We start from the raw sequence: 163,055 nt of genomic DNA, 5'->3' as shown, positions 1-163,055 counted from the left end.
AGCCGTAGGCGAGTATAACCCGAAGGTCGTAGTGTAACTTCGCTTCGCTCCGTGAATCCGCCTACGGCGCATTGACGAGTCCTACTCCCGCAACCACTAAAAAAGAACGCTTTGCGGCGTTCTTTTTCTATAACCCGAAATTCCGCACATTATTTCCACGCCAAAGATAATTGCTTATTGTTTTTTACGCAATCCGCCAAATATAAGTTAATAAGCATTTGATACGGTATGCCCGAATTTTCAGACATAGACTTAAAATACGCAACCGTTTCGGTATCGATATTGATTGTGATTTGCTGTTTTAATTTTCCCGTATACGGATTTTTTCTTGCATTCGTAAAATCGTATTCTTCTTTCATTGTTTTTACTCTCCTATTTTATATATTGTTTTGCTTCGTTCTTAGTTGCCTTTCTTGCCGATATTATTCGTATAACAGTCTCGTTTTCTCGATAACAATGGCACACAACAAGCATATTCGCCCTATTGCTAAATTATAAAACGTTCTTCGTCTTTGGAATGTTCGGGGTCGTCTATTAAAAGAGCTTCTTCGTCATAGAAAACAGTTTGAGCTTCTTCAAACGATATACCGTGCTTTTTCTTGTTGGTAACGTTTTTGTTTTCGTCCCACTGAAAAACTATTTCACTCATAATTATATTATAATTATATTATCGTTATTTGTCAAGAGTTCTATGCAATTTTGAGCAAACAAAAAGCCGTCGGTAATACCGACGGCTTTCGATTATGCTTTCATATCATTCATTATAATTGTTATGTCTTCGGGATAAGGGGACGAATAGCGGAAGTAGTAAGTTCGGTTATTATATTCGCACATGGCTAAGGCGGTATTATCTTCGGGGAAAATCAAATATTTAAACTCGAATAAATCGTTCGAAGCGCTATTCGGTAAGTAGCTATAAGAATCGGCTTCCGAATATTTATAATCGGGGTCTATTAAAGCAGTTAGTTGCAATTCGCCGTCAGATAATTGATACGTTATAGTTATGCTAACTATTTTATTTAATGAATTGTTTTTTGTAATATATGCATCTGATATATTGTGCCCCGTAGAATATAAAAGAATATCATATTCCTCCATGATTTGTTCATAAGAAACTTTCTCTTCTGTATATTTAAAGTCCGAACCATAAAGAGTATCCCCCTCAGGCTTATGGAAAAAAGAAAAGCAGAGCAGCGCCACGCATACCAAAACCGCAGCCGCAACCGAAGAAAAAACGGGAACAAGATAGCGACGCCGAGTTGTCTGTTTTTTGTTTTGCCGCTCGGCAAATATTTGCGCATACTGTTTGTTGAGCGCTTTAAGCGAGTCGGGCACAGGCTCTTCGATTAGCTCGTCGTCTCTCGCTACCAAGTCTAACTTTTCTTTAATAAACTTATCGTCCATACCTATTCCTTTAATAAATATCTACTGCAATCGCATGGTCTATTTTCATATTGTCGTTAAGTCTCATATATCCTATTTTAGGTGACAATGCGGAAGAAACGGATACATAATTGTCTATACGGAAAATAACGTTGTTCGCGTTATAGTATTCTACTTGTCTATACCCGTAACCCGTCATTACATGAGTTGAAGTGTAATAGTGCATAAGAACTCTATCCGTATTATTATAACCCAACGGTCCCGTCGTCAAATTAAAAGTATTTAAGAAAAACACAACGGGTTGAGCTTCCGCAATTTTGCTTTTAAAAGCCGAATAATCAAAACTTGAGCCCGACATTACGCTTGTGTAGCTAACCGAATATCCGTTTCTGTTTACATACTTTTGAAGTCCCTCTTTATAGCTTGAAAAAGTCACGCCGTTACTTGCGCTCATATCCGAATAAAGCGTGCTTTCTATAAGCGTATTGATTTCAGTATCTTGCGGATAATAACGCACTCTGTTATTTAAAATATAAGTTGTGCTGTAATCGGGAACAAGGTTAGGAAAAAAATAATCATAGTATCCTATAACGATTGCGCCCGAAGAAGGTCCGCACGAATTTACTTTAGCCGACCCATAACTCGGCAACCCGTTGGGGAAATCATAAGATGAGTTATTGCGCTTTGCATACGCGATTTCTTCATTTACATCGGTAGGGGTAGTGCCTCCGAAGTAATTAAATCTGTCTTTCCCCAACTCGGCGATTTGCTCGGGCGTTAAAACGTTGTTCGAAGTTAAATCGAAGAATTGCCCGTCGCGGTGCTCAAAGTAAGTGAACATAGCTATGTATATTTTCTTGCCCGTCGCGTTTGCAAAGGGAGAATCGCAATCGAAGAACAGTTCGGTTATGTCGTAATATACGTCGCCAAAAGCGTCCTCTTCGCGGAGCATAAGCGCGTAGCCGTTTTCGCCGTTAGCCGAAAAAACGTATTCGAGTCCATTGGGGGTCAGGTCGTGGGAATATGTGGCGTCGGCAACAAAGTTTTCGCCCTCTATATCCATAGCCGCAAGCGTCTGAATTAAATAGTCGGTCGGGTCTTGGTTTGCCGCGCTTTTGGCGTGCGCCACACCCATTGCGGGAACCAACGCCGCGAGCGCGAAGCATAAGCATAGCGCCAAAGAAATGAGCCCTTTTTTAATCGTTTGTGTTTTCATTTTTGCCTCCGTAATTTTGGTACATATATATAGACGTTTTTACGAAGACTTTTTTTACTACTCTTTGTAAAATTTTTCGAAATTTTCTTTTGCACTTCTTAAAATGTGTTGCGCTTTATAGCATTTCACTTTTAAAACCTTAGCTATTTCTTTGCACGGCTTTTCCTCAATAACGTTAAGCATTAACGCTTGATATTCTTCGTTCGAAAGCTTAGCCAAACAGCTGTTAATATGCACACGTTCCACAAAATCGGGTTCGTAACTCTTTCTGTTAATACAACTTTCCAAATCTTTATCCTCTATAATTAAAACCTTTTTATTGTTATACATTATGTCGAGAGCTTTTCTGCGCGCCGTTGTTTTAAGCCAACCTTTGAGCGAATTAGGTTTGTAAATTCTATCTATATTTTCCAACAGCGCTTTGTATGTTTCGGAAACGGCGTTTTGCGCATACATTTTGTCGTGCAAAACTTTAAAAGCTATATTGAAAAGTATCGGACCGACCGCATCTAACAACTCTTCGAACGCATTATCATCTCCCTTTTTTATTCTATTAAAAAGATTTATATAATCGGTTGACTCCATATTGATATTTATTTTAACATGTAAATTAAAAATTTTCAATTATTTACAGGAAAAATTTGGAAAAATGTCTAAATCCCCACAATTGAATGTAAAAAACCTCTCACTTTTATTGCAAGAGGAATTTTCGCATAATTTTTAAATAAAACTTACGTTTTTCGAAAACGGACAATACATTTGCGGCTTTACGTCGCAAAGCATAATCGGGCAAAAATATTAAGCGTAAGTTTTTTGAAGAAAACCGAACTTTTTTATCCCGCTTGCTGTTCCGCCTGCCTTTTGGCTTTTTCGAACTCGGCGAGAATCGTGGTTCTGAGCAATTCGCGCGTTTCGGTGTTTAAAGGATGCACAATATCTTTAAACTCGCCTGTGGGCGTCTTTTTGCTCGGCATTGCAATAAAATAGTCGTCGGAGCCCTCTATTATTTTCACGTCGTGCACAACAAAGCAATCGTCTATCGTTATAGACGCAACTCCTTTCAGTTTACCTTCGTCCGATTTTACCAACCTGATGCGTACTTCCGTTATGTTCATTCCTTTCAACCCCTAAGCTATAAAAAATTATTGTACTGTTAATAGTATACAACATATTTCGGCTTTTTGCAATAGCTTTTTTGCATTTTGTGAAACTTTTTTTACATAAAATGTAATATTTGAACCGTTTTTTCGCGTTTTTTACCGTTAAACCGAATTATTTTAAAGTTTAGCCGCAAGTTTGCAGCACCGCAATAAAACGTTTTAAAAAGGCAAAGAAGTAACTTTTTCGACGCTCGGGAATAAAGTAGGAGTATGAGGATTCATTTTATTGGTTGCGAAGGCGCAAGCATGAAAGTGCTGCGAAAACTTTCGGAAGCGAACGGCGCCCAAACTTCGGGTTCGGACAGCGCGCTTAACGGGCACGACGAAAAATTTGTTTACGGAGCCGACACGGTAGTGTATTCGTCGGCTATTCCGCAAAACAACCCCGAACTTACATATGCGCGCGAACACGGTTTGCAAGTTATGTCGCGCGCCGAATATTTGGGACAAATCAGCTCGCAATATTCTTTAACCGTAGCGGTTGCCGGCAGTCACGGAAAAACGACGACAACCGCAATGCTCGGCTGTATTTTCGCGCCGCACAACCCCACAGTTCATCTCGGCGGAGAATACGGCGGAGAATGCGGGCATGTGGGCGGCAAACGTTTTTTCATAACCGAAGCTTGCGAATACCGCCGAAACTTTTTGCATATTCTTCCCAAAATTTCGGTTGTGCTAAACGTGGAGCTCGACCATACCGACTATTACCGCGACATTGCCGACATAACGAGCGCGTTCGAGGTTTTTTCGCGTAGCGCGCCCGTGCGCATTGTGAACGGCGACGACGAGGCGAGCGCCCCGCTTCGAAAAGGCAAATATATAACGTTCGGGCTTAGCGAGCGTTGCGAGTTTCGCGCCGTAAATATTACGCCGTTTCGCGGCGGAATAGCTTTTTTCGCCACCCGCGCGGGAAAGCCGCTCGGCGAAATACGGCTGAAAGTTATGGGGCGTCACAACGTTTTAAACGCGGTTGCCGCCATTGCCGCATCCGCCGCCGCAGGGCTTCCCTTTTCCGAAATCAAACGCGGCTTGGAAAGCTTTACGGGAGTTGGGCGCAGGCTCGAATATTTGGGAACGTCGGGCAACGCCGACGTGTTTTCGGATTACGCGCACCACCCGCACGAAATACAAAGCATGCTCGAATGTTTGCGCGAGTCGGGATATTCGCGCATTGCGGTTGCGTTCGAACCGCACACATATTCGCGCACCGAGTCGCTTTTAAACGAGTTTGCCGACTCTCTCATGCTTGCCGACGACATTTTGCTTGCCGACGTATACGCCGCGCGCGAGGCGCCGAAAAAAGGAGTCAGCTCGCAGCTGCTGTGCCGCAAGATTTTGGATTGCGGACGCTACGCGCGCTGTTACCCCACCTTTTTCGAACTGAACGAAGCCGCCGCCGCCCTCGCCGAAAAAGCGTCGGTAATAGTTTTTTGCGGCGCCGGCACAATAGACATTGCGGCAAGAAAGTTTACGGAATAATTTGCGGAGAAGGATTATTGCTTGCGCGCAACGGGGCACTCCAGCCTTTTTGAGCGCCAAAAAGGCTTAGGCGAAAAAGCGTGCAGGGGGAACACTTTCGGCTGTGTTCCCCCTTGCAGAGCCCCCTCGCAACGATAAAGGGCTCCGCCCCTTAACCCCTCTTAACGGTTACGGGAATAAAAACCGAAACAAAATAAGAAAACGATTGCGTTCCGAATACTCCAACCTATAAAAGCCATAAAAGGCGCAGCCTTTTTCGTTGCGGGGTGGGGTGTTAAGAGGGGAGGGACACAATCGAAAAGTGTCCCTCCCTCTTATCGTTTTTGCAAGGCTTTTTGCGACCAAAAAGCCGGAAAAATTAAAGTTGCGGTTATGCGCAAAAGTTTCAATAAGAGAAAAAGAATAAAGTCGAACAGTTGCGGCGCGTCGCAACAAAAATCACAACTCTAAAAACAAATCCAAATCGTCGTCTTGGTCGCGGTTGCGCATGCGGCTGTCGAGCTCGGCAAGAGTATCAAAGCCCATGCTTTTAAGGCGGTAGTTACGCGCGGCGGCTTCCAAAATTACGGCAAGGTTTCTGCCCGGTTTTACCGGCACAGTGTGCATAGGAAGTTCCACTTCGAGAATGTTATACGTTTCTTTGGTGTTTCCGAGACGGTCGTATTCCTTTTCTTCGTCCCACGTTTCGAGCTTAATCACAAGGTCGATAGCTTTTGTGAGTTTTACGGCACCCGAACCGTACATTTGCCTAACGTCTATAATCCCTATGCCCCTAAGCTCCATAAAATAGCGAATAACTCCGGGAGCCGAACCTATAAGGTGGTCGGAAACGCGGCGAATACAAACGGCGTCGTCGGCAACAAGGCGGTGTCCGCGTTGAATGAGCTCCAAAGCGGTTTCCGACTTACCTATGCTCGACTTGCCTATTAAAAGAGTGCCTACGCCGTATAAGTCCATTAAAACGCCGTGAATGGTTTGAATGGGCGCAAGCAAACGGTTTAAAAATATGCTCAACTCGTTCATGAACATAGTTGTGCGTTGATTGCTTCTAAGAACGGTGCGGTCGAATTTTCGGGCGCACGCGAGCAATTCCTCGCAAGGGTCGAGCGCCGCGCACACCACCACGCACGGCACGTCGTAGCCGAAAAGACGCTCGCAAGCTCTAAGGCGCGCGGCGGGCGTCATACTGCGCAAATACGCCATTTCCTGCTCTCCGAAAACTTGAACGCGCTCATAGCCGAAATGCTCGTAATAGTCGGCAAGTTGCAATCCCGGTCGGTTTATGTTAAAAGTGGAAAAATGAATAACGTTGCTTTTCCCTTTGTGTAAAACTTCCAAATTGAGTTGATTGCAAAACGCGTCCACACTTAAATCGGTTGCGTGTTCTTCAACCTCGCGGTGCGACACTTTGGTCATTTTTTTGATTTTCGCCATGTTTTTATTCTCCTTTTAAACAGCGGACGCGGCTTAAATTACAATTCGCCCGACACAACTTTTTCTATAACTTTCGCAACTCCGTCGGCGTCGCAATCCGCCGTAACGCAGTCGGCAACGCGCTTCGCCTCGTTCACCGCGTTGCCCATTGCAACGCCCAACCCCGCCGCTTCAATCATTTCCACGTCGTTCAATTCGTCGCCGAGCGCAACGCTCCGCGCGAGGTTTATTCCGAGCGTCTTGCAAACACTTTTCAGCCCGTTGCCTTTGCCCGCCGACTGCGACACCGCTTCTATAAGCATGGGGTGCGACGCGAAACTTTTAACGCCGCGTATTCCCGCAAATTCCGAGAGCATTTTTTCGCGTTCGTTCGGCTCTATTATGGCAAGCGCTTTCAAAATCCGAAAATCGTTCTTTTCGGCAAACTCGCTCGCCTTTCCCACTTCTTCGGGAACAATGCGGTTGTGTTTAAAATAATATTCGTTTCTCTCGTTGAGCGACGGCGCGTAAACTTTATCGGCGGTGTAGAACTGGCACATAAGCCCCATGTTCTCCGCTTTGCGCAAAAACTCAACGGCGCTCTCTTTGGGCATGGGTATTTGATACAACAGTTCGCCGCTTTCGCTATCGCGCGACATAGCGCCCTGACAGCACAGCACCGGGAAAGAGCCGCTCAGCCCGAGCTCGCCGAGCCTAAGCCTTAGCGACGAAAACGCCCGCCCCGACGAAAGTCCGAAAATCCCGCCCAACGCCGTAAACTCTTTAATAGCCTTAACGGTGCGCGGCGAAATGGTGTCGTCCCGCCGCAAAAGAGTGCCGTCGAAATCGCTTATAATCAAATCGTAGTTCATGTGTTGAATTATACTCTATTCCGCTACGGTTTGTCAACGGTAGTAACAGTTCCCGACTTTACCGAAAACAGCGAATATTCGCCGAGCGCCGACTCGATTTCGGCGGGAAGATGAGTGCACGTTATAATCGTTTGATATTTTTTGCTCCGCTCGATTAACTTGCGTTGGCGGCACGGGTCGAGTTCGCTCAAAACGTCGTCGAGCAACAGCGCGGGATATTCGCCGCTTTGAGCGTAGTGCATTTCCATTTCGGAAAGTTTAAGGCTGAGCGCCGCCGTTCGCTGTTGCCCTTGCGAACCGTAGGCGCGCACGTCAACTTCGCCCACTTTAACGGCAATGTCGTCTTTTTGCACTCCGCACGAAGTAAAGCAAAACTGCCTGTCGCGTTCGCGGTTTTTTTTAAGTTCCGCCGCAAAATTTTTTTCGGCTTCCTGCGCGTCGTTACCCTCGAAACCTTCGTATTCGAGGCACAAACTTTCTTTGCCGTCCGACAAAAATTCGTGAGCCTCTTTCGCGTATTTGCTAAGCCGTTCAACGTAGCCGCGTCGGGTTTTGGCGATTTTCGCTCCCTCCGACGCAAGTTGCGCGTCCCACACGTCCAAAACGTCGTCGGTGGCTTTTCCGCTTTTTAAAAGCCTGTTTCTTTGCGCGAGAATTTTGTTGTATCTGCCCAAAAGGTAAAAATACGCTTTACTCATGCGGCAAAGCGCAATGTCCATAAAACGCCGCCTGTCGCCGGGCGCGTCTTTTATAATTCTCATTTCGTCGGGCGAAAAATACACCGCCGCAACAACGCCCATAAGCTCGCCCATGCGCGTTATAGGCATACCGTTAATGGCGACGCGCTTGTTCTCCACGCGGTCTAAAAGAATTTCTACGGTGTTGGAGCCGCCCCTGTCTTCTTGCGTAAGCTTTATTCTGCCCCGCTCGCAACCTTTTTTTATAAGTTCTTTATCGCGCGGTGTGCGCGGCGAACGCCCCACGCTGCAAAGATAAACCGCTTCCAAAAGGTTGGTTTTTCCTTGCGCGTTGTCGCCGCAAAGCACGTTTATGCCGCCGCCGAACTCTACGCGCGTTTGCCCGTAGTTGCGGTAGTCGTTAAGCTCGGCACTTAAAACAATCATATCTTATAAAGTATAGCACAACGCCCGCAATAAATCAAGCGCAATCTTTAATTATGCTTGCGGCAAAAACTCTATATAACCTTTGCCGCCTTCGGGATAAGCGCCGCTCGGAGCCGACGAAAGCGAATGCAGTTCGGCGCCCGAATATGCGGCGAGCGCGGTTTCGCACTTAGCAATTTGCGTCTCGACGTATTGACTAACGTCTATCCCCGCAAGTTCGAACAAAATGTTTTGGCGAGTCTCGTTTAATTCGTTTATGCGGAAATATTCGAAATCGTAGCCGCTCGCGCTCTTAGAAAACAGCACGGTTACGTTCACGTTTTCGGGAAGCGCGTTTTTAAAGTCGCCCGTTCCTATTTGCCTCAATTCGAGCGAGAACGTAAGTTCTACAAAAGTTCCGCTCTCGCCGACAGGCTTTCCGAACCCTTGCAAAAATTCTTTTCTTTCGCCGAGAGTCCCGCTCAAAATATTGAGCTGCGTAAGCGAATAGCCGTTTCCGTCGCCGAGCACGGCGGGGGCAGTATAGCTTATTCCGCCGCCCAAATCAACGTTAAATCCGCCCGCAAGTCCGCGACCGAACGAACGGTCGGTCATAGAAATTTTTGCGTTTTCGAATTTGAAATTAACCGCGTTGTTAAGCGGATTTTCTATTATTTTTTCGGCGTCGTAGTTGTGCTCGGAATTTTCCGAAAGGGCGTTGTTTTTGGCAACGAGCCCTTGAACGGCGGCTTTAACGTCAGCTGCCGACGCGGCGGAGTTTTCGGAAAGCAACGATGTGCGCATGTAGCCGTATACCGAAGCGAGGCGCACGCCGCCGTCTACGAATTCGGTATCGGAGCCGAGCGAGTTTTGCATTGCCGAAATTCTGCCGTATACAACCGCCCCTATGTCGCGCGCGACGACCTCGAAATCAACCGCTTTCGCGCTGTTTTCGTCTTTGTTTTTGTTAAGGCTGTTTAGCATGTTTACGGCGGTGATATAAGTTTCGGCGTCCATGTCGTTAAGCGTTATATCGGTGCGGAAAAACGGCGTATAGCTCGCGTCGGGTTCTTCTTCGCCGAAGTATTCCTCGCCGTTCGATTGATTGTAGTATCCAACCGACGAAAGCTTAACAGTGGCGCGCAAGTAAATTTTATCGGCGGGCAACAGCCTCAGTTCGTCGGCGTTGTTCGAGTCCACGAGCGACGACGAATCGAGTTCGAATACCGCCGTTAAAGTGGGTTCGCTTCCGCCTTTGCTTATTCTCACGCCTTTAACTTTAAGCAAATGAGTGTAAAGCTCGCTTCCCGAATCGGTTTCGCTCTTCATTTTTTCGAGCACGAGCGCGGCAATGTCGCCGTCGGTAAACAACGGGCGAAGCGATTCTTCGGAGGAAGGGTCGTGATACATTCTTTCAAGTTCGAATTTGTCGGAATCGAACTTGTCGGGGCTTAGTATGCCGGCGTCGCCGAAAAGAGAATCGAACGTTTCGTAGTTTCCTTTAATATAGTATTTTCGAGACAGTTCTTCGAGCGAGCTTTTATAATCGGCGGAAAGGCTGACGTTTTTAAGATATTCTTGTTCGAAGTTCGTGCCGTTCACCGCGTCTATGCTTTTTAAAACGTTTTCTATTCCCTGCGCGGTTATGTTCTCGTCGTCTTTAAACAACATGTTTTTAACCGTTTCGAACACGTCGGAAAGCTGAATTGCGGGCGGAAGTTCGGACGGCGTTGCGTCGAGGTCTATTTCCGACGAACAAAGCTTAATCGAAATCACGTCGTTCATTTTGCCGATTGTGTCGCGCATCGGCGTTTCGACCTGCTCCAACAGTTTCTCGGTGTTAAAATCGCTCACAAAAGCCGACACGGTTTTGAGCACAAGTTCGGTTTTTTCTTTATTCAATCCGTTATAAGAAAGAGAGCTATCTAAATATTTAAAATTCTCGTCGGTATTCGGCGTAACGTCCACGTTAAAAGTGACTACCGCGCTGTCTCCCACAAGCCCCGCCACCATAGACGACACGCCCGCGTCTTTCGGCAATAGCGAGCGGACGTCTACCGAAATCGCGGCTTCGAGCATGTTGTGCATAACATGGTTTTCGCTTGTGAGGTAAGTGTAAACGTATTCGAGCTTGGGATTGCACGAGCCAAGCGAACCGCCGCTCGATATTAAATTGTTTATTTGCGTTTGCAAAATGGCGCCGAGCATTCGGCTGTCCACGTTTACCTTTTTGTTTTCTTGTTCGAAAATGCCGTTTAATTTGCTCGAATCGAACAAATCGAGCAATTCGAGTTCTTTCGGCTCACTAAGCGGGTCGCCCAGTCCGAAAAGGTGCATAAGGTCGTCGAACGTAACGTCGTCGGAAAGGTCGGGCGTTCCCATAGTTAAATCGAGCATATATTTTTCAGACAGTTCGCGCATGAAAAGCTCTTTGTAGTCAAGCCATTGCATACCCGCCACCGCGTCGCCCGGATTTTCCGTTTTGATATACACGACTTTGTCGGCAGTCGAGTCGAAATATTGATGAGAATAGTCGTACTGTTCTTTAATCGCGTTGTCGGGGCTGCTCGCAACAAGACCCGAAAGCGTGCCTATAATATCGCTCGCGTTCAAACGCTTTTCTTCGGGTTTAAGTTCTCCGTTCTCCTCGTTGATTTTTCCGAGTTCTATAACCTTTTGGAAAACGTCGAATTCCACAACGCCGTTTTGCGCTTCGGAAAGAGGGAAAACTTCGTTCACGTTTTCGGTTACTTCGCCCATAGAGTCGAGAATAGCGCCCGAAATTTTTTCTTTGGCGTTCAGTTTGCTTCCCGCAGCCGCCGTAACGTTGTCTATGAGTTTATAGGCGCGGTTCATTTTCGCGTCGCTCATATTGTTCAAATACACGGCGTTTTCTATGCTTGCGCCTGTTTCAAGCGGCACTACCACCGTAACATAGAAACGCTTAGGCAAAAACAACTTACTTACAAAGCTGAGGTCTTTGCCCGTTTTTTCCTTTAAGAGCGAATTGGCCACAGCGCGCAAGTTCACCGAAAGCGTTGCGGTGAAAGCCTTAATGTCGGTTTCCGCGCCGTCTTTCACTCCTTTGTGTTCGCCGAATATTATTTGCTCCACGCTTGCAATATCGCTCAATTTTTCAACGTTGAATTCGTCGAGCATTTCGGATATGGCGTCTAACTTTCCAACCGAATTTATCGCTTTGTTCACAGCCGACGCAAGCATTTTGTCGGATATGTGCATAACGTAATCGGAATGTTCGGCGGCATTGTAGCCCGCAAGTCTTACGGCGTCCATATTTTCGCGGACGTAAAGTTCGGTAAGCTCGGTTAAAAATCCGCTCGTATCAAGCCCCGCGCCGAGCGCGCCCGCAGAGCGCGCAAGCAAACTTTCGGAGTCGGAATTTTCGGTTTCTCCTCCCTCTTCCCCGTCTTCTTGTATATTGTCTATAATCGAGGCGATAAGCTTATCCGAACCGAAATCAACGTCGCTTTTCAAAAACAGCTGTTGTTTAAGCTCGGTGTTAAACCGTTTGTAGTCGTTGTCGCCGTAACCGTTGGTTACAATCTTGCTCGGCTTTACCGAACGCAAATCGCGCAATACGCCAAAGCAACTCGATAAGCTCATGTCTATATATTTGCGCGTGAAAAAGTCGGCGGTAAAATATCCCGCGACTCCTATAACCAAAATGAAAACGAGAATCGTAATAAAACAATTCCTACAACCGTGTTTTTTCTTTTTAACGGGAGCTTTTCCGTTTTGCGTTTTTGTCGTTCCTTTTCCGCTCGCAACTATGTTGTCGGTTTGAACAACTTTTTTCGCCATATCACATTCTCCGTAATCGGTGTTTATGCTTTTATTTTACTCCCAACTCGCAATTTCAGTCAATATTTATAAGATTAGATTTTAATTAAATATTGCAAGCGGTATCGGCACAGTCCAAATACCGATTCCGCTTGCTTTACTTATGCGTTTTTTAACATATAATACTATTGTCAAACGATATGAACTAAAAATTTCACAATATTTTTATAAATCTTTAAACCCGCTCGAACAATGATTCTTCTCCCGTAAAATCAGGTAACATAACAAATTTATCAGAAAATTCGTCATACACAAGCTTTACGCTGCTGTAAGACTCGTCTTTTCCCGTTATGTAAACCGTAGTTCTATCGTATGTAATAAAATATCTGTCGCTTATATCCTCTTTTTCGTTGTCGTAAATTTTGAACAGCGAAAAAGAGCCGTCCTTGTTCAGCGCAAGTTCGTATGCAACCGAGTCGCCCGCTTCCTTGCTTTTCCACAAACCGACAAACGCGTCGGGAGGCACGGCAAGAACTTCGCGTTCGAGAACTGTTTGAACTCCCGCAGGCGAACTTACGAAAGTTAAAGTACGGTTATCGTAATCGAACATAAGCTCGTATAATTTATCAAAATCGTCAACGGTAATTACCCCGTTTACTATTCTCACCGAATAAAGTTCGTAAGAATCGTCTTGCGGAGAGCAAACGCCCTTCGAATCGAAAGTAAGAACATAGTTAAATTCTTGCCCGTCTTCGTCGAAGTCGTTTCCCACATACGTCCCTTCGAGCCGCGCCAACACTTCGCTTTTGGTGTTAGTCGCGTCTTTAATAAGGCTAAGAGTTTCGCCCGAAAAACCCGTAGCTTCTATTTTTCCGTCCGCATAACAAAAAGTAGCGTTTTTATTCCCGTCCTCGCGGTCGGTAATAGTAAGCACGCCGTCAGTCTCCGACGCTTCGCAATTTGCGTAAATGTCGGTTGTTTGAACGTCTAATGTTTCGGTTATATAAACTGAGCCTTCCGTTAAATTGCCGTCGGCGTCTATGTTCAACGTATATTCGCATTCGGTGTCGCCCGCAATCCAACCGTACCAACTTCCTTCGAAAACGCTTTTTTCCTGTTCGGGCGGTTGCGGCTCGTCGGGTTCTTCTTTATCCGGCTCTTTATCGCCGCCGGGCTCTTTATCTCCCGGATTTTCGGGGTCTTTATCGTCGGGTTCGGGCTCTTTGTCGCCGCCGTCGGGAAGAGTTTCGCCTCCCGGTTCTTTGTCGTCGGGATTTTCGGGGTCTTTATCAGGCTCTTTATCAGGCTCCGACGGTTTTTCTTCGCCGTCGGTCGGCGGATTTTCTCCGTCCGGCTCGTTAGGCTCGGTAATTGCGGGCGGAGTGTTGGAATCCGACCCGACGCCCGACGTGTTGCCGCGCGAAGCGTCGGAGCACGCGAACGCCATAAACGCGACAAGAGCCATAAGTGCCGCAACCGTTACGCGGCTCAACGCTTTTAATATGTTACTTCCCTTTTTAACTTTTTTCATGGCTTTATTCCCCTTCGGAAAGCTTCGTTTTTCTTCGAAAACCTTCAAAACTCTCCATTATTATACAATAATATTATACTTTTTTACATTTTTTGTCAATTTTCTTCAAGTTTCTACAAGCCCACGTTTGTAGGAAAAACGAAAATAACAAAAAAATCCCGCAGACGGCGAGCCTGCGGGATTGAGTTTTTGTATTAAAATTCTATAATAATTTACTCGGGTTTTGTCTCCAAAGTCAAATCGAAGTCGCCGAGTTTATTAACTTTAAAGCCGTTTTTCTTAAACTCTTTGTAATCGAACGCCTCGAGTTCGTCGATTGCAAGTTTGTGGAACTCATAAAAATTGTGCCACCACTCGTAACCGCTGCCGAGTTCGGCGTTAAGGTATGCGTCGGCAATGTCGCAACCCATAGCGGGAGCCACATAAAACGCGCCCATTGCAAGCACGTTCACCCCGTTGCCAGTAATAGCTCTGAGCGCGGCGGGAACGCTTTCCACAACGCCCGCATGAACGTGCGGGCATTTGCTTGCGGCAATATGTATACCCATGCCGGTGCCGCAGAACAAAAGAGCGCGCTCGTACTCTCCTTCGCTTATTTTTGCGCCCACCCTAAGCCCTACGCGATGAAACATATTGTCGGTATCGTTCGGGTCGCTGTCTGTTCTAACGCCCAAATCCTCTATCTTCCAACCCTTTGCTTTAAGGTGCGCAACCACCGCTTCTTTAAGAGGAAAGCCGGCAAAATCGGCGCCCACTACCAAATATTTATCTTTAACCGTTTTCATGATTTTCTCCTTTCGCGCTTTTAACGCTGATACAATTTAATTTTGTTTTATGCTATTTTACCATATAATGCGCCGCGCGTCAAGCAACGGAAAACACGCGCCGCACACATTGCGCCGAGTTTGTTTTACAAATCTTTTCCTATTTGCTTTTCGTCAACATACGGGTTTATATAACGGTCTTTTTTTCGTTTGTTTTTATAAACGATTGCCTTTTCGGGGCAACGGTGGTAACACCCCAAGCAAGCCACGCAACCGCCGGCGAACGTAATTTTACCGTCGGTAACCGAAATATTTTCCGAAGGGCACACCGAAACGCATTTCCCGCACAAAACGCAATTTTCCGTAACGGAAAAACGTTCGCCTATTATGTGCCAATTCGCTTTATTTTTTAAATAAGTTTTTTCTTTCGTCTTGCATTTTTTGGGGATTATGTATTCTCCGTTTTTGATTTTGGCTATTATGCGGTTTATCCGTTCGTCCGCTTTTTTCAACACTCCGTTCAAATAGAATTTGGGCACGGTGAACGTAAGCGTAAAATTCTCTGGCATTTTTAGTTTTAAAACCCCTTTTATATTCAATCCGCACTCCGTCGCATAGCGGTAAACCAAATAATCGGCATTGCCCGACATTCCGCCGTAATTTTGAATTACGACGAGTTCTTTCGTTTTATCCAACTTAAAAAGCAAATCGTAAACATGCGCGGGCATGCCGTAAGAATATATGGGAGTTACCAAAAACAGCCTGTCGAACTCGCCGCCGTTACCGCAATATTTTGGTATGTAGCATATTTTTCCGCCTATTTCCTCACTCAATCTTTGAGCTATATACAAACTGTTTCCCGTAGAACTGAAATATAAAATACCGTTCATAATTGCACCGAAAACCCTTTTGCACCGCTTTAAACCACCCGCCGCCGATAAAAACGCGGCTTTATAGGCGGCGTTAAAAATTTAAACGCATGCCGCGCCAAAACTTTTACCGCATTATAATGCTACCATATGCCTTTAAATTTGTCAATACGGTAAACGCGAAAACAAAAGATTTTATGTGCCCGCCTACTGTCGCTTAAAATTAAAAAAAATAACTCTCCGCGCTCTGCTCGCAAGCGAATAAAATATTTCAGTTCAAATTCAAACGCAAAAAATGCAAGGATTCGGCGGGAGCATACAGACGCAACCCCGATTTTCCGCACTCCGCGCGCACGTCTTGCGGAACAACGTTATACAGATTTGAAAAAGTGTTCGCGGCGTCGGAACTGCTCTTCATCAGTTTGTATTCCTCTATTCCCGAAAGAGAAGCCCCGCAAACCGAAAGCTCAACCGAAATATCTTCCGCACTTCTGTTCGCAAGCATAACGAACAGTTCGTTGCCGTTGCGAACGCCCGACACATGCAACGCCGTAACGTCGGAAAATTCCAAACAATCGTATTTCGGCGAGTCGATTTCGGCGGTTGGAGCTATACTAAAAAAGTAGACACAAAAGAGAGAAGAGTGATACAATAAATTACACACAAAAGGAGAAACAAAAATGGCAAACAGCAACTATCCCAAGCACACCGACGAGTTCAAAAAGAGCATCGTCACACTACATCAAAACGGCAAATCATTGTCCCAACTTTCCAAAGAGTACGGCATATCCATGAGCGCTCTTTCCAAGTGAGTTCGCAATCTTTCCGAAGTGAAGATCGATGAAGATACCGTCGTCACCGCTCAACAGATCAAAGAACTGCAAAAACGTAACGCTATGCTCGAAGAGGAGAACCTCATCTTAAAAAAAGCGATTGCAATCTTCACTCCACACTCAAACAGAGATTGACCGCCGTTCACCAACTTCGCTTTCAACACCGGCTCAATCTTCTTTGCAAGGTACTCCGCGTTAACCGTAGCACGTACTACAAACATTTCCATTCCAAAGCTATCCCGCCGCGTATTTCCGAGAACCAAACCATCAAATCTTACATCTTGCAAATTTGTTCTGAACACGACATGCGGCTCGGCGCCTACAAAATTCAGTACCTTCTTCGCTGTGACTATTGCGTTTTCATCAGTATAGGTCGAGTGTACCGCCTGATGAACAGCCTTCACTTACCGCGCTTATCTTCCCGCAAACCACCCAAATCCAAGTATATACAGCCACTTTTGGATACAAATAATATCTTAAAACAAGCCTTTACGCAAAGCGCGCCCAATCTTGTGTGGTGCAGCGACATTACGTACTTACGTGTACAAAATCGCTTTTATTATCTTTGCGTTATCATCGATTTGTTTTCTCGGAAAGTTATTTCTTACAAACTTTCTTCCAAAGCCGATGCGCAATTGGTTATAGATACTTTCTTCGAAGCCTTTTCCAAGCGCGGGCATCCGCAAGGCTTACTATTTCATTCCGACAGAGGCGTACAGTATACCGCTTTGGCGTTTCGCAAGGTTTTGGACAACTGCCACGTCGTGCAATCCTTTTCCAAAAAGGGGCATCCTTACGACAATGCCGTTGCGGAATGTTTCTTCAAGTATCTCAAACTCGAAGAAACCAATAGACGTTTCTTTAAGAATTTCGACGACCTTAAACTCTCTGTCTTTACCTACATTGACGGTTACTACAACCAAAAACGTCCCCATTCCTATCTCGGCTTACTTACGCCCAATCAATTCGAGCAAAAATTTTTTGCTTTGCATAACAACTGATGTACATCAGTTGTTATGCATTCAGCCACATTCCATCTACTTTTTTGTCTACTCTCTTTCTCTTTTTTGTGTCTATTTCCTTGACTATTGTCCACGTACGGAATTTGCACGAGTTGCGCTGCCTTTTGCTCGAGTGTCATATTCTTTATACTATCACAAATTGTTTGCACTACCTGTTCCTTCTCTACTTTTAGTTTCAATTTTAATTATATCTATAATCTTTCAAAAGCACGAGTTTGCCGCCGTTTAGACGCGAATCTTCCGCCGCAATCGCCATAATGTGACTCTCTATCGAATTTTCCAGCGACGTGTCCGCTTCACTCTTTTCCCCAGACAGTGCGGCATACAAAGCATTTACGATTCCGTCATCGCCGCCGCCGTGCCCCATTACGTCTTTTAAGTCGCTCATATTGTGTACAACATTTTCGCCGCGGAACGGTTTTTCTATGATTGCGCCCTTTTCTTCCTCGTACAAAAGTTCGCCCGCGCTGAAACGGAACACGGTAATCCTGCCGCCGCCCTTTGTAAACGCCGTAGCGTTGAACGTAGCCGTTATCCCGTTCGCAAATTGCATTTGCACTGACTGATGGTCGGCAACGTTGTTGTCGCAACGGTACACGCAACGCCCGTACGGTCCCTCTTTTATCGCTTTTTCAAGAACTTCTTCGGTAAGCGTTTCTATGCTCAAAACGTCGTACGGCCAACATTGCAGCTTGTTTTCCGCCTTCCACAAGTCTAAATACCTATACTTTGCGCTGTACGCACAGCTTTCGATATACTTGCAGTTCACGCAACGGTCGGCGCACCCCTCGGGCGCGTTCTCACGCTTAAACCATGTAAGGTCACCCACCGACGAAAGACTTTCGCACTTAGAGCCGGCATACTGTTGCAACAAATCCAAATCGTGACAACTCTTTGCCATAATCATAGGTGCGGAAAACGCGGTATTGCGCCAATTCCCGCGCGTATAACTGTGCGCAAAGTGCCAATACGCGATTTGCTCGGTATGATCTATGTGAATTAGCTTGCCGAGTCGCCCGCTTCGCAATACTTCCATAATGGTGCGATTTGCCCATGTATAACGCAGCACGTGACAAACCATAACGAACGAATTGTATTTTTTAGCAAGTTCCCTAAGTTCGATGAGTTCGTCGAGTTTGTCCGAAATGGGTTTTTCGAGTAGGATTTTATAGCCGAGCGGAATGGCGCGTTTTGCCATTGCCACGTGCGAATCATCGCCCGTTGCAATCACGAGCAAATCACTACGCTTTTTCTCGAAAAACGCATCGTCGTTATCATAGACGTTTTCGTCTGACACTCCAAATAACTTTTTATACTTATTCAGTTTTTAGCGGTCTAAATCGCATAAAGCTACGATTTGATACTTGTCGGGCATAGTCGCCATAATTTTTCCGTACGCATCCGCGCCGCGATGCCCCGTACCCAATATTGATACCGTGATTTTCTTTTCCATATTTCTTTATTTCCTATAAGCTATTATTTTAATCTTTACAAATTTGACAATGCGCAATATACGCCCGCAGTCCAGCCGAGCATTTCGGGCGTGCCGTATTCCGACACGGCGTCGATGTTGCCCGTAACCCCGTTATACTTTTCAAACAGTTTGCCGTGTGCGGCAAAATTCTTTTCAAGTAACGCGATATACTTTTTTGCAATGCGTTCCGCTTCTTCCGCATAACCATAACGACGTAACCCTTCTACCGCAATATACTGACACGGCGCCCAAATGTTCGGGTACGCCCATTGATACTTTTTCTCTACCTTTTCGGTGGTAAATATGCCCCAATCGCTTTCTAACGCCTGCAATAACTTTAACAAACCGCTCTTTTGTTGTTCGGTTGCAAGGTCTACAAAATACGGCTGAAAACTCGCCGCGCTTATAATGCCCGACAGTTCTCCCGTTTTGTAGTTATAGTCCTTGTACACGCCCGACGCACTATTCCACATTAGTTCGTTCATCTTTTCGGCACGTGATTTTGCTTTCGCTGTCCACTCTTTGCCGTCACCCTCGCCGAGCAATACCTCATATTCTGCGAACAGTTTTTCGTATAGATACAAATTACTGTTTAGGTCTACGGCATTATACTCGGCGCAATAGCCGCTAAATCGCGGATTAAAATCCCAACCGCTTTCCGCTTCGGCAAAGTAATGTCTGCCTGCTTCTTTCGGGTCGCGTTTTTCGTCTTTTCCCACGCGCTCCGCTACGCAACCGTTATAAAATTCGGCGCAACTTTCATCGTCTTCTTCGCAATCGTAATGATTGAGTCCGTTTTCCGAAACTCGTTTTGTCATCCAAAACTCATACTCTTTTTTCAGTGTTACAAATGCGGTTTTAAGAAAAGACAAATCTCCCGTTGCTTTATAAACGTCGTCTGCCATCAGCGCGGCATACGGCGGCTGACTGCGCTTTAAGAAATATGCGCGACTGCCGTTGGGCATATAGCCGAACCGCTCTATAAGATACAAAATATTTTTAACATTGTTTGCTGTCTGTTCTGTTTGCCCGAGCGCAAACAACGCCTTGTTTGTAAAGTATGTATCCCAGTAATACAGCTCGTTAAAACAATGTTCCGCGCACGGCACGGTGTACGGATACGGCAAACCGAAAAGTGTATCATTGTCCTTTACGTTAAGTCGCAGAGTAAGCGGCATTTTCTCACGTATATATTCTTGTACCGTCATACCGTTCCTCTTTTTACCGTTTCAATGCGGGGAAACACGGTAACGCGAAGTTTCGCCGCACCCATAGGAATGAGAGATATCGTTTCTTTTTCTCCGACATCGCTTTCGGAGATTTTTTCGGGCAACGGCGGCGTGAACGTGAAATCGCCCGTCTTTTGCCGGTATTCTTTTGCGTACAAACCAGTGCACTGCGTCACTTCGGTCTTGTGCAAAAGTTGCCAATCTGCCAAACGGTACGCCGGCACGGTAAGGTGCAAAGGCACACTTTCAAGCGTCCACGGATTTGGCGCATGCGTGTCTCGCCGCACAAGGCGCACTTCCGTTGCCGTACATTCGCTTTCGTCTATGCCGTAGTTCCACGCCTCGTCCGTCGTAAGATTGTAGTTGCATAGCGTTCCATCGCCGCCGGGCGCGGGAACTTTCTCCTCTTTATACGCAAGACCGAGTGCAAACACGAGCGCGCCACGCGTAAAATACACGCCGCCGTCCGACGATTTTTGCGCTTCGATTTTAGGCTGTAAGGTAAGTACGATTTCGTCGCCGTCCGCAAATTCGCGCTCTATGCGGTAAAATACACCCGACTGTTTTATCTTCTGTTCTTTGCCGTTTACCGTTACGGTCGCGCCGTCGCTCCACACGGGAATACGTAAGTTAAGCGCAAATTTTACCGCTTTGTCGGTATGAATCGCAAACGCTACGGTATCTTCGAACGGATAATTCGTTTTTTCATCGATTTGCACGTTTGCGCCATTCTGTTCAAACGAATATACGTTCGGCGAATACAGCGTTGCATATATCTCGCTTTCATTGCGCATCCATAGGCGGCGCGCAAAGTTTGGCATAAAACGGTTGGCATTGCCTACGCAACAGTCCGTGAAATGTTTGGAATTATATCCCATCCACTGTTCTCCGCAAAAGAACACGTTGTGGTTGCTACTTTGCGTGGCAAGCACCTGATTGGGACACGAAAAATACTGCACCGCCGAAAAATCTTCTTTCACCGCGCCGATGCCCGCATTGAAAATGCATTTTTCTATTTTATCCGCGTATTTCACGTCGCCCGTTGCCATTAAAAGATAATACAACGCCCAGGTATAATCGCTTATCGTGCAAGTTTCGTGGCTTTGGTAGCTGTCGTTTGCTATCATGAATTCATTACTGCAATGTCCGCCGTCGGGCAACATAAACATTTTATCGAGCTTTTCAAATGCATGTACCGACACGCGCAAATACTTTTCTTCGCCAGTATACATATACAAAATCGCGCCGATTTTCGCCGTTTCGTCGTGCGTCACTCCGTGCACATACGGCTTTTTATCCGACAGCATTACTTTTTCGCTGTTGTCGTCTCGGCAATTTTTGTTGTAATCTTCGTACGTCTTTTTCGCCAAATCGAGTAGTCTTTTGTCGCCCGTTTTACCGTACACCCACAGCATGATTTCTATATGCAAGAATTCACGCTTTATAGAATAATCGTAATCGCCTTTTATGTAAAAATCGTGCAATGCTTGCACGATTTTTTCGTCGTGCGTGTATTCGTATTTGGCTATAAGCGCGCGAAAGAAAACTACTTGCGGCCAACGGTGCCACCCGCTCGTTTCGCGCAAGTATTCCGAACCGATAAACCCGTCGGGCGCGATATGCGACAGCGCATAGTCAAAACTCTCGTCGGCATACGCACACAAATTCTCTCTGCCTATAAGCGCGCCGCACGCATACATGCCGTCGAGTCTATACGCCGTTTGCTCGAACACTTCCCACGGCGGCGTTTCGTCACCACGCGTTTCGCCTTTCCAAAACGCTATGGAATACGGATATCCCGTGTGTTGCAATTTGCCCGTCAAGCCGTTCGCCTGCGTTGCCAAAAATTCTTTTACCCAACCTTGCGGCTTGATTGCGCCCAAATCTACGGCTTGCATTTTTTCGTACATGTTGTTTCGCTCCTGTTAGCTATAATTTGTATCGCTTTCAATTCGGCAGGGCGCAAAATGCTCCACTTGCTGAAATCGTCGCGCATTTGTTCGGTAAGATTTTTGAAAAGCGTGACGGTGATTCGAGATTTCTCGACTTCGCTCGCCTTAGCAAGCGAATCTATTGCAATGCGGTCAACGCCGCCGATACTGTCAAACGCTTTGCCGCCTACTGTAATGCGCGCCCATTCGCCCGCATATTCGAATAGTAATTCGTCGCCGTCACACAAATTTGCGCAAGCCGAATAAGTTACGCTCTTTTCGTCTTCGGCTGTCTTTATAAACGGAAGATTTTGCTTTCGGGTTCGCTCGTTCTTCGCTTCGTTTTCTTGCGCGCTTTCCAATATCGCCGCTTGACCGGTGCGTAAACGCAGTCGTACTTTGCCGTTCTCTACGGGTAAAAATTCTTCCGCATCGTTCAGCAACTTGGATACTTTGCAGAACCCACCCGCAAATACAATTTGCAAATTCGCCGTTTTGTTCCCCTCGTTGTGCAAAAAGTATTTTTCTTTGCCCGCAAATTTCATAACCCGCACTCTTTTTGCACCCGCGCCGTTTATGCGTAGCGTTTTCGGCAGATTGTTTACGATTGCGTTTAATTCCGCCCTGCTCATGCTTTTTAATCGCAACACTTTTGCTTCGGTTACGGCTTGTAACTTGCGTTCGGCTTCTTCGGAAAGATATTCGGCGTACGGCACGATGATATATTCGTAATTCTTCGCCAACCCAAGTTTATCGTTTGGCAATATATCATAGTCGATTTGCTTTTCCGCCAATGCCGCAGCAACGGTATCTACCGGCATATACTTTTTGCCGCTCCATTCCGCTTCGGCGTGATAGAGAATTGCGACTTTTATGTCCGCTTTTTCATGCTCTAAAATCTCACACATGTTTTGCATGTACTGCATCACGAGTTTGTACCCGCCGAATAAGTACGTGGATTTACCGAAGTGCGGCGGGCAATCGGCGTTGGGGAACGACTGCGAATAGGCGTGCGGAATAAACGAATTAACTCCGCGCACAAGCATATGATTGACTAAGTATAGCATTTCGTTTATGTTCTCGCCCCAACCGTACGCACCGAAAATTTCGCACAAAGCCTTGCCTTTCTTTTCGGGATACAGCCTTGCGCAACTCGACGCGAGCTTGGCAAGCGTATTATCGAAAAATTCGGGATCGGCATAGCCGCCCGCAACAGGCGCAAAATGCGGTTTGGTGTAATACGGTTTTATTTGGTGCAACACCACGTCTATGGCGGCGTAGTCTGCGCCCGTCTGACTGCGGAAGTAATGCCCCGCACTGCACCCCAGTCGCGCATGCGCACCCATGTCCTCTATAATGTGTCCGCAATACGTGAGATTGCGCGCGTGGCACCATTCGGAGAGCCGCCCCGAAAAGTTTTTGCCGTACTCGAGAGTGATTGCGTTCATGTAGGCGATGCGAACGGCGGGCGTGTTCTCGCCCGTGTTGTACCACAGGGAAAGCAATTCGCGCGGGCAAAATACGGTTCTATCGTAGGAGACCGCCGCGTCGCCACGCTCCTCGCAAAGACAAACGGACGGTGTAAGCAGTTCGTCGTTCCACGGGTACGCCATGCCCTCTACGCCAAGCGTGCTATGATAGGCGTTGCGAGCGCATAAGCCGTCGAAATTGTAACCGTTGGCAAAGCGCGGTTCGTCGGAGAAAAATCCGCAGAAAGTGCCGGCGTATTTTCCGCTTGCCACATATCTGTTGTAATGCGGCTCGTATACTTCGCGGATAAGAACATCGACGGAATCGGGATTGAGCAAATCCAAATAGTACGGATTATTTGCGGATTCCGCGCCGCCACGCGTCTTTTTTACGGTGCAAATGCGCATGGGTTTTCCGTTATAAGTAAAACGCAAAAAGTCGTCCTCTACGCGCTCGGATAGGTCGGCTGTAATTTCCGCTTTGTCGCCGCGCTTTTTCACGGCAAAAACGCCGAGTATTTCGTCTTGGGTTAAAGTATCGCTTTCGGAATTGAGTAATAGCGATATCTCGCCCGTCTCGCCTTCCAAATCCGCAAACTCGCACTTAACCCGCCACGGTCGCAAATCGGGTTCTTTATATTTTATGGCATCGTTAGCGTAGCCTGTGGGATAATGCTTATCGTCCAGTAGCCACACTTGCATGCCGCGCGCTTTCGCCTCATATAGCACGGCGTCCATTATGCGCCACCATTTTTCGCCGCAAAAGTCCGCGCACGTGCGGCTCTCAACGCAAAATCCGCGCGCGCCGCTCTCGTAAATCGCGTCGATTTCTTCCGCCAAATTTTCGGTACTTTCACCCGTTATCCACAAAAACGGATACAAATAGTTTTGTTGCATCTTTTTCTTGCTTCCTGTATGAGATTGCTTTGCTTGCGTATAAGCTATAAAGTAGTATATCACGTAGGCAAAGCCGCCGCAAGTTGCGGCGGCTCCCTTGTCAAAAAATCATTGTGCTTCTCTTAAAATTTTACAATATAGCCACATAGTCGATTTCAAACCACAAGCCCTCTTGCGCGGCAAAGTTTGTATTATCTTTCAATTCCAAGATGTGCATACCGCCATAAAAAATCGCATCTTCGGCACCGAATACCAAACGCTTGCCCAAATCGGCTTTTGTCCACTTAAACTCGCCAAGCGAAAGCAATATATCGGAATCTTGCAGACTATCGCACGTACCCGCAACACCGACGGAATATCGAATGTCTCTTTGCGTATTTTCCGGCACATCCGGCTGCCCATTGTAATTGTAATCTTTGAGTATAAACTGATACGTGCTCGCATAACGCACTCTAAGCGTCTTTTTGCCGTATTCGTCTTTGTGTATCTCCCAGTCGCTCGCACTGTACAGCGAGAAATACACTTGCCCCGCTTCGTTGGATACCTCACCGCCCGCATAGGTAAACGCGCCGTCGTTGAAACTCGCAAAGTTCGCCGCAATACTCGATTCTATCAGCTGAATATATGCTTTGCTTTCGTTGCCGTCTTTGTCGGTAGCGGTCATAAACACTTCCCACACGTCTTTGCTTTGTACCGTGAATTCGGTAAGCGCACTCTCACCCGCCGCGGTTTGCGCTTCGCCGTTACAAAGCACCTTATCGTACGTAAGGGTAAATTGCCCCGAATCATCGGTAACGTTAACGTACTTGGATATGCCCGCATTGCCGAGCGTTATCTTGGTGCCCGCCGCCACCGCGTTGTCGGTCTTGCCCGATACCTTTGTTATCGTAGGCGGTATATTTTCCTCGTCATAAAGCAAAATTTCTTTTTCCTGCGAGTTACCGTAATAATCGGTAGCCGTAAGAGTTACATACAACATATCTTTTGCCGCAAACGTAATCTCGTCGCCGTCGACATAATCGGTCGCCGTTTTGTCTTTACCTTGCAATACTTTGGTTACCGCAAGCGTTTTCATTTCGCCGCCGAAGAAGTCCCTTGCCGAAACGCCAAGCGACTCGGCGGAAAGCGTGACCTTTTCGCCCGCCTGCATGGCAATTTCTTCGTTTTCGACAAATATCTCCGGCTTCTCTTTGGGAATAATGCGGAAATTATCGATACGGAACACAACCGTATTCGCTTTCACATCTTCCTTTGTGAATACGAATCTTTGAAACAAACTAGCCACGTTATCGCCCCGATCGGGCGCGGTTAATTTTTGCGCTTCCACGTGCTTGCGCGCCGCAAATTTGCCGCCCGCCTCGCCGCTTACGGTTACGCTCGGCATATTCTCGGTTTTTGCGTCCTCGCCCGTATAATAAACGGTAGTAAAGCTTTTCCCTTCGGCGAACTCGCCCTCTACCTCCACGTCGTAAGAAACATCGAACTTACTGCCCGAAAAGTTCGGGGTGCCGTCGATTGCATCGATTCGCCAACACAAACAGGGGTATTTGTCTTTTTCCTCTCCCGGTTTGGGCGTATGACTCTCCCAATCTTTTAGCGCCGCCTGATAGCTCGAAACACCCGTATCGTTACTGCACACGGAACGCTCGGTTTGATTGTACGGATTGAACCACAAATCCGCTTTGCCGCCAAACACGTCGGCAGTGCTCCAACCCGTGAACGTGAGCATGTGCGCGTGCTCTTCTATATACGTAAGGTGCGCGGTATACGTTTTGCTTGCGTCCGTTTTGGCAGTGGCGGTGATATTCGCTATCGCGTAGTCGTTTTCATTCAAAACAAACTGCGGCTCACTGCTCGACGTATCGGCGCCGTTTACGCGCACTTCGTACGCATAGTCGTAATCGTCGGGATTCGCGCCGTCGGGCAACACGAATTTTGCCCGTTCGGGCGTGAGCGTAACCGTTTCGCCCGCTTTTACCACCCGCTCCACGCGCGGCTCTATGGTAAAGTTTTGAGTAGCCGAACCTCGATTGCCCGCTTTATCCTGTGCTTGCACCGTAAGCGTATATTCGCCCGCCGTAGGCACGGTGAATTTTCCGTTTGTCACGGGAATCTGCGCGTCATCGTGCGTTACCGTAAGTTCGTAGTCGGCAATATTGCCGTCGGCGTTATCGATTACTACCACGCGCGGTTGCACCAACTCGCTGTCTTCCTGCACGCGCATATAGTTACCTATAATGTGTATAATCGGCGCGGTGGTATCCGCTGCGGTAACCTTCCAAACGCTGTTGCCGCGCTTTACGGTGTATTCGCCTGCGTCGGGGAAAAGCACCGTGCCGCTCGAAATCGGCAATGCCGTATCGCCTTTTTTTACCGTAAATTCACGCCAGTTCGCGCCCTCCGCCAATTCGGTCAATGCAAAAGGCTCATTTACTTCCGCCGTCAGTTCAATAGGCTTGGGCGACTTATCGCCGCAAGCGGCAAGCGCAAACACCATAACGAACGCAAGCGCGATTGTCGCCGCTTTTTTGCTTTTCTTTGCTTTCATATCTCTTCTCCCTATTTTCAATAATGTTTTACGCCGCGCGAATGATTATATTATCGATATAGATTTTGGCGTTCGGATCGCTTAAAAACAGATCTTGAACGATATCGCTATCTAATGTAAAATAGTATCCGGCAACGCCCGACGCTTCCGGCGGGAACCACGCGACCGATGTGTATTGAATGGCAATGTTTTTGCCTACATCTTCTGCCGTTACGGTTGTGTTCCCTATTTTCAGCAAATCGCCCGATTGAGTAAACGTTCCCTCTATGCGCAAAGTATATGAAATGCTGACAGATTGCTCTCCGGAATTCGGGAACAAAAGTTGCAATCCTTTCTTTACGTTGCTCAAACAAATTTCCGTATTGCCGTTCGCTGCGACTTCACCCGAAATATCGCCGTTATAAATACCGAAAGCGATACTGCCGTTAAAATGCAAAAATGTGTCTTGCTTTTCCACGTTTCCGTTCATCGTTTTCAGTACGCCACCAAGCGACGAATCGGCGAACAAAATGTAGCTTCTCGACGAAGCTGTGCCTTCGGTTGCGGTTATATACACTTCGTAGTATGCGCCCGCTTCTACCGTAAGGCTTCCGCCTACGCTCATTTCCTCCGCGCCGTTTTTCACCACGCGATAGCTAACCGAAGCGGTTCCGCCGCCGCGAGCGGTAACGGTAACATAATCCGTTATGCCGCTATTTCCAAGTGCAATTGCCGTGCCTGCCGAAACATAGTTGTCTATATTCGTCACCGTTATGTCGGGCGGCAATTCGCCTACTATCACGGCTATTGTTTTTGCCGTCGTCAATCCGTAACGGTCGGTAGCGGTAAAGGTTACTTTATATGTTCCGTCGGGCGCGTTTGTAAGCGCGTAACCGTCTACGTAGGCTGAATTCACTTCGTCATTGAACGTAACCGCTGTTACTTTGAACGAAGCAAGTTCGTTGCAGAACGCGTCCGCGCCGCTTACGCCGAGCGCGGCGGCTGTAAACGTAAGAGTTTCGCCGCTGTCTTTTTTTACCGTTTCGCTCTGCGCCGTAACGGTAGGCGCGGCGGGCGTTGCGAATATTTCGATATTGTCGAACACTACCCAAACGTCTTTATTTTGAATCGCGCTATGCGTCACGTTTAACGGGTAAGCAATGTTGCCCACAATAGGATCCCAAGCATCCAATTTTTTGCTTACGACAAAATTTTTGCCGATATCGTTCGCCGTAATCGTCACACCCTCGATTGTAAACAAATCGCCGCTCAAATTTTTAAGAGACGTTTCCAAACGAACGACAAATCGTACGTTTATATTCGGTTTGGTCGTATTGTCGTACGCAAATATAATTTGGAATCTGCTATTTTGGGAAGTCGCATTAGGTTCGATAAGCGATTTCATTTTTATCGCTTTGTTCCCGAATGCGTCTTGTTCGTATTTTATGCTATCATCGGTTGTATAGCAAAGCGACAGTACTTTTTGTCCGGCGATAATGTAGTCGCTCACATTATTCGCCGTATCGAGCGAACCATCCTTCAAGGTATCCAGCCTGTCGGCGATATCCGCCGCCGCGAACACCAAGTAGGCGCGCGAAGTGTTTTGCGCCGCGCTCGTATCGATTGCGGTTACGAATACTTCGTAATACTCGCCGCCTTGCACGGTGAAGCTCGTCGCGTTTGCGCCAAGTTCTTCCGCGCCGCGAGCGCCGTACTTAATCACACGATACGTGAGATTGTATCCAGTAAAATCGCTTGCAGTAAGATAGCCCTGTATGCTCTTTTCTCCGAGCGTAATCTCGACGCCATTATTAACCTTATTCAACTCGGAATACGTTCCGAATACAGGTGCAGAAATATCGGGTACGGCAACGCTTATTTGCGCAACTTCGCTGTCTAAATGCCATTCTTCGTCCGCAACCGCTTTTACGTATACGGTGTACGTTGCGGGGTCGGCGTCGAGCGTGTAGGTAAGCTCCGTTTGCGCGTCGCTCCATGCGCCGTTATCCACTTTTATCGTATAACCGTCGGCGTTCGTTACCTCGTTCCAACTTACCGTTGCGCCGTTTACCGAAAGCATAGGCGTGGCAAGACAGGCGGTAACGGTGATTTTTACTTGCGCTTCAAAAGAATCTTCCACATTGTCATCGAAACTGATTGCCGTAACTTTTACAATATATTCGCCCGCCGCGGTCTCGGTCAGTGTATAGCTTGTTTCGGTTTGTTGTGTAGCCGTGCCGTTGTTTACCTGCACCGAATAACCGCTTGCGCCGCTCACAGCTTCCCACGATACGGTTTTATCGTCAAGCGAAAGTTCGGGCGTAGCAAGTTGCGCTACCATAGTTACGGATATGCTTGCTTCGTCGCTTTGCGTATAGAGTTCGGAATCGCTTACGGCTATTACCGCAACGGTATGCGCGCCTGCCGAAACGCCTTCGAGTTTATAAGTAAGCTCGGTAATCTCGTCGCTCCACTCGCCGTCGTCCACTTTAATCTTATATCCCGAAGCGTTATCTACTTGGCTCCAACTTACGGTATTGCGTCCTGTTGTAAGCGTAGGCGCAGACAATTTTTCGGTTACGAGCACCGTAACAAGCTCTTCGGCACCGTCGCGGTAATTTATTCCGTCTCCCAGCGCTTTTACGCGCACCGTGTAATTGCCGGCAACCGTTTCCGTAAGCGTGTAACTCGTTTCGGTTTGCGGTGCGCTCCACTCTCCGTTACCCACTTGCACGCTGTATCCGCTCGCGTTTTCTATCGCATTCCAGCTTACCGTTTTTCCGTCTGCCGACAGCGCGGGAGCGGCAAGCATGGGCACGGGAACGGCGGGATTACCGAACTCGTCGGTAAGCGTAAGATTATCGAGATAAATCGCGCTGCCCGCCGTTTTCAAGCCTATTACCTCGAACGCAACGCTCATAAGGTTGCCGAGCCCGTTGCCCACAAACGCGTCGTCTACGGCGCCGAGCAATATCCTATTGCCGCTCGCCGCCCAAGAACGGGGCTGTATCGCAACGGTGGAAGCAAAATAATCGGTGGCTATGTGCGAAAACAAAGCTACGCGCACCGTTATTTCTTCGTCGGTGTCGTTATACATATCGAAATGCAGATACGTTTTGGTAAGGTCGTAGGTATCGGGTATTTTGAACATATCGTCACAAGTTCTGAACCCGGGGCAGTCCACGCCTTCGCCGCCCTTTTTGGCGTTGAAAGTAACCTTCATGGAGTTTTTGCCGGTGAGCACGTACCGCAAATCGGAGTTACGCTCGAATACGGGCGCGGTAGTCAAACTCGTAAAACCGCCGAACATTGCAAACTTGCTCGAGTCTTCGGGCACGGAAAAGTCGATTTTTTCGTTCGCCACGCCGCCTTTCGACTCGTGCGGCAACACCTCGGCGCGGAAATTGTCCAAATACAGCACCGTCGGCTCGTCGTCTATATCCCGCCCTTCAACGTAAAACGCGAAATCTTTGATTGCCGTCACGTCGGTAAAAGTTTTCACCACGTTGTTGTCTATCTCGAACGTAAGGTGATTTTCGCCGGGCTGCAACACGCGCCGCCCTATGGTGTAGGTGTCCGCGCTCATCAAAAGATGATTGTAGCCGAACACGAAATTCAGCGGTTTGTTGCTCGCGTTGAATATGTCAATTGAATATCCCACAACGTCGGAATAGTCCATTTTAGATAAAAACGCGTTGCCCGGCACGATGTAAAAGTCGTTATCCTTATAATACGTTTTATCGTTGCTCAATTTGCCGTAAATCGTCATTTTGGCGCTATGCTCGCCGTCGGTAACGTGTTCGTCCGATACTTCCACTTTGGCATGCAAATTGGAAAATATCATGGTAAGCAGTTCTTTTTCGCTTTCAAACCCGCTCAGCAAAACGCTCTGCGGCAAATTCGGTTTTTCTTGCGAGGTTTTATCGGTATCGTTGCAAGCCGCAAAACCGCACACCGCCAAAACGAGCGCAAGCATAAGCCCCGCGATACCCCATTTCTTTCTCATCTTTTCTCTCCTCCTATTTCGCCTTTACGCTTACCGAGCTAATATAAAGCGTGTTCTTCGTGCCCGGCGCGTTGGCGCAGTCTATGCCCACGGTTTCTATCTTTCTAAGTTCGGAAGAAAACCGCGAAATATACGTAAAGTTGGATACGGATATTTTGCGCCAACCGTTTGCGGGAAGCGTAACGGAGTCTACGGTGTACTGAACTCCCGAGTCGTTACGCGCAATCACGTTTATTTTGAGGTCGTCGTTCGAGTCGTTGTATACCCAAAACGACAAATCTTCCAGCCCGTCAAGTCCGTCTACGCCGAAACGAACGTAAGGACGGTAACCTTTGGTTTGGATTTCGTTATCGAACTGCTTGCCCGCAAGCACCGCTTTCACGGTTGCGCCGTGCGCCGCCTGCGTTCCGTCGCCGTATGCAACCGAACTGCCGTTCGCAGTGTTCACGGCAAACTTGCTCGCGTTTTCCTCGTTCGATAAATCTATCGCTTTACTATACGCCTTGCCAACTATAAGCTCCGCGCTCTTTCCGCTTGCCGCAATAGTTATTTTGCCGCCGTCGGGATAATCGGCGTTTGCTTTGGTTACGGTTTTGCCGTCGCCTGTAGCGGTTGCGCTCGTTTCCGCGGTTTCGCCGTTTATTTTCAATTCCGCCGAGTTTGCGGCGCAAACGGCAAAATTAACGCCGTTTTCGTCATACGAAAAGTCTGCCAAAAGCACGCCGCCCGGTGACTGCGCCATTTCTATAAGGCGGGCAACCGTTCTGCGAGCGGCTTGCAATCCCTCGAAATTCAATTTGCTTATGCCCGTAGCATAAATTTGTTTGTTCATTTCGGCGATTGCCGTGCGGATATTCTCGCCGCTCACGCCGTACTTGTCGGCAAGTTTTTCATACTCTTGTTCAAGCACGGACAAATACGTAAAGTCGTCTATGCCGTCGCGGCGTGCGGTAAGGCGCAAACTCGGGAACGGCTTTTCCGAGCCGTAAGCCCTACCCGGATACAGCCAGTATCCGTCGCCCGCCGTTATGCCGTCGCGCGAAGGCGAGGTATAGTGGTCGGGCACTCTGCCGTATCCCACGGGCAACGCCGTTCCGAAATTGCAGTATGCGTTCACGTTCCAATACAAATCGCCCTCTATGCCGTAATCGAACCGCGACCAAAACAAATCGCGCGAAGTAATCATGTAGTCGTCTATAAGATTTGCGGCATACGGCCAGAAATTCGCCGAGCCGTACGAGGTAAAGTCATACCCCTCCTTTTGCAAATCGGCGTACATATCCAAGTTTTCGGTAGACGAAAAGTTGTTGAATATGGGGCAAAGTTTAATATCGTTTTTATACGGCTCGAACTTATCTTGCCAACCCGTGATTACGGGTATAACGTGGCGGATATCTTTTACGGAGTTCGCAATTTCGCCCGTAAGGTTCAACTCGCTTATAACCGCCTGTTCCGCCTCGTTCGTTTCCTTAATCACCTTTTCCGTTTGAGGAAATTTGGCGTCGTTCACCTCGTCGTAAACTTGGTCGAAATAGTAATACGCTTTATCGAAATAGTTGATCTCGTCCTCCGTGCTTGCTTTCGCTATCGCTTTGAGATAGTTCTTGAACACGTCGAAATCAATCGTCTTTACGCCGTTTATTTTTTTATCCACATACGGGATACCGTATTGCGCCACTTTGCCGTAATACTTGCGCAGAGCGGTCACAAAGCCGTCGTAGTCGCCGATTTCCGCAGGGAAATAGTATGCGGTTGAGTTGTATTCGAGCAACAGGTCGTAATAATCTTCGTATTTTTCTATGGAATTGTCCAGTTCGCCGTCTATCAGCCAATCCCGCCAAATCAAATACGTGGTAGTCGCAGCGGGAACTTCGGGCATAACAAAATCATACACCTCGAGTTTAACGGGCACGGCTATAGTTTTGCCGCCCGCCGTAATTTGCACCTCGCCGCCGTACACGCCCGCCGCCGCGTTTTCGGGAACTTTAAGGTCGAACCAAAGCCCTTGATTTTTGCCTTTATATAGCACGTTTTCTTTGGCGTTTTTAATGTACTCGAGCGGTATCATGGCGTCGGGATACGCGCCTGCGGCAAAGCCGGTAAAGCCGCTCGAAATATTCATATATTTGAGGGCGTACGCCGTGATTGCCGTGGCGGGGATTGTATTGCCCGCCGCCGACGTGAGCGCACCCACGGTTACGTCGTAAGCCGTGTCCGCTTCCGCCCTAAGCACAAGTTGTGCGCCCTCGGTTTCGCCTTTCGCCGCCTCGAACGAAAGAGCGGCGTCGCGTAGCGAATTTATATCCTCGTCTTGCAATACTTTTACGGTATTGAGTGCGCCGCGCACCGTTACCGCGGTTTGCGCGTTGGGCAGTTCGTCTCCGCCGCCCATACCGCCGGCAGGCGTTTTATCCGAGCACGCCGCAGCCGTCAGCATGGTTGCCGCCATAAGCACGGCAAGAAAAACTTTTGCTACTCTTTTCATATTTTCCTCCTCTTTTATCGTATAATTCCGGCTTGGCGCAACAAACTCGTCCATGCAGTGGAATTACTGTAATATGCGTAGTCCGCGTCGGCAATCTCTTGCGCGGTCTTGCGGTTGTTGCTGCGCGTTAAAAGCACTTCGAGCGGAGCGTCGTTGCTCATGCGGTACGGCACGAGTCCCGCGCCGCCGAGCGGCAAGTCGTTGCGGCGGAAATAGTATTTCGCGCTCTTGGCAACGCCGTAGCAAGATTTTGCCCAAGCATTGTATCCGTTCCAAATCTCGGGGTCGGAAGAAACGTCGTATCCGTACGGGAGCGTAGAACCTTGCATAGATTTTGCGAACACTCTTTGCCCTTCTATGCTCGTCATGAATTTCAAAAATTCTTTCGCGTGATTAAGACCTTTGCCGTAAGAAGCCGCAAACGCCGTATTATAGTTGGAGTACGAGAACGTGATATTACGCGCTTCGCGTATCTTCTCAATCGCTTCGTCGGATATAGCGGGCTTTTGAGTGCTAGTGCCGTCTACATAGTCGATTGCGGCGCAAAGCTGCGCTTCGGTAATTTGCAATTTTTCGCCGAGCGACGAGAGCACGGGCATTCTGAGCATGCGCACGTTGCTGCTCGGGAACGCTTCCGCCATTTCGTAGTTGTGCCAATCTCCGTTAGGAAAGAACGCTGCATCGCCGAGCATGAAACGCGTTTGCGTTTCGTTCCAGCCTATGTTGTTGCTCGCCGAGTAAAAGTGACCCGTGAGAACCTCTTCGAGAGCTTCCACTGCTTTGAGTCTACCCTCTTGCAGGAAAATTTCCGGTCCTATGGCAGAGTCGCCGCTTGCGTTGGTATATTTGCCCGAATAGAAATCCGCAACCGCGTCAAGCCCTTCGTACTGCGCCCACCAAGGCTCGTACATGGCGTTGTAGTAATGAGTTTCCGCCGCATGGATAAACGCCGATATGCCCTTTGCTTTGAGAGCCTCGGCAACGGTTACGAGTTCGTCGGTGGTACGCACGGGATACGTTTTTTGCCAGTCCGCACCGAACGCCTTAATCATTACGTCGTCGTTCACGAGCAGACTGCTCGTGCTGTTTATCCAAGGTATGGTGTAGTACGCCTTGTCGCCATTTTCCTTTTCTTTCTCGAAGGCAACCAACAGCGACTCGTCCATCAATTCTTTCACCGCTCTGTCGCCGTCGGGCACGTTGTTGTACACGTCGGAAAGTTCAGCCAAAAGCGCGGTGGAGGGCGACGCCATGGAGCTTTTAATGAACGGCAGCACGTCCGTACCCGTAAAGAACAAATCGTATTTGCAATAAGAGAGTCCGTTCTCGAGCGTGGCGGTTATGGTCGCGTCCTCCGTTTCGGTGCGTATCGTAATCTCGAAATTCGGATTTGTTTCTCTTTGTTTCGCCGTGAAAGCGTCGGCAAGCGCGTAAAGCCAATTTACGCCGTAGCCTTTGTTGAGGGTAAGAATATCCAAAGTATTCTCGGTGTCGGCTTTGTTTGCTCCGTCGTACGGGTTGTCGGGGTCGGTTACGGAACAGCCCGCAAACGTCGCCGTGCTCAAGCACATGAGTGCTCCGAGCAACACGGAAATCAACTTTTTCATTTTCATAACTTTTTTCTCCTTTAGGATTTTATTTTGGAAAAATTGTTTTAACCTTTTAAGCCGCCCGTAGTGATACTGCTCATTATCTGCTTTTGAAAGACAATAAAGAGTATAAACGTAGGCACTGCCGCCATAAGCACGCCGGCGAAATACACGGGCATATTCACGTTAAATCCCGCAATGGTTTTGTACAAATACAATCCCGAGGCTATCGTGGGATAGTCGGGCAAGTAGTATATAGCCGTTGTATAGTCGTTCCAAGCGTTTATGAGCATAACGAGCATTATAGAACCTATTGCGGGCATTGCAATAGGAAGCATTATGCGCACGTAAATGGTAAAATCGTTCGCGCCGTCTATCTTTGCGGCTTCGGCATACTGCCAGCTCACGCCGTTGAAATACGAGCGCAGTATAAGGAACATAGAACCCACGCCCGAGGCGGAGGCAATCAAGATGAGCGGCGAATTGTACATGCCCGTTTTCATGTAGAGCCGCATTGTGGACGCCATAGAGCCGTAAAGCGGTATCATCATGGAGGCAATAATTACAAAGTTGATTACTTTTTTGCCCACGAAATCGTACTTGCTCATGATGTACGCCGTGGTGCAACACACCGCCATGGATATAAGCGACTGCCCGAGCATGAGCCAAATTGAGTTGAACAGCATGTTAAACACGTTATTGCCGCGCACGTTGAGCAGTTTGAACGCTTCCAAATAATTTCCGAAACGCCAGTTTTCGGGGAAAAAGTTGTTTTTGTTTATCGTATATTCTATATGGTCTTTGAGCGACGCCATAAACGCCCACGCGATTGCATACACCATGCTAAACGCAAACAGCGCGAATACTACAAACGCAACCACGTTGCCTACGGTGAGTTGCTGAATGAAATATCTTTTTATCGACCTTTTTGCTTTTATTGTCTTTTCCATGTTCGCGCCCTCCTCTCAGTAATCTATATCGTCGGGCAGTTTTTTCAACAGCCAACGCATCAAAAAGAAAATGGGCAACGAGCAAACCGTAAGAATAAGTCCGAAAGCGGCGGCGTATCCGAACTGTTGCCGCACTATTACTTTTTCGTACATCCAAAACGCTATCGTGCTCGTTTCGTGCATGCCGTTGGTAAAGAGCAGTATAGGTCCGCTCGCTCCGAACACGTTTATGCACGATAAAAGCATAATCGTGCCGAACGTGGGCGCAATGAGCGGCAACACGATTTGAAACATTTCGCGCATGGGTTTTATGCCGTCTATTTTGCCGTATTCTATAACCGACTCGGGAATGCGGTTCATCGCTCCCGAAAACAAAATGATGTTCATGCCCAGTCCCGTCCATATCACGAACAAAACGATGCTCCACGTGGCATACGGCGCGGAATAGATAAGCGACGGTGCGTCGTCCCCCATTAGCTTGCGCCAAATCACGTCGATAGGTCCGCCCGCCGTGAGCATATTGCTGTACACCGCCACGAGCACTACGCCGGAAACTATCATGGGAATTACGAACACGAAGCGGAAAAACTTCCAAAGCATTATCTTTTTGTATATGAAATACGAAAGCAAAAAACTGAATAGGTTGGTAGCAAGCAGCACAACGAAGTAAATCATTGTGTTTTTCAAACTTATCAGCACTTCCGACTGTGCGCCGAGCAAGATATCGTCGAAAAACAAACGGAAATTACCGAATCCCCAAGCCCCCGTGTGTTGGTCTTGAAAGGCAATCAAAAACGAGTCTATATTTACGTAAATATAGAACACGCAAAAATGCAAAATCGCCACCAAAAGCATCGAGTATACAAACACATGCTTTTTAATCAGTCTTTTCGTGCGCGGCGATATTCTTTTTCTCTCTTTACAAACGTTATCCATCCATTCTCCTCCTTTTAATTTTTGCGTATCGAACTTTGTTTATGATTTTATTACGCTACAATTATACCATATAAAAAAATAATTTCAAGTACCCCCCCCCGACATTTGTACATTATTTTGCGCACAAATTTGAAAAATAGTGTACAAACTATTGACAAATCGCAAAACTACGCTATAATTAAATTATGGAACCGCTTATAAACAAGATTTTACCGTATACGCAACTGCATTTGCAATATGAGAATTTTGAAATGAATGCGCATCGGCACCACACAATAGAACTACTGTACATAATTCGCGGTACAATGTCCGTGATTTTCGAAGACGAAAAACTGCAAACCGAATGCGTACTCAAATCCAATCAGTTCTTACTCATATTGCCGCAATACAAACATCGCTATTCCATAAAATCGCATACCGAAATAAACATATTGGAACTCGGACACGCCAACCCGCAAATTCCTTTCATAAAATGGCTGCTCTCGGGCGATTATGCCGATAGGTTCGCTTTTACGGAAAAACTTTTTCAAACCTCGCAACAATCGCTGTTATTCGACGATACGCAAAACGTACACGCGGCGCTTGAAAGACTTATTCTGCTCTCCTATCAGCATGAACACAACATTCCCAACGAATATTTCCACAGCGAATACGAAATAGCTTTGCTCGATTTATTTGTAAAAATATGCCGATGCAACCGCTTGTTGATAGAAAACGTAAAATCAAACCGCTATATATCGCATACGCTTTTGTATATAGCCGAAAATTACGGCAAAAAAACGACAATTTCGCAAATTGCCGATTTCGTGGGCGTAACGCCATCGTACTTACAACGTATTTTCAAACAATCGTACGGAGAAACGATCCTCTCCGCGCTCACAAAACAGCGTATCGGCGCCGCCGCCGAACTGCTTAAAAATTCCGATATGTCCGTTTCCGAAATTGGCAAAAAAGTAGGCTACACCGATAAGCGCATATTCCTCGCCGCTTTCAAAAAGATACAAAATACAACTCCTGCGGAATACCGCAAAAACAGCCGTGCGTTCAGCTTTGCACTGTATCGCGATTATTCCGACCCGAAATTCACGTTGGACGTGGATACCGAGCAATTCACATAAACGAAAAATAAGAATTTATCAACGATCATACTATTACATTTCAAAAAATTTTAAGAAAAAATTTTAGATTTTTTAATAGCAGCACTTCTTTACAAACTGCTTATAACAAAAAATGCCACCCCCTCTCGAGAGTGACATTCCCATAAATGCGCCTCTCGGATATTGCCACATATCACGATTCCGCAAAAAGGGAATTGAGAGCGCACACTACAGGCGTAGTATGTCCCTTTTTGCAGTTTATTTATGATATGTGGCTTATATATTATAACTCATAATTAGCCATATGTCAATGAGCAATTTTTATTTGCTGACAAAATTATAAAAGAACCAGTATATTCAATTTATTCGTCAGTTCAAGTCCTATTTTTTTCAAAAATACACAAATGGCAACAGCAAAAAGAAAAATACTTTTCTGTTCCCATCCCCTTACAAAACCACAATATATAGTATATAAGCCGCGAAAACATTACGTTTTCACGGCTTATATGGTTTGACAACATTTTTGTCAAACAAAGATGGAGCTGTTAGCGGGACTTGAAGCAAAATGGCACTATTACCCCATACTTTTAAGCCGTTCTTTGGTACCTAGAATCGATTTTATGCCTTTTTGCGACAGCTTGCGGCTGCCCCAAAATTGTAAAAACACACCCTTAAAAAGGTAACTTTTTTTCTGCCCCAAATCGTATTCGAGGTAACTTATAAAAACACTAAAAACAAAAGGCTTTACGCCATATTAAATAGCATAAAGCCTAAGCATTGTATCACCACAGTGATATAGTAAAACTTTAAAAAATCACTAATATAAAATAATATTAATGGTAACTCTAATCACTCGTTTTGCAGTTTGTCATGTGTTCTTTACTTGTATACCGACAATCCGTCAATAATTCTCGCTACTGTATTTTTGCCACCGCGATTTGTATCACTAGGAGTTTTGGAAAGTAGATAACAATATTTGTCACTTCCCATAAATTTCAATTTATAATGCTTCCCATCGCCCGATATTTCAAATCCCATTTTTTCAATCTCCGAACGTTCGGGAGCGGTCATCGTTTCTCCGTCCGAGAATATTTCCTTAATTCGTTCAAACATTTTTTGTTGGTTGCCAATATAAGGATTAAGTCCCACAATATTAGAAAGCAACTCATATTTTCGAGTTTTCGTGCTATCCCCGCAATTCTTCAATTCCTTTTTAAGAATAGTAACGATAAGATCGTTTTGTTCGCCATCAAAAAATTCAGGAATATCAGATTTAGTTATAAGCCTTTGCTCTGAATTACGCTCAGCAAGGGCAGCCTCAAGATACTCTATTCTCGCTTTCAAGCGCACATTTTCTTGACCGAGTTCTTCAATACGCAACGCATCACGCTTGGCTCTTTCATCAAGCCCTTCAGCTACTTCTAATAGTTCCGATTGTTCAGCTATTACGAGAGCATCCCAAGAAGGCGCAGTTTTATCCACTTGCGCGTTCACTATGCGTGTAACTTCTTGCACAACTTGCGTATCAAGTGTTCCACCGTGGTACACATCAAATTTCCGCAGCTGTTTTGCTTTTTGATTTTTACTATATATTGCCACCCCACCATTAAACGGCACATATGCTTTGCCTTTTGTTTTATCTCTCAATAAACGCGTAAATTCATTGTTGGAATAAACGATATGAGCTGTCCCAGATAAAATCTCCGCAAGCGGCTCCAAAGAAATCGGATAGGCAGACGAATCGAAATATTGTGAAGCAAATACAATCGGGATTTCATTATCAACTTTCCCTGCAATATATTCCGCAACCATATTGACGGTATCATCGTTTAATTCTATAGGGTACGCACCTATCTTCATTGCCGATTGTACAAGCTTACCGCTGTTTATGAAGTCGCGTATAACTTCCGTCCTCATTTTAGGAGTTTCATCAAACAATGAAACATCGCCGGAACAATCCATATGAAAATATACTATTTTGCTGTCGGTTTCAGCATAAATGATCTCCGTTGTCCAATTTTGATTATGGAAATCTTGTCCGAGTTTTAACATATAGTAAGTCGTTTTATCTCGTATTATTTTTTGAGTTTGCAAATCACAATACTCTGCATTAAGCTTCTGTCCATATTTTTTCTCAGTCAGCTCAAATTGCTCGCCAATAGATTTATACGGACCGGCCTTTTTTAACCACTTAATGACTATATCAATAAAGTCCTGTTCGTTAAAACATTCTTCCATTTTCAATTTTGTGGATAATACCCTCATTTTATTTTCTCCTGTTAATCATTTATAATTTCGACCATACAGTATTTTTTGTCCGAATAGTCATATCCGTTAGCCCAATATTCGGGAGAATTGTTTGATGATTTTTGCACCTGATAAGTTTTGCCGTTATCGGAAACAAATGTTATTTTATCTTGCTTTTCATCATTGGTATCGACGTGAACTATCTGCTTGTTTTCATCAGTATCTTTACCGCCTTTTGACAGTGGCATAATATGGTCTATATCCCAACCGTACCGCGAATTATTTTGGCCATAGGCGCATTTAAGAATAGTCCGCCCCGTAAAGTCTTCAGCCTCATCAACATTACCAAATTCCCTTTCCCAGAAGCTTATACGCTTATCACCTATTTTATAAATAGCGCGTCCACCGCGGCCGTCTTTTTGTACCTGAAAGCGATTCCCATCTATTGTATAGGTAATCTTTCCGCCACGCAGTGCACAGGCTTCGTAGCTAACAATGTGCATATTGCTTGTTTCTTTCAAGCCACCTTTATCTAACGGCAATATGTATTCCAAAACCCAGCCATACGCTGAACCGCTTTGATTATATGCTGCCTTCTTCATCGGACGTCCCGTGTAATCTGTAGCATCTTGCACTCCTTTACCAAAGACACGTTCCCACAATTCGCTTGCTGTTGCCATATTATCCTCCAAATAAAAATGCTCTCTCCTATTCAGGAAAGAGCATACACGAATACTACAGAATATTAGTGTTTTATCGGTTACATTGCTACACAATGTATTTCCGCTTGCCTCTCCGGTTATCCATAAGGATAAGTGAGATGAATAGTGTAATCGCTATAAAGGTATGCACCAAAATATTGATTACTCTTTATTTATATCATATAGAATTTAATTTGTCAAGAGTGTCCGCTATTTTCTTCCATAAATTCGGATAATTCGGTATACGCATCTTGACTCGGTGCACATCTGCGAAGATAATCATGCCCTCCGTCAACAGCACACGCGCCACATTGACAAGTCACATAATCATGTTCGCTTTTAGACTCAATAATTTCACCACATTTATTACAGCGAATAGCATTCTTCAATATCTTTTTCATACTAATACTCCATCATCATACTATGTAAAATAATCAAACAATTCTATATACCAACGGTTTCCCTAATAGTTTGAACAAAATACATCTCATCATCAGATCGACATTTTTCTAACCACATATCAAAAAATTCTTTTACGGTTTCTGCCCGCGATAAATCCTCAAACAAACATATCGCCGACATTCCCATCGCATCATAACCAACAGCATTAAACAATTTAGCGGCTATATAGCAGTTTCTCGGTCTTCCAACAGTGCCATTTTCCGTTGGATCACTTTCTAACGCTTCTATTGCGTTTGCAACCAACTTGGAACAAGTCAATGCCGAATATGATAACGACTTTTGCAAATGATCGTTTATATAGCCTTGTGCTGAATTAACATAACTTGGCTCAAAATACTTGAAAAATGTCATAGAGCGGTAAAGAAATACTATAGAACACATTTCACATAAACATTCTGATATCCATTTAAAATTATTCTTTTCAGGATAGCACTTCATAAAAAAATGTCCGAGCTCATGTGCAAGCTGATAAATCATTTGACACCAATAATTTGTTTGATGACACAAGTATATTGCACAATCTACTTGCAACCACACATTCAAACGCTTGGGGCAAGTTATTGGACAAACGCGCGCAGGTATATTGGCAATTGTTAATTGCATATTGCTTACATCCACTTTCATTAGCTTTATATAGTCATCCACCATATTATAAATAATATTTATTTCTCTATTGCTAAACCCATGTAAATCTAATTTTAATCCCATAGTTCTTCCTTTCTGTTATTAAGTAATAGTATAGAAGGATTATCCTATAATGTGTTTAATCCATTCTTTAAGCTGCTTCGTTAAATCAGTATACTATAATAAAAAAATAGCCGCAATAAAACGACTATTCCATGAACTTTCTATTTATTTTGACCTTACTATCGTGTCTAATCGGTTATGTTTTCTTTGCTAAACAATGACCCACTGAAAAATTCCTCTAAAGTCATATCAAAACCTTGCGCTATTTCGTAAATAATATTAATTGCACACATTTTATTTTTCTGCAATCGAATTTTAGATATTGCTTCGGACGATAATCCACTCTTTATCGCTAACCGATATTGTGTTATCCCCTTCTCCGCCAATAGTTCGTCAATTCTAATAGAAAGCGCCTCATTTAACGTCATTCGTCGTCTCCATATAATCACTCATTAGTGATTATATTATAGGCTTTTACAAAATATTTATATTCACTCATTGGTGAATAGTTGGACTTTTGATAATTTTCGTGTATAATACCTATGGAGGCATCGATATGGCAAAGAAAGTATGCGGCGTAACCGGTCATCGTCCTAATAGTTTCCCGTGGGACTACGCCAACAAAGAATGTGACAGCCATCAAGACTATCTTGAAGCAATGGCTTGTTACATTAAATGGTTTATACATAAGCACGGCTATAACTATTTTATTTGCGGTGGCGCACTCGGTGTCGATACTGACTTTGCCGAAATCGTTATTGAATTCCGTGATAATGTTTATCCCGAAATACAATTAGAAATAGCCGTTCCTTGCAAAGGACAAGAAAAGAATTGGTCCCCCGAAGATAAAGCTAAGTATACCGAGTTACTACAAAAAGCCGATAAAGTCACTTATGTATCTGATGCCTATACTCCCGATTGTATGCAAAAACGCAATAAATACATGGTCAATAATTCCGACGTAATTTTCGCTTTTTGGAATGAAAGCATAAAAACCGGCGGCACATTCAACACGATAGAATATGCAAAAAAGCAAAATAAGCAAATCGAACTGTTTATTCTAAATCAATATTTATAACGCAAAATTACATTGACTTTAACCGCTTTGAGAGCGTGGCGTGCGCTTGTCTTGATACAAGTGGGCTCGCTGCGCTCGCCCAACCAAGCGCACGCCACGCACCCACCAACCGAACTCACCAAACGCTCAATCGCAACCGCGCAACGGCTAAAATACGGCGGCACGCGCAGGCTTATCGTGCTCGCCGTATTTTTTTACGCCGTTGCGCTGTCAGTTGCTCTTTCGCATTTGCGCTATTACTTCGGGACTTACGCGCCCCATATATACGCCTTCGTCCCAGCAGTTGAAAGTATCGAACAGCAAGAGTTTTTTATCTTCTTGCCCTATCGCGCATACTACGTCCTCATCCATAATGTCCGAGATAAAGTATTGGTACAGTCCTTTGCTGTACACAATCTTTTCGCCCGTCTTTTCGATATACTTCATCAAATACTTAATCGACTCGCCAAGTAACCGCGGGTCTAATTCTTTGAAATCGTTACGCCCGAAACGCTTAGTAAAGTAATCGCATTGCGTGCTTACTTGCATTCGCTTCCCTTTGGTCGAATAGTCACGTATTTGCGTTAATTCATCCGGCAAAGTGTTTTCGGGTATGGCAAAAAGGCCGTGAAAATGCAAACGTTGCTTTTCCGGCGAGCGTTCCCATACCCCCATATACTTCCACGCCTTACGGTAGCAGAAGTTACGAAAGCACGTTTGTAAACTCTTTTTGAACGTATCTTCGCTATGCAATTTATCTTCATAAGTAAACGTACAAAAGTAATTAAAGCGCGCTAAGTTTGCTTTACGCACCATACGCACACGGCGGCAAATCAAATTCCGCAGTTTCCGATCAAAGCCTATATCCACATAAGTTTTGGTTTCTTCCACCGTATCGAAGTACGGCATCATTTCTTCTATTATCCGCTCTTTTCTCTCGCGCTTTTTCAGCATTATATATTTCTTATACAGTTCGTCAAACAGTTCTTTTCTCGTCATTGTTTGCACCTTTATAATAGGCGTTGACGGCATTTGCTCACGCGACTCGCCCACTTGCTCAATCGCGCTCGTTTCGTCGCTCATGCAAGGGATTAAAGGCTCTGCCACCTTTTCGGTGACAGGGCCTTCTGGTTCTTGCGTAACGATTATCTGCTCCTCGATCCGTTTCGGTCTACTCTTATTCTTACGTTCGGTATGCGGTATCGCTATGTAGTGACTACCGTCAAAATAGACTTTTGTTTCTCCGTAAGACATACTGAATTTTTACGAGGGATAACCGTATTATTTACGCCGTTTACTATACTCCGGCGTGCATCTGAATAACATAGCGTACTCGATATTACCGTGTACTTTCATTGCGCGTTTGAGTGCTTTTTTGTCGCCGTTCTCGGCTACCTCTCTCAACTCGTTTTCACTGTAATGATAACAGCTTTTGAGTTCACCGGCAGTGTACTTTCGCGCCAAACGCTTTTGCCTTCTACTGAAAAATCCCACGCTTACTTACCTCCTTTTTTAGTTTTAGCTTTTGCTTTTTGACGAAGCGCTTTTTGGAAACGCTTATCTTCTTTATCCACACGCTTAAACGCCTTCTTCATATTCTTGAAAATGTAAGCGTTAATCTTATCGTTGTATTCCGCCGGCACGAAGTCGGCGGTATCCAGCGTGCGCGCAAAAGTTTCGTAATACTTACTCAAGCACTCGTTTATAAGCTTATTTTTATTGTAGTTTATCATGCGACTTTCCCTCTTTTCTGATAGAATCCTTCGGGCAGTTCGTCGTCGTTTTCTTCCAAGTACCGTATGTACCCTTCCAGCGTTTGCTCGGTGGGAGTAGCTACGGAATAGTCAAAGTCTTGATCGAAATGCCCGTCATAGAATTTCGGTTTACAACACTGGCTGTCGTAACAGTCGAACACATTATAATTCGCCGTTACCACGTCCTCGGCATAGCAGGACTTATCTTGCTTGCCGCTTTGCATATACTTGTCAAACAGTGAGCTGTTTTCTATCCTACGAATATGCCAGCGCAAACCGTTCACTCTGCCATAGCCGTCATACGAAAACTCTAACCGTAGAATTTCTATAAACTGCGATAGCTCGCGTATGTTTACGTCAATAAGCATCGGTCTTTGCGTATCCAGCCAAATATCCAAGTCATTGTGTCCGTGTTGCTCATACCAGCGTGACTGCCAATCCGGAAAATACCTAGACATACGGCTATTGAGATATTTTTGGGCTTCGGTAATGCAAATCGTCTCAAACGGTAAATTAAAATGCGTTTCTACAAACGGATTTGCAAATCCCAATCTATACGGATTTATTCTACGGCTCATTCGCGGACTGTAACGGTATTTATGGAACGTCATATCATAGTTCGCCGAAACGCAGTGTATGGGGATAGTTTGTATGGCGTCAAAGCCATTCTGCTGTTTATTAAAAATCTCACGTTGCATACGCTTATTGCGTTCGCGATCAAACGCCGTTTCGTGCGCTACGTGCGTCATAAAACAAGTCTTGCCGGTTCGAGGCGGCGCAAAGATTATTGTTATCATTCTCCGCCGCCCCCTTTATTCTTTATTTTTTGCACAAGCGCAGCAATTCCCTTAAATGGCAAACTTATAAGCCACCATAGCCCCTTAAACAGCCAAATAAATGCGAACGCTATTCCCTTAAACGCGATTGCCAAGACTTGTCCCACAATAGGAAAAATCGCCGCCAATATAGGCAGAACAATAACAAGCGGCAATAAGCAAATTACGATTTTCCATACCCACGCCGGCACTCCCGTTACTTGCTCTAACCACTTACAAAGCAAGTCAAGCCAACCTAACGCCGGTGCTCCGCCGCTCGGTTTATCCCCTTCGGTAATTTTGTCAGATACAGTACCAAGATTATAATGTTTTCCGGCAGTTACAAATTGCAACCGCAATATCGTTACTTCCGATACCTTAGTGCCGTTTTGGCGCTTTTCGTGTCCTGCCATCGTAGCCACCTCGCTTTGAGTAAACGGCGTTTCCAAAAAGACCAAGACCCACTTTGTCTTATCTATTTCCGTTTGTGCTTCCGACGTAAGCTCTACTGTCTTTTTGAAGTCCTCGGTACTTTGAATACGTTTCCACGTATATTTTACACCCAAAAATCCGTCGCCCGCATTTTCGCCCGTTTGCTCCCCCTTAATAGTTGCCTTCGGCTGTTGTACCCTATCACCATACGACCACTCGACCCTACCGCCGATACTTTTACGAGTATAAGATTGCGTATAATACGATATATCCGCCTCTTGTAAGGTATCTATGGGAAAATCCGTATCGAACGCTATATAATGCACGTCGGTGTAATGCGCCACATTAAATAAAAAATCCCAATGCAAACCGTCATAGTATGATAAGAAACCCGCAAACGGGTTAAGTATTTCTATAACGTCTATTTTCTCACAAGAATATTTTGCGTCACCATCTTCCGTTTCTACTTTATAAACTTTACCCACCTCAAAAGACACCGCATTTTTTGTATTGTCGTTACCCGTTTCACCATCTATATCTTTGTCCCAATCGCGGTAAATGCTAGATATATTGTAATAGCGCGTATCGTCATTAGAAACAATAATACCCCCTACAAGATATTTACAAAACACGCCGTTGGCGTTCAAAAGCGTGAGCGGAAAAAGGCTTGTTCCATCAACGGTTTTAGACAGCGACATATTTACTTCGGTAGCGGTAAGTTGTTTTGCTTTGTTGCTCGGCTGATATGTATACAAATACAATTCACCGCTTGCGCTTTCCGCTATTTGAATTACTTGTACAACGCCGAATAGATCATTCGCAGGATCATCTATTTCCGGATAGTTTATGACATTAAACATTTCGTCTTTTTGCAAGTCCGCGAGCACGTTCGTATAAACTCTTTCTTCGGCATAAGCGGGTAGCGACTGCCACCCGCCATACACTACCGAAACGAACAAGCAAAAAGCCAAAAGCGCAATTAAAAAACTTTTTGCACTTAGCTTGTTTGTCATAGCCTACCCTCGTTTTACCATCAAGACAATGCCTATAATCGCAAAGATTGTAAGAACGCCGCCCAAGCCGACTATTACCCACGTATACCACGGATTGCGACCAACGAAATCTCCGTACTTTTCCCAACCCGTCAGTTTTTCCACAAGCACTTCAGTATCTTCCGTGATTACCGAGCTGGCTTTACTAAGACGCTTGCCGTCCATATTCATAGCTTGATACGATACAATATTCGCCGCATCCATCGCGTCGGAAAGCGTCGTACCGTACTCGACTGTCAGTTCTTTATACTTCTCATCACCTACGTAAAAAGAAACGGTAAATGTCTTGATTTCCCACCTTGCCGTAAGTTTGGTGTCCGCTTTAATCGGCTGATTCGTATACTGCGTTCCATCGGCAAGATACCAACCGAGAAAGTTATACCCCACTCGTTTAGGCGTAGTAATGGCAACGCCTTTATTCCACTCTACAGTTGCGCTTTGCACAACAGGGCCACCAGCGGTATCAAAAGTAACGGTATATGTATTTATAGTCCAATGAGCGTGTAAGTCGGTATCTTCGTAAATCGGCTCTCCCCTGTATTCCGTGCAGTTTTGATTGCAATTCTCATTTAATCCGTAGTACCAACCCGCAAAGGTATACCCTTCTTTCGTAGGTTCTTCAGGCAACGAAACTACGGGCGGCTCAAAATCGCAAATGATATCAACCTTATTGTTATCAATTTCATTTTGCAAATTGTATGTCGAATACATAGAACCATATTCCACAGATTCAAAATGCAGCACAGTTCCTATTATCTTAAAATAGCAAGAATAACTACCGTCGCTAAGCGAGTTACTAAGGCGGAAATTTGTATAGTGCCTATCTACATATTGCCCCACATCACAAGACAAATCAAAAAAGTGCAATACGACTGGCGAAAGCCCTTCGGAAAAAGCACAATTATCCATACCGGTGAAAGTTAAATGCGCCAGCTTTTCACTGCCGCACTTCAAATCAATTGTTACCGATTCTTCTTCCGACTTAAAATATTCGCGATCGGCACTACTTGATTGCGCAGCAATCCCCGAGACATCGCCTTGTTCAGATGAGGCAGTTTGCAAAGAACTTGCTGAGGCAGTTTGCGCATAGGCGACATTTTTATGCTCGCCAACCAATACGCTCGCCATTAGCGCAAGCAGCGCGAACATCATAAGCATTGCGAAAACTACAATTCGGCTTTTGCTCTTATGTAAGAATTTTGGTTTCTCATTTTATACTCCTTATGTTTTTAGTAAAACAGTGTCGTAACTTATTAAAACTAACAAGCTACGACACTGCCCTATCGTTTATCGCATAAGCATAGCGAGCATATTTTTGTCCGAGGTATTTACGGGCTTAATAGCGCACTCGTATACTTCGCCCGTTTCTTTATCCACAGTGCGAACAAGGAAACGCTCGCCCGAAACGGTCTTACCCTCGGCGTTCTTGAACTCGAAAGGCTCTACCACGAAATCCGCTTCCGACCCGCCGCCGAACACGATATCCAAAACCGTATAGCCACCCTTATCCTTTTTATCGGGCGGACCGACCTTAATCTTTACATCCGTACCGCGGATATTGCCGCAAATGAAATAATCGAAATACGACTTGCCGTTATATTCGAACGGCGCTCTTTCTACCTTAAGATTGTTTTTGTTTGCCATAATTCTTTTTCTCCTTTATATTCGTTTTGAAGTTATGCGGATTTTTTACCCTTAGGCAACTTCGTTCCCTTTTCTTTCGAGAACTTCTTTGCTTCCGCTTTGGAAAGACCTGCATCCATAGCCTGCTTATAACGGAATAAACCTGCGTGGTCGCTTTGGCACTGCAAGTAGCCCGAACGCAATCCTGCCTCGTAGTCCGTAAGGGGCTTACCCTCTTTTTGCCCATGCATATGCACTTTGTTTTTACGCTCTTCCACGTAGCTTGCGGCACGCTTAGAAGGAGTTGTCCAACGTCTTTCCGTATTGTAATTTGCCATTTTTCAAATCTCCTATTTTTGTTTTGCCCGTAGAGCCGATAGCACAGCAAATATCTGAAACGGCGTCTTATGTATTACTTCCCCGATTATTTAGCGTAGGCGGCCACCTTTACGAAATTTCACGCTAAACGCAATCGCTCTTATTCTTGCGCCGTAACATTCAAAGTAGTTTACACGTATCGCTCAACCGTATCAAACGAACATTTGAGCAACACTTGTTTTGCCGACACCGGGAAACGCGACGGCACGGTTACACGAAACGTACTTTCCCACAATTCCGTGTCATATCCGCGAGCTACCATAGTATCAAAATGCCGATTTGCTTTCGTAAGCGAACTGAAATACTTACTGCCGTGATTACATTCCACACGGTAAATTTGTCTGTAAATCTTTTTCATACACACTCCTTTGTTTTTAGGTGTCTTAATAACCCCTACACTTATAGCCACGAAAACGGGCAAAAGTTGGCGGTCTTTACAAAAAACTTTCAAGTTTTTTATGAATTCGCCCCAATCTTTTACTTACACTGCACACGGCAACACCTTCGCTTTTGGCTATTTCGGTCACTGTTAGTTGGTCTACATACACCTTATAAAGCAATTCTTGCTGCGTAGGCAATAGCTGTTTAATACCCTCTTGCAGTCGCTCGTTGTTCATATTGATTACGCGAGCTTCCGCAAAATAGTCATCAATGATACTCGGTTCAAGCCCCTGTTCCATTAGGCTCTCCAAAGAAATGTGTCTGCGCGTTTCACGGCGATTACCGTATTTTTCTTGTTTATCCATTTCAATCAAAATATCGTAAATCTCATCGGGCACTTCGACTGTACTTTTCGATCCGTCCGCAAATTTATAAGTATACGGTTTCATAATTTTACTCCTTGAATTTTGGTAAATCCGCAGAGCCGTATTTTCCGCAAACAAAAAGACGGCACGAAAAGCGTTTGAGATTTGCTTTCCTTGCCGTCTTGCGGTCTGCGGATTATTTTCCTTTTTAACTTATTTTCTATCTGAATTTTGTACTATTATTTTGCCATCGTCCGAAAAGCGTATCTTCGTTACGCATCCTTTGATAGCAATTTCGATTGTTTTTGTACGGCTATCCGCCATACAAATAAGTTTTCCTTGATTATTCCTAACTTCTTGCACAATTCACCTCTCGCATCTATTCGATTATCATTTTGACTCGTTATGCTTTTGCAATTTGAATGTTTTAAGTATAGATTGCATAACTTCGGCTTGCTTACCGGAAAGACTTTCGGAAATCATTTCCAAAAGTTCCGCTTGTTCATCGGATAGATACTTTCTATCCAGCTTATAATTTTTTTCTACATAAATTCCGCCTCCATGTCCTTGAACGGTATAAATCGGGTATTCAAGTGAAAGCGCAAGCACGTCATTCTCTATCGTGCGCTTTGTCACGCCAAATTCCGATGCAAGATTTTCTCTTGTATCGTATCTGCGCTGACACAGCACTTCGATAATAGCGCGTCTACGCTCATTTGCCGACACCGATTTATACCTCCTTTGCCGTACTTGTAGGCGTATTGTAAAATTCAAAGTCGAAAGATTTTTTCGAGTTTGAAAAAGTTTTTTAATTTTTTTCAAGAAAAACAAAAAAGCCACCGATAAGCGACTTTTCACTATTCCTATATAAATAGTGGTTAATCGCTTATCGGCGGCCTCTCGTGTTATTGCTTTCGCAAAAGTTCGGTTAAACCATCCGATTTTAATACAGTCCGCTCTCTCAGTTTTACCCTGTCCCTATTTCAGACCGACCGAGCGCGTTACCGTAAGTTTACATAAAAATGTATTATTGCTGAATTAAATATTGTCCTTTGGGTGCGTACACGTCAAGCTGAATATGCCGCCTGCCCATTACTTGCGAAACAGTTACCGTTCCGCACCTCGAACAAGAAACTCGCATTTTGCCGTTCTCATCTTGCAAACCTGTAATTTCGTTCTTGCAATTTACACAAAAGCACTTTACCGGTTTAGGATATGGGTTTTCATACATAGGACTCTCCTTCTTTTCTCTCACTTACAAAAATCTGAATTTGAAAAACTGCCATTGTACGGTTGAGAAGTCCGTAGCGGAAGTAATCCCTTTTTTGTAAGCATATATAACAACGGATTCCGTAGTTAATATCTTTTGATACAACTCACTAACACGCCTTGTATCTTACAACTGTCTACGATGATATCTTCGAGCGTTTTATTTTCAGGGTGCAATACAATCTTGCCGTTTCGCCTATACAAGCGTTTTAATGTATTGTTTCCATTTACAAGCGCAACGACAATATCTCCATCGTTTGCGCTCTCTTGCTTGCGTATTACAAGTAAATCATCTTTGTTTATTCCGGCGTCTATCATGCTGTCGCCGAACGCTCTAAGCATAAACAACTCACCGTTACCGAATACCGAACGCGGTAATTCAAAGCTTTCTTCTATGTTTTCAATCTCAAAGCACGGTTCGCCGCAAGCTATTTGCCCTATAAGCGGTACAAGTGTAGTTTCGCCGCTATGCAGTTGAGGGATAGGTGCTATATTCCCTATTGACGTGCGAGAAAGCTGACCTTCTTGCTCTAACTGTTTTACATACCGCTGCACGGTAGCAAGCGAACCGAGTTTTAATGCGTTCATAATGTTACGAAAGCTCGGTGATACGCCGTGTTTTTTTTGGTATTCGATATTATACTCTAATACAGCATTTTTAGTTTCTTCGTTAAGTATGCGCATTTCCTAACTCCGATTATAACGAAACATAGTGTTTTGTTATGCGAGAAAAGTATAACACGTCTTTTAATAAATGGCAAGCATTATCACTGTTATTTTCAAAAATCTTTTATCTCTACAAGAGAACGCAATAAATTATTCGTCTTTCGCCGTGGGGTTGTAGTGGAAAAAGACTTGCGCTGATTTTGCCATATCCGTATATTAGCTTAATTCGTCAAAGGAAAAAAGTATTGCTTAAAATTTTTATTGAGCGAGATTACAGCGCAATACTTTTTTCTTTTCTTTGACAGCGCGTCTTTTCCCACTCAACGGTATACCGTCGAAAGACGAATAAACAAAAAAGGAGTAGTTGCTATGAAAAAGCTGATGAAAAGTTTTTCAAAGTCGAAAAAAACTTGCGAGTTTAGCATTTATACTGCGCTCATCAAGTTTAGAAAGGAGCTACTGAAAGACATTGACACAGCAAGAAATTGATGCTATCATAAATACAATCCGGACAATTCCAGAAGGGCAAAACGAACTTGCGAGGACATTGTTAAAGGCTGCTGCCGATTCTCTGTCACTCGATAAAGTTGCTGCGCTCACCGGAACGCACATTGACAAACAATCGCAAAACGGGCTGATTTTGAAGTTTACCGAAAAGGAGATTTTAAAAATGCCCAAAACTTTCAGACAAGAGTTTAGAATTCAAGGTTGCACGACCCATATTAGAAGGCGTCCGTGCGGCAAAAACACGTTTAATTACGAAATTCGCTATCGGCGTAACGGGTATAACGTATCCGCGTCAGCAAAGTCAGTAGAGGAAGCTAAAGAAAAATTCATTGTCAAACTGCTTGAAGCGGAAAAAAGAGGCCCGAACAAAGCTAACGGTATACCTAGTGTGTTTGGCGCGTTCGCAGATTACTATTTCCAAAAATTCTACATACGTAGAGTTGCGGAAACTACGTACAAGAATACGCTCAACCGTTACAATAACCACGTTAAGCCTTTTTTCGGCGACTTAAGAATTAAATCGATTACGTCACTTATGTGTCAAGATCTGGTTGATGACTTGGACGCGGAAGGTAAACACAAAACCGCAGACGAAGTATATTGCCTGCTAAATACCATATTCCGTATGGCAATCAAGCACGGTCTTATCACGGTAAACCCTATAGACATCGTGTTCCACAAAAAGCACCAAACCGAACATGGCTCGGCGCTAAGCAAAACCGAAGAAGCACTCCTTCTGTCGGAAACGCAAGGCACACCATACCAGCTCATGTTCGCAGTTGGCTTATATACGGGGATGCGTCCTAATGAGTATCAAAGTGCGCGAATCGAAGGTGACTTCATTATTTCTATCAATAGTAAGCGCAAGAACGGAAAGGTACAGTACAAAAAAATACCAATCTCCCCTATGCTTGCGCCCTATGTGGCAAATGTTACCGAGCTTAAATTCTACGTGCCGAACCGCATACGCGAGAAATTCCATAGCGTGTTCCCCGATAGGAAGTTATACGATTTACGCACAACTTTTTATACGCGGTGTTGCGAATGTAGCGTAGCCGACGTAGCGCGTGATGAGTTCGTAGGACACTCTCACGGTGCTTTAGGCGACGCTTATATGGATTTATCAGACGAATTTCTAATAAAAGAAGGGCAAAAGTTAAACTACTAAAGTGCATATTGCCCCAAATCCTGCCCCAAAACGTGACCTAAAACAAGGTTTTTATTGAGGTTTTTACCCAAAAATGACCGATAAAAGGGCCATTACGGCAAGCCGATATACGAAAAATACACGCTCACGTGCGTTTTAAGCACAAAAGCGTGTATCCTGTGGTCGAGGTGACGGGACTTGAACCCACGACCTCTTGGTCCCGAAGATTATGCGCCAAAACGGGCGCTTTTTTTATACTGTTCCTGCATAGAAGACATGCCAGTCAAAACCTAATAGCAAACCGATTCTTTTTGCCATATCGGGCGACGGCGTTTTATTTCCGTTTATAATGTGTGTAAGATAGGAACGGTCAACGCCTAATATTTGGGCTACTTGATTTTTGTTAAAGTGCTTTTCTTGAAGTCCGTTTTCTACTTCTTCCGCAATGCGATACACAATAGCGTTTTCGCTTTCATAAGGTTCTGCTTTTACATACGAAACAAAATCTTCGTTTTGTCTTTGCAAAGACGCTATATCGCTCGCTTTGGGTAATCCTTGCGGGCTGTCTTTTGTGTAAACAAATAAAGCATCGCTTGCCATTAAAAAGGCTTCTTCCAAAGAATCGGCTTCGGTTAAACAACCGGGCAAGTCGGGAAACTCTACCCAGTAACCGTTATTTTCGTTTTTGTGGAATACAGCCGGATAAATTATTGCTTTCACGGTCTTACTCTCCTTTGCGCTTTTTGCGACTTATTTTCTTTTTTGCCGTTAAAGTCTTATTATGTTTTGTTTGCCGTTGTAATTATATACTAACGGTCTTTTTCTATGCCTGCTTGTTTAAGTATTGCTTGTTCTAATCCTTTTCCCAAATCTCTATTATGCATTGGAATTGTGGTTTGCTTGCCGGTTATAGGATTTTTCATTTGTAAATGTGACGTACCGTTTTGTCGGACTTCTTCAAAGCCATATTTTTTTAAGAGTCTTACCATTTCTCGTGGTGTCATTGGCATATATTTTTGCCCTCCTGCTTGTATTATATTACATTGTTGACCAAAAGTCAACACTTTTTTAGAAAAAAGTTGCTATCAAATTATGACAGCAACTCTTTAATGGCTTTTTGTATGTTTGCGGGGGCGGAGTGATATTTGCGGAGAAGTTCGGAGTCGGACGGTGAGAGAGCTGCGGTGCGGGAGCCGATCACGTTGTGGCTGTTCACGGTGTTGCCATTGCCGGAGACGTTCCCAGATGAAATGGTTACGTTGCCGAAGTCGTCTTCCCTACCCAAAAGGAAATCTGTGGTGACGTCGAAAAAATTTGCTATATCCTCTATATCTTGTAAGCTGGGTTCGCTTCTTCTTTTTTCCCAATCGCTTATTGTGCTTTGCGTTTTTTTTAGTCGTAGTGCTAATTCTTTTTGACTCAACTCTTGCGTTTCACGCAATTCTTTTATAATCAAATAAAACTTCATGACATAATAATACCGCAAAATCCCTTAAAATGTCTTGACATAAGGGAAAATCCGTTGTATAATCCTATGTAAGGGAAAATCCCTTAAATTGAATAATTTAGGAGGCAACAGAAACATGGAAAAAACGAGTGTAGAAGAATTATTGCAAAAGGACGTCGAAGGGAATTTTTGTCCGAATTGTAAACAAGAGAAAGAAACGAAAGTAATTAAACGCATGAGAAACAACGAATATGATTGCTTTTTCTGTCATGTAGACATGATGATTGAACGCGAGCATTTGTTTCATTACATATTCAGCGAAGCTATTTATCATACCGCAACATACAAGCAAATAGAAAAGCTTATCGGCTACTATTCGCAAATGTATCCGAATAACTCGGCGGAAGTAGAAATGCTACGCACTATAAACGAAATAGAACGCCTGTCTAACTGTGAAAAAGTTTAGTATTGCATTCACTGCAATATTGGTGATTGCTCGGGTGGTCGCCAATAGGTCGTCCGCAGTTTTTGCAAGTTCTGGGTGGCACATATTCGTGTTTCATCCAACAGTCATGGCAAGAATCATGACCGGGTTTCATGGGAGTAAATTCTTTTTTGCAGTATTTACAGATTTTCGTCATAGGTGGAACACTCCTTAAAAGGTTTATTTATCAGTATACCATAATTTAACAAAAAATACAAGTGGAGGCAACAAACATGAAAAAAAGAAAAAAGCGGTGTCACTATTATTGTGACGGTTATTGTTTTTGGCACGGTGATACAGGTGAAGTCTGTGACACTAACAATAACGAACATGACGGCTATTGTCCTATGCTGGAAAGTGATGCGAAGTTGGAACGAATTGCCGACGCTATGACGGCAGATGATGAAAGTTTAACGAATACTATGCCGCCCGACGACGAACCCGACGCGCACAGTTGCAGTGCGGAAGCGGACGCAAGCGGCGTATGTCAAGTGTGCGGCGCGTTGGTGTATATGAGTCCCGCATATTGCGACGCATACGGTTGCGACCCTCCCGAACGGCGAACACGGTATAACTCGTTTACGGATTGTATCGAAGACATAGACGATTAAGGCGGTTACATATGGTAAAATTCGAGGGCGAGAACGGAATAAAGATAGCGCAATTATTGAGTGCGATACGTGAACAAAATGGATTTACATATAAGCAATCGGTAGACTATTTTGTTCGCGCAGTAACCGACGAATCCGTTATCGACGATATAGGGTGCGTAATTTCCGAGTTAAAAGAATACGACAATCGACTTTGGCAATAAGGCGGAAAAGCTAAATCATATAACGGCTACACCTGCCGACTGCGGCAGATAGCAAATAAAATTTAAGTTGGCACCGACAAGGGCAAAGGAGTTTTTAACATGGTAAAAGTGGCAAAACAACAGGATGGACAGAACGCGCAACCGAGATTGCCTATAACGGCAACCGTAGTGGTGCACGAAAGCGGATTCGGTAAGGATAAGCGCGCATATATCGCGGCGGACCTTATCAACCCTTTTGAGGGCGAAGATTTCGAGGTTGAACTGTCGCCGAAGTGGAAGTCGGACAAAGGCATATTCGACTATAAAGCCCGCAAGCTGTTGAACGAAAGCGGGTCGTTTACGGTAAACGGTTATCTTACGCCCGTTACCTTTTACAGTAAGAAAAACAAAAAAGACATGACGGTGGTCAGTTGCTTTATAGACAATCCATTTTTTGCGGGCGATATAGAGTTCCGTGCGGATAAAAAAGAGCAGTATTCAGTGCTTGCCTTTTACTGTTCGGAAGCATGGAATATCAAACTTTCGCGGTATTACGACGAAGAAACGCCTGTTTCCGATGATTCCGAAGAGTAGCGTCTACCCCACTGCCACATGCGAAAGTTGCGCGTATTTTTGCGGAATAGACGACGCGCCCGCTATTGTCTTGGGAAACGTCGGTAAATGCGTCAAAAGCAATACGGTTACTTCTTCGGTCAACACGGCATGTGCTTACGCAAAAATAGTTAAAACGTCCCTTTGCGAAAAACGACGGTAAACTTGATTCGCGTCTCCGAAACGGCTTTCCCGTAGCTTGTGCCGAAACAAGTTACGGACCATTGCGGGCGTTCGGGTTGCCTCCGACGCTTTGCATACACAATCACTTTCAGACGTTTAGGTCGGCGTCGTCTATAAATAAACCGACTACCATTTAATAACCTCGCGCCCAACGGGGATAAGGGCAAAGGAAAGAATATGCCAAAGTATCAAGAGACGAAACGGCGAGCGGAGATAGTGAAAACTTCTCCCGTGTACAGCACGGTAAACAAGACCAAAGACGGCGAACGTGTGCATGTCGGGACGAAAATTGTGTATTCCGACGGCGTAACAAAAACGCTTTTAACGCCTGCGGGCAAGACGGCGAAAGCGGCGCAAGAGCTTCGTGTTGGCGCTCACATGACGAACGAGGGTAAATTCAAGTATGACGACAACGGCAATTTGAAAGAGCTCACAAAGGCGCAAAAGGCTTACCGTAGAGGGCGGGTCGACCAAGCGCGTGACAGTGCAAAGTGCTTTAACGCAAAAGGGGGCAAAAAATGAAAACTTTTACTATGGGAAAACAAATTAAAAGACGCGGCGTTATCGTTGCGTTTTGTGCTATGGTGGTTTTGGCACTTATTGCAACACTTTCGTTTATGCCGAAAACGGAAGCGCGGGCGGAAATGAGTACAAACGGACTCACATTTTTGAACGACAGCGAATTAAAAAGTCAGAATTTTCGTTATGACGTTCTTGCCGCTTCTCATACTTCATTTATCAAGCTTACAAATAATGTAGATAACACAAAAACAAGCGAAGGTATTATGAATTATTATCATAATACGACAGATTTATATGTTCTTGTCCCTCGTTCGGCGCCGTTTTCGTTTGAAGGGTTCGTTTTCAAAGATATTACGGTTAGTCGCTCGGGTACCCCTATAAATTTTACGCATTACAATGCGGATTATTTTGCTATTCATTCAAGCACATATCCCGATTATATTACATTCACATATAATTTTGAGCCGATTCCCGTTCAACTCCCTGACGCCCCCGTGAAAGAAGGGCACCACTTTGTGGGTTGGTATTACGACGAAGAACTTACACGTCCGTATAACGGCGAGCCTATCTATGCGGATACTACATTGTATCCGAAGTTTGAAATCAACACCTATACGGTTACATATGATTCAAACAACGGCACGGCGGTGAATCCTGCAACGGTGAACTGGAATTCGGCGGCTCCCACTCCTACCCCCACTCGCACAGGGTACAATTTTGTAGGGTGGTATACTTTGGCGGGCATGAAGTATAACGGTGAAGCTATTACCTCAAACGTCACGCTTGTGGCACGTTGGGAAATCAAAGTTTTTACCGTTACGTTTATGACGGAAAATAGCGAAGTTTATGCGACTTTGCAGGTTGAATACGGCACGCGACTTGTCAAGGCAATGGAAGCGGCAAATATGCTTTCTTATTCGGTTTCCACATTGCAAGGCGTTCCCGTTAGCAAACAGTCTATTATCACCGAAAACGCCGAAGTTCTTGTAACCGAACTCACAGATATGGAGAAAGTCGGGAATTATATCGGCACGCACGAATGGATTTTTTGGGCAGTAGTTGGTTTGCTATGTGCTTTGAGTGTTACTTCGATAGTGTCTATAACGGTAGCCGTAAAACGAGGGCAATAATATGATTCGCAGAATAATTACGGCGGTTATCGCCTTTATTCTGGGCGCGACTTGTGCGGTGGGCGGATTTTTCGTCTACCGCAAAGTCAAACCCACCGACAAAACGAACGGTGTTTCTTCGGTGCAATCTGCGGCTCTGTTAGCGTCCGACACAAGTAAGAATCCGTATGAAAACCCCGACGACCCGAATACGACGAAAAACGGCACGTGCTTTTCTACCGATACAATGACGGGCTACTTTATGGAAATTAAGCTGTCGAATCAGTCTACGGGAATAGTTTCGGAAGAATATGAAGACACTTGGGGTAAATGGTCGGGAACAGCCATGTGGTCGGACAAAACGCACGATGCGACGGCTCTGTTGACTTTTGTGGATATAAAATATAATAATCAACCCGTTTTCGTTAGCGTTTTCACCAAAGTGCGCTACGAAAGAAAGTCTATATTTCATCATGCTCGTTTATGGGCGCAGGAAGATTTTACGGAAGAAAACGGCAATGCTATCCGCATTCCCAAAAGTTATTACAACTTTATGCAGTATGCCATGCAAAATCAAGGGGCGTCTTTGCGGCGGTTTAATCTTACATTTGTGAAAAACGAAGGGAAAGACGTAATGCCGTTAAAATACACGCAGGAAATCGACGTGCGGCTGTATACCAAAGATATTCCCGCAGGCAGTGACGACCCAACGAGTCCCGATTTTAAGCTGGATAATTGGGCGGGCATTATGTCCGCTATGAAAAACGGCACAGGCTGTTCGGCAGATTCCATTCCTGTGTGGATATGGTGGGCGCTGGGTGGCTTGGCGGCGTTGTTTGTGCTTATGTTGGTGATTCGCTTGTTGCGGTTCGGCTTTGGCAAGTAACAAACATGGCAATAACAATAATCTGCGGAATACCCCGCGCAGGGAAAACGGCACTCATGACGCGGTTCGCGCTCGAACACATGAAAGGCGTGCAGGCGCATAGGGACCTTATAAAGTGCCGTAAATTACTTGCGCCGCTGAATAACGGCGGGTTTCATTACGAGCCGCCCGCCGACCACCTCGTGTTTGCGGACTACACCATTATGTCGGGCGCTAACGGCAGAATAAAAAGCTATGAGTGCAACGGCTTTTTTCTCGGGTTATATAATAAGGTGGACCACCCCACAATGTTCCTGCCGCCCGCGTCGTATATCTTTCTCGACGAAGCGCAAAAGTATTTCAACAGCCGCGACAGTAAGAATTTGGCGGATTTTGTGTCGCGGTTCTACGAGCTTCACGGGCATTACAGACTAAATGTGTGCTGCACGGTGCAGCGCCCCAAACTCATCGACCTAAATATCCGCGAACTTGCCGCCGAAGTCATTTTTGTGGAAGAGCTCGAACACGAGCAAACGGGCAGACGAGTGACGCGTTCGCAGTGGACTTGCTATCAATGGGATAACGTTGCCGCCGCTATCGCTTACATAGAGGGAGGCAAAAGCAAAATTTTGCGCGGCGACAAAGTGCATTTCGAGTACGCGGGCAACATTTTCAAACATTACGACAGTTATGCGTTCTTTCCCGCATTTTTGAAAGGTAACGAAGACGAAAGTTTCAATCTTCGGCACGCCGTTCCCACAGGCTACACCCGCGACGAAGTGGCAGACTTCAACGACCAACACGACTACACGGTGCCCGAAACGTATTATAAAAAAAGGAAGTCCTATGTTACGAGTTGACGAATTAGCGCGATTAACCGAAGAACATTACAATCAACTACGCACGCAAGGCGAATTGCGCGACAACGACACAATCACGGATAAGCAACTAAACGTGTCGCAAACGCCCGTCATAAACTCCGCAAACGCCGTTGTAAAGTTACGGCTCAAACGAGAAGAATATAGAGCCGCATGGGAGTACAAAGACACTCGCAAGGCGGATAAATGGGAGCATAAAGACAAAGTGCGGGAAATGAAAACGGCGCGCAAAAAGCTCACTGCCGCCCGTAAAGCGGAGAAAAAGGCAAACTCTGCCGCCGAGAAAGTCCGCCGCAAAGCCGAATCGAAAGCGAAGAAAGTAGCCAAAAAGGAAAAAAGCAAGGCGGCAAAAGTAGCCAAAGCAAACGCTAAAAAGGCGAAAAAAGCCGCTAAAAAACAGCGGAAATCCGCAAAAAGCAAGTGAAAAAACTATGCTCGAAGTCCGGGAATGTCACCCAAAAAGTCACTCGCGCGAGTGAGTGAATGAACGCCGATGCGCTGCGACGTCGCGCAAAAATTCACTTGCAATCAAAGGAAACCTCTCGCACAACGCAAAGAGCAACGGCAAAAATTATTCCTTTTGCCATTCGCTCGGTTGCGGGTATGCGCTCCACTCCACCCCGCCCATAACCCATAAAGCCGCGAGAGCGGAACGCAAGCCACTGCCTGCAAGGCAAAAAGCAATTCCCGCTCGGCGTGGGAACCTCACGTTCCCCCGCTCTGCAACTCGGCGAGTCGAACCCTTTCGGCTTCTCGCAAAGCTCCTTCGTCATGGGCGGGCAAACGGCGGTTGCGGTTATGCAATCGCAAAATTTTCGGCGGCGACCGCTTACGGCTTGCCTGCGGTCGCCGCCCCGTGCGGCGGCTTTCGTCGGCGGCTTGCGGCGCGCGCCAGCGCGCCGCAATGCCCCGACCTTGAACATTTAGAAACATCTCGTGACACGCGCTTATACATACTTTGTTTCGGAGAACAAAAAAAGCATGTTAGAAAATTTTGACTATTCGGAAATTTTATCTGCGTTGGAACTCTCGCAGGATTATGTTTCGGGTATAAAAGACCTTACTATATACAACGAAGAACTTGCCGCATATTACAGACGACTATTCGAAGAAACGGGCAAAGACAGCTACTTTCGACGCAACTACGCAATAGGCGGCTGCGGGCAAACGTTGTTGTTTGACTTCCACCACAAAAAGAGTATTGCCGACTTGATTCGCATGGAATTATGTCATGACCGTTTTTGTCCGAACTGCATGAAACTGAAACAGGCAACGCGGTTACAACGATTCATGCCGCCTATACTCGTGTTGACAGATGACAAAGCCGTTTTTCATATCGTTTTAACTGCGCCGAACATTCTCGGACCGTATTTGCGAACATACATAACTATTTTTTTCGAAGCGTGCGCTCGCTTGGTCCGTTTTCTCAACGGGACGGATAAAATTCGCGGCTTGGATTTATCCCCGTTGGGCTTTGCCGCCGCTTTACGCAATACCGAAATTACATACGGTTGGAATACTTCCGCTTTGCGTTCTTCCGCAAAACGTAAATTGTCCCCGCGTACGGATTATCATTTGCATTTGCACATGATTGTTGCTTTTAACAAAAATCTGTATTTGCCGAAAATTCATCGAAACAAATTCTCATACGATTACAGTTCGGGCAAACGCGTATATAAACGCTCGTTTTCGGATTTGGAAATCTTCTTGCAAAAACTGTGGCGGTTACTCGTAGACCAAATTACTGCGCGAATATATAAATTCGGATTGTCGTGTTCCGAACCTATTCCGAAATCGTCCCCGTTGTATCGTGTGTTCGGGAATGATTCCGTACTTCGTTCGGGAAAAGGGCGGAAAAATAACGCCGTAACACTTGACGCAATTCGCGCTATGGGTCCGAACGACGGCTATTCCGTTATAATGGACCCCGTAACGAACGACCACTTTGTGCAAGCGTTTAAGTATGCGTTTAAGGTGGAAAGCGAAAATCACGTCTTTATGGACTACAATCAATTTTCCGTGCTCGAACATGCTTTATACGGTCGTAAACTTATTCAAGGATACGGGGCTTGGTTTAATCTTCACGGTGAAGATGAAATCGAAGAGGGGTTCGACGAATTTTTCGACGTGTTCAAGGCGTATTTATGGCAAGTGGACCGTCCCGAATCGGTCAATCTTACTCCCGACGAAACTCTTGCCAAAATGCGAGAGGGCGAATATACGTTCATTACAAGGTCGAAGCTACGCCACCTTTTGGAAATTCCGTCCGCTCAAAAACTTTTGGAACACAAAAACGAAATTCCGCCTGCGCCGAAAGCAAGTTTTTCTTTCCCCGATTTGGCTTTGGCTTACGACAGATATATTCGAGAAAAAGAACGCTCTTCTTTATTCGCTAATATCCGTAAAGTAGAAGATACCGAAAGCGGAACTCACTTATTGCTTTTATCCGAACAACAGCTGAATTTTCTGCAAGATATTTTTTGAGGTTCTGTGTATGTCTGATTTGGAAAAAAACGTTGCCGAACTCAACGAAAAACTCAATCTTGTGCTTGCCGCGCTCTCATCGGCGGCATCGCCCTGCAAATATACCCTGCACGCATGGCTTGACGAATGGCTGCAAACGTACAAAGCCCCCAAAGTAAAGCCCATAACGCTCTATGCTCTCGACGTTGCCGTGCGGGTACATATAAAAAACGGACTGCCCGACGTTCCGCTCGATAGGCTCGACGGCTTGCAACTGCAAAAGTTTTTGCTTTCCATTCCCGCAACCCGCACACGCAAAACGGTGTTCGACGTTCTGAACGGCAGCTATAAAACCGCTTGCGCATTAAAGCTCTTGCGAGATAATCCCATGTCCGCCGTTTCCATTCCCCCGCACAAGCGGCACGTCGGCGCCGCTCTTACTTCCGACGAACTTGCCGACTTTGTGAACCGCATAAAAAAGCACAGGCTCGAAAAATTCTTTTTGTTTCTTCTGTTCACGGGGTGCAGGCGCGGCGAGGCTCTCGCTCTGAAAACGGACGACGTGGACTACGAAAACAACCGCCTACATATTCGCGGCACAAAAACCGATTTATCCGATAGGGTTATTCCCCTTTTCCGCTCGGTTGCCGACCTCTTGGCTGATTTGACGCCCTCTCCGTTCGGGTTCTTCTTCCCGTTCCGCCCCGATTACCCTACGCACGTTTTCAAAGATTTTTGTCCCGCGCACAAGTTGCACGACCTGCGTCACACGTTCGCCACTCGCTGTTTAGAAGCCGAAATTCCACTAAAAGTAGTGCAAACGTGGCTCGGTCACTCCGAAATAGACACCACAGCCGATATTTACACCCACGTTTCACAAAAACTCAACGATTCCGAAGCCCGCAAACTCGACGACTTTCTTTCCCGCTCCTAACAAAAAAACGCCGCTCTGCGACGTTTCTGTGGTCGAGGTGACGGGACTTGAACCCACGACCTCTTGGTCCCGAAAATTATGCGCCAAAATATGGCGCTTTTTTTTATTGTTTTTTAGAATCCGAAAGTAAGCGCGCAATATAATCGGAGCCACCGTATAAAATACGCATGATTGTTGCGGTTTCGGTTTTTTCGTTCACCGTATAAAAGATTATGTATTTTTCGACGAACGCCTGCAAATATTTGTATTCCAACGGTAAATCGTATTCTAACGGTTTACCGCTCATCGGAAAGTTTGCTATGCGATTGAATTGCTCGATAAATGCGTCAATCAGTTTAACTGCCGCCTCTGGATTATATAACGTGTGCGCAATATAATCGCCGATATTCTGCATATCTCTTTGCGCAATCGGCTGAATTATTACATTATAATTTTTCATATTGCGCTCTTAAATTTGCCAAAAATTCGGCGGCAGGAACTCCCGTTGCACCGTTTTTCAATTCGTCTTCCGCTTCTTTGAGTTTGTCGTACACAAACAAACGCGCCATTGTTTGATTGTATACGTCCATATTCATAATAACCATATCTCCGTAGCCGTTTTTCGTTACAAATATAGGCTCGTTAGACGCATTGCAAAGTTCGGATATTGCCGACGTGTTTTTCAAATCGCGTATCGGAATAATTTGTGACATAATTTCATTACCTCCATATCCGCCTGTGGTATAATTGTACCACAGTATATAGTATTTGTCAAGCGGACAATTTGATACCTTACGACAGCAACTTGTCTATGGCTTTGCGGAGCTCTGCGGGGGCGGAGTGATATTTGCGGAGAAGTTCGGAGTCAAACGGCGAGAGCGTTGCAGAACGGGCGTGTATTGTGTTGTTACTGTTTACGGTGTTATTGTTGCCCAAAACGTCACCCGACGTTAGCGTGACGTTTCCGAAGTCGTCTTCTTTACCTAAAAGAAAATCTGTGGTGACATCGAAGTAAGTGGCAATTTTTATAAGCATTTCTTGGTTGGGTTCATTTCGTCCGACTTCCCACCCGCTTACAGTCGATTTGCTGACATTCAGAATTTCGGCTAACTCCTTTTGTTGTATGCCTTTTTCTTCTCGAAGTTCCTTTAATTTGGATATGAATGTCTTCATGTAAATATTTTAACAGAAAATACGTATTGTGTCTTGACAAAATACGTATCGTGCGTTATAATATATAAAAACACGATTCGTGTTTTATGATTTTATGGAGGCAACGAAAATGGAAAACGAAAAGACAGTAATGGAAAAGGTGCAGAACTGCGTAGCATGTCACATGAGTATGTATAGCGAACGGCATATAAGACACTAAACGAAGTAACCGAAGCGTTCAAACGGATATTCGGTGAGTGAATCCGCACACGCGATGCGCCGGGAACGTTGCGAGAAAATTCACTTGTGCGAGTGAAAAGTTGCTTGTTCCGGAATCGATGCAGCACAACGAAAATCACATACGGCTACACCTGCCGAAAGCGGCAGATAGCAAATAAATACGGGGGTATTTAGGTAATGGCAAAAATCACCCGCCCCATAGATTGTACAATATGCAATCTTCGGGCAAAATGTGTAATCGGCATAAATGCCGAAGCGTTATTGCGTGTCGGACTTGGCAAAGTTCGGCGGCAAGACTGTTACAAACTGAACGGCGGAAAACTAATATCGCCACAAAAAAATCAAATTACAAGGAGTTAAAAAATTATGAAAGTAAGAGTAGACCTATTTGCAATCGGACGCGCCCCAAAAGCGAGCAAGAAAGGCAAAAAACATATGTTGTTTATGACCACGTTCGGCGACAGTGTACCCAAAGATGCAGACGGACTATACGAAGACGTAGACGTCGCCGACGTATGGATTCCGACTGTACTTGCGGATTTATTTAAGCCCGATATAAAAATACTCGGCGAAATGGATATAAGCGGCGAGTTCAAAAAACTGACGGCATTCGTTTGGCAAGGCAAGCGCTATGTTGTAGACGATAATCGCGAAGTGTCTATCGAGGACTACGAGGATAATTCGGATATATAGTCGTTCGGGTTGCCTCCGACGGTTATATAAATACCCCCAACGGGAGCGGCACGGTGTGTCACTCCCCTATGCCGAGTTGTTACGAACATATTCGAGGTCGTTCCTCGTGCTCGGCACTAATAAAAAACCTCGCGCCCAACGGGGAAAAGGGCAAAGGAAAGAAAATGCCGAAGTATCAAGAAACGAAACGGCGAGCGGAGATAGTGAAAACTTCTCCCGTGTATAGCACGGTAAACAAGACCAAAGGCGGCGAACGGGTGCGTCTCGGGACGAAAATTGAGTGTTCCGACGGCGTAACAAAAACGCTTTTGACGCCTGCGGGCAAGACTGCGAAAGCGGCGCAAGAGCTTCGTGTTGGCGCTCACATGACGAACGAGGGCAAATTCAAGTATGACGACAACGGCAATTTGAAAGAGCTCACAAAAGAGCAAAAGGCGTATCGTAGAGGACGGCTTGACCAAGCGCGCGACAGCGCAAAGTGCTTTAAAGCAAAAGGGGGCAAAAAATGAAACACTTTACTATGGGCAAACAGATGAAAAGACGCGGCGTTATCGTTGCGTTTTGTGCTATGGCGGTTTTGGCACTTGTCGCGGCACTTTCGTTTATGTCGAAAACGGAAGCGCGGGCGGCAAACGGTATTCACGGAACATTTTCACAAGTAGGCGAAAATTCGGTCAGTTTTGCGCTAACCGAAAACGTAATTGTTTCGTCAGATAATAAAATCGCCTTGTACGGGTGTAATTGGCGCGCGGCTCAATTGGGTGAAATTCGCGGCGCAGGGCGACTTTTGCAACAAATCAATGTGCAAGCGGATTCCACCACATTGAAAGCGGGCACTTTTTGGGTATTCAACATTCCCGAAAGTTTTTCGTATTCCACTGCGTCGTTTATTTTGGAGTTTACGGGCACCTATTGGGGAACGTCTTACAGCGAAATTTTGGTTATACAAAAGCCCGTTCCCCTGCCCGCCGACCCCGTGAAAGAAGGGCACCACTTTGTGGGGTGGTATTACGACGAAGAACTTACACGTCCGTATAACGGCGAGCCTATCTATGCGGATACTACATTGTATCCGAAGTTTGAAATCAACACCTATACGGTTACATACAATTCGACGGGCGGTAGTTCGGTAAACAGCGTAACGGTAAATTGGGATTCGGCGGCTCCCACTCCTACCCCCACTCGTACGGGCTATAAATTCGTCGGGTGGTTTATGTCGGACGGAACAAAATACGACGGTGCGGGCATTAAGGAAAACATTACTTTAATGGCGCATTGGGATATACAAATGTATACCGTTACGTTCATGAACGCGAACCACGAAGTGTATACCACTCTTTCCGTTCCTTACGGCACCACGCTCGTGAGCGCTATGGAAGAAGCGCAGATTGCGTCTTACGGCGTGAAAGACGTGTCGGGGTATCTCATAAGCAAAACGTCGTCTATAACCGAAGACACGCAAGTGCTCGTGTATGAACTCACAGGCATGGAAAAAGTCGGGGACTATATCGGCACGCACGAATGGGTGCTGTGGACGGTTGTGGGCTTTGTTGCGGCGCTCATGATTACGGCTGGCGTGGCAATCGCAGTGGCGGTAAAACGAGGGCAATAACTATGATACGCAGAATAATTACGGCGGTTATTGCCTTTATTCTGGGCGCGACTTGTGCGGTGGGCGGATTTTTCGTCTACCGCAAAGTCAAACCCACAGGAAAAGAATTTGCCACGCATACGGCACAATCGCTTCTTACGGACGCAAGTAAAAATCCGTATGAAAACCCCGATGACCCGAATACGACGTCAAGCGGCACATGCTTTTCCACCGACGTCATGACGGGTTACTTTATGGAAGTTAAACTTTCAAATCAGTCTACGGGAATTATAAACCCCGACTATGAAAAAAATTGGGGCGATTGGTCGGGCACGGCAGTTTGGTCGGACAAAACGCACGACGCGACGGCTTTGTTGACTTTTGTGGATATAAAATATAATAATCAACCCGTTTTCGTTAGCGTTTTCACCAAAGTGCGCTATGAAAGAAAGTCTATTTTTCACGCCGCTCGTTTGTGGTCGCAAGAAGATTTTACGGAAGAAAACGGCAAAGCGATTCGCATTCCCAAAAGTTATTATAACTTTATGCAATACGCTTTACTGAATCAAGGGGCGTCGTTGCGTCGTTTCAATTTAACGTTTATAAAAAATTCGGGGAAAGACGTTATGCCGCTAAAATATACGCAAGAAGTGGACGTGCGCTTATTCACAAAAGATATTCCCGCCGACAGCGACGACCCTACAAGTCCCGATTTCAAGTTGGATAATTGGGCGGGTATTATGTCCGCTATGAAAAACGGTAAAGGTTGCGCCTTCGATTCTATTCCCGATTGGCTTTGGGGTATTATTGTCTTTCTCGGCGTAATTCTTGCGATTCGTTTGCTTGTTTTATTCTTTGCAAAAAAATGATACGCATAATATCCGGCGAGCCGGGCGCGGGAAAAACGGCGCTTATGACTTGTTTTGCCGAACCGCATTTGAAAGGGACGCAGGCACACCGCGACGTGGTGCAGTGCCGCAAATTGCTTGCTCCCTTAAATGCGGGCGGCTTTTCGTATACGGCACCCGCCGACCATGTGACGTTCGCAGATTATACCATTATGACGGGACCGAATCGCAGCATAACAAATTATGAGTGTAACGGCTTTAATTTGGGCTTGTTTAACGACAGCCACCCCACAATGTTCCTGCCGCCCGCGTCGTACATCTTTCTCGATGAGGCGCAAAAGTATTTTAACAGCCGTGAAAAGGGGCTTGCGGATTGCGTTTCTCGGTTTTACGAGTTGCACCGTCATTATAGGCTGAATATCACAATATCCGTGCAACGCCCGAAACTCATCGACCTTAATATTCGCGAGCTTTCCGCCGAAGTCATTTTTGTGGAAGAGCTCGAACACGAGCAAACGGGCAGACGCGTGACGCGTTCGCAGTGGACTTGCTACCAATGGGACAACGTTGCCGCCGCTATCGCTTTCATAGAGGGCGGCAAAAGCAAAATTTTGCGCGGCGACAAAGTGCGTTTCGAGTACGCGGGCAACATTTTCAAACATTACGACAGTTACTCGTTCTTCCCCGCTTTCTTAAAAGGCAACGAGGACGAAAGTTTCAATCTTCGGCACGCCGTGCCTACGGGCTACACGCGCGCCGAAGTGGCAGACTTCAACGACCAACACGACTACACGGTACCCGACACCTACTACAAAAAAAGGAAGTAGCTATGTTACGAGTTGACGAATTAGCAAAAATAACCGAAGAACATTACAGACAGATTCGCACGCAGGGCGAACTACGCGACAACGACACAATCACGGATAAGCAACTAAACGTGTCGCAAACGCCCGTCATAAATGCCGCAAACGCCGTAGTAAAACTTCGACTGAAACAGGAAGAATATAGAGCCGCATGGGAGTACAAAGACACTCGCAAGGCGGATAAATGGGAGCATAAAGACAAAGTGCGGGAAATGAAAACGGCGCGCAAAAAGCTCACTGCCGCCCGTAAAGCGGAGAAAAAGGCAAACTCTGCCGCCGAGAAAGTCCGCCGCAAAGCCGAATCGAAAGCGAAGAAAATAGCAAAAAAGGAAAAAAGCAAGGCGGCAAAAGTAGCCAAAGCGGACGAAAAAAGGCGAAAAAAGTCGTTAAAAAACAGCGGAAATCCGCAAAAAGCAAGTGAAAAAACTATGCTCGAAGTCCGGAAACGTCACCCAAAAAGTCACTCGCGCGAGTGAGTGAACGCACGCCGATGCGCTGCGACGTCGCGCAAAAATTCACTTGCAACCAAAGGAAAACCCACGCACAACGCAAAGAGCAACGGCAAAAACTATTCCTTTTGCCATTCGCTCGGTTGCGGGTATGCGCTCCATTCCATCCCGCCCATAACCCATAAAGCCGCGAGAGCGGAACGCAAGCCACTGCCTGCATAAGGCAAAAAGCAATCCCCGCTCGGTGATGCGACCCCCGCGTTCCCCGCAAAGCTACTGCGGCGAGCCGAAAACTCTCGGCTTCCCGTAAAGCCCCTTCGTCATGGGCGGGTAAATTTACCTACGGCACGATTTTCCGTGTTTGCCGCACACGTCGCGGTCGAAAATTATCGCTTGCGTTTCGACCGCGACGTGCGCCGTAAACTCGGCGCGTGTTGCCTACTTGATAATGGCAACACTTAACTCACAAGAAAAGGCTAAAAACGGCTTTTTCTTTTCGCCATACCGTATAATCGTAAATCGGGGGTTTTATGTATAAATGCGAATATGACGGAAAGTGCCTTGCCTGTGATTTTTACAGTCGGTGTGCTTTTCGAGAAAAAATTACATTTAATAAGACCGAATTGCCAAAGTATGAAAATACGCTTTGGGGTCGTTGTATACATAAAAATTCTAAACATTGCCATAGTTGCGAACTGTATCGTGATTGTGTGGTAGAGCGCGGATTGCCTTACCGAGAGTTTGAACTTTCTAATGTAATATATAATAAATTCCCTAATTCCGACTATGACGAAATTGTATTTTATAAAGAGGGATTTCGGCATTTAGTTGACAGTGAAAATTTGACAAACGAGGACGTGAACCGAAAAAGGTTGTTGCAGCTCGGTGACGACGGCATATATGAACCTATTGACGACGATTTTTCCATTGCCGCCTTGCAACGTTCTATACGCAACGCAACAAAACGCAGTTTAGATACGTTTTACGGTTATGCGCAGTCTAACGACTGGGAATACTTCGGCACGCTCACGTTTTCGCCCGAAGCGGTTGACCGTTATGACATTGACGCAACAAAATCGTTGTATAGTGGGTTTCAACGTTGGTGTAAACGCAAAAGTCCCGATATGAAATTACTTGCCGTTCCCGAATGGCACAAAAAAGAAGTGAACGGAAAACGCGCTCTGCATCTGCATTTTCTTGCGTCGAATATCCGTTTTAATTTGGTATCGGCACAGAACCCCGAAACGGGAGCGTATTTATACGGTAGTTTCGGCGAACCTTTATTCAACATTAAAGATTGGACCTATGGGTTTAGTTCGCTTGCGATTATTCCGCCTGAAAATAATTACGCGCGTGTAACGAACTACATGAAAAAGTACATAACGAAAAGTATGAATATAGGGTATAACGCAAAGCGGTTTTATCATACCCGCAATTTGCTTTTCAAAAACAAGCATATTCTTCATTACGATTCGCAGGACGAATTAGAACAGGACGTTTCCGCTTTGGGATTGATTAAAGTAAAAGAGGACGAACGTCGCATTGTATATCGTAAAATTTTGAACGACAAGGAAACAGAAAATGAATGATTTGGAAAAGACCGTTGCCGAACTCAACGAAAAACTCAATCTTGTGCTTGCCGCGCTTTCATCGGCGGCACCGCCCTGCAAATATTCCCTGCACGCATGGCTCGACGAATGGCTGCAAACGTACAAAGCCCCCAAAGTAAAGCCCATAACGCTCTATGCTCTCGACGTTGCCGTGCGCGTTCACATTAAAAAAGGATTGCCCGACGTTCCGCTCGATAGGCTCGACGGCTTGCAACTGCAAAAGTTTTTGCTTTCCATTCCCGCAACCCGCACACGCAAAACGGTGTTCGACGTTCTGAACGGTAGCTATAAAACCGCTTGCGCATTAAAACTTTTGCGGGATAATCCCATGTCCGCCGTTTCCATTCCCCCGCACAAGCGGCACGTCGGCGCCGCTCTTACTTCCGACGAACTCGCCGACTTTGTGAACCGCATAAAAAAGCACAGGCTCGAAAAATTCTTTTTGTTTCTTCTTTTCACGGGGTGCAGGCGCGGCGAGGCTCTTGCTCTGAAAACGGACGACGTGGACTACGAAAACAACCGCCTACATATTCGCGGCACAAAAACCGATTTATCCGATAGGGTTATTCCCCTTTTCCGTTCGGTTGCCGACCTCTTGGCTGATTTAACGCCCTCTCCGTTCGGGTTCTTCTTCCCGTTCCGCCCCGATTACCCTACGCACGTTTTCAAAGATTTTTGTCCCGCGCACAAGTTGCACGACCTGCGTCACACGTTCGCCACCCGCTGTTTAGAAGCCGAAATCCCACTAAAAGTAGTGCAAACGTGGCTCGGTCACTCCGAAATAGACACCACAGCCGATATTTACACCCACGTTTCCCAAAAACTCAACGATTCCGAAGCCCGCAAACTCGACGACTTTCTTTCCCGCTCCTAACAAAAAAACGCCGCTCTGCGACGTTTCTGTGGTCGAGGTGACGGGACTTGAACCCACGACCTCTTGGTCCCGAACCAAGCGCGCTACCAAACTGCGCTACACCTCGTTGAATTCGGCGCGACTTTGGGCGCATATAGCCTGTCGCGTCAGCCTATATATTATATTCTTTCGAAAGAAGAATGTCAAGAGAAATTGCGCGGGTGCATAATAATACGCGAATTTGACGAATAAAATTAAACGACACAACTCGCGTTGAAAATTATTCGATATTTACACTCGAAAAAACTTGAACGAACGGCAAAAGTGTGGTATACTATTTTTATTATTTATTTTCGAGGAGAAACAAAAAACGTAAATGGACCCATCCCGAATAGGACTGACGGGAGCCGCAATGGGAGCTCCGCAGATAGGAATATTGGTTGCCATTGTACTAATGATTTTAATGTCGGGATTTTTCTCGGCATCCGAAATGGCGTATTCCACCGCCAACAAAATTCGATTACGCACGCTCGAAGCGGACGGCAACCGCTCCGCCAAAAGAGTGCTGAGGTTGCTCGATAGGTACGACCGCCTTTTAAGCACGATTTTAATAGGAAACAATATCGTAAATATAGTTGCGTCAACACTCGCAACTCTTTTATTCGCGCACCTGATTAAAAACGGCCAAATTGCCGCAGTGGTTTCTACCGCAGTGGTTACGGTTGCCGTTCTTATTTTCGGTGAAATCACTCCGAAAACGCTTGCAAAAAACTTTGCCGAAGGATTTGCCATGAAGATATGGCCGATTCTATGGTTTTTTATGATTATCCTTTTGCCGATAGACATTTTCCTACTCCCTTGGAAAAAACTTATCGGTAAAATCAAAAACAAAAACGCGGGCGCCATAACAGAAGACGAACTTATTACTTACGTTGAAACGGCGCAAAACGAAGGCGGCATAGACGAACACGAATCCCGCCTTATCCGTTCCGCAATAGAATTCGAGGACCTCGACGTAGACGACATAATGGTGCCGCGCGTAAACGTTGTCGCTATTGAAGAAAACGAAAGCTACGACGCTGTGGCGGACTTATTTTTAGACAACGGATTTTCGCGCATGCCCGTATTCAGCAAAACGATAGACAGCATTATAGGCATAGTTCACGAAAAAGATTTTTATAAGCTGTATCGCCTGCCCGAAGAACAACGTCCCGAATCGCTCAAAAGTCTTGTTCAACCCGTTGTGTGCGTGTCGCCGAGCATGAAAATCAGCACGGTGCTCCGCATGCTCCAAAAAGCCAAAATCCACATGGCTATAGTGGTTGACGAGTTCGGCGGCACCGAAGGCATTGTAACGCTCGAAGATATTCTCGAAGAACTTGTGGGCGAAATTTACGACGAACACGACGAAGTTGAAGTGCTAAGCCGTAAGGTGGGCGACGACACCTATCTTGTGTCGGGCGCGCACAACCTCGAAGACTTATTCGAAGCCTTCGACATGCACGTTAAAGAGGAATTCGATTCCACGACGGTGGGCGGTTGGCTCACCGAACAACTCGGCAAAATCCCGTCGGCTGGCGAAAAACTGTCGTTTGAAAACCTCGACGTTACCGTAACTAAGGCAAACAACAAACGCGTGCTCGAAGTTCGCATAAAAGTAAATCCCGTTGAAGAAGAACAGGAAAGCGGGCTTGAAAAACTGCTCGGCGGCGCGCGGGATAAAGAGCGCGACAAAGAGCGCAAAGAAGACGCCGAAAAAGAGAAACATGACGACGAAGAGCCTGAGCCCGTGCTTATAGGCGGAGTTCACGACGGCGACGAAACCAACAACGAAACGAAAGAACTCGAAGTAGAGCATACGAACGACGAAAAATCCAACGGTAAAGAAAGTGATTAAATGGTCGGAGAATTGCTTGACGCTCTGTTAGACACTTTAAAGCTTATGCCTTGGCTACTTGTCATGCATGTGCTTATAGAGGTGTTCGAATACCACGCCGTATCCAAAATAAAACTTAATAAGGTGTTGCGCGGCCCGTTCGCTCCGCTTATAGGCGGGGCTTGCGGGATTTTGCCGCAGTGCGGTTTCGGCGTTGTAGCCGCTGACCTATATAGCAGAAAAAGCATACGTTTAGGCACTATGGCGGCAGTTTTTATTGCCACAAGCGACGAGGCTATTCCCATATTGCTCAGCGCCCCTACGGCGGACTCGGTTGTTAAGCTTTGCGTGCTTCTCGGCTTTAAGTTTGCCGCCGCCCTTGTTGCGGGCTACTCTTTGAATTTTATTTTGCGCAAACGCGAACTCAGCGAATTCGACGCGGCAACAACAGTAATTCGCGGATGTCATCGCCACGAGCTCGGCGAACATACTCACGAAGCGCACTCCCACGAACACAAACACGAACATGGACATAAAGAACAATTAAATACGCAAGAAACCGCTTGCTTTAATAGCACCGAAACATTAACGCCGGACGAACGCGAGCAACCCGAATCCGACAAAACCGAAAGTAAAAAAAGTTTCGACTTTAAATGTTTTGTCGTGCATCCCCTGCTGCACACTCTAACGGTGGCGGGCTATATTTTAGCGGTGAACGTGCTTTTCGCCGTTATTCTGCACTTTGTGGGCGAGCAAAGACTTACGGATTTTTTGACTGCGGCAAAGTTTTACCAACCGTTTTTGGCGGGACTCGTAGGGCTTATACCAAACTGCGCTTCAAGCGTGATTCTTGCGCAAATGTTTGCGCGCGGAAGCATTACGCTCGGCGCCGCATTTGCGGGGCTCAGCGTTAACGCAGGGCTGGGGCTTGCCGTGTTGCTTCGCCGTAACCGTCCCGTTAAAAACACGTTTTTTATAGCGGCGGGACTGTATTTATACAGTTGCATTGTGGGAATAGCGCTGAGCTTTATTCCTATGTAGCCGCACGAAAACCGCATTCCCCCCCCTTGCGCCAACGCTCAAATCCGCATGAAAAACTGCGTTAAAGAGTTTGACAAACTCGGCGCGGAATGATATAATAATTCACAGACTCGGGCAATTAACTCAGCGGGAGAGTGCTACCTTCACATGGTAGAAGTCACAGGTTCGAACCCTGTATTGCCCACCAATAGATGACCGATAAGAACTGTTATCTTATCGGTCATTTTTATATTCTTTGTAAGTAATCATAGTGAGCCTTACTTGATTGCTTAATTAAATATTTTGTTTTGCTATAATAATTTTACGATAAACAGTAAATTAGAGGATAATTAAAATGATTTTACCCGCACCACTTATTGTGAGAAGACGTGTCATAAACAAATTGTTAAAAAATGCTGTTTCAGGTGAAAATGCCATTACGTTAGAGGACGCGAGAATCGAAACCCCGATAATTTTCGAGCAATCAACTCACGCTTAATCGAACAAGGCGTTTTACATCGACTTGACAGTAGATACTATCTTGATACGACAAAGTTATAAATTTCAATTCAGCATAGATTGGCGGGTATAAACCCGCCCTTTATATTTGAAAAATTATCAAATACTATTATAAAAGACAATCGGTAAATTTGTAGAGTTGTTATGAGTATAAACATCTTTTATTTTGCACTGATTTATCGTATAATTAAATTGCTGAAACTGTTAAAGGAGTTTGCTTATGGACTATAAGAAAATAGGATTATTTATCGCGCAAGAACGAAAAGCAAAAAATCTTACACAAGAGGCTCTTGCTAAAAAATTATATGTAAGTGCAAAAACAATTTCAAAATGGGAAAATGGCAACGGTTTACCTGATACAAGTATTTTGACAAATCTTTGTGCAATCCTAGAAATAACAATAAATGAACTTTTAAGCGGAGAGCATTTAGATGATGTCGTCTACAAGGAAACAGCCGAAAATAATATTGCCGTTGTTTTTGAAGAAAGTGAACGAAAAATTAAAAAATATAACAAAATAATGAATTGGATAATTGCATTTGTTGTTGCTGCTATTTATCTTACCGTAAGCTTGATAACACAAAAATGGGAATACACTTGGATAATTTGGCTTGTATATTGTGTTTATCGAATTTTTGTCGAATATGTTTTTAAGTATATAAAAAATAAATAGCGTGTGATTAATTATTGACTTACTACACCGTATGCCGACTGTGGGTATAAATTTCAATTTGACGTGCAGTGAAGTCAGTCAAGCGGTTCGGCAATAAATATACGCGACCGCGGCGACACGCCGCTAAATTGAAATTTAGCGGCGAATGTCTGATAAGACCAATCTTGTCAGTTATTCTTCTTTGTGCCAAGCGACTACTTTTTACAAGTTCTGGAGTAGCAGTGAATTTGTTTTTTAAACGGTTCTTACGCGCACATTGTCGCCCACCACCTAAAACGAACCGCAAACAAGTGTTCGGGTTAGGTTTTTTCTTTAACGTTTCAGGTTGCAACTGCCCCGCCATTCAAACCTATTGTATTGACAAATTATCTGTTGCAATGGTAATATTATATTATGTGCAAAACAAACATTGCGACGGCGAAGACTCAACACGCTTCTTAAACGGCAATTTTAATCTATTATGGGAAAGCGGTTGCGTCAATATATTTGTCAATTATAAGATAAACTGCGAAGTGCAAATTTTCGACGGTTATTTTACGATATTAGATTGGTACGGATACAATCATTTTTATGACGAAAACGGAGAGCTAACAAGCGTATATTGTCCGCAATATGACTGCAACAAAAACGACGGGGAAAACTCGGCTTGATTATTATCGCTAAATCATGTAATCGGTTTGCTTTTTATTCGGTTATGTTCGTTGGCGACGGATGTCGAAGTCATATTTTTACAACTTCAAATCACTTGAAAACCGTCGGCGTTTGTATTATAATATGCAAGAGAATTATTTATGAGCGACGGTAGAACAAATCCGAGCCCAATTTATAGAGTTACTTAAAGGCTCCCTTTCATTGATTATAGCTTTTAAGTTTGTTGATGCACCGATAAATTGCACAAATCAGAGCTTGCGCCTTATTGACCTTTATAACAATAAAACGAGTATGAGTATTATAGGATTAGAACGTGGCAAAACAGCCCTATACGAACATGACTTTGCTTGGAATAAAGAAGCCGAGCGAACAATCGGCGAGCTTAAAAGCATTTTCGGAAACACGGCAAAAGAAATCGAGCATGTCGGGAGCACTGCAATAAACACGATAAAGGCAAAGCCTATCATCGATATTGCCGTTGCGGCAACCGACTTTGCAAGCGTCTTGCGATATAATACCGAGCTCGAAGCACACGGATTTTATTACCGCTATGCTACGGACTATGCGGACAACAACATTAGCGGAGCAATAGATTTTAATGCAACGGATATTCGCCGACTTTTATATGCGTGCGGCGGATACTACGACGGGTCAAACAAACTGCAAACGCACTTTATTCATGTAGTGAAAACCGACAGCATAGAGTGGCGAAATTATATTAAATTCCGTGATTATCTTAATGCAAATCCGCAAGCTGCCAAAGAGTACGAAAACCTTAAAATAAAGCTATGTTGCGAGTATGCGGACAACCGCTACATATACACAGCGCGCAAACATGAATTTATTGCGCGTATAGTTTCGAAGAATTGACGAGCCCATATTACAAATGCGAAATGTTCTCTTTGTTGCCGTAAATAACTGTTGTGGTATAACAATTCCGTGATTGCCTATAATAATCGGCAGGAAGGTATTTTTATGGCGCGACTACCTAATCATATAGGCATTATTCCCGACGGGAACAGACGTTGGGCAAAACAGAAAGGGCTTAAAAAAGAGGACGGCTATGCTTACGGGCTGTCGGCGGGTTTAAATTTGCTGCGGGCTTCGAAAGAACACGGAATAAAAGAACTCACCTTTTACGGCTTTACGGTGGATAATTGCAAGCGCCCCAAAGAGCAAGTAACGGCATTCTCGCACGCGTGCGAAGAAGCGGCAAAAATCATTGCGACGGAAGACTTTTATTTGCGCGTTGTAGGCAATACGAAGTCGGCATGGTTTCCGCCCTCTTTGCTCCCCTATACGGTTGAATACGAAAATCCGCCCGAAGAAAAGTTGCGCGTAAATCTTTTAGTGAACTACGGTTGGGAATGGGATATAAACAACGGTTTTTTATCGCGCGATATTCCCCGCATCGATTTGGTGATTCGTTGGGGCGGAATGTGCAGATTATCCGGCTTTCTTCCCCTTCAAACGGTTTATTCGGACATTTGCGTTTTAGACGAGCTATGGCCCGATTTCGAAGAAACGCAATTTAATAAAGCGCTTGAATGGTATAATAAGCAAGACGTGACTTTGGGCGGATAAAATAGCGGAGAATCTTTTGAGATTCTCCCTCCCAAACGCTACATATTATTTTTAAAATACTCTTGACAAATTAAATCGCTGTATGCAATAATACGAATACAGAGAACGCAAGCAACCGTTGCAAAACAACACGCTTATAAGTCTCATCGTTCTATTTTTACAAAGGCGGATTATTATGGCGGACGATTTTCCGACAAGCGAAGGCTATTTGAAATATCCCGTGTTACTCGTTCACGGATTCGGATTCCGCGACAGAAAGGCTCTCAATTACTGGGGTAGAATTCCCAAAATGCTCGCCGAAAAAGGTTGCGCGGTTTTTTACGGAAAGCAAGACAGCAGTGCGACAATAGAAGACAACGCGCTTTTCTTAAAAAACCGAGTGCACGACATATTGCATGAAACGGGCGCGGAGAAAGTGAACATTATAGCGCACTCCAAAGGCGGACTCGAAGCGCGGTACATGATTTCCAAATTGCAAACCGACAGCCAAGTGGCTTCGCTTACCACTATAGCCACTCCGCATCACGGCTCGCTCACTCTTCAAAAAATCCCCAAATTTCTATTGAAAATCGCGGGCTTTTTCACAAGCATAGCAATGAAAATATTGGGAGACAAAAAGCCGAACGCATACAAAGCATTTTTGGATTTCCGAGCGGACAACGCCAAAATATTTAACGCCGAAACTCCCGACAGCGAAAACGTTTATTACCAAAGCTACGCTTTTTCCATGAAACATGACATTATATTATGGTTTACACACTTAATAATTAAAAAAGCGGAGGGTGAGAACGACGGGCTTGTTTCGGTAAAATCAGCCGAATGGGGCGACTTTAAAGGAATTATACGAAGCAACTCCAAAAGAGGAATCTCCCATTGCGACGAAGTGGATTTCAGACGAAGAAAATTTACCAAGAAAACGGGCGACGGCGTAAGCGACATTTTGGAAGTTTATTCGAAAATTGTCGACGACTTATGCTTAAAAGGTTTTTGAGCCTCGCAAAAAAACTAATACTTTACCATATAAAACACAACAAAAAGAGGAACGAGCACAAACGCTCGTTCCTCTTTTTTGTTTCGTGTTATTCTATAAGGCTTTTAAAAATTATACCTTTTTGCGTTTTGCAACAATCGCCGAAGCCGCGAGCGCGAGCAAGCCGAGTCCTGCGAAAGGAATAGCCGCCGAAGCGCTGCCGCCGCATTTTTTCTTTTTAGTTTCACTGCCGCCGTTGTTGTTTTCGCCGTTGTTGTCACCGCTATTGTCGCCGCCGGGCTGATTTCCGTTGCCCGTAACGTCAATAGCCGTATAGTCTATGTCTTTTATTTCCTCATACAACTGCAAGCCGAGAGTCATGGCGTCGTCGCCTTGCGTTGCGGGGGTGGTAACGGTTAAGATGCTCGCCGAAAGGTTGAACGTGCCCAAGCCGCTAACCGTGATTGCGCGCGCGTTGTCTACCGTGATTTCCAAGCCGCCGTTTTTGGCAACGAATTTCACCGAATGAACGCCGAGCGCGCTCGTGTTTTCGGAACGGCTGATATTCACCGCGCCCGAATTTGCCGCAATAACCGTATTGCCCGCTTCGTCCGTCATGGAATATTCGCGGTAAAGCGCGGTATCGGTAGCGGTTACTTCGTCGTCGGGATAGTTGGTGTAAAGAGTGTAAACAAAGGTATTGCCGCTGTACGGGTCGAAGAAGCTGAAACGCACATAACCCGTTTTGGTATAGTTGCGACCCGCGTTGTAATAGCCGGGAACGGACTTAAAGTCCACTTTTGCAGTGAGTCCGCTCGCCAAGTTATACGACTGCATAAACATGTAGCTAACGTCTCCGTTAACAAGATATGCGCCGTTGCCCGCAGTAATCGTGCCGTTGCCCGATATTTTGCAACCGCCGTCGGCAAAGTCTTGAACGTAAACATACAACGGATACAAATCGGAGCCTGCAAGCGCGATAAATTCGGTGGCGCCGTAGTTATCGGCAATTACTTCTTTGCGAACGGTAAGCGTGCCGTTTGCAAAAGCCCATTTGTCTTGCGCGAGAGGGTCGCCGTTGCCGTCGAGAACGCTCGAAACAGTCACTCCCTCAGGGAAAGCAAAGGTAGCGTCGCTCACATTGCCTTTGGTTGCAAAAGCAATACGCGAATCTTTCATCTTAGACGACGTATAAGTAAGACGGAACTGTGTGCCCGTTTTAGCAGTGTCGTTCCAAACGGAGAGCACGCCCTCTTTGCTGAACATAATTCTTTGGAAGTACGCCGCTTTCACCGTAAGCTCGCCCGTTTCGGCGTTAAACGTATAGTCGTCGCCTGCCTTCAAAGTTTCGTCACCCGATTTGAGCTGAATATTATCGGTCTTGGCATAGTTACAAAGCTTAACGGTGAAATCTTTCGCGTCGGCGAGGTCCATAGCGTATTTGCTGTCGTCGTTAGGTCCCTCAATGGCAATAGCGTTTATGTTGGAGTTCACTTTAAGCGGACGCGACGACGATTTGGTATAGCTGCTGAACCAACCGATATAAGCTTTTCCGCCTTCAAAGTCGGATTGTTTTACAGTAGGCTTTCCTATTTCTTCGCCGTTGATTTTCACATATCCGTCTTTCGCCTCAACTCCGAAGTAAAATTCGATTACGTTTCCTTTGTGCGAAGTGGCGTTCCAATTTGCGTTTGTGGAAGAACCCGCCTCAAAACCGATTAACTTCTGTAAGTCGCTGCGCCCTTCGAAGAATATGGCTTGCAACTTCGAATCGGTTTTTTGTCCGTCGGAGAAGTAGTCCATAGAACGCAATGTGTCGGTCACGTTAATCATGAGCCAGCTTCCCGCGTTGTCGTCGAGCACGCCGCCGAATTCCACAAAAATGGGTTTGGTTACGTCAGCCGCTTGGCTGTGATACAACCGCGCCGTAAGTCTCGCGTCGGAAAAGCGCGCAAGCTCGGCATTGGTGTAGTATTCGTCAACTTCCATTTCGCTCACAACGTCGTAAGTGCGGGCAATCCAACCGCTCTTGTTCGGCTTGCAATAAAGCGACGCCGAAAGGCTGTCTTCGTCTATATCGAGACGGAACGCATGCCCGTAGAAATTAGCGAACTTATCCGCCAAATAGCTTTGTTTTACGGTGAAAGTATAGGTATTGTTATCGCCCGCAGTAAGGGTGTAGTCGGTGCCCGCAACCAAAGCATTTTTGGTGTTAAGCAGGTGCGCCGCCGTTCCTCCGTACACTTTAATGCTCTCTGCGGTAAGACCGGGCTTTTGATAAGAGAACGTATACGCCACGTCTTGCGCCGCAGTGATTTCCGTATAATTGCCGCTTGCCGACCATACGGGAGGCGGAGCGTTTTGAACCGAAAGCATAACCACGCCTTTGCCGTTAGCGTCCTCTACCGTGAGGTACGATTCGCGCGAAAGCGACAATGTGTTCCACAATTCTTTTTTGATTGTAACGGTACGCGCCGAAGTGTCGTCCGTTACTTCCGCAAGCGTGTAATATTGAGCGTCGATAGCCGTGCCGTTTATTTTCAACGTAGCGTCGGCGGGATTTTTAAGGTGACGCACGGTGAACGAAACGTCTTTCGAGAGAGGTTGCGCTTTGGTGTAGTCGAGCGTTTGTTTCAATTCGGCGTCTACGGCAGTTACAATAGGAGTGCCGAATTCGCTTAAATGAATTTGCGAAGCGCTGCCGCCCAACAAATTGACATGGATGCCCAAAAAGCAACCGTCGGGGAAATCGCTTGCTTTAATAAACCGAATTGCCGAATCGGTTGTGGTATGCGTGTCGGTTACCTGTTGCGTAAGCATAGTGTTGTTCATTTTGATATACGATACGTCGTCGCCCTCGCCGATGCCGATATGAATTTCAACGCCCACAAGAGCGTCGGAAAGAACGGGAACACCGTCGGCTCCCGTTACGCCCGGCATGCCGTCGGCTGTCAACACGTCACCCTTTGCGCTGAAAATCTGCCCTGCTTTATCTTTAAAAATAATACGAGCGTGTTTGTCGATTTCGGTCTTTTTTGCGCCGTCGTCAAACATAACATTATTCCAACTCTGTCCGTTCTTTTCGAGCGCGTTCAAAAAGTACAGTCCCGACCAATCCGCCCCTTGATTCACTCTCATCTGAAAATATGCGGTTCTGTTGGGGAGAGTAAGAATATCGGTTTCGTTTGCCATTATGGTAGAAGCCGAAATTTTTACGAGTCCGGGCTGCTCTATTGCGGTAAGCGGAGCAGTAGACTTCCATGCCGTTGTTTGCGCAGGCGTTTCGTCGGCGCGGGCGCGAGCGGGCGCAAAAAGGAATCCCATTGCCCCTAACGCCATTGCCAACAATAACGCCAATAAAGCCGTCGGCAAAAGCCGACTTGTCTTGGTTCTAACTTGTTTCATACGTTTTTTCCTCCTAATATGTTAATAGATATTTTCTATCTATCACCGAAAATAATTTTTCGTCTTTGCGCGACGGCTACATTTTTTTGCCGTCCGCATTCCGACGAGCCGAAAACAATTTAATATGCCATGCGGTAAGCGTAGTTGAGTCGCCCCATAGGAGCGCAGTCGCCGCCGCCGTAAAACGCCATAACGTCGCCGAACTCGAACACGCACACGCCGTCGTTGCGAGAAGTTTTTTTGTTCGCAAAGATATTGTCGCACACTTTTATGCCGAGTTCGTCAGCCGCCGTAACGCCGAGCGCGGAAAGCGGAATTTTATAGGCAATCCAATCGTCGCCCGTTGCGATTTGCGCGGTTGCCTCTTGCACCGTTGCCGTAATCTTTCCGTTCGCCGTGCCGAGCGCTTCGATAGTGGTTCCATTTCCTTGCGGGGTGCGGTTTATTAAAAAGTTATAACCCTCCCAACCGCCTTTTTTACCTGTGGAAATATACACGTTCATCCAATCGGTGTCGCCGTCTTCATGCTTGGAAAGCGGCTCTTTCGTTTTTGCGTAAAGATACAGGTTTTCGCTGTCGTTGGCGATTTTAACGCAAGTAATATCGTTGCGGTTCGATTTATCGGTGTAGGTATATACATTGCCCGCGCTACTTTCGTTGCGCTCGGTTGCATCGCCCGCAAAATCGATGTAGGTCGCTTTCACGGCGTTCCACGCTTCTTCGCTTTCAAAATCCACAGTGGTGCGTTGCCACATGGCGGTGTTCGACTTTTTGTCGCTCTTGCCGTATTTGTATTCGCGCACATACTTGCAAAGCAGCATCCAATAGTTGTCGGCATAGCCGCCGCTGTCGCGCATCATTTCTATATCGCGCGAGAAAGGAACGTTGAATGTGTCTACGAACTGCGCGTAATTTCCGCGCGGGTCTTCAACCGTATACTTTTGAGCCACCCATTCGTTCCAACCCGTAACGGTTACCATCCACACGTCGTCGCGTTCCAAAGCGTCTTTCCACTGGTCCACAAAATTGCCGCCGTATAGCGCCATTTCCGCGTCGTCGGTTTGATAAGCGTATTTTTGCGAATACGTCGCGCCACGTCCGCGATACAAATAGTTGGTGTTTTTCTTGCTGTTAGCCAAAAACGCTTCGCTCGACCAACTGCCCGTTAAGTGTTGCGCCACCGATACGTTCATAACGCCGCCATAGCTCTCTTGCGGTTGATTAAAGTCCATCCACGGGAACCCGTTGTTTTTATCCGCAACACCGGTAGCCGTCGGCCAAACCACGTTTCTCACCCAAAAGTCGGAAGCTTCTTCCGAATTCATAACCTCGTTTTTTCCGTCGTTGTATACGGCAATCAACGGCTTGCCCGACGGGTTATGCACAGGGTCGGCGGTGAACCAACACGATTTGTATTTGTAGTTGTCGGCGCGATAGTAGTTGTCGCGCACATACCTTACAACGTTTTTAATCGTGCTTATGCTTTGAGTGTTGTTGCAGCATATAGGCACTATTTTGGGAACGTTGTATCCCTTTTGTTGCAGTTCCAAAATGCTGTCGAGCAATGCGATTGTGGCGTCGTAATAAAGATTCGCGCCGCTGTTTCCCGCGTTGGTAAAGTCCAAATACAAAAAGTCTATGCCCGCCATGCTCAAAAGTTCCAAGTGGCGACGGATTACCCATTTATCCCACGAATTATAGTAACCGTAAAACGGCTCTTCGAAATAGTGGAACGCATGTTGCCGCGACACGCTCGCGTCGTAATACGGCGAACCCGAACAAGCCCAAAGCGGATTTTTCTGAGTGTCGTATTCGAGTCCGGGATTCGCTTCCAAAATCTTGCTTATGTCGTAAATATTGTTCCAACCCGAGCCAAGCCACATAAAGTAGAATATTCCCACATAGCGCTGCGGCTTTGCCTGCGTCACCGTTTTCACGGCGCGCCCTTCGGCGTCCGTCCCCGCTAATTGCGACAGCGTGAATTCGTTCTCTCCCATGTCGAGAAGCGCTTGCGTGAAAGCCTCGTCGTAGCTGTCGGCTTGCGCGCCCGCGTTATAATCGTAACTCTCGGCGGGCGGGCTCGGCGGAACGTCGTCTTTGCCTCCGTCGGGCGAAGGGTTTTCCGTTTTTTTGCAACCGCCGAGCGCAAACAGCATGGCTATTGCGGTTGCGAAACAAACTATTTTTTTCAGCACGTTTGAACCTTCCTCCTTTATGCGTTCGCTTTGGTAGAGTAAGTGTAGGCGATTCTGCCTACGGGCGCGCAATCGCCGTTCGTGTATAAATCGGTTATGTCGAAATCCTTTTGCAAATTGTCGCACACTTTGAACGTAATTGTGAACGCGTCGCCCTCTATGCCGAGCACGCTTTTGGGAATTTTAACGAGCATGTGTTTGCCCGATACCAACGTGGTGCACACTCCCGCCGAAGTAAACTTTGCTCCGTCGATAGAGTCCACCGAAGCTTCGGTTCCGTTGAGCGCGCGGTTAACAACATAATGCAGTCCGTTCCAACCGCCCTCGCGTCCTTTTATTCCCACCATAAGATTCATCCAACGGGTGTCGGCTTCTTCCTTTTGAGTTATGTCGTTCGCAGTAGTTATTAAGAACCAAACGTCCGAATCTGTGGTTGCCACGCGCGTTTCGGCTATGTCGTTGCGCCCCGTGTCATTTTTATAATAATTTCCGCCCGCGCCCGCATGAGCACGCTCGAGCGTTTCGCCCGTAATATCGGAATAAACGGGCATATCTTTCCACGAAGCCAAATCATAAAGATTAACGCCGCCGCTTGTTTGCGAATGATAAGTTGTGGACGCAAAGCCCGACCCCTTATATTTGCGCACGTTCGCCACGAGTTGCAAATAACAGTTATCCAAATATCCGCCGTTCATCATCTCGATATCGCGCGAAAATTCTTTATTGTATGTATCCACAAAATATCCGTAACGCTCGCCCAAAGCGGGGTCTTTGCTTTGGCGTTGCGCCACCCATTCGTTCCAACCCGTAACGAACACCAAATTCACTTGCGAATTGCGGTAAACCGAATCCCACTGCTCTTCGAAGTTCACGTTTTTGTCGGCGGCGGCGGGATTGTTGGCTTTTGTGTTTTGAGAATAGCCGCGTCCCCAGTTGGCGTTATAGTAGTAATCCGCGCCGCGTTTTTCGGCAAAATCTTTGAGAGTGTCGGAAAGAGTGTCGCGGTTGTAAGGAGCCATTAGCCCGCTCAGCGAAAAATTAACCGCGCTTTGCAGTCCTAAATGTTGCGACACCGAAACATTCATAATCGTGTAGTCTTGCGCGCCGTCGGTAAACGTTTCTTGCGGATACTTCCAACTCATCCACGGGAATGCATTGCTGTCGTATCCCCTGTTCGGCCACTGAGCTTTTTTGAAATAGAACGTGTTTTTCACGGCTTCGTTACTGCCCGCATACTGCGCGATAATCCACGGCTTGTCGCCGTTTCCGCGAAACCAAACTTTGTCGTATTTTCCTCTGCGGTAAAACGCATTGTAAATGTTGTCGGTCATGGTGGTGGAATCGGTGTTCGTCATAAACATTGCCTTAGGCACGTCGTAACCCGCTTCGGCATATTCGAGCAACACGTCGAGCACAGCTTGAGCCGCTCCGCGATAATAGTCGTTGTTCGTGCAGTCGAACGCTATAAAATCCAAACCCGCGTTTATAAACAGCTCGACGTGCTTGCGCACCACCCATTCGTCTTCAACTTGATAGTAGCCGTACATAGGCTCGCCCCACCAGGTGAACGACGGCGCGCCGGGCACGGTGTCGCCCGTAACGGTCTGTTCCGCCTTGCCTTCGGCTTCGTACTCCGACACGTTGTGCGTGTCGGCGGCTTGGCTCAACCACAAAAAGTAGAAGATGCCCACCACGTTTTCGTTGTAGTCGGTAACGGCGTCGAAACTTCTGCCGTAATCGTCGGTTGCCGTAGTTTGTTTAAAGCCGTAATTTAAATCCGCCGACGCCGTCAGTTCGCCCGAAATCGAAGTAGGCGCTATTTTATCTCCGCATGCCGCGATGCCGAGCATTAAAAACAAACTCAGCGCAACGGCGCAAAATCGCTTCATAGTAACCATGACCTCCTTGTCACAAACGTATTAAAAAGCATAGCCGCGCGTCGAGGCGGCAAAAGTTGCCGCCCGAACGGCGAGACTGTAACTTTAAGTCGATTTTTATTATCAGGTCGAAGTGTTATACGGCGAGTTTACCAAATTGTTGGTGCTCTCCTTAACTTTGGCGGGGTCGTTATAAATAAATTTGCGCTCGGAAGCATAGTTTGAAAAGCCGCTCTTGATTACTCCGAACAATTCGCTGCCCGACGCGCTCCAATCGCTCGAAGAGCCGCGAAAATACTTCGAAAGTATTTCGCCCACTCTGTCTTTAACGGGAGTGGCGGTGCTGCCTACGGCAATAGTTCTCATATCGCCGCCTTTTCCGAACAGAAGATACGGCGACGAATCGCAGTTTCCGTTCGGCGTAATAACTTTTGTAAAGTCTATTTCGGCGGGAATCTCCACGCCTTTTATAAGCTGGTGCATTGTTATAGGCGCGTTGTTTTCGCCTTTATATTTGGAATAAATTGCCGCTTGCCCCGCAGGCGAATACAAATAACGCAAGAAGTCGAGAGCCAAATCGTTGTCGGACTGTTCTCTTGCGCTTATTATGCCGTATTGCTCTTTCGGTCCGCCGGGCGCGCGAACGTTGTCGGCAACGCCTTCGAGTTCCGAAGTCATGGCGGGCATTAAGAACCATCCGAGTTCCGAACCGATTTGCTCGGCGTCGGGATACACGGTTGCGCCGCTCGCGTTCGTAGTTTTGAAAGCGTCGCGGTAGGTGCGCACATAGCTCAGGTCTTCAACATAGAAGAGCTTCATGTCGGAATAGCTGCCCTTATTGCGGGTATACATAATCGTGGTTTCGTTGAAACGGCTGAAAATGTCGTTATACGAAGCCGTTTGGTCGGCATAGCTCATGAGCTCGTATAAGTTTTTCATCACTTCGACATAACGCGCGGAAGTGGGCGCATAGTTCGCGTCGTTAAAATACAAATCCACCACGCGGTTTATGTTATAAGTATATTTGCCGTAAAGGTCTACCGACGGGTTGGCTTGGTCATAGCTCCATGCGCTGTCTATGCCGTCTATGTAGCTGAAATCGCCCTCTTGCGAATGTGCCGCTTGTATGAAATCGCGGAAATACTGGTCGAGGTACATGCTTACAATGCGGTTAAGCATATTAAAGCTGTCTTCGCCGCAAGACTGCGCGCTTGTGGAAAGTCCGAGCGGGTTTTTGAAATTCTTGCCCGAATTGCGCGCGGTATCGAGCGCGCCGAGCATCCACTCCCAAGTGATTTTCGATGCGTCGAGCGTGCCGTCGGCGCCAACCGCTCCGCCCTCGCCCATAACGTCGAGCATGGCTTGCTTATTGTAAAACACCGTTAAGTAGTCGGACGAATAGCTAATGTTGGGAATAGTGGTTGTGGAACCCGACACACGCGCACGGTAGGCGTCTTCTTCGAGCGCGTCGAGCCACGCCTCGTTCCCTTCTATATAAGGATTGGGCTGTTCGAGAGCCGCCGCCAAATCAACGATTTTATCGGTGCCGTAATATTCGGGCGCAACCGACGTTTGCACAACGGTTGCCGAGTTTACGCCGTTTGCCAAAAGATTGCGCACGTTTTGCGTGTAGGCGTCGGGGTCGGTGTTGTTTCGGATAGTAACCGTCACGTCGTTGCCTTTGTCGTAGTGCATGTCGGCATACGCGTCCGCCACCGCCTGCAACGCCGATTGCTCGATAATGTTCACAGTGGTGTAAAAATCGATATTACCCGAAATTTCCTCTTTTCCGCCGGGCGTATTTCCGCCGGGATTGTTGCCGCCCGGCTTTATACCGCCGTTAGACGACGGCTTTTCGCCGCACGCCGCAAACGAGAACGCGAACAAAACCGCTAAAATACAAACAACCGTTATTCTGAATAGTTTTTTCATCACTTCTCTCCTTTTTAGTGATTTTTCATAATTTATAGCTTCATACCGCTTGCGAAATCACCGTTTACAAAGAACTTAATGCTTATAATGGTGGTGATAATGAGCGGTATGCCTGCTACCAAATACATAGCGTATTGCACGCCCTGAGTAAAAGACGCAACCACGCTCCGCAAATACGGCATGAGCACGCCTTTGGTTAAATCTGCCTGAAACAGAAGTTGCGGCCACAAATAATCGTTATAAATCGCCGCGAATATATTGATTCCCTGCACCATCATAATGGGCACCGAAAGCGGCAAACAAATGTGCATAAACACTCTGAAAGTGCTCGCGCCGTCGAGCTTTGCGGCTTCGTAAAGCGAATCGGGCTGTTGGCTCATAAACGTTCTGAGCAAAAACACGCTCGCAATTTGGTTGCCCGCTATATACGGCAAAATAAGACCCAACCAGTTGTCTTTAAGTTGCAACCACTGAGCCACAACAATATAGGTTGGCGACAGCACAACAACCGACGGAACAAGCATAGGCGCAATAAACACCAAAAACAAAAACTTTCTGCCGGGAAATTTTTTCTTTTCGAAAAGATACGCCACAAAACAGCTCAAAAATAACGTTACAACCGTGCTAATCAAATCGATTATAACCGTGTTGAGCATAGGTTTAATAAGAACGTTAAACGCGTTCGCGTAGTTCGAGAACATCCAACCCGATTTGGGAAACGTCCACATGGGATATTGCGTAATATCCTGCGGCGTTTTTACCGACATAACGAGAGTAACAAGCAGCGGCAACATTGTGAGTAGCAACACTATTGCCAAACACAGCACAAGCACGGCTTGCGCAATGATTCCGTCTATGCCCTTGCGTTTAAACAATGCGGAGCGGCGTTTTGCAAAAATTGCGGACTCTAACATATAATCCCCCTTCTTTAAGATTTATCCGACTGCATTCTGAAATTGAAGAATGTAGCCACGCTCAAAAACAGGAATATGAGCACGCCCATAACGCTCGCCACGCCGTAGTTCGCGTTAATAATTTCGCGGTACATAAGTAGCGCGGGCGTTTGAATTTGTCCGTTTATTCCGTGCAACACATAAATGTTGGTGTAGTTTTGCACAGACGCTATAAACGAAGTGACGAATATATATTTTAACTGCGGCAAAATAAGCGGTATGTCTATTTTTACGATACGCCTAAACCAGCCGCAACCGTCGAGCCTCGACGCTTCGAACACAGAAGCGTTTATGCCGGATATTGCGCCGTAAAATATAAGATACGAGCCTATCCACGGGAAGCCGAACGCAATAAGCGTGCCCATAGAAGTGGAAAGCGACGCGCTGTATACCCAGTTTTTAACGAATCCCGGCATAAACAGACCCAAAAACGCGTTCACCAAACTGTTCGGAGTCGCGCCGAAAATACCCGCGCTCCAAACGAGCGTAGTTGCAACGCCGGGCATGATTCCCGGCACGAACAGCAAAATACGCACCCACAGCGAGAAACGTTTCGAGCGCACCGCCATAATAGCTTCGGCAAGCAGCACAGGCGGAATGAGAGCTTTCAAAATGTCGGCGAGCAAAAACACAAGCATCATTCCCGCCGATTTCCAAAATTGCGCTGAGGTGAGCACCGCAACGAAATTGCGGAATCCCACGAACACCGAACGCGTGCCCGGTATGTAATCGAAGAATGAAAGTCCGAAACCGAATCCTATGGGTATGTAGTAGAACAGTAGCAACAGCAAAAACGGAATCGCCAAACTTAAATAAATAAATTTATACCGCCACAAGGCGCGGAAAAAGGCGCGGGCTTTTTTATGAATACGCTCGCGGAAATCGTCGAACGTTGCAAACCACAAGTATAGCGAGGTAAGCAAAAACACCAACATTAGGGCTACAAAAACCCACCGCAAAACGGCGAACAGCGCAATGCTTTTCGCCAAAGACATAGAATAATAAATAACTTGCGGGTTGGTTATATCCGACTCGTCGCGCAGAACAAAACTGTCGTCAGTCCACATAACGAGGTTGGCGCTGTCCGCCGCGTTCATCGAAAGCGTTACTTTGTGCTTTTGGGTGTCGATTACCGCCACGCCGCCGTTGTTTATTTTGGCGACGAAATTTTTGCCTGTGGAAAAAACGAATCCCGTTGCGAATTCGGTTTTAAGTTCCCACACCGAAGTGTCGGTAACGTCTTGCGTAGAAATGCGGTATAGCTTGTTGCTGCCGCTTACGGCATAAATATTTCCGTCGTATACGGATATTGCTTGCAGAGTTTCGTTGGCGTCCGCATAGGTTTCGCGCGCGTCGCCGCTACGGCGCCAAATCGCGCTTTGAGCCGACCACCAAAGGGTTCCGTCTTCGTCCACAGCCATTCCGCCGAGCGTAGCCGAAGTACCCGTTTCCAAATGCGACCCCCCCCCGCTTAATTCGAACCTGTAAATACGGTTCACACGGCTCGTGTCGTTAAACATGCCGCGCAAAAACAGGCTCTCGCCGTCGGGAGATACCGCGAGTTGAGTGTTTTTTACATTTCCGCCCGAATTGAAAGAATATCCGGCGTAATACTCGCGCACCTGAGCACGAAAAGCGGATTGCGCCTCTTCGGTTGCTCCCGCTTCGGTGAGCGCTTCGGCGGCAGACACGGGAAACCGCACCACGCGACCGTTGGCATAAGCCGCGTAAACTTCGCCGTTGTGTTGTATAATATCGTATACCGCGCGTTCGTAAATTTGCCCCGCGTTCCATTGTATTTCGCCGTGAGTGTCGAACGCGAAAATTTCGCCGTTCTGCGTTCCCGCGATGCGCGTAGTCTCGTTGTCGGTATACATTTTGCTTACGGTGTACTGCCGCAAATCGAATCCCAAATCGGTTTGGCGGTTGGTTTTTGCAACCGACACGCACAACATTGCAATCGACGCAAAAAACAAGCAAGCGGACGCTACGGCGGCTATTAAAAACTTTTTGTTAATCATTCGTCCTCCCGTCCGCGCAAACTTTCGCGCAAATGCAATTCGCAATCAAGCGTGCAAACGCCGCCTTCTATGTCGCCGCCTATGTAGTCTACATACGCTTTCGCTTCCGCCTTTATGTCGGCGGCAATGGTGGTTAGCGGCGGGTCGAAATATTCGGATATTTGCAGATTGTCGAAGCCGACAACCGCCATATCTTGCGGTATACTCAACCCTTTTCCTTTAAAACAGTTCACCGCGCCGAACGCCATCATATCGTTTAAGCAAAAAACGGCGTCTACGTCGGGATGCTCTCTAAGAAGCTCGTCGGCAAGCGTGCGCCCAACCACATAAATCTTTTCGGCGGGATAATTGCCGCGTAGAATGGGCGACGACTCCTCGCCGTAACCGAATTCTTTGCAATACTCTCGAAAGAAGCGTATGCGTGAATCGTGCTCAACTTGATGTTCGCCGAAACCCGCAATAAACGCCACCTTTTTGCGTCCGTCGCGCCTGAACAATTCAAAAGCGCGCTTCATGGCGGGAGCGTAATTCATACGAACCGAAAACTTATCATCGTCATATCCGCCGTGAACCAAACGCATTCCCATAGCCTGCATTTGTTTCACATATTTTATAGGCACTTCGAACAGCGCCATATTCACAACACCGCAAACGCGGTTTGAAATTATATCGTCGAGAACACTGTTTATTTCGCCCTCGTTGGCGCGAAATAACATAACTATTTGACCCCGCCTTTTCGCTTCGGAAATCATTTCTTCCACAAGCTGCATATAATACGGGTTTGTTAAGTCGGGCAAAATAACCGCTATTGCGTTCGATTTTCTGCTCACAAGATTAGCGGCGATTTTATTAGGTATGTAACTCATTTCGTCAACGCACTTTTGCACAAGTTGCCGCGTTTTTTCCGAAACATACCCCTTTCCGGTAACAACTCTCGTTACCGTCATTTCGGATACGCCCGCTCTTGCCGCTATGTCTCTTCTCGAAACCATCTTTTACCCCGCAATTTTTTATGTTCGCGCGAACATGTTCACGAGAACATTTTTAGTATAACACACCTTTTTTGCTTTGTCAATACCTTTTCCGAAAATTCTTTCGATTATTTTATTGTTATTATTTAATTAACGCCCGTTGCGAGTTTTAAATTTCGAGTTGCGACGATTCGCGTTCCCCGTGCCTTATCCGCACGGCGCGAACAACCGAAAGCACCGAAATAATAACAAGGAACGACCATATCGCAACCGACGTAACGGCTCCAAGCACAGGCATGTTGCCGTTTGTTCCGTCGTCGAACGTGACAATTAAAATATATTGCAACGACAACACCGAAACGAACGCGTCTATAAAGCTTATGTTTTTAAGAATTTTTACGCTAAGATTAGAATACTTTCCCGCTTTTATAAAATTTCTTATAGCTATAACCGTTTTGAAAACGGTGTACGCCGCCGTAGCGATTGCGGGAATTACCGAATAATTTATTTCTTTTTTTCGTAACGCCATAAGGATTATGGGCGCAATCAAGGCAAAATCAAGCAAAAACAACATTATGCTTTGCACAAAAAACAGATTCTTTCTTTCCTCTTCCTTCTGCCCTGCCGTAAGCCCCTTTTTTACGAATTGCCTTTCGGAAAGAACTATATACGCCCTCAGTCCTGCAAGCACCGCATAATAGGCGGCGACGCTCACATTCCACGCCGCTTTATACGCTAAACCCAAAAACAAATTGTATGCCGTAAATGCGGCGGTAACAAAAAAGGAAAAAGCGGAAATCGCAAAGGTGCGAAAAACATAATCGCTTCGCACTCGCTTTATGAATTTTCCTGCTCTTTGCTTTCGCTCCATATTTTTCCTTTCTTAAATAAGCGCCGATTTTTTCCGCTCCTCAAATTATTCCCGCAATTTTAAACGCAATACCTCGCAAAAAACACCGCCCGCTTCAATAAACGCAAAAGATTAAAAATCGGTTATTCCAAGTATATAGTCGGACGAAACGCCTATTAAAACGCAAAGCTTGGCAAGCTTATCGAGAGTGGGTAACACGTCGTTGTTCATATATTTAGACACAGTTTGGTAAGAAACCCCTATTCCTTTCGCTATCGCGTTTTGTTTAATTCCGCTCTGCGCAATAGCCTCGCGCAAACGCGCTTGTATATTTCTCAAATTTTCGTTGTTTACGTTAAATTCTCTCATAATGGAAATTATCGCACAATATGTGATTATTTGCTTGACAATCGCATGTTATGCGAGTATAATAATATTTATCGCATAATATGCGATAAATATACCAAAGAGGATGGTTTTATCATGTCACACAAAAACGAAAAATCGGGAAAAATTCAACTGTTTTTCTTTACTTGCGTACCGAGCATATTAGCGTATGTTGCCGCAATTTTATTCGCGCTGTCGCTAAAAATGAATTTGCTCAAATCTGCGGTAACGCCTTTTATAGTTATAGCGGCGCTATGGTCGGTGCTCGGCGGATTTATTATAGCCGCAAACCTGTCGCTTATCAAAAAAGTCGGCGACCCGAGCTCTCCCGTTCTCAAAATTAAAATAAGCGAGAAAAAGTTGGAAGCCTCTCTCGATATGTCGTTCAGTACCGCTCAAATGTTTCAATTCGCCGTAAACGTATTTTTTACCGTGATTTTCACAATTCCCGTCGCTCTGTTCGGGTGGCTTATGTTTATAATGTACGCTCGCGGAAAATTTTTAAAAAAGCTCAGCAAAATGGCGTATGATTGCGACAGAGCGGACGACATTATTGCGGCACAGTCGGGAACCGTAGAAGAAATTGCAAAATATTTTTATTTAATGCTCGATTATGTTGCGCCGTATAAAAAACTCGGCGAAAAGAAAGGTGCAAATCAAATGCTCGGACGCGCCGAAAAACTTTTGAATCTATGGGAAAGGCTTTACGGAGAAGAATAAGCGCTCGGGTAAACAAAATAACATTTCCAAATATAAAAACGGGTTCGACATTATCGCCGAAACCGTTTTTATATTTACGAATAATTGCTCTCTTCCATATTAAACAACTTGACATTATCGCAATAAAATAATAAAATTATATATGCGCCCGCATAGCGGCGCAATTATAGTAAGGGCAATTAACTCAGCCGGGAGAGTGTCTTCTTGACGTGGAGAAAGTCACAGGTTCGAGTCCTGTATTGCCCACCAGGCTGTCGGCAGTAATTGTGTATGAACGTTAGTATCTGTCGGTTGCAAAGATAGCGTAACTCTCATTCATACGAGGGCGATTTTAAAGCAAGTATAAATCTTGCCGCTATACCAAAAATTCGGCATACCGAAAAATAGGTATGCTTTTTATTTTTACGTCAATGTCTTTTAAATGTCTTATTTTGATAATTTATAGAAAAGAAAACTCCACGCGTCTGTTTTTGAGCCCGAATTCTTTACCCTTGAAACCGAAATAATCGTATTTTTCAAGTAGCTCTTTATCCGCCGTTATTTTAATAAGCTCGTCGCAATCTTCAAAATACGGATTGCAAACATACGTTACCGTTTTTGCAATCGTCACGCTTTTAAGATTTGCGCATTGTTTGAATGCGTTGTTGTAAATTTCAATAACGCCGTCGGGAATAACAATGCTTTCGAGTTTTTTGCATTTATCGAAAGAATAATTGTCAAGACGTTTAACACTGCCGTCCGATGGAATAACGCTGTTGTGGCAGCCGCGCAACAGTTTTTTTGTTTCGGTTTCAATAAGACAGTTGCCGGCGCTGTGAAACACGGGGTTATTTTCCGCCACTATTATGCTTTCCAAACTGCCGCAACCTTCGAATACGGATATCAACTTGGTTACGCCCGCAGGAATGTAAATCTCTTTAAGACTTTTGCATTTGTAAAACGCGTAAGCGCCTATTGCCGTAATATTTTCGGAAATGTTGATATGTTCTAACGCGGAACATCCGTGAAATGCGTCTCTTTTTATTTCAGTTATACTTTGGGGCAGGTTAACGCTTTTTAACATCTGGCACGACCAAAACGCGTTGGAGCCTATACATTCGCAAACGCTGTTTTCGGCAAAATCGACGCGCACAATATTCGGTATTCTTTCATTAACCTGCGGCATCGTAAAAGAGTCGGGAATACGTTTTACGTTCGCACCTATATTCAGAACTACGCCCGACGAATCTTTACCCGCGTTGTCAAACGCGCTGTTGCAAGAAAAGTCGTTGCACTCGGCGTTAAAATTTATTTCGGTTAACAACGTGCATTCGGCGAACGACTCCGTGCCGAGCGACGTAACCTTTTGAGGTATCGTTATGCTTTCGAGCGCTTTGCAGTATTTGAACGCGCTTGGTCCGATAGACTTTATACTGTCGGGCAGCGTAAGATTTTTCAAGTTAACACAGCCTTTAAAAGCGTTCGCGCCTATTGTTTTAATGCCGTCGGGAATTATCGCGGAGGTCAGTTCAACTCCCGCAAACGCGTTTGCCGCAATGGCGGTAACGCTGCCGTCGTCGGGTATTACGCTGTTTGCAAAACCGTACACAACCGCTTTTTTCTTAACGTCTATAAGGCAGTTACCTGCACAGCGATATGCCGTGTTTGCGCTGTCTACGTTTATACATTTAAGGTTGGCGCACCCCTCGATTGCCCTGTTCGCAATAGAGGTGACGGATGCGGGAATGGTAATGCTTTCAAGATTTTTCTTTCTTAAAAACGCTTTTGCGGCAATCTTCGTAACGCCGTCGGGTATTACGGCGGTATTGGTAGTTCCTTTAAATTTAATGAGTTCGTTATTCGCTATTTCAAAACCGACCGCGCCCACCTTTTTGGGTGCGGCAACTTTTATAGGGCAGTTTTTAAACACGTTGCTACCCATAAAATCCACGCTTGCGGGTATTTTAACCGAGCGGAGCTTTTCACAGTAAGCGAACGACTCCGCGCCTATGTATTTAACGCTGTCGGGAACTTCGACGCTTTGAAGCAAACGGCAACACTCGAAAGCGCTTTCGCCGAGCGTTTCGAGCCCGTTTTTTAAAGTTACGCTTTTAAGTTTGTCGCAACCGTAAAACGCGCATTTGCCTATTGTTTTAATGCCGTCCGAAAAGTTCACCGTCTCGAGTTCTTTGCAGTAGTGGAACGCGCTGTCGCAAATCTCGTCAGTGCCGCCCGAAAAAGTCAATTCGGTCAACTTTTTGCAGCCGTTAAAGGCGCTTTTGCCTATCGATTTAACGTTCTTCCCTATGGTAACGCTTTGAACGCCGCTGTCGAAAAAGGCGTATGCTCCTATTTTTTTTATGCCGTCGGGCAAATTCAGCGCGCCGCTTAACGAGTGAGCGGAATAGAACGCGCTATCGCCTATTGTTTCGACCCCTTTTCCGAATTGAATGTTTTTGAGCTTGTAGCAACACAAAAAAGCTTCTTTTTCGATAGTTTTTACGCTGTCCGCCATAACAACGGTTTCCAAACCGTAGTTAAAGTCGAAAGCGCGTTTCCCGATTTTTGTTACGCCTTCGGGAATAACGATTTCCGAATTGCCTTTGCTGTGAACGCTGTTTCGGGGGTGTGCGGTGTTGTTGGAAAAGGCTTTTTCGCCTATAACCGTAACGCTGCCGTCTGAGGGTATAACGCTGTTTTTGCAGCCGCGAATTAAAGTTTTTTTCTTTATGTCTATAAGGCAGTTGCCCGCGCTGCGGTATACGGGGTTATTCTCCGCTACGGTTATTTCTTCTATATCGCCGCAGTCGTCAAAAGCTCCCGCGCCTATAAAAGTTACCGTTTGGGAAATATACACTTTTTTAAGGCTGTGGCAATCGCTGAAAGCCCCTTTGTCTATAATTTCGACGCCTGCGGGAAGAGTGATTTCCTGCAACCGTTCGCAGCACGCGAACGCCCTTTCGCCTATTCTCTTTACCGACGGCGGAATAACAACATTTTTTATACCGCAAAACGCGACTTCGTAGGCGCGGTTGCCTATTTCGGTAACGTCGTCGGGAATTATTATATTGCCGTCAAAACCGTTAGGCGCTCTGAACGTGACCACTTTACCGTCTTGTATCAAGCCGCAATTATCATATCTGTGCATACTTTACTCCCGTAAATAAATTTACGTTCGTATTATATCACATATTAAATCTAATTTCAAGCGTTGCAAAAGTATTTACCCGCCGAGTTATTTCTACAAAAAATTTTCCAAGCAAACCGCTCTCATGCGTTTTTAGCGGGAGAACCGCAAAAGGCAGCATAACCGAAATGTAACGCGAAAGCAAATAACCTACGCAAACGCAACAAAATATTCTAAAAAACCCGCTTAACGTTGCGGGCTTTTATTTGCCCGATTCATTCGTTCGTGTTATAATATTAGCGGCTCAAAAAAAACTCGGCCTAATTTAATTTGATGAGGTGAACACAATGAAAACAATTTCCGTAACACAAACGGCAACCGAAAAATTCGCGCCCGACACAACCGTGTTCGAGGTTAAGCTCGTTTCCGAAAGCAAAAAACACGCCGAAGCCGTAAAACTTTTGCACGACAAAACCGAAGCGGTGGCGCAAGCCCTTGCGGGAATACGACTTGAAAAAGGCGAGCTTACGTCGTCGGGAGCCGCAGTTTCGTCGGTTCGGCGCGACGGAAAAATATCGTTTTGCGGTCGTGCCGAAATGAAAATAACCCTTCCCGTAGCCGACGAACGAATAGGCGAAGTAATAGAAGCGCTCGAAAAGAGCGGCGCCGAATGGACTCAAAGCTATATTCTTGCCGACAACTCGCATAAAACCGCGCTCGTTCAAAAAGCCGTTAAGGAGGCGCGCGAAGTAGCTTCGTCAATCGCAACGGCATCGGGCGTAAAGCTCGGAGCGCTTTCGAGCGCAAGTTACGCGTCGCAATACGGCGGCGGAGTGCGCATGCTTAGAGCCGCGTCGGTTGCCGACATAGCCGAGCCCGAGCAAATAGAAGCCGCCGAAACGGTTACATGCGAATGGGAAATCCTCTAACCGAATGGACTATTTGTTTTTCGACATGGAATGTGCCGACGGCAACCGCGCATGCTCGTTCGGCTATGTGCTTGCAAACGAAAAATTCGAAATTCTCGAAAAGCGCGACTTGCTTATAAACCCCGAATGCAAATTCCGACTCGGACGCAGCGGCGAAGAACCGTATATTCGCCTCTCATATAAAGAGGACGAATTTCGCAAAGCGCCGAACTTTGCCAAAGTATACGATAAAATCCGCGCATTGCTTACCGCCGAAAACAGAATACTTTTGGGGCACAGCATTTCTTCGGACATAGGCTTTTTGGAGAAAGCCTGCGCTCGTTACTCGAAAGAATATTTCTCGTTCGAAGTATACGACACTCAAAAAATATACTCGCTTTGCGCGCGCGAACGGCAAATGCGCTCGCTCGAATATATTGTTAGCGAGCTCGGAATAGACGCGTCGCACCTAACGGAACACAAAAGTTGCGATGACGCCGAAATGACAATGCTCGTTGCTAAGGCGCTAACGAAACGCTGCGAATGCGGCATAGAAGAGCTTTTGCAAACAAATTGCGCAAGCACGGTAAGTAGCGCAAGCCTTGCAATAAACCGCGCGGTTAAAGAGCTTAAAGCACGCTATCCCAAAAGCAAAAAAGCGCCCGCAATTTGTATTTCGGACGCAATAAAAGAACTTGACGCAACTAAGCGCATAAACCTGTTGAAAACGATTTTCGCGCGAGGTTTCGGTTATTCGAGCACGGTGCAAAAGTGCGCCTACTATGTTTCGAACGGGCAGTTTGGCGCAAAAGAGCAAGCATACGAAGAGTGTTTTGCAGAAGGGCAAACTATTCGCAAAATAACTCCCGCAGAGCTTGGCGAACTCCTCAAAATATCCGTAAGCGAACTATGCGAAACCGATTTCGAGCCGCTTTCGAACAACGCGGGAAAAACGGCGAAAGCCGCTTTCGGCGCGATTGCCTCAAAACGGAAAACAACCAAACAAGCGCGTTAGTACATTTAGCGTAAAAACCAAACCGCGTTAAAACGCCTCGAAGCGACAAACGTTTCGAGGCGTTCTTTTTATTCTTGGGTTTCTCCTTCGGTTTCGCCGCCGTCCTCTCCCGTGTCGGGCGCGGGTGGCGTAGGGCGTTCGCTTTCGGCGATTTTCACAGTGATTTGCATGTTTTTATAATAAACATTATCCCCAAACTTTGTTCCGAAAACGCCAACTTGTAATTTAGTATCTTTTATGGTGAGCGCTTTCCCCGTAATTTCGCACGCAACTTCCACTTTTTGATATTTTGAAGAGCCCGCAAAATCTTTTGTTTCAAGCAAATTCGATTTATCTTTGTTTTTGCCTATTCCCACAGAATATCGGGCGGAACAGCCTTGCAGTTCCATGCTTGCGATAATCGTGAATTTCATTTTCGGATTTGAGGTAGCAACCGAAAGCAAATATTGCAACTTGACACCGTCGGTATTACACCAACTGATTGTGGGGTCGCCGTAAACATTATACCAAGTGTACTTCGGGTCCTCTTCGTACCACACGGGCGTTTGATAAACGTAATCGTAGTCTATATCTTTGTAATACGGATACAGCACCGTCGAGCCGTCGCCCGAAAAACTACTGCTAATGCACGAGCCGTCCCAATCGAGAAGCTTTGCTCCCTCTCCGTTTTCGGCGGTGTAAAACCCGTCTAAAACGTAGCCCTCTTTATAGCGCGGGTCTATTTTAATCGAATCTTTGCCCGTAAAGGTATACTTATTGAGTTCCTCGTATTGCACCGAAAATTCGTATACCGTTTCTTTTGGTTTGTCGTTGCCGCTCGAAGAGTTTCCCGCGCACGAACCGACACAATCGAAAATAAAACATCCGCTGAGCGTAAACACGCACAAGCACATTGCCGTCAAACACAACAGTCTTAACCATTTTTTCATAATCTTTCCTCTTTAAAATAATTATATATAACAAATATATAACTATTATATATCAAGTCCCCCCCCCGTCAAGCGTATGAAGTAACTTTTACAATAATTGTTTTTTTGAGTTTTCACAGCAAAAAACGGCTTGCAACTTAAATGTTGCAAACCGTTTTTTTAATTATTGCGGCGTCGGTTCGACGCTTTTTTTATTCTTCCGTTGCTTCGCCTTCGTCCGTTAAAACTTCTTCCTCTTCGGGCTGAGCCACAGCCACGCAAACAACGCTTCCCTGCTGTTTCATTTTCATGATGCGAACGCCTTGCGTGTCGCGCCCTATTTTGCTTATTTCTTTGGCGCGCATACGGATAATCGTGCCGTTGTCGGCTATAATCATAACGTCGTCGTCGGGAGTAATCTGTTTTAAGTTCACAAGCCGACCCGTCTTTTTATTGAACACGCCCGCTTTAATTCCCTTGCCTGCGCGGCTCTGCAAGCGGTAGTCGTCGAGGTCGGTGCGTTTGCCGTAGCCGAGTTGCGACACTGTGAGAACTTCGCAACCCGATTTTACAACCGTCATATCCACAACGTAGTCGTCGGGGTTGAGCTTCATCGATTTAACGCCCTGCGTATCGCGCCCCATAAGACGCACGTCTTCCTCGCTGAACCTTATGCACTTGCCTTCGCTCGACGCCACAAGAATTTCGTCGCGTCCGCAAGTGAGCTGCACCGATATAAGCTCGTCGCCGTCCACAAGGTTGATTGCGATTTTGCCGACTTTACGGATAGACGCAAATTCGTCGAGCGCCGTCTTTTTGATTAAGCCGTTCTTTGTAGCCATTATAAGGTTACCGCGCATGTCCTCTTTTATGGGGATTATCGCGTTTACCTTTTCGCCTTCGCCGAGTTGCAACAAATTAACGATTGCCCTTCCTCTCGCCGTCTTTTCGGCTTCGGGCACTTCATACGCTTTAATGGAATAAACTTTGCCCAAATTCGTGAAGAACAGCACGTTGTCGTGCGTGCAAGTTACGAACATGTTCTCCACAAAATCCTCTTCTTTGGGACGGTGCGCCGTAACGCCTTTGCCGCCTCTGTGCTGGGCTTTATATTCCGTTGTGGGCAACCGTTTGATATATCCGAAGTGCGTCATCGATATTACAACGTCTTCGCGTTCGATTAAGTCGCCTATGTCGATTTCGTCGTAGTCTATGCACAGTTCGGTTTTTCTCGGGGTGTCGTATTTTTCTTTGATTTCTCCGAGTTCGTTTTTAACGATTTCTTCCACTCTGTGAGGGTTGGCTATAATGTTTTTAAGGTCGGCAATAGTCTCTTTGAGAGCGGCAAGCTCGGCTTTAAGATGCTCAACCTCGAGGCTTGTGAGGCGTTGCAAACGCATTTCCAAAATGGCGTTAGCTTGCTTATCCGAAAGAATAAACTCGCTCATAAGTTTTTCGCACGCTTCAACCTTATCGCGGCTCGCTTTGATTATAGCCACAACCTTATCGATATTGGCAAGCGCTTTAACCAAACCTTCGAGAATGTGAGCGCGCTCCTCCGCCTTTTCAAGGTCGTAACGCGTTCTTCTGAGCACGATTTCTTTTTGATGCTCCACATAATGATAGAGCATTTCTTTAAGATTGAGAATTTTGGGCTCGCCGTTCACAAGAGCAAGATACGTTATGCCGTTAGACGTTTGCAAATCGGTGTGCTTATACAAAGTGTTTAGCACCACTTGCGCCTGAGCGTCGCGCTTAACCTCTATTACTATGCGCATACCCTGACGGTCGCTTTCCTCTTTAATGTCGGAAATCCCCTCGATGCGCTTATCCTTAACGAGGTCGGCAATGGTTTTTATGAGTTCAGCTTTATTTACTTGATACGGCAGCTCGGTTACTATTATGCGTTGGCGCATTTGAGCGCTGCCGTCGCGCATAGGATATTCTTCGATTTCGGTTTTGGCGCGAATAACAACGCCGCCCTTGCCCGTGCGGTAAGCATGGCGCAAATTGGCGCGACCCATAATTATGCCGCCCGTAGGATAGTCGGGCGCGGGGATATACTGCATTAGCTCGTCCACCGTTATTTCGGGGTTGTCTATAAGGGCGCAAACGCCGTTTATAACCTCGCCCAAATTGTGCGGCGGAATGTTGGTTGCCATACCTACGGCTATACCGTCGGAACCGTTCACCAAAAGATTGGGGAAACGCGCGGGAAGCACTGTGGGCTGTTCGAGCGTGTCGTCGAAGTTGGGGTACCAGTCTACCGTCTCTTTGTCTATGTCGCGGAGCATTTCGCCCGCGATTTTACTAAGGCGCGCTTCGGTGTAACGTTGAGCCGCAGGGGGGTCGCCGTCTACCGAGCCGAAGTTGCCGTGCCCGTCTACGAGCGGGCAACGGATGGAGAAGTCTTGCGCCAAACGCACGAGCGCCATATACACCGCGCTGTCGCCGTGAGGGTGGTATTTGCCGAGCACGTCGCCCACTATACGGGCGCATTTGCGGTAAGGCTTATCCGAGAACAGGTTAAGCTCGCCCATAGAATAGAGTATGCGGCGGTGCACGGGTTTAAGTCCGTCGCGCACGTCGGGAATGGCACGCGACACGTTAACCGCCATAGCGTAGGCAATGAACGAGGTTTTCATTTCCTCTTCAAGCTGCACCTTAACTATTTTGGTGTTGTCAACGTGCTTTATTTCGTCGTCACTGAAATTACGTTTTTTCATAGTTCCTCACTTTTCTTTTTGTTGCATTGCGAGCAACACAAACTATATATCTAATTCTTTAACGAGTTTGGCGTTCTCTTCAATGAACTGTCTGCGAAGTTCGGGCATTTCGCCCATTAAAATGGTGAAAATTTCGTCGGCGGCAAAAGCGTCGTCCATAGTAACCTGCTTTAACGTGCGGAATTCGGGGCTCATGGTTGTGTGCCAAAGCTGTTCCGCGTTCATCTCTCCCAAACCTTTGTAGCGCTGAACTTCGCTGCCCTTTCTTCCCAACCTATCGAGCGTTTCGTTGAGCTCGCGGTCGGTGTAGCAATAATAATCGTTTTTGCCTTTGCTTACTTTATAAAGCGGCGGCATTGCGCTGTAAACGTGTCCTTTTTCTATGAGCGGGCGCATATAGCGGAAGAAGAACGTTAACAACAAAATCCGTATATGACTGCCGTCAACGTCGGCGTCGGTCATACAGATAATTTTATCGTAACGGAGCTTGCTTTCGTCGAACTCCTCGCCCACTCCGCAACCGAACGCGGTAATCATGGCTTTTATTTCGGCGTTTTCGAGCACTTTACCGAGACGCGCTTTTTCAACGTTTAGAATTTTACCTCTAAGCGGCAAAATAGCTTGGAATCTGCGGTCGCGCCCTTGCTTAGCCGTGCCGCCTGCGCTGTCGCCCTCCACGATATAAATCTCGCAATGCGCGGGGTCGCGGTCGGAACAGTCGGCGAGCTTGCCGGGAAGCGTGGTGGTTTCGAGCACTCCTTTGCGGCGGGTGAGCTCGCGAGCGTTTCGCGCCGCGTCGCGCGCGCGTTGCGCCGTGATGCACTTTAACACAAGTTCTTTCGCTTCTTTGGGATTTTCTTCGAGGTAGGTGCCGAGCCCGTCAACGAGCGCTTTTTCCACATAACCGCGCATTTCGCTGTTGCCGAGTTTCGTTTTAGTCTGACCCTCGAACTGCGGCTCGGTGAGTTTTACGCTTATTATGGCGGTTAGTCCCTCGCGCACGTCGTCGCCCGTGAGTTTTTCTTCCTCTTTAATAACCTTTTGCTCGTGAGCATAGTCGTTTATAACCTTTGTGAGCGCGTTTTTAAAGCCCACAAGGTGGGTGCCGCCCTCTTCGGTGTTTATGTTGTTCGCATACGAATACAGCACTTCGTTGTAGCTGTCGTTGTATTGCATTGCGATTTCAACCGTGTTATCTTTATACGTTTTTTCAATGTAAAGCGACTGCGGGAAAAGCGTTTCTTTACTGCGGTTGAGGTAATCCACAAAGTCGAGAATACCGCCCTCATATTTGAAGGTTTCCTGCTTTTCTCTTCCCGGACGGTTGTCTATAAGCTGAATGGAGAGCCCGCGATTAAGATACGCAACCTCGCGCATGCGGGTGCGAATCAAATCGTAGGTAAATTCGATAGTTTCGAAAATTTCGTCATCGGGGAAAAACGTTACTTTTGTGCCCGTGCGGTCGGTTCTGCCGATTTCCGCCAAAGCGCGTTGAGGCACGCCGCGATTGTAACGCTGGCGATACATCTTTCCGTTTTTGTAAACTTCCACTTCAAGCCATTCGCTGAGCGCGTTAACAACGCTGAGACCCACGCCGTGCAAGCCGCCCGACACTTTATATCCCCCGCCGCCGAACTTGCCGCCCGCATGGAGCTTTGTGAGCACCACTTGCACCGAGCTGACTTTTTCTTTGGGGTGGATGTCTACGGGTATGCCGCGGCCGTTGTCGGTTACAGCGACCGCACCTTCGGGAGTGAGCTCGACTATAATCGTGTCGCAATATCCCGCAAGCGCTTCGTCTACGCTGTTGTCCACTATCTCCACTATAAGATGATGAAGTCCGCGTTCGTCGGTACTGCCTATATACATACCGGGACGCTTGCGCACGGGTTCAAGACCTTCGAGCACCTGAATTTCGCTACTGTCGTAATGTGTGTCTACTTTCCTTGCCATTGTGTCCGTTTTCTCCTTTCCTTTCTCGAATGAGCTAAGGCAAACCTTTGCAACGGTTGTATTTTAATTATACCATATTTACGCCGAAAAATAAAGCGTTTTAGCCCTTTTGCCTGTGAAAATTTCGGTCGAATTTTAGACACACGCCGTCTCGCGCCCTTAAAAGGGGCTATAAGGCGCAAAAAAGAACAATTCGGCTCGATTATGCGAACCGAGCCGATATATTTCTTAAAATATTCGATTTATGCGCTTTTTTTAAGATTGCCGCGTCGGGCTTTCGCTCAATACTTCCGGCTTCGCGCTACGCCGTATTTGTTTTCAATATTTACACTTTTCGCAACAAAATTCACAACGTTCCATATTGTAATTTCAACTGAATACATATTTACAACCTTCAAGTATAAAGCTCCGAAATATAAACAACGCACCGAAAACGCAAATCCAAACAATAAAAGCCACGCCTATTGTAACCCAACCGTCGTCTTTACGCCAATCGTCTATCGGCGTGATAAATTCACTACTACCCGCAAACTCAAAAACGTCTATCCCGAAATTAAACAGAATATACGGAATAATTAAGCCCAAGCACAAAATATCGTAACTTATAATCATGCCGACTGTGCTGTCTATGTTTTTTAACAGCCACGCCACAAACGAAAACAGTACCGTAGCGGCAAAAGCTATAAGCTCATGGAACAAGAAAAAGATAATTCCGTTCCAATTCCAACCGTCGTAAAATTTCGAGGGGATAAGCGAAATAATGGGACGCGCCCCGAATAAAATTACAATAATTCCGTTAAAAGCAATAACAAAGCCCAATCTAACGCCCGTGCAGTGCGATATAGTTATCGATAAAAAAGCCGTTCCCGTACATATGCCGCTGCACAATAAGCACAAACAAAGTATATTCAACATGCGTATTACCGTAAGAACTATTTCTTTTTTGCGCGCTATACGGGCATTTTCTTCCTGTTCCGCTTTTTTTCGCTCTTCGTTTCGTAACCGTTCTTCTTCTATACGCACCCGTTCTTTTTCTTCTTCTTGTAATCTGAGAATTTCTTCACGCGCGGCTTCGGTTGCGATTTTTCTTTTATATGCTTTTTCCGCAACTTTCTTAAAACCTTTTATGTCGGTTGCCGATACAAATTTGCGTTTATTCTTACCCGCAAATCTTTTTCTTTTTTGCGCTCGTTTCGCTTTTTTTAAACATTCGGCTACTTCTTTTTCGGAATACGGCAAAATAAATTGTTTGTCGTAACCGTCGACATTATTGCTTTTATTTTCCAAAATAGCAAAGTAATTTTTATAATAAAAAGTACTCGCCTGCGACTTTTCGACATGCTTTCCGAGTTCTTCCGCCGACCATAACAATTCGTCATCTTTCACCACAGTCGTTGCGGTAAAATCGGCATATAATTTAACCTGTTTTTCTGTCATTTGTGTTCCTCGCGTTTTATTGTATCACAAAATCCTGTCTTTGTACATAAAAAAGACAAGCTTTACGGTGTATTTTATAGGGTTAAAAGCGAGGAAAGATAGCACATTCGTTCCTTACAAAAAGATGTCTCGACAAGCTCGACATGACATTGTAGAACGGTAAATTTCGATTTACCGATGCAAATGCGAAAAAAGTATAGCCTGTTATACTTCGCTTGCGAAGATAGCTGGCTATTTGTTTAACCGCAAAAAAGAACAATTCGGCTCGATTATGCGAATTGCTCTTTTTCGATTTTTTAAATTTTTCGCCCCATACGGAAGATTGCCGCGTCGGGCTTCGCCCTCCTCGCAATGACATCGTGATGTAACGCTCGGCTAAGGACAACGTGCTACTGTATTCGTTTTGATTGTCGTTGCGAGCGTTAGCGAAGCAATCTCCTGCATAAAGCAATTAACGCGGCGGCTTTCGCTCAATACTTCCAGCTTCGCGCATCACGAATATAGTGTTTATAGAGAAATACTGTTATTTGTTTTACAAAGATTTACCGAGTTCGTACGCTTTATTTAAATAATCGGTTTTTTGTAAATCTTCTACCGTAGCGCAATCCAAGCCTATAACCGTTCCCGCATTTTTCCATTCCAAAAAATTGCATATTCCTTTAAATGTCTGTAATGCGCCGAGCGCGGATTCGTCGGTATCGTCCGCCATAGTAAGCAATAACACGGCTTTTTTATTGTTATGCAACGCCGCGTCGTTGGCATAGAACCTGTCGATTACCGCTTTTATCTGCGCGCTTATTGTATAGTAGTAGATAGGCGAAACAAAGGCTATAACGTCCGCCGACAAAAGTTCGGGATTGAGTTCTTCCATTGCGTCTTTGAATACGCACCCTTTGTCGGTGTTATGACATCTTTCGCAAGCAATACAAGGATGCACCTGCTTTTCGGCGGCATCGAAACGTATTACTTCGTATCCTTTTTCTTTTGCGCCTTTAATAAACTGTTCGGCAAGATGAGCCGACGTTCCGTTTTTGTGCGGACTTCCCGTAATCACCAATACTTTCATGACAATCTCCTTTTAAATTAAGCATATCTTTCTATAATTCAGTATAAAAATATTCAGAACTGTTGTCAATTATTTCTTCGAAAATTGCGCCGATTTAAAAGCAAAAACTTTTCGACATATCGCCGAAAAGTTTTTTTAATCGCTCGAAAATGCAAAGCGTTTTTGCGAAAATAATTATTCGTATTCCACAACGTCTATCCACGAATGCAGAAGCTCTTTTTCTTCGGGCTTTTGCTTAACCGACTGGCTCGCCGCGACTATGGGCAACCACTTTAAAACGTATTGCTTTGCGGTGTCGCTCTTGTCGCAGAACAGCTTCAAATATTTTTCGGCAACGTCTTTTTTATCCGCAAGACAGAACAAAAGATAGGTGCGAGCAACGTCGGCGGACGCGTTGCCTTGCGTCGCGTGAGCCCAGTCTATAATGTAGGCGTCGCCCGACGACGTGATTATAACGTTCGAGGGGTTAAAGTCGCCGTGACACAACTTTGTGTGCTTGGGCATGCTTTCAAGCCTAACGTTGAGCTCGTAGCGCACGGTAGCCGAAAAGTCGGTTTCGCTTATCTTGCGCATCATTTTATCTTTGAGCTTGTTTAAAAGCGGCACTCTTTTTTCGTGAACGCTTATTTGCAAGTCTACGAATTTTTCAAGATATTCGTCCGCTTTTTTGGGGTTCTCTTCTATGAGCGACGCGAGAGTCTTGCCCTCGACGTAGTCCATAACAATCGCCCAACGCCCGTCTTCGAGGCAGGTAACGTCGCAGATTTTGGGAATTTTAAGCCCCGATTCTTCTACGCGAGCTTGATTGAGCGCTTCGTTGAGAACGTCCGATTTATGTTTATCTTTGGAAAAAACCTTTATAACCTTGTCGCCGTCGCGGTAAACGGTTTTGTCGGGGCGTTGCGCCATAACTTTGTCTAACTTCATAATTTTTCCTCCTTATTTTTTAGCGCCGTAGTAGGCGTTCAAATACATTTGTTTGATTTCGCTCATAAGCGGATAGCGGGGGTTCGCGCCCGTGCATTGGTCGTCGAACGCAAGTTCGGTCATTTCGTCGAGAGTGGCAAGGAACGCTTTTTCGTCTACGCCGTATTCGGCAATCGTCTTTTTAATGCCAACTTTGGCTTTGAGCGCTTCGATAGCCGCGATAAGGCTTTCGAACTTTTCGGAATCGGTTTTGCCTTCGAGCCCCAAGAACGACGCGATTTCGGCATATCTTTTGAGAGTATGCGGGTAGCCGTATTGCGAGAAAGTTCCCATCTTTTTGGGTTGCTCGCTTGCGTTAAACCGCATAACTTCGGTTATGAGCAAAGCGTTCGCTATGCCGTGCGCAATGTGGTGGTACGCGCCGAGTTTGTGCGCCATAGAGTGGCAAACGCCCAAGAACGCGTTTGCAAACGCAATGCCCGCCATAGTGCTCGCGTCAGCCATTTTCTCGCGCGCAACCGCGTCGGCGGCTCCTTTTTCGTAAGCGGTGGGAAGATTTTCGAATATGAGTTTGAGCGCAACAAGAGCCTGACCGTCGGTGTACGGCGTTGCGAGCATACTCGCGTAAGCTTCGAGCGCGTGAGTCATTGCGTCGATACCCGAAGCGGAAGTAAGCCCTTTGGGCATGTTCATCATAAGGTCGGAATCTATAATGGCAACGTTAGGCAAAAGCTCGTAGTCGGCAAGCGGATATTTTATGTTGGTGCTCTCGTCGGTTATAACCGCAAACGGAGTAACCTCGCTGCCCGTGCCCGCCGAAGTGGGAACGGCGATAAACGTGGCTTTTTCGCCCATTTTGGGGAAAGTGTAAACGCGCTTGCGAATATCCACGAAACGCATTGCCATATCCATAAAGTCGGCGTCGGGGTGCTCGTAGAGAACCCACATGATTTTGCCCGCGTCCATAGCGGAGCCGCCGCCGAGCGCTATAATGCAATCGGGCTCGAACGCGCGCATAGCTTCGGCGCCCTCTTTCGCGCAGCCGAGCGTGGGGTCGGGCAACACTTTAAAGAAAGTGGTGTGAACTATTCCCATTTCGTCGAGCTTATCGGTTATGCCTTTTGTGTAGCCGTTCTTATACAAAAATTCGTCGGTAACTATAAAGCAACGTTTTTTGCCCATAACGTGCTTTAATTCGTCGAGCGCCACAGGCAGGCACCCTTTTTTATGGTATACTTTAGCGGGCAACCTGAGCCACAGCATATTTTCTCTCCTTTCCGCAACGGTTTTAATGTTTATTAAATGTTTAACGCCTACGTTCTCCGAAACGGAGTTTCCGCCCCACGAACCGCAGCCCAATGTGAGCGACGGCGCGAGTTTAAAGTTATAAAGGTCGCCTATTCCGCCCTGACTCGACGGAGTGTTCACGAGTATGCGGCAAGTTTTCATTCTTGCGGCAAACGCGGCAATTTTGTCTTTTTCTTGCTGCTCGTTCACATAAAGCGACGAAGTATGTCCGTATCCGCCGTCGGCAACGAGCTGAGCGGCTTTGTCGAGCGCGTCGGCAAAGTCTTTGGCGCGGTACATGGCAAGCACGGGGCTGAGTTTTTCGTGCGCAAATTCCTCTTCGAGCGCAACGCTTTCAACCTCTCCTATTATTATCTTGGTGTCTTGCGGCACTTTAACGCCCGCAAGCGCCGCTATTGTATGAGCGGACTGCCCCACTATTTTGGCGTTTAACGCGCCGTTTATGAGTATCGTTTTGCGCACTTTCTCGCACTCTTCGGCGCTGAGAATGTGGCAACCGCGCGCCTTAAATTCTTTTTTGACGGCGTTGTAAACTTTATCGAGCACAATAACCGACTGCTCGGACGCGCAAATCATGCCGTTGTCGAAAGTCTTACTGTGAATAATCGAGTTCACCGCAATGTTTATGTTCGCCGTGTCGTCGATAATTGCGGGAGTGTTGCCCGCGCCCACGCCAACTGCGGGCTTTCCGGACGAATACGCCGCTTTAACCATGCCCGGTCCGCCCGTAGCAAGAATAATATCCGCACTCTTCATGAGCGTGTTCGTCATGTCGAGCGAGGGAACGTCTATCCACGAAATAATCCCTTCGGGAGCGCCCGCCGCAACAGCCGCGTCGAGCACAACTTTTGCCGCCGCAATAGTGCAGTTTTTGGCACGGGGATGCGGGCTTATGATTATGCCGTTGCGCGTTTTCAAGCAAATGAGCGCTTTGAAAATCGCGGTGCTCGTGGGGTTGGTTGTGGGAATAACCGCCGCCACAACGCCGATAGGCTCGGCAATTTTCTTTGTTCCGAAAGCGGGGTCTTCTTCTATAACGCCGCACGTTTTCGTGTTTTTATAGGCGTTATAAATGTATTCGGCGGCATAGTGGTTTTTAATAACCTTATCTTCCACAACGCCCATGCCCGTTTCTTCCACAGCCATTTTGGCGAGCGGAATGCGCATTTTGTTTGCCGCCGACGCCGCCGCAAGAAAGATTTTGTCAACTTGCTCTTGCGAGAACGTGGCAAACTCTTTTTGCGCAGCCTGCACTTGCTCTATGCGGGCAAGCAGGCTTTCAACGCTGTCTACGATAGCAGTTTTTTCCATTTGTTTATGTCTCCTTAAAATTTAATACTTTTTTGCTGTTCTATGTTTACGATTGCCGCGTCGCCTTTCGGCTATTCGCAATAACGTTATGAAAGCGGCAAATCATTCTTTGCGCAAAGTGTCTTCGAGTTTTTTGCCGAGCACCGCGAGCGACGCCGCAAGGTCTTCGTACTTTACGGCAACTTCTTCGGGCATGCTGAGATGCACGGGCGCAAAATTCCAAATAGCTCTTATTCCGCTTTGCGCCATAGTGTCGGCAACGTTTTGAGCAACGCTTTTGGGCACTGTTATTATTCCCATTTTAATATTCAGTCTTTTAACCGTTTTTGGCAACGCCTCGTATTCAAGCACAGCTATGCCGTTTATTTTTTTACCTATTACGGCGGCGTTAGTGTCGAAAGCCGCAACAATATTCAAACCGTAATTTTTAAAGCCCTCGTATTTTAAGAGCGTGCTCCCCAAGCTCCCTACCCCGCACAAAACGGCGTCGTGCGTGTTGCAAAGCCCCAAAAAGCTCTCTATCCCCTCGATAAGCTCTTTAACGCGGAACCCGAGTTTGGGTTTGCCCGACTCTGCGGAAACAAGCGCGAGGTCTTTGCGCACCTGCACAGGATTGAGTCGCAGTTCGTCGGCTATGGCGGTGCTCGACACGTTTTCGTCGCCCGCTTTTAATTTGTCTCGCAGAAATCGCAGATATACCGGTAACCGCGAAATCGTCGCCTTAGACGCAACCGCGTCCGCCTTAACTTCAATCATAGCTCTCCGCAATCGATAAATTATTATCGATTTATATTATATTCCCTATTCAAAAATTTGTCAACCGTTTTATTCGGCTTTTTGGTTGCAAATAGCCTTGCAATAACGATAAAGGAGCGAGGCACTTTTTTACTGTGCCCCGCCCCTTTTAAAACCCCATACTGCAACGACAAAGGCTGCGCCCTTGACCGCTTTTTTAGGTTAAGATTCATAAATTAGTAGCAAATTGTGAAATTGCAAGCAATCGCACCCATACGCCCATAATGTTCCTTTCGTTAAGCCGAAACATTACGGAAGCGGAGGCGGGGGCGGAGGAGGAGGCGGAAGAGGAATTGAATTTTCCCAAGTATACCGCTCGTCGCCCTCTTGCTCGTCTTTTTGCTCGCCTATCGATATGGTTATAGAACCGTCGGAATTTTCGGTTACGCGAACGTAAATATACACTTCGTTATAGTCGTCGTCGTAAGTATTGAACGCCATTGCGTAAGTTTCGCCCGAATAGTAACTGCAAGAATAATTATATGTGGCTGTGTTCTCGTTTTCAGTAATTTTAAGAGTGATTGTATCGCCCCAATCATAGCTTTTCACGTCGATTACAGCCGTTTTTGTATCCGATTCATACGTTTTGGCGTATTTGGAAATATTTACGGCAGCAACGGGCGTCGCCGTTTTGGGCGCTACCTCCGAAAGCGTGCTATATACAATCAAGTTATCGCCGTCTTTACGAATATACCTTGTTCCAGCAATTACATCGCTCATTGCAATTAAAGTTTCCCCGTTGTCGGCAATGCGGAAACCGCTATGCAACAGCGTGTATTTTTTTACGCCGTTTGCGGTAAATTCCGAAAAACTCAAACGCAATTTCGTTTCGCCGTTGTAATTAGTAAACTTGTCAACGGTGTAAATAGTTTCGCCATTTCGGAAAGTACCTACGGGTTCTTCCAATTCTTCAATTTCTACGGGCGTGAGCGCTAACGTGTCGCTCCCCGTCGTGAACGTTACCGTAATGTTTCCGTCCGCCTTTGCAAAAACGAGCGTCCCCTGAACGGGCGACAGCCAATCGGGATATTCGAGCGAAATAGTCGCGCCGCTTTCGGTGCTTTCTATGTTAGTTACCGAATATCTTACGCCGTTATAGTCAATCGCCGAAGCTCCCGCTATTTGCACCACGCCGCCGTCGGGCGTTTTGTAAGCGTTCGACAAAGCCATATATTCGAAAATATCTTCGTTGAAATATATTATTTCGCCAAACACGGAAAGACCCAAAGGTTGTTTATAATAGTAAACAAACATATTCGTCGCTTCGTCTTGTATCAAAAGCACTAATTGCGTTTTGGTTTTCACCGTGTCGGTAAAAACAATTTGCGGATTCCAATTCCTTTCTTCGTTTTCGTGCTTAACGCCGTTTTTGTCGGTATACGTTTCGGTTATTCTGCCGTCGGCATGAAGCGTTGTGCGAACCAAAAGCCCTTCGCCGAAACCGTTGTTGCTTACATACGTCCCCACAGCCGCCTGAACTGCCGAGTCGGAAACAAAACTGCAAATAACGTCTCCGCTTTCGCCGTCGTATAAAAACATATTGCCCGCGTCGTCGAGAGTGAAAAACCTGTCTATGTTTTCGCCGTCGTACACAACAAGCGAAAAACCGTATCTTTCAAGATAACTCGCGGTAAGCGCGGTAAAAGTTCCTTTGCTTTCGCCCCTGTCGTATATTGCGTATGTTCCCGAAGAAGTTATTTCGAGCATTTGCGTGCCGTTTGTGTGGGTGGAAACGACAAACTCGGATATTATTTCGGAAGTTGTGAAAACCCACTGTTCCGCCGAATACACGTCTACCGCCACAACGGTGGTTTCGTTATAAAAAGCGATTACATAAGTCGTGCCGTTTGCCTCGAAAGAAACGGTAACGAGACCAAGCCCCTCGTTAAAAATTAGGCGCGGCGTTATTTGCCAAACTTCTTCGCCCAACTTATACGAACCCGTGAAATCGGCGTTTATTGTAATTTCCGCTCTCCGCCCGTTCACGAACGACGCGAAAACGCCTTCGTAAAGTTCGAGAGTTTCCTCTTTAACCGCAAACGCGCGCACTCCGCTTTTATATAACAGCGCAACGGAATCGTTGTATTGCACCAAAAAGTATTCCGCGTTGTTCGAATCCACAAACCGCAAAGCAAGCGCGTCGTTATACACAGCGTTTCGCACGCCCGTTGCCGCTTCGCCGTTTACCGTAACGGAGCTTTCGCCAACAGTTATCGAGGTGTCGCCCGAAAGCCAGGTGCCCGCAAGAGCGCCGTCGGCGTAAGACACCGCCACAAACTGCTTAGCCGAATCGGTAGAATAAAGTTTGTAGTCGCCGAAAGCGTTGAGCCCAAGCATAAGATTATAATCGACGCCGCTCGCGCTGAACGAAATACTTCCGTCCTCTTCCGACAACGTGTATTGCACCGCCGCGCCGCCGTCGAGCGCAACGGTTTTATCTTGCGTATTTATAACGTAAGTCTTTTCGCCGTCGAACCAAGTACCCGCCGCCAAAAAGTCGGAATAAACGTAGCTTCCGAAATTCGAATAGGCGTAAGACACAAGTTCGCCGTCAACATAGCGCACAACGTCCAAAGAATTCTCGTTGTTTTCGGCATACACGAGTGCGGGAATATAAGCGTTCGTGTTGGCGGAGCTGCCGTAAAACATTGCCGTTATTCCTCTGCCGTTTACCGTTCTGCTAATTTCGCCGTCTACATACACCGTAAATTTGGTGTAGTAGCAACCCACTTCGGTATTCTCCACCGTGTCTACGGTATAAGCGCCGTCAACCACCAAATACAAGTTTGTAGTTTGCGACGTGGAAACGTAAGAACCCGCGAAAATGTCGGTTTTGGGCGTCCATTCTTTTGCGAGCGCCCATTTGCCGTCTTTTTTCTCGAACATGTAAAGATAGCCTATAAAATCGGGCTCGCCCTCTTTTATCAACTCCTTTTCAATCATAAAAGCGTATTCGGTTGTGCCGTCGGTGTAGGCATGAACATGCGCTGCATAGTCAACATATTCGCCCCACCAACTGTCGTAATATTTTTCGTAGTTCACGCGCGAGCCCGTGTAAGTAAGCGTTTTCGTGCCCGTCGCCCTGCTCTCGGTGTAAAGCGCGCCGTTTGCTGTAAATTCAAGTTCGGAATTTCCGCCCGCAAAAACACCTTGAAGCGCCTCGTTAGAAACTTCTATCGTGCTCAATTCGGCGTTAAAATCGAGTTCGAAAAGAACGGAAAAATGCAAGCCGTCGTCGTCGAACAATTCGCCTTGAACGTGCGAGCCGTAAGGCGCCGAGCTTTCTTCCCCGTTCACGCTTAGCGTTACTTGCGACGGAAGCTCGTCCCGCTCAGCTTTAAGCGCCGGAGTTTCTCCGCCAACGTCCCAAACTGCGGCGGGAAGCCCGAGCGCCGCGAACGCATCGAGGTTGAAAACCCCGTCGCATTCGGTTTCGGACTTGCTGCCCTCTACGGCTACGGAAGTGCCAACCATACATTTGAACACGTCGTCGTATTTCATAAGGTCGAAACCGAGCGCGCCCGCGATGCCGCCCGCAGTTTCGCCTTCTATTTTCGATTTGCCGAACACAAACGCGCGGAAGATTGCCGAGCCCGCTTCTTTATTGCCCGCAACGCCGCCCGCGCTTTCGCCCGCGCGAACATTGCCGCTAAATCCGCAATTTTGAACGAGCGCGTTCTCACCGAGAACGCCCGCAACGCCGCCTGCGCTACGTTCGGCGGAAACGTTCGAGGTAACAACGCTGTTTAAAATAGCGCCGTTACTTTCGCCCGCGATACCGCCCGCTATAAGCCCCGTAACCGAAACGGAAGAATTAACGTATTCCATTCTGCCGCCGAAAACTCCCGCAATGCCGCCCGCAATGCCGCGCGAAGCGGCAACGCTTCCGCTTGCGCTTACGTCGGATATAACGGCACCGTCGGCAATGCTCGCTATAAGCCCCGCGTTTTCCGCGTCGGAAGTAATTTCGCCGCTAACAGTAAGGTTTTTTACTGTTCCGCCAAGCGTTCCGAAAAGCGGAGCAATTAGCGACAGCGTTTTGTTTCCGCCGTCGTATATTCCCGTAAAATTTTTCACAGGTTCTCCAAGCGCTGAAACTATGTTCGCGGTTTGAATATAGTTTGCCGAAACAAATTCGCTCGCGCCCGCCTCTATATACTCGCTCATAAGTTCGAGCTCTTCCGCAGTGTCGATTGTAAACGGACTTGCCGCCGTTCCCTCGCCGCCGAGCACAGACGTGTAGCGCGCGGTTAGAGTTATATCCTGCGTTACTTTTTCGGTAAAGGTATATTCGGCGTCGCCCAAGTACCACCCGTTAAACGTCCAGCCTATTCTTTCGGGGTCGGCGGGCTTTACCGCAGTTTCTCCGTCCTTCACCGTTTGGGGTTCAATGCTTCCCCCCCCCGCGATTTGGAACGTTACCGTATGTTCGCTTGCAGGCTTTTTTTCGCCCGTGCATGCCGCAACTCCTACCGCCGCAAGCGCAATCACCATCGCAATCAACGCTATTCTTAGCTTCTTCATGTAACCTCCGTAAAAAAATCCGCGCGCAAAAGCCTTCGTTTTTTAAGCGCCCTTGCTCGCGGGTTATTTTTATTGTGTGTTATTATATCATATAAAATTTAATATGTCAACAATTTGTTGCGGAGGCGCAACGGAGCTCTTTTCGGTCGCAAAAGACTTTGGGCGAAAACACCTTCGGCTTTTTGGTCGCAAAAAGCCTTGCAAAAACGATAAGAGGGAGGGACACTTTTCGATTGTGTCCCTCCCCTCTTAACACCCCCCCCGCAACGAAAAAGGCTGCGCTTTTTATGGCTTTTTATAGGTTGGAGTTAAAATAACAGTAACAATTTTTTTATTACAAGTTAGTAAAACGAGCGCGGCTACCTTTTACATGAAGCGCTCTTCGCCGCTTATTATTCGGCGGGAACGTATTCGTTTTCGCCTATCGTTATTTTTTGAACGGTTCCGTCGGGGTAAAGGGTGACTACTACCGTCTTAGATGTGCGGAAAGAGAATACAAGCGTATATTCCGTTCCGTCCTGCGTTCCTTTTTTATCGTAAATGTATTCTTCGTTTTCGTCACCGTTTAACTGAATATAAAAATCTTCACCGAAAAGATTACTTCTGATTTCAAACAAAACCGTTTGAGTTTCGTCGTACTCGTCCGTAAACGTTTTGCCGTCTAACATATTTTTGAGTTCGTCTATTGTGGGCAACGCGATAGGCAAATAGTCTTTTCCGTCAACCGTGATTTTTTCTATTCCCGAAGCCGAATATGTCACAATTACCGTTGCGCTTCTCATAGAAGAATATGCAAACTCAAAGGTATACACGCCGTCGGCAAACAAACCGCCTTCATAATCGTAGGTTACGCCGTCTAAACTAAAAGTATAGTAATCGCCCAACCAAGTGCTGTCCATATAGAACATTGCGGTTGTTCCGTCGGCGGCTTTATATCCCGTGTTTAGAAGCATGTTTTTCATTTCGTCAACAGAGGGGAACAACACTGCGGGGCTATATTCTTTCGTAGCCGTTTCAACCGTTTCGCCAACCATAAGTTTGGTTATTCCCGCTTCGTTCAAATGAACAAGCACGCAACGCGAATCAGTCCATGCGTCTCCGAACATCAGCGTGTAAACGCCTACTTCACGCGAGTAGCTGTCTAAAAGGAGTTCGGTTTCTCCGTCTACGATTTGGAACCATGCGCCCATTATTCCCGAACCCGATTCGAACGAAACGACGGAGCCGTCTGCGGCTGTAAACTCTTTTCCGTCAAGCATTTCTTTGAGCTCGTCTATAGACGGCATACCCGCAATAGCGGTGTCTTCGGCGGCAATAGCTTCGCTCGCGTCAAAGCTGTCGCTAATCATCAAACTGCTGCCCTCTTTCCAAACGTATTTATAAGCATAAGAGTTGTTTCTCATGGGCAAAGCTTGTTTTCCGTTCGTCATAATAACTACGCCGTTCGACGTTGTATAGTTGTATTTCCTCGTTGCAGTTCCTTCCACATATTCGAGCGAAATTGTTGTTCCCAACCAACTCGAACTTACTTTAAACGAATAGGTAGTTCCGTTGTTAGTATAATTTCCCGCAAGCTCTTCGTAGTTGAGCATTGCTTCGCCCGTAAATTCTTGCGCCGCGCCGTCCGCAACCGTAAGAGTCGCAACGCTCGCGGCTCCGTTTTTAGAAAGCACCATGCTCGCGCTACGCGGCTCGTCAATTCCCATTCCGCTTTCGGTCATAGTAATGGTAATAATTCCGTTTTCTATGTCGAATGTGTCGAACGAATAAGACGAAGTTGTTTGAGAATAAGTAACCGTAACGGTTCCGTTGTTTTCCTTTTCGGTTCTTTTAAGGAAAGTTAGCTTAATACCGTCGGACAATACTTCGAGCATAGTGTTTTCGGTATTTTTGTAAACCAGCGCCATAAACGGGTCGAACACCGCCTGCACTTCGGGCGTAAAGTACGAATTAAGTCCCCACTTCATTCCCGTAGTAGTAAATTCTATGAGCGTAGTAAATCCTATTCCGTTGTCTCCCGATTCGTAAGTATATGCCGAAAGGCGAGAGGTTTGCGTATTTTTATTGTAGTTTAATATGGGATACCACAACAGTTTTTCGGTTTGCTCTCCGCCGATACTTGCCGTATACACTCTTGTAAGCGTTCCGTCGGCAGCAAAAGTAAGCGTGTCGGGATTCCCGCTGTAAGTACGTCCGTAAACCGAACCGAACACCGATTCGAGCTCGCTTTCGGGCACAAAATTGTTAGCTTGCTGCACAACCTCTTTGCCCGTTTTGGAATCGAGACGGGCACGGAAATAGCGCACGTTTTGCGCGTCCGAGTCGGCATAGAAGAAGAACGTGTCGTCGCCGTCTTTATGGCTGAGCACAAAGCCGCGATTTTCGCCGCCGTAAGCCGCGCGTTCTTCGCGGTACTGTGCCGTAAGCTCGGTATAATCGGCGGCAGCTCCGCCGCGAGCATAACGGGCGAAAGTACCGTTTTCCGTAATTTTAAGCATTTCGCTTCCGTTGGTGTATTCCACAATAAAGCGGTTGAAAAACTCGACTGTGGTAAAAGCAAGCGTTTTGTTTTCGCTTGTAAGCAAAATCGCGTCGTTTTTGCGAAGCGCGGTAAAACTTTCGGCGCCGAGCTCAAATTCTATTCCGTATTCGTTTTCTCCTTCGCCGACTATAACCGTAGGTTTTGCTTTAACGGTTTGAGCCGCTTCGGCTCCCTCTTTAAACGTTACCGAAAGTTCGTCGGTTATAGAAAGAGTTATTTTTGAGCCGCCCGCAACCGAAACGAAGTCGCCCGCAAAACGCTCTTCGAGCATTTGCCCCGAAAAAGCGCTAACCGAAGTATTGCCGCTATATAAAAGCGTAACGCCTTCGTCGCGGTATGCCACCAAATAATATTCCTTGCTTTCAACCTCGAAGTGCACCGCTTGCACGCCGTTGAACACAGCCTCGTGCGCTTGAACTGCGGCGCCGTTAAAAGTTACGTTAGCCGCAGGTTCGCTCGCAACGGTGAGAACGTCGCCGTTTTCGGTAATCCACGTTCCGTTAAACGCGTCGCTTATATAAGTTGCAACGGTGAACTCTTCGCCCGAATCGGCAGACACAAGCTTATAGGCGCCGAACTCGGTGGGCGCAAGCACAAGGTTGTAATTTTTTCCGTCGGCGGCAAACGAAACCGTGTTTCCGTCTATTGTGAAAGAAACGTTTTTATTGCCGTTCGCGCCCGTAATTTCAACGGTGCCGTTTTCGGTATTGAAAGTATATTTATTAACGCCGTCGAACCAGCTTCCGTCCAAAAAGTGGGAAGTTGCGTTGCCTACGGGAGCGCCTGTGGAACTCACAAGTTCGCCTTTTTCGTTATAATATATAAAGTCTACATAACCCTCGTAATTCACGTCGAAATACAATGCCGTTTTGGGCGCGTTATGTTCGTTATCGCCCAAAAACATAACCGTTTGCCCGCGCCCGGCAATAACTTTGCCTTCGTCCAAAAGCTCGCCGTCGTGGCTGAGGTAAACGGGCATATAGCGAGTAAGATAATAGCCTTCGCCGTTCTCCACAACGTATTCGCCGTCTATAATAACAAAATGTTTCATAACCGACACAAGCGAAAAATTTGTTGTGTAGGAATAAGCGCCCTTAAAGTTGTCGGCTTTGGGGAACCAACTGTCGGAATGTTCCCAACCTTCGGAAGTTTGAACATAAGATTCCAAAAACGCCACATAACCCGACTGTATTTGTTCTTTTGTTACCACAAACGCGTAAACGTTTTCGCCGTCGGAATAAATGCTCACGGGAGCGTCGTATTCCACGTCGTAATTTTGCGAGGGGTTCGAAAAGTCGGGAGTATAAGTAAACGTGTCTTTACGGAAATATATTTTTTTATAAATAAGATTTTTAGGCTCCGCGTTTTGAGCGGCGCTGAAAACCGCACCGTTCGAATTAAATTCGATTTCGGCGCTTCCCGAAGTAAATGCGCCCGCATAACCTATATGAACGGGTTCCGCCTTATTCAGTATGTGCGAGGCGTCAAGTTCTATAAGCGTGGAAAAATGCAACGACGGCTCCGAATCGGTAAACAATTCGCCTTGCGTATGCGAGCCGTAAGGCACCGAAATTTCCTCTCCGCCAACAGTGAGTTTTACTTCGGCGGGAGCGTTCTCTATTTCCGCTTTAAGAGCGGGTGTTTCTCCGTCTAAATTCCAAACCGTTTGAGGAAGTCCGAGCGACGTAAAGAAAGGAACCACGCTTTCCCCTTTTGTAACGGTTGCCGCGCTTTCCGAATTCACGGCAACGTCGGAGCCGACCGCGCAATTAACAACGTCTTCGTAAGCATAAAACGAAGCGTCTACCTTACCCGCAATGCCGCCCGCGTTTTTGCCCGCAATTATGCGGTTGCCGAACACGAACGCGCGGAAAATAGCCGAGTTAGCTTCTTTATTGCCGGCAATGCCACCCGCGTTTTCGCCGGAAGTTACGGCGCCGCCGAATCCGCAATTTTGAATAAGTCCGTTCGCCGCAAGAATGCCCGCAATACCGCCCGCGTTCGTTCCCGACGCGGCGACTTCGCCTGTTGAAACGCAGTTTATAACCGAGCCGCCGCTTTTACCCGCGATGCCGCCCGCTATAAGTCCCTTAACGCTCACGGAAGAATTAACGTATTCCATTCTGCCGCTTTTGAGTTCGCCCACTATTCCGCCCGTTACCGCACGTTCCGACTTTATATTTCCGCTAACGGTCAGCCCCGATATTAAGGCGCCGTCCGCAGTGTTCGCCAAAACGCCCGCAGGAATACCCGAAAGTTCCGCGTCGGAAGAAACGACTTCTATTTCACCGCAAAGTTTAAGGTTTTTTACCGTGCCGGAGAGCGTGTCGAAAAGAGTGTCGGAAATCGACAGACTCATTCCGTTGCCGTCGTAAATTCCCGCAAATTCGCTTATGCTCGCATGATTGTTCTTTTCGCCAAGCGCCGAAACTATGTCCGCGGTTTGAATATAGTTTGCCGAAACAAATTCGCTCGCGCCCGCCTCTATATATTCGCTCATAAGTTCGAGCTCTTCCGCAGTGTCGATTGTAAACGGACTTGCCGCCGTTCCCTCGCCGCCGAGCACCGACGTGTAGCGCGCGGTTAAAGTTATATCTTCCGTCACAGCTTCGGTAAAGGTATATTCGGCGTCGCCCAAGTACCACCCGTCAAAAGTCCAGCCTATTCTTTCGGGGTCGGCGGGCTTTACCGCAGTTTCTCCGTCCTTCACCGTTTGGGGTTCAATGCTTCCCCCCCCCGCGATTTGGAACGTTACCGTATGTTCGCTTGCAGGCTTTTTTTCGCCCGTGCATGCCGCAACTCCTACCGCCGCAAGCGCAATCACCATCGCAATCAACGCTATTCTTAGCTTCTTCATGTAACCTCCGTAAAAAAAATCCGCGCGCAAAAGCCTTCGTTTTTTAAGCGCCCTTGCTCGCGGATAACTATTATATGCCATTATAACATAAGAATATGGGTTTGTCAATAGGAATTTTTGTAGAGCAACGCCCAAACTTATATTTTAAACACTGCCAAGCATTCGAGATTCGCCGTTTGAGGAAACATATCGAACGGAGTAAGTCGCGTAAGCGAATAACCTTGTTCCGACAAAATTGCCGCGTCTCTTGCGAGAGTGGCGGGAGCGCACGACACATAGAGAACTTTTTCAGGACGGGCGGCGCACACCGCATCGAGAGCCGCGCGGGAACAACCCGCTCGCGGAGGGTCGAGCACAACTGTGGAATTTTTCGCGTTTACTAAAACTTTGCCGAGTTCAATAGAACAGTCGCCGCAAACCGTTTTCACGTTTTTAATTCCGTTTTGTTCGAGCATAAATCTCGCCGACTCAACTGCTTTGGGCTCGATTTCGATTGCAGTAACCGAATTTGCCGAGCGGGCGAGCATTGCGCTAAGCACTCCCGCGCCGCTGTATGCGTCTATAACGTTCTCCCCTTTCGCCTCTTTCGCTATTTCGCGATAAAGAAGTTCTCGCACGCCGTCGTTCACTTGAAAAAAGCTTTGCGGATGCACTTTCGTTTTCAGGCCGTCTATTATTACGGGCTCAACTCTTCCGCCCACGAAAACGCTGTCCTCGCCCAAAATGCAATTACCGCGCGAACCGTTTATATTTACGTAGTAAGCGTAATTTTCGCCGTACAGCTCTTTCAGCTTTTTTTCGAAAGGCGCGAGCCTTTTAGCAAAGTTGCCGTTTGCCACCGCCGTTACGGTTACGGTATTTCCTAATTTTCGCGCGGCAAGATGCCGCACTTCGCCCGTTCCCGTAGTTTCGTTGTAGCCCTTTATTCCGTTTTCGCGCATAAAGTCAATAAACGCGCCTATAAGCTTGCCATTCCCCTCGAACTGAATAGGACATTCGCTAATCGGAACAACTCTGTGCGTCCCTTCGGCAAAGAATCCGACGCTCGGTTCGTCGCCGCGCACAGGTAAACTCATTTTGTTGCGGTAGTTTTTAATAAGCGGGCTCGGAACAACCTCGTCGGGCAAAATATTTATATGCGCTATTTTGCGAAACGCGTCGGCTACCATTTCGCGCTTATAACGCAGTTGAGCCTCGTATTTAACGTGTTGCAATCCGCATCCGCCGCATTTGCCGAACACCGAACAAAAAGGCTCCGTTCTGTCGGGAGAAGAACGGAGAACCTGTTTCAGTTTTCCCACCGCAAACGTGGGTTTTGCAAGAATTATAACGGCGCGGACTTTTTCGCCCGGCAACGCCGTGCGGATAAACACTGTGTAGCCGCCGACGTGTGCTATTCCCTCGCCGTTGCAACCTATGCCGTCGATTTCAATTTCTATTACGTCGTTTTTTTTAAGCATTTATATGCCTCGTTAAGAACGATTTTTAAAATACTCACGTCATGCGGTAAATTTTTAGGAAGCCGAAGCCGCAACCTTTAAAATCTTAAACGATTTTTTAGCTTTTTTCCGAAAAATTCCGCAATGAAAATTATTTTCTGTCTTTAAGCGGCACATAGTCGCGCACTTCGGAAATACACTCGTAATTCGGGCGTATTATTTTACCTTTGTTGCTGAGTTCCTCTATGCGGTGCGCGCTCCAACCCACTATTCGGCTAACCGCGAAAATGGGAGTGAACAATTCTGTGGGTATGCCGAGCATAGAATTTATAAAGCCCGAATAAAAGTCTACGTTAGCCGACACCCCTTTGTACATTGTGCGGTGCTCCGAAATAACTTCGGGTGCAAGTCTTTCTATTTTTTCGTAAAGTTCGTAATCTTCCGTTCTGTTTTTCGCTTCGGCGAGTTTTGCCACATACGACTTTATTATTTCGGCGCGGGGGTCGCTAACCGAATAAACGGCGTGCCCTATGCCGTAAATAAGACCGGCTTTATCGAAAGCTTCTTTGTTCAGAAGTTTGTTCAAATAGTCGCGCACGGCTCCGTCGGAACGGTTTTTTAAATGCGCTTTCATATCTTCGAACATTTTAACCACTTTAATGTTGGCGCCGCCGTGACGCGGACCTTTAAGAGAACCGAGCGCCGCCGCAATCACCGAATATGTATCCGCGCCCGACGAAGTTACAACATGAGTGGTAAACGTGGAGTTGTTGCCGCCGCCGTGCTCGGCATGAAGCACTAACATCATGTCGAGTATTTTCGCTTCGAGCTCGGTATATTTGCCGTCGGCGCGCAAAAGGTGAAGCATGTTCTCTGCGGTGGAGAGGTCTTTTTCGGGCGTGTTTATTATAAGCCCGCCCTCTTCGTGATAATATTTAAACACTTGATACGAATATACGCTTACAAGCGGGAATTGCGCTATGAGCTGCAAACATTGCCTCAAAACGTTGGAAATCGAAATGTCGTCCGCTTTTTCGTCGTAAGAATAAAGGGTAAGAACGCTTCGGCTCAATCCGTTCATCATATCGACGCTCGGCGCTTTCATAATAACGTCGCGTATGAACGACACGGGCAAACTGCGCATTCCGCTTAAAATTTCTTTAAATTCTTTGAGTTCCTTTTCGCTCGGCAACGTTCCGAACAACAACAAATATGCCGTTTCTTCAAAGCCGAACCTATTTTCGCGCACAAATCCGCCCGCTATATCTTTTATGTCAATTCCTCTGTACCTGAGTATTCCTTTGCACGGAAGTCGGCTTCCGTCGGGTTCGGTGGTTCTGCCTATAATATCCGAAATATCTGTAAGTCCCGCCAAAACTCCGTTTCCGTGTTCGTCGCGCAAGCCGCGCTTAACCTCATACTTGCTGTAAAACGTGTTGTCTATTATTGTGCTTTCACGCGCAAGCTCGCTGAGCTTTTTGATTTTGGGCATTACCTCTTGTAAAAATTCGTTAAATTCCACTATTCTCTCCTTTCTCTTCTATTTCCGTACCCTATACTTTCCATGATATGCGCGTTTTTTCTTTGCGTTTTAGCGATTGCTTTCTTTTATCTGTCGGTCTGTGTCGCGTTTTATAACCTTTTCTCTCGCCGTTTCCCTCTTGTCGTACAGTTTTTTGCCTCTGCCCAAAGCGATTTCAACTTTAACTTTGTTTTTAACAAAATACAATTTTGTGGGCACAAGAGTAAGTCCTTTTTGCCTTACTTTGCCTTCGAGCTTGTCGATTTCGGCGCGGTGCAACAGTAGCTTTCTATTTCGGCGCGGGTCGGGCGCGAACGAATTTCCTTTTTCGTAAGGCGATATAAAAAAATTTTTAAGCCAAAGCTCTCCGTCCGAAAGCTGACAAAAGCTGTCGCGCAGACGGGCGTTGCCTTGTTTTACCGACTTAACCTCGCTCCCTTCGAGAACTATTCCCGCTTCTACGGTATCGGTTATTTCATAGTCGAAATACGCTTTTTTGTTGGTGTCTATTATTTTCATTTCTTTTCGAGAAAATTCTCTCCGTCTTTTTAATTCTTTTTTCTAAAATAACTATTTAAGTTTAAATTACTTTCCTACGCAAAAGCGGGAAAAGATTTCGTTTACAACGGCTTCACCCGTATTTTTGCCCGTTATGCGTCCGAGAGCGTCGAGCGATTTATACAGGTCGGAGCAAACGCAATCAAGCGTTAAGGTTTGAGCGGCTTCGGTTGCCCGTATTAAATCGCTTTCGCATTCTTTCAATGCGGCGTATTGACGCGGATTGTTTATACAGCCGCCGCCCGCGCTCATTTTTTTGCCGCGATTATAAAGTTCTTCTTTTAGCGCGTTTATTCCGTCGCCCGTTTTGGCGTTTAAAACTACGGCGCTATTTCCGTTTTTCAAAACAACCGTTTGCTTCGCTTCTTCAACGGGTTGGAAAGAGTTTATCACTAACAAGGCTGTTTCGTCAAGAAAATCGGGGCATTCTTTTTCGTCGTTTATAACGCGCAATATTAAGTCGGCTTCTTTCATTGCGGTTTTGCTGCGCTCTATTCCCATTTTTTCAACTTTATTTTCGGTTTCGCGTATGCCCGCAGTGTCGGTTAAAACAAAAGCGCAACCTTTATAAATCATCTTTTCTTCTATAGTGTCGCGCGTGGTTCCTTCTTCGTCGGAAACTATCGCTCTTTCCGACTGCAAAAGAGAGTTGAAAAGCGTGCTTTTTCCCGCGTTGGTTTTGCCCGTTATTGCAACTTTTACGCCCTCTCTTTTTATTCTTCCACCGTAATATCCTTTAATTTCTTTTTGAACGTCAGTTTTAACACTGTTTATTCCCTCGATTAGTTCGGCGCGGGTTTGTTCTTCTATATCTTCTTCGGGATAATCTATGCTCACTTCGGCGCGAGCAGCCACTTCCAAAAGTTTATCGTATATTTCGTTTATTGCTTTTTTTGTTTTGCCCTCGCTTTGCTCGAAAGCGTTTTCTACCGCTTCCAAATTGTCGCCGTCTATTAAGTCGCTTATTCCTTCGGCTTGCGTCAAATCTATTTTACCGTTTAAAAAAGCTCTGCGCGTAAACTCTCCCGCTTCCGCAAGACGGGCGCCCGCGTCGAGAACGCTTAACAACGCTTGCTCGGTTAAAAATTTTCCGCCGTGAAAATAAAGTTCCGCGCTCTCCTCGCCTGTGTAACTTTTTCCGTTTTCGAAAATAACCGCCATTATTTTATCTTTAATTCTTCCGTTAAAAATACACGACAACATTTTAGCGTGAACAAATTCTTTTTTTGGTTCGGTAAGCTTTATAACTATTTCTTTGCTTCCCTCTCCCGATATTCTTATACAACTCACGGCTCCGCGCCCTATGGGAGTGGAAATCGCGGCTATAACGTCGTTTTTATTGTTTTTTTCTTCTTTATTATTGTTATACACAATATTCACCTTGTATCCACAGCGATTTATCCACATTGTGGAAAAGTATGTGGATAACTTTTTTTATTTTTACTATATAAACGTATATTTTTTACTATTAACTTTTTTATGTGGATGAAATGTTTATAATTTTATATAAACATTATATTTTTTTCCACATTTTATTCTTTGAGAAATTTCGATATATAGTTGTTTTTTACAGTTTTTTTACTTTATCACACTATATATAAGTTTGTCCACATTTTCACACTTACTACTTTAACTACTACTACCCATATATAATAATATTACTTACATTACAGCGGCTGTTTTCTCGGTTTGTTTTGGTTGCGAGGATATTTTAAAGGAGTTTCTTTCATCTTTTTTATTAAAACGAGTTTTCTCGTTATATCCGAATAAGGAAGCTTAACCGACACTACGTTTTCAAGTTCACCACCCAAAACCGAAATAGCGTTTTTTGCTTCTTTTATTTCGTCGTCGCAATTTTCGGATTTGTAAGCTATGAATTTTCCGCCCGTTTTCACAAAAGGCAAAGTATATTCGCAAAGAGTATTCAGCTTGGAAACCGCTCTTGCCACCACAGTGTTGTATTTAACGGTTTTATCGAGCTCTTCCGCTCGCGCATGTAAAGTTTGAACTTTTTCAAGTTGTAGTTTTAAAATCAAATCGTTTAAAAATTCTATTCTTTTGTTAAGACTGTCTATAAGAGTAAAATCCGAATCGGGCATCATGATTTTAAGGGCAAGTCCGGGAAAACCCGCGCCCGTGCCTATGTCGGCAACGTTTCCTTCAATATAAGGAAGAGCGGCAAGAGAATCGATAAAATGTTTTATTTCTATTTCTTCGGGTTCGGTTATTGCCGTAAGATTGAATTGCTTGTTTTTCTCTATTAAAAAATCACGGTAGACACGAAATTTATCCGCCGCGTCTGCCGCAATTTTTTCAGAGAAAGAATTGTTGATAAGAAATTCCGTAAGTTTTTTCATTTTTTAATTAACTATTTAACCGAATACGGATTTATAAAACCGTCGTTGATATAAAGTATTCCCAACGTATTTTTTCCGCAATGACTTGTAACCGTGCATCCCGCCTTAGTTTCTATTATTTCTTTGAAAGGCGCAAGCTTTTTAATTTCTTGTATAACCGAACTTACGGTTTCGTCGGAAGCGTAAGTATGGGTTACGAATATTCTCGTGTAATCGGGATTATTAAAGGAATTCAACGTGTCGGCAACGTATTTTAAAATAACTTTATCGAAGTTTCCCATGTATTTCTTTCCTACAACCATTCCGCCGTCTTTAACGAGAATAGTGGGCTTTATTTTTAATACCGACGCGGCAAAACTCGCTATTCCGCTGCATCTTCCGCCCTTTCTCAAATATTCCATAGTGTCAACAACGAACGAGGCTTGAACGTATGGAATTCTCGCGTTTACCGATTTTACTATTTCTTCGGCGGACGCGCCCGCTTCCGCCATATCGCAGGCGTGCATTGCGAGAAGTCCCGTTCCCGTAGAAAGATTGTAGCTGTCTATAACGAAAACGTTGTTCAATCGGGAAGCGGCTTTTTTAGCCATTTCGTTGCTTGCCGAGAATTTGCTCGAAATATTAAAATGAATAACGCTGTCGCCGCAATCGACGTATTGCTTGAAAAACGTATAAAAGTCGTCTTCGTTTCGAGCAGCCGTTTTGGGAAGAACGTTGTTTTCTTTAACGAACGTAAAAATATCGGGAGGGGTTACGTCCACTCCGTCGTGATAGCTTTTTTCGCCGAGAGTTACTATAAGCGGTAAAACGTCTATGTTTCTTTTTCGGAAAAGAGCTTCGAGGTCGGCGGTTGAGTCGCAAGTTATTTTAACCATTTTATAAAATAACCTCCCTGTTTAAATTATTTTCGAAAGCTATAATCGATAAAATTTATCCGTTTAATTCCATAATTTTGTTGGCGTTGTTGTTTTCGTGGTATAAGAATTTTAAAAGTTTTTCCAAAATGGAATCTTTTTCTACTGTGAAAACGGATTTGTGATATATGTTGGTTATAAAGTAAGGACCGTCTTTTCTCGAATCTTCGCTTACGTTTCGATTGTCGCCCATAACGAAAAATTCGTTTTCTTTAATGAATATTTCTTTTCCGAAAAAGAATTTTTCTTTGTTTTCCGGACTGTCGGGATTTTTTACGTTTTCGATTTTTTCCCAAGCGGAGTTGTCTTTATTTTTAAATCCCGATTTTTGCATGGGTTCGTTAATGTATCCGCTTTCGTCAATCAAAGAGAAATTTTCTTCGCCGCTTTTTTTCATGTAAAGCAAAATAAAGTTTTCGTCTTCTTCGCTCGGAACAAACATAACGGAATCGCCTCCTACGGCTATAACCCTTTTTATTATGTTTGTTTTGGTTTTCTTATTTTCGTCGTCTTTGGTTATAACCACTATATCGCCGCGTTTGTAAGTTTTAGAAGTTTTTAATAATAAAACGTGGTCGCCGTCGTGAAGAGTGTTTACCATACTTGTGCCTCTCACTTCGCAAAGCTGAAAAAAACAGACGAACACAAGCAAAAAACTGAGCAAAAACACAACAAAATACATTAAAGCCATAACGTAAAGATTGTCGGGCTTGTTGTTTGTAAGGAATCTGTCTTTTAAAACTATTTCCCACGCTTGCTTTTTCTTTTTTTTGGTTTTACTCATTTTTTATATTACCGAAATTTAAACCCAAAGAAGAGAGCTTATTAAAACTTCTTCTTCGGCGTCTATTCTTAAAAGAATAGCCTTATCCCACCCCGAAAGATAACCTTCGTTGGATTTTAAATCCGAAACTTGAAGCATAATTTTTGTCCAATCCGTTTCGGGACTGATAAACTTTTTGCACGAATACGTTGTGAAATGTTCTTCGTCGGTAACAGAAAAAGTTACTTCTTGAGCTACGGGCGAAAACATTAAAAGTTGCAAAACGCTGTCGCGCGAACCGCTGAACGCCACGTCGCCCAATTTATAAGTGCACAAACCTTTTGACGCGCTTATTCCGCCTATTGAGAAAGGACCCTCTTTAACTTCGGGAACGAATTTCTCTTCCGCAGCAAAAAAGTCGTCAACTCCCATGTCGCTGTCGTATATAAGTCGGCGTTTGGTTATTACCGTAGGTTTTATTTTGAGAGAGGACGGAACTTTTTTTAAAACGGGCGTGCTGTAAATAAATCCGTTTTCGGTTGTGAGGCAAGCGAAAGAATAAACTGTTTTATCCGAAGAATAAACTTGAGTATAACCTAAATATTCGTCTTCCCCCGCTTTTTCGAGAGGCACGGCGCGCCAGTTTCTGTATGCGGGGTTGGTTATTCCGTGCGATACGAATAAACTAACCTCTTTTAATTTGTGCGAACATTTAAGCGAAAAATACATTTTGTCTTCGGCGCCGCTTGCGGAAAAATCAAACGACGGAGCAAAGATATTTTTTTCTTCTTCGTTTAAAACCGAATTATCGAGGTATTCGGAGAAAAACAGATTTATGTTCGATTGAATTTCTTTAGTGTAAGATTTAGCTACTCTCGGAGCGATATAGAGCAAACTTTTTCCCGCCGCCTGTTCGTTAAGTTCGCTTATTCTGTCGAGCGAAGAGTCTACGTCGTTGGAACAGCATATTTGAAAAAACGGAATTTTATACATGTGAGCGTAACCGTCTACGCTCACACTCACTCTTTCCGACAATTTATCGACGTCGTCCGACGGCGGAAAGAATCCCGGCGAAAATAAAGAAGCCGCGCAAACGGGAAAATCTGACAAAGCCGCCGCTTTTATAACAGTGGAGCCGCCGAGATTAACTCCGAGCGCCGCAACGCGCGAAAATCCTTCGCTTTCGGCAAAAGTAAACGAACGCAAGCAAACGGTAGTCCAAACGTACCAACAAGTTTTTTGAGGGTGTTCGGCAATGGTGTAAAGCTCGTTTTTATTGTAGTTGGCATAACCGAGAGAGGGCGGATAAATAGTAAATCTTTCTCGCTCGAAAGCGTTTCCGACGTAGTCTACCGCAAGCACTGCCCAACCGTTTTTGATAAATTCCGAAAAGTCGTAGTCGTGAATGTTTTCGTCCGCTCCGAGCATTGCCAAAACAAGTTTATTAGAACTGTTTTCGGGCAATAAAAGACGCGCATAAATACGGGTGCATCCCAAAGAGGTAGCTTCTCCGTTGTAATACACATGTTTTTCGGTGCCGAACGACGTTTTGAAAGAGCGAATAACGCTTGTGTCAAGCGGCATAATTGAGCGGTCGTAATTCTCCCACAGCCTTTTTGGTGACAATATCATATAAGCATTTTACTCTTTTGCCGCAGATTTGTCAAGTAATAAGGTTATAATGGTAAAACGCCTGAAAAGAGGCGTTTTAATGTTGCGTTGAGCTTTTAATTGTGATACAATAAAAAAATGAGAAAAAATAATAACGAACGGCAAAAAGTTGCCGTAATAACGGGCGGAAGTAGCGGAATAGGAAAAGTTATAATTAAAACACTTAACGAATACGGATATAAAACCGTTTGCGTTTCGCGCACTGCCCCGCCCGAAGAAATAGAATGCGACTTTTTTCAATGCGATTTGTCGGTTTCGGAGCAAGCCGAAATCACCGCAAAGCGAATAGCGGATAAATACGAAAAAATACAACTTATAATAAACAACGCGGGGCTCGGAATATCGGGAGCAACCGAACTTTTACCTATGGAGAGCGTTCGTTACGTCATGGAAGTAGACTATTTCGCTCCTTTCATCTTCACGCGAGCGCTTTTAAAAAGCGTTCCTAAGGGCGGAAAGATAATAATGCTGAGTTCCGCTTGCGCGCTTTTCGCTTTGCCTTACCGCAATGTGTATTGCTCGGCGAAAGCCGCTTTAAATATGCTTTCATACGGGCTTAGAATGGAACTTAAAAACAGCGGAATAAGCGTGGTAACGGTTTGTCCGGGCGACGTTAAAAGCGAGTTCACCGCCAACCGTCTCAAATTCGAACAAACGAACGAACGCTACGGCAACAACGTTATTGAGTCGCAACAAAAAATAGACGGCAGACAAAACAAGCGTATGAACGTGAACAAAGTAGGTAAAAAAATCGCAAAAATAGCGGTAAAGAAAAAACGCGCTCTTTATATAGTGGGAGCCAAATATAAACTCCTCTATTTTTGTTCGCGCGTTTTCTCTCTAAACTTTATGCTTAAAGTTACGGGGAAAATGTTTAATTAAAAGAAATTGTTTCATTTATGCCGCAACTTGAATAGCTGAGTGCAACATATTTATAAGTGTGTACACAACTTCGGGATTTCCGTCGAAAATCTCGGTGTATTCAAGATATTTGAACGGTTCGTCGGTTATAAGGTTTTTCGGCTCTATGTCGCCGTTTTCAAGTACGAACGTAACGATATAGTGTAAAAATTCTTCTTGCATTTTGTTAAATTGATACATCGCAAGATATTCGGCAAACAGCTTATTTACGGCTTCGCGGTCAAGTCCCACGATTTTGCGAACAAATACCGCCACGCTCTCGCCGCAAGCTATATGTTCATAGTCGGATTGCGTTCCGAGTTCTTCCCATAGGATTCGTTCAAGTTCTCTCAAATCTCCGCTGTTGAGCGGAATTATATTCCGTATCTTATGTACTACGGGCAAATCGAAATTTTCGTCAAGATAGTCAATAACTCTCTGCTTGTAGTTTTTGAATTGCGGCGTTAAATGTTCCCCGCGCCTGAGTTCCACCTTATCCGAAAAGTCCGTTCTAAGCGACTCTATAACGTCGCGCGGCAAAAATCTCAGCAAGTCGCGCACTTGTTCGCGCAGTTCTTCCAACTTCGATATAGTTATGTCTTGCCAAAATTCGTTTTTGACTACCGACTTCAAATACTCTTTCTTTTTTGCAACTTCGGGTATTGTAGTCATATCGAGCAATATCGAGCAAACTGTCGTTACAACTTGTATCGCTTTCGAGTAGTCTTGTTCGCCCACAAGCTCGGCAAGCTCCATATTGAATATCCACAAGTCGAAAACCTTTGCGGTTTCCCCGTCGTTTGTTGCGTCCGCAAGCGGAACGATTTGCTTTTTAAGTTCTTTCAAATCTAGAACGCCTATATACTCCCAACTTGATTCGGCAAAATATTTATCGACATATTTTAAATTATGGCGCACGTTGATTAAATCACGGTTGAAGTTTTTAACCCTTGCAATCGCTTCCGCTTTTAGTTTATCATAGTATGTTTTGTGTTCGGGATTTTCTTGGTGCGTAAGCCGTTGCAATTCGTAAATCAAATCGAGTTTGAGCGAGAATATGCGTTGCGTTAAGTTCAGCGAGTTTTTGCCATCTTTGCCTTTCGGATTTTTCTTAAAGTACGGAAAATTCTCGCAACAGTCGAATATATAAAAACCTTGCTTATCCGAATAAACCCGTTTCGTATCATCGGTATAGTCGGCGTTTTCAAAAAACTCTTTGCACGTTGAAAACACATTCAATTCTTTGCATACGCGCGTTCCCCTGCCAATCATCTGCCAAAACTTGATAAGCGAGAAAACCTTTTTGAAGAAAACAAGATTCAACACTTCGGGAACGTCCACACCCGTATCGAGCATATCCACCGACACAACTATATGCGGTTCTTTGTTCGCCGTCTTAAAGTCCTCTATTATCGTGTGCGCATAATTCACGCTGTAATCGACAAGTTTAATAAAGCCGTCGCCTTTTTCTCCGTACAGCTTATTAAAGCGTTCAACTATGAGCTTTGCGTGGTCGTGATTATATGCAAATATAATACTCTTGCCTATCCGTTCGCCGTTCTGCACTTTCAAGCCGTCGTTCATAAGCGTTTGCAAAACCGCGTCGATTGTTCCCGTATTCGTTATTCGTTTATAGAAAAGCTCTTTGTCTATCCGTTTGGGAAAATTGCCATCGTCGTCCGAAAATGTTTCTTCGTATTCTTTCTTTTCGTCGTCCGAAAGGTCGTCGTAGCACAGTCCCGTTTTGAGTAGCGTGGGCGTGCTGTCAAAGTTCGCATAGTCTACCAAAAAGCCTTCCGCAACCGCTTTTTCATAGCCGTAGTTGAACGTAGGCTCGCCTTTGGGCAAATCGAAAAGCTCATAGGTGGATGCGTCAACTTTTTCACGCGGTGTTGCCGTAAGCCCCAACACAAGACTGTCGAAATACCGCAAAATAGCTTGATACTTATTGTAAACCGTGCGGTGGCATTCGTCTAATATAATCAAATCGAATTTACCGACGCCGAAAGCGCGTTTTTCGCGCTCTATAAAATTGAGCATTGTTTGGTAGGTGGATATAATTACGCGTGCGTTATAATCGCGGTCGTTCTCCGCTGTTTCGGATATTGCGCACACAGGCGAATTGGGCAAAAACTTAGCAAAAGCGTTTTTTGCCTGATTTACAAGTTCTGTTCGGTCGGCAAGGAATAAAACGTGTTTCGCCCATTCCGCACGTTGCAATACGTCTACGATAGAAATAGCGCAACGGGTTTTGCCCGTTCCCGTAGCCATAACGATTAACGACTTGCGGCTTTTCTTGTTAAAGTTCTCGCAAACAGCGGTCGCCGCTTCCTGTATAAACGGGCGGTCGGATATAGTAGGATTTATGCGCGTGTCGGTTATCTTTCGAATCCCACGTCGCACAATCATAGAGTGCAATTCGTCTTTCGTGTAGTACCCAAACACACGGCGACTCGGATAGCCTGCACCGTCAACAATCATCAATTCGTAGCCGTTTGTGTAGTAAATAACTGGGCGCACTCCCCACTTTTTTTCTATACAGTCGGCGTATAACTTTGCTTGCTGACTGCCCACAACAACGTCTTTGCTCGTGCGTTTGGCTTCCACTACTGCAAGCGGTTTGCCGTCAGAATCAAACAAAACATAGTCCGCATAGCCTATACCTTCGTTGTTAGGCATACCGTCAAGCGGAATCTCTATACAAGCCGTATTGGGAATTATTGCGCCTTTTGCTTTTGATACTTTCCATCCGGCTTCACGCAAGGCGTTGTCAATGTATACGCTTCTCGTTTTCGCTTCGGTAAAGTCCGCCGCCGACCGAAACGCGGCTTTTTCGATTTTGTCAAGTTTCAGTTCCGCGACGTCAGCTTTTGTTACTTCTACCGTCGCTTCGTCAAGCGTTCGCACCGTTTCGGTTGTAGGCTCGGCTTTCTTTGTGTAAATAGTTTTGTCGAATTTTTCGTAACCGCGTATAACGCCGAAACATTTTAACAGTTCGGCACAAAAATAATATAACGCTTCCAAGCCGTTCAACGCTTCCGTTTTGCTCACGCTTTCGCCGTGTGCAGCATTGTTTCCTATTTGCCGCACAAGATGTATGCCCGAAAATATTGTCGTGTCCATATACGCCGAAAACTGCTCGTCGGCTATAAGCGAAAAGAGAGTTTCGCGTTCGTTGTATTCGCCGTATTTTGCCGTATAAAAATACTTTACGCCGCACTCCAACGCTTTGCGTTGCGATATTGCAGACAGTTCCGAACGCGACAAAACAAACTCCTCAGCGTCGGCACAAAACGCATAGAGCTGTTTGAAAAAGCTATTGTTTTTGAGAAAATCAAAATTCATAGCGCACCGTGTATGTTAAATTTTATTGCTTGGCGATTTTTTTCATAAATCTTTTATAGTCTTTTTTTTGCATTGAATATCGCCTGTATATATACGGTTTTATTTAAATCTTCTATCGTGTAAAAAATTAAATAATCTTTATGTATAAGAAATTTATAGTCCATGCTTACAAGCAATCTATCGTCGGGATTAGCTCCTTTATTCGGCATTTCGCTAAGCGTATAACACTCGACTTCTAATTCTTGAACAAACTTTTTTGCAATTTCTCTGTCTTTTGATTGCTCGGCTATATATAAAGCAATATCACGCAAATGACCTTTCGCCGTATCGGTAATATTTATAGAATAGTTCATAAATCCAAATTATCCAAATCTTTATAAATACTCTCGATTGCCGAATGTAAAGTCTGAACTCTGCCGAGTTTAATGTCGTCTTGCGATTGCGCCAACTGTGCGTAAATTGCCAAACGTTCTTGCAATTCGTTTATAGTTCGCTGCTGTTCCAAAAAATCCGTATGACTCAAAAGAACGGTGTCCTCTCTGCCGTTCACGGTAATAGCCACAGGATGCTGATGCGCAAGAGCCGAAATTTCGGCGTAATTCGTTCGTATGTCTTTCGATGGTCTTATTGATATTTCGCCGCTCATATAACACAGTCTCCTTTATGTTGGTAGTAATATTATAACTTAATTTTACTACCGTGTCAATAGTATTATAAAAGATTATCTGAAGTATTCGCTCATTTTGCTGTCAAGTAGTTCTTGCAAGTCGGTTATTTGCTTTTTAACGATTGTTTTTGCTTTGTCTACTTTTTGCACAAATTCGGCGAATTTATTTTGCAGTTCGAGCGGCGGCAATATTGCTATAATTGCTCTTATACCGTCTTGATTGATTGTATATTGACCTGCCGAAGTGCTAATAAATTGTCGCATTTGCGATTTGCCGTAATGACTATTTAATAATACCATTGCAAAAGTTCCGTTTATTATGCTCTCATCAAAATGAACTCTAATTATATGGTCATTATGATATACTTTCTCATCAATAGAATGAAAAACAGCACAACGCCCAACATATTGCGGATTACCATTAACACGAGCAAAAAGAAAATCATTATTTTTAAGTTCAAATTTTAATTTCTCTTTTTCGGATAAAATAATTCTATTTACATTACTATAATCTATAACACCATCTTGTAATTCTACCAAACGTAAAACAATATTCCCATTTGCATCATGTCCGCGTCGGGTCAGTCCATTGTTCACGTTTATTATAATTTTTGATAAAGGTTCTTTTCTCCATTTCAATGAATTTTCAACGGGGTCTCCAAACATTTCAATAAAATGGGACTTGATAAGTTCGTCAAGAGTTTGTAACTGACTTCTTTTGTTTGATAATGCGTTCTGTATTCCGTTTAGCTCAATTACGATTCTTTTTTGCTCGCTTATGGTGGGAAGGTTTATTGAAAGTTCGTCAATATTTTCGGCTTTAATATTTTTTATGGTTGCCCCATAGCTGCTTGCCGAAATGCTTTCCCTATATTTATTTGAACTAAAATAAAGCCCGACGTAATTTTTGTTAATTGTTAAATCGTCTTTTATCCGAATACATTTACAAAAAGCACCGAAAGAATATTCGCCGTCGGTTTCAAACACGGCGGCTTTGCCCACTAAATCTTTACTTCCGCTTGACGCGCAAATAATTATGTCGCCTTTTTTTAATAATTGTTTTTGCTTTACCTTGCAAGGTTTTACATATACAAGGTTATCAAAAGTAAGTTCGTTGTTTTGAATATTATTAGCGCGTAGAATAGGATAGCCGTTTTCTTTTCTCACGATGTCCGACGGTTTATATGATACACCGCGTATTTGTTTCGCAAGCTGACGAATTTTCAAAACAGGCATCATTCTATCCCCTTGCAAATCTCGTCAATAACGGCGGCAAACTCCGTTTCAAGCTCGCGGATAGACTTTATAATCTCGGCAGTCGGGCGATATTCCTTTTTAGCAATCTCAACTTTGTGATACTTGTTAAAGCTCAAAACATAATCATTGTCTACTATATCTTGTTTGCTCACGAAAAACGATTTATCGAACGGCGTGCGCTCGCACTCGACGGCAAGATTTTTCCACCGAGTTATAACGTCGGGCGTGTCGTCCGCGTCCACCTTATCGCGCTTTTGGTCAAGCGAATATCCGTCCGCTTCCATATTGTAAAGCCAAACTTTATCCGTTCCGCCCGAATTTGTTTTTGTAAAAACGAGTATGCCCGTCTGAACACCCGAATACGGTTGAAAAACTCCGTTCGGCATATAAATAACGGCTTCGAGTTTTTGTTCTTCCACAATTTGGCGTCGCAACCGCGCGTATGCCTTTTCGTTAGTACGATTGAGTACGCCAACAGGAATAACGGAAACGCACCTGCCGCCTACTTTCAGGAGTCGCAAGAACAGCGACAAAAACAATAATTCCGTGCTTTTCGTACCGCCGCTTATTTGGTTTAACGATTTAGAAACGGTTGACGGGTCTAAACTGCCCGAAAAAGGCGGATTGGCAAGAATAAGCGAATATTTGTCGCTGTCTGTAAATTCTTCGGCAAGCGAATTGTTGTAACGTATGGTCGGATTATCCACGCCGTGCAACGTCATATTCATACAGCCTATGCGGAGCATATCGGTGTCGGTGTCGTAACCCGTAAACATAGTATTGTTAAAGTGTCGGTTGTTTTCCTTGTTCATAAGCTCGCGCGAATAGTGCGCTTGAATATATCTCGCGCTTGAAGTCAAGAATCCTGCCGTTCCCATAGCGGGGTCTATAATATTATCCGCAAGCGTAGGTTGCGCAAGTTCCACCATCATATTTATTATGTGGCGCGGCGTTCTGAATTGTCCGTTATCGCCGCTTGTAGACATTTTCGACAAAAGATATTCATAGCAATCGCCCATCATATCTTTATCGCCCAAGCCGAGCGATTCGTCGCTTAAACTTGCAACCATTTTATCAAGTATGTACGGATTGCTAACGGCAAACTGCGCGTCTTTCATAAAATTGGCAAAAGCCGTCTGTTTTTCGCCGTGCAGTTGTTTTATAAAAGGAAACACATTGTCGCGTATGTTAGCGTACATTCGCGTCGGCTCAAACTCTTTGAACACAGACCAACGCAAATCTCTATACGGCACGTCGATTTTATTATCTTTGTCGATATAGTTTTCGTCCTTAAAAGTCGGGTTAAAGTCCGCGATATTTGCGGCTAATCCGTGCGCAAGCATATCGTTCACCTTGCGTTCAATCTTTATTTGATTATCGTCGAGCATTTTTATAAATATAAAGTAAGTAATCTGCTGTATGTCGATTAACGGGTTTGTCATTTGGTTAGACCACATTGCGTCCCATAATCTGTCTAATTTGTTTTTCACTTCGCCCGTAATCATAAAAAACTCCTTGCGTGGATAATTTCAGTGCCATTATACCATATTTCGACAAAATCACAAAGTAAAACAGCCCCGAATTTTCGGGGCTGTTTTAAGTAGTTTATTATTCCGTTCTCAGTGCCGTAACGGGGTCTTTTTTTGCCGCTATGCGCGATGGAATAAATCCGCTGATAAGAGTTAAAACAACCGACACGGTTATTAAAAGTAGTGCGTGCAACGGATTTAGCACCGCAAGATTGCCTATTCCCAAGCTTCCGCCGCCGTTCGCGTTTATAACAACTTGCAAAATGGCGTTTATGGGGAAATTGAGAATTGCGGCTATTAAAACGCCCATAACTCCCGCTATTAAACCTATTAGCACCGTTTCGGCATTGAACACGCGTGAAATGTCTTTTTTGCGCGCACCTATGCTTCGGAGCACGCCTATTTCCTTCGTGCGCTCTATAACCGACACATAAGTTATTATTGCAATCATTATGCTCGAAACAACAAGACTGACTGCCGCGAAAGCTATAAGCACATAAGAAATTATGTCTACCATATTTCCCATAGTGGAGGCAAGAAGTTCGCTCGCGTCGGTGTACATTATTTTGGCGTTGGGGTGAGAGTTGTTCCAACCGTTTAAATAATCGTTTATTTTCTTTTTTGTTTCGAAATCTTTCGGGTAAATATAAATACTCGACGGACGGGCGGCGTAATTCAAATCTTCGAGAGCCGCCGTTTTCTCGGCTTCGAGCATATTTTTAATTAAATCGCGGTTGGGCGCAAGTTCTTTGAATTGAGTTTTGTAAGGTTCGTAAGAAGTGCCGTTTAAGCAATTTAATTCTGGGTCGTCGCGCAGAATGTCGCTAAAAGGTTTGTTTTGAGTTTGTTCGAGGTTGGCAATCGCGGCTTCGAGCATAGCGTAACCCATAGCCTGAGCTTGCGAAAATCCCGCGAGTTCGTAAAAAGTTTTGCTTTGCGCCAAATTGTATCCCGAATATGAAGGCTTATCGAACTCCTCTTTTTGTTTTGCAATAATTAAGGAATTTGCGTTAAGCGAAATGATTTCCTGCGTCAGTTCGGGTGAATAAACTATTCCGCTGTTAAAGAGTTCCAAAGGAACGCCCTTTTCTGTTCTTAAAATTCCGACAAGTTTAAGAGGGACGTTCTTTTTTCCCTCTTCGCCGTCCGTTTTGTAAATTTCGGGAAGCTTTTCCTTTCCTTCCAAAGAATCGTAGTCAACGAATTTGCCGTCGGGGAAAGCGTTGTCGTTCGACACAGCCAAAAAATGCTCTTTTTCGCCTAAATTCAAAATATCGTTAAAAGATAACTTATTAGCGTCGTCCGTTTCGTAGGTTATGCCGAGCGCTTCGAGCACTTCCGCGTCTATGCGATTATATTTATCTACTATTAAAGCGAGCTCGTTTTTATTTTCGGGCATTTTGCCCGCCAAAACGGAATATTGCTCTTTCATAAACGAATTGTTAGGAAGCATTTCTTGCCAAATTTGCTGGGAACCCATCATTGTGCGTTTTGAAAGAGAAACTTTCTTCACTTCTTCGCCGTCTTTTCGGAGAACAAGCATATCGAGCGAGTTGGTGTACGACACCGCTTTGTAATACTCTTCGGGCATTGCTTTAACGTAATTAACGTATTCGTCGGTTATGTCGTTGTAATACACCATTGTGCTTATGTCGCGCGTGTAAATTTCAACTTTGTCGCCCGACGGAAATTCTTCGCGTTCTTCTTTGTTGCCGCCGATAGACGACGTGACGCTTTCAATATCCATAGCTTGAGGCGCTATCGTTATAGGAAAACCCGCGAGGGTGTCGGTTTGCAATTTGTTTATGTAATGAGTGAAGCCGTTCGATATGCTGAGAACAAGAGCTATTCCTATAATTCCTATGCTACCCGCAAACGAAACGAGAATAGTGCGTCCCTTTTTGGTGGCAAGGTTTCGCCCCGAAAGTCCGAGCGCCGTAAAAAAATTCATCGACGTTCGTTTCATTTCTTTTTTGCGCTGTTTCTCTTGCTTTTTCTTTTCGTCTTTGCGAGCTTTTTCCGCAGCTTTGATTGCCGCTTTTTCTTGTTTGGACAGAACTTTCTTTTGCGTTGCCGCCGCTTTTTCGAGCTTGGGAGCGGTTTCGTTCTCCTCTTTTAAAACGGAGATTTCGCTCTGTTGCGGGCGGTTTATATCCTTTTCCGATTTTCCTTTTTTCGTAAGCGGCGCGTAAGGGTCGGGATATGCGTCGGGAGCGTATTCTTCCGCCGAAAACGCTTCGCCGCGTTTCTCGCGTTCGTATTTTATTTCTTGCAGCCTCTCCTCTTGCGTGGGTTCGTAAGGGTTCGAGTCGTCAACCTTTTCGCCGTCGAGGAATTTTATTATACGGGTGGAATATTCTTCCGCCAAAGCGTCGTTGTGCGTAACCATAATAATAAGTCGGTCGCGGCTGATTTCTTTTAATAGGTCGGCTATCTGAACGCTGTTTTTGCTGTCGAGCGCGCCCGTAGGCTCGTCGGCGAGAATGATTTCGGGGTCGTTCACTATTGCGCGCGCAATGGCTACGCGTTGCATTTGTCCGCCCGAAAGTTGGTTGGGGCGTTTGTTCATCTGCTCGCCGAGCCCCACTTTTTCGAGCGCGGCGGCGGCTTTCGCGCGCCGTTCGGATTTGCTCTTTCCGCTTAAAGTGAGGGCAAGCTCAACATTTCCGAGCACCGATAAGTGCGGAATAAGATTGTAATTTTGAAAAACGAATCCTATGCAGTTATTTCTGTACGCGTCCCAGTCGTATGCTTTAAAGTCGCGCGTGCTTCTGCCGTTTATAATAAGGTCGCCGCAAGTGTAGCTGTCGAGTCCGCCCACAATATTCAAAAGAGTGGTTTTTCCGCAACCGCTCGGCCCCAAAACCGATACGAATTCGCTGCGTCTGAACGTAACGTCTACGCCTTTTAAAGCGCGGACGGTTGTGTCGCCCGTAACGTAGTCTTTAACAATGTTTTTAAGTTCGAGCATAATAAAAGTCTCCTATTTTGTTTTTTAATTATATACTCGAAGACATACCTTGTCAAACGGAAAACAATTAAAAAAAGGTTAAAAATAATGAGACTTAAAATTCAGTTCGGTTATTTTGCCGCGCGGTAAAGCTCTAACAGCGCGTTCGTGTCGGTTTTGCTCATGTTGGTAACGGGGAAACTTTTAACTAAAAAAACTTCGCTCGGTTCGGCATATATCGATATTTTTTCGCGTATAAGTTTTTTCAGCCGCTCTTTTAGAGTTTCGTCCGTTCCCTCTATAAACAACACTATGCTTTCGGGTTTATCTGTAAGAGGCACGGCGCACGCCGCCCCCACTCCCTCTACCGTAATTGCAAGCTGTTCTATTTCCATAGGATAAACGGGAATTCCTTTAACTTTTACAATGCGTTTAAAGCGCGACACAAAATGTATAAAGCCCTCTTCGTCGGTATATCCGCAGTCGCCCGTTCGAACGTAGTTTTTTCCGTTGTAAGAGAAAAACACTTCCGCCGTGCTTTTTTCGTCCGACAGGTATTCCTGCATAAGTGTGTCGCCCGTTATTCCAAGCTCGCCTTTTTCGTTGGGCGGCAGTTCGCGCGGGGTGTCGCCCGAAAAGTCGAACGCGCGGATTTCCATGCCTGCGAGAGGCTTGCCCACAGTTTCGTCTTTGTTCGCCGAATCGGTGTTCACGCTGCAAACCGTAACCGTTTCGGTTAGCCCGTAGCCTTCGTACAGTCTGCTTGTTCCTCCAAATTTTTTAATATGCGCGTCGTACTCTTTTAATAGAGTGCGGGGAACGAAATCGCCGCCCACATAAGCCACCGCGAGCGAGCGAAGGGCTTTTCCCGCGAATTTCGGGTGCGACAATAGAGCTTCGTAAAGACGCGGAACGCCTATAACGAATTGCACGTTGCCTTTGCGAATTTCGCGCACTGCCGAAGCGCGGTGGAATTTCGGAAAGAGCACGTTTTTGCCGCCGTGACACAGCATTGCGTGAACTCCCATTGCAAGCCCGAAGCCGTGAAACACAGGCAAAACGCTTAACATTCCGCAGCGGGTCACGTCGTTTTTGCCGAGTATGCCCATTCCTCTTGCGGCAAGGTTGTTCACCGAATCGGCGCTTAGCCCTATAACTTTCGGAGTTCCCGTTGTGCCGCCCGATTGAAGCAAAACCGAAGTTTTTTGGTGCGCGGGGCAAATTTTAACGGGAGAAACAAGAGGAGTGTTTTGCGGGTTTTTAAGAAAATCGCTCAACCTGATTAAATTGTCGCTTTTTTTCGGAAGAGGCGAGCGCAAAGAAAACAGTAATTTTTTTATTCCGAGAGAGTTTGCGGGGCTTACCGCCACAACTGTGGCGTCCGCGCACCGCTCGGCTATTTTCCGCGCCGCGTCGCCGAGAGCGAAAACTATGCGGCTACCTGTTTTTTCTATTGCCGAGCTTACGGCTTCCGGCGTGGAAAGCGGATGAAGCGGAGAGGTGCGCAGTTCGGCTTTTTGCGTGGCATACAGCAAATATACGCTTTCGGGAATATTCGGCAAAGCGAACGTTACCGCCTCGCCCTTTTTAAGTCCGGCTTTGAGCAAACACGAAGAATATTCCGACACTTTTTCGGCAAGCGTTTTATAGCTTATGTTTTTTCCGAGAAAACGGAGCGCGGTATTTTTCGGAAAAAAGTTCGCGGCTTTTTCTACGGGAAAATAGAGCGAGTCGGCTCCGTCGAATTGTTTGCCTTCCGCTATATAAGCAAGACCTTTTTCGTTTTTCTTTGTGCGCATTGTTTGCTGTCTCCTAAACGAATTTTAAACCGAGCGCCGTTCCTATTATAACCGTAAGCACGAAAATAACGGGTTGGTGCAAAAGATAGAACCACACAGCCTTTCTTCCCACAAAACATACGGGGCGAAACGGAGCTTTTTTGAAAAGCGGCAAATACGGCTTTTTGTTTTTGTATAATTCGGCGCCGCCGTAAGCCCCTATTAAAAATATTCCCGCAAACGGCAAAAGTCCGAAACAGTCCGCTCCATAGTAGCGCGTTCCCACCGCAATGCGCAAATAGTCGAGCGCGGATATTTGCTGCCCCGAAATATCGAACTGCGAACCTTGAAGATTATAAAAATCGAGAAGCAATCCCCACACAAAGAACAAAATTCCCAAACCGAGACAAGCGTATTTCGCTTTGTTTTTGAGAAGTTTTTGCAAAACGGTGCAAATAATTATAGAAACGGTCAGGCAATGCAAAACGCCGAACAATATCGTTATGCCTAAGTCGAACAGCTTGTCCGCCGTAATTGTGAACAGGCTAAGCGTTACCGAAGCTACCGCGAGTTTTGCGCTTCGCAAAGCGTTGTTGTGCGAAAACGCCGAACATATTCCGCTTATGCAAAAGAAAACGCATATAACCGTTAGGCGCAAAACAAGTCGAGCGGCGCTGTCCCACCAATCGTAATACACCCAATAGGCAAGCTTAGTTAAGAAGTTGTCCACATAATAAAAGTTTGGGCACCAGTCTATTAACATCATAATATCGAACGAAGTGTGGTCGAGAATCATGAGCAAAACGCAAAGCCCGCGCAAAAAATCCAAGCCGTGAATTCGCGCGGTTTTGCGTTCGGAGAATATAGCTCCGTTCCGCCGCTTGTTGTCGGCGGCGGCCGATAGAATGTTACAATCGTTTTTCAATAAACGTAACCGCCTTGTTAAGAGCAATGTCGGCTTCGGTTGTGCCTACAAGGAATTGATACTCGTGACCCAATTTTTTCCCTTTAACTTTGGGTAAATACGCGTCGGCGGTAATATTCGCCGCTTCTAAGTCAGCGATAAATTCTTTCGCCTGTTCTAAAAACGGGTCGGCGTCGCCGCACGTTATAAAAACGTCGCAATAACCGTTTTCAAGATTTTTCGCAGTGCTCAACTCGTTTTTTCGCGCAAAGGTTTTGAGCTTTTTATTGTTTGTGTACGCCCACATAAAAGTTTTAATCGCGGGGAAACGCGATTTAAGCACGTTATCCATGTTGTAAAATCCGCAACAAAGAATTACCCCTCTAAGTTGTTCGCCGCTTACGGGAGGAAATATTTTCATTGTTTTTTTAAGTGAATCGTTGTGAACCAAAGCCGCGTATTGCGACGCGATTTGCGCGCCCGCGCTATCCCCTCCCAAAAATATTCTAGTTGGGTCAAGATTAAAACGGGTTGCGTTGTCAGTTAAAAAGCGGAGTGCTTCTCCCACTTGAACTATGGGTCCGGGATAGTGTTGGTCGGGCGCAAGGCAGTAGTTCACGCTTGCAACGGCTATTTTCAATTCCGCCGCAATAACGTGAGCCCACGATTTAATACACGATTTGTCGCCGCCCACATATCCGCCGCCGTGCACCCACAGCAAAACGGGCTGAGGGGCTATTGCGTCGTTCGCCGTGTAAATGTCTAAAAATCCGTTTGATAGAACGCTCATGTAGTCTACGTCGGTTATAACGCTTGTGAGTTCGAGGTAATTTTCGGGAGCGGTGCCTTTGTTTTTAAAGAAACGCCGCATAACTTTAACTTGAGTGTGGTAGTTGCTTCCGAATTGAGCGAACAACACAATTAAAGCTATAAGAAGCACTATAATAAGCACAAACAATTCGGCGCACCTCCTTTCAAAAGTTTAGAGTTATACGTTTTTTTCTTTGCTCGCGCGGCAAAAAACGGCGCCGCGCGGCTCGCCGAAAAACCTCTCTTTTGGGAATGTATTCATCGAACGATAACAAAGTTCCCGAAACGAGAGAAATTTGTAAACATTGCGGCTTTATATCTTGTAAAAACAGGTTTTTATAAGCGTTATATAACTAATTTAAACAACAGCCGCTTGTTTAAACACGAAGCGAAAAAGTTATAAAGCAAACTTTTTCATTCGTATTATAGCATGCTTTGCGGCAAAAAACAACCGTAACGGCATAAAAATGGCGTTACGGTTAAGTGAAAAACAATAAAATTAAAAACGTTTTAATGGTTGCTGTACATAATAAGTTTGTCTTTTGCGGTGAGTTCAACGCGTATTTTATTTTGGTTGCCCGAAAACAGCACCATTTCGCCTGACGGTCGAACGTAGCCGAGAATAATTGTGTGGTTGCGTTTTTCGGGCGGAAGCGACGGGTTTGCGAAAGCGTTGTAAACCGCTCGCACGAGTTCGGCAGCGGAGCAAGGCGCGGGAACTTCGGTGAAGAAACGGCTAACTTTTTTAACGTAAATTTCTTTGCTTTCGTATTCTTCGGTGTTGGCGGAATCGTAGGTTAAAATGTCGTTGTAAAAGTCGTAAAGGGTGTCTTTTTCGCCGAGCTGAGTAATCATTTTGCTTATATAGCGGTTGCTTATAACCACGTTGTTCACGCTGTAACTTTTAACAATGTCGTGGTGTTTGGGATTGAGTATTTCAACAACGACGTCGATTTTGCCTTCGTCAAAATCAGGTTCTTCCGCTTTTTTTCTGTGAATAATATTGCTGACGTATATAAGATTAGCTATGGCGTTGGAATCGATTTGTTCGTTTAAAACGGTGTCGTCCGAAAGAATGAGCACGCTTGTGTCAGTCTCGTTGGAATCGACGAATTTTTCTATTGTGTTGCAAATAGCTTCACGGTCGTAAATATCGGCTTCCACTACCTGAGTAACATACGGATAGTCTTTGTAGCGTCCCATTTTTTCGAGGTGCTTTGAGTCGTCTATAACAACGATATTCATAATTTCGCTGCCGTCGGGCGAATTCCATTCGTCGCGGAAGCTGTTGAATCCGTCCATTATGTCTTTAACTTTGCTGTTATGCCCCAAAATAATAACGTTTTTGCGTTCTATCCAATAGTCGTAGTTCACGCTCACTTTGTAGTCGGTAGCGGGAACTTCCGAAAGTTTTAAGTCGTCTTTTTTTGATTCGGCGGCAAAATAGGCTATGTTGTCGCCGTCTTTTTGCATGACCGAAAGAGGAATAGAATGGAGGTGAGTAGAAAAATATTCGCTTGTAAACGCGGCTTCGTTCGAGTTGCGGTAAGGTTTGGAATAAAAGGTGGCGCCTTTGTTTGAAAACAACTCTCTGTAAGCGAGGTTGAGTTCGGGCATAAGCGAAAATTGCGATAAAAGCCGACCTAAAACTTTATTTACGCAAACGGGAATAATGTTGCATTTGCCGTCAACTTGTTTTTGCTCGATAACTTTGTTCACAAGTTCGAGCGTCCAATCGTCCTCTACTTCTACTACTATTTTTTGGTCGTCGTCGCTTGTTTCGGCGCCCGTAATGTCGGCTACTTGAACAAGCGCCTTTATGCTTTGCGGATTGCCTTTTTCCTGTTCGTTGAGCCGCGTTTGGTAATCGAACTTGCACATTGTATTGTTTATGTCGTTGCCCAATATAAGAATGGATTTTGCCCGTTCGAGCGATATGTCGTGGAGCTGTTTGTTAGAAAACGTGTCGCCCTCGCGCACAATTACCACAAGATTGTTTTTGAATTTGTTCTTACTGCGGTAAACGAGCCGCGACAATCCTTTTTTTGCGTTGGAAAGTTTTTTTACGGCGGCGTTTTCTTGCGCTATCGTGTCGGCAATGCGTTCTGAGAGTTCTTTTTCAATATCGTCTTTGCCCGAGTTTACCAAAATAACAACGTATTGCTTGCCGTCGCAATATAAAAAGTCGTTCACTATTTCGGATGCGCGCGAATTCCAATTTAAAATCACGGTGTGCTTAGACAGGTGTAACTTATGAGAGCCTAAATTTGCGTTTTCAATGAATTTCGATATGTAGTTGGTTAAGTAACCTATTACCGCGCCGGTGAACAGCACCATGCCTATAATGATTACCGCCAAACAAACTATTACGAGAGCGACACCCGATTTACCTATGTCGGTTATAACGTTGTCTATGCAACCGGCGTCTAAAACCATAGTAACGGTATAAAACGCCGATTTCCAGAACCCCATTGTTTCGGTGCCCGGCAACGCGAGAACGTTTATAATTGCCGCCGATATAAGCAAAAAAGCGACGTTTAACAGCAAAATTGCAATTAGCACAACTCTTCCGGGTCGTTTCGAGAGCTGCACGCTGAACCATCTTCTGAACTTTTTGAACATTTTTCTTTCCTCGAATTGTCGTTTTTTGCTTTTCAAACCGTCGGGGATTAGCAATATGCTTTTTTAAGAAAAAGCGTTTTTGTCAATTCCATGTGAGCATATGAACAAAATTCTTTTACTATTTTAACACAAACGGTTGCAAAAAGCAATTCTTAGCAAATGTATAATTGCGGACGAAATAAAAAACGGTTTGCACGTTATTCGTTTAATTCAGACGAACAAGCTAACGATTAAGAACAGAGCAAACAACCCCTCAAAAAATTTTATGTGCATAACTTTTGATTAAAACGCCGAAATTACGTTGTTTTTGTTGAAAAAACAGAGTTTTACACAAAGTTATCCACATTTGAACCGACTTATCCACCGAAAAACGCCGAGTTATCCACATTTCAAATATTTAGGCGCGTAAATTTGTTGACAAAATGTAACGTCTTATTACAACGCAAATGTTAGATAAATCGTTTTTGTACCAAGCAATATACCGTAAATCGATTAAAAAACGGTTGCCTTAATCAAATAGCCGCCTAAAAAATAGGCGCTACAAAAATGACAAAAATTGCGATATGGCAAATATTTAAATTGCCTCTTTCGAGATGTAAAAAAATTGCGACACAAATAAATATTTTAAGCAAAATAATAATTGTGATATTGCGGTTCGGAGTTTGAAAAACCGTAAATTTACCTATTATTTTTAATATTAAAATATTAGAATTTTAAAGTATTATTTATGTAAAAAATTTTAGCGTTATCGTATTGACTTTTAACCATAGTTATGCCGAAAGCTCGATATGTATTCTTCGTTCGGTGCCGGACTGTTTGGGTTCGGCAAAATGGCAATTAGTTAAAATTTTCGTTATTTATTTGCGTTTCTTAACTTACTAATATTATCATGAAAATTTAAACGGCTATCGTCGTAAAAGTGGATTTTTGCTTTTGGCTCGTCCTATTAGCTTTTTTAATGTGGCTTTAAAGTGTAAAATAAAGACTTATGAAGCTGAAAATTATCTAAATAACTTAAAAAGCGCCTTAGTTCCTTCTTAAAGACGCTGTTTTTGGAGCATTTCCGATATTATTATAGACGTTTTAAAAGTCTCTTTTTTATTGTGTTATAATTCAGAACAGGCTAAATTTATATTAAACAGTTTCGGCAACTTATAAAGCTGAAAAACCTATTATAACGAGTAAAAACTGTTCAAATAACGGAATTTAGCGTCAAAAATTTAAGAATAAATCTTTAAAAATTTAGGTTTAGAGATAGTGTTTAAAATATTTGAAAAACAAAGATTTTGTGTTGTGAAAAATAAAGCAAATAAGGCTGAGAATTAAACCGAAAGTTAGATGATTTTTTGGTGGCGTGAACTTAAAAAATATACTAATAATTTAATAATATTTATGTAAAATATTAGTTGAATTTTTTGCCGTTTATTGCTATTAGAAAAATTCAATTTCAAAAAAATCGTTTTTCAAAATATTAAATTATTTTGCGTGTTTTTAAGATTTGCAAAAAATCAAGTTGCAAAATTTTTTGTATTATAACGTTGCACGGTTTTGCCTAAACTTGTTTTTGTGTTGCTGTTATAATGGTATTTCGCTAAACGTAAATAAACTTCCGTAAGTTAAAATATACCGTGAAAAAGTTCTTGCGAACAATCTTTTTTTTGCTTTAATTTTTTGTTTTTAGATTTTTATGCGCTATAAAAAATCGCTTTTTTTGGGGGGGGGATAAATACTGCGAGCGCAAAATTTGTGCGGAAATAAAATTTGCGGTTTTTTGTTGAAAAAATATGATGATTTAAAAGAAAGTTATTAAAAAATCATGAAATAAAATAGTTCCGATGGCTTTAAATTTGATTTATTTGTTTTATTGCTGTTTTAAAATAAGATTGCGTGGGTATTGTGCGGCGCGACCAAGCTCTTTATTGAAAGTGTAATAGATTTGCGGGCGTGTTCCGGTGGAGCTGTAGTTTTTAAAAATAAACAGAAAACACCGTAAATTTTCTTTGTAAAAATTATAGGGGATAATAAAAAACATTGTTTTTCATGGTTGAATTGTATTATATTGTCTATATTGTTGAAAAATTGTGAATTTAATGCAATAATTTGTTATTAGACTCCAAAATGAAGCAAATTGCCTCTAAAAACAAGTGAATGGTTATTAAATCATATAATTTTTTTGTTTTTTTAAGCTTTTGAGCGGAAAATATGTGTTCTTCTATAAAATACTTCCTATTTTAGCAATTTAGAACATTGTTTTTGTTTATTGCCGTTAAGACGTAAGAGAAACTTGGTCTTATAAATTGCTTAACTTAGTTTTCCTGTTCGGTTGGTTTAAACCGTATGTAAGGGTTGGATGAAATTTTGTGTAATAATGGCATGGAATGTTTGCCATAAGCGTCCCCTTGTCCTAAAATGGCGTTTTTATTGAAAATTGATATAATTTTGTCCGCAAATAATTACATAAATATTGTATTGTTTTAAATTTAGTTATTATTTAATATATGGTATTTTAGCCCGAGTTATATAAAATTTGTTAAAATGAGAAAATTTGAAAACTAATCCTCCTATTTAAGAGCAACAATCTCAATAAGCGATGATTGCTGCTTAAAGTTGGAGCTGCGGCATTTTAAATAATTATGGGTTAAATAAAAAGTTCAAGGGGACGATTTTTTGTAGTTCTTAAACTGCTTTTGTGTATTTAATTGCAAATCAGCGTAAGTTAAGTTTTTTAGTTTACATTTGGTTTTAAGTATTTTGATTTTCTATGTTCGCCGTTTGAAGCGTGTTTAGCGAGCGGTTAGTTATTTAAAACGTTTTCCAAAAGCGTAAGTTAAAAATATTTTTCATGGGCGGAAAGAGGAACAAAAAGTTTATAAAAATTCGCATCTAAAAGGGGACGCAGATGTGAAACCTGCGGAAGCGACGTTTAATGGGATTATTTAATAACTAAATTAAAAGTTCTGTATAAAATTATCGGAAAAATTACCACAAAGCACAAATATTGTTATTAAAATATAACTATAATCTTATAAGAGCTTTATGTTTGGCTACAATTATTATAAAATTCTGATTTTGTTTCACATAAAACAAAAAGAATTTTGTAGCAACATTTTTTGATTATTTTTTAAAATTTAAGTCCAAATTTTTATATTTAAAGTCCGTATTTTGCATTTGGTCAATTAAGGTCAAAGAATATTAAAACTTATATAATTATTGTAGTAACCAAAAGTAAAACGTTCGTTCCCTTGTTCTAAGTGTTTGCTATATTTTTAATTTGGTGTTAGTTAGTCGGTGATGGGGCTCTCAACTATATTTACGGATTACGGTTTAAGCTAATTTGCCGATTGTAAGTTTTGCTTCACATGTAACAAAAGTCATTCTGTTTTAATTTAGCCGTTATTTGTTCGGAAAAGGCTTTTTTATATAGGCCTATTGCTGAACTTGATTTTGGTTCAGAGTTTGAAAGTGTTACTAATAAAATGATAAAATTGTTATAACAAAGCAAATATATTTTGAGTTTCCTTATTTTTTGCTATTAGCTAAGCTGATTAAAATTATTCTCTAATAAATTGCGGCGTTTTTAAAGTTCAAAAGTTTTAGTTTTATAAAAAGACTAATTGTATCGCGCGTTAGGTAGTTAAATGTTTTTATTTTGAAATTAGCGCAACCATTTTATATTTGCTTAAAAAGCGAATTATAAATTTGTATCTTATGAGTGCGGGCATAATATTACTTTCTTTAAGGGATTGCAAGTATTCATATATAAAAGTGTTAAGCGGCATTGTAATGTGTGCGTATGGCTCTAATGCATTTGTTGTGTGGAAAAATATTGTACTATATATTTTGAATTTGAGGTAACCCATATGGAGTTCGCATTTTGCTTAATTATATAAAGTTTACAGTTTATAGTCTTGCGCAATTATTCTTTGCGTGATAAGGAATCGTAAAGTTACTATTGGCTTTTTATGATGCGGAGTTTTAACAATTTTTAAACCGCATTGGATAAAATTATAAGCGTGTTTTATAAGGGCAATAATATGACTATTTGCAAGTTTAGTCCCTCTTGCCAAACTAAAAACTAGTTGCTTTTAAAAATTTTAAGCTCTGTAATTTTAGCGTGAATATAAAAATTGCGGATTAAATAGAAAAGCCATGTCCGTTTTAAAGAACATTTATAGACGCTTGAAAAATGTTTCACGGAATTTGGTAATGTTTCACATGTTTAACGTGAAACAATTCAAAACATTTATAAAACAGTATTTTTACCCTAATATAAGGATGCGCATGCGACATTTTTGCCGTTTTTATGGCGATTTATTGAAAAGGCACTATTAAAATAAGATTAGGAATAACAAAACTACTATATCCTTAGGGCTTTTAATGTTTTAAATTAAATGTTAAAGAGTACTTGTTTCAAACAGCTCTTATAACGGTCTTTTGGCAAAGTTTAGAATAGCACCGCTCATAGCTTGCAAATAAAATGCTTCCTTAACCTGCTGCTTATAAAATTGTCAAACACCTTACATCACAGAAAAAGGGCATATTGCAAAAGAGCAAGCTATTGTAAAATTATATAAGCTAAACTTGTTATACAGAATAAGAAAACGCAAATATAAAAAGTGAAAGTTTCAAAAGGCATTTATTTAAACAGTATAAAATTTTTATAACAATGACTTGCAAGCTCAAATAGCAACTTTTATCTTTTAACAAGAAATACGATATATTTTTTGTTAAAAGAAATGCATATAAAATTATTAAGAACAGTAAAAGCCAAGATAAAACAAAAATAGAGTTGCGCGTTAAAAGGTATAAAAAAAGTTCCACGCCGATGTTTAACGTGGAACATTTTTTATTTACAGTTTTAAAATCAATCTTGCTTTTTCGTTCTTTCTAAGAGTTCTACTAATTCAACTATTCTGTCAAGGTCGTCGCGGTTATAATAGTCTATATATATTCTGCCTCTGCGGTCGTTCCCGAGAGCCGAGACCTTTGTGGCAAAGGTGCGTTGCATTCTACCTATTAAATCTTTAAGCTCAATACTTTGTTCCTGCTTCGGCTTTTCGGTTTTGGGAGTGAGAAAGGCTTTAACCATTTTTTCAAATTCGCGTACCGACACTTTGTTATCGATTCCGTTTTTTGCAAGCGTGAGTTGTGCTTCCGCATCTTCAACCACAACTAAGCATCTTGCATGTCCCGGACTAAGTCGCCCTTCGGCAACAAGGTCTATAACGGGCTGACTCAATGTAAGGAGACGCAGCGTGTTGGCAATCGCGGGGCGGCTTTTGCCTATGCGGTCGGCAACTTCTTCTTGAGTATATTTGTATTCTTCCATGAGTTGCTTTATTGCGTTCGCCGTTTCTATAGGGTTTAAGTCCTCGCGTTGCAAGTTTTCGATTAAAGATATTTCTTTAACTTGTTGTTGCGTGTAGTTGCGAACAATTCCGGGTATGGTAAGTAGTCCGGCTTTTTTAGCGGCTCGGAATCTGCGTTCGCCCGCAATAATCATATACCGTTCGCCGTTAGGAACGAGAATGATGGGGGAAATAACTCCGTGAATCCGTATCGAATTTGCAAGCTCGTTCATTGCCGTTTCGTCGAACGTCTTACGCGGTTGGTTTACGTTGGGGTCGATTAAATTTAAGCTGATTTCCACAGGAGAACCGTCTGTCTCCGATTTTGCGTTTGTGTCCTGTTCGCTCAACGAATTTTCGTATTCTTCTTCGGCGCCCGATAATAGAGCGCTCAAACCGCGACCTAAGCCGCCTTTCTTAACTGCCATTGTTGTTCTCCTTGTTTATGATAACTCTATTATACATTATTTTCATTTGGCGGTCAATGGAATTAAAGCAATAATAGATAAAAGAGAATAATTTTATAAATATTTTGCTTATCAAAAGCGAGCGAGCATTCTCTTTAATTGTAAATTTTTGTCGGTTCGGAATGAAATTTAATAATATTTTAATTGACACATTCTTGACAAATCTGTGTCACGAATATAAAATATAGTTAGAGGTTAAAATTATTGCTATAAAACTTATATATAAGATAAGCCTCGTCGAGCAAATCGGAAAGCGAAAAAATAGAAAACGAAAAGAATTTCGCTTGACACGCGGGGGGGGGGTTATATCTTATAATATAAATGAATTGCTTTGTTTTGCAGTTTTAAATGCGCGCTAATTAAATTGAAACGCTTGCAACCAAAAGAATGAAACGGTGGAATTATCGGAAAGAACATATATATTAGTCGCGGTAGTTATTATTCTATAACAAAATTCGCGTATTCCATAAAAACGGAGCGCGCAAAAAGGAGATAATTAAGATAAAAAAATTTTTAGGAAGATTACTTGTGTTGGCGTTGGCATTCGCAATGATTTTTTCGTTAGCGGCGTGCGGCAACGAAGAAACCGGGAAACCGTCGCCAAACCCGCCCGACGTTGAAAAACCGGGCGACGACGACAACAAGCCGAATACGCCGGGCGACGACAAAGGCGAACCCGTTGTTGCAAGCAAGGTAATCGGCGAAGCCGTTACCGCAATGCTTGCGCAAGAAGGGTTTTCTGTTGGCGGAAAGTTGGAGATAAATTCGTTTGTTATAAAGTTGAACGCCGACGTGGCGAGCACCGAAAGCGGTTACGATTTTGAATTAAAAGCGAAATCCGGCACGCGCACGTTAGCTAACGTTATTAAAAAGGGCGATATAAATTTCAGTTATAGTCCCGAGCAAAATGTTTGGAAAACGGAATATTCTTACGGCGCTCTTCCCACAGACGCAATTACCGAACAACTTACCTCTATGCTCGACGGAGTTTCGTTTGGCGAAGCGATAAAGAAAGACGGAATAACCACTATCAAATTCGAAGAGAACTACGGCGAACCGTTAAGAAACTTACAAAAGTTTGTTGCCGAAAATAAAAACGTTGTTCTCGGAGATTATATTGCGGTAACGCTCGGCGGCAAGGAATATACCCGCGCTCAACTTATTGCCGACATAACCGCTATTTTTGCCGACGGCAACAGTTTGTCGGACGCGGTTGCCGCAATAGACGTAGCGCTTTCGCACATGATTATTTTATCCGACGAATCGCCCGTTCAAATCACCGTTAAAACTCTTGTTGACGCGGCTACGCTCGCTAACGGATTGACCGCCGACGACGTATACGAGAAACTTAACGAACTTTTGCCCGGAATCGACCGCCCCGCGCAAGGAGCTACTCCTTACGATTATATAATGAGCGTATTCGGAAACGAGATTCTCGACGATTATCTTTCCGAGTTCCAAATTCAAGGGCAGCCGCTTTCTTGCGAAATTATTCGCGGCTTGGTGCAAAGCATTCTGAACGACGAGAATACTACTGTGGGAACGGTTTACAACATGTTGGCGGAACTTGTTGACCAATATTTTGAAATGCTGTTGCCTTTAATCGGAGCCGACGAGCAAATATATTATGAACTTGTGGGCGACAATCCCGAAAATTCGAGAGCGCTCTTCTGTGCCGATAATCTTGAAAAACTGATTTTCGGCGAAAACGGAATAGCTCTTTCGGTTACGTTCGACGAAAAGTCGTTGCCTAAAACGTTAGAACTTAAACTCAACAATAATATAGGATATAAGGCAACCGCCGACGCGCAGGAAAAAGAATTTGTGGCATCCGAGCTTTTGTTGGAACTCGCGTTCGATTATTCCGCTGTTCCCGAAATCAAAGTTCCTTCGTTCGGAACTATTTATCCGCTTATATTGAGCGAAAGCACTTATCTTGATATATGCGAAGTTGAAAGCGGAGCTTTGGAATTCGAAGTGTTCGCAGGCACATGCGAGATGGGCGAACTTAGCGTTGTAACGAAAACGGGAAAGGAAATAAGCGGCATAACGTATGCGAACGGTAAAATAACGTTCAGCGAAGAGGCTATGGAAGCGGTTCGCAATGAAATTTACACGTTTGGCGGCTATGTATCGGTTGTCTTGCCGTGTAGCGTTAACGGAACGTCCGAGTATCCGTTGGGAATTTATTTTCACTGCGAACATTTGAGAGTGCCCGACCTTGTCGGAGTGTACGAATTTACCGACGCCGACACTCAAGCTAAGAAAACAGTTATATTGACCGAAGCGAATGCGGCTTTTTGGATAGAAGGAGAAACCGTTAAAATAGGCGAATATTCCGAAAACAATATCGGTTTCTATATGGTTTTTGAAGGAGAGACTTCAGAGAAAATCGATTTTTCGATTGAAAGAGGCTCGCTTATTCTTGCCGACGGAAGCGAATTTGTGCAGACCAAACATTATTCGGAAAACTATTACTGTTCCGAAACGGGCGACAGCATAACTCTTTTTACGGAATATACGGTTTTACTTTTTGAAAACGGTGTAGTCAGCGTTGTAAAACTTACGCCCGACGACGTCGGCGATTACAGCGGAGTAATCGGAAACAGAACTTTAAGTTTTGTTTTCGAAGCTTACAGTATTACCGTTATTGAAAATGAAAATATAAAAGTGTTTACGGCAAACATTTTATAATTTTTGCCTATATTCCAAAAGGTTCACCGCGAGCGTTTAAAACATAATAAAAAGCGCGGCGCGTTTTATACCGAGTTTCTGTTATAAAAAAGTGAAATCAAACATGAAAAGTCAACGCGTTTTGTGTTGACTTTTTTGCTTTCGCCCGATATAATATAGGAACATACAGTGTAGCTCACCGCAAGCGTGCCGATTTTGTTTACCATAAAAACATAATCGGCACGGCGAGGAACGCTTTGCGTGTATAGAACGGGATTTGCCCGCTAAAATGAAGCTATTGAGGTTAGCTATACGCATGATTAAACTCATTGCCACCGATTTGGACGGAACGCTACTTGGCGACGATAAAGTTGTTCCCGAAGAGATTTTCGGACTTGCGCAAGCGCTTAAAAAGCTCGGAATATTGTTCGTGCCCGCGTCGGGTAGGTCGCCGTATACGTTGCGCGAAAATTTTCGCCCGATAGCCGACGAAATAGATTATATTTGCGACAACGGAGCTGTGGCGTTCGCGGGCGGCAAAACGGTGCTTTCCAATCCTGTGCCGCGCGACGTTGTGCTCGACGTGTTGGAGTTCTGCAAATCCGAAGACGTGCATGTTTTGCTTTGCGGCACAAAAACCACTTATTTGGCGCCCGTTGAGGGAACAAAATACGAACCCCATGTGCGCCCGTACTATTTCAGAAGAATGGCGTTCGACGAGCTCGGCGAAGTGCCCGACGACGTGAATAAAATAGCTATATGCGATATGCGCAATCCGAAAGCGGGTTCTTTCGAGCGTCTTGTTAAAATGCTTTCGGGGCGGGCGGTTGCAACCGTGAGCGGCGAAATCTGGATGGACGTTATGCAAAACGGCGTGAATAAAGGGAACGCGCTCGAAGCGATTCAAAAATATTACGGCATAACCGGAGAAGAAACGGTTGCTTTCGGCGATTTTTACAACGACATACCGCTTTTAAAACGCGCCGCTTACGCTTATGTAATGAAAAACGCAAACGAAGATATGTTCCCGCACGGCAATTTAGTGGCGGACAGTAACAACGACGGCGGCGTGCTTAAAGTTTTGCGTGAAATCGCCGCTTGCGGAGCGGAATGGAAGCCTAATATTTAAAGGTGCGACGGCAAATTACAAAAAATAAAAAAGCGGGATTCCGCAGCTCTGAGGAGGGCAAAAAATATGAGCAATGAAAAGATACTCGACGCGAACGGACTGACGGAAGAAGAATTTCTCCAAAAGTACGACCGCACGCAATACGACCGCCCCGCTTTTACGGTGGATAACTTGCTGTTTGCCGACTGCGGAGACGGGCTTGCCGTGCTCATGATTAAGCGCGGTTCACACCCCGACTTAGGGCAATGGGCTCTTCCGGGCGGCTTCGTGAAACCGAACGAGTGCGCCGAATGCGCCGCTTCCCGCGAGTTGAAAGAAGAAACGGGAATAGAGGTGGCTACCGAACAGCTTATCACTGTGTCTACGCCCATGCGCGACCCTCGCGGTTGGACTGTTAGCACTTGCTTTTTGGGACTTTTGCCCGAGCCTGCGCAACCTGAGGCGGGCGACGACGCTACCGAAGCGCGTTGGTTTAATGTGGATTACATAGCGTCGGGCGACGTATATAAGCTTATTCTCAAATCGGACGACATAACAATCGCGTCGGAGTTTAAAGTTGTTCGCAACGAAGCGGGCAAAATCGATTTAAACCGCACCGAAATTCTTGCGCCCGACGGGATAGCTTTCGACCATGCCAAAATCATTCTTTACGCTGTGGAGTCGCTGTAAATTTTCTTGACATTTTTATTTTAATAAAGTATAATAACTTTGAACCTGAACCGAAAGCGAACGCTGACGGCAAAGGGGAGAGAATACACGGAATTCACGCACGGCGGGCGAAAGCCGCTTGTGCGGTCGGCTTTGCTACGGCGAAGTCGGCTGAATTATATATACCGCTCTTCCTTTTGATTTCGGAAGGGCGGTTTTCGGTTTTGTTAAAAAGTAAGCGATATAAAAGGAGACAAAAAAATTGTGATTGCGCTTTTGGGAATTATGGTGCACAATGCAGACGCGGTAGAAAAAGTGAACGGACTTTTGCACGATTTCAGAGGCTCGGTTTTGGGGCGTATGGGACTTCCGCTTAAAGAACAGGGCGTTAACGTGATAAGCGTTGTGTTAAACGCGGATTCGGGCGAAATCAACGCGCTTGCGGGTAAGCTCGGCGGAGTAAGCGGCGTGCGCGCGAAAGCGCTTTACGGCGGCGTTTGAGTTTGGAATAAATCCGATTAAAAATTATTTTTACCGAGTAAGGAGAAAATAGAAGTATGAAGAAAATAATGTTGTTTGCGTTGTCGGTTATTTTCGCGTTTGCGATGTTTGCAGGCTGTTCGGAAAAGGGAACCGACGTGGTAACGGTTAGAGTTTATGCGCCCGACGGTGCGCCCGCCATAGGAATGGCGCGGCTCATAGAGAAAAATTTCGGCAATGCCGAATATAAAATAGTTCCGCCCGCGAACATAGGCGGAGCGGTGCTCGGCGGCGACGCCGACATTGCGATTATGCCCACCAACGCCGCCGCGTCGCTTTATAAACGCGGAGCCGACATTGCAATGCTCGGAATAACGAATTTCGGAAGCCTTTACCTTATAGGCAACGGAAACGGCGAAGAAAGTTTATCCGACCTTGCGGGCAAGGTGGTGTATAGCATAGGGCAAGGAAACGTGCCAGACCTCGTGTTTAGGTATCTGCTTAAAGAATCGGGAATAGAATATCGCTTCGCCTCAACTCCGCAGGAAGGGGTGGTTAGCCTTGCTTACGTTGCGGAAGGCACCGAATTGATAGGCGGGCTCGCCGCCGGCAAAATGAATTACGGCGTTATCAGCGAGCCTGCGGCTACCGTCGCGCTCGGCAAAGTGCAAACCGCAAGCCGTCTGTTCGATATTCAAGCGCTTTATTCAAGCGTTACCGGAGCGGAAAACGGCTACCCTCAAGCGGCGCTTGTTGTTAAAAAGTCTTTTTATTACCGCAAGCCCGAATATGTGCGCGACTTTGTGAGAGAATACGCGGCGTCCGTTGCCGAAAAGTGGGCTGAAAACAACTCGGAACAGGCTTTAAGCGCAATAAAATCGAAAGGAAGCACAACGGTTGCAATATTAAACTCCGATATAGTTAAAGGTTGCAACATAAGTTTTATGCCGTCGGCGGATTGCAAGCGACAAGTTCTTGATTTTTGCGCGGCTCTCGAAGCGGTGAAAGAAGAATCGGAATCGCCCGACAGTTCTACTCCGAATGATAATTTTTTTGTTTCGGTATCGCTTTAAAACGATTAAACGGATTTTGGAAATATGAAAAAAGTAATGCGACGGAAAAACCGCGTTCCCTTAGAGGGAGCGAAAGGCGCGCTCTATACTTTTGCGGGAGCGGCGCTTTTTGTTGCGGCTTGGTGGATTGCCGCCGCCGCTTACGGAAAAAAGTTGGTTTTTCCCACTCCGTTAAACGCTTTTGCCGAGCTCGGACGCGAGCTTTCAAACGGATATTTTTGGAAAAGCTTTTCGCTCAGCGTTTTGCGCAGCGTTGCGGGTTTTTGCGCCGCTTGCGTGTTGGCAGTGCTGTGCGCTTACGGCGGCAAAGCTTGGAATCCGTTAAAGCGCATACTTTCGCCCGTTATAGGGATTGTGCGCAGTTTGCCCACAATGAGCGTTATTTTGCTGTTGGTGCTCTGGACGGGCGACGCGCTTACGCCGCTAATAGTTTCGGGGCTTGTAATTTTTCCTGTGTTGTACAGCGGGCTTGACGCCGCTTTGGCGGCTGTGCCCGCAGAACTCGAAGAAACGGCGCGGCTTTATGCCGATAGCGGCGCGTATAAATTTGCGAAAGTATATTTGCCTCTTTCTGCGCCCGCGTTTTTGCGTGTGGCGGGCGGCGCGGCGAGTTTGTCGCTTAAACTGACTGTTGCCGCCGAAGTCCTTGCGCAAACGCGCGACAGCTTGGGGCTTATTATGCAGCAAACGAGGGTGTACTTTCAAATAGGTAGGTTACTTGCCGTAACCGTAGTTGTGGTGGCGGCGGCGCTGTTGCTCGAATTTTCGGTGTATCTTATTCGCAAGGCGGTGGAATATTGAATTTTGCGGAAAAATTATTTAACCGCATAAAAATATTTGCGATTTTTTTGCCGTAGTGGTATACTCTGTTTGATTTAAAAAATAAAGCGGTTTTGCGGTAATAAACAAAATGAAAAAAATAACGCTAATCAACAGCGGCGGAACAATTTCGAGCGAATACGACGGCAATATAATGCGACCGGGCAAAGTTACGAGTTTCGGAGAACTCAACGGCAGAATAGAACGGGTGCGCACTCCGTTTTGTATGCTTAGCGAAAATATGACATGGCAGTCTTTGCACGAATTAAGCGACTGCTTAGAGAGCGAACTTTCCACGTCGGAAGCAATAATTATAACGCACGGAACCGACACTCTCGCCTATACGGCGGCTTATCTCGGGCTTACCAACGTGGGAATAAATATTCCCGTAATGCTCGTTTCGGCTGACTTTCCTCTAAGCAACCCTATGAGCAACGGAAGCGCAAATCTTATGTGCGCGCTTGCGGCAATCGATTCGGGGCTTGTTAGCGGCGTGTTCGTGCCTTACCGCAACCCGTACGACCGCCCTGTTTTGCATGCGTCCACGCGTTTGCTGAGCAGCAGGGATTTTGACGGCGGACTTAATTCCGCGCTCGGCAAAATTTGCGGCTATACCGACCGCACGGGCAAATTTATGCTAAGCGAAAGCATTGAGCCGCACAAATTCGAACTTAAAAGAAGAGGCGCTAAAAAAGCTGTTCAGCTCATTTTCGCAAATCCGGGAATAGACTATGCCGCTCTTGCTCGTTCGGCTCGCGCCGATAACGCCGCGTTGGTTTTTGCGGGCTACCACACGGGTTCGATAAACACGGGCTCGCAGGGAATAGGACTTTTGGAAGGGCTCGAAGTGTATCTTGCGGGCGGAATGAGCGGCGAAAAATACCAGTCGTTCGAGCAAATGCCGAGTTTTGTGCAGGTTATAGACAATATCGCGCCCATAACGCTCTACACCAAAGTAAGAATAGCTCACGAAAATTTTGAAACCGAAGCGGAGCGCGCCGCCTACATTCGCGCCAACACTTTCGGCGAATTTTTTATGTGAAGGATACATTTAAAATAATAATTAAAATTACCTCGTTTTAGCGTAACGGGGTAATTTTTTTAAAGGATATTGACAAAAAGTGTATTTTGTGGTATAATAAAAAACAAAAGTATTTAAACTGCAAAGAGGAGGAAAAAGGACATGCCGACACAATTTTATTTCAGTCATCCTATGGAGAAAAAAACGCCTCGAAGATTACGCGGTAAAAAGGAGATAGAAGATTATATGTATTATTTGGGCGATAACGAACTTCCCGAATATGCGCACGGCATAATAAAGTTTTACGATGAAAAAGATATAACGCACGAAAATTACTATAAATATTTGCAGTCGATAAAGCATTTATTGCCGCCGAATTTGGTGAAATATTATCTAGAAGAATATACTAAACCTTCTCCTGATAGATATTCGCCCAATCGTTTTCACGATTGCGTCATAGTTGAAATTCGGTTTAAAGGCAATTCGAACGTTTACAGACATACTTATGATGAGGTAATTCTCGATTTAAGTTTGGGTAGAATGTTTGATTATCATATCGAGTTCAGCGACATTGTGTCTTGCCGAACGGCGTTTTCGGAGTTGGAAAAATACACATGCGAACCTTATGATTGTTTCGGCGAAATTATCGATTGCGAATTGAGCTTGTCGAAAGACGGATTTCCCGTTATGCAGTTCGACACTTCTACGGGGTTCGAATTTTATATCGAGTTCGATAGGGTTAAAATAACCAAAAAGAAACGGAAGCATAGGAATAGACAGTAGACGTAATCGCATAAAGTCTTGTCTTTCTTTTTAGTATTTATAACGGGCGACTTGAGTTCAATTTTTGTTTAAGGAGTAAACTGAAAATATGTATTGTTGGGGCGATAATGAACTTCCCGAATATGCGCACGGCATAATAAAGTTTTACGATGAAAAAGATATAACGCACGAAAATTATGATAAATATTTGCAGTCGATAAAGCATTTATTGCCGCCGAAACTTGTGCAGTATTACCAAGAAGAATATACAAATAAAAAGCATAACATTTGGTTGCTTAATCGATTTCACGATTTCAAAATTACGGAAATTCGATTTAAAGGCAACTCCAATTTGTATAGGAACACTAACGATGAAATTCACCTTGATTTATGCTCGGGCGGAATGTTCGATTATCATTTCGAGTTTTCCGACATAATTTCATGCCGAACTGCATTTAGCGATTTGCAAAAATATGCATGGAGTCAATTCGAATGCTTCGGGGCGATTGTAGATT

At 45.1% G+C, this 163,055-nt stretch carries 134 protein-coding genes, 3 tRNA genes and 1 pseudogene (1 of these 138 only partly in view); 46 read left to right on the top strand and 92 right to left on the bottom strand.

Annotated elements, in window-relative coordinates:
- Window positions 1-149 precede the first annotated feature (149 nt).
- The 7 genes from NFR62_RS06785 to spoVG form a co-directional block, all read right to left on the bottom strand.
- On the bottom strand, window positions 150-359 hold the full coding sequence (locus NFR62_RS06785) for a BrnA antitoxin family protein (RefSeq protein ID WP_251616490.1): 210 nt from the start codon (window positions 357-359) through the stop codon (window positions 150-152).
- 13 nt (window positions 360-372) lie between these two features.
- On the bottom strand, window positions 373-474 hold the full coding sequence (locus NFR62_RS10180) for a BrnT family toxin (protein WP_338049899.1): 102 nt from the start codon (window positions 472-474) through the stop codon (window positions 373-375).
- 13 nt (window positions 475-487) lie between these two features.
- Window positions 488-649, bottom strand: coding sequence for a BrnT family toxin (locus tag NFR62_RS10175; RefSeq protein ID WP_338049898.1), 162 nt, complete (start codon window positions 647-649; stop codon window positions 488-490).
- Between the two features lie 92 nt (window positions 650-741).
- A complete protein-coding gene (locus NFR62_RS06775; RefSeq protein WP_251616487.1) occupies window positions 742-1,404 on the bottom strand; it encodes a hypothetical protein in 663 nt (220 codons plus the stop codon).
- 10 nt (window positions 1,405-1,414) lie between these two features.
- On the bottom strand, window positions 1,415-2,599 hold the full coding sequence (locus tag NFR62_RS06770) for a hypothetical protein (protein WP_251616484.1): 1,185 nt from the start codon (window positions 2,597-2,599) through the stop codon (window positions 1,415-1,417).
- Window positions 2,600-2,656: 57 nt separating this feature from the next.
- Window positions 2,657-3,184, bottom strand: a complete 528-nt coding sequence (locus tag NFR62_RS06765; RefSeq protein WP_251616481.1) for an RNA polymerase sigma factor — start codon at window positions 3,182-3,184, stop codon at window positions 2,657-2,659.
- Between the two features lie 248 nt (window positions 3,185-3,432).
- Window positions 3,433-3,714, bottom strand: a complete 282-nt coding sequence (spoVG, locus tag NFR62_RS06760; RefSeq protein ID WP_251616478.1) for a septation regulator SpoVG — start codon at window positions 3,712-3,714, stop codon at window positions 3,433-3,435.
- Window positions 3,715-3,969: 255 nt separating this feature from the next.
- On the opposite strand from spoVG, the gene NFR62_RS06755 reads away from it, so the two are divergent.
- A complete protein-coding gene (locus NFR62_RS06755; protein ID WP_251616465.1) occupies window positions 3,970-5,238 on the top strand; it encodes a UDP-N-acetylmuramate--L-alanine ligase in 1,269 nt (422 codons plus the stop codon).
- A gap of 438 nt (window positions 5,239-5,676) precedes the next feature.
- Here the strand turns inward: NFR62_RS06755 and hprK are convergent, their stop codons facing one another.
- The 8 genes from hprK to NFR62_RS06715 all read right to left on the bottom strand — a co-directional run bounded on the left by hprK (window position 5,677) and on the right by NFR62_RS06715 (window position 16,162).
- Window positions 5,677-6,672 (bottom strand): HPr(Ser) kinase/phosphatase, encoded by a 996-nt coding sequence (hprK, locus tag NFR62_RS06750; protein ID WP_251616463.1) that lies wholly within the window; start codon window positions 6,670-6,672, stop codon window positions 5,677-5,679.
- 38 nt (window positions 6,673-6,710) lie between these two features.
- Entirely contained in the window at window positions 6,711-7,523 is an 813-nt protein-coding gene (locus tag NFR62_RS06745; RefSeq protein WP_251616461.1) for an HAD family hydrolase, read from the bottom strand.
- A 23-nt stretch (window positions 7,524-7,546) separates the two neighbouring features.
- Complete coding sequence (gene recF / locus NFR62_RS06740) at window positions 7,547-8,647, bottom strand: DNA replication/repair protein RecF (RefSeq protein WP_251616459.1); 1,101 nt, start codon at window positions 8,645-8,647, stop codon at window positions 7,547-7,549.
- Between the two features lie 51 nt (window positions 8,648-8,698).
- The gene (locus NFR62_RS06735; RefSeq protein ID WP_251616457.1) at window positions 8,699-12,448 is read right to left on the bottom strand and encodes a hypothetical protein; all 3,750 of its coding nucleotides are present in this window, start codon (window positions 12,446-12,448) and stop codon (window positions 8,699-8,701) included.
- A 214-nt stretch (window positions 12,449-12,662) separates the two neighbouring features.
- Complete coding sequence (locus NFR62_RS06730) at window positions 12,663-13,958, bottom strand: ICP22 family protein (RefSeq protein ID WP_251616453.1); 1,296 nt, start codon at window positions 13,956-13,958, stop codon at window positions 12,663-12,665.
- Between the two features lie 212 nt (window positions 13,959-14,170).
- The gene (locus tag NFR62_RS06725) at window positions 14,171-14,743 is read right to left on the bottom strand and encodes an RpiB/LacA/LacB family sugar-phosphate isomerase (RefSeq protein ID WP_251616450.1); all 573 of its coding nucleotides are present in this window, start codon (window positions 14,741-14,743) and stop codon (window positions 14,171-14,173) included.
- A 125-nt stretch (window positions 14,744-14,868) separates the two neighbouring features.
- Window positions 14,869-15,612, bottom strand: coding sequence for an EFR1 family ferrodoxin (locus NFR62_RS06720; RefSeq protein ID WP_251616446.1), 744 nt, complete (start codon window positions 15,610-15,612; stop codon window positions 14,869-14,871).
- Window positions 15,613-15,862: 250 nt separating this feature from the next.
- On the bottom strand, window positions 15,863-16,162 hold the full coding sequence (locus NFR62_RS06715; protein WP_251616443.1) for a hypothetical protein: 300 nt from the start codon (window positions 16,160-16,162) through the stop codon (window positions 15,863-15,865).
- A gap of 109 nt (window positions 16,163-16,271) precedes the next feature.
- Between NFR62_RS06715 and NFR62_RS10150 the strand changes: the two genes are divergently transcribed.
- Together NFR62_RS10150 and NFR62_RS06710 are read left to right on the top strand one after the other, a co-directional pair.
- Window positions 16,272-16,403 carry a hypothetical protein gene (locus tag NFR62_RS10150; protein WP_275556887.1) on the top strand — a complete coding sequence of 44 codons (132 nt, stop codon included), beginning with the start codon at window positions 16,272-16,274 and terminating at the stop codon, window positions 16,401-16,403.
- A 119-nt stretch (window positions 16,404-16,522) separates the two neighbouring features.
- Window positions 16,523-17,425, top strand: a pseudogene (locus NFR62_RS06710) (IS3 family transposase); the annotation flags it as partial.
- Window positions 17,426-17,627: 202 nt separating this feature from the next.
- On the opposite strand, the gene NFR62_RS06705 reads toward NFR62_RS06710, so the two are convergent.
- The 11 genes from NFR62_RS06705 to NFR62_RS06660 form a co-directional block, all read right to left on the bottom strand.
- Window positions 17,628-18,743, bottom strand: coding sequence for a Gfo/Idh/MocA family protein (locus tag NFR62_RS06705; RefSeq protein WP_251616438.1), 1,116 nt, complete (start codon window positions 18,741-18,743; stop codon window positions 17,628-17,630).
- A gap of 30 nt (window positions 18,744-18,773) precedes the next feature.
- Entirely contained in the window at window positions 18,774-18,899 is a 126-nt protein-coding gene (locus NFR62_RS10145; RefSeq protein WP_275556886.1) for a hypothetical protein, read from the bottom strand.
- Window positions 18,900-18,934: 35 nt separating this feature from the next.
- Entirely contained in the window at window positions 18,935-20,128 is a 1,194-nt protein-coding gene (locus tag NFR62_RS06700; RefSeq protein ID WP_251616437.1) for an alpha,alpha-trehalase, read from the bottom strand.
- Window positions 20,125-22,059 (bottom strand): beta-L-arabinofuranosidase domain-containing protein, encoded by a 1,935-nt coding sequence (locus NFR62_RS06695; RefSeq protein WP_251616436.1) that lies wholly within the window; start codon window positions 22,057-22,059, stop codon window positions 20,125-20,127. Before NFR62_RS06695 ends, NFR62_RS06700 begins: the two co-directional genes overlap by 4 nt.
- A complete protein-coding gene (locus tag NFR62_RS06690) occupies window positions 22,035-24,446 on the bottom strand; it encodes a type 1 glutamine amidotransferase family protein (protein WP_251616435.1) in 2,412 nt (803 codons plus the stop codon). The genes NFR62_RS06695 and NFR62_RS06690 overlap by 25 nt, the downstream gene beginning before the upstream one ends.
- A gap of 130 nt (window positions 24,447-24,576) precedes the next feature.
- Window positions 24,577-26,994 (bottom strand): Ig-like domain-containing protein, encoded by a 2,418-nt coding sequence (locus NFR62_RS06685; RefSeq protein WP_251616434.1) that lies wholly within the window; start codon window positions 26,992-26,994, stop codon window positions 24,577-24,579.
- Between the two features lie 28 nt (window positions 26,995-27,022).
- Entirely contained in the window at window positions 27,023-30,979 is a 3,957-nt protein-coding gene (locus NFR62_RS06680; RefSeq protein ID WP_251616433.1) for a phage tail protein, read from the bottom strand.
- A gap of 13 nt (window positions 30,980-30,992) precedes the next feature.
- Complete coding sequence (locus NFR62_RS06675) at window positions 30,993-33,464, bottom strand: glycoside hydrolase domain-containing protein (RefSeq protein ID WP_251616432.1); 2,472 nt, start codon at window positions 33,462-33,464, stop codon at window positions 30,993-30,995.
- A 14-nt stretch (window positions 33,465-33,478) separates the two neighbouring features.
- Window positions 33,479-35,077, bottom strand: a complete 1,599-nt coding sequence (locus NFR62_RS06670; RefSeq protein WP_251616430.1) for an ABC transporter substrate-binding protein — start codon at window positions 35,075-35,077, stop codon at window positions 33,479-33,481.
- Between the two features lie 41 nt (window positions 35,078-35,118).
- The gene (locus tag NFR62_RS06665; RefSeq protein WP_251547964.1) at window positions 35,119-36,003 is read right to left on the bottom strand and encodes a carbohydrate ABC transporter permease; all 885 of its coding nucleotides are present in this window, start codon (window positions 36,001-36,003) and stop codon (window positions 35,119-35,121) included.
- 15 nt (window positions 36,004-36,018) lie between these two features.
- Window positions 36,019-36,939 (bottom strand): carbohydrate ABC transporter permease, encoded by a 921-nt coding sequence (locus NFR62_RS06660; protein ID WP_251616427.1) that lies wholly within the window; start codon window positions 36,937-36,939, stop codon window positions 36,019-36,021.
- A gap of 185 nt (window positions 36,940-37,124) precedes the next feature.
- Between NFR62_RS06660 and NFR62_RS06655 the strand changes: the two genes are divergently transcribed.
- Window positions 37,125-38,057, top strand: coding sequence for a helix-turn-helix domain-containing protein (locus NFR62_RS06655; RefSeq protein ID WP_251616422.1), 933 nt, complete (start codon window positions 37,125-37,127; stop codon window positions 38,055-38,057).
- Between the two features lie 858 nt (window positions 38,058-38,915).
- Here NFR62_RS06655 and NFR62_RS06650 read toward each other — a convergent pair.
- The 5 genes from NFR62_RS06650 to NFR62_RS06630 form a co-directional block, all read right to left on the bottom strand.
- The gene (locus tag NFR62_RS06650; RefSeq protein WP_251616420.1) at window positions 38,916-40,301 is read right to left on the bottom strand and encodes a hypothetical protein; all 1,386 of its coding nucleotides are present in this window, start codon (window positions 40,299-40,301) and stop codon (window positions 38,916-38,918) included.
- A 14-nt stretch (window positions 40,302-40,315) separates the two neighbouring features.
- The gene (locus NFR62_RS06645; RefSeq protein ID WP_251616418.1) at window positions 40,316-40,963 is read right to left on the bottom strand and encodes an HNH endonuclease; all 648 of its coding nucleotides are present in this window, start codon (window positions 40,961-40,963) and stop codon (window positions 40,316-40,318) included.
- Window positions 40,964-41,181: 218 nt separating this feature from the next.
- Entirely contained in the window at window positions 41,182-41,385 is a 204-nt protein-coding gene (locus NFR62_RS06640) for a DUF7695 domain-containing protein (protein ID WP_251616416.1), read from the bottom strand.
- A 43-nt stretch (window positions 41,386-41,428) separates the two neighbouring features.
- Entirely contained in the window at window positions 41,429-42,154 is a 726-nt protein-coding gene (locus NFR62_RS06635) for a hypothetical protein (RefSeq protein WP_251616414.1), read from the bottom strand.
- Between the two features lie 167 nt (window positions 42,155-42,321).
- Window positions 42,322-42,561, bottom strand: a complete 240-nt coding sequence (locus NFR62_RS06630; RefSeq protein ID WP_251616412.1) for a helix-turn-helix domain-containing protein — start codon at window positions 42,559-42,561, stop codon at window positions 42,322-42,324.
- 128 nt (window positions 42,562-42,689) lie between these two features.
- On the opposite strand from NFR62_RS06630, the gene NFR62_RS06625 reads away from it, so the two are divergent.
- On the top strand, window positions 42,690-43,211 hold the full coding sequence (locus NFR62_RS06625; RefSeq protein WP_251616405.1) for an SLOG family protein: 522 nt from the start codon (window positions 42,690-42,692) through the stop codon (window positions 43,209-43,211).
- Window positions 43,212-43,421: 210 nt separating this feature from the next.
- Here NFR62_RS06625 and NFR62_RS06620 read toward each other — a convergent pair whose 3' ends face one another.
- The 12 genes from NFR62_RS06620 to lexA all read right to left on the bottom strand — a co-directional run bounded on the left by NFR62_RS06620 (window position 43,422) and on the right by lexA (window position 51,943).
- Complete coding sequence (locus NFR62_RS06620; RefSeq protein ID WP_251616404.1) at window positions 43,422-44,444, bottom strand: rolling circle replication-associated protein; 1,023 nt, start codon at window positions 44,442-44,444, stop codon at window positions 43,422-43,424.
- Between the two features lie 242 nt (window positions 44,445-44,686).
- Complete coding sequence (locus NFR62_RS06615; protein ID WP_251616403.1) at window positions 44,687-44,923, bottom strand: hypothetical protein; 237 nt, start codon at window positions 44,921-44,923, stop codon at window positions 44,687-44,689.
- Window positions 44,920-45,693 carry a hypothetical protein gene (locus tag NFR62_RS06610; protein WP_251616401.1) on the bottom strand — a complete coding sequence of 258 codons (774 nt, stop codon included), beginning with the start codon at window positions 45,691-45,693 and terminating at the stop codon, window positions 44,920-44,922. The genes NFR62_RS06615 and NFR62_RS06610 overlap by 4 nt, the downstream gene beginning before the upstream one ends.
- Before the next feature lie 44 nt (window positions 45,694-45,737).
- Window positions 45,738-47,204: a hypothetical protein gene (locus NFR62_RS06605; RefSeq protein WP_251616398.1), complete on the bottom strand. Its 1,467-nt coding sequence runs from the start codon at window positions 47,202-47,204 to the stop codon at window positions 45,738-45,740.
- Between the two features lie 3 nt (window positions 47,205-47,207).
- Window positions 47,208-48,152, bottom strand: a complete 945-nt coding sequence (locus NFR62_RS06600; RefSeq protein ID WP_251616395.1) for an InlB B-repeat-containing protein — start codon at window positions 48,150-48,152, stop codon at window positions 47,208-47,210.
- A 378-nt stretch (window positions 48,153-48,530) separates the two neighbouring features.
- Complete coding sequence (locus tag NFR62_RS06595; protein ID WP_251616386.1) at window positions 48,531-48,887, bottom strand: hypothetical protein; 357 nt, start codon at window positions 48,885-48,887, stop codon at window positions 48,531-48,533.
- A gap of 32 nt (window positions 48,888-48,919) precedes the next feature.
- Window positions 48,920-49,204: a hypothetical protein gene (locus NFR62_RS06590; protein ID WP_251616385.1), complete on the bottom strand. Its 285-nt coding sequence runs from the start codon at window positions 49,202-49,204 to the stop codon at window positions 48,920-48,922.
- Between the two features lie 170 nt (window positions 49,205-49,374).
- Window positions 49,375-49,602 (bottom strand): hypothetical protein, encoded by a 228-nt coding sequence (locus tag NFR62_RS06585; RefSeq protein ID WP_251616384.1) that lies wholly within the window; start codon window positions 49,600-49,602, stop codon window positions 49,375-49,377.
- Window positions 49,603-49,678: 76 nt separating this feature from the next.
- Window positions 49,679-50,074, bottom strand: coding sequence for an RNA polymerase sigma factor (locus tag NFR62_RS06580; RefSeq protein WP_251616380.1), 396 nt, complete (start codon window positions 50,072-50,074; stop codon window positions 49,679-49,681).
- A 306-nt stretch (window positions 50,075-50,380) separates the two neighbouring features.
- Entirely contained in the window at window positions 50,381-50,716 is a 336-nt protein-coding gene (locus NFR62_RS06575; RefSeq protein WP_251616377.1) for a helix-turn-helix transcriptional regulator, read from the bottom strand.
- Between the two features lie 301 nt (window positions 50,717-51,017).
- Window positions 51,018-51,221: a hypothetical protein gene (locus NFR62_RS06570; RefSeq protein ID WP_251616375.1), complete on the bottom strand. Its 204-nt coding sequence runs from the start codon at window positions 51,219-51,221 to the stop codon at window positions 51,018-51,020.
- 125 nt (window positions 51,222-51,346) lie between these two features.
- Entirely contained in the window at window positions 51,347-51,943 is a 597-nt protein-coding gene (gene lexA / locus NFR62_RS06565) for a transcriptional repressor LexA (protein ID WP_251616372.1), read from the bottom strand.
- Between the two features lie 451 nt (window positions 51,944-52,394).
- On the opposite strand from lexA, the gene NFR62_RS06560 reads away from it, so the two are divergent.
- Window positions 52,395-53,600: a site-specific integrase gene (locus tag NFR62_RS06560; protein ID WP_251616360.1), complete on the top strand. Its 1,206-nt coding sequence runs from the start codon at window positions 52,395-52,397 to the stop codon at window positions 53,598-53,600.
- A gap of 231 nt (window positions 53,601-53,831) precedes the next feature.
- Here the strand turns inward: NFR62_RS06560 and NFR62_RS06555 are convergent, their stop codons facing one another.
- From NFR62_RS06555 to NFR62_RS06545, 3 genes are all read right to left on the bottom strand, one after another.
- A complete protein-coding gene (locus NFR62_RS06555) occupies window positions 53,832-54,299 on the bottom strand; it encodes a type II toxin-antitoxin system HicB family antitoxin (protein WP_251616357.1) in 468 nt (155 codons plus the stop codon).
- Window positions 54,300-54,388: 89 nt separating this feature from the next.
- The gene (locus NFR62_RS06550; protein ID WP_251616356.1) at window positions 54,389-54,589 is read right to left on the bottom strand and encodes a type II toxin-antitoxin system HicA family toxin; all 201 of its coding nucleotides are present in this window, start codon (window positions 54,587-54,589) and stop codon (window positions 54,389-54,391) included.
- 80 nt (window positions 54,590-54,669) lie between these two features.
- Window positions 54,670-55,047, bottom strand: a complete 378-nt coding sequence (locus NFR62_RS06545; protein WP_251616349.1) for a helix-turn-helix domain-containing protein — start codon at window positions 55,045-55,047, stop codon at window positions 54,670-54,672.
- A gap of 115 nt (window positions 55,048-55,162) precedes the next feature.
- Here NFR62_RS06545 and NFR62_RS06540 point away from each other — a divergent pair, with 115 nt between their 5' ends.
- Entirely contained in the window at window positions 55,163-55,492 is a 330-nt protein-coding gene (locus NFR62_RS06540; RefSeq protein WP_251616346.1) for a hypothetical protein, read from the top strand.
- On the opposite strand, the gene NFR62_RS06535 is transcribed toward NFR62_RS06540, so the two are convergent.
- Entirely contained in the window at window positions 55,473-55,667 is a 195-nt protein-coding gene (locus NFR62_RS06535; RefSeq protein ID WP_251616343.1) for a double zinc ribbon domain-containing protein, read from the bottom strand. The two genes, NFR62_RS06540 and NFR62_RS06535, sit on opposite strands and share 20 nt — an antisense overlap.
- Before the next feature lie 190 nt (window positions 55,668-55,857).
- Here NFR62_RS06535 and NFR62_RS06530 point away from each other — a divergent pair, with 190 nt between their 5' ends.
- The 3 genes from NFR62_RS06530 (at window position 55,858) to NFR62_RS06520 (ending at window position 56,897) form a co-directional block, all read left to right on the top strand.
- Window positions 55,858-56,121, top strand: coding sequence for a hypothetical protein (locus tag NFR62_RS06530; RefSeq protein ID WP_251616340.1), 264 nt, complete (start codon window positions 55,858-55,860; stop codon window positions 56,119-56,121).
- Window positions 56,122-56,132: 11 nt separating this feature from the next.
- Complete coding sequence (locus tag NFR62_RS06525) at window positions 56,133-56,324, top strand: hypothetical protein (RefSeq protein ID WP_251616337.1); 192 nt, start codon at window positions 56,133-56,135, stop codon at window positions 56,322-56,324.
- Window positions 56,325-56,423: 99 nt separating this feature from the next.
- Complete coding sequence (locus tag NFR62_RS06520) at window positions 56,424-56,897, top strand: hypothetical protein (protein WP_251616335.1); 474 nt, start codon at window positions 56,424-56,426, stop codon at window positions 56,895-56,897.
- A 3-nt stretch (window positions 56,898-56,900) separates the two neighbouring features.
- On the opposite strand, the gene NFR62_RS10140 is transcribed toward NFR62_RS06520, so the two are convergent.
- Window positions 56,901-57,023, bottom strand: coding sequence for a hypothetical protein (locus NFR62_RS10140; RefSeq protein ID WP_275556885.1), 123 nt, complete (start codon window positions 57,021-57,023; stop codon window positions 56,901-56,903).
- A gap of 252 nt (window positions 57,024-57,275) precedes the next feature.
- Here NFR62_RS10140 and NFR62_RS06515 point away from each other — a divergent pair, with 252 nt between their 5' ends.
- Genes NFR62_RS06515 through NFR62_RS06495 form a run of 5 tightly spaced genes read left to right on the top strand, consistent with a single transcriptional unit; the run spans window position 57,276 to window position 60,896 of the window.
- A complete protein-coding gene (locus NFR62_RS06515; RefSeq protein WP_251616333.1) occupies window positions 57,276-57,620 on the top strand; it encodes a hypothetical protein in 345 nt (114 codons plus the stop codon).
- Window positions 57,617-58,750, top strand: coding sequence for an InlB B-repeat-containing protein (locus NFR62_RS06510; RefSeq protein WP_251616331.1), 1,134 nt, complete (start codon window positions 57,617-57,619; stop codon window positions 58,748-58,750). The genes NFR62_RS06515 and NFR62_RS06510 overlap by 4 nt, the downstream gene beginning before the upstream one ends.
- Before the next feature lies 1 nt (window position 58,751).
- Window positions 58,752-59,615 (top strand): hypothetical protein, encoded by an 864-nt coding sequence (locus NFR62_RS06505; RefSeq protein ID WP_251616317.1) that lies wholly within the window; start codon window positions 58,752-58,754, stop codon window positions 59,613-59,615.
- Window positions 59,616-59,620: 5 nt separating this feature from the next.
- The gene (locus NFR62_RS06500) at window positions 59,621-60,454 is read left to right on the top strand and encodes a zonular occludens toxin domain-containing protein (RefSeq protein ID WP_251616312.1); all 834 of its coding nucleotides are present in this window, start codon (window positions 59,621-59,623) and stop codon (window positions 60,452-60,454) included.
- Entirely contained in the window at window positions 60,441-60,896 is a 456-nt protein-coding gene (locus NFR62_RS06495) for a hypothetical protein (RefSeq protein ID WP_251616309.1), read from the top strand. Before NFR62_RS06500 ends, NFR62_RS06495 begins: the two co-directional genes overlap by 14 nt.
- A gap of 94 nt (window positions 60,897-60,990) precedes the next feature.
- Here NFR62_RS06495 and NFR62_RS06490 read toward each other — a convergent pair whose 3' ends face one another.
- A complete protein-coding gene (locus tag NFR62_RS06490) occupies window positions 60,991-61,395 on the bottom strand; it encodes a hypothetical protein (RefSeq protein WP_251616307.1) in 405 nt (134 codons plus the stop codon).
- Window positions 61,396-61,453: 58 nt separating this feature from the next.
- Here NFR62_RS06490 and NFR62_RS06485 point away from each other — a divergent pair, with 58 nt between their 5' ends.
- Both NFR62_RS06485 and NFR62_RS06480 read left to right on the top strand, forming a co-directional pair.
- Window positions 61,454-62,956: a protein rep gene (locus NFR62_RS06485; RefSeq protein WP_251616291.1), complete on the top strand. Its 1,503-nt coding sequence runs from the start codon at window positions 61,454-61,456 to the stop codon at window positions 62,954-62,956.
- Between the two features lie 10 nt (window positions 62,957-62,966).
- A complete protein-coding gene (locus NFR62_RS06480; RefSeq protein ID WP_251616288.1) occupies window positions 62,967-63,869 on the top strand; it encodes a tyrosine-type recombinase/integrase in 903 nt (300 codons plus the stop codon).
- Window positions 63,870-63,972: 103 nt separating this feature from the next.
- Here NFR62_RS06480 and NFR62_RS06475 read toward each other — a convergent pair whose 3' ends face one another.
- The 3 genes from NFR62_RS06475 to NFR62_RS06465 all read right to left on the bottom strand — a co-directional run bounded on the left by NFR62_RS06475 (window position 63,973) and on the right by NFR62_RS06465 (window position 65,021).
- Window positions 63,973-64,308, bottom strand: coding sequence for a type II toxin-antitoxin system RelE/ParE family toxin (locus tag NFR62_RS06475; RefSeq protein ID WP_251616286.1), 336 nt, complete (start codon window positions 64,306-64,308; stop codon window positions 63,973-63,975).
- Complete coding sequence (locus tag NFR62_RS06470; RefSeq protein ID WP_251616284.1) at window positions 64,295-64,561, bottom strand: type II toxin-antitoxin system Phd/YefM family antitoxin; 267 nt, start codon at window positions 64,559-64,561, stop codon at window positions 64,295-64,297. The genes NFR62_RS06475 and NFR62_RS06470 overlap by 14 nt, the downstream gene beginning before the upstream one ends.
- A 79-nt stretch (window positions 64,562-64,640) precedes the next feature.
- A complete protein-coding gene (locus NFR62_RS06465; protein ID WP_251616281.1) occupies window positions 64,641-65,021 on the bottom strand; it encodes a helix-turn-helix domain-containing protein in 381 nt (126 codons plus the stop codon).
- 585 nt (window positions 65,022-65,606) lie between these two features.
- Between NFR62_RS06465 and NFR62_RS06460 the strand changes: the two genes are divergently transcribed.
- From NFR62_RS06460 to NFR62_RS06425, 8 genes are all read left to right on the top strand, one after another.
- Entirely contained in the window at window positions 65,607-65,933 is a 327-nt protein-coding gene (locus NFR62_RS06460; protein ID WP_251616279.1) for a hypothetical protein, read from the top strand.
- A 164-nt stretch (window positions 65,934-66,097) separates the two neighbouring features.
- Window positions 66,098-66,442 (top strand): hypothetical protein, encoded by a 345-nt coding sequence (locus tag NFR62_RS06455; RefSeq protein ID WP_251616276.1) that lies wholly within the window; start codon window positions 66,098-66,100, stop codon window positions 66,440-66,442.
- The gene (locus tag NFR62_RS06450) at window positions 66,439-67,545 is read left to right on the top strand and encodes an InlB B-repeat-containing protein (protein WP_251616271.1); all 1,107 of its coding nucleotides are present in this window, start codon (window positions 66,439-66,441) and stop codon (window positions 67,543-67,545) included. Before NFR62_RS06455 ends, NFR62_RS06450 begins: the two co-directional genes overlap by 4 nt.
- A 2-nt stretch (window positions 67,546-67,547) precedes the next feature.
- Complete coding sequence (locus tag NFR62_RS06445) at window positions 67,548-68,393, top strand: hypothetical protein (RefSeq protein ID WP_251616270.1); 846 nt, start codon at window positions 67,548-67,550, stop codon at window positions 68,391-68,393.
- Window positions 68,390-69,199, top strand: coding sequence for a zonular occludens toxin domain-containing protein (locus NFR62_RS06440; RefSeq protein WP_251616269.1), 810 nt, complete (start codon window positions 68,390-68,392; stop codon window positions 69,197-69,199). The genes NFR62_RS06445 and NFR62_RS06440 overlap by 4 nt, the downstream gene beginning before the upstream one ends.
- A 2-nt stretch (window positions 69,200-69,201) precedes the next feature.
- Window positions 69,202-69,711, top strand: a complete 510-nt coding sequence (locus NFR62_RS06435) for a hypothetical protein (RefSeq protein ID WP_251616268.1) — start codon at window positions 69,202-69,204, stop codon at window positions 69,709-69,711.
- A gap of 815 nt (window positions 69,712-70,526) precedes the next feature.
- Window positions 70,527-71,273, top strand: coding sequence for a rolling circle replication-associated protein (locus tag NFR62_RS06430; protein ID WP_251616267.1), 747 nt, complete (start codon window positions 70,527-70,529; stop codon window positions 71,271-71,273).
- A complete protein-coding gene (locus tag NFR62_RS06425) occupies window positions 71,266-72,168 on the top strand; it encodes a tyrosine-type recombinase/integrase (RefSeq protein WP_251616266.1) in 903 nt (300 codons plus the stop codon). Before NFR62_RS06430 ends, NFR62_RS06425 begins: the two co-directional genes overlap by 8 nt.
- 29 nt (window positions 72,169-72,197) lie before the next feature.
- Here the strand turns inward: NFR62_RS06425 and NFR62_RS06420 are convergent.
- Window positions 72,198-72,274 (bottom strand) — tRNA-Pro (locus NFR62_RS06420).
- A gap of 249 nt (window positions 72,275-72,523) precedes the next feature.
- On the opposite strand from NFR62_RS06420, the gene NFR62_RS06415 reads away from it, so the two are divergent.
- From NFR62_RS06415 to NFR62_RS06385, 7 genes are all read left to right on the top strand, one after another.
- Entirely contained in the window at window positions 72,524-74,044 is a 1,521-nt protein-coding gene (locus NFR62_RS06415) for a hemolysin family protein (RefSeq protein WP_251616263.1), read from the top strand.
- Window positions 74,045-75,064 carry a putative manganese transporter gene (locus NFR62_RS06410; protein ID WP_251616260.1) on the top strand — a complete coding sequence of 340 codons (1,020 nt, stop codon included), beginning with the start codon at window positions 74,045-74,047 and terminating at the stop codon, window positions 75,062-75,064. It abuts the gene before it with no gap.
- A 112-nt stretch (window positions 75,065-75,176) separates the two neighbouring features.
- Window positions 75,177-75,251, top strand: a tRNA-Val gene (locus NFR62_RS06405).
- Window positions 75,252-75,782: 531 nt separating this feature from the next.
- Window positions 75,783-76,235, top strand: coding sequence for a helix-turn-helix domain-containing protein (locus NFR62_RS06400; protein WP_251616258.1), 453 nt, complete (start codon window positions 75,783-75,785; stop codon window positions 76,233-76,235).
- Between the two features lie 942 nt (window positions 76,236-77,177).
- On the top strand, window positions 77,178-77,756 hold the full coding sequence (locus NFR62_RS06395) for a GrpB family protein (RefSeq protein WP_251616255.1): 579 nt from the start codon (window positions 77,178-77,180) through the stop codon (window positions 77,754-77,756).
- 105 nt (window positions 77,757-77,861) lie between these two features.
- The gene (locus tag NFR62_RS06390) at window positions 77,862-78,470 is read left to right on the top strand and encodes an undecaprenyl diphosphate synthase family protein (RefSeq protein ID WP_251616252.1); all 609 of its coding nucleotides are present in this window, start codon (window positions 77,862-77,864) and stop codon (window positions 78,468-78,470) included.
- Between the two features lie 175 nt (window positions 78,471-78,645).
- Complete coding sequence (locus NFR62_RS06385; protein ID WP_251616237.1) at window positions 78,646-79,461, top strand: lipase family alpha/beta hydrolase; 816 nt, start codon at window positions 78,646-78,648, stop codon at window positions 79,459-79,461.
- A gap of 111 nt (window positions 79,462-79,572) precedes the next feature.
- On the opposite strand, the gene NFR62_RS06380 is transcribed toward NFR62_RS06385, so the two are convergent.
- The 9 genes from NFR62_RS06380 to NFR62_RS06340 form a co-directional block, all read right to left on the bottom strand.
- Window positions 79,573-82,845, bottom strand: a complete 3,273-nt coding sequence (locus tag NFR62_RS06380) for a hypothetical protein (protein ID WP_251616235.1) — start codon at window positions 82,843-82,845, stop codon at window positions 79,573-79,575.
- Between the two features lie 119 nt (window positions 82,846-82,964).
- Complete coding sequence (locus NFR62_RS06375; protein ID WP_251616234.1) at window positions 82,965-85,040, bottom strand: glycoside hydrolase family 71/99 protein; 2,076 nt, start codon at window positions 85,038-85,040, stop codon at window positions 82,965-82,967.
- A gap of 17 nt (window positions 85,041-85,057) precedes the next feature.
- The gene (locus NFR62_RS06370; protein ID WP_251616230.1) at window positions 85,058-86,929 is read right to left on the bottom strand and encodes a hypothetical protein; all 1,872 of its coding nucleotides are present in this window, start codon (window positions 86,927-86,929) and stop codon (window positions 85,058-85,060) included.
- 111 nt (window positions 86,930-87,040) lie between these two features.
- Complete coding sequence (locus NFR62_RS06365; RefSeq protein ID WP_251616228.1) at window positions 87,041-88,849, bottom strand: hypothetical protein; 1,809 nt, start codon at window positions 88,847-88,849, stop codon at window positions 87,041-87,043.
- 32 nt (window positions 88,850-88,881) lie between these two features.
- On the bottom strand, window positions 88,882-89,763 hold the full coding sequence (locus tag NFR62_RS06360; RefSeq protein WP_251616219.1) for a carbohydrate ABC transporter permease: 882 nt from the start codon (window positions 89,761-89,763) through the stop codon (window positions 88,882-88,884).
- 14 nt (window positions 89,764-89,777) lie between these two features.
- Window positions 89,778-91,823: an ABC transporter permease subunit gene (locus NFR62_RS06355; protein WP_251616217.1), complete on the bottom strand. Its 2,046-nt coding sequence runs from the start codon at window positions 91,821-91,823 to the stop codon at window positions 89,778-89,780.
- Window positions 91,820-92,815, bottom strand: coding sequence for a LacI family DNA-binding transcriptional regulator (locus NFR62_RS06350; RefSeq protein ID WP_251616215.1), 996 nt, complete (start codon window positions 92,813-92,815; stop codon window positions 91,820-91,822). Before NFR62_RS06350 ends, NFR62_RS06355 begins: the two co-directional genes overlap by 4 nt.
- A gap of 148 nt (window positions 92,816-92,963) precedes the next feature.
- The gene (locus NFR62_RS06345) at window positions 92,964-93,665 is read right to left on the bottom strand and encodes a hypothetical protein (RefSeq protein WP_251616212.1); all 702 of its coding nucleotides are present in this window, start codon (window positions 93,663-93,665) and stop codon (window positions 92,964-92,966) included.
- 111 nt (window positions 93,666-93,776) lie between these two features.
- Window positions 93,777-94,013 carry a helix-turn-helix domain-containing protein gene (locus NFR62_RS06340; RefSeq protein WP_251616209.1) on the bottom strand — a complete coding sequence of 79 codons (237 nt, stop codon included), beginning with the start codon at window positions 94,011-94,013 and terminating at the stop codon, window positions 93,777-93,779.
- Window positions 94,014-94,127: 114 nt separating this feature from the next.
- Between NFR62_RS06340 and NFR62_RS06335 the strand changes: the two genes are divergently transcribed.
- Both NFR62_RS06335 and NFR62_RS06330 read left to right on the top strand, forming a co-directional pair.
- Entirely contained in the window at window positions 94,128-94,751 is a 624-nt protein-coding gene (locus NFR62_RS06335; protein ID WP_251616206.1) for a hypothetical protein, read from the top strand.
- A 173-nt stretch (window positions 94,752-94,924) separates the two neighbouring features.
- Window positions 94,925-95,000, top strand: a tRNA-Val gene (locus NFR62_RS06330).
- Window positions 95,001-95,190: 190 nt separating this feature from the next.
- On the opposite strand, the gene NFR62_RS06325 is transcribed toward NFR62_RS06330, so the two are convergent.
- Complete coding sequence (locus tag NFR62_RS06325) at window positions 95,191-97,878, bottom strand: leucine-rich repeat domain-containing protein (RefSeq protein WP_251616204.1); 2,688 nt, start codon at window positions 97,876-97,878, stop codon at window positions 95,191-95,193.
- A 326-nt stretch (window positions 97,879-98,204) separates the two neighbouring features.
- Between NFR62_RS06325 and NFR62_RS06320 the strand changes: the two genes are divergently transcribed.
- Window positions 98,205-98,786, top strand: a complete 582-nt coding sequence (locus NFR62_RS06320) for an SIMPL domain-containing protein (RefSeq protein WP_251616202.1) — start codon at window positions 98,205-98,207, stop codon at window positions 98,784-98,786.
- A 4-nt stretch (window positions 98,787-98,790) separates the two neighbouring features.
- On the top strand, window positions 98,791-99,780 hold the full coding sequence (locus tag NFR62_RS06315; RefSeq protein WP_251616201.1) for a 3'-5' exonuclease: 990 nt from the start codon (window positions 98,791-98,793) through the stop codon (window positions 99,778-99,780).
- 68 nt (window positions 99,781-99,848) lie between these two features.
- On the opposite strand, the gene NFR62_RS06310 is transcribed toward NFR62_RS06315, so the two are convergent.
- The 18 genes from NFR62_RS06310 to NFR62_RS06225 all read right to left on the bottom strand — a co-directional run bounded on the left by NFR62_RS06310 (window position 99,849) and on the right by NFR62_RS06225 (window position 131,319).
- Complete coding sequence (locus NFR62_RS06310) at window positions 99,849-100,709, bottom strand: hypothetical protein (protein WP_251616200.1); 861 nt, start codon at window positions 100,707-100,709, stop codon at window positions 99,849-99,851.
- A 191-nt stretch (window positions 100,710-100,900) separates the two neighbouring features.
- Window positions 100,901-103,414 (bottom strand): DNA gyrase subunit A, encoded by a 2,514-nt coding sequence (gyrA, locus tag NFR62_RS06305; protein ID WP_251616199.1) that lies wholly within the window; start codon window positions 103,412-103,414, stop codon window positions 100,901-100,903.
- 42 nt (window positions 103,415-103,456) lie between these two features.
- A complete protein-coding gene (gene gyrB / locus NFR62_RS06300; RefSeq protein WP_251616198.1) occupies window positions 103,457-105,367 on the bottom strand; it encodes a DNA topoisomerase (ATP-hydrolyzing) subunit B in 1,911 nt (636 codons plus the stop codon).
- A 369-nt stretch (window positions 105,368-105,736) separates the two neighbouring features.
- On the bottom strand, window positions 105,737-106,804 hold the full coding sequence (locus tag NFR62_RS06295) for a hypothetical protein (protein WP_251616197.1): 1,068 nt from the start codon (window positions 106,802-106,804) through the stop codon (window positions 105,737-105,739).
- A gap of 532 nt (window positions 106,805-107,336) precedes the next feature.
- Window positions 107,337-107,870 (bottom strand): flavodoxin family protein, encoded by a 534-nt coding sequence (locus tag NFR62_RS06290; protein WP_251616196.1) that lies wholly within the window; start codon window positions 107,868-107,870, stop codon window positions 107,337-107,339.
- Window positions 107,871-108,044: 174 nt separating this feature from the next.
- Window positions 108,045-108,797: a phosphotransferase family protein gene (locus tag NFR62_RS06285; RefSeq protein WP_251616193.1), complete on the bottom strand. Its 753-nt coding sequence runs from the start codon at window positions 108,795-108,797 to the stop codon at window positions 108,045-108,047.
- 12 nt (window positions 108,798-108,809) lie between these two features.
- Complete coding sequence (gene adhE / locus NFR62_RS06280; protein WP_251616191.1) at window positions 108,810-111,416, bottom strand: bifunctional acetaldehyde-CoA/alcohol dehydrogenase; 2,607 nt, start codon at window positions 111,414-111,416, stop codon at window positions 108,810-108,812.
- A gap of 102 nt (window positions 111,417-111,518) precedes the next feature.
- On the bottom strand, window positions 111,519-112,172 hold the full coding sequence (locus NFR62_RS06275; protein ID WP_251616190.1) for a redox-sensing transcriptional repressor Rex: 654 nt from the start codon (window positions 112,170-112,172) through the stop codon (window positions 111,519-111,521).
- A 288-nt stretch (window positions 112,173-112,460) separates the two neighbouring features.
- On the bottom strand, window positions 112,461-116,735 hold the full coding sequence (locus tag NFR62_RS06270) for an InlB B-repeat-containing protein (protein WP_251616189.1): 4,275 nt from the start codon (window positions 116,733-116,735) through the stop codon (window positions 112,461-112,463).
- Between the two features lie 392 nt (window positions 116,736-117,127).
- Window positions 117,128-122,134 (bottom strand): InlB B-repeat-containing protein, encoded by a 5,007-nt coding sequence (locus NFR62_RS06265; RefSeq protein WP_251616171.1) that lies wholly within the window; start codon window positions 122,132-122,134, stop codon window positions 117,128-117,130.
- Window positions 122,135-122,271: 137 nt separating this feature from the next.
- Entirely contained in the window at window positions 122,272-123,594 is a 1,323-nt protein-coding gene (gene rlmD / locus NFR62_RS06260) for a 23S rRNA (uracil(1939)-C(5))-methyltransferase RlmD (protein WP_251616168.1), read from the bottom strand.
- 130 nt (window positions 123,595-123,724) lie between these two features.
- The gene (locus tag NFR62_RS06255; RefSeq protein ID WP_420851356.1) at window positions 123,725-125,095 is read right to left on the bottom strand and encodes a citrate/2-methylcitrate synthase; all 1,371 of its coding nucleotides are present in this window, start codon (window positions 125,093-125,095) and stop codon (window positions 123,725-123,727) included.
- A 69-nt stretch (window positions 125,096-125,164) separates the two neighbouring features.
- A complete protein-coding gene (gene smpB, locus NFR62_RS06250; protein WP_251616166.1) occupies window positions 125,165-125,614 on the bottom strand; it encodes an SsrA-binding protein SmpB in 450 nt (149 codons plus the stop codon).
- Between the two features lie 66 nt (window positions 125,615-125,680).
- Window positions 125,681-127,024, bottom strand: a complete 1,344-nt coding sequence (mnmE, locus tag NFR62_RS06245) for a tRNA uridine-5-carboxymethylaminomethyl(34) synthesis GTPase MnmE (RefSeq protein ID WP_251616157.1) — start codon at window positions 127,022-127,024, stop codon at window positions 125,681-125,683.
- 296 nt (window positions 127,025-127,320) lie between these two features.
- Complete coding sequence (gene rsmG, locus NFR62_RS06240; RefSeq protein ID WP_251616145.1) at window positions 127,321-128,010, bottom strand: 16S rRNA (guanine(527)-N(7))-methyltransferase RsmG; 690 nt, start codon at window positions 128,008-128,010, stop codon at window positions 127,321-127,323.
- A gap of 11 nt (window positions 128,011-128,021) precedes the next feature.
- Entirely contained in the window at window positions 128,022-128,885 is an 864-nt protein-coding gene (locus NFR62_RS06235) for a DegV family protein (protein WP_251616125.1), read from the bottom strand.
- A gap of 55 nt (window positions 128,886-128,940) precedes the next feature.
- Complete coding sequence (gene lepB, locus NFR62_RS06230) at window positions 128,941-129,708, bottom strand: signal peptidase I (RefSeq protein ID WP_251616122.1); 768 nt, start codon at window positions 129,706-129,708, stop codon at window positions 128,941-128,943.
- A gap of 18 nt (window positions 129,709-129,726) precedes the next feature.
- Window positions 129,727-131,319, bottom strand: a complete 1,593-nt coding sequence (locus tag NFR62_RS06225) for a hypothetical protein (RefSeq protein ID WP_251616119.1) — start codon at window positions 131,317-131,319, stop codon at window positions 129,727-129,729.
- 117 nt (window positions 131,320-131,436) lie between these two features.
- Between NFR62_RS06225 and NFR62_RS06220 the strand changes: the two genes are divergently transcribed.
- Window positions 131,437-132,240 carry an SDR family NAD(P)-dependent oxidoreductase gene (locus NFR62_RS06220; protein ID WP_251616104.1) on the top strand — a complete coding sequence of 268 codons (804 nt, stop codon included), beginning with the start codon at window positions 131,437-131,439 and terminating at the stop codon, window positions 132,238-132,240.
- Window positions 132,241-132,255: 15 nt separating this feature from the next.
- On the opposite strand, the gene NFR62_RS06215 is transcribed toward NFR62_RS06220, so the two are convergent.
- The 11 genes from NFR62_RS06215 to NFR62_RS06165 form a co-directional block, all read right to left on the bottom strand.
- Entirely contained in the window at window positions 132,256-135,603 is a 3,348-nt protein-coding gene (locus tag NFR62_RS06215) for a type I restriction endonuclease subunit R (RefSeq protein WP_251616102.1), read from the bottom strand.
- A 53-nt stretch (window positions 135,604-135,656) separates the two neighbouring features.
- On the bottom strand, window positions 135,657-135,956 hold the full coding sequence (locus tag NFR62_RS06210; protein ID WP_251616097.1) for a type II toxin-antitoxin system RelE/ParE family toxin: 300 nt from the start codon (window positions 135,954-135,956) through the stop codon (window positions 135,657-135,659).
- Complete coding sequence (locus tag NFR62_RS06205) at window positions 135,953-136,249, bottom strand: type II toxin-antitoxin system Phd/YefM family antitoxin (RefSeq protein ID WP_251616094.1); 297 nt, start codon at window positions 136,247-136,249, stop codon at window positions 135,953-135,955. The genes NFR62_RS06210 and NFR62_RS06205 overlap by 4 nt, the downstream gene beginning before the upstream one ends.
- A gap of 75 nt (window positions 136,250-136,324) precedes the next feature.
- Window positions 136,325-137,509 carry a restriction endonuclease subunit S gene (locus tag NFR62_RS06200; protein WP_251616092.1) on the bottom strand — a complete coding sequence of 395 codons (1,185 nt, stop codon included), beginning with the start codon at window positions 137,507-137,509 and terminating at the stop codon, window positions 136,325-136,327.
- Complete coding sequence (locus NFR62_RS06195) at window positions 137,506-139,032, bottom strand: class I SAM-dependent DNA methyltransferase (protein ID WP_251616085.1); 1,527 nt, start codon at window positions 139,030-139,032, stop codon at window positions 137,506-137,508. Before NFR62_RS06195 ends, NFR62_RS06200 begins: the two co-directional genes overlap by 4 nt.
- Before the next feature lie 103 nt (window positions 139,033-139,135).
- Window positions 139,136-142,027, bottom strand: a complete 2,892-nt coding sequence (locus NFR62_RS06190; protein ID WP_251616081.1) for an ABC transporter ATP-binding protein/permease — start codon at window positions 142,025-142,027, stop codon at window positions 139,136-139,138.
- Window positions 142,028-142,137: 110 nt separating this feature from the next.
- Window positions 142,138-143,805, bottom strand: coding sequence for a class I adenylate-forming enzyme family protein (locus NFR62_RS06185; protein ID WP_251616078.1), 1,668 nt, complete (start codon window positions 143,803-143,805; stop codon window positions 142,138-142,140).
- A gap of 13 nt (window positions 143,806-143,818) precedes the next feature.
- A complete protein-coding gene (locus tag NFR62_RS06180) occupies window positions 143,819-144,709 on the bottom strand; it encodes an acetyltransferase domain-containing protein (RefSeq protein WP_251616075.1) in 891 nt (296 codons plus the stop codon).
- Window positions 144,693-145,640 (bottom strand): alpha/beta hydrolase, encoded by a 948-nt coding sequence (locus NFR62_RS06175; RefSeq protein ID WP_251616492.1) that lies wholly within the window; start codon window positions 145,638-145,640, stop codon window positions 144,693-144,695. The genes NFR62_RS06180 and NFR62_RS06175 overlap by 17 nt, the downstream gene beginning before the upstream one ends.
- 368 nt (window positions 145,641-146,008) lie before the next feature.
- Entirely contained in the window at window positions 146,009-148,120 is a 2,112-nt protein-coding gene (locus NFR62_RS06170; RefSeq protein ID WP_251616073.1) for a hypothetical protein, read from the bottom strand.
- Window positions 148,121-152,984: 4,864 nt separating this feature from the next.
- Window positions 152,985-153,896: a ParB/RepB/Spo0J family partition protein gene (locus NFR62_RS06165; protein ID WP_251616070.1), complete on the bottom strand. Its 912-nt coding sequence runs from the start codon at window positions 153,894-153,896 to the stop codon at window positions 152,985-152,987.
- A 567-nt stretch (window positions 153,897-154,463) separates the two neighbouring features.
- Between NFR62_RS06165 and NFR62_RS06160 the strand changes: the two genes are divergently transcribed.
- The 9 genes from NFR62_RS06160 to NFR62_RS06120 form a co-directional block, all read left to right on the top strand.
- Window positions 154,464-156,629 carry a hypothetical protein gene (locus tag NFR62_RS06160; protein WP_251616066.1) on the top strand — a complete coding sequence of 722 codons (2,166 nt, stop codon included), beginning with the start codon at window positions 154,464-154,466 and terminating at the stop codon, window positions 156,627-156,629.
- A gap of 295 nt (window positions 156,630-156,924) precedes the next feature.
- Window positions 156,925-157,737 (top strand): HAD family hydrolase, encoded by an 813-nt coding sequence (locus NFR62_RS06155; protein ID WP_251616064.1) that lies wholly within the window; start codon window positions 156,925-156,927, stop codon window positions 157,735-157,737.
- A 66-nt stretch (window positions 157,738-157,803) separates the two neighbouring features.
- Window positions 157,804-158,406: an NUDIX domain-containing protein gene (locus tag NFR62_RS06150; protein WP_251616062.1), complete on the top strand. Its 603-nt coding sequence runs from the start codon at window positions 157,804-157,806 to the stop codon at window positions 158,404-158,406.
- A gap of 243 nt (window positions 158,407-158,649) precedes the next feature.
- Entirely contained in the window at window positions 158,650-158,886 is a 237-nt protein-coding gene (locus tag NFR62_RS06145) for a TM1266 family iron-only hydrogenase system putative regulator (protein WP_251616058.1), read from the top strand.
- Window positions 158,887-158,942: 56 nt separating this feature from the next.
- A complete protein-coding gene (locus tag NFR62_RS06140) occupies window positions 158,943-159,938 on the top strand; it encodes an ABC transporter substrate-binding protein (RefSeq protein WP_251616056.1) in 996 nt (331 codons plus the stop codon).
- Window positions 159,939-159,962: 24 nt separating this feature from the next.
- The gene (locus NFR62_RS06135; protein ID WP_251616053.1) at window positions 159,963-160,739 is read left to right on the top strand and encodes an ABC transporter permease; all 777 of its coding nucleotides are present in this window, start codon (window positions 159,963-159,965) and stop codon (window positions 160,737-160,739) included.
- A gap of 109 nt (window positions 160,740-160,848) precedes the next feature.
- On the top strand, window positions 160,849-161,799 hold the full coding sequence (locus NFR62_RS06130; protein ID WP_251616050.1) for an asparaginase domain-containing protein: 951 nt from the start codon (window positions 160,849-160,851) through the stop codon (window positions 161,797-161,799).
- A 141-nt stretch (window positions 161,800-161,940) separates the two neighbouring features.
- On the top strand, window positions 161,941-162,561 hold the full coding sequence (locus NFR62_RS06125) for a hypothetical protein (protein ID WP_251616047.1): 621 nt from the start codon (window positions 161,941-161,943) through the stop codon (window positions 162,559-162,561).
- 88 nt (window positions 162,562-162,649) lie between these two features.
- Window positions 162,650-163,055: the 5' portion of a hypothetical protein gene (locus tag NFR62_RS06120; RefSeq protein WP_251616045.1), read on the top strand. 125 nt of this gene lie beyond the right edge of the window; the window shows 406 of its 531 coding nt (coding positions 1-406); it begins with the start codon at window positions 162,650-162,652; its stop codon lies off the right edge, out of view.

The sequence above is a fragment of the Pumilibacter muris genome (genome assembly GCF_943193045.1).
In the GTDB taxonomy this organism is placed as follows: domain Bacteria; phylum Bacillota; class Clostridia; order Christensenellales; family Pumilibacteraceae; genus Pumilibacter; species Pumilibacter muris.
Note: the sequence above shows the minus strand (reverse complement) of the source record. Positions and strands in the feature narration are given on the sequence as shown.

Bases quoted from the DNA above. Each gene is read 5' to 3' on its own strand.
- NFR62_RS06540 (WP_251616346.1), top strand. From the start codon at position 55,163: ATGGAAAAAACGAGTGTAGAAGAATTATTGCAAAAGGACGTCGAAGGG.
- NFR62_RS06690 (WP_251616435.1), bottom strand. From the start codon at position 24,446: ATGCAACAAAACTATTTGTATCCGTTTTTGTGGATAACGGGTGAAAGT.
- NFR62_RS06615 (WP_251616403.1), bottom strand. From the start codon at position 44,923: ATGATAAACTACAATAAAAATAAGCTTATAAACGAGTGCTTGAGTAAG.
- NFR62_RS06585 (WP_251616384.1), bottom strand. From the start codon at position 49,602: ATGAAAAAGATTTACAGACAAATTTACCGTGTGGAATGTAATCACGGC.
- NFR62_RS06270 (WP_251616189.1), bottom strand. From the start codon at position 116,735: ATGAAGAAGCTAAGAATAGCGTTGATTGCGATGGTGATTGCGCTTGCG.
- recF (WP_251616459.1), bottom strand. From the start codon at position 8,647: ATGATTGTTTTAAGTGCCGAGCTTAACGACTACCGCAACTACGGGCAA.
- NFR62_RS06765 (WP_251616481.1), bottom strand. From the start codon at position 3,184: ATGGAGTCAACCGATTATATAAATCTTTTTAATAGAATAAAAAAGGGA.
- NFR62_RS06685 (WP_251616434.1), bottom strand. From the start codon at position 26,994: ATGAAAGCAAAGAAAAGCAAAAAAGCGGCGACAATCGCGCTTGCGTTC.
- NFR62_RS06315 (WP_251616201.1), top strand. From the start codon at position 98,791: ATGGACTATTTGTTTTTCGACATGGAATGTGCCGACGGCAACCGCGCA.
- NFR62_RS06310 (WP_251616200.1), bottom strand. From the start codon at position 100,709: ATGAAAAAATGGTTAAGACTGTTGTGTTTGACGGCAATGTGCTTGTGC.
- NFR62_RS06385 (WP_251616237.1), top strand. From the start codon at position 78,646: ATGGCGGACGATTTTCCGACAAGCGAAGGCTATTTGAAATATCCCGTG.
- NFR62_RS06470 (WP_251616284.1), bottom strand. From the start codon at position 64,561: ATGTCACAAATTATTCCGATACGCGATTTGAAAAACACGTCGGCAATA.
- NFR62_RS06275 (WP_251616190.1), bottom strand. From the start codon at position 112,172: ATGATTGAAGTTAAGGCGGACGCGGTTGCGTCTAAGGCGACGATTTCG.
- NFR62_RS06465 (WP_251616281.1), bottom strand. From the start codon at position 65,021: ATGAAGACATTCATATCCAAATTAAAGGAACTTCGAGAAGAAAAAGGC.
- NFR62_RS06360 (WP_251616219.1), bottom strand. From the start codon at position 89,763: ATGTTAGAGTCCGCAATTTTTGCAAAACGCCGCTCCGCATTGTTTAAA.
- NFR62_RS06235 (WP_251616125.1), bottom strand. From the start codon at position 128,885: ATGGTTAAAATAACTTGCGACTCAACCGCCGACCTCGAAGCTCTTTTC.
- NFR62_RS06505 (WP_251616317.1), top strand. From the start codon at position 58,752: ATGATTCGCAGAATAATTACGGCGGTTATCGCCTTTATTCTGGGCGCG.
- NFR62_RS06665 (WP_251547964.1), bottom strand. From the start codon at position 36,003: ATGGAAAAGACAATAAAAGCAAAAAGGTCGATAAAAAGATATTTCATT.
- NFR62_RS06490 (WP_251616307.1), bottom strand. From the start codon at position 61,395: ATGTTCAAGGTCGGGGCATTGCGGCGCGCTGGCGCGCGCCGCAAGCCG.
- NFR62_RS06155 (WP_251616064.1), top strand. From the start codon at position 156,925: ATGATTAAACTCATTGCCACCGATTTGGACGGAACGCTACTTGGCGAC.
- NFR62_RS06785 (WP_251616490.1), bottom strand. From the start codon at position 359: ATGAAAGAAGAATACGATTTTACGAATGCAAGAAAAAATCCGTATACG.
- NFR62_RS06440 (WP_251616269.1), top strand. From the start codon at position 68,390: ATGATACGCATAATATCCGGCGAGCCGGGCGCGGGAAAAACGGCGCTT.
- NFR62_RS06770 (WP_251616484.1), bottom strand. From the start codon at position 2,599: ATGAAAACACAAACGATTAAAAAAGGGCTCATTTCTTTGGCGCTATGC.
- NFR62_RS06290 (WP_251616196.1), bottom strand. From the start codon at position 107,870: ATGAAAGTATTGGTGATTACGGGAAGTCCGCACAAAAACGGAACGTCG.
- NFR62_RS06590 (WP_251616385.1), bottom strand. From the start codon at position 49,204: ATGGCAAATTACAATACGGAAAGACGTTGGACAACTCCTTCTAAGCGT.
- NFR62_RS06355 (WP_251616217.1), bottom strand. From the start codon at position 91,823: ATGATTAACAAAAAGTTTTTAATAGCCGCCGTAGCGTCCGCTTGCTTG.
- NFR62_RS06515 (WP_251616333.1), top strand. From the start codon at position 57,276: ATGCCAAAGTATCAAGAGACGAAACGGCGAGCGGAGATAGTGAAAACT.
- NFR62_RS06350 (WP_251616215.1), bottom strand. From the start codon at position 92,815: ATGGTTTCGAGAAGAGACATAGCGGCAAGAGCGGGCGTATCCGAAATG.
- NFR62_RS06485 (WP_251616291.1), top strand. From the start codon at position 61,454: ATGTTAGAAAATTTTGACTATTCGGAAATTTTATCTGCGTTGGAACTC.
- NFR62_RS06455 (WP_251616276.1), top strand. From the start codon at position 66,098: ATGCCGAAGTATCAAGAAACGAAACGGCGAGCGGAGATAGTGAAAACT.
- NFR62_RS06630 (WP_251616412.1), bottom strand. From the start codon at position 42,561: ATGACGTTAAATGAGGCGCTTTCTATTAGAATTGACGAACTATTGGCG.
- NFR62_RS06595 (WP_251616386.1), bottom strand. From the start codon at position 48,887: ATGGCAAACAAAAACAATCTTAAGGTAGAAAGAGCGCCGTTCGAATAT.
- NFR62_RS06600 (WP_251616395.1), bottom strand. From the start codon at position 48,152: ATGGATAATTGTGCTTTTTCCGAAGGGCTTTCGCCAGTCGTATTGCAC.
- NFR62_RS06400 (WP_251616258.1), top strand. From the start codon at position 75,783: ATGGACTATAAGAAAATAGGATTATTTATCGCGCAAGAACGAAAAGCA.
- NFR62_RS06755 (WP_251616465.1), top strand. From the start codon at position 3,970: ATGAGGATTCATTTTATTGGTTGCGAAGGCGCAAGCATGAAAGTGCTG.
- NFR62_RS10180 (WP_338049899.1), bottom strand. From the start codon at position 474: ATGCTTGTTGTGTGCCATTGTTATCGAGAAAACGAGACTGTTATACGA.
- NFR62_RS10175 (WP_338049898.1), bottom strand. From the start codon at position 649: ATGAGTGAAATAGTTTTTCAGTGGGACGAAAACAAAAACGTTACCAAC.
- NFR62_RS06475 (WP_251616286.1), bottom strand. From the start codon at position 64,308: ATGAAAAATTATAATGTAATAATTCAGCCGATTGCGCAAAGAGATATG.
- NFR62_RS06425 (WP_251616266.1), top strand. From the start codon at position 71,266: ATGAATGATTTGGAAAAGACCGTTGCCGAACTCAACGAAAAACTCAAT.
- NFR62_RS06335 (WP_251616206.1), top strand. From the start codon at position 94,128: ATGTCACACAAAAACGAAAAATCGGGAAAAATTCAACTGTTTTTCTTT.
- NFR62_RS06725 (WP_251616450.1), bottom strand. From the start codon at position 14,743: ATGAAAACGGTTAAAGATAAATATTTGGTAGTGGGCGCCGATTTTGCC.
- NFR62_RS06720 (WP_251616446.1), bottom strand. From the start codon at position 15,612: ATGAACGGTATTTTATATTTCAGTTCTACGGGAAACAGTTTGTATATA.
- smpB (WP_251616166.1), bottom strand. From the start codon at position 125,614: ATGAAAATAATAGACACCAACAAAAAAGCGTATTTCGACTATGAAATA.
- hprK (WP_251616463.1), bottom strand. From the start codon at position 6,672: ATGGCGAAAATCAAAAAAATGACCAAAGTGTCGCACCGCGAGGTTGAA.
- NFR62_RS10150 (WP_275556887.1), top strand. From the start codon at position 16,272: ATGGCAAACAGCAACTATCCCAAGCACACCGACGAGTTCAAAAAGAGC.
- NFR62_RS06625 (WP_251616405.1), top strand. From the start codon at position 42,690: ATGGCAAAGAAAGTATGCGGCGTAACCGGTCATCGTCCTAATAGTTTC.
- NFR62_RS06140 (WP_251616056.1), top strand. From the start codon at position 158,943: ATGAAGAAAATAATGTTGTTTGCGTTGTCGGTTATTTTCGCGTTTGCG.
- NFR62_RS06745 (WP_251616461.1), bottom strand. From the start codon at position 7,523: ATGAACTACGATTTGATTATAAGCGATTTCGACGGCACTCTTTTGCGG.
- NFR62_RS06580 (WP_251616380.1), bottom strand. From the start codon at position 50,074: ATGAAACCGTATACTTATAAATTTGCGGACGGATCGAAAAGTACAGTC.
- gyrB (WP_251616198.1), bottom strand. From the start codon at position 105,367: ATGGCAAGGAAAGTAGACACACATTACGACAGTAGCGAAATTCAGGTG.
- NFR62_RS06670 (WP_251616430.1), bottom strand. From the start codon at position 35,077: ATGAAAATGAAAAAGTTGATTTCCGTGTTGCTCGGAGCACTCATGTGC.
- NFR62_RS06395 (WP_251616255.1), top strand. From the start codon at position 77,178: ATGAGTATTATAGGATTAGAACGTGGCAAAACAGCCCTATACGAACAT.
- NFR62_RS06700 (WP_251616437.1), bottom strand. From the start codon at position 20,128: ATGACGGTACAAGAATATATACGTGAGAAAATGCCGCTTACTCTGCGA.
- NFR62_RS06325 (WP_251616204.1), bottom strand. From the start codon at position 97,878: ATGCACAGATATGATAATTGCGGCTTGATACAAGACGGTAAAGTGGTC.
- NFR62_RS06435 (WP_251616268.1), top strand. From the start codon at position 69,202: ATGTTACGAGTTGACGAATTAGCAAAAATAACCGAAGAACATTACAGA.
- NFR62_RS10145 (WP_275556886.1), bottom strand. From the start codon at position 18,899: ATGGAAAAGAAAATCACGGTATCAATATTGGGTACGGGGCATCGCGGC.
- NFR62_RS06735 (WP_251616457.1), bottom strand. From the start codon at position 12,448: ATGGCGAAAAAAGTTGTTCAAACCGACAACATAGTTGCGAGCGGAAAA.
- NFR62_RS06775 (WP_251616487.1), bottom strand. From the start codon at position 1,404: ATGGACGATAAGTTTATTAAAGAAAAGTTAGACTTGGTAGCGAGAGAC.
- NFR62_RS06285 (WP_251616193.1), bottom strand. From the start codon at position 108,797: ATGAAGTTAGACAAAGTTATGGCGCAACGCCCCGACAAAACCGTTTAC.
- NFR62_RS06450 (WP_251616271.1), top strand. From the start codon at position 66,439: ATGAAACACTTTACTATGGGCAAACAGATGAAAAGACGCGGCGTTATC.
- lexA (WP_251616372.1), bottom strand. From the start codon at position 51,943: ATGCGCATACTTAACGAAGAAACTAAAAATGCTGTATTAGAGTATAAT.
- NFR62_RS06610 (WP_251616401.1), bottom strand. From the start codon at position 45,693: ATGACGCACGTAGCGCACGAAACGGCGTTTGATCGCGAACGCAATAAG.
- NFR62_RS06650 (WP_251616420.1), bottom strand. From the start codon at position 40,301: ATGAGGGTATTATCCACAAAATTGAAAATGGAAGAATGTTTTAACGAA.
- rsmG (WP_251616145.1), bottom strand. From the start codon at position 128,010: ATGAAAAAACTTACGGAATTTCTTATCAACAATTCTTTCTCTGAAAAA.
- NFR62_RS06510 (WP_251616331.1), top strand. From the start codon at position 57,617: ATGAAAACTTTTACTATGGGAAAACAAATTAAAAGACGCGGCGTTATC.
- NFR62_RS06675 (WP_251616432.1), bottom strand. From the start codon at position 33,464: ATGAAAAGAGTAGCAAAAGTTTTTCTTGCCGTGCTTATGGCGGCAACC.
- NFR62_RS06645 (WP_251616418.1), bottom strand. From the start codon at position 40,963: ATGGCAACAGCAAGCGAATTGTGGGAACGTGTCTTTGGTAAAGGAGTG.
- NFR62_RS06215 (WP_251616102.1), bottom strand. From the start codon at position 135,603: ATGAATTTTGATTTTCTCAAAAACAATAGCTTTTTCAAACAGCTCTAT.
- NFR62_RS06345 (WP_251616212.1), bottom strand. From the start codon at position 93,665: ATGGAGCGAAAGCAAAGAGCAGGAAAATTCATAAAGCGAGTGCGAAGC.
- rlmD (WP_251616168.1), bottom strand. From the start codon at position 123,594: ATGCTTAAAAAAAACGACGTAATAGAAATTGAAATCGACGGCATAGGT.
- NFR62_RS06445 (WP_251616270.1), top strand. From the start codon at position 67,548: ATGATACGCAGAATAATTACGGCGGTTATTGCCTTTATTCTGGGCGCG.
- NFR62_RS06480 (WP_251616288.1), top strand. From the start codon at position 62,967: ATGTCTGATTTGGAAAAAAACGTTGCCGAACTCAACGAAAAACTCAAT.
- NFR62_RS06545 (WP_251616349.1), bottom strand. From the start codon at position 55,047: ATGAAGTTTTATTTGATTATAAAAGAATTGCGTGAAACGCAAGAGTTG.
- NFR62_RS06460 (WP_251616279.1), top strand. From the start codon at position 65,607: ATGAAAGTAAGAGTAGACCTATTTGCAATCGGACGCGCCCCAAAAGCG.
- NFR62_RS06165 (WP_251616070.1), bottom strand. From the start codon at position 153,896: ATGGCAGTTAAGAAAGGCGGCTTAGGTCGCGGTTTGAGCGCTCTATTA.
- lepB (WP_251616122.1), bottom strand. From the start codon at position 129,708: ATGAGTAAAACCAAAAAAAAGAAAAAGCAAGCGTGGGAAATAGTTTTA.
- NFR62_RS06295 (WP_251616197.1), bottom strand. From the start codon at position 106,804: ATGACAGAAAAACAGGTTAAATTATATGCCGATTTTACCGCAACGACT.
- NFR62_RS06340 (WP_251616209.1), bottom strand. From the start codon at position 94,013: ATGAGAGAATTTAACGTAAACAACGAAAATTTGAGAAATATACAAGCG.
- spoVG (WP_251616478.1), bottom strand. From the start codon at position 3,714: ATGAACATAACGGAAGTACGCATCAGGTTGGTAAAATCGGACGAAGGT.
- NFR62_RS06135 (WP_251616053.1), top strand. From the start codon at position 159,963: ATGAAAAAAGTAATGCGACGGAAAAACCGCGTTCCCTTAGAGGGAGCG.
- NFR62_RS06220 (WP_251616104.1), top strand. From the start codon at position 131,437: ATGAGAAAAAATAATAACGAACGGCAAAAAGTTGCCGTAATAACGGGC.
- NFR62_RS06730 (WP_251616453.1), bottom strand. From the start codon at position 13,958: ATGAAAAAAGTTAAAAAGGGAAGTAACATATTAAAAGCGTTGAGCCGC.
- adhE (WP_251616191.1), bottom strand. From the start codon at position 111,416: ATGGAAAAAACTGCTATCGTAGACAGCGTTGAAAGCCTGCTTGCCCGC.
- NFR62_RS06680 (WP_251616433.1), bottom strand. From the start codon at position 30,979: ATGAGAAAGAAATGGGGTATCGCGGGGCTTATGCTTGCGCTCGTTTTG.
- gyrA (WP_251616199.1), bottom strand. From the start codon at position 103,414: ATGAAAAAACGTAATTTCAGTGACGACGAAATAAAGCACGTTGACAAC.
- NFR62_RS06655 (WP_251616422.1), top strand. From the start codon at position 37,125: ATGGAACCGCTTATAAACAAGATTTTACCGTATACGCAACTGCATTTG.
- NFR62_RS06390 (WP_251616252.1), top strand. From the start codon at position 77,862: ATGGCGCGACTACCTAATCATATAGGCATTATTCCCGACGGGAACAGA.
- NFR62_RS06530 (WP_251616340.1), top strand. From the start codon at position 55,858: ATGCTGGAAAGTGATGCGAAGTTGGAACGAATTGCCGACGCTATGACG.
- NFR62_RS06410 (WP_251616260.1), top strand. From the start codon at position 74,045: ATGGTCGGAGAATTGCTTGACGCTCTGTTAGACACTTTAAAGCTTATG.
- NFR62_RS06130 (WP_251616050.1), top strand. From the start codon at position 160,849: ATGAAAAAAATAACGCTAATCAACAGCGGCGGAACAATTTCGAGCGAA.
- NFR62_RS06550 (WP_251616356.1), bottom strand. From the start codon at position 54,589: ATGCCAATGACACCACGAGAAATGGTAAGACTCTTAAAAAAATATGGC.
- NFR62_RS06415 (WP_251616263.1), top strand. From the start codon at position 72,524: ATGGACCCATCCCGAATAGGACTGACGGGAGCCGCAATGGGAGCTCCG.
- NFR62_RS06640 (WP_251616416.1), bottom strand. From the start codon at position 41,385: ATGAAAAAGATATTGAAGAATGCTATTCGCTGTAATAAATGTGGTGAA.
- NFR62_RS06210 (WP_251616097.1), bottom strand. From the start codon at position 135,956: ATGAACTATTCTATAAATATTACCGATACGGCGAAAGGTCATTTGCGT.
- NFR62_RS06205 (WP_251616094.1), bottom strand. From the start codon at position 136,249: ATGAGCGGCGAAATATCAATAAGACCATCGAAAGACATACGAACGAAT.
- NFR62_RS06660 (WP_251616427.1), bottom strand. From the start codon at position 36,939: ATGGATAACGTTTGTAAAGAGAGAAAAAGAATATCGCCGCGCACGAAA.
- NFR62_RS06185 (WP_251616078.1), bottom strand. From the start codon at position 143,805: ATGCGCACAAAGAAAAACGAAAAAGGTCTTGCTTATATAGCGGAAGGC.
- NFR62_RS06320 (WP_251616202.1), top strand. From the start codon at position 98,205: ATGAAAACAATTTCCGTAACACAAACGGCAACCGAAAAATTCGCGCCC.
- NFR62_RS06605 (WP_251616398.1), bottom strand. From the start codon at position 47,204: ATGACAAACAAGCTAAGTGCAAAAAGTTTTTTAATTGCGCTTTTGGCT.
- NFR62_RS06525 (WP_251616337.1), top strand. From the start codon at position 56,133: ATGGTAAAATTCGAGGGCGAGAACGGAATAAAGATAGCGCAATTATTG.
- NFR62_RS06170 (WP_251616073.1), bottom strand. From the start codon at position 148,120: ATGTTCAAAAAGTTCAGAAGATGGTTCAGCGTGCAGCTCTCGAAACGA.
- NFR62_RS06265 (WP_251616171.1), bottom strand. From the start codon at position 122,134: ATGAAGAAGCTAAGAATAGCGTTGATTGCGATGGTGATTGCGCTTGCG.
- NFR62_RS06635 (WP_251616414.1), bottom strand. From the start codon at position 42,154: ATGGGATTAAAATTAGATTTACATGGGTTTAGCAATAGAGAAATAAAT.
- NFR62_RS06380 (WP_251616235.1), bottom strand. From the start codon at position 82,845: ATGAAACAAGTTAGAACCAAGACAAGTCGGCTTTTGCCGACGGCTTTA.
- NFR62_RS06370 (WP_251616230.1), bottom strand. From the start codon at position 86,929: ATGAAGCGATTTTGCGCCGTTGCGCTGAGTTTGTTTTTAATGCTCGGC.
- NFR62_RS06200 (WP_251616092.1), bottom strand. From the start codon at position 137,509: ATGATGCCTGTTTTGAAAATTCGTCAGCTTGCGAAACAAATACGCGGT.
- NFR62_RS06495 (WP_251616309.1), top strand. From the start codon at position 60,441: ATGTTACGAGTTGACGAATTAGCGCGATTAACCGAAGAACATTACAAT.
- NFR62_RS06570 (WP_251616375.1), bottom strand. From the start codon at position 51,221: ATGTATGAAAACCCATATCCTAAACCGGTAAAGTGCTTTTGTGTAAAT.
- NFR62_RS06225 (WP_251616119.1), bottom strand. From the start codon at position 131,319: ATGATATTGTCACCAAAAAGGCTGTGGGAGAATTACGACCGCTCAATT.
- NFR62_RS06520 (WP_251616335.1), top strand. From the start codon at position 56,424: ATGGTAAAAGTGGCAAAACAACAGGATGGACAGAACGCGCAACCGAGA.
- NFR62_RS06535 (WP_251616343.1), bottom strand. From the start codon at position 55,667: ATGACGAAAATCTGTAAATACTGCAAAAAAGAATTTACTCCCATGAAA.
- NFR62_RS06195 (WP_251616085.1), bottom strand. From the start codon at position 139,032: ATGATTACGGGCGAAGTGAAAAACAAATTAGACAGATTATGGGACGCA.
- NFR62_RS06190 (WP_251616081.1), bottom strand. From the start codon at position 142,027: ATGCTCGAACTTAAAAACATTGTTAAAGACTACGTTACGGGCGACACA.
- NFR62_RS06125 (WP_251616047.1), top strand. From the start codon at position 161,941: ATGCCGACACAATTTTATTTCAGTCATCCTATGGAGAAAAAAACGCCT.
- NFR62_RS06500 (WP_251616312.1), top strand. From the start codon at position 59,621: ATGGCAATAACAATAATCTGCGGAATACCCCGCGCAGGGAAAACGGCA.
- NFR62_RS06365 (WP_251616228.1), bottom strand. From the start codon at position 88,849: ATGAAAAAACTATTCAGAATAACGGTTGTTTGTATTTTAGCGGTTTTG.
- NFR62_RS06150 (WP_251616062.1), top strand. From the start codon at position 157,804: ATGAGCAATGAAAAGATACTCGACGCGAACGGACTGACGGAAGAAGAA.
- NFR62_RS06620 (WP_251616404.1), bottom strand. From the start codon at position 44,444: ATGTCTTACGGAGAAACAAAAGTCTATTTTGACGGTAGTCACTACATA.
- NFR62_RS06695 (WP_251616436.1), bottom strand. From the start codon at position 22,059: ATGTACGAAAAAATGCAAGCCGTAGATTTGGGCGCAATCAAGCCGCAA.